Annotated in this window: 176 protein-coding genes, 19 pseudogenes, 2 riboswitches and 2 other annotated features; of the genes and pseudogenes, 154 read left to right on the forward strand and 41 right to left on the reverse strand. The window is 32.6% G+C overall.

Annotated features, from left to right (window positions below; genetic code table 11):
* Positions 1-791, forward strand: a 791-nt coding sequence (locus RTP99_RS05240; protein ID WP_312364448.1) for an exosporium glycoprotein BclB-related protein, incomplete at its 5' end; no start/stop codon positions are given.
* 588 nt (positions 792-1,379) lie between these two features.
* On the opposite strand, the gene RTP99_RS05245 is transcribed toward RTP99_RS05240, so the two are convergent.
* The 3 genes and pseudogenes from RTP99_RS05245 to RTP99_RS05255 all read right to left on the reverse strand — a co-directional run bounded on the left by RTP99_RS05245 (position 1,380) and on the right by RTP99_RS05255 (position 2,740).
* On the reverse strand, positions 1,380-2,012 hold the full coding sequence (locus RTP99_RS05245; RefSeq protein ID WP_000203236.1) for a cupin domain-containing protein: 633 nt from the start codon (positions 2,010-2,012) through the stop codon (positions 1,380-1,382).
* Between the two features lie 180 nt (positions 2,013-2,192).
* A pseudogene (locus tag RTP99_RS05250) lies at positions 2,193-2,501 on the reverse strand (TGS domain-containing protein); the annotation flags it as partial.
* A gap of 80 nt (positions 2,502-2,581) precedes the next feature.
* Positions 2,582-2,740, reverse strand: a complete 159-nt coding sequence (locus RTP99_RS05255; protein ID WP_001100983.1) for a hypothetical protein — start codon at positions 2,738-2,740, stop codon at positions 2,582-2,584.
* 303 nt (positions 2,741-3,043) lie between these two features.
* On the opposite strand from RTP99_RS05255, the gene RTP99_RS05260 reads away from it, so the two are divergent.
* The 4 genes from RTP99_RS05260 to RTP99_RS05275 all read left to right on the forward strand — a co-directional run bounded on the left by RTP99_RS05260 (position 3,044) and on the right by RTP99_RS05275 (position 7,240).
* Entirely contained in the window at positions 3,044-3,637 is a 594-nt protein-coding gene (locus RTP99_RS05260) for an O-methyltransferase (RefSeq protein ID WP_014893748.1), read from the forward strand.
* Between the two features lie 313 nt (positions 3,638-3,950).
* Positions 3,951-5,063, forward strand: a complete 1,113-nt coding sequence (locus RTP99_RS05265; protein WP_000137402.1) for a toxic anion resistance protein — start codon at positions 3,951-3,953, stop codon at positions 5,061-5,063.
* A 24-nt stretch (positions 5,064-5,087) separates the two neighbouring features.
* Positions 5,088-5,921 (forward strand): DUF3974 domain-containing protein, encoded by an 834-nt coding sequence (locus RTP99_RS05270; RefSeq protein ID WP_000008359.1) that lies wholly within the window; start codon positions 5,088-5,090, stop codon positions 5,919-5,921.
* 167 nt (positions 5,922-6,088) lie between these two features.
* Positions 6,089-7,240, forward strand: a complete 1,152-nt coding sequence (locus RTP99_RS05275) for a DUF6688 domain-containing protein (protein WP_000895917.1) — start codon at positions 6,089-6,091, stop codon at positions 7,238-7,240.
* Between the two features lie 39 nt (positions 7,241-7,279).
* On the opposite strand, the gene RTP99_RS05280 is transcribed toward RTP99_RS05275, so the two are convergent.
* Entirely contained in the window at positions 7,280-8,839 is a 1,560-nt protein-coding gene (locus tag RTP99_RS05280; protein WP_000635970.1) for a glycoside hydrolase family 10-like protein, read from the reverse strand.
* A gap of 228 nt (positions 8,840-9,067) precedes the next feature.
* Here RTP99_RS05280 and RTP99_RS05285 point away from each other — a divergent pair, with 228 nt between their 5' ends.
* The 10 genes from RTP99_RS05285 to RTP99_RS05330 all read left to right on the forward strand — a co-directional run bounded on the left by RTP99_RS05285 (position 9,068) and on the right by RTP99_RS05330 (position 18,604).
* The gene (locus RTP99_RS05285) at positions 9,068-9,373 is read left to right on the forward strand and encodes a PTS sugar transporter subunit IIB (protein WP_000865885.1); all 306 of its coding nucleotides are present in this window, start codon (positions 9,068-9,070) and stop codon (positions 9,371-9,373) included.
* Between the two features lie 11 nt (positions 9,374-9,384).
* Positions 9,385-10,668 (forward strand): PTS sugar transporter subunit IIC, encoded by a 1,284-nt coding sequence (locus tag RTP99_RS05290; protein WP_001032281.1) that lies wholly within the window; start codon positions 9,385-9,387, stop codon positions 10,666-10,668.
* A 79-nt stretch (positions 10,669-10,747) separates the two neighbouring features.
* Positions 10,748-11,014 carry a hypothetical protein gene (locus RTP99_RS05295; RefSeq protein ID WP_001021969.1) on the forward strand — a complete coding sequence of 89 codons (267 nt, stop codon included), beginning with the start codon at positions 10,748-10,750 and terminating at the stop codon, positions 11,012-11,014.
* Positions 11,015-11,036: 22 nt separating this feature from the next.
* On the forward strand, positions 11,037-12,188 hold the full coding sequence (gene anmK, locus RTP99_RS05300) for an anhydro-N-acetylmuramic acid kinase AnmK (RefSeq protein ID WP_000289013.1): 1,152 nt from the start codon (positions 11,037-11,039) through the stop codon (positions 12,186-12,188).
* Positions 12,189-12,206: 18 nt separating this feature from the next.
* Positions 12,207-13,106, forward strand: coding sequence for a BadF/BadG/BcrA/BcrD ATPase family protein (locus RTP99_RS05305; protein WP_000876575.1), 900 nt, complete (start codon positions 12,207-12,209; stop codon positions 13,104-13,106).
* A 131-nt stretch (positions 13,107-13,237) separates the two neighbouring features.
* Positions 13,238-13,786 carry a glycerol-3-phosphate 1-O-acyltransferase PlsY gene (gene plsY, locus RTP99_RS05310; RefSeq protein WP_000610849.1) on the forward strand — a complete coding sequence of 183 codons (549 nt, stop codon included), beginning with the start codon at positions 13,238-13,240 and terminating at the stop codon, positions 13,784-13,786.
* A gap of 69 nt (positions 13,787-13,855) precedes the next feature.
* Complete coding sequence (locus RTP99_RS05315; RefSeq protein ID WP_000523034.1) at positions 13,856-15,439, forward strand: aminotransferase class V-fold PLP-dependent enzyme; 1,584 nt, start codon at positions 13,856-13,858, stop codon at positions 15,437-15,439.
* A gap of 86 nt (positions 15,440-15,525) precedes the next feature.
* On the forward strand, positions 15,526-16,527 hold the full coding sequence (gene tdcB, locus RTP99_RS05320) for a bifunctional threonine ammonia-lyase/L-serine ammonia-lyase TdcB (RefSeq protein ID WP_000628902.1): 1,002 nt from the start codon (positions 15,526-15,528) through the stop codon (positions 16,525-16,527).
* A gap of 232 nt (positions 16,528-16,759) precedes the next feature.
* Positions 16,760-17,230, forward strand: a complete 471-nt coding sequence (locus RTP99_RS05325; RefSeq protein WP_001030912.1) for a MarR family transcriptional regulator — start codon at positions 16,760-16,762, stop codon at positions 17,228-17,230.
* 138 nt (positions 17,231-17,368) lie between these two features.
* The gene (locus RTP99_RS05330; RefSeq protein WP_000021837.1) at positions 17,369-18,604 is read left to right on the forward strand and encodes an MFS transporter; all 1,236 of its coding nucleotides are present in this window, start codon (positions 17,369-17,371) and stop codon (positions 18,602-18,604) included.
* Between the two features lie 232 nt (positions 18,605-18,836).
* Here RTP99_RS05330 and RTP99_RS05335 read toward each other — a convergent pair whose 3' ends face one another.
* Positions 18,837-19,154 carry a YkvA family protein gene (locus RTP99_RS05335; protein ID WP_000415064.1) on the reverse strand — a complete coding sequence of 106 codons (318 nt, stop codon included), beginning with the start codon at positions 19,152-19,154 and terminating at the stop codon, positions 18,837-18,839.
* Positions 19,155-19,398: 244 nt separating this feature from the next.
* On the opposite strand from RTP99_RS05335, the gene RTP99_RS05340 reads away from it, so the two are divergent.
* Positions 19,399-20,085, forward strand: coding sequence for an MBL fold metallo-hydrolase (locus RTP99_RS05340; RefSeq protein WP_000691152.1), 687 nt, complete (start codon positions 19,399-19,401; stop codon positions 20,083-20,085).
* A gap of 56 nt (positions 20,086-20,141) precedes the next feature.
* On the opposite strand, the gene RTP99_RS05345 is transcribed toward RTP99_RS05340, so the two are convergent.
* Positions 20,142-20,933, reverse strand: coding sequence for a hypothetical protein (locus tag RTP99_RS05345; RefSeq protein WP_011040338.1), 792 nt, complete (start codon positions 20,931-20,933; stop codon positions 20,142-20,144).
* Between the two features lie 29 nt (positions 20,934-20,962).
* On the opposite strand from RTP99_RS05345, the gene RTP99_RS05350 reads away from it, so the two are divergent.
* The 9 genes from RTP99_RS05350 (at position 20,963) to RTP99_RS05390 (ending at position 30,383) form a co-directional block, all read left to right on the forward strand.
* Positions 20,963-21,232, forward strand: a complete 270-nt coding sequence (locus tag RTP99_RS05350) for a hypothetical protein (RefSeq protein WP_000054532.1) — start codon at positions 20,963-20,965, stop codon at positions 21,230-21,232.
* Positions 21,233-21,305: 73 nt separating this feature from the next.
* Entirely contained in the window at positions 21,306-22,658 is a 1,353-nt protein-coding gene (locus tag RTP99_RS05355; protein WP_016717510.1) for a DEAD/DEAH box helicase, read from the forward strand.
* Positions 22,659-22,911: 253 nt separating this feature from the next.
* Positions 22,912-23,541, forward strand: a complete 630-nt coding sequence (locus RTP99_RS05360) for a TetR/AcrR family transcriptional regulator (protein WP_001223563.1) — start codon at positions 22,912-22,914, stop codon at positions 23,539-23,541.
* 66 nt (positions 23,542-23,607) lie between these two features.
* Complete coding sequence (locus RTP99_RS05365) at positions 23,608-24,855, forward strand: MFS transporter (RefSeq protein WP_116733357.1); 1,248 nt, start codon at positions 23,608-23,610, stop codon at positions 24,853-24,855.
* Positions 24,856-24,861: 6 nt separating this feature from the next.
* Positions 24,862-27,201, forward strand: coding sequence for an ABC transporter permease (locus tag RTP99_RS05370; protein ID WP_046646999.1), 2,340 nt, complete (start codon positions 24,862-24,864; stop codon positions 27,199-27,201).
* An 11-nt stretch (positions 27,202-27,212) separates the two neighbouring features.
* Positions 27,213-27,974, forward strand: coding sequence for an ABC transporter ATP-binding protein (locus RTP99_RS05375; RefSeq protein ID WP_000724598.1), 762 nt, complete (start codon positions 27,213-27,215; stop codon positions 27,972-27,974).
* Between the two features lie 100 nt (positions 27,975-28,074).
* Complete coding sequence (locus RTP99_RS05380) at positions 28,075-28,785, forward strand: class I SAM-dependent methyltransferase (RefSeq protein WP_000787464.1); 711 nt, start codon at positions 28,075-28,077, stop codon at positions 28,783-28,785.
* A 119-nt stretch (positions 28,786-28,904) separates the two neighbouring features.
* Positions 28,905-29,312 (forward strand): VOC family protein, encoded by a 408-nt coding sequence (locus tag RTP99_RS05385; protein ID WP_000072497.1) that lies wholly within the window; start codon positions 28,905-28,907, stop codon positions 29,310-29,312.
* 288 nt (positions 29,313-29,600) lie between these two features.
* Positions 29,601-30,383: a class I SAM-dependent methyltransferase gene (locus RTP99_RS05390; protein ID WP_000381777.1), complete on the forward strand. Its 783-nt coding sequence runs from the start codon at positions 29,601-29,603 to the stop codon at positions 30,381-30,383.
* Between the two features lie 177 nt (positions 30,384-30,560).
* On the opposite strand, the gene RTP99_RS05395 is transcribed toward RTP99_RS05390, so the two are convergent.
* A complete protein-coding gene (locus RTP99_RS05395) occupies positions 30,561-32,246 on the reverse strand; it encodes an alpha-keto acid decarboxylase family protein (RefSeq protein WP_011040340.1) in 1,686 nt (561 codons plus the stop codon).
* Between the two features lie 107 nt (positions 32,247-32,353).
* Between RTP99_RS05395 and RTP99_RS05400 the strand changes: the two genes are divergently transcribed.
* The 6 genes and pseudogenes from RTP99_RS05400 to spoIISB all read left to right on the forward strand — a co-directional run bounded on the left by RTP99_RS05400 (position 32,354) and on the right by spoIISB (position 35,741).
* A complete protein-coding gene (locus RTP99_RS05400) occupies positions 32,354-32,836 on the forward strand; it encodes a MarR family winged helix-turn-helix transcriptional regulator (RefSeq protein ID WP_000191907.1) in 483 nt (160 codons plus the stop codon).
* Positions 32,837-32,924: 88 nt separating this feature from the next.
* Positions 32,925-33,107: pseudogene (locus tag RTP99_RS05405) on the forward strand (RNA-guided endonuclease TnpB family protein); the annotation flags it as partial.
* Positions 33,108-33,443: 336 nt separating this feature from the next.
* The gene (gpmA, locus tag RTP99_RS05410; RefSeq protein WP_000594137.1) at positions 33,444-34,181 is read left to right on the forward strand and encodes a 2,3-diphosphoglycerate-dependent phosphoglycerate mutase; all 738 of its coding nucleotides are present in this window, start codon (positions 33,444-33,446) and stop codon (positions 34,179-34,181) included.
* A gap of 337 nt (positions 34,182-34,518) precedes the next feature.
* A complete protein-coding gene (locus tag RTP99_RS05415; RefSeq protein WP_014893739.1) occupies positions 34,519-35,256 on the forward strand; it encodes a type II toxin-antitoxin system SpoIISA family toxin in 738 nt (245 codons plus the stop codon).
* 107 nt (positions 35,257-35,363) lie between these two features.
* Positions 35,364-35,492: a hypothetical protein gene (locus tag RTP99_RS05420; RefSeq protein WP_000588714.1), complete on the forward strand. Its 129-nt coding sequence runs from the start codon at positions 35,364-35,366 to the stop codon at positions 35,490-35,492.
* Positions 35,493-35,564: 72 nt separating this feature from the next.
* Positions 35,565-35,741: a stage II sporulation protein SB gene (spoIISB, locus tag RTP99_RS05425; protein WP_000852590.1), complete on the forward strand. Its 177-nt coding sequence runs from the start codon at positions 35,565-35,567 to the stop codon at positions 35,739-35,741.
* An 18-nt stretch (positions 35,742-35,759) separates the two neighbouring features.
* On the opposite strand, the gene RTP99_RS05430 is transcribed toward spoIISB, so the two are convergent.
* Complete coding sequence (locus RTP99_RS05430; protein WP_000714180.1) at positions 35,760-36,149, reverse strand: YxeA family protein; 390 nt, start codon at positions 36,147-36,149, stop codon at positions 35,760-35,762.
* A 216-nt stretch (positions 36,150-36,365) separates the two neighbouring features.
* Here RTP99_RS05430 and pepD point away from each other — a divergent pair, with 216 nt between their 5' ends.
* The 8 genes and pseudogenes from pepD (at position 36,366) to RTP99_RS05470 (ending at position 47,193) form a co-directional block, all read left to right on the forward strand.
* Positions 36,366-37,835, forward strand: a complete 1,470-nt coding sequence (gene pepD, locus RTP99_RS05435; RefSeq protein WP_000287562.1) for a beta-Ala-His dipeptidase — start codon at positions 36,366-36,368, stop codon at positions 37,833-37,835.
* 200 nt (positions 37,836-38,035) lie between these two features.
* A pseudogene (locus RTP99_RS05440) lies at positions 38,036-38,642 on the forward strand (CatB-related O-acetyltransferase).
* 443 nt (positions 38,643-39,085) lie between these two features.
* On the forward strand, positions 39,086-40,399 hold the full coding sequence (locus RTP99_RS05445) for a D-alanyl-D-alanine carboxypeptidase family protein (RefSeq protein ID WP_000677730.1): 1,314 nt from the start codon (positions 39,086-39,088) through the stop codon (positions 40,397-40,399).
* Positions 40,400-40,903: 504 nt separating this feature from the next.
* Positions 40,904-42,052, forward strand: a complete 1,149-nt coding sequence (locus RTP99_RS05450) for an acyltransferase family protein (RefSeq protein WP_041184666.1) — start codon at positions 40,904-40,906, stop codon at positions 42,050-42,052.
* Positions 42,053-42,227: 175 nt separating this feature from the next.
* Positions 42,228-42,848 (forward strand): SGNH/GDSL hydrolase family protein, encoded by a 621-nt coding sequence (locus RTP99_RS05455; protein WP_116733358.1) that lies wholly within the window; start codon positions 42,228-42,230, stop codon positions 42,846-42,848.
* A gap of 436 nt (positions 42,849-43,284) precedes the next feature.
* On the forward strand, positions 43,285-45,252 hold the full coding sequence (locus tag RTP99_RS05460) for a penicillin-binding transpeptidase domain-containing protein (RefSeq protein ID WP_000737722.1): 1,968 nt from the start codon (positions 43,285-43,287) through the stop codon (positions 45,250-45,252).
* A gap of 590 nt (positions 45,253-45,842) precedes the next feature.
* Entirely contained in the window at positions 45,843-46,376 is a 534-nt protein-coding gene (locus RTP99_RS05465) for an RNA polymerase sigma factor (protein WP_000438333.1), read from the forward strand.
* On the forward strand, positions 46,366-47,193 hold the full coding sequence (locus RTP99_RS05470; RefSeq protein ID WP_046647005.1) for an SH3 domain-containing protein: 828 nt from the start codon (positions 46,366-46,368) through the stop codon (positions 47,191-47,193). The genes RTP99_RS05465 and RTP99_RS05470 overlap by 11 nt, the downstream gene beginning before the upstream one ends.
* Positions 47,194-47,207: 14 nt before the next feature.
* Here the strand turns inward: RTP99_RS05470 and RTP99_RS05475 are convergent, their stop codons facing one another.
* Positions 47,208-48,971 (reverse strand): peptidoglycan D,D-transpeptidase FtsI family protein, encoded by a 1,764-nt coding sequence (locus tag RTP99_RS05475; protein ID WP_000903331.1) that lies wholly within the window; start codon positions 48,969-48,971, stop codon positions 47,208-47,210.
* A 169-nt stretch (positions 48,972-49,140) separates the two neighbouring features.
* Here RTP99_RS05475 and RTP99_RS05480 point away from each other — a divergent pair, with 169 nt between their 5' ends.
* The 8 genes from RTP99_RS05480 (at position 49,141) to RTP99_RS05515 (ending at position 56,871) form a co-directional block, all read left to right on the forward strand.
* On the forward strand, positions 49,141-49,278 hold the full coding sequence (locus tag RTP99_RS05480) for a hypothetical protein (protein ID WP_011040347.1): 138 nt from the start codon (positions 49,141-49,143) through the stop codon (positions 49,276-49,278).
* 146 nt (positions 49,279-49,424) lie between these two features.
* On the forward strand, positions 49,425-51,548 hold the full coding sequence (locus RTP99_RS05485) for a peptidoglycan D,D-transpeptidase FtsI family protein (RefSeq protein WP_000414823.1): 2,124 nt from the start codon (positions 49,425-49,427) through the stop codon (positions 51,546-51,548).
* A 212-nt stretch (positions 51,549-51,760) separates the two neighbouring features.
* Positions 51,761-52,708 (forward strand): class A beta-lactamase Bla1, encoded by a 948-nt coding sequence (gene bla, locus RTP99_RS05490; protein ID WP_373696335.1) that lies wholly within the window; start codon positions 51,761-51,763, stop codon positions 52,706-52,708.
* Between the two features lie 247 nt (positions 52,709-52,955).
* Positions 52,956-53,798: a metallophosphoesterase gene (locus RTP99_RS05495; RefSeq protein ID WP_000827829.1), complete on the forward strand. Its 843-nt coding sequence runs from the start codon at positions 52,956-52,958 to the stop codon at positions 53,796-53,798.
* Between the two features lie 216 nt (positions 53,799-54,014).
* Positions 54,015-54,266 carry a hypothetical protein gene (locus RTP99_RS05500; RefSeq protein ID WP_000548621.1) on the forward strand — a complete coding sequence of 84 codons (252 nt, stop codon included), beginning with the start codon at positions 54,015-54,017 and terminating at the stop codon, positions 54,264-54,266.
* Positions 54,267-54,451: 185 nt separating this feature from the next.
* Positions 54,452-55,177, forward strand: a complete 726-nt coding sequence (locus RTP99_RS05505; protein WP_001186989.1) for an ABC transporter ATP-binding protein — start codon at positions 54,452-54,454, stop codon at positions 55,175-55,177.
* The gene (locus RTP99_RS05510) at positions 55,174-56,193 is read left to right on the forward strand and encodes an ABC transporter permease (protein WP_001266750.1); all 1,020 of its coding nucleotides are present in this window, start codon (positions 55,174-55,176) and stop codon (positions 56,191-56,193) included. The genes RTP99_RS05505 and RTP99_RS05510 overlap by 4 nt, the downstream gene beginning before the upstream one ends.
* A gap of 24 nt (positions 56,194-56,217) precedes the next feature.
* Complete coding sequence (locus RTP99_RS05515) at positions 56,218-56,871, forward strand: TetR/AcrR family transcriptional regulator (protein ID WP_000159205.1); 654 nt, start codon at positions 56,218-56,220, stop codon at positions 56,869-56,871.
* A gap of 135 nt (positions 56,872-57,006) precedes the next feature.
* On the opposite strand, the gene RTP99_RS05520 is transcribed toward RTP99_RS05515, so the two are convergent.
* The gene (locus RTP99_RS05520) at positions 57,007-57,306 is read right to left on the reverse strand and encodes a WGxxGxxG family protein (protein ID WP_000739916.1); all 300 of its coding nucleotides are present in this window, start codon (positions 57,304-57,306) and stop codon (positions 57,007-57,009) included.
* 232 nt (positions 57,307-57,538) lie between these two features.
* Between RTP99_RS05520 and RTP99_RS05525 the strand changes: the two genes are divergently transcribed.
* The 13 genes from RTP99_RS05525 (at position 57,539) to RTP99_RS05585 (ending at position 69,673) form a co-directional block, all read left to right on the forward strand.
* On the forward strand, positions 57,539-58,507 hold the full coding sequence (locus RTP99_RS05525; RefSeq protein WP_001248629.1) for a YbgA family protein: 969 nt from the start codon (positions 57,539-57,541) through the stop codon (positions 58,505-58,507).
* A 216-nt stretch (positions 58,508-58,723) separates the two neighbouring features.
* Positions 58,724-59,869 (forward strand): acyl-CoA dehydrogenase, encoded by a 1,146-nt coding sequence (locus RTP99_RS05530; RefSeq protein WP_000397274.1) that lies wholly within the window; start codon positions 58,724-58,726, stop codon positions 59,867-59,869.
* Between the two features lie 15 nt (positions 59,870-59,884).
* Complete coding sequence (locus RTP99_RS05535; RefSeq protein WP_000486747.1) at positions 59,885-61,222, forward strand: acetyl-CoA carboxylase biotin carboxylase subunit; 1,338 nt, start codon at positions 59,885-59,887, stop codon at positions 61,220-61,222.
* 26 nt (positions 61,223-61,248) lie between these two features.
* The gene (locus tag RTP99_RS05540; protein ID WP_001985297.1) at positions 61,249-61,464 is read left to right on the forward strand and encodes an acetyl-CoA carboxylase biotin carboxyl carrier protein subunit; all 216 of its coding nucleotides are present in this window, start codon (positions 61,249-61,251) and stop codon (positions 61,462-61,464) included.
* 21 nt (positions 61,465-61,485) lie between these two features.
* Positions 61,486-62,397, forward strand: coding sequence for a hydroxymethylglutaryl-CoA lyase (mvaB, locus tag RTP99_RS05545; RefSeq protein WP_000775434.1), 912 nt, complete (start codon positions 61,486-61,488; stop codon positions 62,395-62,397).
* Between the two features lie 4 nt (positions 62,398-62,401).
* On the forward strand, positions 62,402-63,190 hold the full coding sequence (locus RTP99_RS05550; protein WP_000939803.1) for an enoyl-CoA hydratase: 789 nt from the start codon (positions 62,402-62,404) through the stop codon (positions 63,188-63,190).
* A gap of 2 nt (positions 63,191-63,192) precedes the next feature.
* On the forward strand, positions 63,193-64,734 hold the full coding sequence (locus RTP99_RS05555; RefSeq protein WP_000886752.1) for an acyl-CoA carboxylase subunit beta: 1,542 nt from the start codon (positions 63,193-63,195) through the stop codon (positions 64,732-64,734).
* 49 nt (positions 64,735-64,783) lie between these two features.
* Entirely contained in the window at positions 64,784-66,724 is a 1,941-nt protein-coding gene (locus tag RTP99_RS05560) for an AMP-binding protein (RefSeq protein ID WP_000806485.1), read from the forward strand.
* 169 nt (positions 66,725-66,893) lie between these two features.
* Positions 66,894-67,208 carry an exosporium protein ExsK gene (gene exsK / locus RTP99_RS05565; RefSeq protein WP_000535567.1) on the forward strand — a complete coding sequence of 105 codons (315 nt, stop codon included), beginning with the start codon at positions 66,894-66,896 and terminating at the stop codon, positions 67,206-67,208.
* Between the two features lie 119 nt (positions 67,209-67,327).
* A complete protein-coding gene (locus RTP99_RS05570; RefSeq protein ID WP_041184667.1) occupies positions 67,328-67,867 on the forward strand; it encodes a GNAT family N-acetyltransferase in 540 nt (179 codons plus the stop codon).
* 51 nt (positions 67,868-67,918) lie between these two features.
* Positions 67,919-68,479 (forward strand): nucleoside/nucleotide kinase family protein, encoded by a 561-nt coding sequence (locus tag RTP99_RS05575; RefSeq protein WP_001036640.1) that lies wholly within the window; start codon positions 67,919-67,921, stop codon positions 68,477-68,479.
* On the forward strand, positions 68,472-69,212 hold the full coding sequence (locus RTP99_RS05580; protein WP_000237658.1) for an alpha/beta fold hydrolase: 741 nt from the start codon (positions 68,472-68,474) through the stop codon (positions 69,210-69,212). The genes RTP99_RS05575 and RTP99_RS05580 overlap by 8 nt, the downstream gene beginning before the upstream one ends.
* Before the next feature lie 2 nt (positions 69,213-69,214).
* On the forward strand, positions 69,215-69,673 hold the full coding sequence (locus RTP99_RS05585) for a DinB family protein (RefSeq protein ID WP_000288261.1): 459 nt from the start codon (positions 69,215-69,217) through the stop codon (positions 69,671-69,673).
* A gap of 57 nt (positions 69,674-69,730) precedes the next feature.
* On the opposite strand, the pseudogene RTP99_RS05590 reads toward RTP99_RS05585, so the two are convergent.
* The 3 genes and pseudogenes from RTP99_RS05590 to RTP99_RS05600 form a co-directional block, all read right to left on the reverse strand.
* A pseudogene (locus tag RTP99_RS05590) lies at positions 69,731-70,747 on the reverse strand (D-alanyl-D-alanine carboxypeptidase family protein).
* Positions 70,748-70,928: 181 nt separating this feature from the next.
* The gene (locus tag RTP99_RS05595) at positions 70,929-72,086 is read right to left on the reverse strand and encodes a sensor histidine kinase (protein ID WP_001243288.1); all 1,158 of its coding nucleotides are present in this window, start codon (positions 72,084-72,086) and stop codon (positions 70,929-70,931) included.
* Complete coding sequence (locus RTP99_RS05600) at positions 72,076-72,771, reverse strand: response regulator transcription factor (RefSeq protein WP_001038817.1); 696 nt, start codon at positions 72,769-72,771, stop codon at positions 72,076-72,078. Before RTP99_RS05600 ends, RTP99_RS05595 begins: the two co-directional genes overlap by 11 nt.
* A 191-nt stretch (positions 72,772-72,962) precedes the next feature.
* Between RTP99_RS05600 and yqeK the strand changes: the two genes are divergently transcribed.
* The 8 genes and pseudogenes from yqeK to RTP99_RS05645 all read left to right on the forward strand — a co-directional run bounded on the left by yqeK (position 72,963) and on the right by RTP99_RS05645 (position 80,676).
* On the forward strand, positions 72,963-73,571 hold the full coding sequence (gene yqeK / locus RTP99_RS05605; protein WP_046647027.1) for a bis(5'-nucleosyl)-tetraphosphatase (symmetrical) YqeK: 609 nt from the start codon (positions 72,963-72,965) through the stop codon (positions 73,569-73,571).
* 68 nt (positions 73,572-73,639) lie between these two features.
* A pseudogene (locus RTP99_RS05610) lies at positions 73,640-74,101 on the forward strand (DUF3885 domain-containing protein); the annotation flags it as partial.
* A gap of 164 nt (positions 74,102-74,265) precedes the next feature.
* On the forward strand, positions 74,266-75,003 hold the full coding sequence (locus RTP99_RS05620) for a phosphorylase family protein (RefSeq protein ID WP_116733359.1): 738 nt from the start codon (positions 74,266-74,268) through the stop codon (positions 75,001-75,003).
* Positions 75,004-75,018: 15 nt separating this feature from the next.
* A complete protein-coding gene (locus RTP99_RS05625) occupies positions 75,019-75,654 on the forward strand; it encodes an SDR family oxidoreductase (RefSeq protein ID WP_000446312.1) in 636 nt (211 codons plus the stop codon).
* 101 nt (positions 75,655-75,755) lie between these two features.
* Complete coding sequence (locus tag RTP99_RS05630) at positions 75,756-76,604, forward strand: GNAT family N-acetyltransferase (RefSeq protein ID WP_000617084.1); 849 nt, start codon at positions 75,756-75,758, stop codon at positions 76,602-76,604.
* A gap of 108 nt (positions 76,605-76,712) precedes the next feature.
* Complete coding sequence (locus RTP99_RS05635; RefSeq protein WP_001059032.1) at positions 76,713-77,087, forward strand: hypothetical protein; 375 nt, start codon at positions 76,713-76,715, stop codon at positions 77,085-77,087.
* A 170-nt stretch (positions 77,088-77,257) separates the two neighbouring features.
* Positions 77,258-79,933 (forward strand): M4 family metallopeptidase, encoded by a 2,676-nt coding sequence (locus RTP99_RS05640; RefSeq protein WP_000791122.1) that lies wholly within the window; start codon positions 77,258-77,260, stop codon positions 79,931-79,933.
* A gap of 182 nt (positions 79,934-80,115) precedes the next feature.
* Positions 80,116-80,676, forward strand: coding sequence for a class I SAM-dependent methyltransferase (locus RTP99_RS05645; RefSeq protein ID WP_000985672.1), 561 nt, complete (start codon positions 80,116-80,118; stop codon positions 80,674-80,676).
* A 470-nt stretch (positions 80,677-81,146) separates the two neighbouring features.
* On the opposite strand, the gene RTP99_RS05650 is transcribed toward RTP99_RS05645, so the two are convergent.
* Positions 81,147-82,595, reverse strand: a complete 1,449-nt coding sequence (locus RTP99_RS05650; RefSeq protein WP_000751394.1) for a serine hydrolase domain-containing protein — start codon at positions 82,593-82,595, stop codon at positions 81,147-81,149.
* Positions 82,596-82,884: 289 nt separating this feature from the next.
* Between RTP99_RS05650 and RTP99_RS05655 the strand changes: the two genes are divergently transcribed.
* From RTP99_RS05655 to RTP99_RS05685, 7 genes and pseudogenes are all read left to right on the forward strand, one after another.
* Complete coding sequence (locus tag RTP99_RS05655; protein WP_046647049.1) at positions 82,885-83,610, forward strand: hypothetical protein; 726 nt, start codon at positions 82,885-82,887, stop codon at positions 83,608-83,610.
* A gap of 98 nt (positions 83,611-83,708) precedes the next feature.
* A complete protein-coding gene (locus RTP99_RS05660; protein WP_000881632.1) occupies positions 83,709-84,188 on the forward strand; it encodes an SRPBCC family protein in 480 nt (159 codons plus the stop codon).
* Between the two features lie 79 nt (positions 84,189-84,267).
* The gene (locus RTP99_RS05665) at positions 84,268-87,438 is read left to right on the forward strand and encodes an ATP-binding cassette domain-containing protein (RefSeq protein ID WP_000867773.1); all 3,171 of its coding nucleotides are present in this window, start codon (positions 84,268-84,270) and stop codon (positions 87,436-87,438) included.
* Between the two features lie 439 nt (positions 87,439-87,877).
* Positions 87,878-88,183 carry a PadR family transcriptional regulator gene (locus RTP99_RS05670; RefSeq protein WP_309437787.1) on the forward strand — a complete coding sequence of 102 codons (306 nt, stop codon included), beginning with the start codon at positions 87,878-87,880 and terminating at the stop codon, positions 88,181-88,183.
* Positions 88,180-88,710: a hypothetical protein gene (locus RTP99_RS05675; protein WP_001244709.1), complete on the forward strand. Its 531-nt coding sequence runs from the start codon at positions 88,180-88,182 to the stop codon at positions 88,708-88,710. The genes RTP99_RS05670 and RTP99_RS05675 overlap by 4 nt, the downstream gene beginning before the upstream one ends.
* A complete protein-coding gene (locus RTP99_RS05680) occupies positions 88,691-90,142 on the forward strand; it encodes a serine hydrolase domain-containing protein (RefSeq protein ID WP_000799641.1) in 1,452 nt (483 codons plus the stop codon). The genes RTP99_RS05675 and RTP99_RS05680 overlap by 20 nt, the downstream gene beginning before the upstream one ends.
* 115 nt (positions 90,143-90,257) lie before the next feature.
* A pseudogene (locus RTP99_RS05685) lies at positions 90,258-91,067 on the forward strand (MerR family transcriptional regulator).
* A gap of 94 nt (positions 91,068-91,161) precedes the next feature.
* Here the strand turns inward: RTP99_RS05685 and RTP99_RS05690 are convergent.
* A complete protein-coding gene (locus tag RTP99_RS05690) occupies positions 91,162-92,388 on the reverse strand; it encodes an MFS transporter (protein WP_000803569.1) in 1,227 nt (408 codons plus the stop codon).
* Positions 92,389-92,838: 450 nt separating this feature from the next.
* Between RTP99_RS05690 and RTP99_RS05695 the strand changes: the two genes are divergently transcribed.
* The 6 genes and pseudogenes from RTP99_RS05695 to RTP99_RS05720 all read left to right on the forward strand — a co-directional run bounded on the left by RTP99_RS05695 (position 92,839) and on the right by RTP99_RS05720 (position 99,153).
* Positions 92,839-93,702 (forward strand): serine/threonine protein kinase, encoded by an 864-nt coding sequence (locus tag RTP99_RS05695; RefSeq protein WP_000591043.1) that lies wholly within the window; start codon positions 92,839-92,841, stop codon positions 93,700-93,702.
* A gap of 59 nt (positions 93,703-93,761) precedes the next feature.
* Positions 93,762-94,514, forward strand: a pseudogene (locus tag RTP99_RS05700) (class I SAM-dependent methyltransferase).
* Positions 94,515-94,708: 194 nt separating this feature from the next.
* Entirely contained in the window at positions 94,709-95,503 is a 795-nt protein-coding gene (locus tag RTP99_RS05705; RefSeq protein ID WP_000627941.1) for a VOC family protein, read from the forward strand.
* Between the two features lie 117 nt (positions 95,504-95,620).
* Positions 95,621-96,373: an aminoglycoside phosphotransferase family protein gene (locus RTP99_RS05710; RefSeq protein ID WP_001048507.1), complete on the forward strand. Its 753-nt coding sequence runs from the start codon at positions 95,621-95,623 to the stop codon at positions 96,371-96,373.
* A gap of 117 nt (positions 96,374-96,490) precedes the next feature.
* Positions 96,491-97,291 (forward strand): ABC transporter ATP-binding protein, encoded by an 801-nt coding sequence (locus RTP99_RS05715; RefSeq protein ID WP_000847755.1) that lies wholly within the window; start codon positions 96,491-96,493, stop codon positions 97,289-97,291.
* A complete protein-coding gene (locus RTP99_RS05720; RefSeq protein WP_000255381.1) occupies positions 97,276-99,153 on the forward strand; it encodes a hypothetical protein in 1,878 nt (625 codons plus the stop codon). The genes RTP99_RS05715 and RTP99_RS05720 overlap by 16 nt, the downstream gene beginning before the upstream one ends.
* A 76-nt stretch (positions 99,154-99,229) precedes the next feature.
* Here the strand turns inward: RTP99_RS05720 and RTP99_RS05725 are convergent, their stop codons facing one another.
* Positions 99,230-100,177: a phosphotransferase enzyme family protein gene (locus RTP99_RS05725; protein ID WP_001037120.1), complete on the reverse strand. Its 948-nt coding sequence runs from the start codon at positions 100,175-100,177 to the stop codon at positions 99,230-99,232.
* Positions 100,178-100,495: 318 nt separating this feature from the next.
* Between RTP99_RS05725 and RTP99_RS05730 the strand changes: the two genes are divergently transcribed.
* On the forward strand, positions 100,496-101,590 hold the full coding sequence (locus RTP99_RS05730; RefSeq protein ID WP_001002085.1) for a helix-turn-helix domain-containing protein: 1,095 nt from the start codon (positions 100,496-100,498) through the stop codon (positions 101,588-101,590).
* A 14-nt stretch (positions 101,591-101,604) separates the two neighbouring features.
* On the opposite strand, the gene RTP99_RS05735 is transcribed toward RTP99_RS05730, so the two are convergent.
* Entirely contained in the window at positions 101,605-103,296 is a 1,692-nt protein-coding gene (locus tag RTP99_RS05735; RefSeq protein ID WP_046647094.1) for a M3 family oligoendopeptidase, read from the reverse strand.
* 169 nt (positions 103,297-103,465) lie between these two features.
* Here RTP99_RS05735 and RTP99_RS05740 point away from each other — a divergent pair, with 169 nt between their 5' ends.
* From RTP99_RS05740 to RTP99_RS05760, 5 genes and pseudogenes are all read left to right on the forward strand, one after another.
* The gene (locus RTP99_RS05740; protein ID WP_000820255.1) at positions 103,466-104,059 is read left to right on the forward strand and encodes a DUF4030 domain-containing protein; all 594 of its coding nucleotides are present in this window, start codon (positions 103,466-103,468) and stop codon (positions 104,057-104,059) included.
* A 70-nt stretch (positions 104,060-104,129) separates the two neighbouring features.
* Positions 104,130-105,500: an aminotransferase-like domain-containing protein gene (locus RTP99_RS05745; protein ID WP_046647097.1), complete on the forward strand. Its 1,371-nt coding sequence runs from the start codon at positions 104,130-104,132 to the stop codon at positions 105,498-105,500.
* Between the two features lie 20 nt (positions 105,501-105,520).
* Positions 105,521-105,683, forward strand: a pseudogene (locus RTP99_RS05750) (carboxypeptidase regulatory-like domain-containing protein); the annotation flags it as partial.
* A 296-nt stretch (positions 105,684-105,979) separates the two neighbouring features.
* A complete protein-coding gene (locus RTP99_RS05755) occupies positions 105,980-107,335 on the forward strand; it encodes a transposase (RefSeq protein ID WP_312364547.1) in 1,356 nt (451 codons plus the stop codon).
* Between the two features lie 288 nt (positions 107,336-107,623).
* Positions 107,624-107,797: pseudogene (locus RTP99_RS05760) on the forward strand (carboxypeptidase regulatory-like domain-containing protein); the annotation flags it as partial.
* Positions 107,798-107,924: 127 nt separating this feature from the next.
* On the opposite strand, the gene RTP99_RS05765 reads toward RTP99_RS05760, so the two are convergent.
* Positions 107,925-109,355, reverse strand: a complete 1,431-nt coding sequence (locus RTP99_RS05765; protein ID WP_001180370.1) for a 4-hydroxyphenylacetate 3-hydroxylase family protein — start codon at positions 109,353-109,355, stop codon at positions 107,925-107,927.
* A gap of 18 nt (positions 109,356-109,373) precedes the next feature.
* A complete protein-coding gene (locus RTP99_RS05770) occupies positions 109,374-109,817 on the reverse strand; it encodes a cysteine dioxygenase (protein ID WP_001175996.1) in 444 nt (147 codons plus the stop codon).
* 212 nt (positions 109,818-110,029) lie between these two features.
* On the opposite strand from RTP99_RS05770, the gene RTP99_RS05775 reads away from it, so the two are divergent.
* The gene (locus RTP99_RS05775; RefSeq protein ID WP_000279696.1) at positions 110,030-110,230 is read left to right on the forward strand and encodes a hypothetical protein; all 201 of its coding nucleotides are present in this window, start codon (positions 110,030-110,032) and stop codon (positions 110,228-110,230) included.
* Positions 110,231-110,305: 75 nt separating this feature from the next.
* Here RTP99_RS05775 and RTP99_RS05780 read toward each other — a convergent pair whose 3' ends face one another.
* A complete protein-coding gene (locus RTP99_RS05780; protein ID WP_041184669.1) occupies positions 110,306-110,548 on the reverse strand; it encodes a hypothetical protein in 243 nt (80 codons plus the stop codon).
* A gap of 111 nt (positions 110,549-110,659) precedes the next feature.
* On the opposite strand from RTP99_RS05780, the gene RTP99_RS05785 reads away from it, so the two are divergent.
* From RTP99_RS05785 to RTP99_RS05805, 5 genes are all read left to right on the forward strand, one after another.
* Positions 110,660-111,586, forward strand: coding sequence for an alcohol dehydrogenase catalytic domain-containing protein (locus tag RTP99_RS05785; protein WP_046647100.1), 927 nt, complete (start codon positions 110,660-110,662; stop codon positions 111,584-111,586).
* Between the two features lie 225 nt (positions 111,587-111,811).
* On the forward strand, positions 111,812-111,979 hold the full coding sequence (locus tag RTP99_RS05790) for a hypothetical protein (RefSeq protein ID WP_000343606.1): 168 nt from the start codon (positions 111,812-111,814) through the stop codon (positions 111,977-111,979).
* Positions 111,980-112,192: 213 nt separating this feature from the next.
* Complete coding sequence (locus RTP99_RS05795) at positions 112,193-112,690, forward strand: DUF421 domain-containing protein (RefSeq protein ID WP_001055959.1); 498 nt, start codon at positions 112,193-112,195, stop codon at positions 112,688-112,690.
* A gap of 222 nt (positions 112,691-112,912) precedes the next feature.
* Positions 112,913-113,542, forward strand: a complete 630-nt coding sequence (locus RTP99_RS05800; RefSeq protein WP_000397586.1) for a class I SAM-dependent methyltransferase — start codon at positions 112,913-112,915, stop codon at positions 113,540-113,542.
* Between the two features lie 280 nt (positions 113,543-113,822).
* Positions 113,823-115,301 (forward strand): UDP-N-acetylmuramoyl-L-alanyl-D-glutamate--2,6-diaminopimelate ligase, encoded by a 1,479-nt coding sequence (locus RTP99_RS05805; protein WP_000768117.1) that lies wholly within the window; start codon positions 113,823-113,825, stop codon positions 115,299-115,301.
* Positions 115,302-115,452: 151 nt separating this feature from the next.
* Here the strand turns inward: RTP99_RS05805 and RTP99_RS05810 are convergent.
* Positions 115,453-116,154 (reverse strand): annotated as a pseudogene (locus tag RTP99_RS05810) (class I SAM-dependent methyltransferase).
* Positions 116,151-117,053 (reverse strand): SMP-30/gluconolactonase/LRE family protein, encoded by a 903-nt coding sequence (locus tag RTP99_RS05815; protein ID WP_000378533.1) that lies wholly within the window; start codon positions 117,051-117,053, stop codon positions 116,151-116,153. The pseudogene RTP99_RS05810 and the gene RTP99_RS05815 overlap by 4 nt, the downstream one beginning before the upstream one ends.
* Before the next feature lie 141 nt (positions 117,054-117,194).
* On the opposite strand from RTP99_RS05815, the gene RTP99_RS05820 reads away from it, so the two are divergent.
* Together RTP99_RS05820 and lysS are read left to right on the forward strand one after the other, a co-directional pair.
* On the forward strand, positions 117,195-117,365 hold the full coding sequence (locus RTP99_RS05820; RefSeq protein ID WP_000551043.1) for a DUF2197 domain-containing protein: 171 nt from the start codon (positions 117,195-117,197) through the stop codon (positions 117,363-117,365).
* 72 nt (positions 117,366-117,437) lie between these two features.
* Positions 117,438-117,693 (forward strand) — a binding site (T-box leader).
* A gap of 83 nt (positions 117,694-117,776) precedes the next feature.
* Positions 117,777-119,330, forward strand: a complete 1,554-nt coding sequence (lysS, locus tag RTP99_RS05825) for a lysine--tRNA ligase (RefSeq protein WP_046647107.1) — start codon at positions 117,777-117,779, stop codon at positions 119,328-119,330.
* Positions 119,331-119,381: 51 nt separating this feature from the next.
* Here the strand turns inward: lysS and RTP99_RS05830 are convergent, their stop codons facing one another.
* The gene (locus RTP99_RS05830) at positions 119,382-119,810 is read right to left on the reverse strand and encodes a cell wall hydrolase (protein WP_046647109.1); all 429 of its coding nucleotides are present in this window, start codon (positions 119,808-119,810) and stop codon (positions 119,382-119,384) included.
* A 155-nt stretch (positions 119,811-119,965) separates the two neighbouring features.
* Between RTP99_RS05830 and RTP99_RS05835 the strand changes: the two genes are divergently transcribed.
* The 3 genes from RTP99_RS05835 to RTP99_RS05845 all read left to right on the forward strand — a co-directional run bounded on the left by RTP99_RS05835 (position 119,966) and on the right by RTP99_RS05845 (position 122,694).
* The gene (locus RTP99_RS05835) at positions 119,966-120,880 is read left to right on the forward strand and encodes an acetamidase/formamidase family protein (RefSeq protein WP_000554779.1); all 915 of its coding nucleotides are present in this window, start codon (positions 119,966-119,968) and stop codon (positions 120,878-120,880) included.
* A gap of 126 nt (positions 120,881-121,006) precedes the next feature.
* The gene (locus RTP99_RS05840; RefSeq protein ID WP_000239001.1) at positions 121,007-121,714 is read left to right on the forward strand and encodes a response regulator transcription factor; all 708 of its coding nucleotides are present in this window, start codon (positions 121,007-121,009) and stop codon (positions 121,712-121,714) included.
* On the forward strand, positions 121,711-122,694 hold the full coding sequence (locus RTP99_RS05845; RefSeq protein WP_046647112.1) for a sensor histidine kinase: 984 nt from the start codon (positions 121,711-121,713) through the stop codon (positions 122,692-122,694). Before RTP99_RS05840 ends, RTP99_RS05845 begins: the two co-directional genes overlap by 4 nt.
* Before the next feature lie 412 nt (positions 122,695-123,106).
* Here RTP99_RS05845 and RTP99_RS05850 read toward each other — a convergent pair whose 3' ends face one another.
* Complete coding sequence (locus tag RTP99_RS05850; protein ID WP_000376246.1) at positions 123,107-123,733, reverse strand: DUF6518 family protein; 627 nt, start codon at positions 123,731-123,733, stop codon at positions 123,107-123,109.
* Positions 123,734-124,264: 531 nt separating this feature from the next.
* On the opposite strand from RTP99_RS05850, the gene abc-f reads away from it, so the two are divergent.
* The 5 genes and pseudogenes from abc-f to RTP99_RS05875 all read left to right on the forward strand — a co-directional run bounded on the left by abc-f (position 124,265) and on the right by RTP99_RS05875 (position 129,714).
* On the forward strand, positions 124,265-125,893 hold the full coding sequence (gene abc-f / locus RTP99_RS05855) for a ribosomal protection-like ABC-F family protein (protein ID WP_011040367.1): 1,629 nt from the start codon (positions 124,265-124,267) through the stop codon (positions 125,891-125,893).
* Positions 125,894-125,913: 20 nt separating this feature from the next.
* Positions 125,914-126,012: pseudogene (locus RTP99_RS05860) on the forward strand (acetyltransferase); the annotation flags it as partial.
* Positions 126,013-126,299: 287 nt separating this feature from the next.
* Complete coding sequence (locus tag RTP99_RS05865) at positions 126,300-127,070, forward strand: ABC transporter ATP-binding protein (RefSeq protein WP_000404256.1); 771 nt, start codon at positions 126,300-126,302, stop codon at positions 127,068-127,070.
* The gene (locus RTP99_RS05870; protein WP_046647115.1) at positions 127,045-128,976 is read left to right on the forward strand and encodes an ABC transporter permease; all 1,932 of its coding nucleotides are present in this window, start codon (positions 127,045-127,047) and stop codon (positions 128,974-128,976) included. The genes RTP99_RS05865 and RTP99_RS05870 overlap by 26 nt, the downstream gene beginning before the upstream one ends.
* A 66-nt stretch (positions 128,977-129,042) precedes the next feature.
* Positions 129,043-129,714, forward strand: coding sequence for a lipoprotein BA_5634 family protein (locus RTP99_RS05875; protein WP_000722811.1), 672 nt, complete (start codon positions 129,043-129,045; stop codon positions 129,712-129,714).
* A gap of 74 nt (positions 129,715-129,788) precedes the next feature.
* Here the strand turns inward: RTP99_RS05875 and RTP99_RS05880 are convergent, their stop codons facing one another.
* A complete protein-coding gene (locus tag RTP99_RS05880; RefSeq protein WP_001167180.1) occupies positions 129,789-130,130 on the reverse strand; it encodes a DUF3914 domain-containing protein in 342 nt (113 codons plus the stop codon).
* A 269-nt stretch (positions 130,131-130,399) separates the two neighbouring features.
* On the opposite strand from RTP99_RS05880, the gene RTP99_RS05885 reads away from it, so the two are divergent.
* The 6 genes from RTP99_RS05885 (at position 130,400) to RTP99_RS05910 (ending at position 137,059) form a co-directional block, all read left to right on the forward strand.
* The gene (locus RTP99_RS05885; RefSeq protein WP_000517052.1) at positions 130,400-131,641 is read left to right on the forward strand and encodes an esterase/lipase family protein; all 1,242 of its coding nucleotides are present in this window, start codon (positions 130,400-130,402) and stop codon (positions 131,639-131,641) included.
* A gap of 87 nt (positions 131,642-131,728) precedes the next feature.
* A complete protein-coding gene (locus RTP99_RS05890; protein WP_000695913.1) occupies positions 131,729-132,769 on the forward strand; it encodes a homoserine dehydrogenase in 1,041 nt (346 codons plus the stop codon).
* A 166-nt stretch (positions 132,770-132,935) separates the two neighbouring features.
* Positions 132,936-134,384: a MocR-like pyridoxine biosynthesis transcription factor PdxR gene (pdxR, locus tag RTP99_RS05895; protein WP_000471647.1), complete on the forward strand. Its 1,449-nt coding sequence runs from the start codon at positions 132,936-132,938 to the stop codon at positions 134,382-134,384.
* A 4-nt stretch (positions 134,385-134,388) separates the two neighbouring features.
* Positions 134,389-135,303, forward strand: a complete 915-nt coding sequence (gene ddlB / locus RTP99_RS05900) for a D-alanine--D-alanine ligase (protein ID WP_001219730.1) — start codon at positions 134,389-134,391, stop codon at positions 135,301-135,303.
* Between the two features lie 74 nt (positions 135,304-135,377).
* A riboswitch (TPP riboswitch) is annotated at positions 135,378-135,483 on the forward strand.
* A 123-nt stretch (positions 135,484-135,606) separates the two neighbouring features.
* Entirely contained in the window at positions 135,607-136,296 is a 690-nt protein-coding gene (gene tenA, locus RTP99_RS05905) for a thiaminase II (RefSeq protein WP_000144500.1), read from the forward strand.
* 457 nt (positions 136,297-136,753) lie between these two features.
* Complete coding sequence (locus RTP99_RS05910; RefSeq protein ID WP_001071358.1) at positions 136,754-137,059, forward strand: heterocycloanthracin/sonorensin family bacteriocin; 306 nt, start codon at positions 136,754-136,756, stop codon at positions 137,057-137,059.
* A gap of 122 nt (positions 137,060-137,181) precedes the next feature.
* Here RTP99_RS05910 and RTP99_RS05915 read toward each other — a convergent pair.
* The 6 genes and pseudogenes from RTP99_RS05915 to mtnN form a co-directional block, all read right to left on the reverse strand.
* A pseudogene (locus tag RTP99_RS05915) lies at positions 137,182-137,968 on the reverse strand (sulfotransferase family 2 domain-containing protein).
* 306 nt (positions 137,969-138,274) lie between these two features.
* Positions 138,275-138,469 carry a hypothetical protein gene (locus RTP99_RS05920; RefSeq protein ID WP_000202163.1) on the reverse strand — a complete coding sequence of 65 codons (195 nt, stop codon included), beginning with the start codon at positions 138,467-138,469 and terminating at the stop codon, positions 138,275-138,277.
* Positions 138,470-138,635: 166 nt separating this feature from the next.
* Positions 138,636-138,938, reverse strand: a complete 303-nt coding sequence (locus tag RTP99_RS05925) for a DUF3784 domain-containing protein (RefSeq protein ID WP_000012885.1) — start codon at positions 138,936-138,938, stop codon at positions 138,636-138,638.
* 814 nt (positions 138,939-139,752) lie between these two features.
* A pseudogene (locus tag RTP99_RS05930) lies at positions 139,753-140,015 on the reverse strand (hypothetical protein).
* A pseudogene (locus RTP99_RS05935) lies at positions 139,989-140,770 on the reverse strand (IS4 family transposase); the annotation flags it as partial. The pseudogenes RTP99_RS05935 and RTP99_RS05930, both read right to left, overlap by 27 nt.
* Before the next feature lie 247 nt (positions 140,771-141,017).
* Complete coding sequence (mtnN, locus tag RTP99_RS05940; protein WP_000821100.1) at positions 141,018-141,710, reverse strand: 5'-methylthioadenosine/S-adenosylhomocysteine nucleosidase; 693 nt, start codon at positions 141,708-141,710, stop codon at positions 141,018-141,020.
* Between the two features lie 118 nt (positions 141,711-141,828).
* Between mtnN and RTP99_RS05945 the strand changes: the two genes are divergently transcribed.
* Positions 141,829-142,266, forward strand: a complete 438-nt coding sequence (locus tag RTP99_RS05945) for a GNAT family N-acetyltransferase (protein ID WP_000617455.1) — start codon at positions 141,829-141,831, stop codon at positions 142,264-142,266.
* Positions 142,267-142,552: 286 nt separating this feature from the next.
* Here the strand turns inward: RTP99_RS05945 and RTP99_RS05950 are convergent, their stop codons facing one another.
* A complete protein-coding gene (locus tag RTP99_RS05950; protein WP_001141573.1) occupies positions 142,553-142,768 on the reverse strand; it encodes a spore germination protein in 216 nt (71 codons plus the stop codon).
* Positions 142,769-142,915: 147 nt separating this feature from the next.
* Positions 142,916-143,107 carry a hypothetical protein gene (locus RTP99_RS05955; protein WP_000528279.1) on the reverse strand — a complete coding sequence of 64 codons (192 nt, stop codon included), beginning with the start codon at positions 143,105-143,107 and terminating at the stop codon, positions 142,916-142,918.
* A 388-nt stretch (positions 143,108-143,495) separates the two neighbouring features.
* On the opposite strand from RTP99_RS05955, the gene RTP99_RS05960 reads away from it, so the two are divergent.
* The 3 genes and pseudogenes from RTP99_RS05960 to RTP99_RS05970 all read left to right on the forward strand — a co-directional run bounded on the left by RTP99_RS05960 (position 143,496) and on the right by RTP99_RS05970 (position 145,524).
* Positions 143,496-143,864, forward strand: coding sequence for an ArpU family phage packaging/lysis transcriptional regulator (locus RTP99_RS05960; RefSeq protein ID WP_001075589.1), 369 nt, complete (start codon positions 143,496-143,498; stop codon positions 143,862-143,864).
* 412 nt (positions 143,865-144,276) lie between these two features.
* Positions 144,277-144,699 carry a hypothetical protein gene (locus RTP99_RS05965; protein WP_046647122.1) on the forward strand — a complete coding sequence of 141 codons (423 nt, stop codon included), beginning with the start codon at positions 144,277-144,279 and terminating at the stop codon, positions 144,697-144,699.
* 568 nt (positions 144,700-145,267) lie between these two features.
* Positions 145,268-145,524: pseudogene (locus RTP99_RS05970) on the forward strand (hypothetical protein).
* Between the two features lie 66 nt (positions 145,525-145,590).
* Here RTP99_RS05970 and RTP99_RS27925 read toward each other — a convergent pair.
* Positions 145,591-145,659: a DUF8096 family protein gene (locus RTP99_RS27925; RefSeq protein WP_472926922.1), complete on the reverse strand. Its 69-nt coding sequence runs from the start codon at positions 145,657-145,659 to the stop codon at positions 145,591-145,593.
* Here RTP99_RS27925 and RTP99_RS05975 point away from each other — a divergent pair.
* From RTP99_RS05975 to RTP99_RS05995, 5 genes and pseudogenes are all read left to right on the forward strand, one after another.
* Positions 145,633-145,740, forward strand: a pseudogene (locus tag RTP99_RS05975) (TenA family transcriptional regulator); the annotation flags it as partial. The gene RTP99_RS27925 and the pseudogene RTP99_RS05975 sit on opposite strands and share 27 nt — an antisense overlap.
* Before the next feature lie 296 nt (positions 145,741-146,036).
* The gene (locus RTP99_RS05980; RefSeq protein ID WP_046647125.1) at positions 146,037-148,424 is read left to right on the forward strand and encodes an RNaseH domain-containing protein; all 2,388 of its coding nucleotides are present in this window, start codon (positions 146,037-146,039) and stop codon (positions 148,422-148,424) included.
* 208 nt (positions 148,425-148,632) lie between these two features.
* A complete protein-coding gene (locus RTP99_RS05985) occupies positions 148,633-149,403 on the forward strand; it encodes a DUF3959 family protein (protein ID WP_000732166.1) in 771 nt (256 codons plus the stop codon).
* A gap of 142 nt (positions 149,404-149,545) precedes the next feature.
* Entirely contained in the window at positions 149,546-149,962 is a 417-nt protein-coding gene (locus tag RTP99_RS05990; protein WP_000905595.1) for a DUF3995 domain-containing protein, read from the forward strand.
* Positions 149,963-150,102: 140 nt separating this feature from the next.
* Positions 150,103-150,306, forward strand: coding sequence for a hypothetical protein (locus RTP99_RS05995; protein ID WP_000878373.1), 204 nt, complete (start codon positions 150,103-150,105; stop codon positions 150,304-150,306).
* 243 nt (positions 150,307-150,549) lie between these two features.
* Here the strand turns inward: RTP99_RS05995 and RTP99_RS06000 are convergent, their stop codons facing one another.
* Complete coding sequence (locus RTP99_RS06000; protein WP_000416565.1) at positions 150,550-150,762, reverse strand: hypothetical protein; 213 nt, start codon at positions 150,760-150,762, stop codon at positions 150,550-150,552.
* Between the two features lie 177 nt (positions 150,763-150,939).
* Between RTP99_RS06000 and RTP99_RS06005 the strand changes: the two are divergent.
* The 6 genes and pseudogenes from RTP99_RS06005 to RTP99_RS06030 all read left to right on the forward strand — a co-directional run bounded on the left by RTP99_RS06005 (position 150,940) and on the right by RTP99_RS06030 (position 156,292).
* Positions 150,940-151,945: pseudogene (locus RTP99_RS06005) on the forward strand (DUF1835 domain-containing protein).
* Between the two features lie 148 nt (positions 151,946-152,093).
* Positions 152,094-152,498 (forward strand): hypothetical protein, encoded by a 405-nt coding sequence (locus tag RTP99_RS06010; RefSeq protein ID WP_000282688.1) that lies wholly within the window; start codon positions 152,094-152,096, stop codon positions 152,496-152,498.
* Between the two features lie 159 nt (positions 152,499-152,657).
* Positions 152,658-153,893, forward strand: a complete 1,236-nt coding sequence (locus RTP99_RS06015) for a cytochrome P450 family protein (protein WP_011040380.1) — start codon at positions 152,658-152,660, stop codon at positions 153,891-153,893.
* 267 nt (positions 153,894-154,160) lie between these two features.
* Entirely contained in the window at positions 154,161-155,444 is a 1,284-nt protein-coding gene (locus RTP99_RS06020) for an MFS transporter (protein WP_000106409.1), read from the forward strand.
* A complete protein-coding gene (locus tag RTP99_RS06025; protein ID WP_001069212.1) occupies positions 155,434-156,066 on the forward strand; it encodes a Vat family streptogramin A O-acetyltransferase in 633 nt (210 codons plus the stop codon). Before RTP99_RS06020 ends, RTP99_RS06025 begins: the two co-directional genes overlap by 11 nt.
* Before the next feature lie 70 nt (positions 156,067-156,136).
* Positions 156,137-156,292 carry a DUF1540 domain-containing protein gene (locus RTP99_RS06030; RefSeq protein ID WP_000046091.1) on the forward strand — a complete coding sequence of 52 codons (156 nt, stop codon included), beginning with the start codon at positions 156,137-156,139 and terminating at the stop codon, positions 156,290-156,292.
* A gap of 100 nt (positions 156,293-156,392) precedes the next feature.
* On the opposite strand, the gene RTP99_RS06035 is transcribed toward RTP99_RS06030, so the two are convergent.
* On the reverse strand, positions 156,393-156,890 hold the full coding sequence (locus RTP99_RS06035; RefSeq protein ID WP_000289105.1) for a PadR family transcriptional regulator: 498 nt from the start codon (positions 156,888-156,890) through the stop codon (positions 156,393-156,395).
* A gap of 140 nt (positions 156,891-157,030) precedes the next feature.
* On the opposite strand from RTP99_RS06035, the gene RTP99_RS06040 reads away from it, so the two are divergent.
* The 6 genes from RTP99_RS06040 (at position 157,031) to RTP99_RS06065 (ending at position 166,080) form a co-directional block, all read left to right on the forward strand.
* The gene (locus RTP99_RS06040) at positions 157,031-158,245 is read left to right on the forward strand and encodes a cytochrome P450 (protein WP_000158000.1); all 1,215 of its coding nucleotides are present in this window, start codon (positions 157,031-157,033) and stop codon (positions 158,243-158,245) included.
* A 113-nt stretch (positions 158,246-158,358) separates the two neighbouring features.
* Positions 158,359-158,937, forward strand: coding sequence for a cysteine dioxygenase family protein (locus RTP99_RS06045; RefSeq protein WP_000954457.1), 579 nt, complete (start codon positions 158,359-158,361; stop codon positions 158,935-158,937).
* A 163-nt stretch (positions 158,938-159,100) separates the two neighbouring features.
* Positions 159,101-159,952, forward strand: a complete 852-nt coding sequence (locus RTP99_RS06050; protein WP_000766396.1) for a Cof-type HAD-IIB family hydrolase — start codon at positions 159,101-159,103, stop codon at positions 159,950-159,952.
* A gap of 474 nt (positions 159,953-160,426) precedes the next feature.
* The gene (locus RTP99_RS06055) at positions 160,427-162,214 is read left to right on the forward strand and encodes an ATP-binding protein (RefSeq protein WP_046647136.1); all 1,788 of its coding nucleotides are present in this window, start codon (positions 160,427-160,429) and stop codon (positions 162,212-162,214) included.
* A gap of 223 nt (positions 162,215-162,437) precedes the next feature.
* Entirely contained in the window at positions 162,438-164,564 is a 2,127-nt protein-coding gene (locus RTP99_RS06060; protein ID WP_046647220.1) for a peptidoglycan D,D-transpeptidase FtsI family protein, read from the forward strand.
* 337 nt (positions 164,565-164,901) lie between these two features.
* Positions 164,902-166,080 carry a macrolide family glycosyltransferase gene (locus tag RTP99_RS06065; protein WP_046647222.1) on the forward strand — a complete coding sequence of 393 codons (1,179 nt, stop codon included), beginning with the start codon at positions 164,902-164,904 and terminating at the stop codon, positions 166,078-166,080.
* A gap of 48 nt (positions 166,081-166,128) precedes the next feature.
* Here the strand turns inward: RTP99_RS06065 and RTP99_RS06070 are convergent, their stop codons facing one another.
* The gene (locus RTP99_RS06070) at positions 166,129-166,809 is read right to left on the reverse strand and encodes an aspartate/glutamate racemase family protein (RefSeq protein WP_000864407.1); all 681 of its coding nucleotides are present in this window, start codon (positions 166,807-166,809) and stop codon (positions 166,129-166,131) included.
* Positions 166,810-166,962: 153 nt separating this feature from the next.
* Positions 166,963-167,078, forward strand: a riboswitch (SAM riboswitch).
* Between the two features lie 139 nt (positions 167,079-167,217).
* Between RTP99_RS06070 and RTP99_RS06075 the strand changes: the two genes are divergently transcribed.
* The 4 genes from RTP99_RS06075 to RTP99_RS06090 all read left to right on the forward strand — a co-directional run bounded on the left by RTP99_RS06075 (position 167,218) and on the right by RTP99_RS06090 (position 170,513).
* Positions 167,218-167,766: an ECF-type riboflavin transporter substrate-binding protein gene (locus tag RTP99_RS06075; protein WP_001038197.1), complete on the forward strand. Its 549-nt coding sequence runs from the start codon at positions 167,218-167,220 to the stop codon at positions 167,764-167,766.
* Positions 167,767-167,776: 10 nt separating this feature from the next.
* Positions 167,777-169,477 (forward strand): ABC transporter ATP-binding protein, encoded by a 1,701-nt coding sequence (locus tag RTP99_RS06080; protein WP_001182487.1) that lies wholly within the window; start codon positions 167,777-167,779, stop codon positions 169,475-169,477.
* Positions 169,470-170,270 (forward strand): energy-coupling factor transporter transmembrane component T family protein, encoded by an 801-nt coding sequence (locus RTP99_RS06085; RefSeq protein ID WP_000282910.1) that lies wholly within the window; start codon positions 169,470-169,472, stop codon positions 170,268-170,270. Before RTP99_RS06080 ends, RTP99_RS06085 begins: the two co-directional genes overlap by 8 nt.
* Before the next feature lie 135 nt (positions 170,271-170,405).
* Entirely contained in the window at positions 170,406-170,513 is a 108-nt protein-coding gene (locus tag RTP99_RS06090; protein ID WP_000120182.1) for a YjcZ family sporulation protein, read from the forward strand.
* 92 nt (positions 170,514-170,605) lie between these two features.
* Here RTP99_RS06090 and RTP99_RS06095 read toward each other — a convergent pair whose 3' ends face one another.
* Entirely contained in the window at positions 170,606-171,874 is a 1,269-nt protein-coding gene (locus RTP99_RS06095; RefSeq protein ID WP_046647226.1) for a sensor histidine kinase, read from the reverse strand.
* Positions 171,875-171,962: 88 nt separating this feature from the next.
* On the reverse strand, positions 171,963-172,844 hold the full coding sequence (locus RTP99_RS06100) for a protein kinase family protein (protein ID WP_000387625.1): 882 nt from the start codon (positions 172,842-172,844) through the stop codon (positions 171,963-171,965).
* A 127-nt stretch (positions 172,845-172,971) separates the two neighbouring features.
* Here RTP99_RS06100 and RTP99_RS06105 point away from each other — a divergent pair, with 127 nt between their 5' ends.
* The 15 genes and pseudogenes from RTP99_RS06105 (at position 172,972) to RTP99_RS06175 (ending at position 187,836) form a co-directional block, all read left to right on the forward strand.
* Positions 172,972-173,481, forward strand: coding sequence for a GrpB family protein (locus tag RTP99_RS06105; protein ID WP_000437696.1), 510 nt, complete (start codon positions 172,972-172,974; stop codon positions 173,479-173,481).
* Positions 173,482-173,585: 104 nt separating this feature from the next.
* Complete coding sequence (locus RTP99_RS06110; RefSeq protein WP_000413329.1) at positions 173,586-174,116, forward strand: hypothetical protein; 531 nt, start codon at positions 173,586-173,588, stop codon at positions 174,114-174,116.
* A 12-nt stretch (positions 174,117-174,128) separates the two neighbouring features.
* Positions 174,129-174,803, forward strand: a complete 675-nt coding sequence (locus RTP99_RS06115) for a response regulator transcription factor (protein WP_001163824.1) — start codon at positions 174,129-174,131, stop codon at positions 174,801-174,803.
* Positions 174,800-176,215 (forward strand): HAMP domain-containing sensor histidine kinase, encoded by a 1,416-nt coding sequence (locus tag RTP99_RS06120; protein WP_000594489.1) that lies wholly within the window; start codon positions 174,800-174,802, stop codon positions 176,213-176,215. The genes RTP99_RS06115 and RTP99_RS06120 overlap by 4 nt, the downstream gene beginning before the upstream one ends.
* Before the next feature lie 107 nt (positions 176,216-176,322).
* Complete coding sequence (locus RTP99_RS06125) at positions 176,323-177,312, forward strand: zinc-binding dehydrogenase (RefSeq protein WP_000644612.1); 990 nt, start codon at positions 176,323-176,325, stop codon at positions 177,310-177,312.
* Positions 177,313-177,558: 246 nt separating this feature from the next.
* Positions 177,559-178,158: an undecaprenyl-diphosphatase gene (locus RTP99_RS06130; protein WP_001110136.1), complete on the forward strand. Its 600-nt coding sequence runs from the start codon at positions 177,559-177,561 to the stop codon at positions 178,156-178,158.
* Between the two features lie 369 nt (positions 178,159-178,527).
* Positions 178,528-180,666, forward strand: a complete 2,139-nt coding sequence (locus RTP99_RS06135) for a penicillin-binding protein (protein WP_000549361.1) — start codon at positions 178,528-178,530, stop codon at positions 180,664-180,666.
* Between the two features lie 191 nt (positions 180,667-180,857).
* On the forward strand, positions 180,858-181,454 hold the full coding sequence (locus RTP99_RS06140) for a TetR/AcrR family transcriptional regulator (protein ID WP_001042679.1): 597 nt from the start codon (positions 180,858-180,860) through the stop codon (positions 181,452-181,454).
* Between the two features lie 84 nt (positions 181,455-181,538).
* Positions 181,539-182,360 (forward strand): SDR family NAD(P)-dependent oxidoreductase, encoded by an 822-nt coding sequence (locus RTP99_RS06145; protein WP_000344382.1) that lies wholly within the window; start codon positions 181,539-181,541, stop codon positions 182,358-182,360.
* Between the two features lie 54 nt (positions 182,361-182,414).
* Positions 182,415-182,673, forward strand: a binding site (T-box leader).
* Between the two features lie 63 nt (positions 182,674-182,736).
* Entirely contained in the window at positions 182,737-183,975 is a 1,239-nt protein-coding gene (locus RTP99_RS06150) for an MFS transporter (protein ID WP_041184756.1), read from the forward strand.
* Between the two features lie 239 nt (positions 183,976-184,214).
* Positions 184,215-184,807: pseudogene (locus RTP99_RS06155) on the forward strand (GNAT family N-acetyltransferase).
* Positions 184,808-184,944: 137 nt separating this feature from the next.
* Complete coding sequence (locus tag RTP99_RS06160; protein WP_000281848.1) at positions 184,945-185,577, forward strand: VanZ family protein; 633 nt, start codon at positions 184,945-184,947, stop codon at positions 185,575-185,577.
* A gap of 211 nt (positions 185,578-185,788) precedes the next feature.
* On the forward strand, positions 185,789-186,244 hold the full coding sequence (locus tag RTP99_RS06165; RefSeq protein ID WP_000355837.1) for a DUF1453 family protein: 456 nt from the start codon (positions 185,789-185,791) through the stop codon (positions 186,242-186,244).
* A gap of 79 nt (positions 186,245-186,323) precedes the next feature.
* Entirely contained in the window at positions 186,324-186,830 is a 507-nt protein-coding gene (locus RTP99_RS06170; protein ID WP_000576326.1) for a DUF3189 family protein, read from the forward strand.
* Between the two features lie 199 nt (positions 186,831-187,029).
* A complete protein-coding gene (locus tag RTP99_RS06175; RefSeq protein ID WP_000831949.1) occupies positions 187,030-187,836 on the forward strand; it encodes a DegV family protein in 807 nt (268 codons plus the stop codon).
* A 119-nt stretch (positions 187,837-187,955) separates the two neighbouring features.
* On the opposite strand, the gene RTP99_RS06180 is transcribed toward RTP99_RS06175, so the two are convergent.
* The gene (locus RTP99_RS06180; protein WP_000684437.1) at positions 187,956-188,528 is read right to left on the reverse strand and encodes a DJ-1/PfpI family protein; all 573 of its coding nucleotides are present in this window, start codon (positions 188,526-188,528) and stop codon (positions 187,956-187,958) included.
* A gap of 620 nt (positions 188,529-189,148) precedes the next feature.
* On the opposite strand from RTP99_RS06180, the pseudogene RTP99_RS06185 reads away from it, so the two are divergent.
* From RTP99_RS06185 to RTP99_RS06195, 3 genes and pseudogenes are all read left to right on the forward strand, one after another.
* Positions 189,149-189,260 (forward strand): annotated as a pseudogene (locus RTP99_RS06185) (helix-turn-helix domain-containing protein); the annotation flags it as partial.
* Positions 189,261-189,323: 63 nt separating this feature from the next.
* Complete coding sequence (locus RTP99_RS06190) at positions 189,324-190,286, forward strand: helix-turn-helix transcriptional regulator (RefSeq protein ID WP_001124129.1); 963 nt, start codon at positions 189,324-189,326, stop codon at positions 190,284-190,286.
* 74 nt (positions 190,287-190,360) lie between these two features.
* Positions 190,361-190,993, forward strand: coding sequence for a type 1 glutamine amidotransferase family protein (locus RTP99_RS06195; RefSeq protein WP_001193577.1), 633 nt, complete (start codon positions 190,361-190,363; stop codon positions 190,991-190,993).
* A gap of 56 nt (positions 190,994-191,049) precedes the next feature.
* Here RTP99_RS06195 and gad read toward each other — a convergent pair whose 3' ends face one another.
* Complete coding sequence (gene gad / locus RTP99_RS06200) at positions 191,050-192,519, reverse strand: glutamate decarboxylase (RefSeq protein ID WP_001135422.1); 1,470 nt, start codon at positions 192,517-192,519, stop codon at positions 191,050-191,052.
* A 1,008-nt stretch (positions 192,520-193,527) separates the two neighbouring features.
* Here gad and RTP99_RS27825 point away from each other — a divergent pair.
* Together RTP99_RS27825 and RTP99_RS06210 are read left to right on the forward strand one after the other, a co-directional pair.
* Entirely contained in the window at positions 193,528-193,695 is a 168-nt protein-coding gene (locus RTP99_RS27825; RefSeq protein WP_318825955.1) for a glycosyltransferase, read from the forward strand.
* A 227-nt stretch (positions 193,696-193,922) separates the two neighbouring features.
* Positions 193,923-194,795 (forward strand): alpha/beta fold hydrolase, encoded by an 873-nt coding sequence (locus tag RTP99_RS06210; RefSeq protein ID WP_000792740.1) that lies wholly within the window; start codon positions 193,923-193,925, stop codon positions 194,793-194,795.
* Positions 194,796-194,881 lie beyond the last annotated feature (86 nt).

Genomic DNA, 194,881 nt, shown 5'->3' on the forward strand with positions numbered 1-194,881 from the left:
CAACAGGTCCAACAGGTCCAACAGGTCCAGGAGGAGGAGCAACAGGTCCAACAGGAGCAACAGGCCCAACAGGAGCAACAGGCCCGACAGGAGCGACAGGTCCAGCAGGTACTGGTGGCGCAACAGGTTTAACTGGTGCAACAGGCCCAACGGGAGCAACAGGTTTAACTGGTGCAACAGGCTTAACAGGCCCAACAGGAGCAACAGGCTTAACAGGTCCAACAGGAGCAACAGGCCCAACGGGAGCAACAGGTTTAACTGGTGCAACAGGCTTAACAGGAGCAACAGGAGCAACAGGTGGCGGAGCTATTATTCCATTCGCTTCGGGTACAACACCAGCTGCGTTAGTTAACGCATTAGTAGCAAATACAGGAACTCTTCTTGGATTTGGATTTAGTCAGCCTGGTGTAGCTTTAACGGGTGGAACTAGTATCACATTAGCGTTAGGCCTAGGTGATTATGCATTTGTAGCACCACGCGCAGGAACTATTACGTCATTAGCAGGTTTCTTTAGTGCAACAGCTGCATTATCTCCTTTATCACCTGTTCAAGTACAGATACAAATATTAACTGCACCTGCTGCAAGTAATACGTTTACAGTACAAGGCGCACCACTATTATTAACACCAGCATTTGCTGCGATAGCAATTGGTTCTACAGCATCAGGGATCATACCTGAAGCTATTCCAGTAGCAGCTGGGGATAAAATATTAGTATATGTTTCCTTAACAGCAGCAAGTCCAATAGCAGCAGTAGCTGGATTTGTAAGTGCAGGTATTAATATCGTCTAACTTGTAACAATGTCTGTTTGAAATGTGAACGGACACTTGTATATGGCCCTTCCTAATTTTATTAGGGAGGGCCATATTTTTGCGGGGAATAGGTAATAAATTAATTGGAAAAATATGATTTGTAATTTATGAAATAAGTTAATGAGCTTACAATATTCCACATACATAATAAAGGCTGAACTCTATTAAAAATAGAATTCAGCCTTTCAATAAACTATATACTAGGGGAGTAAACAGTTTATTGTGAGTGATGAAATTTCATTGTCCAAATAAACTATTTGTTTTTATTACAGTTACATCCTTTTTTCTTTACATAGCCTTGATTGGTTAAATCTCTTTGCGATTGGGAATTGGAAGATTGAGAATTCGAAGACTGAGAGGATGCTGATGAACTACTATTTTTATTATGAGAGTAGTTTTTTCGGTAGTTATAATTACTCATAGTACTATCACCTCCAATTAAATATATAACTATTATATGTAGCTATTCTATTAATTGTTACGATAATAAATAGGAATGGGTATACAATAAAAAAATCTCCTACGTATTTTCCGAGGAGATAAATAATTGTCCTTTCATAATATAAATTAATATCCCCAGTAAAGAGGAAAATAATATGAATCTTGGTAATATAAATTTTGTTGTGGATTAGGAGGATGAGTTGCAGGGGGTATCGTTCCGCGGTTCTGATTACAATTTGCTGGAGGGCCAATTACTGTAGTGGATTGAATAGGGGATACCGCTTGTTTCCATTGTTGTTCATCGAGACAGTAAGTATGAGCCATTATATTAGCAGGAGTTAATCGTAAAATATCAGAACCAAAAATAACTTCTGGCGTTGGGGCGTCGAAAATAGCTAATAAATGGGTACCATCTGCTGTCGCAATTTCATAATGCCACCAAGCTTTTGGAATGTTGGCAACTTGCCCTGGTTTTATCGGTAAGTTTAATATTTGATTTGTAAAAGGATTCAGTAAAGAAACAACAGCAGATCCTGAAATACAGTAAACAAGTTCAGCTGCATTTTGATGTATGTGCGGCTCTACAACATTTCCTGTACTTAAATAGATATCTAATAAAGAAGTATTTTCTAACGTATTTAATTGATTCACGCCAAGTACGTTTATATAATTTTGAGCATCTTTCTGAAAAAAATTACTTCTATTTAAATCATGAGTGAAGTTAGTTGAGGGGGAAGTGTAATCGATATTAGAGGTCATTTGTATTACCCGCCTTTCTATTAGTAAGTAAGGTTACAAAATTAGGATATGTGTCTAGTGTTTGTTATGTGCAGTTGTTGGTATCATAATAAATTTGCCTATTCCATACGAAATATGGGTTATTTAAGATAGTTTTTGCTGAATAATTAATTGTGCTTTAGCGGTATTGGCATAATTGGGTCACTCTAATACCAAGTTTTGTTTTAAATCAAAATGGATTTCTATGACATCAAAATGAGATACTTTTTTTAAGTGGAACAGGTATACCATTTATTTTGCTTTTTTCATGTTATGTGCAATGTTTGGAAATGCAGAGAAAGTAAAATCAATAATTGTAGCACCATCTGGTAAATAAATAGGGTGTAAATCTGAAGTATAAGCCGTTATGGTATTTTCAAATAGTTCATACGATACTAGATTTTGGAACGCAATTGGATCTGTAGTTAATAAATTGTTATTCACAATTGTATCATTCATTATTTTATATGATGGTTAATCCGGAAAAACTTATACGCTTAAATATAATAGTATAAAAAAAGACGCATTTCTTTAGAAGTGCGTCTTTTTCATTATTTCTCTAACATTTCAAGAGGTACGTCTTTTTCGCCAGCTACCTCAAATTTAATTTCCCCGTCTTCTTCATAAATACGTGAAATAATCGGTATAGTAATCATTAATTTTTTATGCTGCTTTCGCTTTCGAGCGGCATCTAAGCTAATCACGTTCATTATAAGCATCCTTTCTTCTAAAAATATATAAACAAAAGAAAATGCGTCCGGAAAGGGCGCTTAATTGAATTTGAAATACCGATTCATTTAAATGAGGTTTATATGATTTAACAACTGCAATTGAAATAAAAATAGTATGAATGGAATAATTGCACGTAGAAATTAACTTTACCAAAAAACGAAACAATATGCTATAAAAAATTTCAAATCTTTATCATATAACGAGAAAAAGGTTTTCGTTTCGCATATAATGAAAGTAGACGGGCAACGAGAGCTTTTTCATCATATTGCTGTGGAAAGGCGATGAAAAGAATGGATACGTTAGATTCATTATTATTTCAACTTGAACAATATGGAGAAGAGCATGATCGAAATAAAAAAACACGGGAAGAAAAATTACGGAATATTTCTCGTGAGATGGGGCAATTTTTATCAATTTTAGTAAAAGGGTGTAGTGCAAAAAACATTTTGGAAATTGGAACTTCTAATGGTTATTCTACATTGTGGTTAGCTAATGCAGTAGAAGAAACAAATGGAAATGTAACAACTGTAGAACTTTCTTCAGAACGAGTGGGAGAGGCACTTGCCAATTTTGAAAAGGCAAATCTTTTACAAAGGATTGATGTTCACAATCAAGAAGCAGGGGCATTTTTAGATTCACAACTAGATCATTCATTTGATTTTATTTTCCTAGATTCAGAGCGTACGCAATACATGTGGTGGCTGGAGCATATAAAACGCATTTTACAACCAAAAAGTCTTCTTGTTGTCGATAATGCTACTTCTCATGCGAGTGAATTAGCCGAGTTTATAAACATGATTGAAGAAGATGAAATGTTTGAAACAGTATTATTGGCATTTCAAAATGGTGCATTTGTAGCGCGTAAGAAGAAATAGATTTTAGCGTAATATAATTATCACATTGAAAAAGGGTGTATGTCAAAAGATTGAGTGCAGTAGTATGGGAAGGACGTAATTTATATACGTAACATACGAAGAATCCGCCTTCAGCATGTCGGTCTCTAGGTCTTAAGTCTGAGGAAAATTATGTTGTTTACAGGTATACTTATAGTAAGAAACAGGGAATGACTGCATAAGCAGGTATTTCTTGAAAATTGATTTCATATAGGCTGTTTGCAAATGAAATACAATATATTAGATGAAATATAGTGCACATAAATTCGCACATATAAATAAAGGAGCGATTTTGTTGACTGAACTCGAGAAAAAAGAACCCGTATCAATTGTGAAAGATAATAATGTAGAAGTAGTAGTTGATACAGTTATAAAAGATGAAGAACTTGATGAATTAAACAAAGAAGCCGATCTTTATGTACAAAAGTTGAATAGCGAGCAAAATACAGATTTATCGAAAGTATTGTCTCAGCTAGGAGATTTAGGGGATAAAGAACAGCAAGCAGCAGGACAAACGCTATCAGCATTAAAACGTCCTGTCACAGCGATGATGAATGGAAAGAATGAAGAAATTCCAAATACGTTGTTAGAATTACGCAAAGTAGTATCAGAGCTTGATCCAAATTCACTAAAAGCAAGTGGTATGAAGAAAATTATGTTTAAAGTATTCAAGAAAAATCCACTTGAAACATACGTGCATAAATATCAATCTATAGATAAGCAAATTGAGGAGATTATAAGATCACTTCTAATTGGTCGTGATAATTTACAAGAAGATACAGTTGGTCTTGAAATGCTTAAAGAGCAATCACACGATAAAATTCACGCGCTTGATAAGCAAGTATACTTAGGGAAAAAACTTGCTGGCATGCTGGAAGCTGAGAAACAAAATCCAGAACGTCAAAGGGATATTCCATTAATTAATGATGCATTAGAAAAGATTTTAGTGCGTACGCGCAATATGCAGCAAGCGAAAAGTGTGTTATTACAATCCATTGCATCTGTAGACATTATTAAGAAAAATAATGAAAAGTTAACAGAGGCAATTCGTAATGCAATTACGATGACGCAAAACGTTGTAACAGTTTCTGCTGCTATCCAGTTAGCATTAACAAATCAACGTAAAACAATTGATGCAGTGAATGCAACAAATGAAGCAATTGAGTCTATGGTATTAAGTAATTCTCAGGCATTAAAACAAAATACAGAAGAAACAACGAAATTACTTGAAAATCCTGCAATTAGCATGGATAAATTACGTGAATCATTCCAAAACGTATTTGCTGCAATTGAAGCTTCTGAAAAATCGTCAGAACGTATTATCGAGTCAAGTAAGAAGTTTGTTATTGAACTAGACACATTTAATGATGAAATGAAACAAAAACTCATTCAGCGCCCAAGAAAATAGCAGACTTTTAGAGGAGGTGAAAAAATGAGTTTCATTCAAACTGTATTATTACTACTCGGTACATTGTTTTTAATCGCATTTACTGTCGTTGTTTTAGTTGTATATTTCGGTCGTAAACTGTATTTTTCATGGACGAAGCCATATAAAAGAGCACACGATTCTTTAGATAAGTTATCGAATAAATCATTACCGTTTCTACAAGAATTTACACAACATCCACTCTTTTATCGCTGGATTCGTACTGAAGGAAAAAAAGAACAACATATATTAAACACGCTTTTCTGTGCATCGGGTCAACGTACGAGAGAGCAAGTATTCTCAATGTTACCGAAAGAAAAACAGAAAAAAGTACATGTAATGGCAAAAACGACGAAAAAGCTTACTAATGAAGATATTGATGTAGCAGCGATGAAAGTAAAAGATTTTTTAAGACAAGAAACGCAGCAAACAGTAAAACCGACAGATTTATCGTTTTATAAATTGTATTTTTATGATCGATATCCAGATGCATTAAATACAATTCAAGCGTATAAACGCTCAATAAATCCTTCATTACAACGAACGGTTGATGATATTACAATTTCAGTATTAAATGCTTTGCCATATTATCAAGAGCAACGTATGTTTGAACAGCAACATAAACTTGAAACGTTCTTAATGAAAGATTTAATAGCGATGCTATCGTTAGTCGTACAATTACCACCTTCACAACGGCCAGAAAAAGAAGAAGAATTAAAAATCTACTTGCAAAATTTCCAAAAAGAAATGGAAGAAGTAGAGCGAGATATTCGTGACTCGATTGATCACGATTTGAATGTGAAGATGAGAGCAGCGACTGAGAAGTTTAAGAATAAATAGAAGAAATCGCCTTAAAAGTTGAATGTTTCAGCTTTTAGGCGTTTTTTTTTGAATTGAGAGAGTTTAATCTTTTGTAAGATTGTATATACAAACGTTAATAAATGGTAAAATATAGAATGGTTTTTAGTACTTTGTGTAAACAATTATTATAAAAGGGGTATGGTATTGTGTTATTTGAGTTAGTCATACTATTTGTAATTCTATTTTTATTTCTTGGCTATCCTATTAGTAAAGCATGGAATAGTTTCCAAGGAGAGAAGGAAAATTCCTCAAGTATATTAAAGTTCGAGCCACAGGAAATATTATCAATATGTTTGAGTTATTTTATCTTTGGTTTAGGTATTATGTGGAATGCAAATGATGTAAGAGGAGGAATACCATTACATAAATTTGAAAAGAACGGAATGATGTCTGATCAATATGCTTCTTTAGCACATGACCACATTGCTATAGTGGTTCTCTTAGTTGTTTTAGGTGGAGTTTCTTATTGGAGATTAACAACAGGCTTAACAAAACTTTCACCAATATTTTATATTTTTTATAGTACTTTAATGATAATAAACATCGTATATACATTCATATATATTACCCATACAGGCTTTGTCTTTTATACAGAATTCGGAGGATTGAGATACATTCCAGTCTTTTGTATTCAAGTTGGGATGCTTGCATTTAGTCTATTATTTATAGCAAAATTAAGAGATTCATTAAGTTATTTCATACAGTCTCAGCATGAGAAAGATTATAAGCAGAGCAGCAGGATTATATTATATCTGCAGCGTATTTCTTTTGGGTATCAAAAAATGGCTACAGTTTGGACTATAAGTTTATTTCCTATATTGTTAATTGTTCAATTTATTTTAATACTGTTTGGGCAAAAACCAGATAGTTTTATAAGAGTGTTTATGGAAACAAGTAGCTTTAATTATTCTAAGATTCCTGCTCCAAGTCCTCAAATTGTCTCCGGGGATGGGCATTATTTATGTACAGTTTCTGTGAAAGGGCATAAAAATATTGTTAAGCCGTTACGAGCAGGAATTAGGCATGGAGAAAGAATTACAGTTAATCGACAGTTATTAATTGCGAACGCCTTTGAAAATGTAATTGAGGAGCGAGTACCAAAATGTCATAAGGTTATTCGTAATTTTTATGATAAATATGGTTATCCGATTAGTAAACATATTAATACGAAATGGTCGGCTGACTTTGTTTATATTTTAATGAAGCCACTAGAATGGTTCTTCTTATTTGTACTTTACACAGTAGATAAAAACCCTGAGAATAGAATTCATATTCAATATAGTGAACTACGAAAATAAAAGTAAGAGCCCGCATTCAAAAAATGCGAGCTCTTACTTTTATTTTGCTTGAATAGTAGATTTACTAGAAGCAACACTTTCATTATGCAATCGATCAACCGCAGTTACTACATACGTATATGTTTCTCCAGGAATAGCCGTTTTATCTACATAAATTTCTCCAGGCTTTGTCTTTCTTACAGTAGTAAGTAAATTTTTCGGATTTTCTATATTCACTTCACTTTTTCCATTCACGCGGTAAATAGCGTAATAAGCAGAATCATTCTCTCTATTATCAATGATACCTACAGCAACCCCTTCATCTCTTGGAATGGCACCTTTTAAAGTAGGTTGTTTTGGTGGTTCATGATCAAGCCAAGGCATAGGTGGGACTAATGCAGGATGTTTATATATGTCTTTTGAGAGTCTATCTTTCACTCCAAGTGGATTATTATTAATGTCTTTTAAGCTAAAATGCATACTACCTTTAATTTGAGGGAATAGCCGGTTTAATGCAATCTGTCTTGGATATTCTTCAGGATCAGACCAAGCGGGGACAGAATTATTATTAATTTTATAGGCTGCCTGACCAATGTATAGGTGGATTGGTTTATTATTTGTTTCTTTTACCCACCAATCTACTAATATGTCATACGCAGCAGGAGTAAAACCTATATTCCAATATATTTGCGGTGTGATGTAGTCAATGTAAACTTTTTGTATCCACTCACGTGTATCAGCATAAAGATCATCAAAGTTTCTTTGGCCGGCAGTTGTGTTAGAGCCAGTCGGATCATCAGCTATATTTCGCCATACGCCAAATGGGCTAATGCCAAACTTTACGTATGATTTTTCTTGTTTTATAGCAGTATTTAAATCTCTTACAAGTTCATTTACATTGTCACGTCGCCAATCTTCTATATTTGTAAATCTACCGTTATTATATAATTCGTACGTTTTTTGATCGGGGAATTGTTCACCCGCCACTTTATATGGATAAAAATAATCATCCATATGTAATGCATCAACATCGTAATTTTGTACGATTTCTAAAGCACCTTCAGTTATAAACTTTTTTACTTCTGGAATACCGGGGTTGTAATATAATTTTCCGCCATAAGGTACAACCCAATCCGGGTGCTGTCTTGCAGGGTGATTATTTGATAATCGATTTATATCAGTGTGATTCATCGTTATTCGGTATGGATTAATCCATGCGTGGAATTCTATATTTCTTTTATGTGCTTCTTCAATCATAAATGCTAGTGGGTCGTATCCGGGATCTTTTCCTTGTGTACCGGTAATATATTCAGACCAAGGGCCGTAATTGGAAGGATAAAAGGCATCAGCAGTTGGTTTTATTTGTACAATGACTGCATTCATACCAGTGTTTTTTGCATCGTCTAATAATTCGATAAATTCTTGTTTTTGATTTTCAATTGGTAAGCCAATTTTTGAGGGCCAATCAATATTAAGAACAGATGCAATCCATACAGCACGTAATTCGTGTTTTTTGTACGTAGTAGTTACTTCAGCATAAGTAAAGTGAGGGGAAATGAAAGAGAAAGGGATGAACAAGATGACGATGCAACATATCATAAATAAACGTTTAACGATCATGTATACGCCTCCCTATCATTATGATTATCTAAGATAATATACGAGGCAAGGTTGGCCTTGCAATAGAGAAAATTGTATATTGAAACATTAATTTAATAGGAAAAATATTTTTAATGAAATTTACTTTCAGTATAACTAAATTCTTTTACTTCTTCATATGCTTGTTAGTAAAGTGAAACTTCCTTTCATTTGAAGGGTAGTAAATTATAAGTATAGGAGGATTCATAAATGAAGGTTTTGTTCGTTTGTTCTGGAGGAATGTCCAGTGCAATTGTTGTAAACGCTTTAAAAAAAGAGGCGGAGAAAAAGGGTATGAACATGGAAGTGCATGCGATTGGAACAAATGAGGTAGAGGAAGAAGTAAAGAATGGCTGGGACGTTGTAATGGTTGCACCTCAAGTTAGACATCGATTTGATTCTGTTAAAAAATTCGCAGAAGAGGAAGCTATCCCGTGCGGTATTATACCGCCGCAAGCATATACGCCTCTTGGTGGACCGACTTTATTAAAGACTGTAAATGATTTAATTCGTTAGGGGGAACCGTTATGAATAAGTTTGTCACGTTTCTTGATAAAAACTTATCTGGACCGATGGCAAGACTTTCTGAACAGAGACATTTACAAGCAATCCGTGATGGAGTTATTTCAGCATTACCGTTTATCATCGTAGGAAGTTTCTTTTTAATCGTAGCATTTCCACCATTACCGAAAGATAGCTTCATATCCGTTTGGGCATTAAAGAATCAAACAAGTATATTAATACCATATCGGTTAACTATGTTTATTATGTCTTTATATATAGCATTTGGAATAGGATATAATTTGGCGAAAAGTTATAAACTAGATGCTTTATCAGGAGCACAGCTTGCAGTATGTTCACTGCTATTAACATTAACCCCCGAATTAATTGATAAAAAAGGATTTATGCTTCCGATGACAAATCTCGGAGGTCATGGGTTATTCGTGACGATGATTGTTTCTATTTTATCCGTAGAGATTTTAAGATTTTGTAAGAAGAAAAATGTAATGATTAAAATGCCAGAACAAGTACCGCCATCTGTGTCGCGTTCATTTGAAGCACTTATACCTGCTGCATTCGTTATTATTATAATGAGTCTAGTAACTGTCGTTTTTAGCATTGATTTACACCATGTTGTTGATAAATTAGCAGCACCATTAGTAAAAGCTGGGGATAGTTACTTTGGTGTAATGATTCCAGTGTTTTTAATTACGTTTTTTTGGTCATTCGGAATCCATGGTGTGTCGGTTGTTGGAACTGTTGCTCGGCCATTATGGGAAGTATACCTAGGGAAAAATGGAGAAGCTGTTGCTAGTGGAGCAGATCAATTGCCATTTATTTCACCAGAGCCGTTATATCAATGGTTTATATGGATTGGTGGTTCTGGTGCGACATTAGGGCTTGTATTAGCTATGATTGTATTTGGTCGATCAAAATATTCGAAAGCATTATCAAGAACTTGTATTGTTCCGGGGATTTTTAATATAAATGAGCCAGTCATATTCGGATTACCGATTGTACTAAATCCAATTTTAATTATCCCATTTATCATTACACCACTTGTAACGGCAACAGTTGCATATTCTGCAACTGCGATGGGATTTGTGACACCAACACATATTATGCCACCGTGGACATTACCAGCTCCAATTGGTGCGTATTTAGCTACAGGCGGAGATTGGCGTGCAATAGTATTAGTTTTTATAAATATAGCAATATCGTTCCTTATATATTTACCATTCTTTAAAATGTACGACAAAAATATGCTTGAAATTGAGAAGAATGGTGAAGGGGAATCTGTTAATCCATAATCTTTATGCTTTAATTTATGAGTGATAGGTATTTTGCCTATCACTTCTTTCACATGAAGTCCAGAGAGGATGAAATGGAATGAATATAAAATTTAGTTATAAAGGTGTATTTTTATTATTATTTGGAGTGATATGTGCGAATTTACTTTTTGTGCCTTTATTAAGAATGCTACATCTATCACAAATGCATAGTATATGGCTCGTTACAAGCATTGCGGCAAGCATTTTGCTTACAATAGTTGTTTCTTTTATTGATGGATCGTTTGCATCGAAAGCTCAGTTGTTTTTTAGATTTATATTATTTTCAATTGGCTGTACGTTTGTAACTTACATGATTGTTTTTTAATAAAGAGGAGGTCATACATGTTATGTATGTTGCAGGGGTAATGTCTGGTACTTCGTTAGATGGTATAGATGTAGCACTCGTTCATATAGAAGGAAGCGGTGTAGGTTCTAAAGTTGAACTCATCCATTTTACTACTGTGCCATTTCGTAATGATATAAAAAATGAGATTCAGCAAGTATTATCAATAAAAAATTCAAATGTCCAACTCATATGTAGTTTGAATTTTAAGTTAGGTTTATGTTTCGCTAAAGCCGTAAAGGAAGTTTGTAAAGAGGCCAATTTTTCTTTGGAACAATTAGATTTGATAGGTTCTCACGGACAAACGATTTACCATCAGCCAAAGCCAGAAGGTAATATGATATCTTCCACATTGCAAATTGGGGAACCTGCAGTAATAGCATATGAAACGAATACGACGGTTATTTCTAATTTTCGAACGATGGACATGGCAGCTGGGGGACAAGGTGCACCACTTGTACCATATTCAGAGATTATTTTATATCGTCATCCAACTAAAAATAGACTACTACAAAATATCGGCGGGATTGGTAATGTTACCGTAATACCAAGTCAAAAAAGTGATCAGAATGTTATAGCTTTTGATACTGGTCCGGGTAATATGATAATTGATGAAGTATGTCAAAGGTTATTTCAGTTGCCATATGATCAAAATGGTGAAATTGCAGAACAGGGTGAAGTTGTAGATGAAATTTTGACATATTGTATGAATCATTCATTTTTGAAAATGAATCCACCGAAATCAACTGGTAGAGAACAGTTTGGTGAAGAGTTTGTAAGTCAGTTATTGAAGCGGTATGAAAAGCATAGTAAAGAAAATATATTAACGACTGTCACGATGTTTACAGCAAGTTCAATTGTTCATCATTATAAGGAGTTTATTCTGCCATATTATGAAATTGATGAGGTAATTTTAGGCGGTGGCGGCAGTTATAATGACACACTTGTTGAAATGATACGGTATGGATTGAAGGATGAAAAATGTACAATATTCATTCAAGAAGATATAGGCTATTCTTCAGAGGCGAAAGAAGCAATCGCCTTTGCCATTTTAGCAAACGAAACGTATCATCGTAATCCGAGTAACGTGCCGAGCGCAACAGGTGCAATGCAATCTGTAGTATTAGGGAATATAACATTCCCTCCAATAAGATGATGAAAATGAGGCGAACATATGAAGTATATGATTGGAATAGACGGCGGGGGAACGAAGACAGAAGCAATTGCATTTGATAAAGATGGAAATGAACTTGTAAGAGCTACAAGTGGTTTTGGAAATATATTAATAGATTTTGAAGAAGCTCTTGTGCATATTATGGAGGCGATTGATCAATGCCAGAAAGGTGTATTAAATGAGCATTGCGTTTGTATTTGTTTAGGATTAGCGGGTGTAAGTGGAGTGAATACGAATGAATTAACATTACGTCTAAAGAAGAAGTACGGAACACCAATTGAAGTTTTTAATGATGCGATGATTGCACATGCAGCTGTTTTAAAAGGAAAAGATGGAATTTTAACAATTGGCGGTACAGGTACAATTTGTCTTGGAAAGAAAGGAGAAGTGTACGAGTATAGCGGCGGATGGGGACATATTTTAGGAGATGCAGGAAGCGGATATTGGATTGGATTACAAGCTTTAAAGAGAATGGCAAATCAATTGGATCAAGGAATTAGACTCTGTCCATTAAGCCTAAGAATTCAAGACGAGTTTCAACTTTTGACAGCGTCTCATATAAAAAGGCTAGTATATAGATCTTCAAAAGATAAAGTTGCAGCAATCACACCATTCGTTATTCGAGAAGCTAGAAATGGAAATGATGCTGCACATGAAATTATGATGCAAGCTGGAAAGGAATTAGCAAGGATTACGATAGATGTTTATAACAAGATGCAGCTTGATTTATTAGTTTCAATTGCGGTAAGTGGCAGCATATTGCGTTTCGTTCCTGAAATATATGATGAATTTAAGAAATGCTGTGAGAAAAGTGTAGGAGAAGTTACATTTGTATTACAATCCGAACCAGCAGTGAAAGGAACATATTATTTAATGAAAAATATGTATTTTAAAAAATAGCTGTATGAGAATTTTTGTATGAATTGTAAATATATGATGTTAAAATGTATAAAGGGATGTGGATAAAAAGTACAATATACATAGTTTTTGAATATTGTATAAGTACTCCTACGTAGAAAGTGAATGATTATATGATTAATAGTATGCAGTTTTTGTATTTGGTCGCTTCTTATTTATTTGGAAACATATTGACTGCTTATATAGTAACGAAATGGAGACATGACGTTGATATTCGGAATGAAGGAAGCGGAAATCCCGGCGCAAGAAATATGGGACGTGTATATGGAAAAGGGTATTTTATCGTTACATTTTTAGGTGATGCAATTAAAGGGGCAATCGTAGTTTCTATTGCAGAATACCTTTTTGGAGATTCTACATTTGTAATGTTAGCTTTACTAGCTGTTTTACTTGGACATATTTATCCAATTGTATTTAAAGGCAAGGGTGGAAAAGGCATATCAACTTTTATTGGAGGATTAATCGCATTTGATTACTTGATAGCGCTTACCCTTGTTGCTGTTTTCATTATATTTTATTTAATCTTTAAAGGATTTACTAAGCCAGGGTTAATTACAATTGCTTGTTTACCAGTTTGCATGATTTTGTATTCTTATTCTATTGTTACGACTATTTTAAGTGCTCTTATCATTGTGCTTATTTTATATGTAAATCGAGACTGAAACGAACTTTTAATAAGTGGAGTAAATCTCCACTTATAATTTTTATCAAACACATAAAGGAGATAAGGCATGGGGTTAATTTATAAAGTTGCTGATCAAGATTGGGAATTTGAACGTATACATAAATTGAATTATAAAACATTTGTAGAAGAAATTCCGCAACATGAAGAAACGAAAGATCGTGTTCGTATAGATCGGTTTCATGATGAAAATACATATTTAATTTGTTTAGATGAAGATAAGTTAGTAGGTATGGTTGCATTGCGAGGAAAACGACCATTCTCGTTAGATTATAAAATTTCAAATTTAGATTTTTATTTGCAAGAACATGGAGAAAACGTGTATGAAATTCGTTTACTTTCAGTAGAACGTGAATATCGAAATGGAAGAGCATTGTTAGGATTAATTCGCTTTTTACATCGTTATTTGCTTCTAAATGGATATGAATTGGCACTCATTTCTGCGACAACACGTGAACTACCTTTATATGAGCAAATGGGGTTCAAATCTTTCCATACGTTAGTTGGTACAGAAGAAGCAGCCTTTCAGCCAATGTATGTTACTCCTGCTATGTTTGAAGAGTCGAGTGTTGGGGGGATTATGACGAAAGAATATACATTTTTACCTGGTCCAGTAGATATTGAAGAGAATGTTCGAAAGGCTTTTTCTACTAAGCCGATTTCACATCGTTCTAAGTCATTTCATGTGACGATGGAAAATGTGAAAAAACGTTTACTACAAATGACAAAAGCAAAACGTGTGCAAATCATGTTAGGAACAGGGACGTTAGCAAATGATGCTATCGCTTTACAGTTACGCTCTTTAAAAGGAAATGGACTAGTATTAACGAATGGGGAATTTGGCAATAGATTAGTTAGACACGCAACACGCGCGCAATTACATTTTGATACGTATAAAAAGGAAATGGGACAACCATTTATTTCTACAGAATTAGAACAAATAATGGAAGCTGGAAATTATGAGTGGCTTTGGTTTGTTCACCATGAAACATCTACCGGAATGTTAAATGATTTAGACGAGTTAAATGCATTATGTGAAAAGTATAAAGTGAAACTATGTGTAGATTGTATTAGCTCAATTGGAGCGATACCGATAGATTTAAAGAGTGTATATTTTGCGAGCGGCGTTAGCGGAAAGGCAATTAAATCGTTTACTGGATTATCTTTCGTTTTTCATAATCATAATGTGAAAGTAAACGAGACTTTACCGGCCTATATGGACATTGGTATGTATGAAGAAAATGAAAGTATTCCATATTCACATTCATGGAATTTAATTTATGCATTGCAAGAAGCGTTGAAGGGATTTGAAGATGAAAAAGCATTTGTAAAAATTAAAGAGACATATGATTATATGGAAGAAGCTATTACTAGTATAGGCTTAAAACTTGTTTCACCTAAAGAACATGCCGCACCAATTATACTTACGATTCAATTAAATGGAGATCTTTCTTCTAAAGCGGTCGGTGATGCGTTAGCGTTACAAGGATATATCGTCCATTATGAATCAGCGTACTTACAAAATAATAACTGGATCCAAATTGCATGCCTAAATCATTATAAAGAACGTGATATGAAAAGGATGTTGAATTGTTTACAACTGTGTGTATTACAGAGTGAGGTACATATTTAAAGACTTTTTCTTAATATAGATGGTTTCGTATAAAGGGGCTACGACTTACGAAAACTTAGGAATAGAACATTGGAAGAGGTGTTAGTATGATAACTAAAAAACTACCATTACATATAGACGATATTAAAAAAGCGCAAAACATTCTGGATAGAAATGCTCGTAAAACTCCATTAGTAAAATCATTTTACTTGACTAGTAAAACAGGCGGAGAAATTCACTTGAAATTAGAAAATATGCAATTAACAGGTTCGTTTAAATTCCGTGGTGCGTTTAACAAAATGTCACAGCTGACAGATCAAGAAAAAGAGAGGGGAGTAATTGCTTGTTCTGCTGGTAATCATGCGCAAGGAATTGCTTTATCAGCTCATTTACTCGGTATTAAAAGTAAAATTATTATGCCAATTTCTGCACCTCAGGCGAAAGTTGAAGCAACAAAAGGATATGGATCTGAAGTGATTTTACATGGTGAAACCTTTGATGATGCAAAGGCAAAATGTGAAGAGATAATAAGAGAAACAGGTGAAACATATTTACATCCATATGATGATGTAGAGGTAATGGCTGGTCAAGGTACAATTGGATTAGACATTCTTGATGATATGTGGGATGTAGATACTGTCATTGTACCAATAGGTGGAGGCGGAATTATTTCTGGTATTGCTGTAGCATTGAAATCTTTTAATCCATCAATCAATATAATTGGTGTACAAGCAGAAAATGTTCATGGGATGAAGGCTTCTTATGACAAAGGTACGATTGTAGAGCATTATGAGGCACCTACAATAGCAGATGGTTGCGCAGTTAAAATACCTGGTAACTTAACTTTTGAAGTAGTAAAAGAATTAGTAGATGATATTGTAACAGTATCAGAAGGTGAATTAGAAGTAGCGATGAAAGACTTATTACAACGTGGTAAAGCTGTTGTAGAAGGGGCTGGCGCATTAGCTACTGCTGCTCTACTTGCAGGGAAAGTTGATAGTTATATAAAAGGGAAAAAAGTAGTAGCTGTTATATCTGGTGGGAACGTGGACTTACAGCGCATATCAAGTGTATGTGAGCACTTTTTTGTCGCTAATGAAGTGAAATAGTTTTATAAAAGAAGAGCTAAGAGAAATAGTCTTAGCTCTTACTTTTTGTCTACCGTTTACTGTAAGTAGCAATAACCTTGCAGAATTTGCTGTTTAATGAATTGTTTTATTTAAGCCCCTATTTTTACACATATCTTTAATGTCACAATAATTATTTCAATATTGTCGAAACGTAAGCAGAAATTTAATATAATAGTTGTAATGTGCTAATGAGCGGTGAGGAGGGCAGGTCATGAATAAAGAAGAACAGGTCATGAACGGTTTTAGGGAAGTATATAATAAGCTGGTTTGGCTTAATAAAGATAAGATGGAAGACGGTCTTAAAGGTTTTAAGTCTTCTGAGGTCCACTGCATTGAATATATTGAAAACAATGCAGATTCTAACGTGACACAACTCGCAGAGGCTTTTTATGTAACTCGTGGTGCTATAAGTAGGATGACTAAGAAGCTCATGAAAAAAGGCCTTATTGAAAGCTATCAAAAGTCAGAGAATAAAAAAGAGATCTATTTTAAGCTTACTGAACAAGGGAAAGAAATTTATAAAATACATGAAGACTTGCACAAAGAGTTTCAAGAGCGGGATAAAGTCGTATTTGAGCAAGTAACTGAAAAAGAATTCGACAGTATAATTAGCTTTGTGGAAAAGTATAGTAGACATTTGGATGCAGAAATAAAGAAACAGGGTATACATATTAAGTCGTAATAAATTTAAATAATAAAAAGGTAGCCTTACTCCTGAGAATAGGCTACCTTTTTATTATTGTGTTTTTGTTGACTAATCAACAAAACGGAGTTATTATTTTGTTGACAAAGCAACAAAATTTTTAAGGAGAGAAATTAAATGTCTATATTTAGATCACAAAATGAAAGGAAAACTGAAAAAAGCATAGATAAACATGCTTTACTATTCGGACTTATTTCTGTATTTCTTTGTGGTATAGGTTTCAGTATCATCATGCCTGTAGTCCCATTCTTAGTCCAGCCATATACAAGTAATCCGGAAGAACAAGCATTGGTTGTTACACTACTAACTTCCGTATATGCGGCCTGCGTGTTTTTAGCTGCTCCTGTACTCGGAGCTTTGAGCGATAAATATGGCCGTCGTCCATTACTTTTAATATGCTTATTTGGTTCTGCAATTGGGTACTTAGTTTTTGGAATAGGAGGAGCTTTATGGGTACTATTTGCTGGACGCATAATTGAAGGTATAACAGGCGGGAGTATAAGTACAATTTTTGCATATTTTGCAGATATTATTCCCCAAGAACAGAGAACGAAGTATTTTGGATGGGTGAGTGCAGTTGTAGGTGCGGGGACTATTATTGGACCAACTCTTGGGGGGTTACTTGCAAAGTTTGGTCATTCTGTACCTTTATACTTTGGAGCGCTCATAACTTTAATAAATGTTTTATATGGCATGAAATATATGCCTGAGAGTCTTGATAAAAATAATAGGTTAACAGAGATTACTTTTGTAAGGTTAAATCCTTTTGCGCAGCTAGCAAACATACTTTCCATGAAAAATTTAAAATGGTTACTTGTCTCAGCGTTTTTACTATGGATACCTAACGGATCTTTACAAGCAATTTTCACTCAATTTACGATGGATACTTTTAATTGGCAGCCTGCACTAATCGGAATTATGTTTTCAATTATGGGCTTTCAAGACATTATTTCACAAGCTTTTATAATGCCAAAACTTTTGATCAAGCTTAGTGATAAACAAATAGCGATACTTGGAATGGTATCGGAGATTATTGGATACAGTTTTATTGCAGTGTCTGCTTTGTTTTCCTTATATCCACTTTTAATCGTTGGGATGTTACTGTTTGGTTTTGGTGATTCAATTTTCGGGCCTTCATTCAATGGGATGCTCTCAAAGTCTGTCAGTTCTAGTGAACAAGGAAGGATACAAGGTGGTAGTCAATCTATTCAAGCTTTAGCAAGAATGATTGGTCCAATTATTGGGGGACAAACCTATGTATCACTCGGCCATGCAGCACCTGCTTTTATGGGGATGATTCTTATAGTAGCGGCAATAGTAGTTTTATATAGGGGGACGCATGTAACTGCATAAAAACGAATGATAGGGTGTCGGAACTTAAGAATAAGTGCTGGCACCCTAATTTTCTAAGGGTAAAGAGCTAAGAGAATTTCTGTTGTTTCTGACACGATTTATCCTGTAAAAGTGCAATTCATGCAGGATAATATTTAGTGGCTGCAAAGAGTTTACCTTAATTAAAGATTGGTTGTCGTTGAAACTAGAAAAGTTAGGGTAAATGACTAACTATTTTAAGTCACGCCTGAGCTCAAGTAAATAATGACTCCATTTTTATTTTACTCTTTTCTCGAATTTCAGCGTCTGCATGGCGCATTACAAATTTATGCGCAATAGCAATTGCTAAAACATCATCTAATAAGCCAATCCCAATAATAGCAGCTATATCTGGAATGAAGTCGATTGTTAGCACGTAATAGGATAAAGCGGCTAATATGATAAATTTCGCTTTAGTAGGTAGCTCTTTTTTTCTCATTGTGTAGTATAAAATAATACTTTCATATACGCTAGATTTACCGAGATCTGCTGAGCTTTTCTTGAATTTTTTCCAAAGTGTTTGTTTCTCCATATAAACACTCCTTTTACAAAAAATAGATTTTTTAAAAGGATAGACAAAGAAGTGAGGAAATAATCAATTGTATTGGTTTTCTTAGTGTATATTTCCATAAAAATAAGGAATTACCTGTTCAAAATAATAGAATGTTGGTTATGTAACGACTCACAGTGTTTTGTTACATAAGTATGTACAGTAAAATGTATGTGGATGATTTATTAATTATTAAACATTAAATAATGGGTATGGGGGAGGAAAAATGAAAATAATAGAACTACCAATTGAATTCGAATTTAATGGACAAAAACAATGTATTTATCCAAGTTTAATTATATTACATAATGAATTAACATTAGTCGATACAGGATATCCAAGTTTTTTACCTTTAATTGAAAATGCAATTTTAAAACATGAATATGAGATGAAAAACTTAAAAAATATAATTATTACTCATTATGATGACGATCATATAGGGGCTTTATATGATTTGAAAGTGAAATATCCTCACGTTAATATTATTGCTAGTGAAATTGAATCCCACTACATTAATGGTGATATAAAATCGGAGAGACTAGTTCAAGCTGAAGACATGTTACAACGTATGCCAATTGAAGAGAAAGAATTTGGTGAGTGGTTTATACAACAATTAAAAAATATAAGACATGTTTCCGTCGATGGAAAAGTATGTGATGGTCAAATGATTTTGAATAATGAATGTCAAATAGTAGCGACATCAGGACATACTTCGGGACATATTTCATTATATTTTCCGAATTTAGATTGTGTAATTACAGGAGATGCGGCCGTTCAAGAGAATCGTGAGTTAGTAATAGCTAATCCGGATTTTTGCTTAGATATAGAAAAAGCGGAAGAGTCATTAAAGAGGATTAAAAACCTTAAAGCAACAACATATTATTGCTATCATGGAGGCAAGCTTACTATATAATTACTGTATAAAGCAATAAAGAAACCGATCTTTCCTATATTGAAAAGATCGGTTTTTTAATTCATAGATTCCGCAATTTGAATTAAATCCTTTACGTTATATTTGCCTTTTATATAGCGTTTGTTACCAATTGCAATTATATATTGAAAACCATTCTGCTGAAAGATAAGCTCATATGCTGAATCAACATGAGGATTATATAATGCTTTTATATTATTTTTTAAGGTGTAGAACTTAGCTCCCCTAAGTACATAGAAGCCTAATTTGTTTTGAACTGGTGAAACAGTGATTTTAAAAATCCCATTAATATCTTCATTGTAGTAGTGGAGGTTTAAGTAATCGTTATAGATGTACCCTTGAAATTCGTGAATTTCGAACGGGAATTTTGTAGGAGTAAGTATATGTTCCTTACACTTCATTTCATATTCTTTTACGATAGTAGCTTCTTTCATAAGTGGATTGGTTCCATTATAAATTTGATTAATTCGAGATATTTTATTATTTTTTGTTACTATTTCTAAAATGAAACCGATAGTAAATACATCATCATTGCCTTTGAAATAAGAAAGAAGAATTGTAGTATCTTCTTTTGGAGACGGTACTATTTTAATTTCATGAATTTGTTTATTTGTTTGGAAAGTAGGTAGTTCAACTCCATCTGTTACATATGACCTCATTAATTTTTTATCATTTTTCAGTAAAGCTTGTTTAAATTCACTTATCACATTTGTTTGAGCTTTTGCCATAATAATTGAGGTCGATTGAAAATATAGTAAGAAAAATACGCAAAAAATCTTTATGCATGTATTGGTCAATTTCATCACCCTGTAACTATATTTCCATAACATTGAAATATATATGTATAGGAGGGGAGAAAATGAGTTTATTGTTTGATGTAATTGCAGATATCATTTTATTTTACCCTCGAAATGACATGAAATTAAAACATAATATTGCAAAATTAAGTGAATTAGAGTGGTTTCGAAAGCTACACGAAGATACAAAGTATACAAAATTAATTTGGAGTAATAGAAAAATTAAGAAGTTTATTTTGTCTACTACTAATATGGAGGCATTAATTAATTCCGAGAAAAAACAAAAAGAATTTGTCCACCTAGTACACGATGAATATAAAAAAAGAAGATAAGAATTTTTTTATTTTTCATATTTAGCGAAACAAATGGTACAATGAAAGCTAATGTGAAAAATAAGGAAAAGAAGTGGTCTATTTGAAAAACTTTTTAGAATTAGGAATTAGTGAAACGTTTAATCATACATTACGTGAAAATGGAATTACAGAAGCAACACCGATTCAGGAGAAGGCAATTCCTGTTATTATGTCTGGTAAGGATATTATTGGGCAGGCAAAAACAGGCACGGGTAAAACATTAGCATTTGTGTTACCGATTTTAGAAAAAATCGATCCAGAGTGTAGTGATGTTCAGGCTTTAATTGTTGCGCCAACAAGGGAACTAGCACTGCAAATTACGAATGAAATTAAAAAAATGCTTGTTCAAAGAGATGATATTAATGTTCTAGCGATTTATGGTGGTCAAGATGTAGCACAGCAATTGAGGAAATTAAAAGGCAATACACATATTGTTGTTGCGACACCAGGACGATTATTAGATCATATACGACGTGAAACAATTGATTTAAGTAATCTTTCAACGATTGTATTAGACGAAGCGGATCAAATGCTTTATTTCGGTTTCTTATATGATATTGAAGATATTTTAGATGAGACACCTGGTAGTAAACAAACGATGTTATTCTCAGCAACGATGCCAAAAGATATTAAAAAATTGGCGAAACGTTATATGGATGAGCCGCAAATGATTCAAATACAAAGTGAAGAAGTAACGGTAAATACAATTGAGCAGCGTGTCATTGAGACGACAGATCGTGCAAAGCCGGATGCACTTCGTTTTGTTATGGATCGTGATCAGCCATTTTTAGCAGTTATTTTCTGTCGTACAAAGGTTAGAGCAAGTAAGCTATATGATGATTTAAAAGGGAGAGGTTATAATTGTGCTGAACTTCATGGTGATATACCTCAAGCGAAACGTGAAAGAGTTATGAAGAGTTTCCGCGAAGCTAAAATTCAGTACTTAATTGCGACTGATGTAGCAGCTCGTGGACTTGATGTAGATGGTGTAACACACGTATTTAACTATGATATCCCTGAAGATGTAGAAAGCTATATTCACCGCATTGGCCGAACAGGACGTGCAGGTGGATCAGGTCTTGCAATTACGTTCGTTGCAGCGAAAGATGAAAAACATTTAGAAGAAATTGAAAAAACGCTTGGTGCACCACTGCAAAGAGAAATAATCGAACAACCGAAGATAAAACATGTTGATGAAAATGGAAAACCGGTACCAAAGCCGGCTCCAAAAAAATCAGATCAATATCGTCAAAGAGATAGCCGTGAAGGTTCAAGAAGTGGTTCTAAAGGTGGCCGAAGAAACGATTCAAGAAATAGTTCGAGAAATGATAGTAACCGATCATTTAATAAGCCAAGTAATAAGAAAAGTAGTGCAAAACAAGGTCAGCAAAGACGTGGCCGTTAAATAGTTAGTATTCAAAAATAGTCGCAAAGCGTTGCGGCTATTTTTTGTTTTTATGCAACGAAGTCGATATAAGCACAAGAGTGATTGCATAGAAATAATCTTTGAAATTTCATTTACCGTATTAATAAATTTAAAATTCATAAAGGAAATAGAAAGTAAGATGGTGTATATGTACAATAACAGGAAACTTTTTACTAACTAAGCATATAATTTAAATAGACCGACAGTCGGTCTAGCGGGAAGGAGAACTTGAATGCGAATAGTAAAGGAGTATGAGGAGCGTAGAAAAGAAATTTTAGAAAGGGCTGAACGCTTGTTTGTTACGAAAGGTTATACGAAAACAACAGTAAATGACATTTTAAAAGAGATAGGGATAGCAAAGGGGACGTTTTATCACTATTTTAAGTCGAAAGAAGAAGTAATGGATGAAATCATTATGAGGATCATTAAAGAAGATGTTGCTAAAGCGAAAGTAATTGTCTCTAATCCCAATATCCCAGTGTTAGAAAAGTTATTTCGAGTTTTAATGGAGCAATCGCCAAAATCAGGGGATGTAAAAGATAAAATGATTGAGCAATTTCATCAACCAAATAATGCGGAAATGCATCAAAAAAGTATAGTGCAATCCATTATTCATTTATCTCCTGTTTTAGCAGAGATTTTAGAACAAGGAATCGATGAAGGTGTATTTTCTACACCATACCCACAAGAAACGATTGAACTATTACTATCCTCCGCGCAAGTCATATTTGATGATGGGTTATTCCAATGGAAACCGGAAGAAATGATGAGAAGAGCGAAAGCTTATATTAAAATGATGGAAGTATCTGTTGGAGCGAAAGAAGGATCCTTTGATTATATGATGGAGGTTTTAATGAAGTAGAAATAATGCTTTTTTGTTTGTTTATTATAGACCGACAGTCGGTCTAAATTAAGGAAGGGTGTGATTATAATGTCTATTAGTATAAAACCTTCGATGAAAGATTTTTATTTAATGGTGAGTGGACAAATTATTACTATTTTAGGTTCAACACTTTTACGTTTTGCTCTGTCATTATATGTGCTAGATATAACAGGGCGTGCTGATATATTCGCAGGATTATATGCGGTAACGAGTATTCCGTTTTTGCTAGCTCCTCTTGGCGGTGCGATAGCAGATCGTTTCAATCGCCGTAATGTAATGGTTATATTTGATTTTATAAACGCTGCGATTGTATTAAGTTTTATAGTTTTGTTATTTACTGGATCTGTATCTATTTTATCGATTGGAACAATTATGTTTTTACTAGCGATCATTAGTGCAATGTACGCACCGGTAGTAATGGCCAGTATTCCGCAATTAGTTCCAGAGAAAAAGTTAGAACAAGCGAACGGTATCGTAAATGGTGTGCAAGCGTTATCTAATATAGTTGCTCCTGTATTAGGAGGAATATTGTACGGCATAATTGGTTTGAAAATGCTTGTCATAATAAGCTGTCTTGCTTTCTTTTTATCTGCGATTTTAGAAATGTTTATTACAATACCTTTTATAAAGAGAGTGCAAGAAAGTCATATCATACCGACAATTGTAAAGGATATGAAAGAAGGGTTTATATACGTTTTAAAACAGCCATTTATTTTGAAATCTATGCTTTTAGCCGCATTACTAAATTTAATACTGACGCCGCTATTTGTTGTTGGTGCTCCAATTATTATACGAGTCACAATGGAAAGTAGCCACACGTTATATGGAATTGGAATGGGATTGATCGATTTTGCTACTATAATAGGTGCATTATCAATAGGTTTTTTTGCGAAAAAGCTACAGATGAAAACATTGTATTATTGGATGATTTTAATAGCTTTATTAGTAATACCAATGGCACTATCAGTTACACCATTTATTCTTAATTTAGGATACTATCCACCATTTATCCTCTTTATACTTTCTTCTATTCTAATTGCAATGATCATGACAATTGTATCCATCTATGTGATTACTGTAGTTCAAAAGAAAACACCAAATGAAAACTTAGGAAAAGTAATGGCAATTATAACAGCGGTATCCCAATGTATGGCACCGATTGGGCAAGTCGTTTATGGTTTTATGTTTGAAGAATTCAGTATGAAAATTTATTTACCTATATTAGTTATTAGTTTCATAATGTTATTAATAGCGGTTGTGACGAAGAAAATACTATCGAATGAAGGGAACTAGCTTAATATGATTAGGAGAATGTTAAAAAGAGATTTCTCTCAAAATAAAATGATAATTACCATTTTATTTATGTTTATCATGTTATCAAGTCTTTTAATGGCTAGTGCTTCAAGTAACGTTATAAATCTATTGAACTCAATGGAGCAATTGGTTAAAGTATCAAACGCACCGCATTTCGTACAAATGCATGCCGGAGAAGTAAATCAAAAGTCAATTGATTCCTTTGTAGAAAAAACTCCGTTTGTAAAAAAACAACAAACGGCTGAGATGGTCCAAATAAACGGATCTAACATTTTTATAAAGAAGAAAAATGAAGCGGAACATAATAGTGTAATGGACATAAGCTTCGTTAAACAAAATAGTAAGTTTGATTTTTTATTAAATTTAAATAATGAAGTGGTTGATATTAGGAAAGGGGAAATAGGTGTACCCATTTATTATATGCAAAAATATAATTTGCGTATTGGAGATAAAATATGGGTTGATAAAAATAAAAATGAACTAGAATTTACTATTTCAGCATTTGTTCGTGATGTTCAAATGAATCCATCAATTGTTAGTTCAAAACGATTCGTAATAAGCTATGAAGATTTCGAAAGAATAAAAAGGAATTTTGGAGAAAGCGAATATCTTATTGAATTCCAGCTAACTGATGTAAATAAAATAAATGAATTTGAAAATCTATACGAGTCATCGAACTTACCTCAAAAAGGTCCCTCTATTACGTATTCCCTATTTAAAACACTCAATTCATTAACAGATGGAATAATAGCTGCGGTACTTATCATAATAAGCGCATTATTAATGTTAATTGCAATGCTATGTATTAGATTTACGATCATTACTTCGATGGAAGAAGATTACCGGGAAATTGGTGTTATGAAAGCTATCGGCATTACAAGTAAAGATATTCAAAAACTATATGTAACAAAATATGTTGTTATTTCAGCTGGTGGGTGTATATGTGGATATATACTTTCATTATTTGTTACAAAGATATTCACTTCGAATATCACTCTTTATATGGGGGCAGCAGATAAAAGTATTTTACACAATGTTGTGCCATTCATAATTACAACACTGTTATTTTTAGTCGTTATCTTGTTCTGTCGTATCATTTTACGGAAATTTAGGGGAATTACAGCAATAGCTGCTTTACAATCAAGAGATAAAATAGGGAAAAGAAAGATTAGAAACTCTTTTTCACTCAATCGATCTAAATTTAAAAATGTAAATATATTTATTGGTATACAAGATGTTATAAAAAGATTTAAGTTATATCGCGTATTAAGTATCGTATTAATAATAGCTGTGTTTATGATTGTTGTACCTGTTAACTTTTTGTATACGATTCAGTCACCGAAGTTTGTTAATTATATGGGAACAGGAAAAAGTGATATTCGAATAGATTTACAGCAAACTGAAAATATAGAGAAACGATTTAAGGACGTTATATCATATTTACGAAATGATGATGAAGTAGAAAAATATGCAACATTTGTAACGAGTACATTTAAAATGGTAAGCGCTGATGGTACACATGAAAACTTACATGTAGAAGTGGGAGACTTCACTACATTTCCATTAGACTATATGCAAGGTAGGGCACCAAAAAATGAAAATGAAATTGCTCTTTCTTATATGAACACAAATGAATTAAAAAAGAATGTAGGGGATTCTATCGTTTTATTTGTTGATGGGAAAGAGAAAACACTTACGATTAGTGGTATGTATCAAGATGTAACAAATGGCGGGAAAACAGCTAAAGCGAACTTTTCTTATAATAACGAAAACATATTATGGTATGTAGTAAATGTAGATTTAAAGTCTAATGTTGATTTGCAAGAAAAAGTGAAGGAGTATAAACAAAATTTTAGTTCTGCAAAAATAACAGATACGGATGATTATTTAACGCAAACTTTAGGAGAGACAATTAAACAATTAAGACTCGTGACTCAAGTGGCTATTTTGATTGCGATATTGATATCAGTTTTAATTACTGCAATGCTTTTTAAAATGTTATTAGCAAAAGATTCTTCGCAAATTTTAATTATGAAAAATATCGGTTTTTCTAGTAAAGATATTCGTATACAGTATATAACACGTTCTATCGTCATTGTATTATTAGGCATTGTGATAGGGACATGTATAGCTGCTACGTTTGGTGAAATGTTAGTAAGTCGGTTAGGCTCATTTATGGGAGCAGCTCATATAAAGTTTGTCGTAAATCCTATCGTTTCTTATATAATCTGCCCAGCGATATTATTTATATGTGTGACTGCAACAACACTTTTCAGTAGTTTTACTATAAAGCACACAAACGATGTAAAGCCAAATGGGGAGTAGGGGTGTAAAACTTGAAAAAAATTGTAGAAGTAAAGCAAGTAAACAAAACATATTCAATAGATGGAAATGCAAATTATCACGTGCTAAAAAATATAGATTTAGAGGTTTATGAGGGAGAATTTGTATCGGTTATGGGGCCTTCTGGTTCTGGGAAATCGACGTTACTATATAATATTAGTGGAATGGATCAAATGTCATCAGGAAGTGTGAAAATTGGTGGTAAAGAAATATCTTGTATGAAAGAAGAAGCGTTAGCCAAGTTGCGCCTTACTGAAATAGGATTTATTTTTCAGCAGAGTAACCTTCTTAGAAACTTGAATCTATTTGATAATATCATTTTGTCAGCATATTTAGCGAAGTGTGAGAGTAAGAAAATAGTAAATAAACGTGCTCTAGCGCTAATGGGGAAAATGGGGATAAGTGATATAGCGTCTCATTATATAACCGAAGCATCTGGAGGGCAATTACAAAGAGTTTCTATTTGTAGAGCGCTCATTAATAATCCAAATATTATTTTTGCTGATGAGCCAACGGGTGCTCTAAATTTAAAATCAACAGAAGAGGTAATGCAAATTTTATTAAATATTAACCGTGATGGAACGACTATTATGTTAGTGACTCATGATGTAAAGGTAGCAGCGAAAACAGAAAGAGTTCTTTTTATGGCGGACGGAGAAATTGTGAGTGAAATACAGTTAGGTAAGCTTAGGAACGATGATTTAAAAGCGCGAGAAGAGAAGTTGTTAAAATGGTTAGCTATACTTGGATTTTAAAAAGAAAAACTCCTATTGAATGTAGGAGTTTTTCTTTTTGTCTGAAAGTTCTGAAAGGTGTATAATGATTTTCTGACTATTTAAATTTGGAGGGATACAAGTGAAAAATGAAACGTTGCATAATCAAGAAGATACTATTAAAATGCTTGATTCATTATTAAGACCAGCAGAACCATTTTGGAATGAATTTTATGCGAATAGAGAAAAAGATGTTCCGTTTTTTGAAAACGTTCCAGATGAGAACCTAGTTTCGTATATAAATAAAAATTGGGTTTCAAAAGGAAAAGTACTAGAACTTGGATGTGGTCCGGGTAGAAACGCAATTTATCTAGCAAATGAAGGGTTTGATGTAACGGCAGTGGATTTATCTATAGAAGGCATTAAATGGGCGAAAGAGCGGGCTTTAGCAAAAGGGATAGAAATTGAATTTATTTGTGATTCAATTTTTAATTTAGAGGTCCAAAATGAATTTGATTTTGTATACGATTCGGGTTGTTTACATCATATTCCACCACATAGAAGAATAAATTATGTGGATTTAATTAAAAACTCATTGAAATCAGGTGGTTATTTCGGATTAACATGTTTTGCGGCAGGCGATTTAGATGAGCGAAATGGCTCAGAAATAACAGATTGGGACGTATATAGAGGATGGAGTCTGCAAGGTGGTCTGGCTTATTCGGAAGAGAAATTAAGAGAGGTATTTAAGGGATTTGAAGTGATTGAAATTAGAAAAATGAAGCAAATTGAACAACCGAATACTATGTTTGGAGAATCATTTCTTTGGACAGCATTATTTAAGAAGAAATAAGGAAGTAGATAATTGACAAACTCATCGTTTTTATAGACAATACACTTACGGGAAAATACGTTCGGTTTTGCTGGCCGATGTATATTTTGCATAAATACATAACAAGGGGTTGTCTCTGTATGAGTAACACAAATCAAAAAATCACTACATTTTTAATGTTTGAAGGTAAAGCTGAAGAAGCGATGAATTTTTACACATCACTATTTGATCAATCAGAAATTGTAAGTATCTCTCGCTACGATGAAAATGGACCTGGTAAAGAGGGTACTGTAATTCAGGCAACATTTACGTTACACGGGCAAGAATTCATGTGCATAGATAGTTATGTAAATCATAATTTTACATTTACACCAGCTATGTCTCTTTATGTAACTTGTAATACGGAAGAAGAAATTGAAACGGCTTTTAATAAACTAGCGGAGGATGGAGCAGTACTTATGCCTTTAGGTGCCTATCCGTTTAGTAAAAAATTTGGTTGGTTAAATGATAAGTATGGTGTGTCTTGGCAGTTAACGCTTGCGGAATAAATTGTAATTGATTTGTTTAATGAGTGTAGTTAAGAGGTTAAAAATTTAAATAACAAATAAAAAGGTGTTCCAACCGTCAACAGGTTTGGAATGCCTTTTTATTTGTTTAAACGAATTTGTATTTTTCCTATTTAGAATATTTTGTTTTTATTGCTGCTTTTTATCTGTTAATATAAATATAGAAAAATATGTATTAATTATTGGTTACGTTAATAGAAAAAGGAAAGCTTTTATAGTAAATGATCTTACATTTAAAATATAACAAGATAGCTAGGGGGAATAGTTATAATGGATACAACTCAACAAAACAGTAATGCATGGGATAAAAAGGTTGAAGAAGGTTCTAGATATACACAACCTGTAAGTCGCGAGGTTATTGAAAGAAGTAAATCAGGTGAATGGGAAATCACAGTTACCACAGAAAAATCAGTTCCTAGAGAGTGGTTTCCAAAATCATTAGATGGATTAAAGATACTTTGCTTAGCGTCAGGTGGAGGGCAACAAGCACCTGTTCTAGCTGCTGCTGGAGCAGATGTAACAGTTACTGATATATCAAGAAAGCAGTTGGAACAAGATAAAAAGGTAGCAGAACGGGACGGGTTAACTTTAAAAACAGTTCAAGGAGATATGTCAGACCTTAGTGATTTTGAAGATGAATATTTTGATATGGTCGTAAATCCCGTTTCTAATTTGTTTGTAAAAGATGTTAATCTTGTATGGAATGAGATATCAAGGGTACTAAAGAATAGAGGAATTCTTATTTCAGGATTTACAAATCCGTTACTATGGATTTTTGATGACAATCAAGAGCAAAAGGGTATACTTGATGTTAAACATTCTATACCTTCATCAACACTAGACTACTTACCAGAGGATGAAGTTCAAGATTATGTAAATTCCAATCAAACAATAGAATATGCACATACTCTTGAAGACCAAATTCAAGGTCAAATTGAAGCTGGTTTAGTTATAAGTGGTTTTTACGAGGATGATTTTGGTGGAACTAGAATATTAGATAAACATATTAAAACTTTTATTGCTACAAAAGCAATAAAGTTAAAGATGGATTAAAAATTATTAATTGTTATACCGGGATTAGTTGAAGAATGGTCTTCAAAATAGGGAAAGTTCAATATATGTCAAAAAGGATGGCAATGGCCATCCTTTTTCTTGTGTATTTTGAGTATATAAACAAATTTTACAACTCTCAGCTGAACCTGTTATTATTTTTTGCTACACGTTGCCTTATTAAGAATTTTGCATGCCGAATCTTTTCCCAAGATTAGCTAACAGTTCAGGCTGATCCCCTTGGCTCATTACAACTTCAATAAAGATAAGTTGATTGTTATTTACAGTTATATTCATTAAGACTTCTGCTAACTCTGTTTCATTTTCCACTTTCCATGTTAGACTTTTTTCTTCTGTTCCGAATACGTTCGCTAGTTTTGTGTAATCCCACATTTGTATGTCATTATACGGTTCATTTTGACCATGAATTGCACGTTCAACAGTGTATCCATTGTTATTAATTAAAAATATAATTGGTTTTAAATTTTTCCGAAGTATAGTTGATAACTCTTGAACAGTTAATTGGAAAGAACCATCACCAATAATTAAAATGTTACGCCGCGATAAATTAGCGAGCTGTGTGCCCAGTAGAGCAGGTAATGTATAACCAATTGATCCCCATAATGGTTGTGCGACATAAGTAGTGTTATTTGGTAAAGGGATAGTGGCACTACCGAAGAAAGGGGTTCCTTGCTCTGCAATTAAAACATCGTTTTCTTGTAAGAAATGGTATATTTGTTGCCAAAATCGTTTTTGTGTAATCATTTGTGCTTTTGGATTGAACTCTTCTGTTATAGGTAGTGATTCTGAAATAAACGGCTTAATTTCAAGTGTGTCTTCTTTGCGATGTTCGATTAAATCATTTAATTGTTTTAAAACATCTTTCATTACAACGGGTCCATATTTTTTATCCATAATTTTCACAGTATAGGGATGGATTTCTATTACTTGCTCTTTTTTAAATCCTTGTGTAAAGCCACCGGTAATAGTATCAGTTAATTTCACGCCAATACTAATAATACAGTCAGATTCATCAATTCTTTTTCGTAAGTATGAAGGACTAACGTCACCAGTATAAATTCCTATAAATTGGGGGTGTTTTTCAGGGAATATTCCTTTCCCCATACTTAATGTCGCGATAGGAAATCCAGTTTTTTCTACGAATTGATGCAAATATTCTTCAGCATGAAAACGAGCCACTTCAAAATCAGCTAAAATAACAGGTTTTCTGGCACTGTTTATTTTCGAAGTTGCATGTAAAAGCATTTTATCCAGCGCATCTTTATTACTTACAACTGGTTTATGTAAAATGGATTCCGTAGGTTTATTAATTGGTTTATTATACACATCAATCGGTAATTGAATATGAACAGGGCGTTTCTCACTCCAACATGCACGTAACACACGATCAATTTCCTCAGCAGCATGTTCGGGGGTTAAATTTGTTTGCGCTACAGTAATTTCTCGATACATATTGGAAAAGTGATCGAACTTTCCATCACCTAACGTATGATGAACGAGTGCTCCATTCTCCATTACTGTTGTAGGTGGTGTCCCCGTGATTTTTATAACAGGTACATTTTCTGCGTATGAGCCAGCAACACCGTTAATGGCGCTTAATTCTCCAACACCGAAAGTGGTAATAAGAGCAGCGATTCCTTTTATACGAGCATATCCATCAGCAGCATATGCTGCATTTAATTCATTACAATTGCCAACCCACTCTAACTTTTCATGTGCTACTACATCATCTAAAAAAGCCAAATTATAATCACCAGGGACACCAAAAATATGCTCAATTTCTAATTCGCTTAGTCTGTCTAATAAATATGTACTTACAGTATATTGCGTTTTCAAATGAATCATCTCCTAATTGTGCAATGAATATTTCAATAGACGAAAGAAGTTCAAATGCGTTCATTAAAATATTGATTACTGGATTGTGGTATAATTTACATACAGGGGGAAAATAGATGACACAACATAAAGAAGAACAGATGAATGAAGCATTAGCATTATTTTACTTTGCATATAAAACATTTACTGAAAAGCCAGATGAAATTATAAAAGAGTATGGCATACAACGAGTACACCACCGAATTTTATTTTTTATCGCACGCTTTCCAGGTCTAAGCGTAAATGAGTTATTATCACTGTTAGAAATAAGTAAACAGGCTCTACACGGACCATTACGACAACTTGTGGAAAAGGGTTTAATTGAGAGTAATGAAGCTACACATGACCGTCGTGTGAAACAGTTATCTTTAACAGAAAAAGGTACCGAATTAGAGAAAAAATTGAGCGATGTACAAAGGCAACAAATGGGTGCTATTTTTTCAAAATTTGGTGAATCGTGTGAAGAAAATTGGCATCAAGTTATGAATGAAATGGCAAATAGCCGATCAGGTTTTGATGCTTGGATGTCGAAGCGAGAAGTTGTAATCGATCAAAAATGATAAGAAATATATCTGTTTTATAGTTTGAAAAAGAACAGATTTTATCCATTCCATTAAAATACGTATGCCTAAAAATGTAAGAAATAAAAAATCTCCTACATTTAGATTGTACCGAAGTAAAGCAGGAACATGTATCCATACTGACATTAATGGTGTGCTGAATACATTGCAAAAATCAAGAGTTGTACAATTGGATGGCAATCTCAAAGTGAAAACGCCGATTCTATTAGAAGTGCAAAAACGTAAGGCTGTTGCTTCGTGCATAGCTTAGTGGGTGTGTCAACCATCCATGTGTACTCGATTTGTCGGGGCTTGTAGCACACGCCGGAGTCATCTGAGTGGTGGCTTCTTCCATAAGGAAGAATTGCTCTTTTTCGAAAGGGTGGTGCAAGTGGGAAAACAATCGTTCGTTGCCAGTACCAACCAAAACTTACTTGAGGTGTTATCGTATGGTGGCATGAATGCTAGAGCGTCAACCTGTCTAGTGATAGACGAAAAGACCTAGCGTTCTAACTCAAGCCCCACTGAAACGTTTTGTCTCAATGGGGTAGTTGACACGTGTACGCAATGGAACAATACAATTCACATTTCCGAGAGGGGAATTATAATGATAAAACTTGTACTTATTCGTCACGGACAGAGTTTATGGAATCTTGAAAATCGTTTTACTGGTTGGACTGATGTAGACTTATCAGAGAATGGATTAAGTGAAGCGAGAGAAGCAGGAGCAATATTAAAGAAAAATGGATATACTTTTGATGTTGCTTATACATCTGTATTAAAACGAGCAATTCGGACGTTATGGATTGTACTTCATGAGATGGACCTTGCATGGATCCCAGTACATAAATGTTGGAAACTAAATGAAAGACATTACGGTGCATTGCAAGGATTGAATAAAGATGAAACGGCGAAAAAATATGGTGAGGAGCAAGTTCATATTTGGAGAAGAAGTATTGATGTAAGACCACCTGCTCTTACTGAAGATGATCCTAGGTATGAAATGAATGATCCAAGATATAAAGCACTTAAAAAAGGTGAGCTTCCATTGACTGAATGTTTAGTGGATACGGAGAAAAGAGTACTTGCTTATTGGCATTCAGAAATCGCGCCATCATTAAAAAGTGGTGAAAAGGTAATTATTTCATCACACGGTAATACGATTCGTTCGCTAGTGAAATACTTAGATAACCTTTCAAGTGATGGTGTTGTTTCATTAAATATTCCAACGAGTATACCACTCGTTTATGAATTAGACGATAATTTACGACCAATTCGTCATTATTACTTAAGTATGGACGGAGAAGTACCAGAAGGGGAAATTCCGAAACATATTTCTTTTTAACATGAAAATTTGAAACGCGTGCTTGTCTACATATACAATGTAGATTCAGGATAAAGTGAAACTTTAATCAGTGGGGGGTGTTCGTCCCACTGATTATTAGTTGAACCAATCGGGCTTTTATGGGCAGTTGATCCCCCACCTATTTTCTTCGCTTTTGCAGAATGTTGAGATGGGGAGCTTACTGCCCACAAATAGCGGGGTAAAAGACGTGGCACCTTCTAATGTATATGCAATGTAGCTAAATTTAGAAGCTTGTCCACGTCTTTTGTCATAAAGAGAGCTGCTTGTGCATGTAATGATATCGTGAGTAGTTTTTGAATGGAGGGTGATGTCATTGGTGATCTCTAACATTCGAATCGGCTTATTTATTTTAGCAATCGTTTTTCTAGTACTTGTTTTCTTTTATTGGAAAAACGAAGAGTTGTACGAGGAGAAGAAGCAACGAATTAGAAAGACTTGGTATGGGTTGTTTATAATATCAGTCACCGTGTATTTCATGGTAAAAGGAATTGATTTAACCCTCTGGAAAAATCTTTTAATGTTCACTGCAATGGTTATTTTCGTTGATATTGCATTTATTTTAACACCTAATATTTCAGAAATATGGGGAGCAAAATTTAGCGATATCGGCAAGACTGTTCAATCGATAAAACGGTCATTAATTGCTTCTAAAGCAAGAGGAGAAATATACACAACAATTATTCAAAATGTCAATCCGGCAGTATTCGGTACGATGGAATGGCATACGGAAGAAGAATATACAAAAAGCTTAAACGTATTTTTAGATTCGTATGGTGAAAAGATTGGGGCAAAAATTGTTGTATTTGAAGCGGCAAAGGAATTAAATACAAACTTTCGCGGTATCCGTTCTCAATTTAGTATCATCGTTCCGTTTGAACATATTGAGCAATTGAATGAGCAGAAAGCGGTGCAAGTAGAAAATGTCGGAATTATACCAGCAAAAATAGTGAGTGATGTTTTCATTGTTATTGATGGTAAGAAAAATAACCTGCAAGATCGAGATTTTGAAAATGTATATAATTTAACAATACATCATAGTTATTTTAGTAAGTAGGACAGAACTTTCTGTCCTACTCTTTTATACATAAATTCGGAATAAATCGGAAAAAGTTGAATAAAATCGGACAATCATCCCTACACTAGCACGTAGAGGTGATTGTAGTGATAAAAGATTATGACAATGATTTTTTTAAAAAAGATAATGAAGATACAACAGATTTCTCGTTAATAAAAGGAGATACATTACAGCAAGTAGAAGAGCTAGAAGAAGAATTAAAAAGAAAATCATAAGTGTACACTCTTTCTGCATTTGCTATATAATATAAATAGAAGATTGTATCTTTTTGAAGAGGGGGAGAAGAGATGGCTGAAGTAAATATACAAAAGTCTTCATTTTTTAAAGAAAAAAAAGAAGAACCAAATACAGATTTCTCTCTTGTGAAAGGTGCGTTAACGGAAAATATAAATCGCTTAGAGAAACTGATGAATAATAGCAGTTCAAAATATATACGAGTGAAAAAAACAAAAGAAAATGCATAGTGCATTTTCTTTTGTTTTTTATTTCATAGTAAACTTTTCTTTTATTTTTTCAGGTAAATCTGCTTTCTGAATCTCTTCATAGGATTTTACTTCAATTGATGATATTTCATTTTTGTTATTATCATCTTGATTTACAAATAGGCGTAAAAGTGCGTCTTCATTTAATTTATGGTCGTTTTCTTTTTTTGTACTTCTAAATGTAATTTGTTTTTTTACTCCGTTTTCATCATAAGCAGGGAGTGTGTAGTTACGTAAGTTTCTACCTTCTACTTTTTCGATAGTTCCTTCGCCTTTTATCTGCACGTAATATACATCTTTACCAATTCGATTGAGCGATGCTCTCTCACAGCCAATAGTAAAACTAGAAAATAATAAACATAGTGTAATAATTGTTAAAAACTTTTTCATTTTCTTTATCTCCTTCAATTTCTTTCTTTACACAGTATACGGCTATTATGAAGTGAGAAAAATCGATATAGATTACAACATCCTTACAATGTTGTAAGAGTGTTGTACATAAAATGAATAATATATTAAAAAGTTAAAAGAAAAGTAAAATAACGAATCATGGTATAATGATAAAAGACTTACATATTATTTTGTCATTTTGAGAGGAGCTTAAAAATGTATTCTACTTTAGAACAATTAACAAAGCACCCTGTATTTTATCATTTTGCAGAAATTTCAAAGATTCCTAGAGGATCGGGTAATGAAAAGGAAATTAGTGATTATTTAGTTGGTTTTGCAAAAGAGCGTAATTTAGAAGTAATTCAAGATGAAGCAATGAATGTCATTATTAAAAAAGAAGCAACTGCTGGCTATGAAAATGTACCAGCTATTATCATTCAAGGTCATATGGATATGGTATGTGAAAAAAATCAAGCAACCGTACATGATTTTGAAAAAGATCCAATTGAGTTGCGAATCATTGGGGACATGTTATATGCAAATCAAACAACTTTAGGCGCTGATAATGGTATTGCAGTGGCGTATGCGATGGCTTTATTAGATTCGAAAGACATTCCGCATCCAGCACTTGAAGTAGTTATTACTACTGAAGAAGAAACAACAATGGGCGGTGCTTTTGCTGTTGATTCAAATCATTTTGAAGGAAAGATTTTTATAAATATTGATTCTGAAGAAGATCATAAATTACTTGTAAGTAGCGCAGGTGGTGCGAAAGCTGTTGAAACAATTCCAGTAATTTGGGATGAAGCGTCAGCGAATACGGATGCATATCGTCTATATGTTGGTGGTTTAAAAGGCGGACACTCTGGTATGGAAATTGATAAACAACGTGGTAATGCAAACAAAGTATTAGGACGAGTATTACGCGATTTATCAGCAAATATTCAATTTGATATAAGTGAAGTTCACGGCGGGTTAAAAACAAATGCAATTCCGCGTGAAAGTGTAGCTACAATTTTATTACGTCAAGAAGATGTAGAGAAGGTAGAAGAAAAGCTAGAGTCATGGACACGAGTATTACAAGAAGAAATGCGTGCTGTTGATCCAGATGTTCATGTTACACTTACAAAATTGGATGAGAAAGTAGAAAAAGTATTTGCTAAAGAGACGCAAAAACAACTTATTTCATCATTATTCTTAATCCCAAACGGCATTCAAAGTATGAGCATGGATATTAAAGGTCTTGTAGAAAGTTCAACAAATTTAGGTGTTATTGAAACGTTGCAAGATGAAATTAAATTACGTAACGAAGTGAGAAGTTCTGTAAGTAGTTTAAAACAACATGTTGCAGATGAGATTAAATGTATCGCCGATTTAGTTGGTGCAACATTTGAAATCGAGTCAGAGTATCCAGAATGGCCATACAATCCGAATTCACAAATTCGTAATTTGTTTGAAAAAGTGCATCAAGAAAAATACAATAAAGATGTTGAAATCTTTGCTGTACATGCAGGAATCGAATGTAGTGTATTCGTTCAAAAGATGCCTGAATTAGATGCAATTTCATTCGGTCCAGATATATTTAATGTTCACACTCCAGATGAACATATTAGTATTTCTTCTGTTGTGAATAACTGGGGATTCTTTGTTGATGTAATGAAGGGTACGAAAGAATTAGCTAAGTAATAATGATGAAATGAAAAGTAGCCTATAAAAATTTATAGGCTATTTTTTTGTATAGAGTTTTATTAGAGATTCCTTTGTAATAAAAGAAAGGCTTGAAGACAATGATTCGTCGTTTGAGAAAGCTAAAAAATGTAGCAGTCATAGTAAGCTTCTAAGTAAATTGTAAAAACCTACACTACTTAGAAGCGAGGAATAAAGTTATGAAGCATCCATTATGTAATCATTGGCCGGAAACAAAGTATATAAAAGATATAGTAACAAATCCACTCATTGAAGTAGGAGAGTACTCCTATTATTCAGGGTATTATGGTCATCAAAATTTTGAAGATGGCTGTGTAAGGTATTTGTGGGGGATGCTAAGTCCCGAGCACTTTTCAATCCAATTGAACAGATGGGATGGCATCTTGATAAACTCATTATTGGGAATTATGTTTGTATTGCCAGTGGAGTAGTCATTTTAATGGGTGGTAATCATAATCATCACTCAGAATGGATTACAGTATATCCATTCGCTGAGCAAATTGAACAGTCATATCAATTATAATGCCTGGCGTTACAATCGGTGAAGGCGCAATCATTGCAGCAGGATCTGTCGTAAGTAAAGATGTTCCGCCGTATACAATAGTGGGGGGAACTCCAGCTAAAGAAATAAAGAAACGATTCACTGATACAGAAATAAATTTGCTGATGGAAATGCGTTGGTTTGATTGGGATAGAGAATTAGTTGAGAAGGCAATGCCTATATTATCTAGCTCATCTATCAATCTATTATATGATTTTTATAAAAAGGAAGTAAAAAATAGATAAGTCTGTGAAAAAACTACATTCTATATAGGATGTAGTTTTTTATTATAAGAGATTAATAGTCTAGACTAAGGAGAATTTATCTCTGGTATGAGTCTAGCAAATAACTGAATTGAATAATTAAAATCCTTTATAGTTAATAAAACCAGTGTGTCTCGATATTTAATCGGACACACTGGTTTTATTTTTTGTAAATGTGGAACAAATGTATTATTTAGATTGTCTATTCATTGTAATCCTAAAAAATATGAAATTACGGATCATTTTTAATAATACAAGGGTATTAAAAATAAGGCTGTGTGGGGAATACTGACTGTATCAGTGCGCCTAAAAGGATGGAATGGTTTATATGGAAGCGATCCTAACGTCTTATATGTATATAGAATTTGATAAAATTGTCTATTTTTATAGTGATTATGCTAGAAAAGATATTGGAGGTAAGAGAATTGAAAGGTATGTTTTACAAAAAATTCATTGTAATAGTAACAGTGCTGACACTATTTTGTAGCATAGTTGTTACATCTGGGAGCGCATCAGCGGAAACAGTCCCTGTTTTAGACGTAGAAGCAGGATCAGCAATTTTAGTAGAAGCAAATTCCGGAAAAATTTTATATGAGAAAAATGCTGATGAATCACTAGCAATTGCTAGTATGACAAAAATGATGAGTGAATATTTAGTTCATGAAGCGGTGGAGAAAGGAAAACTTAAATGGGATCAAAAAGTTAAAATTTCTGAGTATGCATATACGATTTCGCAAGATCGTTCATTATCAAACGTTCCATTAGAAAATAGTGGCTCTTATACGGTCAAAGAGTTATATGAGGCAATGGCAATTTACTCTGCAAACGGTGCAACAATTGCTTTAGTTGAAGAAATTGCTGGAAAAGAAGCCGATTTCGTGAAAATGATGAATGATAAGTCAAAAGAGTTTGGAATGAAAAATTACAAATTTGTAAACTCTACAGGCTTAACAAACTATGATTTAAAGGGACATCATCCAGAAGGGACTACTCCAGACGAGAAAAATAAAATGTCCGCAAGAGATTGTGCGATTTTAGCACAACGTCTCGTTCAAGATTTCCCCAAAATGTTAGATACAGCAAAAATCCCCAAAAAAACATTCCAAAAGGGTGGCAAGTATCCAATTGATATGGTGAATTTTAACATGATGTTAAAAGGTTTAATTAAGCAATACGAAGGTGTAGATGGTTTGAAAACAGGAACAACTCCAGAAGCTGGTGATTGCTTCACTGGTACAGTAGAAAGAAACGGTATGCGTCTAATCTCTGTAGTAATAAAAGCAAACTCTCATACAGCACGTTTTGATGAAACGAAGAAATTATATGATTATGGATTTGCGAATTTTGAAGTGAAGAATATCTACGGAAAAGGTTCAGTAGTAAAAGGGCATGAAACAGTGCGAGTTGCAAATGCAAAAGACAAAGATGTAATAGTTCAAACAAAACAAGCTATTTCACTTCCAATGCCGAAGGGCAACAAAGACGTTTATAAAAAAGAATTTAAAGTATCGAATGAAGAACAAGAAGCGCCCATTAAAAAAGGTGTAACAATAAGTAAAATGGTTATCTCGCCTAAAGATAATACGGATCCTGGATTTTTATCAGGTAAATCATTACAAATAGACCTTGTAACAAAATCTGATGTAGAACAAGCAAATTGGTTTACACGTTTTATGCGTAAAATCGGATCTTTCTTTAATGGTATGTGGAATAGTGCGGTTGATATAGTAAAAAGCTAAGTTTATAGGGTGAAAACTAAATATTAATCTAAAAAAAGAGTTTCGAAGCTTTATAGATTCTTATGTAGATAGCTCGAAATGGAAGATGGTATTAATTTTCAAATTGGATACTTCGAAACTTTTGTTATTGTAATCAAGCTAACAGAAATTTGTATCTATAAAATCAAAAAACAATATTCTTTTTGTGGAAATATACAGAAAGGATGGCGTTTATTATGAATTTTTTAATTCAAAGCATTCTATTACAAGGTTAGTTTAATAAAGTTATATAAAGAAAAACCATCCATTATTTCATCAAGTGACAATAAAAAAATAATATCCGGTACTTATTTCTGTAATTAGATTTTATAAAAACTTAATAAAATCTTTTCTTTGTATTAAATACTTTGTTTTAAATTATTTATATAAGGAAATGGAGACCAAAAAACAGATGTATAGATTGACTTTGAAGTGCTTATATCAGGGATCTAACAATTCTCCCGCTACACTAGTATAGTGGCCTTTATGAATAGCAAAATCTACAATTTACAAGGAGAACATTTTATGAGTAAGAGAATAAAAGAATTAGATTCTATACGAGGGTTAGCGGCACTTACTGTGGTATTTGGACATTTTTGTTTAATGCTACCATCGTTGCCTAATGCTATTAAATTTTCCCCACTTAGGTTTTTATGGGCGGGTGGGGAAGCTGTTATCGTTTTTTATGTACTAAGTGGTTTCGTGTTGTCTATGGCACTTTATCATTCAAAAACAAATTATTGGGGATATTTAATTAAGAGATTTGTAAGAATCTATATTCCTTATTATTTTTGGATAATCGTTACCTTTGCTTTATTTATTTTATTTTCGCCGTATGAAGTGGTAGGACTACGTGATTGGTTCTATGATAGATGGCAAGGGTCTATAACAAAATTAGATATTATAAACCACTTTGTGCTTCTTAATAACTTTTTTACGGAAAATTATAATCCAGTTATTTGGTCATTGGCTCAAGAAATGCGTATATCTATTGTGTTTCCTTTGTTATTTCTTCTCTTTTATAAACTGAATTGGAAGAAAACGATGCTATTTGCTTTGAGCTTTTCTTTAATTAGTGTTTTTCTTAATATGTTGCATATTGGTAAAGCTGAGGGGTTTTATAATGGTTATGCTGATACGCTACATTTTACATCTATGTTTATGGTTGGAATGTTACTTTTTAAACATCAGGAAAAACTTATCTACTCATATAGGAATATGAAAAAATTTAATAAAGGATTTCTTATTGCACTAGGGATTATTTTATATTTATATTCCATTTTAATTTATGGTATTTCCCGTAATGATACTACTTTCTTATTAAAAGATTGGGGTGTCGTAATGGGTGTTAGTATATGTATTATAATGGCCATGAGTAACCTAAAAGTAAAAGCATTTTTAAATAAGAGTGTGTTTGTATATTTAGGGGAAATTTCATACAGTATCTATTTGTGCCACTTTCCAATCATGATGGTACTATTTAAACTTTTGTATACAAAGATACCTATCTTTTTCCTTCTTATTTTGTGCATTACAATGACACTACTTTTTTCTATAGTTTCGTATCATTTAATCGAAAAGAAATGTATTAATTGGGCAAAACAAAGAACCACAAATTTATTGAAAAAAGTATAATGCCTAGAGAAATTTTATTTCTTTAGTAAATATACGAATATGACCGATTCCTAAGCATTTTTAGGAATCGGTCAATTTAGGATTATAAATGTAAATATAGTAAAGTGGAATATAAATGAAATCGAAAACCATTTAGAAATAACAATTACGTTGTGAGCTATTGTATAGTATAGATATGGTTAATACTAAAGGGGGAATACATATGTGGAAGCGATTTGTAGCGATTGGTGATAGTTTTACAGAGGGGATAGGGGATGAAGTTGAGGGAATTGTATTAAAAAGCTGGGTAGATCACTTTGTTCAACTGTGTGTACACGATATAGAATATGCCAATTTTGCAAAGCGTGGTTTAGTAACGAAAGAAATTCGCTCGCAGCAATTGGAAAAAGTATTAACTTTTAAACCAGATTTGGTTAGTCTAATTGCGGGTGCAAACGATGTATTAAAAGGACGTTGGAATCATCAAGCATATAAGAACGATATGGAATTTATGATAGATACATTAAGTAAAACAGATGCTGATATTATGATAGCAAATCTTCCAGATTTTACAGTAAGGCTTCCTCTTGCTTCTGAAAAAAAACAAGCATTAAAAGAACAATTATTAGAGATAAACGAAGTTATACGTTCACTAAGTAGAGAATATAAGCTTCATTATGTTGACTTTTGGAATCATCAGTTAGTTAATGACAATACGCTTTGGTCTAAGGATTTCATTCATCCAAACTCAAAAGGATATGTAAAAGTTGCTGAATTAATTCATAGTAGTTTACCTGTGCATGACTCTTCTAAATAAGCTGTAGAATGACCAGAACTCCTGTCGGACATATCGCACAGGGGTTTTTAATACGAAAAAGAAGGATAAAGGGCTATAAATTATAGTTTAAGTAACTTTTTATTTTTGATATTTTCTGTTGCAGAACTCTTTGTATAAGGGTTCTTTTTTGTAGATATTTGATACAAAAAAGATAGAATTGGAGAACAGGAACTAAGAGATATTTTAAATGAAATTGTTAAAACAATACTAATAATAAAGTTCATTAATTATATCGGCTTCTTCTTTTTGTATGAGCTTAAAGACTTCTCTCTTCTAATCCGGCTTAACCATAAATTAAATTTTTATTGTAAATGTGGAACAATTTCAATACTTACGCTGTCTATTAATCGTTACGCGTTTTTATTTAATATATCAAGAAAGGAAAAAACATTTTTATATAAGGGAGAAGATTGAATTGAAAAAATTATGGATACTGCTTTTCTTTTGTGTCGCAGTTATGTTGGTAGGATGTAATAAAAACGAATCGCCAAAACAAGCATTTGAAGAATATATAAATTTATGGAATGATAAAAAATTTGCAAATATGTATGATCATTTATCAGAACATGCCCAAAAAACGATTTCTAAAAAAGAATTCACAGAGAAATATCAAAAAATTTATGAAGGTATTGGCGTTAAGAATTTAAAAGTTAAAACGAAAGGAGAGAATGCAAAAGATAAAGAACTTTTACTTTTTGAAGTTAAGATGGATACGGGTGGAGGAACAGCTTCATTTATCCATGAGGCAAAACTTGTGAAAGAGAAAGAATCTTGGAAAATAGATTGGACACCAGATTTTATTTTTCCAGGTATGAAAAAAGATTACAAAGTACGTATGCAAATAGAACAAGGAAAACGTGGGGAAATATACGATCGAAATGGGAAAGGTCTAGCAACGAATGGTAAAGCGACTGAAGTTGGAATTATTCCAGAGAAACTCGGCGAAACGGCGGCGCAAACAAAAGAAATAGTAGCACAGTTACTGGATATGTCTATAGAAGAGGTCGATCAGAAGCTTACAGCGAAATGGATAAAACCGGATTCCTTCGTACCAATTGGTATTTTAAAAGAGGGAACTAGACAGAATGATTATATTGAATTAGAAGGAGTATCATCTCGTCCAGTCAATATTCGTACGTATCTATTAGGTGAAGCAGCTGCACATTTAACTGGATATATAGGAAAGGTGAATGCAGAGGAATTAAAATCGCTTCAAAAAAGAGGTTATCAAGCTGATGATTTAATAGGTAAGACAGGTTTAGAGAAAGTACTGGAGAATAAATTGCGTGGTGAAAAGGGTGGACGCGTATTTATAGAAGATGAAAACGGGAAAGAAATTAAAAACGTAGCCAAAAAAGAAGCAAAAGCAGGGGAAAATGTTACGTTAACAATTGATGCTGCAATTCAAGAAAAAATCTATAATGAGATGAAAAATGAAGCCGGCTCTAGTGCAGCGATCAATCCTAAAACAGGTGAAACAATCGCGCTTGTAAGTAGCCCTGCGTATAATCCAAATACAATAGTTAGAGGAGCATCAAAGGCCCAACGAGAAGCATGGAATAACGACTCGAAACTACCAATGATGAATCGCTTCACACAAGCATTTGTACCAGGTTCCGTATTTAAAACGATTACAGGTGCAATTGGTTTGGAAACAAACACAATAAAACCTAAGGAAGAATTTAATATTCAAGGATTAAAGTGGACAAAAGATTCCTCTTGGGGAAATTATTATGTAACACGTGTGAAGGATGCAAGTCCAATTGATTTTGACAAGGCAATGAAGTATTCTGATAATATTTATTTTGCTCAACAAGCTTTGAAAATGGGAAAAGATCAGTATGTAAATGAATTTAAGAAATACGGATTTCATGAAAAATTACCAATTGAATACGAATTTCCTATTTCAATCATTGCAAGAGATGGGATAAAAAATGATATTCAACTAGCAGACACGGGATACGGACAAGGACAAGTATTAATGACACCACTTCATTTAGCATTAACATATGCACCGATTGTGAATGAAGGGAATATTCCGTCGCCTCATCTTTTAAAAGAAGCAAAAGTTACGGGGAATTGGAAAGAAAATGTGATTTCTAAAAAGAATCAAGATATATTAAAGAGTGCATTAATCAAAGTCATTAATGACCCTGATGGTGCGGGGAGAATTGCTAAGATTGATGGTGTAACTCTTGCTGGTAAAACAGGTACAGCAGAATTGAAAGAATCGAAAGAGGCAGACGGAAAAGAACTCGGATGGTTTGCAGCTTTTGATGCAAATAAGCCAGACATGATTGTAACCATGATGATTGAAGATGTAAAAGGAAGAGGAGGGAGCAATGTTCCAGGCGAAAAAGTAAAACATGTTTTTCAGAAATAATAGCTTATCATAAGGTGAAATCTTCTAGTAAATTCACTATATGTTTGCTTAACTCAAAGGTATAAATTGCGTGAAATATAGAACAAATATATTTTGAAAAAGCATTCTTGCTAGTCGAGAATGCTTTTTTACTGTGGCTACAGAAAGTTGATAACTCATCTTCATTTTTGAAAGGTTGATATTGTAAATAGTAAATAGAAGAGTAAAACAAAATGAAATGGACAAGTTTTAAAATTAAACAAAACAGTTATTTAGTAAAACATAAATAGAGCACACAAATAAGCATGCTCTAAGAAAAAATGTGATATAAGTGGAGTGTTGTATGAAATTCACAAATAATAATCAGATTTTTATGAGTGTATTTTTAACATTGTATGCTTTACTTGTTTTTTAGGAGCCTGTCATGTAAGAGAATGTATAGGGGATTATTTTATGAAAGTAATTGCACACCTTTACATTCTCAAGAGGATTTTTCTATCAAAAAAAGATAAACAATGGAACAAATGAAACTTGTATCTTGTCTATATATTGAAACCATAATAAAAGTGAGGGCAGTTTTATGTTTATTCAAATAAGTTTGAGGTGTGGAAATGGAACAGACGTTTATTGAAAAGTGTAATCATGATGAGCTGGACTATGTTATAAAAGACTATTGGCAAGATGTATGGAATTATTCATTTATTATTACGAAAGATCCACACTTATCAGATGATATCACGCAAGACGTATTTATAAAGGTATTTAAAAATTGGAATTCATTTCGAAAGGAGTCATCTATTAAAACGTGGATATTAAAAATCACAAGAAATACGGCAATAAACTATTTGAAATCATCTTATTTTAAAAGAATATCTTTAGTAGGTTTTTTTAGTGACGATAAGCAAACTGTGTCGGCAGAACAAGAATTTTTTAAGCAAGAAGAAATGAATGATGTGTGGAAAGTTGTATTAAAACTACCTAAAAAGCACCGTGAAATAATAATATTGGATGCAAAATATGAATTATCTTATGAAGAAATGGCTGAAACACTAGGAGTATCCATTGGAACTGTAAAATCTAGATTAAGTAGAGCAAGAAGTAAGGTTTCAAAATTAATAGGGGAGGGTAGTAGTGATGAACAATAAACAAAATCCTGACTGGTATAGAAAATTAAAAAAAGGCCCAATGGAACACCGTAAAAACGAAGAAGAATATATTTATAAAATAAAGCAATCTATATATGAAAGTAATGAGGGAGGCTCTCTAAAACAAACAAGACGATTTCGTAAAAAAGCATTGCCAATTGTTGTGGTTTTAGCTTGTACATTTTTATTTTTTATTGTTCAACAACCTTGGCTTGATGATAATAAATCACCGGTACAAAGCAGTACACAAATTAAGCCTAAAACAAAAGATGAGTCTGCTCAAGATCCAACATTAAAACAATTCATGAATGAGTTATATCAAAGTACAAATGTAAAAAATAAAAATGAATTGTATAAAGCGTTAAACGATGAAGTTCAATTTAAAGGGAAAAGCTATAAGAAGGATGAAATGAATTTTGATGAAGATATTTTTCATGAGTTGCAAGTCGCACTTACAATGGGGGGAGAATTTGCAAATAATACAAAACATGTATATAAAGTACCAAGTGGATTGACAGAAAGTAACCAACCAAAGCAACCTCATTTTATATATGCAACTGTTACTGGAAATAAAACGAAAATTTTAGCTGAACCAAAGCGAGAATCAAAAGTTTTATATGAAGTATCTAATGAAATGGTAAAAGCTTGGATTCCAGAAAAAGCGCAGAAGGATGAATATATAAAAATATCGACAATTAACGGTAATACTGGATATGTACAAAAAGAGTATGTTTTAACTGACATTAAATACTCATTTATGTTTGAAAAGAATAATGAAGGTGAATGGAAAATAATAAATATAGATTCTATTTGGTAAAAAAGGAAGGTTCATTAAAGTGAACCTTCCTTTTTGTTTTTATTCTCTTTTTGAAGAGTATTCCAGGACTCTAAAATTTCTGATGTAACGAGAGCAGCAATGTTTTTTTCTGAATTACTACCAGGAATAACGACGGAAACGGCAATTTGTGGATCTTCGGTAGGAGCATATGCAATGAATAAAGAATGATTGATCATTCTTGCTTGCTCATTCGGAAAACCTGTAATACCTGTTTTACCAGCGACGTCGAAGGGTAACGTTTTAATTTCCTCTATATTTTGACTCATTCCACCTTGTACGACACTCCAAAAGTTCATTGGGTAACGATTTGAACTTTCTAAAATTGGTTTAAACTTTTTTGTTTCTTTACCATTTTGACCAATAATAGCACTTGCCATTTGTGGTTTATATTTATCACCTTTACTTGCTAAAGTTGCTGCATATTGAGCAAGTTGAAGAGGAGTATGCACTTCATTTCCTCCCCAAGAGGCATTTAATAAAGCGGAAATTCCATTTTCAAACTTATTAGAGGGATGGAATTCATATTGTCCGTCTTCTTCAAAGGGTAAATCAATCCCGGTTTTAGAACGTAGGCCGAATTGCATTAAATAATCTGTCCATATATGTGCCACTTTTTCTATATTTCCATTATTTTGGTTGAATAAGGGCAAAGCTACTTTTGCTGTCATAAATGTGTTAGATGAATTAATGATAGCCTGCCTCGGTGTAATCTCACCTGTTGGTGTTCCAGGTGCATTCGTAATATTATTTTGATTATCATACTGAAAAGTACCCTTATCTAAGTAAGTATCTTCAGGTTGAAAAAGTTTTTCGTTTAATCCAATTAAAATAGTAAGAGGCTTTATAGTAGAAGCCATATTTACATAAGATTCACCATACTTTAATTTTTGAATTGCTTTATTTTGCGAAAGTGATTTTATGTTATTTATTTTAGTTGGTACATGTGTATGCAATATATTTGGGTCAAAAACTGCCGAGTTGGCCATAGTTAAAATTGCGCCAGTTTTTGCATCGCTCACTACAGCATAACCAGCTTTAGCATCAGGTGTTTTCTTAATTTGAGATCTTAATGCTTCCTCTGTTTTTTGCTGCAACTCAGAGTCTAAAGATAGCTGGACATCTTTTCCTTTTTGTACTTTTTGAATGTTCCATAAGAACTTTTTATTATTCAATTTAAAAATAAGAGTTTTACCTGGTTTTCCTTTTAAATCATTTTCATATTGCAACTCAATCCCGCTTTTTCCAACAACCATATACTTTGAATTAAGGTCATGTTCTACATACCCAATTACCTGTGAACCAATTTCGTGTTTAGGATAATAACGTATTACTTCATCTTTAATTATTACATTTTTGGGTTTGTTTTTGTTTATGAATGCAAGTTCGTTCTCAGTTATGTCAGAGTATAACGGTATATCATTCATAGTTTGCTTTTTACAAGATTGTTGTAATTGAGATTTTATATTCTCTGTAGAAATATGATGTTGAAACTCGTTTGAAAATTGATTGAAAAAAGCTAATGTGTTTGCTGTATCTTGTTTCGATAGCTTGTCCTCATTAGAAGTGCAATATAAAGACTTAACTTTCTTATTTGTAGCTAGTATTACACCATTTTGATCAAGTATTTCTCCTCTTTCAGCTGAAGAAGTTTCGGTAGTAATTGAAACGAAATGGCTTTTTAATAAAATGATTAAAATAACACCTACAATAGAAATAATCGCTATAAATCTCCATCTTTTTATTTTTGTATGTAACATAAAACCCTCCCTTTTTAGCCTATTCCATATTATAGTTAATTATTTTTTTTGTAAATGTGGAACAACTTTATTATTTAGATTGTCTATTAAGTATTACAGCATGAAGAAAGGAATAAATAGTATGAAATTTTACTTTTAAGATGAGTCGTTATACAGTGTAGCATTTCTAATGCAAACGACAAAAAATAGAGAGAAAACAAGACAGGAGAGTTTTGAACTACGTAGCAAAACGAAAAGAAATGGATGCTTACAATGGTTTCGTGAAAAAGTCGAAACGATATTTATCCCGCTATTTGTCGGGCAGTAAGATCCCCACCTCAAAATTCAGCGGAAGCAAAGAAGTTAGATGGGGGATCAACTGTCCGTAAAAGCTCGATTGGTGAGGATTGATTAAGGTTTCACTTTATAATCGGCCATCGTTACGTAATATATAAGCAAATATATGGAGGATTTATGGAAAAGCAAAAAGGAAATAAGAAGACATATATATCTATTCGATTAAATATCATGTTCCTTTGTATATTTTTACTATTCTCAGCTATTATTATGCAGCTAGGGAAAGTACAAATTGTTGAGGGAGAGGCTTATAAGAACCAAGTGGAAAGTAGTCAAAATGCAATAACGAGTATTCCAGTTCCACGTGGACAAATTTTAGATCGGGAAGGGAAAACAGTCGTTAATAATAAATCTCTTCGCACAATTACGTATACAAGGGTAAAGGGGATTACGAGTGAAGCTATTTTAAAAACAGCAAAAGACTTGGCGGAAGTACTTGAAATGCCCGAACAAGATATAAATAAATTAACCGATATCGATAAAAAGGATTTTTGGATGCAGTTGAATACGAAGCGTGCGGAAACAATGATTACGAAAAAAGATATAGAAAAGTTTAAAGAAAAGGGAATAGAGGGAAAAGAGTTAGATAAAAAAATAGAAGATTTAAGACGAAGTCGCGTTACAGAAGTAGAATTGGGTGAGTTAACAGAACAAGATTTAAAGGTGTTAGCTATTAAAAGTAAAATGAGTTCAGGTTATCAACTAACACCACAAATTATTAAAAAAGATGTAACAGATGAGGAGTATGCGCGGATAAGTGAAAATCTTGCGGATTTTCCAGGGGTAGATGCAACGGTTGATTGGGAGCGCAATTATGTAAATGGTGATTTATTTCGTTCCGTGTTAGGTAATATTACGAGTAGTGAAGAAGGTTTGCCAAAAGAAAATTTAGATTCTTATTTAGTACGCGGATATAACCGTAATGATCGTGTAGGGAAAAGTTACATTGAACAACGATATGAAGATGTGTTACATGGCACAAAAGAAGAAGTGAAAAATATTACAGATAAATCAGGAAATATTATAAACACAGAAATAATTTCTAAAGGAAAAAGTGGTAATAGTTTAACATTAACGATTGATATGGAATTACAACAGAAAGTGGAAGAAAGTTTAGAGAAAAATTTGAGAACTTTTAAGAGTTCAGAGCCACTATTGGACCGAGCTTTTGTTGTTATGACGAATCCAAATAACGGACAGATTTTATCTATGGCAGGCAAAAGGATTGTAGAAAAAGAAGGGAAAATGGAAATCGAGGATTTGGCATTAGGTAATATGACAACTTCGTATGAACTAGGATCAGCTGTAAAAGGTGCAACTTTATTAACTGGATATGAGACAGGGGCAATACAACCAGGAGATCAATTTTATGATGCACCGATGAAATTTAAAGGTACACAAGCTAAGAAATCGTGGAATGTATCCGGATTTGGTAATATTAATGATTTACGAGCTCTACAAGTATCTTCGAATGTATACATGTTCCAAACAGCTTTAAAAATTGCGGGCGTTCATTACGTACCAAATGGTTCATTGGATATAAAACAAGAAGCATTTAATACGATGCGCTATTATTTTAAGCAATTTGGTTTAGGAGTTCCTACGGGTATTGATTTACCGAATGAAATAATTGGACAAACTAGAAAAGTAGATAGCCAGCCTGGGTTTTTACTAGATTTTTCTATCGGGCAGTATGATACGTATACGCCATTGCAATTAGCACAATATATTTCAACAATTGCTAATGGCGGTTATAGAATGCAACCTCAAATTGTACAAGAAATACGAGAGCAATCAATAAAAGAAGAGGTTGGAAAAGTTATTCGCTCAATAGAGCCTGTCGTATTAAATCGAATTGATATGAAGACAGAACATATTAATCGGATAAAAGAAGGCTTTAGATGGGTATTCCAAGAAGGTGATGGAACTGGCGTGAAGTATTTCAAAAATGCTCCATATAAACCAGCAGGAAAGACAGGAACAGCTCAAACTGTATATGGTGGAGATGATCCAATTGGTAGAAATGCAAAAGGAGAACGTATGGAATGCTACAACTTAACGTTAGTTGGATATGCTCCATACGATAATCCAGAAGTAGCGTTCTCAGTAGTAGTTCCGTGGCTTCATAATGATAAAAGTGGAATTAATTCTATAATTGGAAAGGAAGTTTTAGATGCATACTTTGATTTAAAACAGAAACGTATACATGGTGAAGCTGCTAGTACAGATAGTTCTAAGTAAAATTAGTAATATTCGAGTGCTTTTCTCAGGGAAGAGACTTTGTTTATATAAAGGTATTTATAAGTGGAAAATGAGATGTGAAATAAGAGATAGCGGCGATCATAGCTACTATTTCTTATTTTGTTAATAACTCTCATACTAATTATAAATTTTTTAGTTTATGGAACAAATTTGTTTCGGTGATTGTCTATTATGTGTACGTATAAAGAGGTATTAAGAATTTGAAAGGAATGATGATTTTGAAAAACAAGAGGATGCTAAAAATAGGAATATGCGTTGGTATATTAGGTATAAGTCTTACAAGCTTAGAAGTTTTTAAAGGAGAGACATTGCAAGTTGAAGCGAAAGAAAAGACTGGAAAAGTGAAACATAAAAATCAGGCGACGCATAAAGAGTTCTCTCAACTTGAGAAGAAATTTGATGCACAATTAGGTGTATATGCGATTGATACTGGTACAAATGAAACCATTGCTTATCGACCTAACGAAAGATTTGCCTTTGCATCAACTTACAAAGCTTTAGCGGCAGGAGTATTGCTACAGCAAAACTCAATTGATACATTAAATGAAGTTATCAAATTTACGAAAGAAGACTTAGTGGATTATTCACCTATTACAGAGAAACATATAGATACTGGAATGACGCTAGGAGAAATTGCAGAGGCTGCAGTTCGTTATAGTGATAATACTGCAGGAAACATTTTATTTCATAAAATAGGCGGACCGAAAGGGTATGAAAAAGCGCTTAGACAGATGGGGGATCGGGTTACTATGTCTGATCGCTTTGAAACAGAATTAAACGAAGCTATTCCAGGAGACATTCGTGATACTAGTACAGCGAAAGCAATTGCTACGAATCTTAAAGATTTTACGGTCGGAAATGCGCTACCAGATGATAAACGTAAAGTACTTACAGATTGGATGAAAGGGAATGCAACTGGAGACAAGCTTATTCGTGCGGGCGTACCAACTGACTGGGTAGTTGGAGATAAATCAGGAGCTGGAAGTTACGGGACAAGAAATGATATTGCTATCGTTTGGCCACCAAATAGAGCACCAATTATTATCGCAATTTTATCTAGTAAAGATGAGAAAGAAGCTATCTATGATAATCAACTAATTAAAGAGGCGGCTGAAGTTGTAATTGATGCTATTAAATAATAATCTCTTAGTTATTTCAGTTCTTTACCATATGTTATTGGATGTATAAAATTAGAAAACGATTCTTTTTCGTATGAAAAGAATCGTTTTTGTATTTTTATTATTAAGAGGATAAAGGTAAAATAAATATATATGACGTATTCGATATGAAATTTCATGTACTGTACTATATTCAATAAAAACCAAAATGTATCATATAATTCTGTTAACATAAAATAAGTGTTTTATAAAAATAAAAGGAGAGAATATGAAGAGAAATATTAATAGAATCATATTGTTTATTGGCATATTAGTAGCTTTTATTACTTTTTTATATTTACAGAACAATTTAATAGGTATAACTGAGGTTAAAATAACCTCTAGTAAAATACCCTCCTCTTTTAAAGGGTATAAAATTCTACAAATTTCAGACTTACATAATAAACAATTTGGCAATAAGCAAGGTGTGTTAATTCAAAAAATTGAAAGCATAGACCCAGATATTATTGCGATTACGGGTGATTTAATTGACAGTAAATCATACGATGCAGAAGTTAGTATGCAATTAATACGAGAAATTGTAAAGGAGTATCCTGTATATTTTGTGACAGGAAACCATGAACAATGGTCTGGAAAGTATAACCGTTTAGAAAAAGAGTTGAAGAAATATGATGTCAATGTTTTAAGGAATGAACATGTAGGCATTCGAAAGGGTGAGCAAGAAATAAATTTGCTAGGTATTGATGATCCGGAGTTTGTAACTGGAAACCGTGATGAAGGAAATATTGTAAAAGATGCAATTTTAAAAGCGAAATTTGAAATGCCTCCAAATACATTTGATGTATTACTATCCCATAGGCCTGAATTTTTGACAGAATACGCTGATGAGCAACTAGATTTAGTATTATCGGGTCATGCTCATGGAGGGCAAGTTAGATTGCCATTTATTGGCGGGTTAGTTGCTCCGAATCAAGGGGTATTCCCTACATATACAGCTGGTTTATATGAAGAACAAAATACGTCTATGGTAGTAAGTAGAGGATTAGGTAATAGTATCATTCCGCAAAGAATTTTTAATAGGCCAGAACTTGTAGTCGTGCAGCTAAATTAAGCTGTACGATTTTTTTATACAAAAATGAGTAAAGGGGCTTTCTGTATTTTGCAGGAGTAAACATTACAATTTTGTTAAAAATTTTCTACGTTACATAAAGTAACAAAATTTGACCCGAAGAGTTTGTTATAGTGTAAATAATCAAAAAACTTAAAAATTAGTCGAGTGAAAAATGTGATAAGTAACTCATGTGAAAAAACTTAAAGGGGTGTACACATGCATAAAGAATATGAAATTGAAGAATATACGGCGATTGAGGAACAAATACATTATTATTGTAAATGTTTATTAGTAAGTCATCCTGATCAAATAATTAAGTATTTAGAAAAAAGGTTAGAAAAATACGCAGAAACATTACAATATGCCCATTTATATCCTGATACAGTTATATTACCGTTACAGCAGTTAGTTATCGAGTATTCTTTAGATGTTGCTAGAATTAGAAAATATATGAATTTAAAAACGTAAAATAAAATATATAATTTAAATGAAACAGAGTCGGCTTTAGGAAATGAAATTCTAATGTTGACTCTGTTTCATTGTTTAATATTGTGGATTGAAAATATATACTAATCAATGAAGTTTGACATATAATTACGCAAGAGTAAAATAAAAGTAAGTACTCACTCATTTTTGAAAAGGGGGAAGAAAACGTGCAGCAACCTGCAATTATTTTACGAACCGTGTCAAAAAGTTTTGGAAAAAAAGAAGTTTTACACAATCTTTCATTACAAGTTGAAAAAGCAGAGATATTTGGTTTAGTTGGGCCTTCTGGTTCAGGGAAAACGACACTTATTAAATTGATTGCTGGTATTAATGAGCCGACTAAAGGTGAGGTGCTTGTTTACAACACGAACATGCCTAATTTAAATGAGATGAAAAGAATTGGTTATATGGCTCAGGCTGATGCATTATACGAAGAATTATCAGCATATGAAAATGCAGATTTTATGGCAACAATGTATGGATTAAAGGGAAAGCATAAAAAAGAAAGAATTGAAGAGGTTTTTGATCTTGTTCAATTATCACAACATATGAAAAAGCAAGTACAGCATTTTTCGGGAGGTATGAAGAAGCGTTTATCATTAGCGATAGCACTCATTCATGAGCCTGAAATATTAATTTTAGATGAGCCAACAGTGGGGATAGATCCACTTCTTAGAAAAACGATTTGGGAAAAATTTTATGATTTGAAAAAGAAAGGAACTACCATTATTGTAACAACACACATTATGGATGAAGCTGAGTTTTGTGAGCGTCTAGGGTTGATTAGAGAAGGAAAGCTAGTTGCGACTGGAGAGCCTGAAGAATTGAAAAAGCTGGTATCATCAGGACGGATTGAAGATGTCTTTTTGTTGGAAGAGGTGGCCCTATCATGAGAGTTACTGGTGTAATTATTCGTATTATTCGCCAATTTTTTCGAGATAAGCGTTCGTTAGCCATGATGTTTGGAGCACCTATGTTATTACTTTGGTTATTATCGCTAGTGTTTACACAAAAAGACTATGTACCGCATATCGCAGTTGTTGATATGCCGGTTCAGGTAGTAAAAGTGATGAAAAATCAGGAAGCGTCAATTTATGAATATAGTAAAGAAAAGGCAATGTCTGAGCTAGAAAATCAAAAGGTAGATGCAGTAATTCGTTTAGAAAATGGAAAAATGAATATTGTATTAGAAGGTAGTGATTCGTCAAAAAATCGTGCTGTACTTCAAATATTACAAAAAAGTACAGAGAAGAACGATGTATCGATAATGAAACCTGAAGTGAATTATTTACATGGCTCTAAAGACTTTACAATGTTTGATGGGCTTGGTCCTGTATTGATCGGTTTCTTTACATTTTTCTTTGTATTTATTTTATCAGGGGTGTCTTTCGTAAGAGAACGTTTAAGCGGTACGTTAGAAAGGTTATTATCGACTCCAATTAAAAGATGGGAAATAGTTGTAGGATATATTATTGGTTTTGGAATCTTTGCATTTATACAATCCATTATAATCGTAAGTTTTTCAGTTTATATTTTAGATTTGTATGTAGCTGGCTCTATATGGCTAACCCTACTTATTACATGTATGCTTTCTTTAACGGCACTAACTTTAGGGACGTTTTTATCAGCATACGCAAATAATGAATTTCAAATGATTCAGTTTATACCGCTTGTCATTGTGCCGCAAATATTCTTTTCTGGTTTGTTTCCAATTGAATCGATGAATAAGTGGCTCCAAATGTTAGGGAAATTATTTCCGCTCACATACGGCGCTGACGCAATGAGACAAGTGATGATTCGAAATCAAGGATTTACAGAGATTGCATTAGATTTAACTGTTTTACTATTTTTCTCAGTATTATTTGCAGTAGGGAATGTGTTTGCATTAAAGAAACATCGAAAAATATAATGATGATACAAAGGGGTATTATAGATGACGAAGGATTGGCTGGAAGAATTAATTGCCGCAACAAATACAGACAAACGAAATGAACGTCAAATGCGTATATTAGAGGCGGCTGTTGATATGTTTGGAGAAAAAGGCTATGCTTCAACTTCAACAAGTGAAATTGCAAAACGGGCTGGTGTAGCGGAAGGAACAATCTTCCGCTACTATAAAACGAAAAAAGATTTATTGCTAGCAGTTGTCATGCCGACATTAACGAAGTTTGCTGCACCATTTTTCGTGCAAGCATTCGCAAAGGAAATATTTGAATCGGAGTATGAATCATATGAAGGGCTTCTAAGAGTTGTTATTCATAATAGGTTTGAATTTGCAAAAAAGCATTTTCCAATGATAAAAATATTAATTCAAGAAGTGCCATTTCAGCCGGAACTGAAAAATGAAATACAGCAGTTAGTTGAAACAGAATTACTTTCACATTTTAAAAAGTTGATTGAAAAGTTTCAAGAAAAAGGGGAAATTATTGAAATGCCCCCAGTTACTGTTTTACGACTTACTTTATCAGCTGTATTAGGTTTATTATTAACACGATTTTTATTATTGCCAGAAGAAAAATGGAATGATGAAGCGGAAATTGAAAATACGATTCAATTCATATTGTACGGATTAACGCCACGAATTTAATCGCAGGCAAAAATGTGTGGCAGTGTGAAGTACATATTTTCCATTAAAAAAATAATAAATCGCCTTTAAAAAGGCGATTTATATCCATTATATATTTTTGATAAATAAGTACTGGTTTACTAAAAATGTTCTAAATTAACGTGTTTCTTTGTCTCTTCTTCTAAGGCCTAATAATCCTGCTAGTCCTAATAAACCGAGCCAAGCCCAATTATTATTTCTATCACGATTATCATTTAAATCATTTGTTGTATTTACATTTCGAGTTCTTACATCATTATTAACTCTATCTAAGTTATTGTCATTAACTCGAGTTGAAATATCAGTGTTATTAACTCTATTCATATTAGTTCCATCGTATTCAGCTTGTGCAGATGTACCTAAAAACATAATAGATAGTGCTAAAACACTTAAAATAGATGATAAATTTTTCTTCATAACGCTCCCTCCTTTCTTACATATTAATTTCTCCAGAGCATGTGTGTATTAATCGTTTCACAGTTTCTAAACCGTCATTATAAAGGACACATTTATAGAAAATAGAGTTGAATGATTGCTAATATATTATTGGCTATATATGTATCATAAAATTAAATGAATCAAACTTTGCTTAAAATGTTAATCTTAGTACAATTTATATTATACGGACTAGCATTAAGGAGGTAATGAAATGCGACAATTTGCAAAACCTACAATCGTTGTAAGTAAATGTTTAGAGTTTGATGCTTGTCGTTATAATGGAGAGATGATTCCGGATGTAACAATACGAAATTTGCAGCCATTTGTTACATTTATACCTGTTTGTCCAGAAGTCGAGATTGGATTGGGGACTCCTCGTGAAACGATACGCATTGTAGAAGAAAAAGGGGTTAATAAACTTATGCAACCGTCTACAAGAGAAGACCTCACTGGAAAAATGGAGCAATTTTCAAATAAATTTTTACAAACGATATCAGATGTGGATGGTTTTATTTTAAAAAATCGTTCACCAAGTTGTGGTACGCGTGATGTGAAAATTTATTCTGGTTTTGAAAAAGCACCAGCAAAAGGAAAGGGACCTGGTTTATTTGGCGGAGCAGTAATAAAAAATTTTTCGCATCTTCCAATTGAAGAAGAAGGTAGATTGTCGAATTTTATTATTAGAGAACATTTCCTTACAAGGTTATTTACAATCGCATATTACAAGATGATGAAACGGAATAAAAATATGAAAGACCTCGTATCGTTTCAGTCGGATAATAAATATTTATTTATGGCATATAATCAGGTAAAACAAAAGGAATTAGGGCGTATTATTGCAAATCACAAAAATGAAAAGATTGAAGTTGTATTTGAAAATTATGAGAAGACTTTATATGAATTATTTATGCGCACACCCCGCTATACATCGAATGTAAATGTATGTGAGCATATTTTTGGATACTTTAAAACAAAGCTGAAAAAACAAGAAAAAGATCATTTTTTAGATTTGATACAAAAATATAAAGAAAAGAAAATTCCGCTTAGTAGCTTACTTGCAATTTTAAAATCATGGGCTCTTCGATTTGATGAAAAGTATTTATTAAGACAAACATATTTCGAACCATATCCTGAAGCTTTAGTAGAGATTTCAGATTCAGGTAAAGGTAGAGATTATTAAACAAAAAAATACATAATTCGACAATAAAACTCCTATGTTGTTGTAGAACAATGTAGGAATTTTTTTGTGCATTAGTACAGAATCTGTTTTAAAATTAAATTATGACAGAATTATAACAATTATCTAACTAATATTCTTGTCTTTTCATTCGTAATGTTTGTAGTAGAAACTCGCACGCTGTCGAAACTCAATATTCGATAAGGGGTGTGTAGCGGAATGGAATTTACTCTAACTCGCGAAAAACAAATGATTAAAGAAATGGTACGTGACTTTGCTGAAAAGGAAATCGCACCGAAAGCTGTATATTATGACAAAACTGCAGAATTTCCATATGAAACATTTCAAAAAATGGGCGAACTAGGATTATTAGGTATCCCATTCCCAGAAGAGTATGGAGGTTCAGGTGGCGATACTGTATCGTACGCGTTAGCAGTTGAAGAAATTGGTCGTGCTTGTGGTGGAACAGGATTAAGTTACGCTGCAACAATTTCATTAGGTGCTTCTCCAATTTATTATTTCGGTACAGAAGAACAAAAACAGAAATATTTAGTTCCAATGGCATCAGGCAAAACGTTAGGTGCTTTCGGACTAACTGAGCCGAATGCTGGATCTGATGCAGGCGGTACACAAACGAAAGCTATATTAGATGGAGACGAGTATGTTATTAGTGGTGAGAAGTGTTGGATTACAAATGCAGAGTATGCAAACACAATTATTGTAACCGCTGTCAACGGTGTTGAAGAGAATGGTAGAAAACGTATTTCTGCATTTATCGTACCGACTACTAGTGAAGGGTTAACGATTTCAAGCCCTTACGATAAGATGGGCGTACGTGCTTCTAATACATGTGAAATCGTACTTGATGGTGTACGTGTACCGAAAGAAAATATACTTGGTGATGTAAATAAAGGGTTTAAACAATTCTTATATACACTTGATGGAGGACGTATTTCAATCGCAGCATTAGCTGTTGGTATTGCGCAATCTGCATTTGAACGTGCACTGCAATATGCGAAAGAACGTCAACAATTTGGAAAGTCAATTTCTAATTTCCAAGCGATTCAATTTAAATTAGCTGATATGGCGACTGAAGTAGAGCTAGCGCGTAATTTAGTACATAAAGCAGCTTGGTTAAAAGATAACGATAAACCTTTCGGTAAAGAAGCGGCTATGGCAAAACTTTTCGCATCTGAGGCTGCTAGTCGTATTGCCAATCAAGCGGTACAAATTCACGGTGGATACGGCTATATGCGTGAATATGAAGTAGAACGACATATTCGTGATGCAAAACTATTAGAAATTGGTGAAGGAACTTCTGAAATTCAACGTCTTGTAATTGCTAGACATTTAGGATGTAGATAAAAAGGAGGAATCACTATGTTTCAAAAAATATTAATTGCTAATCGCGGGGAAATCGCAGTTCGTATTATGAAAACTTGTCAAAAACTTGGCATTCGCACTGTTGCTATTTATTCTGAGGCAGATGAAAATGCCTTGCATGTAAAAATGGCAAATGAAGCTTACTTAGTAGGTGGGCCGCGTGTCCAAGAAAGCTATTTAAACCTTGAAAAAATTATTGAAATAGCTAAGAAGACAAATGCTGAAGCAATCCATCCGGGGTATGGATTATTATCTGAGAATCCATCTTTTCCGGTTCGTTGTAAAGAAGAAGGAATCGTATTTATCGGTCCATCAGAAGAAATCATTACGAAGATGGGAAGTAAAATCGAATCACGTATTGCGATGCAAGCTGCAGATGTCCCAGTAGTTCCAGGTATTACTACAAATATTGAAACTGCTGAAGAAGCAATTGAAATTGCTAAACAAATTGGTTACCCATTAATGTTGAAGGCATCCGCAGGCGGCGGAGGCATTGGAATGCAGTTGATGGAAACTGAGCAAACGCTCACCAAAGCATTTGAAAGCAACAAAACAAGAGCACAAAACTTCTTCGGTAACGGAGAAATGTATTTAGAGCGCTATATTGCAGATGCACATCATATTGAAATTCAGCTTTTAGCAGATACACATGGTAACACAGTGTATTTATGGGAGCGTGAATGTTCAGTACAGCGCCGAAATCAGAAAGTAATTGAAGAAGCACCTTCACCATTTTTAGATGAAGGTACACGAAAAGCGATGGGTGAAGTTGCTGTACAAGCTGCTAAAGCACTTGGTTATACAAATGCAGGTACAGTGGAGTTTCTTGTAGATGATCAGAAAAACTTCTATTTCTTAGAGATGAATACGAGATTACAAGTAGAGCATCCAGTTACAGAAGAAATTACTGGTTTAGATCTTGTAGAACAACAACTTCTAATTGCATATGGTGAAAAATTATCGTTTACACAAGATGATGTAAAACGTAGTGGTCATGCCATCGAGGCACGTATTTATGCAGAAGATCCGAAAACTTTCTTCCCATCACCTGGGAAAATTACAGATTTAACGCTTCCAACAAATGTACGTATTGATCACTTTTTGGAGAATCAAGTAACGATTACACCTTTCTATGATCCAATGATTGCGAAAGTCATTGCTCATGGTGAAACGCGTGAAGAAGCAATTTCCAAATTACACGATGCATTAGAAGAATTAAAAGTAGAAGGTATTAAAACGAACACGCCAATGCTACTTCAAGTATTAGAGGACGAAGTGTTTAAAGAGGGCATTTATACAACAAGTTTTGTAACGAAACAACTTGTTAAAAAATAAGATTTAACAATACTAAGGGGGAAAAAATGATGACGAAAGTATATGCATCGATGGCAGGAAACGTTTGGAAGATTGTTGTAGGAGTAGGGGATACAGTAGAGGAAGAACAGGATGTCGTCATTTTGGAATCTATGAAAATGGAAATTCCAATCGTTTCAGAGGAAGCTGGCACAGTTATGAAAATTAATGTGCAAGAAGGCGATTTTGTAAATGAAGGAGATGTATTACTAGAAATTGAATAGGGAGATATAGGGGGAAGCGAATTGAAACTACCTAATTTTGCTGTCATTAAAGAAGTCGGGCCACGTGATGGCTTACAAAATGAAAAAAAGATTGTTGGCACAAAAGATAAAGTAAAATGGATTCAACTACTTACAGAGGCTGGATTATCGTACGTTGAAGTTTCCTCATTCGTTCACCCTAAATGGGTCCCTGCATTAGCAGATGCAAATGATGTGTTTTCTGAGCTGAAAAGGGATCCAAATGTTACATATGCAGCGCTTGTTCCAAATCAAAATGGTTTGGAGCGAGCTTTTTTGCAAAATGTAGATGAGGTGAATGTTTTTTTATCAGCAAGTGAATCTCATAATAAAAGTAATATTAATAAATCCATTAAAGAAGCATTAGTTGTAATTGAAGATATAACAAAACAGGCGTTATTTGAAGGTAAAAAGGTAAGAGGCTATGTTTCTACTGTATTTGGATGTCCTTATGAAGGGGATATAAGCGTCATAGCAGTTGACGAATTATGTGATCAACTATTTTCATACGGCATTTATGAAGTGTCTCTTGGTGACACAATCGGAGTAGCGAATCCGTTACAAGTAGAGCGAGTATTAGAGCATTTATTAAAGAAATATGATGCTTCGCAGTTTGCAATGCACTTCCATAATACGTACGGAATGGCTCTTGCGAATGTAGTAAAGTCTTTAGAATACGGTATTACAACATTTGATAGTTCTTGTGGTGGTCTTGGCGGCTGTCCATATGCACCCGGAGCATCAGGCAATGTTGCAACTGATGACTTAGTTCATATGCTCCATAAGTTAGGGGTCCAAACGAATATTGATGAAGAGAAGTTATTGAGAGCGAGTCAATTTATTCAAAGTAAATTAAATATCCAATTACCGAGTCATGTGTATAGAGCGCTTCAACATAAAACGATAAGTAGGTGAGAAGATGCTACAATTACAAAATATTTCAGTTGATTATGTAACACCGCACGTTGTAAAGATTTCATTAAATCGTGAAAGACAAGCAAACTCATTATCTTTAGCGTTATTAGAAGAGTTACAAAACATATTAACTCAAATAAATGAAGAGGCAAATACTCGTGTAGTTATTCTAACAGGTGCTGGTGAAAAAGCGTTTTGTGCTGGTGCTGATTTAAAAGAACGCGCTGGTATGAATGAAGAACAAGTTCGCCATGCTGTTAGTATGATTCGTACTACTATGGAAATGGTTGAACAATTACCACAGCCAGTTATTGCTGCTATAAATGGCATCGCACTTGGTGGTGGTACGGAATTAAGTTTAGCTTGTGATTTTAGAATTGCGGCTGAATCTGCAAGTCTTGGTCTTACTGAAACTACACTTGCAATTATACCAGGAGCGGGTGGTACGCAGCGATTGCCAAGATTAATTGGTGTTGGTAGAGCGAAAGAATTAATTTATACAGGAAGACGTATTTCAGCAAAAGAAGCGAAAGAATATGGTCTAGTAGAATTTGTTGTACCAGCTCATTTACTTGAAGAAAAAGCAATTGAAATAGCAGAGAAAATTGCTAGTAATGGCCCTATTGCTGTTCGATTAGCGAAAGAAGCAATTTCAAACGGTATTCAAGTTGATTTACATACCGGATTACAAATGGAAAAACAAGCGTATGAAGGTGTAATCCATACGAAAGATAGATTAGAAGGATTACAGGCATTCAAGGAAAAACGCACACCAATGTATAAGGGGGAGTAAATATGTTAGATCAAAAACAACAATCGAATACATTTGAAGAACGAGTTGAAACGATTAAACAAGGCGGCGCACCAAAATATCATGAACAAAACAAAGCGAAAGGTAAACTATTCGTTCGAGATCGCTTAGCTCTTTTATTTGATAATGGTGAATATGTAGAAGATGCATTATTTGCAAATTGTGAACAAACAGGGTTACCCGCTGATGGTGTTATAACAGCAACGGGTAAAATACATGGTCGTACAGCATGCGTAATGGCGAATGATTCAACAGTAAAGGCTGGATCATGGGGTGCACGTACAGTCGAAAAGATTTTACGTATTCAAGAAACGGCAGAAAAATTACGTGTTCCGTTATTTTATTTAGTTGACTCTGCTGGAGCACGTATTACTGATCAAGTTGAAATGTTCCCAGGGCGCCGCGGTGCAGGAAGAATCTTCTATAATCAAGTGAAATTATCAGGTAAAGTTCCTCAAGTATGCTTGTTATTTGGACCTTCTGCAGCTGGTGGTGCTTATATTCCAGCCTTTTGTGACGTTGTAATGATGGTTGAGGGAAATGCATCTATGTATTTAGGATCTCCTCGTATGGCTGAGATGGTTATCGGTGAGAAGGTAACGTTAGAAGAGATGGGCGGAGCTCGTATGCATTGCTCTGTATCAGGATGCGGAGATGTTTTATGTAAGACAGAAGAAGATGCAATTACACAAGCAAGACAATACATTTCATATTTTCCAAACAACTACTTAGAAAAGACTCCATTAGTTACACCTCAAGAACCGAAACAATTCGATAAAACGTTAGAAGAAATCATTCCAGAAAATCAAAATGCTCCTTTCAATATGAAAGATCTTATTAATAGAGTTATTGATGAAGGTTCTTTCTATGAAGTGAAAAAATTATTTGCTCAAGAACTCATTACAGGTTTAGCACGTATTGATGGTAAGCCAGTTGGTATTATTGCAAATCAACCGCGTATGAAAGGCGGCGTATTATTCCACGATTCAGCTGATAAAGCAGCGAAATTTATTAATTTATGCGATGCATATCATATTCCGTTACTATTCCTTGCAGATGTACCTGGATTTATGATTGGTACAAAAGTAGAACGTGCTGGTATTATTCGTCACGGTGCAAAAATGATTTCCGCAATGAGTGAAGCAACTGTACCGAAAATTTCTATCGTTGTTCGTAAAGCATATGGTGCTGGTTTATATGCGATGGCAGGTCCAGCTTTTGAACCAGATTGCTGCCTAGCATTACCAACAGCTTCTATTGCGGTAATGGGTCCAGAAGCCGCGGTCAATGCTGTATATGCAAATAAGATTGCAGCTTTACCTGAAGAAGAGCGTGATAGCTTCATTGCTGAAAAACGCGAAGAGTATAAGAAAGATATTGATATTTACCATTTAGCATCAGAGATGGTCATTGATGGTATTGTTCATCCGAACAATTTAAGAGAAGAGTTAAAAGGACGATTCGAAATGTATATGAGTAAATATCAAGTGTTTACGGATCGTAAACATCCTGTTTATCCAGTTTAAAAGCCCTATTTAGGGCTTTCTTGCTCAAAAAGTCAAGGAGGGGAAAACATTGAAACAAGCAGTTTGGTTTCCAACAGAAGAGTATAAAGAAAAAACGCGTTTATATGGTTGGATGAAATCATTGGGCTATGAAGATTATGAAACGTTTTATAATAAGTCAATCGAAGAAACAGCTTGGTTTTGGGGAGAAGCTGAGAAAGCAGTTGGCTATCAATGGATGAAACCTTATACAGAAGTGCTAGATTTAGAAAATGGTACGCCATTTGCACAGTGGTATAATGGCGGAACATGTAATGTTGTAGAATCGGTTTTATCACGCTGGCTTGCAGATGATGAAACGAGGACACAACCAGCACTTCAGTATGAAGGGGAAAATGGAACTTCAAAATCATTTACATATGAGGAGCTTGATAGCTGGGTAAGTCGCGTTGCAAACGGTTTGAAACATGCGGGTATTGAAAAAGGTGATCGTGTCACAATTTATATGCCGATGATTCCAGAAACCGTTGTTGCGATGCTAGCGGTTATGAAGATCGGAGCAATTATTTCACCAATATTCTCAGGATTTGCATCTGATGCAGTCATGACACGTGTACAAGCGGCAGGGTCTAAAATGATTATTACTGCAGATGGTTTTTCACGCCGAGGTAAAATTGTTTCATTAAAAGATGAAGTAGATAAAGCTTGTGAGCATTGTCCAACTGTTGAAAAAGTTGTTATCGTGCGTCATGCAGGAAATGATTTTACACCGCATAATTATGATTTCTCATGGAGTACGTTAGAAAAAGAAAAACCATTTGTACATGCTGAAGAAATGCATAGTGATGATCCATTAATGCTCATTTATACATCAGGTACTACTGGAAAACCGAAAGGGACAGTACACACTCATGCTGGATTTCCTTTAAAAGCAGCTTTTGATGCGGGATTTGGAATGAATATCAAACAAGGTGACCGCGTATTATGGGTAACTGATATGGGATGGATGATGGGACCATTTTTATTATTTGGCTCTCTCATTAATGGAGCAACGATGGTTATGTATGAAGGTGTTCCGGACTTTCCAGAAGCAGATCGTTTATGGGAGACAGTTGATAAATATGAAATTACACATCTCGGTATATCACCAACATTAATTCGTGCGTTAATGGCAAAAGGTGATAAGTATGTAAATAAACATTCACTCAAGAGCTTAGAAGTATTTGCTTCAACAGGTGAGCCTTGGAATCCAGATCCTTGGATGTGGCTATTTGAAACAGTTGGAAAAAGTAATGTACCAATTTGTAACTATTCAGGCGGGACTGAAATTTCTGGTGGGATTTTCGGGAACGTCCTTATTAAACCAATTGCACCGATTAGCTTTAACGCTTCTTTACCAGGAATGGCAGCGGTTGTGCTCGATGATCAAGGCAATCCGATTCGTGATGAAGTTGGAGAATTATGTTTAGAGAAACCTTGGGTTGGTATGACGAAAAGTTTCTGGGAAGACGATGAGCGTTATGTGAACACATATTGGTCACGTTTTGAAAATAAATGGGTTCATGGTGACTGGGTTGTTTACGATGGTGAGCAATATATTATTACAGGACGCTCGGATGATACGTTAAACATTGCTGGGAAACGTATTGGACCTGCTGAATATGAATCAATTCTTGTAAAGCATAATGATGTCATAGAAGCTGCCGCGATTGGTGTACCAGATGATGTAAAAGGTGAAGTTTGTCATTGTTTTGTAGTATTAAGAGATAATGTAACATTTACTGAAGAATTAAAGAAAGAATTAATGAGTTTAGTAAACTCTCATATTGGAAAAGCATTATGTCCAAAAGATATTCACGTTGTAGAAGATTTACCGAAAACACGTAATTCTAAAGTAATGCGACGCGTCATTAAAGCCGCTTATTTAGGAAAAGAATTAGGCGATTTATCATCACTTGTAAATCCTGAGGTAGTTCCGTTTATTCAGGGATTGCAGTCTAGTAAATTATAAAATTAAAGCATGTATAAGGTGAACTGACCTCTAATTGTTAGAGGTCAGTTTTTATATATACAGGATAATTTAGTACATGTGTTTGTTTTTTCCTTTCTATGTTTTTGCCTCGTACACTTTAAAGTTAGTGGACATACTATATTAATAGAAATGATTAGGGGGTGAGATTTTGGGTTCTCGATTTAATAATTGTAAAAAGAAGTGTACATGTAAACAGGATGATTGTTGGGATGTTTTCGAAGAGTGTAAAAAAGAACATGAAGAGCAAAATAAAAAATGCGATTGTTGCTGTGTACAAGGAATTAGAGATGAGCTGAGAAAGTTAGTAAACAGATCAGTGCGCATTACAACAGGAACTAATAATTATGCAGGAACTGTTTCTTCTGTCACTTGTGATGTTGTAAAGCTTGCTAATAGTGCTGGGGTAGTTACAGTAATTATTTCAGTTTGTAAAATTGAAGCAATTGAACCATTGCTAACATAAGAAACATGGCATAACTGAGCTATGTTTTTGTAAAGCCATTCTTATGAATGGCTTTATTTTCATTTCGTATAAAAGGAGAATATATTCTATATATAGAAATAAGTTTGAGGATATATAGAATGGTGTATGAAAGGAGAATGAAGTTGATTAAATTAGAACCTTTTAAACAATTCGATTTCAAACAATTAATAAACTGGATTGATTCCGAGGATTTTTTAATACAATGGTCGGGAAATGCATTTACATATCCTTTAAATGAACAGCAATTAGAAAAATATATAGAAAGTGAAAATACACTTGCATTCAAAGTAATAGATGAAGAGACTCAAGAAGTAGTTGGTCATATTTCACTTGGGCAAATAGACAATATAAATAAATCTGCAAGGATTGGTAAAGTACTAGTTGGTGATACGAAAATGAGAGGACGTTCTATGGGGAAGCATATGATGAAAGCAGTACTTCATATTGCATTTGAAGAATTAAAACTACATAGAGTAACGCTTGGTGTCTATGATTTTAATACGTCAGCCATTTCATGTTACGAAAAAATAGGATTTGTAAAAGAAGGCTTATTAAGAGAGTCGAAAAAAGTAGGCGAAACGTATTGGAATTTATGGGAAATGAGTATATTAGAATATGAATGGAGAGCTAAAAAATAATTATTTACTATAATTATGTTATGTTAATTAAAAGGGGGTTGGGGAAAAATTATGAATAAAAAGACGAAAATCATTACAATTGCAGCTGTTTCAGGAGGAGGAAAAACTACTGTTACAGAAAGATTAACTCATAAATTAATGAATTCAAAAGCTCTATATTTTGATACATATAACTTTGATAACTGTCCTGCTGATATTTGTAAATGGATTGATGATGGAGCAAATTATGATGAATGGGTACTTACACCATTAATTAAGGATATACAGCATCTTATACGAGATAGTAATGTAGATTATATTATTGTAGATTATCCTTTTGCATACCTGAATGGTGAAATGCGACAATTCATTGATGTAACCATATTTATCGATACACCTTTAGATATTGCGATGGCTAGAAGAATTTTGCGAGATTTTAAAGAAGATGCAATGAGTGAAATACATAATGATTTAAAGCATTATATAACATATGCTAGAAAAGCCTATTTGGAGGCGCTTCATACTGTAAAGCCAAATTCAGATATTGTTTTGGATGGAGCTTTATCTATAGATGAAATAATTAATCAAATTGAAGAAGAACTTTATCGGAGAGAAGTGATCGTCCATGGTTAAATGTATAGAGGAATATGTACAAGTTGATGATTTTAAAATGTATTCAAAAGTATTTCAAGGAAAGAAGTTGCAGCCAGTTATTATAATGGAGGCAGGTTATGGCGATTATTCAAAGACATGGGACCATATTGCTGAAGAGTTGACTGAATTTGGGACTGTACTTACATATGATCGAGCTGGATTAGGGAAAAGTGGGAATAGTTCCAAACGACGTATTAGTTCTGAAATGATAAAAGACTTAAGAAGTTGCTTAGAGAAATTGCAACTGAAACCACCTTATATTTTTGTAGGACATTCTTTTGGTGGTATAAATGCACGTTTATTTGCGACTTTTTATTCCGAAGATATGTTGGGAATTGTTTTGGTTGATTCGACACCAGAAAATTATAAAAAAGATTTTTTACTAATCATGTCTCCAGAATTTCAAGAAGCTTACTATAAACAATTTGTACATGAAAGTTCTTATAAAGAGTTTATGTTTAGTTTAGGTGAAGCAGATAAACATTGTCAGTCAATGAGAAATATTCCACTTGTCGTGTTAGCTGCTGGTAAAAAAGCCTATTATTCGCAAGAAGCACAAATGAAGTGGTTACAATTGCAAGAAGAATTATTACGCTTATCAAACAATCATAAATTTATAATTGCAGAACAAAGTGGTCACTATATTCAAAAAGACGAGCCACATTATATTATAGATGCTGTTAAATGGATAATTGAGGTAGGGGAGGGATAAATATGTACACTTTATTTCAATACAATTGGCAAGTAAGAGATGATTGGTTTAAGTGGTGTGAGCAACTTTCAGCGGAAGAATTAGTTCGTAAACGAGTTGGTGGTGTTGGAAGTATTTTAGAAACATTATTTCATATTGTAGATGTTGAGTATAGCTGGATTAATGCGCTTCAAGAAAAAGAAGATGGTGCACCGCAGTTTAAAGAGTATCAATCAATCCAGAAGGTGAAAGCGCTATCTGATTTGTATAAAAGAGAAGTAGAAGAGTTTTTACAAGTATGGTCAGCTAACTTAGAATGTAAGCTATTAAAAGCTTCGTGGACAGATAAAACATATACATATGGTGAGGTCTTAAGGCACGTAATTGTACATGAAATTCATCATATCGGTCAGTTATCTATATGGGCGAGGGAGTTAAATCTCCAGCCTGTTTCAGCGAATTTAATTGGGAGAGGACTATAGATTTAGAAAACGGCTTGCATTGTAAATACAAGCCGTTTTTATATATAAGAAGATTTCCTAGTTGAAATCCTCGGATTTTTTCTGACGTATATGTAAGAACATTAAAATTGTTATAATGAAGAAAATCAACAATGTTTGTATAATCAAATTTTTAAACTGAAGCAAAACTGCCCAAGATGTAACAGCATCTTTGAACGCTTGGAGTGCAGAGTAAGAAGAAGGATCAAAGCCGTACTGAAGTAACTTTTTTGTTTCAATAAACGTACTGTTTTCATTTTCGGCGTCTAATATTACTGAAATAAGTCTAGTATCTCATCGTTTTGCGGTACTCACAAAACTATAATTACCATTAGTTGAAAAACTAGTTTGTAAGCCATCAACACCTTGGAGTTTAATGTTTTTATTAAGGGAATATATCATTTTATTGGTGTTGAAAACTTTCGTATCTTTGAAGGAGAACTGGTAAGAGGTTAGTTTTGTAACGTTCAGTACATCTGGAAAGTCTGTTACTAATTCTGTTGCTAGTTTAGCAACTTCAATTGCTGTTGTAGTTGAAAGTTTATTTGTATCGTTATTCATTCCAGTAGCGTTTAGAAACGGAGATGGTTGTGATAACTTTAAGCGTTTTGCTTTTTCATTCATTAACTGTGTAAAATTATCTTCGTTTCCAGCGATATGTTCTGCAAGGGCAAGTGCGGAACGATTATTCCCTGTCAATAACAATGCATGTAGTAAATCACGAACCGTCGTTTTATCTTTCGAAGTTACTTGTATAGGACTCGTTTCTGCTTGGAAAACTTCGTTACTTATTTTTACGACTTCATCTAACTGTATATTTCCTTCATTCAGTTGTTCTAGTGCGATATATTCTGTCATTAATTTAGATAAAGTAGCCGATTGTATAGGAGTTTCTTCATTTTTTGTATAAACAACTTCACCTGAATGAGCATCTATTAAAATAGCTGATTTAGCTTGAATAATTGGGCCATTTACATAAAGATAAAAATATAAAACGATAAGTACAGTAATAACAAAAGATAATAATAAAATTGCGAATTTTTTTAAGAATTGCATAAGCGATCCTCCTATTATGACATCGATAATAATATTGTAAAAAGGAATGCTTAATTAGGAAGAAAGAAAAGGTAAAGAATTTCTAAAGAATTATAAAGGATTATTAAATTTTGGATGTTACTGGAAAATAAAAGGTCCAATTTCTTATATCGTAAGAAATTGGACCTAAAATTAAGCTGTATTAACATTTATATGGTTGTAGTTTTACAGTGAATGTTGTTTTTTTGTCATCACTATACACTTCAATTGTTCCTTTATGCAATTCGACAATACTCTTTGCAATTGCCAACCCGAGTCCAGATCCACCAGTGTTTGTAGAGCGCGATTTCTCAACGCGATAAAAACGTTCAAAAATATGAGGTAAATCGGTACTTGGAATAGGTTGGCCGTAATTGGTTATATCGATTGCAATCATATTATTACTTTCATAAGCAGTAATATCAATATAATCACCATCGTTACCGTAAGCGATAGCATTAATAATTAGATTTTCAAATACGCGCACTAATTTGTCTCCATCAGCTAATACCATTAGCTTCTTTGATGGAAAAAAGGGGCGACAATCAATATTAGCCTCTTGAAGCTGTATTCGAAATTGAACTGTTAATTGTCCAAGAAGCTCCACAATATCAATAGGGACAGAATATAAACTTAATTCTTTATTTTGAACACGTGTATATTCAAACAAATCATTCATTAATGCATTAAGACGGGTTACTTTATCGTAAATGACTTGTATATAATGACGTAATTCCACTTCATCTCTATAATTATCATGGTGGATTAAATTCACGTATCCAACTATAGAGGTAAGAGGAGTGCGTAAATCATGTGATACATTTGTAATCAATTCACTTTTTGCTTGTTCTGCCTGTCTTTCTTCATCAATTGAGACTTTCAATTGTTCAACAATTTGATTAACCCCGCTTGCTAACTCTTCCAAATAATTATGGTTTACGATAGAAACTTTATGATTGAAGTTTCCATTTGCAATATAACGAATCTCTTCTATCATTTTTTTAATGCAAGTTTCATAGTAAAGCTTTCTTTCATGACGGTAAAAAATGTATAGGTAAGATGAGAAAATCGAAAATAAAAATAAATAAGAGACGATCATCATCCAAAGAGATTCTTTTATTCCTTTATATTTTTCATAACCAAAAATTCTAATGAACTCTTTGCCGAGTTCGCTTAATGTAAGTGAACTTTCAATTACACTTGTAACAAGACGATATATAATTAATTCAGTAATAGGGGTAAGTGTGATAGCTAACATGAACCAAAAAATTAACTTCCACTTTGGGATATCCTTTAATATATCAAATGCTTCATTTCTCAATTTTATAGCCCACTCCCCAAACAGTATGAATAAATTTTTCTCCATTCATTCCTGTTTCAAGTTTGTCCCGTAAATTACTAATGTGGACCATTACAGTTTTATTTGAACCATAACCATCTTCATTCCAAACACGTTCAAAAATTTCTTCGGAACTAAATACTCTCCCCGTATTACTCGCAAGTAAATATAAAATATCAAATTCAATAGATGTAAGCTTAATATATTCTCCATTGACTTTAACTGTATGATTATGTTTGTGTATTTCAGCAGAACGAATGCGAATCATACCATCTTCATTTTTGGAAGAAGTGGCATTTTGGAAAGATGATCTTCGTAGTAAAGCTTTCACTCTAGCTACTAATTCTAATGGATTGAATGGTTTAATCATATAATCGTCTGCACCAGTCATAAGACCTAATATTTTATCCATATCCTCTGCTTTTGCACTCAACATAAGAATAGGTACAGTATTATTCTCACGAACCTCTTGGCAAACTTCTAATCCGTTTCGTTTTGGCATCATAATATCCAAAATCATAAGGTCAACTTCATATGTAGAAATCATTTGCAATGCTTCATCGCCATCGTATGCTTTATAAATGTTATAGCCTTCATTTCGCAAATAAACAGCAAGTAATTCAACAATTTCTTTATCGTCATCAATAATTAATATGTTTTTATTCATTATGTAGTTCCTTTCCTTACAAATCATTAACATTACTATAATATCAAACATTTATGTGTTTTGTAGCAATGATTCTCTATAAAATTTCATGTAACGCATAAAAAAGGGATTAAAACATTAATAACGAATACAAATAAAAAGGATATTTAAATACAGCGTTATATTGAAAGTTAGGAAGAAGGGGACATACGATGCTATATAAGGATATATACTCATTTACTCCAACTGGAAAAATTGAAAATGATATAAAAGCTTTTCTATTAAAATACAATAAAGAAGTTACATATAAACATTCAATTCGAGTGGCAAATGAAGCTCGAAAAATTGCGGTTAAGTATCATGTAAATGAAGAAAAGGCAGCAATTGCAGGATATTTACATGATATTAGTGCAATCTTTCCAAATGAAGATCGGATTGTAGTTGCTGAGCAATTTGGAATAGAGATATTACAAGAAGAACGAGAATTTCCAATGATTATTCATCAAAAGTTATCGAAAGTAATTGCAAAAGAGATATTTAAAGTGGATGATGAAGAAATTTTGAATGCAATTTGCTGCCATACTACACTACGTAAACATGCAACGAAAATGGATTTAGTGTTATTTGTTGCTGATAAAATAGAATGGGATCAAAATGGAGCGCCACCATATTTAGCAGAAGTAAAAAAAGGATTAGAAAAATCTTTAGAACATGCTGCTTTTGCATATATTTCATATTTGTGGGATAGAAAAGATAAGTTGAAAGTTTTGCATCCTTGGTTAGAAGAATCATATTGGCAGTTAAAAGAAATTGTAGAGTAGAAAGGGTATGAAAATGTAGCTAAGAAAATAAATGAATCAAAGATTTTCTGGGGTTACATTAGTGCCGTACATTTAACAAACACTTATTTGAAGATATATTTTCAAAAGAAGATAAAGTGTTTTTAATAACAAATGGTTATCGATTGAAAAAGGAAAATGTGAAAAATCTACAGAAAATAAATATATAGACGATTTATTTAGAAAAGAGACTTAAAGCATCATATAAGGCAAGAAACAATGCCATTTTTATTTAAAGATGAAGAAGTTGCTTTGTATTGTACATATCAATTTTCATTAAAATGGTTCACTGGTGATATAAAGCATAAGCGACCTATTTAAACACCGAATTATAAAGGTTTTCCAAATCGTTTTCCTCGTTTTGGACGAAAAAAGAAACTTCTTATCCAGATGTATTTCTCATAAATATAACAAAAGATATTATTATGTTTATGTATGATGATAGAGGAAGTGAAGTAATTACGAAGAATAAAGAAACAATACGAAGTTTATCCCGCTTTAATGGGCAGTAAGACCCCCACCTCAAAATTCAGCGAAAACAAAGAAGTTAGGTGGAGATCGGGCTGCTCATAAAAGTCCGATTGGTGAGGGCTGATTAAAGTTTCACTTTATATGAGAAATATAAAGAGTGGATTCCAGATTATGAACGAGAGAGGATAGATAAAGTATTTACATGATAACAATAGGGGAAGTGAAGCGTGTAATGAAACGTATTGCAATTGTAGCAGCTTGGGAACCTGAACTTACGTATTTGCATCAATATTATCCAAGTAAACGTATTGAAAAAAGAGCAGCTTGGGAATTTCATTTTCATACTATAAATGATCTGGAAATTATTTCAGTTATAACTGGAGTTGGGAAAGTAAGCTGTGCAAGTTGTGTACAATTATTAATTAGTGAGTTTCAGCCAGATGAGTTGTTTATGACAGGAATATGTGGAAGTCTATCAAATAAGGTGAAAAATGGACATATTGTAGTAGCTCTTAATGCAATACAACACGATGTTACTGCTGCCGGTTCGGGGGAAGATGTTTTTAATTTATATAATGGTAGGACAGCACCTATTGAAACAACAAAGTGGCTTGTAAGAAGAATAAAAAAGATACGATCATATGATCCGATTCATTATGGTACATTTTTATCTGGAGATCAACGTATTCGTAGTTCAGAAATGAGATATTTACTCCATACTGTATATGGAGCATTAGCGGTTGATCAAGAAGTGGCAGCTTTTGCTTATGTGTGCCAAATCAATAACAAACCTTTTCTATGTTTAAAAGCTGCTTCAGATCAAGCGAATGATAAAACGAAAGAGGAACAAAAAATCTTTAAAATGTTAGCATGTGAACGAGCGTGTGAGCATTTAATTGCTTTTTTACGTGTATATGAGATTAATGTAGTAAATCATAGATAGTAAGAGGGGTTAATATTGGAAAGTACAAATAAAATAGCTATTTTGGGTGCAAACGGAAAAGCGGGGAAATTCCTTGTAAAAGAAGCGCTAGATAAGGGGTATCAAGTAAAAATATTAACAAGAAATTCTAATAATATCAAAATAACAAATGAAAATATAGAGATCATTAATGGAGATGCACGTGATTTTGCTTCAATACGCAAATTACTTAAAGGGTGTGGAGCTGTAATTAATGCAGTAGGTCAACCCAAAAATGAATCTTATATTTTTAGCACAGTAACGAAGCATATTTTAGAAGCAATGAAGGAGTTTGAAATAAAAAGATATATTGTAATTTCCGGAGGCTCTTTAAATGTTACAGGAGATCAAAAGGGAGTTGTAAATAAAATAGGAGCTATCTTATTTAAAGTTTTTTTATCAAAAATGATGCAAGATAAATATAAAGAATTACAAATTATCCAAAGTAGTGAAGTAGATTGGACAATTGTTAGATTACCATTTGTTATAGAGGGAAATGGTATTGGACGTATAAACGAGAGTCTAGTAGATATGCCAGGAATCAAAATTCAAAATAGTGATATTGCACCATTTGTTATAAAACAAATTAATAGTGACAGATATGTAGGGAAGTGCCCGTTTATTTCAAATTAAATGGTAGGATTAAAAATTAAAGAATGATGGGTAGAGTGGAGCTAGTACATTTTATGTATTTGAATGTTAAGTTTAACACGAGTAAGTGGGGGTAATTTTATATGATTCAATACAAAAGGTGCAGTGAAGTAAGTATAGATTTAGTATATGAAGCTTTTAGAGATGGCTTTTCAGATTACATTATTAAAATGGAAGTTTCAAAGGAAGATTTTATAAAAAGATTTTTTGGAGCTGAAGGGAATTCACTAAAACATTCATTTGTTGCTTTAGACGGTAATAAATCTGTTGGTGTAATACTTGGCGGGATAAAGGATTATGAAAACATAAAAACAATGCGCTGCGGAACATTAGCAGTTCATCCGAATTACCGTGGTATTGGTGTGAGTCAAAAGTTATTTGAACTGCATAAAGATGAAGCGATTCAAAACGGGTGTAAGCAACTTTTTCTTGAAGTCATTGTAGGTAATGACCGGGCGATTCGTTTTTATAATAAATTAGGCTATGAAAAAGTGTACGATCTATCTTATTATAATTTAAAAGATATGACTAAAATAATACATAAAGAATGTAAGGGAATTGAAGTAAAACAATTAGAATTCCCTGCTTTTAAAGTTGAAATTCAGAAATGGTTACACTTCCATATAAACTGGCAAAATGATATGGATTATATCGAAAAAACAAATCATACATTTTATGGCGCATATGTCGATAATGATTTAAAAGGTTCTATATGTATAAATGAACAAGGTAAAATTAGTTTTATTTTCATAGACAAAGAGTATAGAAATCGTGGTATTGGATCAAAATTATTACAAGTAGCAAGAGATGAGTTGAATTTAGAAAGCTTATTAATTAGTTTTCCAAACAACAGTTTACTGGAAGGGTTTTTAAAGAAAACTGGATTTGAAAAGAATTCTTTAGCACAATATGAAATGTATGTATTACTGTAAAAAGCGAAAGAAGTTATTCTTTCGCTTTTTATTTTTGTACTATACTGATATTTTACTTTGTATAATATTCTTTTTTTATGTAGAATAGATAGGATGGGAGGGGATAAAATGAATAACGGATTAAAGCTTAAGATTGTTGAGTTGCATTGTTTCGTTCAAAAGACTTATTCTGATATGAAAATAGCATGTGATATTGCTATTTATCAAGAAAACACTTCTAAATATTTAGTTTCATTAGGATTTTTAAATAAATCATATATGACTTATATAGAAGCAAGAAGATTTTATCGTGAAAATGAAGAACTTGTAAGTGTAGAATTTGATAATTTCTTTGATACATATGATATATTAGAACAGGAGTTAAAAAAAGTTATTTCAACTGAAGATAAGAATCCTTCATTGTTACATAGTAGATTTGATCAGTTTCAGCAGAAAGTTGAAAATATAAATGACCTAATAAAAGTATTGCAAAATGCTCGTTAATGAATGCTTTTTTCTGTTTATATAGAAATTATGCATTAAAAATATATTAGGGATATTACATATTGAAGGGATGACTTTTGTTGATTACAAAAGTCATCTTTTTATGATAGGAATAAATTGTATGGATTTTAGCAGTTTCATATTTTAGAAAATTATACGAGGAAAATAACATGAAAAATAAAAAAGAAATAGCTATAGTTGCATTAACAACAGGATTAGCTTTAGCAAGTGTAACACCATATGGGGTAGGTTATGCAGAGGAAACGGTTCAAATGCAAGTTGATGTTCAAGAGGATTCGTTTCGTACCGGTGAACTTACACAACCATCACAAAAGACGCCAGAGAATGTAGTGAAAGATGCACTTAAGGAAAAGACGGAGCATGCTTTGTCTCCAAAACAAGTTAGTGGAGACAAAGGGGTAGATTACAAGGTTCTTCAAAAACGTAGTTCATATGATGGGACGACACTTTTGCGTATGCAACAAATATATGAAGGAAAAGAAGTATATGGACATCAATTGACTGCTCATGTAGATAAAAAAGGTGTTATTAAAAGTGTTTCAGGAGACAGCGCACAAAATTTAGCAAAAGAAGATTTAAAGAATCCTATTAATTTATCAAAAGAAGAAGCAAAACAATATATTTATACGAAGTATGGAAAGGATATTCAATTTATTTCTGAGGCAGAAGTTAAGGAAGTTATTTTTGTTGATGAAAATCGTGGGCAGGCTACAAATGCATATCAAGTTACATTTGCAGCTGCCACACCAAACTATGTATCTGGAACTTATTTAGTGGATGCTCATAGTGGTGATATGTTGAAAAATATGGTACAAGAATCAAGTTTAAAAGTAAGTGAAGAGCATCTTGAATCTTTAAAGGAGAGTAAAAAAAGCAATTCCATAGCATTAACTGGAACAGGAAAAGATGACTTAGGTATAACCCGCTCATTTGGTATTTCTGAGCAAAGTAACGGAAAATATGTACTTGCTGATTATACAAGAGGGCAAGGAATTGAGACGTATGATGTAAATTATAGAGATATTAATTTTGAAGAAAAATATTATCCTGGTATATTAGCAACTAGTACTTCAACAACGTTTAATGATCCAAAGGCGGTAAGTGCTCATTTCTTAGCAACAAAGGTATATGATTTCTATAAAGACAAATATAAACGTAATAGTTTTGATAATAAGGGGAAAAAAGTAGTATCAGTTGTACATGCATGGCATTCAGGAGAAACAAATGATCCTAAAAATTGGGGGAATGCATTTAGTGCTAATATTAACAATGTTAGTATGCTTATATATGGTGATCCAATGGTTAGAGCGTTTGACATAGCGGGCCATGAATTTACACATGCGGTTACATCTAGCGAATCTAATCTTGAATTCTTTGGGGAATCGGGGGCAATTAACGAGGCATTATCTGATATTATGGGAACGGCTATTGAGAAATACATAAATAATGGGGAATTTAATTGGACAATAGGAGAACAAAGTGGATTAGTTCTCCGTAATATGAAAAATCCATCTTCAGTCAAATTTTTTGATGGAGTACCGTATCCGGATGATTATAGTAAATTCAGTAATTTAAACGGAGAGGATAATGAGGGCGTTCATTTTAATTCAAGTATTATTAATAAAGTCGCGTATTTAATTGCACAAGGTGGTACTCATAACGGTGTAAATGTAAATGGTATTGGTGAAGATAAAATGTTTGATATTTTCTATTATGCAAATACTGATGAATTGAACATGACTTCTAATTTCTCTGAATTAAGATTAGCGTGTCTTAAAGTTGCAACAAATAAATATGGGGCAAATTCCATTGAGGTTGAAACGGTCCAAAAAGCTTTTGATGCAGCAAAAATTAAAGGACCAGTGAAAGAAAACGAAAAAACTGAGGCAAACCAAGTCCCAGAGCTAACAGTACCGTCAACAATTACACTACGTGTCGGTGATAAGTTTGACCCAATGAGCAATATAAAAGCTATTGATAAAGAAGATGGTGATTTAACAACTCGAGTAGAACATAAAGGTGATGTAGACACTTCTAAACCAGGCAAATACATTGTGGAGTACTCTGTCGTTGATTCTCAAGGTGGGAAAGCAACGGTAACACAGACTGTAATTGTAGAGGGAGATGGAGAAACATCAAATCTAAAACCTACATTAACAGTTCCTATTGCAGCGACAATTACTGTAGGAGAATCATTCGATCCGATGGCAAAAGTAAAAGCTATTGATAAAGAAGACGGCGATCTTACTTCTAAAGTAAAAGTTGAGGGGGAAGTAGATACCTCTAAAGTCGGTACTTACATAGTAACGTATACAGTTACAAATTCTAAAGGCCATGAAGAAATTGCGAAACAAACTGTAACGGTCAAAGGTAGAGAAGAAGTTAAGAATGACATACCAATACTAAAAGTACCTTCTACAACTACAATTACTAAGGGAGATGAATTCAATCCAACGGCAGGAATATCCGTTATGGATAAAGAGGATGGTGATCTTACTTCTAAAGTAGTGTATGAAGGAACTGTAGATACATCTAAAGCTGGTACTTTTGGAATAATATATAGTGTCACAGATTCTGTAGGTAATAAGGTACACGCAATACAAAAAGTATTAGTGAAGGATACAGACGCTAGCAAAGCTAAAGGTAGTACTAATAACAGTAATAACGGTAATATCCAAAACAACAGTAATTCCGATAAAAAAGAATCTACATATAAAGAGCTTCCAAACACGGGGGGCAGTACAACTAACAGTACAACAATGGGTTTATGGATGGTTTTTGCAGGTATAGTGTTCACTTTAGTTCGCAAATTTAGAAAAATATAAAAGTAGATAGTACAGCTTATTCGTTTGAAGAATAGAGTACAAAAATAATTGTGCATCATGAACTGTTTCCATAACTCATTTTTGTTAAAGCAATCACCATTTTTTCTTAATTTATTTTAGAAGGTAGAATAATAGTAAACATAGAATATATTAATAATTAAAATGTTTACGAGGTGAAGGTGATGGCAATAAAACAAGACGAAATTAAAGTAGTAGTTGGAGCAGGGATGTTTAATAATAATCCAGGGTGGATACAAACGCAAGAAGATGAACTTAATTTATTAGATAAAGCTACGTGGGAAGAAAGATTTGAATACAATTCTATTTCAGCTATCTTAGCTGAGCATGTATGGGAACACCTTACGTTTGAAGAAGGTGTAAGAGCTGCTGAAATTTGCTATGAATTTTTAAAGCAAGAGGGGCATATTCGGTGCGGTGTTCCTGATGCATTTTTCCGAGATGAGGCGTACCAAAAGATAGTTCAAATAGGTGGACCTGGCCCAAAAGATCACCCAGCAGCAAGTCATAAAATTGTCCATACCTATAAAACACTAACGAAAATGTTTGAAACTGCTGGATTTGAGGTAGTTTTACTTGAATATTGTGATGAAAATGGTCAGTTTTATTATAATGAATGGGATGCAAACGACGGTGTTATTTTCCGTTCGAAAAGGTATGATCCTAGAAATAAAGGTGATAAACTTGGTTTTCCATCGTTAATTGTTGATGCGATTAAACGATAAGTTTTTCAAGTAAGTAGATTTAGTATAATAATTGCATGAGTCATAGCGTTTCTTTATATGCTGTAATTCTATGTTCGATGAAAATGAGAACGCAACATAAGGGGAATGCCTTAAAGTTACATAATATGAATTAAATTGAGCATAAGAAATATAATACTAATTATAAAATTGGCAGAAAGTAGTCTTTCTGCTTTTTATTTTGCAAAGGGGATGAATATACTATGCAACCTATAAAACAAGTGGCATTAATGTACAGAGATAATAAAGTTGTTTAATTTACAATAAAGTTATTTAAAAAATAATATAGTTGTTTAAAAATCCTTCTACTAACGAGGCAAGTTAGTGGAAGAAATAGCAAGTGGGTTTAACTAGGAGAAGTGTCGATGACATTACAGAAGACACCGAGGTGTCTTCTGTTTTTTTAAATTAAGGATATCGATAAATTAAGATTTATTTACTTAACATTGTACTTATTTTCGGACCGAGGCATCTAATCGGTGAGTATATACAAACCAAGTAATGCTTGCTGTTAATAATGTTGACGAAATTAAAGCTGTAAGAACACTATATGTTTGCCAAATAAGTATCGTTGACCAATCGAAGGCAAAAAACATTATACACTGGGCAATCGTAGCGATTAGGAAAATAATTGTTACGATTGTTCTCTTTTTTGTCATTGGCTGCTGCTCATTCGTTTTCCCTTTTCTTAATCCTAAGAAAAATAACAGAACGGCTAATAGGCAAAGAATAATTGTGGTGGACGACAAAATGATGTCCAAAAGCTGTGTGCCACTTATCTCATATGACTGAGTTAGATTGCCGTTTAATATATTTTTAACTTGTAGTACCAGGTTTATATTGGTATTTGCGCCGTTGCTCAGTAAGCAGATGGCTGTTCTTTCATTTGGCAGTATGGCTACTTTGGTACTAAAATTTGGATTACCCCCAGTGTGTTCTATAAACGTTTGTTCGGCGTTTACCGACCAACCTGCCGCATAATACATATCATTGACAGCTGAAACAGACATATCACCCCTATGTGATTTTTCGATGGCCCTGTGAAATATTTCGGGTATGTCCTGCACGATACCCATCTGTATGCCCATCCAACGCGCCATATCTTTTGTATTAGAAATGATATAGCCGGCAGGTTTATTCCCAGCATAATCCGGAGCGTTAAATGGAGTTGTTATAAAAAAGGAAGAACGGTAGCCCTGTGCTAACTGTCCAGTGGCTTGTGCATCTTCTTTATAAACATACGTCTGGTGAAGACCTAAGGGTAGAAATACCTGTTCCTTCATAAAGTCTTCATAGCTTTGTCGTGATACAATCTCAATAACCAAACCCAATACGTCATAATTAACGGTTCCATAGTTATATTGTTCACCGGGAGAGAACGCCAATTCTGCATCTACCAGCGTTTCCACAGTCTTTTGCAACATATCAGGCGTATTACCTTGTGGAATATTTTGAGTATGTCTAATATTTGTTAGGCCGCTGGTATGGTGAAGAAAGTTATTTAGTGTAAGGTTTTGCATATCAACAGGTTTGCCTTGATACTTTAACGTAAACCAAGGTAAATATTTTTGGATAGGGTCAGTCATTGATAGCAGCCCTTGCTCTTCCAATAGCAAAATCCCCATACCAGTAAAAGCTTTACTCACCGAGGCCAACTCATAGAGTGTATTTTCACTTGCAGACAGTCCCTTTTCAAGATCTGCATACCCAGAAGAAAAGTAGAACACTTCACCATCAGCAAGTATTGAGAGTGACATTCCAGGCACACCTGACGTACGACAGGCATCATCTAGCAATGCTTGTATTGCCACAGATTTCGAATCTGACAACGCATAACTTTGTGTTGCGAATCCTGAGAATAATATAAATATCGTTAATACAAAAACAATAGTCTTTTTCATACACTCTCCTTTCTGAAGAATTATAAGGGTATAAATAACTTATTTTTATAACTATAAGCTGAATTCTGATTTATATTTATCTATATAATATCAAATAATTGTGAAGAGTTACACTTAAAGTAACGGGGGCGTTAGTTTAATAAGAAGTAAACAACTTTATTATTCATTTTTTAAGCATTACATAAGCAGATGGATATAATTTGAAACAACTTTAAAGAGCCTTGCTGCATATAGAATGTAGTAAGGCTCTTATCTTTTTTAATCAAAATTCAATAACTTTATTATCACTATACAATTAACATGTATTACTCATGATCCAACAGGCAGCTTATTATTTGCAATAAAAGAATTAAAAGAGGAATTGTCAAACTTAAATTATGATGAGAAATATATAACAATTAGTAATGTAACACCAAAAGAGATTGTAAAAGAACTAGAGGAAAGTAACTTCTATATAAATATAGTAGAAAAATTAGGTGTAGGGAATGCACGTAGGGATTCTTTAAAGTTTGTTAGTAACTATGATTATGATTATGATTACTATCACTATTGTGACTTTGATCGTTTGCTAACTTGGATTAAAGAATATCCAGCTGAACTTAATTCCTTCATTCAGAATATAGTAGATGTAGATTACTTAATCATTGGCAGAACAGAAAAAGCTTTTCAGACACATCCTGAAGAATGGCAAGTTACAGAATCAGTATCAAATAAAATTATGTCATTACAATTAGAGAAACAAGTAGATATTACAGCTGGTTCATGTGCGTTATCAAAACGAGCAATGGATTACATAATAAAATATTCTAAATGCAGAATGACTGATGGAGAATGGCCGATGATTATAAATACTTTTACAGATTTTAATATTGGTTACATTGCAGTAGAAGGTTTAAAATACGTGAACAAGCTTAACCAAGATAATCTAGTTGATCCGATAAAAGCATGGTCAACTAGATTAGAGCTCTCATATATAATAAGTCAATCCATTTTGGAGCTAACAAAAACCTTTTAAATTAATGGGGTGTAATAGTGATTTCTTTTTTAATTGAAATCATGTAAAATAAAATAAAGAACGTACATTCGCTTTTGCGAAAAGGGGGTTAATTAATAATGTTAGCAGTAATAGAGAAACAAGGTAATGAATATGTAGTGCAATTTGAGCGTTATTTTTCATATTCAATAGAAGAGGTTTGGTCTGTTTTAACAGAAAACAGTAAGCTGAAAAAATGGATGTCTAATTTACAAATCGAAAGCCTTAAAACAGGTGGAATAATCAAGTTTGATATGATGGACGGTTCATTTATAAATATCGATATTTTAGAGTGTCAAGTAAACGCAGTGCTTGAATTTACTTGGGATAAAGACTGTGTACGATTTGAAATACATAAAGAGGAAAATGATACTCTTTTACTTCTTAAAGAATACATTCATGAGTTAACAGATCATACTCCGAAAGATATAGCGGGTTGGCATATTTGTTTAGATCTTTTTTCCTCCGTACTAGAAGGGAAAGAAAAAGAATTTTCTAAAGATGAATGGAAACAGTGGTTTGAAATATATAAAGATAAGGTTCTTGAATTAAGAGCGTAATCAACTTAAAGGTTATATTCATTGTGTAATTATTATATTGCAAATATGATTTTAATGAGAAATAAGAATAGAGGTTAATATGAAGGTAAACCAATTAATTGCTAATAACATAAACAAATTAGATACAGTCATTCCATTTAATAAGTCTTTTGGAATCGCTGGTTTATCAGGATCAGGTAAAACAACTTTTTGTCAAACAATTGGTGAAGAATCAAAAAAACGATTAGTTTCTTTATTACCAAAGGCTGAATATCAATATTTATTTCCTAATATCATGGAAACGAATTTTAGTGCTATTAAGATGGAGGATATGCCTTTAGTACTTTTTCTAGGGAAATCATCAATTTCTTCTAATCCACGTTCAACGCTAGGTACTCATACTGGTGTTTTCACTGAAATTCGCGAAAAACTTGCTGACGTATTTCATCTTTCCCCTGAGGTTTTTTCATTTAATAACCAGTTAGGTTGGTGTTCTGGTTGTAAAGGCCGAGGTACTAATAAAAATATTGAGTGTAAAAAATGTAAGGGAAAACGTTATAGTGAAGAAATTGAACAACATACTATAGATTTATTTGCTAAACCACATACCATTTCAAATATTAATGATTTAAGTGTTGAGTCTATTCTTTCGCTAGCGGAAGTGTTAAATATTAGTGAAGCAAAGCAACATATATTACAAAACATAATAAATATGAACATTGGTTATTTAACATTAAATCGAATAATGGGTACGTTGTCAGGTGGAGAGTTAACACGACTATATTTAGCTGAATTCATGGCAGTAAGTGAAAATGCTGTAATTATTATTGATGAGATTTCAGTTGGACTTGATCATGGAACATTATTACAAATATTAGAAGAGATCAAGAAATTAGGGTGTAAAAATCAAATTTGGCTTATAGATCATTCAGATACAGTACTGGATACAACAGATGAGCAATTGTTCTTTGGACCTGGTAGCGGAAAATATGGTGGACAAATTGTGAAAGAATCACCAAGACCAAAATCAATACTGTGCGATCTAAATAAAGAAGTACCAACAGAATATTATACATTCCAAGAATTATATTGCCGTAATATCCAAATGGTGGAGTTTCAGATTCCTAAAAATAGGCTTGTAACAGTTACAGGAGAATCTGGTTGTGGGAAATCTACTCTTGTCAATGAATGTTTAGCTACAGATTTCTTGAAACGATATCCAAAAGATAAACTAGTTATGGTAGGGCAAGATCGAAATCAATCCATTACAAGTCGATCAACTGTAGCAACTTTTCTAGATATTAAAAAGAAACTAACAAAGTATAGTGAAGAAATTGATGATATTTTTGAGCGTTCGATTGAAGATATTATTGACGAACTTCCAAATGAAGATATTGCGTATAAACGCTTGAGCCTACTAATTAAATTAGGGCTTGGCTATTTAACATTAGAACAAAAAACACAAACATTATCAACAGGTGAGTTTCAATGTGTTCATTTAGTTTCTGAATTATTTGCAAACACTAGAAATCCACACACATTATTTATTTTTGATGAGCCTTCAAAAGGTTTATCACAAAATATTTTAAATCAATTTATAGATAGTGTTAGAGGGATATTGCAAGATGAATCAGTCTCGATCATTATGATTGAACATAATAGTTACATGCTAGAAAGCTCGGATTATATTGTAGATTTTGGGAAAAGACAGCTTGAAGCTATCAATCATCTTGAAGTAGTAAGTCATGATGATTATTATCGTCAAAAAAGCAGTGTGAATAATGTTGAGCAAATACATATTTCTTCAGCACTTAAGCATAAAGAAGGCGTTCACTATTTAGAAGAAAATCATATTAACTATTTTAAAAATGCCGAAAATGTTTATAAGGGTGGTATTTTAAAAAGTTTATCTTCAATGGCGCGTTTAATTTATGGTGAATATGAATCTGATACAATTGCACCGGTTATTGCTATTGATTTTGAGAGGCATTTATATAGTCAATATAGTTTTTTATATGAGGTTGGTGGACTAATTAATCATATTGTAGCTGCTCATCCAACTAATAAAGATACGAGAAGTTTTGATTTCTATTCACAGGACAACCATTGTCCATCTTGCTCTGGACGTCTTCAAATTGAAGTTTTCGATAAAGATATTACAATTCAAAATAAAAACGTTCCATTTTGGGATGGTTTATTCGATCCGGAAATCATGAAAGTATTAAAATTTTATCAATATGAAAAAATAGAATTTCTATTTGATGAAATTAAACATGAGCTTGGTCAAGATTTGTCAAAGAGCTATAATGAAATGTCCGAAGAAGAAAAGCATACGTTTTGGTACGGGTATTTTGAAAAATCATTTTATGATAAAAAAGGAAAGACACGCAGAACATGGGTAGGTTTTAATACGATTATTGGTGGATATATTGTTATTTCAAAAGCACCTATTAAAGAAGAAATTAAGACTTCTAAAGAAATGGTGACATGTCCAATTTGTGAAGGGACGGTTTTAAATCATCATAAACCACTTAAATTTGGCAACTCAGATATTCGTGAAATTATCAATCAGCCAGTTGATGAAGTGTTGAAAATAGTCGGTGATTTACCTGCACTTCATAAATTGAAGGATATAGTTGGTGGCGATATGAGATTGACAGAAGATGTTTCTTTATTGCCAAGAAAAGTACAAGTTGCATTGAAAATGTTTGAATTAGAACAGGCAAGCTTTTCAAACTATGAAATAGTGTTACAAAATGTCTTACCATTCTGGGATAAAATAAAAGGAAATATCGAATTCATTAGTGGTAATAATCAAGTAACTGTTTGTGATTTCCCTAATGTTTATGAAACGAGAGAAAACATGATAGATAAGTATTTCACAAATGGTAAATATAAAAAACTTACGTATGTATACGAAGCATTTGGATATAAAAAGTTAGTTACCCAAATTAATAAAATTAAAAAAGGTTATCCATGTCCATTCTGTAAAGGAAAGAAAGTTATAACGGAAGATAATTTGCATGATGGTGTCTTTAAATTAACAATTCCATGTGTAACTTGTAATGCAAGTGGTATTAATGACGAAGGACTAAAAAAAGTTGTTGAGGGTGTGGATGTAAAAACATGGTTAACTGGAAAAGTTAGTGATGTTGTGGATAAGAGCTTATTAACAGAGGCTGTTGAGCAAATACCAATTTTTAATCGTATTCGTGAATTGGATAAACGAGATATGATAGCGGTTTATGAATGTCTTGAGCGTAATCAGTAAAGTTTTATTAGCTTATGTGTTATTAACATAACTTATATAAAATGTATATTCTTTATAATATATATTAACGCAGTATGATTAATACAAGGTAATGAAAGAAGATTCAATTTCTTAATGTTAAAATTAAGGAATTGGATCTTTTATTATTTTTATGTTCCGCATACAATGTTTTTTACTAAGAAAAGAATTATGGAAAGGGAAAGGAGGAGAGATGGGAAACTAAAAAGAATAAACAGGTGATATATTATGTAATTATTATATTATAAAATAGATGAATAAGCATAAAAATAGTTCTTAGGTTATATTGTTGTTCTTATTAATCTTTTTGTTTTATTGTCTGATTTTTTAAATTTAACAGAAATATATACTTGAATGAAGTATATATTTCTGTTAAATTTATCCTATGGATAGAACAAGCTTAATTAAAGGTCATTTAGAAATGTGTGTATTATCTATTTTGTCGAAAAAGAAAAGTTATGGTTATGAGATTATGAAAGAGCTAGAGGTACACAATTTAAAGTTGAAAGGAGTAGGAAGTATTTATCCAATTCTAACTAAGTTGAAAAATCAAGAGTGGGTTAATACTTATCAAGAAGTAACAGACAGTGGTAAAGTTAGGATTTATTATGAAATTAATGAAAATGGGAGAATACGTCTTGAGAAGAAAATTAATGAGTGGTTAGAATTGCAATTGGATATTCAAACATTACTAAAAAGCGGTTTGAAAGGAGACCTTCTGAAATGAGGAATAAATTGATGGGTAAAGAAAAGCAATTTTTAACAGACGTACTTAAGGAATTAAAGCAATACGATATTAGTCTAGAAGAAAGGGAAAATATTAAGCGACAAATATTAGAACATATTCAAGAGTGTCGTGAACATGGAGAAGATAGTATAGATGATTTAGGTACATCTGAATTATTTGTTCAAGATTTTTTAGAAATAAATGAAATTGATTCACAAGTTAAAATGAAACAACTTCAAAATGAAAAGGGCAAATTCAACACATTTATGTTACGTGGCATATTCATCGCAATTATTACTTACCTCAGCTCGCAAATTATATTTTCAATATTTTTAACTGAATCATTTAATCAAAATAATAGTAAAAGTGCATTTCAGTATAATCTTTTATATCGAATATCAGAGAATCAATGGTGGAACGCATTATTAATAATGACTAGTTTGACGCTCTCTGTAGTAGTATTTATTAGCTTAGTAAGTTATAAAAAAAGAAAGCATCTAAAGTATAATGAAGAATACAACCTATAAACTGTCTCTAATTTTTATTCTTTTTAATGTATTAATATTATGTATCACACCTCCAAAAGTTTACGCTCAGCAAAATATTAAAGTTACATTAGATAAGTATATTGAAAAATTTATAAAAGAGCAGAACATTCCGGGAGCTTCTGTTGCAATTGTACATAATAAAGAAGTATTCTTCACAAAAACGATGGGGTTTACTGGAGAATCTGAAAAAAAGGTAACTAGTAAAACTCCATTTGCAATCGGCTCAATAAGTAAATCTTTAACAGCTTTAGCTATAGTGAAATTAATAGAAGATAAAAAAATAAAATTAGAGGATCCAGTTCAACGATATCTCCCTTGGTTTAAACTAAAAGATTCTCAAATATCCTCAACTATAACAATCCAACATCTACTAACTCATACAAGCGGAATCAACACATATGAAGGCTTAGCATTATCAGATAAGCAATCCAAAAGTTCTACAGCATTAAAAGAAAATGTAATGAGACTTTCAAATGTAAAAGTAACTGCTCCACCAGGTGAAAAATATCAATATAGTAATGCAAATTATATTGTGTTAGGCGCACTTATTGAAGAAGTCACAAATGAAATATATTCATCATATATGGAAAAGTATATTTTTCAGCCGTTAAATATGAATGGCGCGGCAGCAAGTAAAGAAATTGCATATGAAAAAGGCTATTTAACAGGTTATCAGTCGTGGTTTGGCATACCAAGAAAAAGTGTAGTGTCCTATGATAATGCCGGGGCACCATATGGTTATATTACCGCGAATTTGGAAGATATGATTCAATTCATTATGTTTTTGAATCGCCAAGAAAATCCTCAATTTTTAAAGCAAGAAAACATGGATCTTTATCTTTCACCACTTTATCAAACAAATTCAGAAAAAAGTTATGGTTTTGGATTAAGAACAACAAATATAAATGAAAGCGAAACGATGATTTGGCATTCAGGATCAACGCCCGATGCTCGTGCAGAAATATTTACTTTAAATAAAAGTGGCTGGAGTGGTGTGATTTTAACAAATAAAAATCATGTATTAGAAGAAACCGCACTATCAGAATTGAAAAAGGGGATTATTAGTATTTTGAATGGAGAAGAACCGGTTGATATCCCTAAAAATATACCATTAACACAAATTATTATGTTGATAGTTACACTCATACTTTTCGTAATATCAATTATGTTAATTAAAAAGTATAAACATATGAAAACTGTAAAAAAGGTAAGTTGGTTATCTATAGGGGGTCTATCGCTACTATTATCTATTACATTCATCCCACTACTTACTTATAGTACAAGTTCACCATGGCGGACGATTAAAATATTTGCGCCAGACGTAGCTTTAGTTACAAGTATTATTGTAACTTTATTAGCTGTGAACGGATTAATATCAATTCTTATAGCCTTAAGAAGGAAAAAAGTATAAGGGGAAATAATTAAAGAAATATAATTCAAGTGTTATAAACGGTTGACTCTCACACAATGTCATTGTTTAAGATAAAATTGAGCTTCGAAGTAGATGTAATTTATAGGAGGAAATCATGTTTAAAATAGGAGACTTTTCAAAACTATCTTCCATTAGTATACGTGTGTTGAGACACTACGATAAAGTGGAATTATTACAACCAGTAAAAGTCGATGAACAAAGTGGTTATCGATAATATGCAGCAGCACAGCTAAAGAAAGTAAATCAAATTCAAACATTAAAAGATATGGGATTTAATATTGCAACTATTAAAGAAATAGTTGCAAGTGAAAATATGGAAGTAATAAAATCGCAATTTGAAAATCGGAGTGCTCAAATAAAAGATGAAATGGATGGCCTCCAAAAACAATTACGTCTTCTTGAAGCCTCAATGAAATCGATGAGAGAGGATGTAGTTGAGATGAACTATCATGTTTCAATAAAAGAAATTCCAGAAAGAAATGTAGCTAGTGTTAGAAAGATTATTCCATCTTATAATCGCGAAGAGGATTTATGGGGTATATTAACGCAAGAAATACAAATGAAAAATATTAGTATTGCCCATCCGAGTTATAGTATTGCGGTTTTCCATGATCGTGAATACAAAGAAAATGATGTAGATATAGAAATACAGCTAAGTATTCTAGGGAAGCACGAAAATACAAAAGACGTTACATTTAAAAATGTGGAATCAGCTAATGTAGCTTCTATAACAGTTAATGGAAGTTATGAACAGATGACAGCTGTAAATGAAGCTGCGGCAAAATGGATTGAGACAGAAGGTTACGAATTAGCAGGCCCAATGTTTAATATTTATCATGTGAGCCCCGCGATGGAATCGGATCCTAATAAGTGGGTTACAGAAGTTTGTTATCCAGTAAAATGATGATAAAGAAAAAGGCATTATGATATGCCTTTTTTCTTTATAAATTTATCCGTAATTAAAATTAACCAGTCATATATAATTATCTTTCCTTCTATTATAGTTTTCTTATCGGACTATATAGTGCAATAAAAACTTCAACTAGCTTCGTGAAAGCAGCTAAAGCAAATACAAACACTGGATTATAAGCTGAAATAATGCCTCCTACTAATGCCCCGAGTGGCATAGCTAATCGTGTAAGTACACGTGAAAATCCTAAAACTCTCCCTTGCATATTTGATGGAACTGTTTCCTGGCGAACCGTGGCTACAATTGTATTCCATGCAATATTGCAAGTCATTGCAATACCGAAAGCAATTCCGGGAGCCAGCCAATATGTGCTCCAAAGTGCAAAAGTTAAGCCAATTGCTCCAACAAATAGGAGTAAAGGAATTAGAATGCCGCGCTGCAACCTCTTTTCTAAAGGAACTGCAATAAAGCTTCCTAAAAGACCACCTATTCCAATTAATGAATAATTAACCCCACTTTGTTCTGGGGTAAGTTGTAATGTGGATAGTAAATAATACATGAATATACCTAAAACTGCACTTGCTCCAAAGTTTCCTATCATAGCTTGAAAAGATAAAGCTAAATTTAAGTGGTCATTTTTGAGCCATTTAAATCCATTAACCAAATCAGATAGTATATTTTGAAGTGTATTTTTATCTTCGCATTTCTTGTTTACGGTTTTCATAGACGGTAATAATATCACAGCAACTAATGTTGCAATAAATGAAAGAACATTAATCCAAAGCAACTGAAAGCCGCCAATAAAAGAAATGAAGACCCCAGCTATCATTGGACCAAATAAACTAGCCAATTGATTGACCATTTGATAGAAAGAATTGGCCTTCGTTAAGGATGCTTCAGCAATTTGCGGAATGACTGTAACAGTTGTTACATCAAAAAGCATGGACATAACTGCTAACATAAAAGTAATTATGTATAAATGCCAAATTTCTAATAGATGTAATGAATGTAGTATTGGAACAAGACTTACTAAAATAATATTAGTAATATCCGCTACCAAAAGTAACTTTTTTCGATCATAACGATCAATTATTACACCAACTAAAGGACCAAATAAAACGATTGGCAATACGTTAATAGCAAATAAAGAACTCATAATGACAGCTGAACCGGTTAATTGATAGGCAATCCAAGGTAATGCAAAAGTATACAATGAGTCCCCAATTCGTGAAATGAGTAAACCAAAAATAAAAATCTTATATTCTTTAGAAAAAGTTGTCTTTACGGTAAGGCTACGTTCTTGTAAAGGTTTCACACTGTTTATACCACCTTTATGATAGAGGAATTTGAAAATCATCCGTCCAATACTTGTTATATATATAATTCTATAATTTTTTGGTGAATCCTACTTTTTGCATGTATTTTAAGGAGGAAATAAAAATGAAGAATGTAAAAGCAGTCTGTACTGTTTTATATAGTATGTATGGTTGGGGAGAGATGTAGATTATACATATAAATAAATCATAAAAATGTTATGTAAACTATATGTGCAATATGGAATATATTTTCCTTATAATTTGTATTTTATAATATATAATAGAAAGTAAGAACATTTTGGTAGTTATCGAAAGTAATTAAGGGCGGTTATTTGAAAGGAGTGATGTTTTATGAACAAACAGAAGAAAATCAAGCATGAGGTAAAAATAATTTGAGTATGCGTATCATACCTCTATAAACTACGTTCGCTCAAAGCTAGGAGCAGCGCATGATAAAAATTACAATAGGAAAAAATCAATACCCAATAACATTAGCTGAGGAACATAATTTTGATTGGTTAAAGGGGGTAGAAGTATTTACTGTTTTTGATCAGCAAGATTCAGGAAATATTAGCTTTGGTATTATTGAAAATGGACATCGTTACTTTTTGAAGTATGCCGGTGCACGTAATTTAGAGTACAAAGGTAATGTAGCGGATGCAATTCAACGATTAATGAAAGCAAAAGAAATATATGAACAAATTCAACATCCTTTACTAGTTCCATATATTAATTGTATTCAAATGCAAAATGGGTTTTGTTTAAAGTTTCATTGGATAGATGGGGAATGCATGCACAATCATTGGGACTTTACTCCGTTTGAAAAGCACCATTCACCAAATTCACCTTTTGTTAAGTTAAGACAATTATCCGTGATGGAGAGACTTAACATATTGACTCAGATTTTTGAGTTTGCAACCTATGTGGAGTCACTAGGCTATGTCATGGTTGATTTTTATGACGGTAGTATTTTATATAATTTCGAGCAATCAAAATTGATGATTTGTGATATTGATTTTTTTCAAAAAGCACCAGTGTTTAATGAAATTGGGGAGAATTTTTGGGGTACAGCTCGCTTTAAAGCACCAGAGGAATATGAACTGTATGCACAAATTACAAGCGAAACGAATGTGTATGTATTAGCTGGAATTGCTTTTGCCTTTATCGGTGGAAAAAATGATAAATGCTATGAAAAATGGGAGAGCTCACAAGAATTATATAATATATGTAAAAAAGCGCTGCATAAAGAAAAAAGTAAAAGATACCGCACTATTCAAGCGTTTTATGAAGCTTGGCATACAAATATAGAATAAATAATCAATATTCAATATTCATTTTAATTTATATGTATCAACAAAGGGGAACACATAAAATGAACGAATTAGAGTACAAAAACTTTTATGATAAAGTAGGAAGAGTAAATGGATGGGATTTTAGTAAAATAAAATGTGAAACTGTAGGAGATACATGGGATTTTTATGGAGAAGTGAAAGAAAGATGTAAACTATCAGACACTTTACTTGATGTTGGTACAGGCGGAGGAGAAAATGTACTTAATATAGCATCTTCAGCTAAATTGCTAATTGGAATTGATAATTCTAATGGCATGATTGAAACGGCACATTCCAATTTAAAAAAATCAGGTGTACAAAATGTTGAGTTTTTTTAAATGAATTCTGAAGCGTTAACGTTTCCGCTTGCCCATTTTGATATCGCTTCTAGTTGTCACGCACCATTTATAGCATCTGAATTAGCAAAAGTAATGAAACAAGGTGCTTTTTTCTTAACACAACAAGTAAGCAAACATGATAAATTAAATCTTAAGGAAGCATTTGGGCGAGGACAATGCTTAGGTGAAAGAGATGGCACATTAAAAGAAAAGTATATGAGTGAACTTATTAGTGCAGGATTTGAACTCGTGCAAGTACGTGAATATGATGTGACTGATTATTACAGAACGCCTGAAGATCTTATTTTCTTATTAAAACATACGCCTATTATTCCTAATTTTGGAGAAGAGGAAGAGGATTTTAATATTTTGCAAAAGTTCATTAAAGCTAATAGTTCTGAAAAAGGTATTCGTACGAATTCAAAAAGATTTATGATTATTGCTGTAAAATCATAATATGTTTTGTTGTAAAAGCTGCTCTTTGTTTAAGAAAAGGCAGCTTTTTTGTATGGAAACAATGCAGGATAAACTTAAATATTCATACTAAAGTTGTAGTTTTCATTTGAAAAATCCATCCTTCTGTTTGATTTTATCTATTTATAAGTGTAATACAATACAAATAGATAATAAGAAGCAAGGGGGTATGCAATGTGATTACACATATATCAGATATAAAACTACAAACGGTTTCTATAGAAGGGGTAAAACAAGTTTATAAGGACATATTATCTTTTCCAATAAAAAAAGAAACGGCATCATTTATTCAATTTAAAGTAACACCTTACACAACAATTAGTTTTCAAGAAGTGTATGAGCCAATCGCTCCAGCACATTTCGCCTTTGAAATTTCATATTCAAAATTTCATGAAACAGCAAAATGGCTTGAAAAGTCTGGGTTACTTATTGTGAAATGGAAAGATGGAAATACAATTGGTGAGGAGAACGAGCTATTCAATTTATACTTTAAAGACGGAGATGGAAATCTACTCGAAATTATCGCACATAGTTATGTTAAGGAGGATGTATTAGTACCGCAGTCACCTTTAAACATTTTATATGTAAGGGAAATTGGTCTTCCTGTTAAAAGTGTATCTGTATTTACGGAATGGTTGAAATTAAATCTCGATATGAAAACGATGGAAGATGGAGATATTTTCAACTTTGTAGTTGGCGGCACTGCATATATCGTCGCAACTTGGTGGCAGCGACCTTGGATCCCAATTGCGATGAAAGCTTTACCACCGAAAGTACATGTTTCTTTTGGAACACCAGACGTCGCATTTTTACAGCGAATCCAAAATAACTTTAAGAAAAATAGTGTACTATTTGAATGTAAACGTAATGAAGTATCATTTATTGAGCAAGGATATACATTTTCAATTGTGCATACATCAGAGTTTCATTCTGATATTCCTAAACAATTAAACTTACCGCTTTCTATTTAATGATGGAAAGCGGTAAGTTTTTTTATATTTTCGTGGAGAAGGGTTTCAGCATAATTACACTGAATTTATAGAGGAGTATAATGTATTAGCTTAATTTATAGTAAGGAGAGAAATGAATTGAATCTAGGAAATCCGATAGCAAAAGGGAACACAGCGGAAATTTATCTATATGATAATAAGATTATGAAATTATTTAAAGATTACCTCCCAAATACAGAGTCTATGAATGAAGCAAAAAAACAAAAATATGCTTATTCATGCGGGCTGCCAGTTCCAAACGTATTTGAAGTGACAAAGATACAAAATAGACAGGCAATTATTATGGAATACGTAAAAGGGGACAGTATTGGTGATCTCCTACTTAATAATCTAAATGAGGCAGAGTATTATATAAATATTTGTGTGAATGAACAAAAAAAGATTCATGCTATACATGTGAATACAGATGAAATGGAAGCAATGGGGGAAAGGCTAGAGCGTCAAATTAAATCTGTACATAAATTGGATGAAAAACAAAAGGAAAGTATATTGAATAAGTTACATTCAATCAAACTTGATCCTAGATTATGCCATGGCGATTTCCATCCATTTAATCTAATTTTAAGTGAAAAGAATGTAAGTATTATAGACTGGATAGATGCTAGTTCAGGTGACATTCGCGCAGATTTGTTTCGGACATACTTGTTGTACTCACAATCTTCGGTAGAATTAGCTGAAAAGTATTTGCATATTTATTGCAGAAATACTGGATTATCGAGAGATGAGATTTTTCAATGGGCACCTATTATTATTGCGGCTAGAATATCTGAAAATGTAACTGCTACAAACATTGAATATTTAAATGATTTGGTAGCGCAGTATTGTAATTAAAGAAAAGCTCTTCCTAAATTCATTTTTTATTATATCCGTTCTAACAATGCAAATGGATGAGTAAGGTTATTGAGATTTGTAATTGGGTATTACATTTGTAAAGAAGGAGTCCATTTTATGAAAACTGGTGAACCAATTTCAATGCATACTGAATTTGAGCAAGTTGCTCCAGCACTACAGCTTTTGAAACTATATAAGCGTTTCGGAGAATTTATTGCAGTTAATCATATTGATTTAGTTGTGCCAAGAGGATCTTTTTACGGAGTTGTTGGGCCTAATGGAGCAGGGAAAACTACATCTTTATCGATGGCCGTTGGTTTGTTACGACCAGATAGTGGGAGCGCAAAAGTTTTTGGAATTGATGTTTGGGGTAATCCAAAACAAGCTAAAACATTGATTGGGGTATTACCAGATGGGTTAGCTTTACCGGAAAGACTTACTGGTCGCGAATTATTAACATATATGGGATTATTAAGAGGAATGAGTGCTAAGGAAGTTGCTCAGCGGACAGAAGAATTACTTACAATATTAGAGTTAAATAATACTGAGGGGACTTTAGTTATTAATTATTCTACTGGTATGCGCAAGAAAATTGGCCTTGCACTTGCACTTCTTCATGCGCCGAAATTACTCGTTCTCGACGAACCGTTTGAGGCGGTAGACCCTATTTCTGCAGCTACTATCAAAAAGATTTTACAGAAATTTGTTAGTTCGGGTGGTTCTGTAGTATTTTCAAGTCACGTCATGGCGTTAGTTGAACAACTTTGTGATCACGTTGCAATTATTTCAAAAGGTAGAGTGGTTTCTTCAGGAACAATGGGAGAGGTTTGCGGTGAAGAAACCCTCGAAGACATTTTCGTTCAGTTAGTAGGGATTCCTGCTGTTAAAGGAGAGGAACTGTCTTGGTTAGTGTTTTGATTCGAATGAAGTTATCTATCCTTAAAAATTCAATGAATAGTGGTAAAGCAGTTCTTTTCATTGTTACAGGAATAATTGGCTTATTAATTGCAATTGGAACCATGCTGCTTTTTTCTTTTTATCCTACGGAACAGAACGTTTCACAAAGTATTCTATACATTACATTTGCTCTGTGGACAGTAGGGTGGGTTTTGGGTCCAATTATCGCTGGGGGAGATGGAATATTACGTTCTGAATATTTCGTGTTGCTTCCATTTACTTCTTATAAACTTGCTAGGGCGTTACTTGTTGTAGCTTTTATAGGATTAGGACCAATCGTTAGTTTAATAGCCTTCATAGGACTATTCATTTACGCAGCTAGGGTTAGCTTATCTGCAACTATAGTTGCAATTCCAGCAATTATTTTACAGTTAATATTTGTAGTATTGTTATCAAAAGTAGTAGTTAGTATTATTGGTGAGACGTTGAAATCAAGGATTGGAATGGAAGTGGGAGCAATGCTCTTTGGTTTCATTATAGCGTTTCTAAATGTGGGCTGGTATGTACTTCCTACTATTAATAAGATGACACTTAGTGATTCAACTTTACTTTACATGTTTCCGTCTAGTTGGGCGATACTCGCTGTAGAGTATGCAATTCAATCCAATTGGTTATTAGTTCTTGTTTTTTTAATTGTTCTAACAATATTATGTGGATTGCTGTTTTTTATATGGGCTACATTATTAATGAAAAGTACAGAAACTAAGAAAATCGAAGGAAGGATTACTACTAATAAACATAGAAAAGCTTTACGTTTCTTTTCAGAAACGAAAATTGGAGCAACAATTACGAAAGAATTAAAAAGTTGGAGAAGAGATCCACAACGTGGCCGTTTCCTCCGAATGGGTATTTGGATAGGGGTATTTTATGGTATTTTAGTTACAAGCGCTAATATATCGTACTTAATGCCTTGGGCAGGGATAATTATGATTGTATTCACAAGTATGTTTTCCTGTAATATATATGGTTTTGATGGGAGTGCATTATGGTTAACTTTGACGACACCTGACGCAGAACGAATTGATGTGCGTGGTCGTCAATTTGCATGGTTGATAGCAGTTGGTCCAATTGCAATTTTAGCAACAATTATTTTCACAATTTCTAGCGGGCTTACTTTCATTTATCCTTGGGTATTTACAGTAATACCAGCATTACTTGGTGGAGCAGCAGGTCTAATTATGTTATTTTCTGTATTTAACGTAGTACCGATAACTGATCCTCATCGCCGCGGGAGAGGATCAGTTATCTCAGGTGATGATATGAATGCGAGTAAAATGTTTATAACAACGTGGTTAATGATGGTGATGGTAATGGCAACAACTATACCCGCTTTGTTAGTTGTATGGCTTGGGACATTACTACATGTACAGTTCTTACAATGGCTAGGTGTGTTGACTGGCATTTGTACAGGAATGTTTTTTGCTTGGTGGTTTGGGCGAATTGCTTACTTAAAAATTGAAAAAAGTGGATCTGAATTGCTATTTGAAATGAAGAATGGCATGAAAACATTGCGTGATGATAACAAAAAGAAAGGTAACAGAAAAGCGGTTGAATTACCTAAGAAAAAACTAGCTATTGTTGTTCTTTTAGTATTTATGGGTATCTTTTTTTTGATACATCAAAGTGTAGTCCCGTTAATTTTTGAGATATTTAGTATAGATGATAAAGTTCGTCTTTTCTTTCTACCGCGCTATGTTCCACATATTGTTCGTATTCCTATAATCATCCTATTTGCTATATTAGGTATAGCATCTTTGTATAAAGCAATTTTAATTAAGAAAAAACATGGAAAGGAACATCGATTTATAAAAGACGAAATGTAGAATACCATTTAAAATAATTTGGTAATTATAGGATGTTGTTCAACTATCATTACCATGTAGTTGAACAACACTTCTGTTAAATATTAATGAGAGAACGATTAGTTTCGATCTTCATCCTATAAAGGTTCATTATCCGTACTTGTTCCTCAGTTAATTCTTCTTTATCCCAATACATATGCATTAAGCTATATTCAAAAATCTCCTTTAATTTAATAAATATAGGCAACTGGTCTATCATCTTTTTAGGCAGTTCCTTTTCCTCTTGATATCCGTCAAATATTGCTTTTGTAATAGAACGCTCATAGTCTGTTATATTCCCATTTCCAGGAAATGAATATTCTATCGCACTATAAATAGGAACTGCTAAATCAAATATGTAAAAATGTTTTTCACAGTCTTGAAAATCAATCATTGTTAAGTTTGAATTGTTTTCAACTAAAATATTTTCTAACCATAAATCTCCGTGAATTAAGCCGTAATTTGAAGTGGATTTTTGTAGCACTTTTATAGAATTTAAAACTTCAGATGCAATTTCCCTAATAGTAGTTTCTTCTTTAGGAATATACTTAACGAAATTATATTCCTCATTCTCATACCAGTCGTTAATATATTTAACCGGTTTAGCTTTTTCAAAGATTTTAGATATACGATGCAATTTTCCGATTTGTTGACCAAGTCTTTTAAATATAGTAGAATTCCATTCGCAGCTTGGTAAATGTATACCAGGAGCAGCTTTATATAATACTGTAAAAAGCTCCTTGTCTAATGTTAATTTTTCTACACGATTCCCTTGTAAAGAAGGGAGTGTTGGTGGAACATCTAAACCGTTTTCGTATAAAAAATTCGTATATGTAACTTCTTCTAATTGTTCTTCATATGTTTTGTAGTTTGTAATTCTAATGAAGTATATTCTTTGATCTGTGAGACATTCATACATCTCATTTGTTATTGGTTTAATGTTAATAAAATTCAGCGGATATTGTTCATTTATGAATTGAAGTATTTCTTTTTCTAGTTTGTTCATTGTAACGTCCTTTCTAAACTTTTATTTTTTAATTAGAGAATTAAAAAATAAAAGTTTAGAAAATTCTAGTTTCATTTTTGAAATCCTTTAAAATGAAATATGATGTAAATCGACCTTTAATAATTAGTTAGGTCTTACCAGCATACGAATGAACACTAAATTGAAAAATGAATAGAAGGTATGTCAAAATAAGATAGATAAAAATATAAAATTAATACACATATATAGATTTTACAGAATGGTTCATGTTATAAAACACAAGAAATATCAAAAGAATGAAACGCACTTCTCTTATACTTTTTATAAGGAGTGAAGGAAATGAATGAACATATACAGCCGATGATTGATTGGATTGAGCGCAATTTGAAAAAGGGATTTTCATTAGATGAATTATCTCGTTATATGGGGTATTCTCCTTATTATTGCTCTTTTAAATTTCATCAAGTAACGGGTTTCAGTATTAGACGTTATATTCTTCTTAGAAGATTATATTTATCTACAGAAGATTTAAAGAATGGTAGGAAAATAATTGAGATCGCATTGGATTACGATTACTCTTCCCAAGAAGCTTATAGTAGAGCTTTCAAAAATGTTTTTGGAATGAATCCAAGAGAATACCAACTTAGCAAAATGCCTATTCAATCATTTGTTAAACTAAATTTAAATAAAGAAGGGGCGTTTAATATGAATATTTCTAGAAAATTAGAGGTTGAACAGTTACGAAATAGGAAGAGTGAGCTATTTGATAAAGAAGTACTTAACATATTAAATGGTCAAGTTATGTATGAAGAATTTAAAAACGAAAAGTTAATGGGTGATTCTGATTATGCACCATTTAATGAGGCGATGTGTGTGAACCCCGCTACTACAAAAGTTTTTGATGACGATTTTATTAAAACAAGAGCGGAAGGACACAACAGTTCCGTAGAAAGTTATACAAAAAAGGTTATAGATCCGTTAGAAAAACTTTTTACGAAAAAGTATAAATGTATTGTCTTATGGTTTGGTGAAGATATGTTTTGCCAAATGAATCTACTTACAATACTTTCATATCTTGAACAGTCTTATTATGAAGGGAAAGTATATTTAAATAGCTTCAGAGAGGATGAATTTAAAGTAAATCAAATTGAACTTGAATTAGGAAATTATTCTTCGGTATACAATGAAGTATTAGTAAATCATAAAAAGACTTTCTATAAGGTACCACCTGTAATGTATCAGACTATAGATCTATATTTAGAAATGCTAAAAGAAGATAATGCTGTAATGAAATTTATCTCTAAAAATAAAGATTTATCAACTCAAGAATTATTAACGAAATTGTTTCATCTTTTTCCTACAATCGGATATGGAGATACTCAGTACATAGAGCTGATTAATAAAATAAAGAAGAAAACTACACCTAAAATATAGGTGTAGTTTTCTTCTTATAATTGCTCAAGTAATTCTAATTCTTTTTCTACAAATGCCATTAGTTCCTTAATTGTTTCGCCAGAAAAATCAAAACGAATTCCAGCTGCTTCATACACTCCTTTTATAGATTGCGAGCTTCCTAGTGATAATGCCTTTTTATAATTTTCTAGTGCTTGCTTTGGATCCTCTTTATATTGTTTATACATTTGTAATGCACCAAGTTGGGCGATCGCATATTCAATATAATAAAATGGTACTTCAAAAATATGGAGTACAGGTAACCAACTCGTTGCTATCCAGTTTTCGTGGCCATCAATATGTATGACGCTAGACTGATAATGTTTTTGAAGTTGTAAGTATTTTTCATTTCTTTCTTCAGAAGTATGACTTGGATTTTCATACAGCCAGTGTTGAAATTGATCGACAATAAGCATAACAGGTAAATATGAAATAACATCTTTAAAGAAGTTAATTTTTGCTTGTTTTAAATCTTTTTTGTCTGTATAGAAGGTATCCCAATAATTAAGCGAGAATAACTCCATTGTCATACTGGCTAGTTCAGCTGTTTCAGCTGGAATTTCTATATACTGTCGTATTTCTAATGGTTTTATGAGTTCGTTATGAATACTATGACCCATTTCATGTATAAAAGTGATAATATCATCTTGTGTATAATTTAAGTTCATAAAAATAAATGATAATTGTGAAGCTGGTAAGTACTCACAAAAGCCTCCAGATGCTTTTCCTTTGCGGCTTGTTAAATCAAGACAGTTATGTTTATACATTTGGTTTAAAAGTGCTGAAAATTCAACATCTAGTTTATTCAAGATATGAGTGCTCTTTTCCATTAAATCATTTTCATTTGCAATTGGTTTAAGTACTTTTTGATCTGGAGTTACAGCTGATACATCCCACGGGCGAAGCGTATCCACTTGCAGTTTCTCTTTTTTTTCTAGTAATATTTTATCTTTAAGAGGCACAACATACTTACGTATGGATTCAGCTAGTTCATAGCAATCTTTCGCTGAATAATCAAAACGCTCATATTTTTTGAACATATAATCGCGATAATTCTCTAGTTGAATATTTTTTGCTTTTTGATGACGAATTTCAATTAATTGATTTAATATGTTTTGAAGTTCTTTTTCAACAGATAAAAATTGTTCAGAAATAATGGTTTTTGCCTTTTTACGGGTGTCACGATTCGAATCTTGTAAATAGGATTGTAATTCTGTTATCGTTTTTTCTTCTCCGTCCCAAATTCCAATTAATCCTCCAGTAATTTCAAAGTACTCTGTGACTAATTTGTCTTCTTGTATTTCTAATTTGATATTTTCCTCACAAAATAACTTTTGAGCATTTTTTATTTTTGCATTCAATAAACCATATACGTTAGAATCTAATTCCATTCGAAATGGTGACTCTAAATATTTATTATCCAATAAATTTTGGTACCGCTTTAAAAGTGGCTTTACAAATTGTTGATCATGTTCAAAAGTATCTTTTATTTCTTCATCATCCGTATTACATTGAAAGGCGATATAATGTGATTTTAATTGTTCTTCGATTTCCCAAATCACTTTTGACTGCTCTTTTAACCAATTTTCAAGGTCTAGTTTTGAAGAAATCATTTTATTTAATAAAGTCGAAAGCGTTTTTTCCAATTGTAGTACATTACTAATATCAATTGTATTTACATGTTGCATTATATATCCCTCACTTTTTATTTATTCATGAAGATATTCTATTTATTAATTGTAATTTCCTTTTTAAGAGGAGAAAATGTGAAATAATGTTAAAATTTGAAATTATAGAAGGTATTTATATGTGAAAGTAAAAGTTTATCGTAAATGAAAATTTACGGAGGGAAGTGCAATGAAAAGAGGAAAGAAGTTGATTGTATTTTTATTTTCAATTGCTTTATTGTGTGCTTGTGAGTCTGAAATGGAAGAATCCAAAAGTGAAGATTCTATAGTTATGGATATTGCTACAGCGACAGTCAAGGAGGAATCTTTTTTTAGTGCTGCTATATGGGATGAAAAGGAAAGAATAGTAGATTTAGAGATTGCTGATAGCGAAGATGCTAACGAAATAAAAAAAGAAATTAATAAAAGATTGCAAATTCAAGGCATTATGTCTTATAAAGTAAATATATCTCAAAGAAACAAGGAGATTGTAAATGCAGAACATAGATGGGAGTTAGTTTTTGGACAGATATTTGATGACGTATTCAGAAAAAATGGATATGAAGGGTTTGGGATTCAGCAAATAAATTATAAAAAGAATCAACCTGTTGCTATTGATATAAAAACTAAGATTAGCAATGATGAAGTAAGGACGAGAGAACTTGGGCAGAAAATAGAAAAAGAGATTGAAGGTGTACTTAAAACAGAAGCAGTAAAGAAATGGATTGAAAATGATTCATATGCTATTGGGATTTACGATATAGATAATCGAAAAATTAACTAATTGAGGAATGAATGCTATATGGATGAAAAATCGATGTAATTAAATATAAAATTGCTGAAGGAGGTGTAAAATGTATAAGTATTTACGTATTTTTAATGATATAGAAAACATGATTCAACATGGAGAAATAAAAGAAGGAAAGAAATTACCGTCTATACGATCGCTTGTTACGCAATATGAATGTAATAAGGCGACAGTTATACGTGCACTTCATGAATTAGAAAAGCGTCACATTATATATTCTATCCCTCAAAGTGGATACTACGTTGTTCAAAAGTCAGGGAGTTTTGTAGAAAATGACGGGATAATTGATTTTGCTTCCTCAGCACCAGATCCAGATGTTTTTCCATATTTAGATTTTCAGCATTGTATGAATAAGGCAATTGATACTTATAAAAATGATTTGTTCGTATACGGAACACCGAAAGGGTTACCATCTTTAATTCCAGTCATTCAAAAACAGTTGGCAAATTATCAAGTGTTCACGAAAGAAGACAATATTTTTATAACATCAGGTGTGCAGCAGGCACTTGCAATATTAACTTCTATACCATTTCCAAATGAAAATGAAACAATATTAGTTGAACAGCCAACGTATCATTTATATATAGAATATCTAAAAATAAATAAAGTCCCTGTAATCGGTATTCAACGTACGAGTGAAGGTATTGATTTAAATGAATTGGAGCGTATTTTTCGAACTGGTAAAATAAAATTCTTTTATACAATACCAAGATATCATCATCCGCTTGGAACTTCTTATTCTAAAGGTGAGAAAGAAAAAATCGTACTATTGGCTAAGAAATATAATGTATTTATAGTAGAAGATGATTATTTAGCAGATTTAGAAACAGATTCAAAAGCCGATCCGTTATATAGCTTGGATCATAGTAATCATGTTATATATTTAAAAAGTTATTCAAAAATTATTTTTCCAGGTTTACGAGTTGGTGTAGCAGTTATTCCAACGGCTATTTCGAGTGCTTTTCATACATATAAAAAGATTTTAGATATCGATAGTCCAATGATATCCCAAGCTGCTTTAGAAATTTATATAAAGAGTGGCATGTTCGAACGCCATAAAAATAAAATTAAATCTTCCTATAATAATAGATCTAAAAAACTAGCAGAAGCATTAGAAAGAATGCATAGTGAAAACCCGCTTTTATTCACATATAAAAAGCAAAATACAATTGGAATCCATACTTGTTTAGAAGTACATAAAACAAGTATTTCGGACATGTTGATACAAAGACTAAGTGAAATACAAATCCGGATTGATTCGATTGATAAAAATTATGTGAGAGGTTTTCCGAAACAAAGACTATTAAAGTTAAACGTATCGAATGTAAAGGAAGATAGGATTGAGGAAGGAATTCGTAAAGTAGTGGAGGAAATCAAACAAGTAGAACGTCTAAATTTTCAATTTAAAAAAGAATAAATTGAATTAGGAGGTTTATTGTGAGACGCAAAATAATTCTCTTGTTTGTGTGTATCGCTGCAATAATTGGAGCTATAGTTGTGACTAATTAATATAAAAAAGAAATGCATTGCAGTTGGTAAGTATTCAAGAGGTATTATCATAGGTCAAAATAATGAACCTATATTTAATGTGAAAATTTATCCTTTTCGGCAAGAAAACTCTATCTGATTTGTGTTACGGGTGAAACCCAACAATTCAGGTGGAGATGAATTGCCGTCAGCAGGTAGGCTGAACTCTTTTGTTTCGCTCATAATAATATTTGAGGGCGAATGTTTGTTTCTTTTTTTCTTACGATATCATGTAGATAAAGAGGAAATAGATTGTAAGACAACGAAATTAGATAATGATTCTCATTCCGCTACTTGTTCCATTTCTTTCTACATATTAATTTGTCAAAAATAATTTTAATACTCCCTCTAAGAAAGGTGGTGAAAACAATGACTAGAAAGAAAGCAGTGAAAGTATTACGGAAACAAAAGAAAAGAGAAAACATGCAACGATTCACGCAGAAACAGAATATTGGACGGGCTTGCTTGACTGCAAAAGAATTTCGTTTACTTCAGCGCATGTCGCATAGTTCAAAAGCGTTGCGAAATGTTGGCTTGTACACGATGAAACAAAGTTACTTGAATCATAACAGGATGGCTACTGTCAAAGAAGTGGACACTGCCATGCAAAATGATATGAACTACTCGGGCATTCAATCAAACTCTGTTCAAGCGATTCGTAGATCCTTATTTACAGAAGTGAAGAGCTTTTTTAAGGCATTGGAACAGTGGAAGAAAAATCCCGAGAAGTTCACAGGTCGTCCGAAGTTTCCGAATTATTCTCGTTCCACTGACAAGCGAATCATTGAAATCTATCAAGTGCCAAAAGTGGATGAGAACGGGTATTGGATCATTCCAATGAATGTTGCATTCAGAAAAAAATTCGGTTCCATTCAAATACGTATGCCAAAAAACTTAAGAAATAAAAAAATCTCCTACATTGAGATTGTACCGAAGCAAAAAGGTCGGTTCTTTGAGGTGCATTATACATATGAAATGCACGTTTCTCAAATGAAGAAACCATCCACGACTACGAGTAACGCTTTGAGTTGCGATTTAGGTGTAGACAGATTAGTAAGTTGCGTAACCCATACAGGTGATGCCTTCTTAATTGATGGAAAAAAACTAAAATCCATAAATCAATACTTCAACAAAATAATATGTAACCTCCAACAGAAAAATATGAACAATGGAATTTCAAAACGTATTGTAACGAATAAAATCGCTGCACTTTGGCATAAACGAGAAAGACAAATAAACGGTTACATTGCACAAGCGCTAGGCCTATTGTTCAAAAAAGTGAAAGAATTCGATATAGATACGGTTGTCGTAGGATATAACACGGGTTGGAAACATAAATCTCATATGGGGAAAAAGAATAATCAAAAGTTTGTTCAAATCCCATTTCAAAAATTGATTGCAGCGATTGAGAATAAATGTGTAAAAGAAGGCATTCGATTTTTCAAACAAGAAGAAAGCTATACTTCAAAAGCTAGTTTTCTTGATAAGGATCCGGTTCCAGTTTGGTCTAAGGATGATAAGACACAGTATCGCTTTAGTGGCAAACGAATTACGCGTGGTCTGTATCAAAGTAAAGCAGGAACATGTATCCATGCTGATATTAATGGTGCGCTGAATATATTGAAAAAATCAGGAGTTGTAGAACTGGATGAAAATCTGAAAGTGAAAACGCAGATTCTATTAGAAGTGCAAAAACGTAAGGCTATTGCCTCACGCATAGCTTAGTGGGTGCGTCAACCATCCATGTGTACGCGGCTTGTCGGGGCTTGTAGCACACGCCGGAGTCATCTGAGTGGTGGCTTCTTCCATAAGGGAGAACCGCTCTTTTTCGAAAGGGTGGTGCAAGTGGGAAAACAATCGTTCGTTGTCAGTACCAACCAAAAACAGACTTGGGGTGTTACCATAAGGTAGCATGAATGCTAGAGCGTCAAACTGTCTAGCGATAGACGAAAAGACCTAGTGTTCGAACTCAAGCCCCCACTGAAAGGTTTTATCTCAGTGGGGGTAGTTGACGAAGGTTCTATTAAAGGTAAGGAACGCAGTATTTCAAATGCAGAAGATGAATTTGAAATACTAGATGGAGTTTGTGGTGAGATTGTATTACAATTCGTTACTCCAGATGGAGAGATCTATACGAGGAAATATGATAGGAAGCATCATATACCAAAAGTTATAAAGCTTAATTAGAAACATAAAGGTGAATAAGATGAAACCATTACGGAAAAAGTAGCAGTTGTGGTCGGAGCAACTATATATGTAACTGGATAATTATATATTTTTTAAGAGCACTCTTAGCAAAGGGTGCTCTTTTTCATCATAAATATTTACTTAGCATCTTTTTAAAGTGATTTTTATCATAATTTACATATTGTGTAGCTATATTTCGCATTGGATCTCCCGCGTAAAATCTTTCGTATAATTCGTGTCTTGATCCTAATGGGCTTCCAATAATATCCCAGGCTAACTTAAATAATTTTGTGCGTTGTTCGGCATCTATATTTGTTCCTTTAAAGTGCTTTTTTAATAAATCAGCTATTGGACTCTGGAAATCAATCGAGCTTGAAGGAAGTTGAATGAAGCCACCTGCTCCAATTAATTGTAAAATTTCTATTGCGCGGGGATAATATTTAGAACCAAGATTCCTTGCAGTTTCGATATATTTAAAGTTTGGTAAATAAGTTTTTGTTTCATTTGTACTACCTTCAACTTCTGCAGCAATTAAAAGTGCGCGAATTGTTTCGATTTGCATAATTAATTCTCCAAGTTTTTCTTGAACATGCAAATAAGTGTGAGCTCCAATTGCTTCAGCAATTTCAAAAGCAATTGCAGTTATAAATTCTAGCTTTATTAGTAATCGTACTATAGCTTGATGATAAGCTAAACTACTAGAAGCTGTATCTGATTTTATAGCCCAAATTGCTTCTGGATTATTATAAAGTAAAACACGTTCCCAAGGGACAAATACATTATCAAAGATTAATAGTGCATCCATTTCATCATACTGTGAGCTAATAGGGGAATCAACTGTGCTTGAAGTTGTATTTGCATATGGCTCTCTACAAACCATATGTAATCCTGGAGAATTGGCTGCCACGATAAGAAAGTGAGCTAAATCTTTTTGAGCGTCAGTCAGTTTTGTTAATGGGTAGATTAATAAATCATTTGAATAAGGAGAAGCAGTTCCTATCATTTTCGCACCACTTAAATAAATTCCATCAGAAGTTTCCTTTGTAACTCTTAGCAACCCTAAGTCATTTGCATTTAACATTGATTCTGTTGAGCGATTTATTTGTGGATCACGTTGGACTACACTTAAAAACAAGTGATTATCCCTAGCTTTTTCGTAATAAGATGCGATTTTATCTGGAAACTGTGCATCGAACTTTTTATAAAAATCTCTTGATACGTACCAGCCAGTAAGTCTCGATCTTGCGTAATCAGATAGTCTACTCATTACACCGTCTGTAGCATAACTCCATGTTTCAAATGCAGTTCTTCTCATTAATAATTCATTATAGGAATTCGGAACTAAAAATGATTTATGAACAAAGTCTTTCGTTTTTGGGCTCACATATCCAATAGAATCTCTCTGTTTGGGATCATCAAATAACGAAAATAAATTAGAAATGGTACATAGTGTCCCCGCAAAATTGTTGTCTGTAGTTACATCTACTTTTTTTCCATAGAGCCAAACATTTCGACCATCTTGTAAGCTCTTTATATAGTGATCCTTTAAATTTTGCATATTGCCTCCTTTTAAAGACTACTCATATATTTGTACATCTTTTAATGGTGGTGAATATACGTGGAATGTTATTGCTGTTGAATCTGTAGCATTATACATTTTATGCACAGTATCTTTTTTTACGGTGAAAATATTTCCCTCTGTAAACTCTTCAATCCGTTCGCTATTTTTTTCGTACTTAATATTTTGTAGCGTACCATTGACTATTAATATACATCCTATAGATATTCCGTGATCATGAATAAGAGTCTTTGCTTTGCTAGGAAAATTTAATACTAAAATCTCCACAAATTCAGACTTATAGATAACATTTCTTCCGTATTCAAGGTTAATTGGTGAAGTAATAAAAGGAGATATTTTATGAAGTGTAATATTTAATGATTGAATAGCGGATATTAGATTGGCCATATCGTAGTCACATAAGTTATGAAACGCTTTTTTTATGTTATGAATCAATTGCATGTAAAACTTCCTCCTAAGCATGTACAGTAAAAGAAAAAGTAATCTAATATTATATAGAGCGTAGTGAATTACATAATATTGTATTGAAACATAAAAAAAAAGTGACTTCTTTTACTTAGGAAGATTATTTAATTTTAAAATTATGGTAATTAATTCCATTAATATGATATGCTTGAACTATATACTTTTTTATTGGAAAGGTGATGAAATAAATGGCAGTTCTTTTAGTGGAAAATTTATATCAAATGTCTATTGTTTTACTAATCTTATGTTCATTTTGTTTTTATAGATATTTAAAGAAAATAAAAAGGGAAAGAAAGCTTACAGGTTTTGAAATTACGATGTATATCGTGACGCAAATTGCGTATTTCATTTGGGCGGCAACAACTTTTCTTAAAATGTTATCAGAATAGTTAATTTATGGTTAATTGTTTATTAGGTGCTGGGCAGAAATGTACGGTAAATAAAGGAAAAGGATAAAGATAGGCTTATAGATTAGGTAAATAAATATAGTCGGTATCTAGATCGATTACAATATCACTTATAATGTCTTTACAAAAAGAGCGGGGAAGACATTCATAATTATGTCGAACACAAAACAGATCGATGGCACCACCGTTAGAAATCCCCTCATGTTTTACATTCAAATACATCCTTTTTAATTTCGTAATTGAAACGCATTGTCCAGCTACATACTCATTTATACCATATCCATCAAATTCAATTATCATATTATCACTGTTGGGTGCTAGCCAACGTTATAGCTTAAATTTTAGATGAATTTATTATACATTGTTTGAAATGTAGTGAGAATATATTTTTATAAAATGTGAGGGTTATAAATGGAACAAAATAAATTAGTTTTAGAAGGACCAAAACGTCTTAAGTGGGAAACGCGCGAAATTAAGTCTATACAGAATGATGAAATTATCGTTAAAACAATTGCAGGTGCAATAAGTATTGGAGCAGAGTTACCACAGTATAAAGAATCGGATGTTTCAGATACAAATCCTATTTATCCAAGAAAAACTGGATATGAAAGTTATGGTGAAGTGATTCAAGTTGGTAATAAAGTAACGAATTTAAACATAGGCGATAAAGTAGTTTCTTTTTATGGACATGAAACGATAGGAATAGTTAAGGGGGATAAAGTAATTCGAGTTCCTAGTTATATAAAACCTAAAGTGGCGTTATTATCTATTCTTTCGTGTGATGCTGCTAAAGGAGTATTAAAACTAAATATGCGACAGGATGAAAAAGTACTTATAACTGGAATGGGAGTTATTGGTTTACTCGCTTGTTATTTTTTAAAATACTATGTAGGTGTTAAGCATGTAGATGTTGTTGAACCTAATAAAAATAGAAGAGATTTTGCAAAGAATTTTGGTGCGAAAAACACATATGAATCAGAAGAACAAATAATAGAAACATATAATTACGGTTTCGAATGTTCTGCTACAAATATCGGATTTCATACATTACAAAAAGCACTTAACAGTAATAGTGAAATATGTATACTTTCTGATGGGAATTTAGAGGAACTAACATTAACCGCTGATTTTTATGAGAAAGAACTGCGGATCATTGGTTCAAGTGACGGATATAATTATCAACAACATGCAGATTGGTTTTTTAGTCAAATAGAACAAACACCATGGATAGAAGAGATTTTTCAACATGAAATACAATATACAGGACTCATTCAATGTTTTGAGGAATTAAGTCAAGGAATAATTACCCCTTTAAAAGTATTTGTCTCATATGAATAATGAACAAAATGACCAGGTACTTGTCACATAGCCCACATATGTTTAGACACTAATATGATAGCAGAGCGCGGAGTAACATGTACGGGGATTCTTTAATAGGTACAACGGGTTGTGAAAACAGAGAATGGTTTTTGCTCTTTCATTATGTACAAATAGTATATTATCTTTCTCAATGTACATATTAAGTAAAATGTTTCATATCATGTACATAAAAGGTGGGGTAATATGGATGAAAAAAAGGGAAATGAAGAATTGATTAAATTTAAGAAACAATGGTTTAATGAAGATAATCAACCAGTGGCTGGAATAGAGTTAGCTTTACCGCCTGATATAGGCAGCATGTTAGACTCCAAATCAGTTGATGATGAAAGTGAAGAAAGTAATAATGAATAAGTTTAATCTATATGCATCCATTCGGGTGCTTTTTCTTTTTTTGACAATGGAAGATGGACCATCAAATCCTTGTTGAAAAAAGGTTGATTAAAATAGGTTCTTTTTCAGTATATATAAGTTTGATTTTTACAAAAAAGTTTAATTAAAATACATTTAGAATGCTATATGAAATGGGAATGCTAGTAACATTCACCATTAAAGGATTGGGCTATTATGAATATGATTTTTGAAAGCATTATTTTAATTCTGACTGGGATTATTGCATTAAAAATGACAGGTAGTAAATCTGTTAGCCAAATGACAAGAGCTGAAATTATTATAGTAGTATCAATTGCACGTATTATTGTGGAGCCTGTATTAAGTAGGAAAGTAGGCCCATCTATATTTGCAGCTGTAATATTTGCAGGCGTCCTTCTTATCATTCATTTCTTTGAATTGAAATCAAAGAAGATGGAACAATTCCTAAATGGCAGTAGCATTATAGTAGTAGAAAATGGAGAGATTGTAAAAGAGAATTTGATGAAGGCGAAAATGTCGGAACAACAACTATATATGCAATTAAGAGAAAAAGGAATTCATGATCTGAAGAGCTTACAGCAAGTTACAGCTGAGCCGAATGGACGTATTGGTTATCAATTAATAGAGAAAGCTCAACCGCTAACTTTAGAAATGTTAGAAAAAGTAATAGATCAGCACAAAATAAAAAGATAATTTCTTATGTGAAATGCCAATATCTAATTGAATTATTGGCATTTTTTCTTTTTTTTAAATGTAAAAGTTAATATTTAGAATAGATATTCAGCCAATCTTTAAATTAGATATAGGCTTATTAATATGATATATTCAATGGACCTATAGTGACTGTGGTGAAAAAAGCAATAGGTCTTTCATGTGATATTAAACATGAGATAAAAATAAGGAGATAGAAACATAATGGAATTTTGGGAATCAAGTTTTATTGAGAAACAAACGATGTGGGGTTTTGAACCTACAGAATCTGCAATTTTGGCAAAAGATTTTTTTCTAGAAAAGAACGTTAAGGACATATTAGTTCCGGGTATTGGTTATGGAAGAAACGCGAAGGTATTTATCGAAAATAGTATAAATGTAACAGGTATTGAAATTTCGAAAACAGCGATCGATTTAGCAAGAGAAAACGGACTAGAAGATGTTAGTATTTATCACGGTTCGGTAAACGAAATGCCTTTTGATAATAAACTGTATGATGGGATCTTTAGTCATGCTCTTCTTCATTTGTTGAATGATCAGGAAAGAGAGGGATTTATTGAAAATTGTTATAATCAGTTAAAACCAGGTGCATATATGGTTTTTACAACTGTTTCTAAAAAAGCTCCAATGTACGGAAAAGGAAAACAGTTGGATAAAGATTATTATGAGATAATGGAAGGCGTAAAAATGTTCTTCTATGATTCTGAATCTATAAAAAAAGATTTTAATCAATATGGATTAGTACAAGTTTCGGAAATTGATGAACCAAATAAGAACATGGCAAATAAACCTTCAATCAACTTTTTAACGATAAAATGTAAGAAAGAACTATAACTAAAAGTTATTAAGAATGATTAAATATGTTTATATATTAATTATGCACAAATAAAGAGGACAAGCATATAATAGAAATACCTTTTAACTTTAAGTAACCTTAACTTTCGTTAATAGGGTATCTCAAAATCCCCAAAAGAGCACTTGCGGAAACAAGTGCTCTTTTATTTTTTGTTTATTTAAGATGAATAAATTTCGTTAAATCAATATGGGATTTTAAGCTATTATTTTATATAAAGTGGTAAAATAAATAGGGGGAATATTTAAGGGGGCGGGATATTTGAAACTAAAAGAGCTGGCGAATTTGTTATTGATTAAAGAAACTATTGGCAATATGGATGTAGAAATTACGGGGTTAGAAATGGATTCTAGAAAGATAACTGATGGAGATCTATTTATATGTGTATCAGGTATCGATGGTTTTCTTGAAGATCGACATCAATTTGTTGAAGATGCAGTGAAGAATGGTGCTGTAGCGCTAATTGTAGAAAGGGATGTAAATATTGAGATGCCTAAAATAATTGTTAAAGATGCTAGATATGCTATGGCAGTTATTGCGTCACACTTCTATGGTTATCCATCTAATAAAATGAAGCTAATTGGAATTACAGGTACAAATGGAAAAACAACTACTTCCTATTTACTTGAAAAAATTTTAAGTGATTATGGATATCACACGGGGCTCATGGGGAATAACGGAGTGAAAGTTGATTCAAAATGGTATCCTACTGATATTAATACGCAAGAACCTCCAACACTTCAACGGAATTTGCAAATGATGAAAAATCAAAATGCAGATTATTGTGTTATGGAAGTTACGTCACAAGGTTTACATATGGAAAGAGTGAAAGGGTGTAACTTTAAAATAGCTGTTTTTACAAATTTAACGCAAGATCATTTGGATTATCATGGAACATTTCATGAATATAAGCATGTAAAAGGTCTTCTTTTTTCAAGATTAGGAAATGATTTATCTACTACGGATAAAAAAATAGCTGTTTTGAATGCAGACGATCCATCGGTAGAATACTTTAAAAAAATTACTTCAGCTGAGGTTATCACATATGGAATACATAATAGAGCAGATGTTCAAGCGAAGAACATAACTTTAAGCCCAAAAGGAATTCGTTTTTTAGTTTCGTCCTTTAATGGAGAAATAGAGGTTAACCTTAATCTTGTAGGTCGTTTTAATGTTTATAATGCATTAGCAGCAATAACAGTTGCAATGGTTGAAGGTATTCCGCTTACAAACATTTGTGATAGCTTATCTAACTTAAAGAGTATTGAAGGTAGAATGGAAATCATAGATGAAAATCAAGATTTTCTTGTAATAGTGGACTATGCTCATACACCGGATGCGTTAGAAAATGTTCTCTCTACAATTAGCGAGTTTTCAAAAGGTAAAGTTATTACTGTTTTCGGTTGTGGTGGAGATAGAGACACAAAAAAACGATCTATAATGGGCGGAATTGCTGGAAGTTATAGTGATTTTGTTTTTATTACTTCTGATAATCCGCGTTCGGAAGATCCGCAGGCAATAATGAAAGATATTGAAAAAGGATTTTCGCAAAATAATAATTTGAATTATAAAGTAGAAGTAGATCGTGAACTTGCAATAACTCACGCAATAAACATGGCATCTTCTAATGATATCGTTTTGATTGCAGGGAAAGGGCATGAAACGTATCAAATTTTAAAAGATTCAACTATTCATTTTGATGATAAAGAAAAAGCTCGACAAGCAATTATTAACAAATGAATTTAATTAATAGCTTAATAGTATTTCTAATAAAAATAATGTTTTAGATAAAGCCAAAACTAATAACGAAGCAATTTTTTGAAGAATTGATCATTGAAAGGTAAGGGTGTTTCTCTAAATATATGAGGGGAAAACCTTACCTTTTATAGTTTTATTTCTGAAAAATAAATGTTATAGCATTTGTTTTTAATTGAATATGCCTTTCATCGCGAACAATATCATAGACTAATTCTTTTATTTCAACTTTAATTTCTTTCTATTCCTTATAAATACTTTTTAATAGATATATCATATCTTCAGTAGGAAGGTTAATTTCAATTAAAGCATCTAATTCTTCATTTGTATGTAAGTCAATTTCTTGTATGTTCGAGTTAATAATTAAACAATTAATACCGCCGTTTGTTGTACCTTTTTTCATAGAATGGAGCACGTGTTTTAAATCTTCTTCTGACTCAACATGCTCTAAACTGGATACTGCAACGATATAATCATAAGTATTAGGTTGAATGTAGTAGTTTTCAATTGCTGCTTGTTCTGTTTTAATATTATTAATTACACCATATTCTTTACTATAAGTTTGTAATTTTGTTAAAGCGGAATGAAGTAAATCCACACATGTAACAGCACCACTAGTATTTTGAATTTTTTGGGCAATTGGAATACTATTTCTTCCAACGCCAGAGCCGAGATCAAGTACTTGCAAGTTGTTTTTTTCTTCGAAATAATCCATCAAATCCATAACTGTTTTAACCGGTTTGTAAAGCCAAGAACCAGTTTCAAATAGTTTGTATTGTTCATAGCAAAGGTCATGATATTTCTTTTCTTCTTGTCTTATGTAATTGAGACGATTCATATTGTTTCAGCTCCAATATTATTATTGCGAAATGAATGGGTAGGACAACCTTTTATATTTGTTTGAATTCGAAAAATACCACCAGCATGTGGATATTCTTTTAATTCGTTATTTGTCATTCTTGTTCTGGCTGTTGTAACATATAGGTCTGTTAAATTAGGTCCTCCAAATGTACACGAGGTTACATATAGCGCTGGAATTGGGATGCTTAATATTCGTTCTCCAGTTGAAGGATTCCATCTAGTAATCTTTGAACCTCCCCAATGAGCAATCCATAAACAACCTTCCTTGTCAATTGTCATACCATCAGGTAGACCGTCATTTTCGGGGAAAATGATTACATCATTTGGATTACGAATTTCTCCAGTACAAATATTATAATGAAAACGAACTACTTTTTTAGTAGGTGTATCAATATAGTAAAGGTATGTATAATCAGGTGACCAAGCGATGCCATTTGATGTATTTACATGTGAAACTTTTTTCTCTACCTTGAAACTATTATTTAAACAATACAAGGAACCTGCAGCATTAATACCGTATGTATCTGTAGTACCTGCCCAAAAACGTCCTGCTGGATCGCATTTTCCATCGTTAAAACGATTATCAAATAAATGTGGTTCAGGGTCAAAAATATGTGTCAGTTTTTCTGTTTTTATATTAATAGAATAAAAGCCATTTTCCATAGCTAGGAGTAGTACGTCATCTAAATATGGAACAACACAGCCAATTTGTTGATTGAGAGCAATTACTCGGTTTGTATTAACGGTAGGGCTAAATATGCATAATTGTTTCTCCACAATATCAACCCAGTATAAAAGTTGCTTTTTTTCATCCCAACATGGTCCTTCAGCTAAACTTGCTTTCGCATCTAAAACTAATTCTATAGTACTGTCCAAGATGTTCACCTCGCTTTATAAGATATTTATATAATTCGATAAGAATAGAGGTAAACCTTTTAATCAGAAGATATTAAGATTTGTACTATGGAAAAGTGATTTTCTCGAGTGATTAAAAAATGTATAAACATGGAGAGGAAAATGCATATGATGTTTTATGAAATTGTTTGCTTTTCTTGTAAAAATATATTTCGTGTGTATGAAGGTAGTGAAAAATATAAGCGATTTAAAGAGAAACCAAAAGGGTTATATTGTTGTGATGAGTGTAGCCACAAAATTCAATTAGAAGCGATAAAGAATTTTTTTAGATAATTACACTGTTTTATTTCGGAAAAGTTTGACAATAAAACCATTTTAAATTATCATATGAAAAAACTAATATTTAAAATGGCATGGAAGAGAAGAGTAGTTAAGAAAGAATACATACAGAGAGCTCTGGTAGCTGAGAAAGAGCGGTATACATCTTAACGAAAAAAGACTTGGAGCTGCGCAAGGAACTAATTTATTTAGGGATGGTGCGACGGGTTCTCCCGTTATAGAGATAGGGTATAAGCTATTTTGCCGTACCTGAAGAGGTTAGTATGGCGACATATTAACAAACTGAGGTGGTACCGCGAAGCTAATAACTCTCGTCCTCAAGATGAATAATCTTGGGGGTGGGAGTTTTTTTATTGCAAAAAAATGAAAATGTGAGAACAAAAATATAATTGAGGTGAGTAGTATATGCATTGGGCGTATGAAGTAGCAAATGAATTAATTAGAAAACATCCAAACAAGGAAACTTTTGTTTGCGCATCTGGAATTAGTCCATCAGGTTCTATTCATATTGGAAACTTTAGTGAAATCGTAACGACTTATTTTGTTGTAAGGGCACTTCAAGATTTAGGGAAAAAGGCGCGTTTTATATTTTCATGGGATGATTACGACAGGTTTAGAAAAGTTCCTAAAAATATTGATCCATCTTTTATAAAGTATATCGGTATGCCATACTGTAATATACCAGATCCGTATGGATGTCATAATTCATATGCTGATCATTTTGAAAAAGAGTTTGAGGAATCTCTTCAAGCATTTGGAATTGAAGTAGAATTTATTTATCAACATGATGAATACAGGAGCGGAAGGTATAACAAAAGCATATTGGAGGCTTTATATAAAAGAAAAGAAATATATGATATTTTAATGAGTTTTAAAACAGGAGAATGTAGTGAAGAAGAGCGAGATGGCTTTTATCCGGTTACATTATATTGTGAGAAATGCGGGAAAGATGCCACAACGATTACGCATTTTGATGAAGGATTAAAAACAGTTCGGTATGAATGTGAATGTGGAAATCAAAATGAATTATCTATACTAAATACAAATAATATGAAATTGAATTGGAAAATCGATTGGCCGATGAGATGGATGATAGAGGATGTTGTTTTTGAACCAGGCGGAAGAGATCATTCATCAGAAACGGGTAGTTATAATGTATCAAAAGAAATTGCGAGAAAAATATTTAATCGTGAAGCGCCTCATTACGTTGCTTACGATTTCATTGGTATTAAAGGGAATCATGAAAAAATGTCTAGTTCTTCAGGGAATAGTATTACACCTAGCGAGTTGCTAAAAGTGTATTTGCCCGAAGTGATTCTATTTATGTTTGCAAAATATAGGCCAGACTCAGCGTTTCATATCGGTCTTGATGAAGATGTAATTCGCAATTATACAGAGTATGAACGATTAAAAGATAGTTATAAAAATAAAACGCTCAAAAATGAAGATTTATTTGATGCAATTAAACTTTCTAGAGTAGATAGCGGATTTAAAGAATATCCGAAATTTAATCAAGTAGCAGGAACGTTACCGCTATTAAATTTTGATTCATCTATTTTACAAGGTATATTAGACAAAATAGATAGGAATTATGCATTAGAGGATATGATAACGATAAGTAAACGTGCAGAGTATTGGGTTAGAAACTTTCAATCTGAAAAATTAATGGCGGTAAATCAAGAGAGAAATATAGAGTTTTACAACACATTAGATGAAAGACAGAAAGAATGGTTAGTAGAAGTCTGCAACATACTTCGTTCTAACAAAGATTACTCTAACTTAATGGAACAATTGTACGAGCTTTGTCATCATGAAAATAAAAAAATAATGAAAGAAAATCAAAAACAATTATTTATTATAATTTATAGGCTTATTATGAATCAGTCCAGTGGCCCTCGTATACCGTTATTAATACATGTTGTAGGTATCGAAAAATTTATCGAATTATTAGATTTCTAAAAAATAAAGGCAACGCAAGTACTCAGCTAAGTACTTGCGTTGCGAATTTTACTAACGTGAATACATTTTCGGACATTCATCACCACTAGGTTCATAAAAACAATGGCTTTTAAACTGTCCTACAAATGGCTGGTTATACCATTGGGGTGGACAAGATCCAACTGGACGGAAATACCAAAGAGCCCATCGTGCAGGCCAGCGCCATTCACCTTGTAAAACTTTTCGTGCGATTTCTTTTTCTGACTCACGAGCGCGTTGATAAAAATATCCGTATTGCACTGCTTCGAATCCACCAGGGCTTTGATATACAGCGTCACGTACGGTACGGAGTTGTTTAAAATCTAAGCAATCACAAAATACACGATTTACTACTACGCAGCCAACAAGTTGTTCACCTTGTCGACCTTCGCCTTCAGCTTCAGCACGCATTAAACGAGCTAGTAAATCAACATCGCTTTCGTTATATGGAATAAAGGGCATAGTGATACCAACTTTCTTTACCTGTTATAGTAAAGAGTGTATGTATGAAAATAAGCTAAGTGCTTTTCTATATGTAAATTCATTAATTATTAAAAGGAGCTTTTATGAAAAAAGCTAATTAGTAATTGTAGACTAATATAAAGAGGAGAGATAATATGCATCGAATTCAGAAAGACCATATCATTTACGCAATGTCACCAGAAAATCAACCATGTATGGAAGTAGAAATTGGGAGTCGCCTTATATTTGAAACATATGATTGCTTTGAAAATCAAATTAATTCTGAAGATGTTGTGTTTCAAGAATTAGATTGGAATCGGATTAATCCAGCGACTGGTCCAGTATATATTAATGGTGCAGAACCTGGTGATATATTAGTTGTTACGATTGAAAAGATAAAAATTGCAGAGCAAGGTGTTTTAACTACAGGGGTGAATCTTGGCGTAATGGGTGAAGAGCTACATGAAAATACAGTGAAAATCGTCTCAATACATAATGAACATGTTCTGTTTTCAAATGAACTACAAATCCCGATTAATCCAATGATCGGTGTAATTGGAACAGCGCCGAAAGAAGCGAGCATTTCATGTGGCACACCGCATGATCACGGCGGGAATATGGACTGTAAAGAGATAAAAGAAGGGGCAATATTATTATTACCTGTAAATGTTCCTGGTGCTCTATTAGCATTAGGTGATTTACACGCAGCGATGGGCGATGGTGAAATTGGGGTTAGTGGAGTAGAGGTTGCTGGTGAGGTAACCGTAACAGTCCAAATTATAAAAGGGAAAAAATGGCCACTACCAATGGCTATTCAAAAAGAAAAAGTAATGACGATTGCTTCAGAAAAATTGCTAGATGATGCAGCGAATCGTGCTGTACGTAATATGGTGACATTTTTACATGAAGAATTAGAAATGTCTAAAGCTGATGCAATACTTTTATTATCAGCTGCCGGCAATTTAAAAGTTTGTCAAGTGGTTGACCCGCTGAAGACTGCTCGAATGGAATTAGGGATGAATTATGTGGAGAAATTGGGGTTTACTATGAATGAATTCCATATTAAATAAGAAATGATAGAAGAAGGATGATTTTGTATAAAAGTATCTTTTTTGATTTACGGATTATATAAAAAAAGGTAGTATTTATTTTATATAATTGAATATAAGATTGTGGATCGAAAAAGGAGTAAACACATGGTTAAAATTATGATTGTAGAAGACGATATGAAAATTGCAGAACTATTATCAACATACGTTGCGAAATATGGGTATGAAGGAATTATTGTATCGGATTTTCATAATGTATTAAATATTTTTTTAGAAGAACAACCAGAGTTAGTTTTATTAGATATTAATTTACCGAGTTTTGATGGGTACTATTGGTGTCGTCAAATTCGTGGAGTTTCTACATGTCCGATATTATTTATTTCAGCTCGTGAAGGTACGATGGATCAAGTCATGGCGCTAGAAAACGGTGGCGATGATTTCATTTCAAAGCCATTCCATTACGAAGTTGTAATGGCTAAAATTCGAAGTCATTTAAGGCGTGCTTACGGAGATTATGCACCGAAAGTAGAAGAACGGATGGTTGAGCAACAGGGTCTTTGTTTATATCCTGAAAGGCTTGTATTGAAGCTTAAGAATCAAGAAATTGATATAACGAGAAATGAAGCTATTTTATTAGAAATGTTAATGAAAAATTATCCGCGTGTTGTGAGTAGAGAAGTGTTATTAAATAAATTATGGGATAGCGAATCCTATGTTGATGATAATACATTAAGTGTAAATACGACACGTGTTCGAAAAAAGTTAAAAACGTTACATATTGAGAATGCGATTGAAACAATTCGTAGTGTTGGATATAGATTGCATATTACTTGGGATACTGGTATGGAAAAATGATAAGGCTGTTTATACGTGATCATATACCACTTATTTGCTTTACAGCGATCCAACTACTAGCCATATTCCTCGTATATTGGTTTGATGGACATAACCGTATTGCGACGGCATTGTATGCAATGTTTTTAGGTGCCTTTTTTATGGTAGGCTATTTACTATTTCGTTACTATACACATCGTTCTTTTTATGAACGTTTAGCAAACCCGATGCAATCTTTAGATGAATCGGTTCAAAAATCTGATTTTGCAGCTATATCTGCTGCTCTTCAAGACTTGCTTGAGGTACAATATCGCCATTATCAAAATCAACTCCAGATACAAGAGAGAAAAAATAATGATCATTTAACTTTTATGAATCAGTGGATTCATCAAATGAAAACACCTTTATCTGTAATAGAATTAATTACACAGGATGAAGTGGAACCACGTTTTGAAAGTATAAATGAGGAAACAGATAGGCTGAAAAAGGGATTAGAGATGGCACTGTATGTCGCACGTTTAGAAGCATTTACACAAGATTTTTATGTGGAAAGAGTACAATTACATAAAATAGTGAATGATTCTGTGCATGAACATAAACGCTTCTTTATCCGAAATTTTGTATATCCAGAGCTTAAAATTGATAAGGACATTACAGTAGAAAGTGATGCGAAATGGTTACAATTTTTAATTGGACAAATACTATCAAATGCGATTAAATATTCATCTGGTAGTAGAGAGAAGATTAGAGTAAGAGCTTGTAAGGAAGGTAATAATGTTATACTTGAAATTGCCGATAATGGCGTAGGAATACCGAAGCAAGATTTACCAAGAGTGTTTAAACCTTTCTTTACAGGAGAAAATGGTAGAGATTTTAAAGAATCAACTGGAATGGGGCTATATCTCGTATATGAAATTACGAAGCAATTAGGACATAGTGTAGAAATCCATTCAGAAGTTGGTAAAGGTACGGTTGTACGAATTAAATTTTATAATGTATAAATAAGTGATCTAGGCTAAATAACTTTGGAAATAAGTTTTTTAGCCTTATTTTATCTCGTTTTAATGGGGGCGGATTGCTCATTAAAGTCCGATTGATGAGGGATAATAATTAGTGGGTGATAAAGAAAACCCCCACTGGTTAAAGTTTAACTTTATGGCGATTATATGGAATGGTAAAAGGTCATCTTAGTATACATAATGCCACGCTAATAAATACGATTGTTAAATTAGAAGTATTTAATAAAAGTTGATGAATAGTTTTTGTAAGAAAAAAGCTATCCCTTTGAAAGAGATAGCTTCATGAATCCAGCCTATGAATAAGTGTATCAACATTAATAAGTATAATGATCAAATTCTTGATATATTTTGTGGACTATAATAGCTTTTGTTTTTTCATGATACATTATTGTAATTAAGTAAACAAACTTAATAATTTATATCCAATTAACCCTAAAATAGTGATAGGAACCATCATTAAGAAAGAAGAAATTCGATTAGCATTAGAGCGTTCTAATACAAGAATCAAGATAATCCCGACTATGACTTCGGTATATCCAACAGGTAACATGTGATTATAGTCTTCAAAATTTAAAAGAATGTGAAGTCCATCCGTTACAAAAACTCCACCAATAAGTGCACTTCCTAATTTATGAAGTGGATTTGTAGTATCTTTCCATAGAAAACCTGCAATTCCAAAGATAGTTCCTCCAATGAATGCACATGTTATCCATACAGAAATAAAATAAATAGAATGAGATACATTTTTAAATATTATTGCATAACCATAGTAGCCTAGTACCATACCGAGTAGTGCAAGGATACCAGAAAGTATAGCTGTACGCTTAGAATAACTAAAGCTAGCCACAAAAAAGGATGGAACTAACCAAACGCTTCCTAGGTTAGCTAATGAATTCCAATGTCCCGGAAGTATACCTTGCCCCAATTTCGTTAGTATACCAACAAGTATCCCTACTATAATCGGGAGGATAAAAATCCTTATAAACATATTTAACTTTGTGATTTCTAATGTCCTGTCCATAAATTCAATCCTTACATTAATATTTTCTGTAAAGATATAATAGCTTATTACAAGGGAATAATCAATAAAAATTTATCGAAAAACAATAAGTGGTTATTGGATAACGAATAAGATTTTGTTTTTATATAAAATTTATTACTGGGGAAACCTAAAGGACGTATTACAATCAATGTAATTTGTGCTTATTCAACATGAAGTTAAGGAATGATAAATAAATCTAAAAGAAAGCAATCTTTTTAACAGCACATATAATTACATTTACTCATACAGTACTAGTATGGTACAATATGGTTATTAACGACGGAAAGGAATGATGGGTGGACGATGATTAACTAATCTTATTTTTAAATGTTGAAATTCAATACATTTCAATTTCTAAAAAATAGGATTAGTCTGCCCAATTTCCATACAACGGTATTGCTATTTATGTTGCGCAATAGCTTATTTGGGTATAAATATTTTAACGACTAATCCTGCCAAATTTATTTGGGAGGATTTTTTTATTCTCCCTTAATGAAAGGGATCGGTATTATGAAAGAACTATTAAAATTAAATGATGTTTATGTTGAAATAAAGGAAAATATGTTGTTAGAGAAAATGAATGTGACAGTAAAACAAGGGGATGTTATCGGATTAATTGGTAAAAATGGTGCCGGTAAATCAACGTTACTTCAATTAATAAATGGGAAGATTGAGCCTTCAAAAGGTACTGTTGAATGGATGCAAATGAACATGACAACAGCATATGTTGAACAAGAAAAAGAATCTTTTGTTAATAAGGATATAATTGCAAAAGAAGCAGAACTTCTTGCGAAATGGGGCGTGCCAACGAATGATTTTTTTACTTTAAGTGGTGGTGAAAAGCTAAAAGTTCGATTAGCAAAAGGATTTGCTGAAAATCCTAATGTCTTAATATTAGACGAACCGACAAATCATCTAGATGAGATGAGTACGGAATTTCTTATTAAACAAATAAAAAATATGAAAGGTACAGTTATCGTCGTATCGCATGATCGATATTTTTTAGATGTTGTCGCGACTAGAATATGGTCAATTGAGGATAAAAAATTAATTGATCATAGCGGGAATTATACGAGTTATATGAAAGCACGTGAGCATAAAAGAATGACGCAGCAGCGTGAATATGAAAAACAACAAAAGAAGATAGAACAAGTAGAAACTCATATAAAAGAATTAAGCTCATGGTCACAAAAGGCACATGCGCAGTCCACAAAACAAGAAGGTGTGAAAGAGTTTTATCGTGTAAAGGCGAAGCGAATGGATGCGCAAGTAAAATCGAAACGAAAACGTCTTGAAAAAGAGCTTGAGAAAACGAAAGTTGAACGTGTGAAAGAAGATTATTCGGTTGAATTTTCTATTCAAGCGAATAAAAAAGTAGGGAAACGTTTTTTAGAAGTAAAACAATTACGGAAAGAATTTAATAATCGGCTATTATTTGAAAACGTTAATTTTACAATTCAGCACGGTGAGAAGATTGCGATTGTTGGCCCAAACGGTAGCGGGAAAACAACATTACTAAAGATGATTATGGGAGCGGAAACTGCTCAAGGCGAAATATGGATTTCACCATCAGCAAACATCGGTTATTTAACACAAGAAGTATTTGATTTACCACTTGATAAAACACCAGAAGATTTATTTTATAAAGAGACATTTGAAGAAAGAGGAAAAGTCCAAAATTTAATGAAACATTTAGGATTTGAATCTTCTCAATGGACAGAGCCGATACGATATATGAGTATGGGAGAACGAGTAAAATGTAAGCTAATGGCTTATATTTTAGATGAAAAAGATGTACTTATTTTAGATGAACCAACGAATCATCTGGATTTGCCTTCACGTGAACAGCTCGAAAATACATTAGCTGAGTATAACGGAACACTCGTTATTGTTTCTCATGATCGATATTTTCTGGAGAAAACAACAAACACAAAACTTGTGTTTGTAAACAATACGATACAAAAGCAACTTGAAGAACCTACGAAAACAAGAGATGAAATTGAAGAGCTACGTTTAACGTTAGAAACAGAAAGACAAGAAGTATTAGGGAAATTAAGCTTTTTAACTTCTAAAGACAAAGAATATAAAGCACTGGATGAACGATTTAAGGAACTTACGAAGCAGATTAAGGAACTTTAATGTAAGTAAGGGGGATTAACATGGGAGAAGAGAGTTTGACTAAGTTATTTAGAATAGATTGTGGAGATCTATACCTACAAGAGTTTACGGTCAATGATGCAGAGAGTATTTATCAAATACATTTCAATTAAAGGCGTAAGTTAAAAATATAACTTTGGGAATGAAAAGATCGATAAAGTAATCGGTCTTTTCTTTTTCGTATAATAAAGATAGGATATTGTATTTCCTACCACTATACAATTATTATAAGATAGTTATGCGTAATTTTAATTTGTAAATAGTATTATTATCAGTTTTTTTAGAAATCTTACAAGCGTGTAAGATAAATGAAAGATGAATCAATATGAGCTATAAGAGAATTCATTTACACTCTATTGTGAGAAGTGCAAATGAAGGGAGAATAGAAATGGAAATTTTACATGCGAAAAATATTAGTAAAGTATATAAAGGGAAAATACCTTTTAAAGCATTAGTAGATATTGATTTATCAATTCAAGAAGGTGAATTTATAGGGATCATGGGGCCATCTGGTAGCGGGAAAACAACGTTATTAAATATGGTATCTACTATCGACTCTCCAACATCGGGAGAAATAGTAATAAATGGTACGAATCCTTTCCAGTTATCATCTGAAGATTTGGCTTTATTCCGTAGAAAACAATTAGGATTTGTATTCCAATCATTTAATTTACTTAGTACGCTTACAGTGAAGGAAAATATCGTATTGCCGATGACATTAGATGGTGTTTCTGTGCAAGAAATGAATAAACGAGTAGAAGAAATTGCAGAGAAATTAAATATTACAGATATATTGAATAAAAGAACGTTTGAAATTTCAGGGGGACAAGCTCAAAGAACAGCAATTGCTCGTGCAATTGTTCATAAGCCGCAATTATTACTTGCTGATGAACCGACCGGGAATTTAGACTCTAAATCTTCAAATGATGTAATGGAGATGCTGGATACGCTTAATAAGGAAGAAAAGGCAACGATGATGTTAGTTACACATGATCCGTATGCAGCTAGTTTTTGTAGCCGAGTAATCTTCATAAAAGATGGTCAACTGTATAACGAAATTTATCGTGGTGAAAGTCGGCAAACCTTTTATCAAAAGATTATGGATGTCCTTTCTTTGTTAGGAGGGAAAAGGCATGACTTTTCGTCAGTTCGCATTTAATAATATTTTTCGAAATAAGCGTACATATGCTGCCCATTTTTTAAGTAGTGCATTTTCGATTATGATTTTCTTTACATATGCCCTTTTATTATTCCATCCTGATTTACAAGGGGAGTTGAAATCGACAAGTAAAACAATAAGTACATTTGGTACATTAGGATTTCAAATATCCCAAGGTTTGATTTTTGTCTTTTCATTTTTCTTTATTTTATATTCAGTGAGCTCGTTTTTAAAAACGCGTAAGAAAGAATTTGGTATTTTAATGATGCAAGGTATGTCAATGAGACAGCTTAAGCAGTTATTGTTAATTGAAAATATGTTAATCGGACTTGGTTCGATTTGTATTGGGATCCTCATTGGCCTCATATTTTCTAAACTAGTTTTACTAATCAGTGCCAGTGTATTAATGATTAGTAATGGTTTACCTTTTTATATACCAGTGCAGGCTGTATTATTAACAGTTTTCACGTTTCTTGTCTTATTTTTAATCGTTTCGTTAGTTACATTTAAAACGGTTAAAGTAACCGAACTTGTGGAACTTATTCAAGCTGGAGAAAAGCCAAAGCCTGAACCGAAAGCTTCAATAATATTATCGTTACTTTCTTTAATTAGTATAGGGTATGGGTACATTTCAGTATTTCGCTTTATTCAAAATCATAGTTTTATCATGCTCGTAATGGGTGTGCTCTTAGTAATTATAGGAACGTACTTTTTATATACACAATGTAGTGTTTATATATTGCATCTTGCGAAAAGGAGTGAATTTTTCTTTTTAAAGAGAACAAATATATTAACGTTTTCAGAATTAATTTACCGTATGAAAGATAATGCAACTATGTTTTTTATAGTGTCTATTATTTCAGCAGTGGCTTTTACAGCAATTGGAACTACAGCTGCTATTGGGAATAAAGAATTGGTAAGAATGACAAACCCATATACGTTTCTTTATATAGGTCCTGAAAAAGACAAAGTGGTGGATAAACATCTCTCTATTATAAAAAAACATCTTGCTGATGCGAATATTCCATATCGAACAGCTTCATCTTCTTATAAATATACAGAAAGTAATGTATATGTAATGAAATTAAGTGAATATAACGAACTTGCGAGAGCGCTAGGGTATCAACAAGAAACGATTGAAAAAGAAGATGAAATATTACTAATCCCTGGAATGGTATCACAAAAACAAGAATTTAAAAATGGTGATTATAAAAAGAATATTGAAGTCATTGAAGGAGATTGGATAAAGACATTTCGTGTGAAAAAAGCTGTAGAAAATTTAGTTTTACCACATGATACTAGCGGTATTTTTATCGCGGTTCAAGATCGTGTATATGATGGTATTCCTTTTAATATCAATCAAGATGATGTAGTTATTCAACATCGTACATACGGATTTGTTGTAGATGACTGGATAAAGACGAAAGAAATTTCAAATCAATTAAATAGTATATTCAATGCAGATGCAAGAGAAGATAATTTCCATTTTCAAGCTTTGACTTTAAGTTTGTTAGAGGCAAAACAAACGAATGGATTATTACTTATGGCCAGTGTTTTAGTTGGAATCGTCTTCTTCACATTTGCCGCTAGTTTTATTTACTTCCGGTTATATACTGATTTGGATCGCGATCAACAACAATATAAAATGATTTCGAAAATGGGATTAAGTAAGCGAGAGTTGAAAAAAGTTGTAACGAGACAGTTATTATTAATGTTCTTTTTACCGATTACCATTGCAGTAATACACACAGTGGTTGCTTATATGGCATTACAACAATTAGTCGATTTTTCTATTTTAAATAGTTCTATTGTAATTTTAATTTCATTTATCTGTATACAAGTTTTATATTTCTATATAACTCGTTGGCGTTATTTACAAAAGCTTTATAAAACTATGGAACAGTAGGGAATATGAGTAAGTAAGACTGCATAAAAGCATGTAAAAACAATTTGAGTTATGAAAGGAACTGTGATGAAGAAAATATTATCTATTTTCATTTTAAGTATATTAATGTTAATAAGTTTAAGTGCATGCTCTAAAAATGAAAACAGATTTCCAGCTAACGGTGTATTAATCATTGGAGATGAAAATAATACTTTATTAATTATGAATCGTTATCAGGAAATTACGAAAGAAAATGAAGTGTTTTCTGTGAAAACGGGTACATTTGGAAATGGACAAGTTTTAATTTTAAATGAATCTACAGCACAAGCGTTGATTAAAACAAAGATTTTTCGTGAAAGAGAGAATGGATCCAAATTTAGACCTATAGATACGTTACCTAAGTTACCAAAAGAAGGCTCGATTTTGTTGGCACAAGAAGATGAAAAAAATTTAAAAAGTATTGAATTAGAAGGAAAGGAGTTTGCTGTTAAATACGGTAGTGATGCTTGGATAGGTAACACTCGTAAATATCCAACACAAGCGTATGTAATTGTAGCAAAAGATAGTGTGTATAAAGAATTAAAAGCAAATGAAACGAAAATGCATCTTCTCCACCTGAACAAGTCTTTAGGTGATGAAAAACCTAAAATGTCGACAGATAATACATTAATAAATGAAAAAGTAAAAGTAGAAAAGTTAATTAAAGATCATCAAGGGGAGGTATCATTTCAGTTTGTAACGATTGGAGAAAAATCTTAAAAAAGAGTTCGAGGTTGATAGAAATTTTATCAATCTCGAACTCTTTTTACTTTAGAGCATTCATATAACATAGATTACATTACTTCATTTAATCGAGTCTCACTCGTTTCTTCAATCGCATTTGAATTTTGAACTGAATTATTTTGTGCTTCTTTTTCTTTACGAGCCTTTTGTAGCATTTCAAGTATAATCCATAAAGGAACACCTTTATCTTTTAGCATCTTCCATAAATCTAATTCATTAAATTTATGCTCAGGTTGTTTCGTCTCTTTTTCAGATGAACGAATATCAAATTTGATGGGATCATTTGATTTTTTATCTTCAAGTTTAGTAGAAGAGATAGTATTATGCTCAAGATTAGATGGAGTTATTTTAGTAGGTTGAGATAATGTATGAATATTTGATCTGATTTGCATGCTTTTTCCTCCTTTTCAAGCAATGAGATTAGTTTTCTTATGGTTTTTAAATCTTTTTAACATGAGGAAACTATACCTAATTATAAATTCAAATAAATAGATTTACAAGGTGTATTGTAAAAAGTAAATGTTTACTTGAATTAATATTTATCAACATTTGTATATGTTTTCTATATATACAACGTATATATAATAATTTACATTATGTTTAAGTTATTAAAGCATGCTGTAAAGTGAAAAATGTAAACGTTTTATCAGGGGGAGGAAATATGGGGAAGTTATTTTTAAAAATATGTTTTTTTGCATTAGTGGCTGTTTGTTCATTGGTAGCGAAAATAACATATGCTGAAGAGAGTCAACAAAATAATTATCCGATCATTTTAGTAAATGGGTTTGCCGGATGGGGTAGAGAGGAAATGCTAGGGGTTAAATATTGGGGGGGTGTTCATGATATACAAGAAGATTTGAAACGCAATGGTTATACAGTTCATACCGCAGCTGTTGGACCAGTTTCTAGTAACTGGGACCGTGCATGTGAATTATATGCCCAAATTAACGGTGGAACAGTAGACTACGGTGCCGCACATGCTGAGAAACATGGACATAATCGTTTTGGTAGAACTTATAGTGGTTTTGCGCCGAATTGGAGTGAAACAAATAAAGTTCATTTAGTTGGGCATAGCATGGGTGGACAAACGATTAGAACATTAGTACAGCTATTAAAAGAAGGCAGTTTTGAAGAAAAAAATTATGTGAAAAATCACCCAAACACCAAAATATCACCATTATTTGAGGGCGAGAAATCATATGTTCATAGTGTTACAACATTAGCAACTCCTCACAACGGTACAACACTTGCGGATGGTAGTCTTCTACTACCGTTCGTTAAAGATTTACTCATTACAGCTGCAAGTTTTGGAGGAAACGATAATTTATCACTATATGATTTTAAATTGGATCAATGGGGCATAAAGAAAAATGTTGGAGAGTCCTTTTTCCAATACAGTAATCGTATTCTAAATAGTTCACTTTGGAAAAATACAAAAGATATAAGTCAATGGGATTTAAGTACAGATGGTGCAAAGGAGTTAAATAATTGGGTAAAGACGCAACCGAATGTGTATTACTTATCCTATAGTGGACATGCATCACAAGCGGCACCTATAACAGGTTTACATTTGCCTCATATAACGATGAATAAAGTGTTAATGGGGAATGCATTTTTCTTAGGTTCCTATGCAAGGTATGAAGAAAATCGTCCATTAATTGATACTACTTGGTGGCAAAATGATGGTGTAGTAAATACAAGTTCTATGATTGCACCTTCTTCTAATGCTACCGTAAATAATAATGAGTCATTACAGATTGGGAAATGGAATCATATCGAAACGAAAGCAAATTGGGACCATCTCGACATGGTAGGATTAAGTATTTCAGACACGTTAGGTTTTTCTAACATTCAAGAGTTTTATAGAACAATTGCTGAAAAGCTATCACGTTTACCGAAATAGGTAATAATAAAGCGCTCTCGATGGAATTCGAGGGCGCTTTATATTATATTGAAAGAGGGATTTGGTAGAAAAATATGGGGGGATATTATGAAAATTAAAGTTGTACTATCAGGATATGGAACAGTAGGAAGAGAGTTTATAAAATTACTACATGAAAAATGTTCATATATATATGAAACATATGGTATAGAGTTAGTTGTAAGTGGCGTATTAGGCAGAAATGTTGCAATACATAATGAGGATGGATTATCTATTCACAACTTATTAATGTATGGTAGCAGTAGTGCTGCAATTGAAAAGTATATAGAATATCATCCGGAGGAACGTGCGACAGATAACATAAGTGGTACAGTGCTGGTAGAATCAACAGTTACAAACCTTAAAGATGGAAATCCAGGGAAACAATATATAAAACAAGCGATTGAGAAACAAATGGATATAGTAGCAATTTCAAAAGGTGCGCTTGTTACAAACTGGAGAGAAATAAATGAAGCAGCAAAAATTGCGAATGTACGAATTCGATATAGTGGTGCAACTGCGGCCGCATTACCGACACTTGATATTGGTCAATTTAGTTTAGCTGGTTGCCATGTTAAAAAAATAGAAGGAATATTAAACGGGACAACAAATTATATTCTTACGAAAATGAATGAGGAAGATATTACGTTTGAAGAAGCACTGAAAGAAGCGCAACGTAAAGGAATTGCTGAGACGAACCCAATATTGGATGTAAGCGGATCTGATAGTGCTTGTAAATTGTTACTTTTGACAAACAGTTTAATGGGAACAGAGCATATGCTTACAGATATATATATAAAAGGAATTGAACATGTTACAAAACAACAAATTCGAAATGCTAAGGAACAAAATAAATTTATTAAATTAATAGCTTCAGCGTATAAGGACCAGGATGGTAAAGTGACTCTTAAAGTAGAACCGTACGAAATAGATAAGGATCATCCGCTAGCAAATGTAAATGGGACAGAAAAAGGGATTACGTTCTTTACAGATACGATGGGACAAGTTACTACAATTGGTGGTGCATCAAATCCACGCGGAGCCGCAGCAGCAGCTTTAAAAGATATAATTAACTTATACCGTAAAGATTTATCCCTTAGTAACAGGTAGTAAAACGCCTGGTTCGTGAGGGCTAATAATCAGTGAGCTTAATAAACAATCCCATTGATTAAAGTTCCACTTTATAAGACCGTACCGCCCTTTATAAAAAATACATATGTAGTGGACCTTTTGAGAATGAAATAAATATGCAAAAATGATTGCAGGGGGTAAGGAATTGTTTAAAGATTTTAAAGTTGTCAAAGAGCGTCCCGTTTATATTCAATTGAAAGATTATTTAAAAAAGATGATTATGAAAGGGTATTTGCTCGGGGATCAAAAAATTCCTTCGACGAGGGAACTTAGCGAATTATTAAGTGTGAGCAGAAATACTGTGCTAGCTGCTTATGCGGATTTAGAGCAAGAAGGACTTATATATGCAGTTAAAGGAAAAGGGAATTTTGTTGCGAAGGTTGATATTTCAAACACTTCGTCTGTTGAAATAGATTGGAAAAATAAAATTAATACAGTTACTTTATTAGCGGATGAATTAGATTTAATGAAACATGGTGTTCGCTGGGAAAAAGGAATGATTGTTTTTAACAGTATCGCTCCGGACGAAAAGCTATTTGATGTGGAAAATTTCAAAAGAGCTTTTCTTACTCGTATGTCCATTGAAGGTGATGTCGTATTAAATTACGGATACGCAAAAGGCTATAGACCGTTAATGAAATATTTACTTCATTATATGGAAATGAAAGGTGTAGATATTTCGAATAAAGACATTTTAATTACAAATGGATTTACAGAAGGGTTAGACATTGTTCTATCCTCGTTATCAAAGAAATCAGGGCGGGTTATTTGCGAGAATCCGACTCATCATGCTGCACTCAAACTTTTCCGCCTACATGGTCTTGAAGTGGATGGAATAAATATGAATGAAGATGGTATTGATACGAACGAAGTGGAAAAAAGCTTGCGTGAAAAAGAGTTTGATTTTGCGTATTTAATTCCTTCCTATCATAATCCAACCGGTATTGTTACGAGTTCAGAGAAAAGAACGGAACTGATGAGATTATTTTCAAAATATAAGGTTCCTATTATAGAAGATGGATTTAATGAGGAACTACGTTATTCAGGTTCACATTTAGCCCCACTATTAACTTTTGCTGGTGCTGGTAATAATGTGATTTATATTAGTAGCTTTTCGAAGGTACTTTTCCCTGGTTTACGTGTTGGATGGATCATTGCAGATAAAGAGCTGATTCATTATTTAGAAAGTGTAAAAAGAGCAAGAACAATTCACACATCTACTTTAGATCAAGCTGTTCTTTTTCAATATTTACATGAAGGATATTTTGAAAAATATTTAAAAAAGGCAAGGTCTGTTTATAAGAAAAAATATGAGTTAGCTGTTGGGGCGTGTAACGAGTACATTCCGTTTCAAAGAATGACCGGTGATGGTGGACTTCATTTATTTATAGAGTTAGAAGAAAAAATTCATGCCCGCACACTTTTGCAAAAGTGTTATGAGCAAGGGGTTACTTTTTCTCCTGGAGATGTGTTTTATTCTGATGGAGAAGGAGCGACCACTTTTCGATTAGGATTTTCACGCCTGAAAGAAGAAGAAATAGTTCGTGGAATCAAAATAATCGGTGATACAATAAAAAACGAAATTTGGAGTTGAGGAAATGAGAATTGGCGTTATTATGGGAGGAGTATCCTCTGAAAAACAAGTATCCATTATGACTGGAAATGAAATGATTGCAAATTTAGATAAAAATAAATATGAAATTGTACCAATTACATTAAATGAAAAAATGGATTTAATCGAAAAAGCGAAAGACATTGATTTTGCATTGCTCGCATTACACGGAAAATACGGAGAAGATGGAACTGTTCAAGGAACGCTTGAAAGTTTAGGTATTCCTTATAGCGGAAGCAATATGTTATCTAGCGGTATATGTATGGACAAAAATATTTCGAAAAAGATTTTACGTTATGAAGGAATAGAAACACCAGATTGGATTGAACTTACAAAAATGGAGGATCTAAATGTTGATGAATTAGATAAATTAGGATTTCCGTTAGTGGTAAAACCAAACTCTGGTGGCTCGAGTGTGGGGGTAAAGATTGTCTATGATAAAGATGAATTAATTTCAATGCTGGAAACGGTGTTCGAATGGGATTCTGAAGTAGTAATAGAGAAATATATAAAAGGTGACGAGATTACATGTTCCATTTTTGATGGAAAACAATTACCTATTATTTCAATTCGACATGCGGCGGAGTTCTTTGATTACAATGCGAAATATGATGATACTAGTACAATTGAAGAAGTTATTGAACTTCCAGCTGAACTTAAGGAACGTGTAAACAAAGCGTCACTGGCTTGCTATAAAGCATTAAAATGCAGCGTTTATGCAAGGGTGGATATGATGGTGAAGGATGGTATTCCATATGTAATGGAGATTAATACATTACCAGGGATGACGCAAGCGAGTTTACTACCAAAAAGTGCAGCTGCAGCGGGAATTGAATATAGTAAACTATTAGATATGATTATTGAAACTTCATTAAGAGTAAGAAAAGACGAAGGATTTTAAGTAGTGGTATCATGAATAACTTTTGACAGTTACATGAAGTATGTTATGATGAATACAATACGAAAATTAAATATTTTATCCACTAGGGGGGCCTATTATAGGCTGAGATCAAATTGGAATTTGAGACTCTTAGTACCTGATCTGGTTAATGCCAGCGTAGGGAAGTGGGAAAGACATTGCTATTTAATAAATAAAAACTGTCAATTTCACTTTCTTTACGCCTGTAAAGAAAGTTTTTTTGTTTTACAGATTTAATAATGGTGGGTAAATACTTAAATTTTATACATAATTGGAGGGACTTAAATGACTTTTTCACAATCATTACGTAAAGAAGTAGATTCAATTTGGGAAGCTAGTTTTCATCATCCTTTTGTAAAAAAACTTGGTGAAGGAACGTTAGATTTAGCTAGTTTTCGCTATTACGTGCTTCAAGATTCATATTATTTAAGTCACTTTGCTAGAGTACAAACTTTAGGAGCTGCAAAAGCACTGGAATTAGAAACGACAGCTCGTATGGCACACCATGCTCAAAATACATATGAGGCGGAATTATCTTTACATGAGAATTTTGCGAAGAAATTAGGGATAACACAAGAAGAAAAAGATACTTTTATCCCTGCTCCAACTGCATACGCATATACTTCACATATGTATCGTGCTGCGTATGAAGGGCATTTAGGTGATATCATTGCAGCTATTTTACCTTGCTATTGGTTATATTATGAAATTGGTGAGCGTTTAAAAGAGTGTCAGCCAGAAGAGCCAATTTATAACGAATGGATTTCTGCTTATGGATCTGATTGGTTCCGAACGTTGGTTGAAGAACAAATTACACGATTAGATGCAATAGCTGAAAAAGTAACAGAGGCAGACCGAAATCGAATGAAACAACATTTTATTATTAGCAGCCAATATGAATATTCATTTTGGGAAATGGCTTATACATTAGAAAAGTGGCCGATAAGTACAGAAGAGAAAAACGTAATAGGATAAAGAGAAGAGGTATTGCTATTCACAGGTATGAATAATACTTATGTATATAATTTAACAAAAGAAGTATCACAAAAAGGCGCATCAATCTAAGTGCGTCTTTTTTCAATTTATCCCGCTTTAATGGGCAGTAAGACCCCCGCCTCAAAACAAAATTCAGCGAAAGAAAAGAATTTAGGTGGGGGGGTGGGCTGCCCATAAAATTCCGATTGGTTCAACTAATAATCAGTGGGGGATAAAGAAAACCCCCACTGATTAAAGTTTCACTTTATAAAAATGAGCCCGTGGAAAAATAACCTAAAAATAGGTACATGAACAAGGTGCATCATCTAGTGATAGGTCATATTTTGTAGGTGTACGTATTGAACTTAGCTTATAGCGCTATTTCTACTAAGATTTAACAAACAGAAATATAGGAAAGCGTCGAAAGGTTTAAAGTTAATAAACGGAGGTCATGAAAATGAATCAGTTTCAACAAGAACTACAAGCGTTAAGCCTTAATGATTACCAGTCTGGAAATGTTGTGTACTGGGACCAGCAAAACCAATATCCATATTACTATATTGAAGATGCTGCTCGTCGCTGTGGCGGATGTGGCGGTCGTTGCGGTGGCGGTCGTTGCGGTGGATTTCGTTGTGGTGGATTCCGTTGTTTTGGTTGCTTCGGTTGTTTTGGTTGTTTTAGTTGTGGAGGTTGTGGCGGCTGTGGTAGTTGCTCTAATTGTTTTAATGGTACTTCTGATGCTATTGTAATATATGAATATTGATTTGAATTTTATTAAAAAAAGAAACGGCTTCCAGTGTCCCAACTTACGACGAGAGTTTTATGAGGAAACTTAAATAGGTCAATTTAAGTTTCTCTATAATATATGAAACTGCAATTAGAAAATCAGTTACTTTTTAAAGGAGTTAATGGGTATTTGTATGTGCTGAAATCCTTATTAAAAACATCTTGTACTAATTGGATAGTTTCATGATCATAAAAACTATCGTATGTTGGGAGCCGTGGGAATAAAGGATCAGTAATATCAGCATCTGCAAAATTCCCTTTAAAAATCGCCCTGTCCTTCTGATGATGCCATGATTTGGTTAGTTATATGTAAAGGGGAAGTTTTTAGTTGATATATTTGTTCGAGGCGAATAATTTCAGTAGAGAAATTTTCAAGGTAGATATACTTTGTAACAAACTCCTCCTCACCTGGTTCATACTGCTGCATTAAATGTGGATCTACTTGTTCTAAATCCATCATTTGTGTTTTTAAGTAGTAGAGAAAGATTTTAAATGAAATAGGTTTATTACAAAATTCATTACCATAATAAAAGTTCCGAATAGGATTCCATGCTGGGTTTTCTATGTAAGGGGGAGCGATTAATGAGAAGAATGAACTTACAGCTCTTGTATACGGGTTTCTTACTAACTTATAGGTATCTTTTTCTTTTGAATATAAAGCTGCAGCTAATTCAATAAAGTAGTCCGAGGAGTTTTTATATATTTCATTTTCATAATTATGGATGAAAGAATCGTATTTTATGGCTTGTTTAAATAAATTTATTTGATAAAAAAACCAATGTGCAAGAGAAGTACAGCCACTTTTTTGACTCCAAAATAAAATTAAAGGGAAGTTGGAATTAAAGAGGGGAACGCGTCTGTATTTAATCATATTTGCAAAAGACATAGTTATCCTCCACTCAGTTATGTCAATTATGTTTAGTGTATGAATAGAGAACTTGGCATATGAACAAGAGAAGAGAAGTAGAATAGATAGTTTAAAACAATATAAATTTGAAATGAAAGCGTTAGTTTTTACAAGAATCTTTACACCTATAAACAAACATAGCAGGCAACTGACTGGATTGCCCGCTATGTTCATACACTGCACGGAGGAGTGCCTTCCGTTTTGAAAGAGCGAAGCCCAGGGAGAGAGCGCTCAGATGTAGTATGTGTAATGAAAAAAAGATTATTCGTAAATGAGAATGAAAAATTATTTTATAAGGACTGGCATTCGTTTAGTTTCAAATCTTTCAAAGTCTATAGGACAATATGCAAACGTTGCTATAGGTTCTGAAGTCTCGTTTGTAAAAAAAGTGTGGTTTATTACTTCACCAGAAGAAGAATAAAAAGTGATTTTGGTTTTTGATATAGGAGGTAGCGTTATTACCAGTGGTTTACTTGTCATACTGATCAGCTCCTAAACTAGTTGGTTCTATATGAACGTCATATGTATTCAATAAATGTATATGAATTCATTTTATAAAGTTAGCACTTTGTGAATTGAGAAATTTAACAAAATAGTTATTTGAATTAGTTTTATCTATAAAAAAAGAGCTATATTAAGACTCTTTTTAAAAAGGTTTATTAATCATTTGTTTTCTAACCAAAACAAAAAATGTACCTGCAACAACACAGGTTGCATAGATTTTGCCACTTATGCCACCAAAAAATTCAAGTCCGAAAGGTAGTAAAAAAGTAGCAATTCCTACTATGTAAGCAAATATGCCGAATAATTTAGCTAGTTTATTTTTATCACCAATAAAAGTAGCATCTTGGTATCCAGCAATAAGAAATAATTGTTTTTTAATATGAATCAGATAACCCATTATTACAATGATTAGACCAACAAGTGTGCAAACTACAAATCCACTCATTATATTCACCTACCTTATTTAAATTTTACCATATTTAGGTTGGTATAGTTATTGTATTAAACAAAAACATGCACAAAAATTGTGCATGTATAATAAAAAGCTATGTCTTGTCTATGTATATATATGTTTGGTTTATATGAATCGTGAGTCTGTTTGAACAAAAGGGTTATTTATTTCAAATATAAAGAGCGCCTTTTAGGGCGCTTCATGATCAAGACTAATATTGAAAAAGAATACCGCATTATATTTTATGTATATTCTTACAAAGTGTGCAGTTTAAAAAATCTTTCTTTAGCACAACGAAGCAGCTAGTTAATAAAACTAACTGCTTGTTGTACAAAAGAAACGCTCCGCTTACAGAAATAGTTTGTAACTTTAAGTTACAAAAATAGTATGAACAGGGTTAAAAATGTTATTCAGAAATGAAAGGGAACAAAATAAAAAAGAGCACCATGCATCAGTGCTCTTTAAGATAGAAGGTAACACTTTGAGCTGGATAGTTAGGTTAAAAGTATATGGCGTAGAAGAGAAATAAGACCTGAAATTTATAATTAACTTAATACAAAAAAGCAGTTAACAATCGTTAACTGCTCCGTCCTCAGAGAAAGAGGAAAAGAACATTACAGAGGTCACTGTCAATTCAAGCTGTATCAGCCCATTTATAGTATTGGACATAATTTAGAATTTTATTCGGACAGACAAACTCAAAAAAGGCAGCTAGCAAAAGCTAACTGCTCCAATTATGGAATATGGATCGAAATGGGTTGTCTACAGTATTGACGTAATATTGAGTTTTATTCGTGAAGAACTACGTTTAACTTAATGCATAGCCAACAATCAAAGTTATTGTTAAAAACACTGATAATAACAATGTTAGTAGAACTGTCACTATGCTTCTAAGCATTGCTATCCAATTATTTACCTTAGAGAATCCTATAATACCAGCAAAAAAGTTCCTATTGAAAAAATGAGTACAAAAAATAAAGGATGAAAATAAACGATATTTATAAAAGATGCATTCATTTCAGGTGTACATACTTCAAGATATAGTTGTAGTTGTTTCAAAATCTGTTTCATATCGATGTGTATGTATTCCGATTGTTTCTTAATTGCACTATTTTTAAAGTATTCTGGGTTTGAATTTTTCATATATACATTTGTATTTAGTTTTAAACGAGAAATATAGTATGTACCTCGTTGATCCATTTGATCTAAGTCTTCCAATGAAAAATAACCCAAATCACGAATACATAAATCCTCTGGTCGTAAGGTATCTAAGCACTCCGTACCAAATGTTTTATCATTATTTTTCCCTGGCCCAACTTGAAAGTTAAGAAATTCCCCGCTATGCAGATCATATTCTAATTGAATTTTGATTCCAGCTGTTTGGGCACATCCTCCAGATCCTGGATATACATTCTCTAAAGCACTCGGCACTTGAAATACGGTGGCATCTAGAATACGAATTCGTTTGAAATAAGAGAAGAGATGGTTAGAAATTTTCGTTTGTTCACATACTTTTTTTGTAATAGTAAAGAAAAAATATGTTGTAACAACAAAACTGCTTTAGCATTTAAACGTTTATTTAAACCCTCAGGGCTAAGTAAAGTACCGGTAGCTGCATGAAGCCTACTACATAATCGGACTAATGGATCACTTGCCACCCGTTGACTAATCCAGATACAAATAGCAGCTAAGTCTGATCCAGAAAACTTACGTTTTCGCTTTATAAATCCGAGTTCTCTAGCAAGTTCTTCTAAAAATATAGGAGTAACATATCGTTGTAATTCTTCCGAAAATGGTTGTAGTTCATCTTGAATTGATAGATTCATAAAAAAAACGCCATCCCTTCTGTATATTTCTACAAAAATGATAGCGTATTTTTCCACTTTGGGATATTTTTTGTTAGCTTGATAGCGAAGTGGCAGTCTCTTTATAAAAGATTTCTTGGAAAACTTAGACTTTTTATAAAAGTAATCCCTCAGTTCCAAGAGAAGCTCACCATTCTCAATTTTAGTTAGAAACATTTCTCACAAATAACGCACCAGTTAGTTGAACAAACAATCATCTTATCAAATTCTATCTCAATAGAAATTCAATTAATAATTTACATGAATTTTCACATGCCAAAAGCTTAAACCTTTTTTGGTCTTCAATAGTTTTATTATCTGCTTGGTCGGATACAGACTTTACACATAGGAATGGTATTTTATTAACATAAGAAACGTATGAAAAAGATGCTATCTCTTGGTCAACAGCAATAGCATTATGAGTACTACTTAATGATGATCTCAAAACATCTTCTCTAATACGCTGATCTCCCGATATAAACATCCCGTTGTTGATTTTATGTTCACTAGTATTGATAGCAAAATTAAGAAAATCACTAAATATAGAATTATCGCCATCAATAATCGATGTTCTACCAGTATACAGGTCCCACACATCATCGCCTTTTCCAGCATTCGTAACGTCATGTTGGAGCATTTGTCTTGCAATGACAATTTCGCCACCCTTTATGCTATCTGACAAACTTCCACAAATTCCTGTCATATATATTTCATCAGGACGAAACTCTGATATAAGTAATTGTGTACAACTAGAACAGTTTGTTTTTCCAACACCACTTATAACAGATATAATCTCTAAATTGTTAATACTATGATAATGGAATTCCCATGCGGCAATTTTACGAACTTTTCTACTCGGGTATTCTTCGTGTAAATAATTCAGTTCAGGTTGCCAAGCTGCAATTATTCCAATTCTTTTCATTTTCATCCTCTCCTCACCTAAATTATACCAAAAAATTCTTGTTTTAATATATAGTTTAATCGGAATTTTAAAATAATTTAAGTCATCAATATATTAAATGCAAAAGGTAGGTAATTATATGATTCGTGAAGCTGAACCAAAGGACAGTAATGTAATTGAAAATCTATATAAAAAATTAGCACCACATAGCAAAAATATTAAAGTTTTACCAGAAAGAATTGAGCAGATAAGGGATGATTCTAATAATTTTTTGTTTGTCTATGAGGAAAGTGGTAACGTCAAAGGAAGTATATTTATGACGTTTTGCCTTGATCCTGGATATCAATTTAGACCATATACTGTTTTAGAGTATGTGATTGTAAATGAAGATTTTCGAGGTAATGGGATAGGGGAAAAGTTATTGAAACATGTAGAAGAGATATCAATTACAAGGGGATCCACAAGAATTATCTTATTAAGTAGTGCAACTAGAATAAAAGCACATAAATTCTTCACTAAAAATGGATACAATGGAACCATAAGTAAGGGTTTCAAGAAGTATATACCAATTAATTAAATTTTATTTATAGGTGTTTTTTCTTAGAGTGTTTAGAAAGAATAACATTTTTTTGTACTTAGGGGTAGTGAAAATTCTTAAGTTGATGGGCATGGAGTAGATATAGCATTTTAAATATATTAGTTCTTCAAGGTGGAGGATAAGTAGTCAGGTAAAAAAAGAGCAGCTAGCAAAAGCTAACTGCTCTCCAGAAAAGCATTAAGAAGGAAGTTCAGAACTCAAGTGCATTTATAGTATTAACGGAATATTGAGTTTTATTCAGGAAGGGAGAAGGAAATGGATAAATTTAGGCTGTTCCAACTTGGCTTTGGTCTGCAACATCAGAATCGAATGTATTTGTTGCACTAACGCCGTTAAATGTATTGAGAACAAAAGCAACATTTGATGCACCTGAACCATTATAAGCTTTTGTATTTTCCTTTGGAGAAACGTTATAGAAATCACCTAAGTTGAAAGAACCGTTACTATTTTGTACAACCATATTTCCAACAACAGATGGCATAATTTTCACCTTCTTTTCTAGAAGTTATTTAAATTAGTATATGGTGTATGCGTCTAGTGGTTCATTTGAGTTAGAAAATTTGAAGAGATATTTGTTGAAAACTTAAAGAAATAATCATTTTGTTTGGGTATATTTCAATTTGTAATTTTAAGGTTGTTGCATTTTCTTTATTTTTTTAGTTCCTAGAATACAACTAATAATTGCAATCAAAGCACTTGAGGAAATAGAATTTACTGTCCAATAAATTCCAGTTCCAGTAATTAAGTCGATAATTAAAAATTTCTTAATTGATGAACCTTTTATTATATGAAAAACAAATTGATTGTTTCTGTTACCCAATACTGTCACGTCCTTTATCTTTTTTTATAAAAGCATATGAAAAGATATACTTCTTCTATTCTTCTTGTCTCATGAAAATTGATAAAGGATCAAAAAAAGAGCAGCTAGCAAAAGCTAACTGCTCAGGTAATGGAGAAAGATACCCATGTCATCTATAGTATTGACGGAATATTTGGTTTTATTCAAGCGTTAAAAAAAGCCAGGATTTCTCCCAGCAAGTCATAGGATATTCGTCTATAAACGAATTTACTTATATTGTAACGTAATATCTAACTGTATGAGATGTTAATATTATTAAGTTTTTAACAAGATAATTACATTTATTAACTAATGTTTAAGTCAGTTTTAAACAAAATAATCCTTTTATAAGTAAGTGGATCGATATCGTATGAATCAACCTTCTAGGCATGTAAATGAAAAGGAAATACGGCCTTTCGTGATAGAAGAGTTACAAGAATACCGCGTGTTAAAAGTAAAGTTTAAAAATATTGAAGAGCAAGCGGCGTTCGGAGGTGAATTATTATTTCCAGAGCTTAGAAAATGTACGGAAGACGAAATCAGATATAGACAATTAAAGCGCGCGTTTGAAGAAGCACTTGATGAGGACGAGCAACAAATACTCAAAATGAAATATATGAGTCGTAAAGAATTAAATGATGAATACATTTATACGGTGCTTGGGATGAAGAGAGGTAAGTATTATAGAAAGAGGAAATCTGGTGTTTTACAATTCGCAAAAGCGCTTAGTATGACATAAGAATGGAACTTTTCGGGTACCATTTAGGGCACTGTTTTGGGCACTAAATTAGGTACCTTTTTACATTGGAATCGGCGATACGATATTCCTACAGTTATTTGTTCTTTGAAAAGAGCATAACGTGGGGATAACGTATCTATGCGCTCATAACCAATGATCATAGCCCCTCTATCAAAACGTTACTCGGTCGGAATGGACGGAGAATACAAAGACGAAAAGACCAATTATATGTATATATTCAGCCGCGGTGCGTGAGTGTCGTGGCTTTTGTGTTTCTTATTGAGCTCAGTAAATTTGCTGGGTTGATTGGTGATACAAAATGTTTTTTCTTAAAATAGCCAAAAAACAGTAATACTTCATATTTTTATATTATAATGTTTTTGTAATATAGTTTTATAGGGAGTTGTTTTTTATGACAAGAGGTATGTACAAAAGAAATAAACATTTTATGAAAGGTACTGTTGCGCTTGTAATAGCAACGATAGTCGCTGTGCTGTCAAATGCTTATAGGGATATAGAGAAAATAAAAGAATTCCTTACTTTAATCTTTCAGCAAGGAATAACTGTAGTTATTGCTTTAATAGCGATAACAGTTGCATGTATTTCGTATCAAAGTAGCCAAAAAAGACTCGAGAACAAAGAGGTCTATTTGAATTATTTAGCTTTGATGTTTATGATGATAATTTTTATGCTAGCAGGTTCTATATTTCAATATTTACAGGTAACAAATAAAATTTATTTATTAGTCTTTGTTCTGTATTCATTATTGGGATTACTCTTAATTACCACTGCGTTGCTAGAAACTTATAGAATTATTAGGAAAACATTCGAATAGAGGATAAGAAAAAAGCGCTCATAGAGGTGCTTTTTCTTTTGCACAAAACAAACGAACATAATGAATAGAAAAAGCAAGAATCAAATGATTCCTGCTAAGGTAAAAAATTTAATAATTGAACGATAGAGATAATAAACTCTGGTGAAATATTAATCTCGAATTTAGTGTTCATATAAAAATTCCTCTCTTTATTCAGTGCTTACATGGGTATATACAAACAAAACGCAATTTCGTAACAAAAAAAGAACAAAAATATATATAGTTAATAAGGTGAAGTTTATGTAGAAAATAACGGTGATTAGGTGGTGAAAATGGCGGTTTTAAGCCAATATATAAAATTATGAATATGACCGAAATATCGTAAGTTATGAAAACCATTGATACCAATGCATTTCCTTAGTTGACAGTTTACATAAATAAGATTCTTTTGAGGTGACTTTGTGGGAGTTCATATAAATAAAATAAAAACTCACTTTAAACATTTCTTATAGCTAAGAATACTTATGTAAATAGGGGGAACAGATTTGATTCTTGGAATGAGGGGATAGATGTGGATATAACGCAAAGTATGGCAAGAATAGTTGTTAATGGGATAGATCTTCCATTTACTTCAGTTAGGACAACTGTGATTAATGGACCTGCAAATGATTTAATTGTTATGACTAGGCAAAGAGTAAATGAGCTTTATCGTTTTATGTGGTCACGGGTGCCAGTCATGCTAACGATGTATTTTATTTAGGGGGCGGACATAATGAGATTTGCTAGGGTTGCAGGAGTTGATGAAAGTATAACTGAAGAATATATATATATCATTTTATTTGGTGATAAGAAAACCTTTAAGTAGCCTAACGACTGGTTTTTATTTTATAAAGAAAAAAGCCCTATCCAGTGCTAGATGATTTTCTTCATGCCACAATTACGGCATTCTCTTAAGAAGATGAAATTATTATTAGCAGTCAATATGAATATTCATTTTGGGAAATGACTTATACATTAGAGCAGTGGTCAGTGAATAAAGAAGCGAAAAAGGTAATAGGATAGTGAAAAGAGGATTTGATATACATATGTATGGTCAATACCTCTTTTATAATCTTTTGTAAAGTTATTGTAAATCTCAAATACAATACGTTACTAATATTGTATAATTCGAATGTAATGTATTTGTGATATATAAGGAGGGCTATGTATGATAATTTCTTTTAACTTACAGCAAAGTCATGTCATTAATATGTTAGTCGGATAAGCGGTATTTGCTATTCTTTTAAATAATTAGATTATGAGATAATACTTTAGTTTTTTTGTGATCAAGAAAAATGAAGAAAGGAAGTAATCATTTTATGGAAAAATTAAAGTTGTTAACATTTGAAAATATAGTAGAACCTCTTTTTAACGAAAGCGTATCATTTATATATTTTCCTATTGAATGGCTCGATATTGTAGAGATACATTATAAGACATTTTTATTAACGAGTAAGTTGAAACGATTGAATGAAAGATTATATGATATGTTTTCTGATATATTATTTATTCAGCATAATCCATATGTATTAAATGAAAATACACCATGGATTGTATGTAAAGAACCTATTAGAAAAGAACAACTTGATTATATTTTTCAAAGTTGGTATGAGATTATTCATGATTGGAAACCTAATAAATTAATAGAATCGCCAAAATATGAATGGCATTACGATTTAATTTCTAATTTAACAGTACTACATGATAAGGAAGTATATTCTAAATGGGTGCCCGCTTTAATTTCACATATTTTTTGTGAACGTCCTGTACAATTAGAAAATATAAATGAAGAAGATATATATTTTTCTCCTCTTAGATCACAAAATATTTGTGAGGCGATGTCAGAGCCTATTAAAGATGAAAAAACACAAGACTATTTCGCCTATGTATTTCGGTTCGAATATATAACGCGCGGAGGAGAGAACATTCCATTATTAAATGTTTCAATAGGAATTCGGAGGTTTTATCAAGAATATAACCATCCAGACATTCCTTTGCTATTAAGACGAAAACGGGGCATGATATTAATTTCTACTCCAGAATTTGCATCGAATAATAAGAAATTACGATTTGTAAAACTAAAAGTTCAGCAGGCTACAAACGGTATCAAATGGATTAAGATATTTAGAAATTTAAAAGATGATTTTCGTATAGGTGGAGAAGTTGAATTAGATCATATTCTTCAATATCCGAAAGATTATATGCTGGGAGAAAATCTTAGGGTGTTGCTTCCATACAATGAAAGAATATATAAAGTTCAAGGTACTAAAATAAAACCTGGTATAAAAGTAGAGGAGAGAGAGTATTTATTTAAAGGGTTTCAGCAAAAATTTTCTTATTTCACATTACTACCAGAATGTAAAAAACTAGCAAAAAATAAAGGGAATGAAGTATTCCCTTTAATTGCACCAAAAGGATTAGAGACTATAACGCTAGAAATATGGTCTGAAAAAATATCGCTGGAAGTAGAACAAGCGTTATTTGAAAGTGAAATGGTGTTAGCTCAAATTAGTGAGTCATCATATATATTAAATGCAGATTCGCCAGTGTTGTTAAAAATAGTAAGATGTAATATTGAAAAGGTATTGCAAAATCCATATAAAATGCAATATTGCCAGAAGTATAAAACGAATTTAGTAGAGGATGTTATGAAAGCGGTTTATGCTACTGCAGGTGAGCGTAATGATGCGACATTGGCGTTAATTGCAATGAAAAATTGTGATGGACGTGAAAAAATTGATCCAAAGCAAATTGTTAGAGAAGGATTTGCACGAACAAACCGTATTTCAGCATTTATTAATTTATTTATAGGTCAAAGTGTATCTCGTAAAACGATTATAAATGGTATTTTGAGTTTATTAGAACAAAAAGGATTTTTAAAACGTAGTTGGAATAAGATAAATTTACCTTGTACATATGTTAATTTATCAATTGAACGAATCTCGAAATTTGATTTCTTACCCATTTTTTCAAAAATAAAAGGAAAAGAAATTTCATATAAATTATATGGGAATACAGAGTGGCAAACGATTGATCGTTTATTATTAAATGTAGATAAACATAACACCTTTTTGCCGCAGCCTTCAAAAAGAAATGATATGGGCATTCAATTTAAACAATTTGTTTCTGAAACATTAACGGAAGTTTTACAACCTGCAAAAGAGCAAAATGAGCAAGTATACTTCATTATAGATGCGAATGTAAGAAAACATTGGATAAAAGAGTTACAAAATGAAAAAATTGATATAGATACTTTCCCTGACATTGTTCCAGATGTGCTAAAGGTTCCAAACTTAAATGCTGTAAGAATAAATACATCTTTTGATGTACCAAAATACGGTGTGATAGAATGTGATGACGTACTAGATAGTACGAGTTTATATATAGATCAAAAGGGAATGTATTATAGCACTGGTGAGTATCTGTGTAATGATAATGAAACATTGCATCGATATATACTTGAAATATTACCTCTAGGTGTAAAAGCTGTTGAAAGGAACTATATTGCTAAAATGGTACATTACATGTGCTGTAATTCAAGTATGCTTTTGGAAAAGAATATACACATGCCATATTCTATGCATATGGCGAAAGTAATAAAGAGCTATATGACTGATATAGATGCAAGAGAGTTTAAAGAGTTTGATGATGAATTGGATGTAGATATTATAAAAATAGAAAAGAAAGATTCAATTATTCTACTGTAAATAATAATAAACAAATCCTGCTTATTATATCAATCAGGATTTGTCATTTTTTCATGTAAATAAGGATATCTTTTGTCATGTATCTTCTCTTTTATATATTTACTTTATTTCCATACAGGATTAAGATGTTTTTTAGAAATAAAAAACTATATCATTTGGAAAAGCAATATGAATGAATTCAAAAGAAATTGGAAAGGAATGAGGAATTGTGAAGAAATTAGATGTGCTATTCATGCTATTGAGCGGCCTCTTTCCAGTTGCAGGAATTATGAAACAAATCCCACTAGAACAATCTTTATATATTGGAGGCCTTTTATTTTTCACCAGTTTCGGTAGTTATTTTGCGAAAAAAATATATTCACGTATATGTAGCTGGATAGCATATGCGCCATTTATTACACTATTGTTAGTTATTTGGCATCAAGATATTTCAACAAGTTCAATCATAGCGAATGCGAAAATCGCTGCTTGTATTGCTTTAATCCCATGTTTATTCCGTTTTCGTACATATGGGCTTACTTTCGGTTTATTCGCATTATGGGCCGCTTTACTATGGGATATTAAAGAAGTGCAATCGTTAGTCATACTTGAACGTATGTCGAGTTTAATGACAAGTAATTTCAAATATCTTATGCTTTTAGTTGGTGGACTTATATTAGGTGGATTAATTGCTATGTTATTACACCGTAAAGAAGAGGATTATAAAGAAAATATAACTTTATTTCAACAAAAAAAGAAACGTAAAAAGCAATCATTTAAGATTCCGATCCCAAGATTACCGAAATTTAAGTTAAAATTATTTAAGTTTGGTGGAAAAGTATCGAAACAAAAAACGCCTGAAGAAATACGTGAGCATAATTACGAAGAACCAACTGCAGTTGCAACATATGAAATGGCAGAGCAAATACCTCAATATAAAGAAGAGACTGCTCAAGGACAAACGAGGATGGAACGTCGTAGAAATCGGTATAATGCATAATGAGGTTAAAAGCCCCTTAATGATTAATCAATTTTAAGAAAAATCATTAAGGGGTTTTTATGTTATTAAAAATAGATTGCTAAGGTGAAATTTATAGCATACTCTAAAGTTGAGGGCTTAAATAAAATAATAGGAGGACAAAATGCTTATTATTACATATGTTTCTGTCTGTATATTATTTTTAGTTAGCTTTTTACATGTTTATTGGGCTTTTGGAGGTAAGTGGGCGACAAATAGTGTCATTCCAACAAAAGCTGGAGAAAAGGTATTTACACCAGGTACAGGGATGACTTTGTTCATTGCGTTATTACTAAGTATGGCCGCAATAATTTTATTACTACAAACAAATATTGTTCATTTCGCATTTCCTAATATTATTGTTCAAATGGGATCCTGGGTTTGTATGGTTGTTTTTTTGATAAGAGTAATAGGTGAATTTCATTATTTTGGTATCTTTAAACGAAAAAAAGATACGCGTTTTGCTAGAATGGATACTGTTTTATTTATACCACTTTGTGCATTTCTATCTTTATCATTTTTACTCGCAATTATAATGTGAACAAAAAATAGTATCAGCTTTTTTCATATTAAATATAAACGTAAATTGGCAAGTGTAAAAGTGTAAAATCTAGTATTAAATAAAAAGGATGTAAGCGCCTTTTTATCGAATTATAGATTATTATGAAAGGCGGGTGCACGATGAAGTATGTAAAAGTCAGTATGAATGGCGGAAGTGAACATAAATTTTCGATGACTTTAGAACGGTTTGAAGAACTTATTACGACAGAGGATGGACTATTAGAAAATAAATTAGTTAGTATTGAAAATGTAATGATTAATCCTACTAATATATCTTCTGTAGTTGAAAAAATTGGTGTACCGGCTAAGTTTATGGAAGCTTAAAAAACGGTACATAAAAAAACATCCACGGGGGATGTTTTTTTATGTATAAATATGTTAATTGTACAATGAATTTATGAGGAGAATTTATAGTGATACTTCGTACATGCACAAAAAATAAGTACAAGCATATATTAGATAGTGGGACAAGACCTTCGTGTCCTACTTAATACTCAGAAAAACCTCTATCACATGAGAGCATCTGATTGCAGGGTGCTCTTTTTTTATCCCACTTTATCCGAATCTTTAACTTTTAATTTTAAACATATCTTTGATGCTCATAAATATTAAAAATAAAATAATAGCAAAAATTAAGTTAGATAAATAGAAATCTTGATGAAATATTAATTCAAAGATGACATCAAAAACATATAAAAAGGCGATAGTAGGTAATATACAAATAAATATAAATCTCCAATTTTTTAGATAATGTTTATAATTAGGAAATACTTTCTCCATAAACATAGCTCCTATATTTTTTATTTTCTATATAATTATACATTTAAATAAAAAGATTTACAAAAGGTTATTTAGCAATCTTTCTAATACATGATTTGGCTAAAAAACTTTTAAAGAGTAACACTTAAATGATACACTATAATCTACGTTATTTTTGAAATGAATAGAGGGGTTTACATGATAGATAAAATTAAAAATGCTGTAGAAGATATGCACGAAGATGAAGCAAAACGTTTTACTTCAAAGTATTCTAATCCAATTAAATTTATTAAAAGAAAACTATAGTGAAGATACTATTAAAAATTTGATGGATATTCCTAAGCAACTAACGAGTAATACATCTTATAAAAGAAATGTAAAAGAAGTCTCACACGTACATATTGCATTTGATGATTCAACAGCTGGATGTTTAAAGCATATGCTTGGTCAAGAAGAACGATTGGAAGAGATGGTTGTTGCTTTTTCTGAATTCTTTTCAATTGGGCCGATAAATAAGTTACATATGAATGAAGGGCAACTAGCAAGAAAAGAGTGGTTAGTAAATAACTTAACTTCTTATGATTGTTATTTTGAAGAAGAGTATTTACCAAGATTTAAGGAAACTTTAGAAGTTTTACATTCAATTCCGAATGAAACACCAATTACCATTTGGAAGGCAGATAACGCACATGAACATGTAGGTCTATGTTTTGTAATGGCGCAATTAAAAGATAAGAAAAATATTCGCGTTATGAATACATCTGAAGCAAGTAAAGAAATATTAAAACTAGAGTATGTTATTCGTGGAACAGGAGAGTTACCACCTGAAAGTTTAGCTCTAATTCAAAAAAGTTTTGTAAAATTGCCGTATTTAACTGTAGAGAATCGTATGCAGTTTGAACATGAGTGGGATAGTCTATCGAAAAGTACGGAATTTTTAAGAATTTGGACAGACAATGCAGTGCGTTCTGTACAAGAAAATTATTTTGATCAATTTATTATTGAATGTGCGAAAAGTATAGGTGCTGATCAAGAATTCCGAAAAGCTCCTAGAGTAATTGGTGAAGCACTTGGTCTTGTAGAGCAATCAGTTGGCGATACGTTTTTAGAATATCGCTTAAAGGAATTAATTAAACAAGAAGTATTTGAATTTGAAGGTTCATTAGATGAAATGCGTTTCTATAGTGTGAAATTAAGAAAATAATACATCTATTCCGTTTATGAAGAAGCTCGTATTTTTAAAATACGAGCTTTATTTTTTGTTGAATTTAGGCTATACATAAGCTTCCCAGAGATGGCATATCACATATGAATGGTAAAGGAAATGAATGAAAAGAAGGTGATTTATTAATATGTATAACCAACAAAATTATCCATATGATCAAGCGATGTATTATAATCCACAAAACTACGGGTATGAACCTACAAATGAAGTGAGAGATATTGAACAAGAAGATTACAGACCAGATGATGCGGAAGATGCCCCAACGTCACCACCTCCGTCACAAGCGCCGTCGTTACCGTCTACATTTGCTTCTCCTGCACAACCAGGTAATATGAAATCCTGGATGTGTAACTGTCTAGGAAGATGGGGCTATTTACGCTTACATCGTCCTGGTCCTTTCGGAAGGGATTTATGGTTCTTCCCGACTGAAGTGAGAAGAAATGGAGTATCAGGTTACACGTGGCAAGGTAGTCGTCGTCGTAAAGTAAGTTATCGCTATCAACAAATTAGTAATTTTATGTGCTTCGCATAAAGAGAAGTGAGGGAGTGAAACGATTTTACTTTCTCACTTTTTATTTTTCAATATACGAAGTAAGATTTTGATTAAAAATTTACAATTTTCGCGTTTTTATTAGAGTATAATGCATATGTTGGGTTGGTTTTCAACAACAAATGAGAGTGAGGGAATACAATGTCAATGAAAAATAAAGTTGGGTTAAGCATAGAGGATGGCATTAATTTAGCTTCAGCTCAGTTTAAAGAAGATGCGTATGAAATTTATAAAGAATCGAGAAAAAAACAACCAATATTATTTGTAAACCAAGTTGAAATCGGTAAAGAATGGCTCATTACTAGATATGAAGATGCTCTGCCACTTTTAAAAGATAATCGTTTAAAAAAAGATTGGACAAATGTGTTTTCTCAAGATACAAAGAACATGTATCTTTCTGTTGATAATAGTGATCACTTGACAACACATATGCTAAATTCAGATCCACCTAACCACAGTCGTTTACGATCTTTAGTTCAAAAAGCTTTTACACCGAAAATGATTGCACAATTAGACGGAAGAATTCAGAGAATAGCAGATGATTTGATAAGTGATATAGAGCGAAAAGGTACATTAAATCTTGTGGATGATTATTCATTTCCATTACCAATTATTGTGATAAGTGAGATGCTCGGTATTCCGAAAGAAGATCAAGCGAAATTTAGAATTTGGTCTCATGCTGTTATTGCATCACCAGAAACACCTGAAGAAATAAAAGAAACTGAAAAACAACTATCTGAGTTTATTACATATCTTCAATATTTAGTTGATGTGAAACGAAAAGAGCCAAAAGAAGACTTGGTGAGTGCTTTAATACTTGCAGAGAGTGAAGGGCATAAACTTAGCGCCCGAGAACTATATTCGATGATCATGTTACTAATTGTAGCGGGACACGAAACAACGGTAAATTTAATAACAAATACAGTATTAGCACTTCTTGAAAATCCAAATCAATTACAGTTATTAAAAGATAATCCAAAACTAATTGATTCGGCTATTGAGGAAGGATTGCGTTATTATTCTCCAGTTGAGGTTACAACTGCAAGATGGGCAGCAGAACCTTTTCAAATTCACCATCAAACAATACAGAAAGGAGATATGGTTATTATCGCATTGGCTTCAGCGAACCGTGATGAAACAGTATTTGAAAATCCAGAAATATTTGATATTACACGGGAGAACAACCGTCACATTGCCTTTGGCCATGGTAGTCATTTCTGCTTAGGAGCTCCACTTGCGAGGTTAGAAGCAAAGATCGCTATTACTACTTTGTTCAAACGAATGCCTGAACTACAAATAAAAGGCGATCGTAAAGACATTAAATGGCAAGGTAACTATTTAATGCGTTCTTTAGAGGAATTGCCTTTAACTTTCTAGAATAGTTAAAGGGAGACATGCATACATTGAAAATGTTTTACATAGAGTATGTATGTGTTATTTAAATTCGAAACGGAAGGGTGAAAACATCCCAATGATCAACTAATTCTATTTATAAGAGATCTTCGTTAAAAAACGAAATATTCTTCTGAATAGGATTAGTCTGTACATTTATAGAAAAGGGATGTATTTCGCTCTGCGAATATATAGTCTTTTTATATGATTTGTGCTGCTTCCTGTTCAGAACATGAAATAGGAGGCTTTTTTATGTCGACAAATGTAGTAACGAAACAAAACAATGGGGTATCACAAGTATTAAAAAATCGGTTTGTTCAAGTGATTTTAGCATCAGCATTATTTTTACAAATTGGAATATGGGTTCGGAACTTTGCGGTATTACTTTACGTAATGGAAATGACAAAAGGTGATGCTTTTGCTATTTCGATGATTTCAGTGGCGGAGTTTGCTCCAATTTTCATCTTTTCCTTTATTGGTGGAACGTTTGCTGATAGGTGGAAGCCGAAGAGGACTATGATATGGTGTGAGACTTTAAGTTCTTTATCAGTATTTGCAGTATTAATTACTCTAATGTTTGGAACGTGGAAAATCGTGTTTTTTGTCACACTTATTTCTGCAATCCTTTCGCAATTTTCTCAGCCATCTGGCATGAAATTGTTTAAACAGCATTTATCGGCAGAACAAATTCAATTAGCAATGTCTATTTATCAAACAATATTTGCGATATTTATGGTGTTAGGACCGATTCTTGGAACATTTATTTTTCATAGTTTTGGAATTTATATTTCAATCATTATTACAGGTATCGCTTTTTTACTTGCAGCAGCTGTGTTGTTATTTCTTCCGAAAGATCTTGAGAATGATAATGAGAAGAAAGAAATCACTATATTACAGGAAATGCTTGATGGTATTAAATATGTGAAAAAGAAAAAAGCATTAACTTTGCTAGGGCTTTGTTTTATGGCAGCAGGACTAGGAATTGGTTTAATTCAGCCGTTAGGTATTTTTATTGTAACTGATCAGTTAGGATTATCAAAAGAGAGTTTACAATGGTTACTAACAGTAAATGGTGCAGGAATGATTGTTGGCGGTGCTTTAGCGATGGTGTTTGCAAAAAACGTTGCGCCGCAAAAGATGTTAATTATCGGTATGCTTGGTCAGGCAATCGGCATCGGTATTATAGGTTATTCCACCAATTTATGGGTAACACTCACAGCACAACTTTTTAGCGGTTTAGCTCTTCCTTGTATTCAAATAGGTATTAATACGCTCATTATTCAAAATAGTGATACTGATTTTATTGGTCGTGTAAATGGCATTTTAAGTCCGCTATTCACCGGTTCAATGGTAGTAACAATGAGTATTGCTGGTTCATTAAAAGAAATGTTCTCATTAAGTACGATGTACGAAGGCACAGCTTTACTATTTATAATTGGATTATTATTTATTTTACCTATATACAATTTAAAGCCAGTAATAGCGGTAGAAAGTGAAATAAACGGTAAAGGAAGTGCTGTGCAACATGAATCCTAATCCAAATGTTAAACATCCCATTGAAGGAAATAAAAATGTTCACTTTATAAAAAATACAATAACGAAAGCTAATATACTCGCCGGTGACTATTCATATTATGATGCGAAAGATGGAGAAACATTTGAAGAGCGTGTAGTACATCATTATGAATTTCTTGGAGATCGCCTTATCATTGGAAAGTTTTGTTGTATTGCAAATGGAGTTACCTTTATTATGAACGGAGCGAATCATCGGATGGATGGATTTTCGGCATACCCATTTAATATATTTGGAAATGGGTGGGAGAAGCATACACCTAATTTGTCTGATCTACCTTACAAAGGGGATACAGTTGTAGGGAATGACGTTTGGATTGGTATGGATGCAACCATTATGCCTGGAATCAAAATAGGAGATGGTGCAATCATTGCAGCTAAATCTGTTGTGACTAGAGACGTTGCACCATATACAATTGTTGGTGGAAACCCCGCAAATAAAATAAAGGAACGATTTACAAATACAATAATAGAGGAATTACTGCAAATTCAATGGTGGCATTTTGATATTGAAAAAATAACTGAAAATATAGATGCTATTGTACAAGGGGATATAGAGCCATTAAGAAAGCTAAAAATGGAATAAAAAATGCATAACAAAGAGTATCATACCTCCGAATTTTGTTAATGATAATAGAACGAGGAGGTGTGATACTATGGCACAAGACGTTTTATGTGAAGTAAACAATTGTAAATTTTGGGCTAACGGTAATAAATGTAGCGCAGACGCAATTTATGTAGTAAGTCATAAAGGAAAACAAGCATCGACTACAGAAGAAACAGATTGCAAAACTTTCGATCCGGAAGTATAAATTTTTAAGGGTAACCAAATCGTGGTTGCCCTTTTATTAATTATAGTATTGATAATAAATCTCATTTTCATTCATTGTTTTTAACTTTTCTTGTTATTTTTCATATTTTCTTCATAAGTGATGTAATCCAGAGCAATTCATGTTCAATACGCGATTTACTAAATTCAATGACTTCTGTAATAAAAGATGAACTAGCATCTAAAGATTGAATAGCAGTAAGCTGTTTATGTAGTACGTTTTGGCGTATTGTTAAAATTTCTTTTCTAGCTTCATAATCAAGTTTTTCAAATAGCGCGATACGAACAAGAAATTCTGCATTATTTGTCGCGAGTTTTTCGGGAAACTCGCGTAACATTTCAGAAAAAATTTCTTCTCCTGCTTCAGTAATGTCATACATATTTCGGTTTGGTTTTCCGACTTGTGTATGTACCTTTTTCGTTATAGCCCCCATATTCTCAAAACGTCGAAGAGAAGGATAAAGCATATTATGATTTAATTCAAAATTCTCTCCTAACCGATTTTGGATATTTTTCTTTATTTCATACCCATATTTTGGCCCTGACGTCAATTCTGCGAGCAATAAAATATCGACATACATAAAAATCCCCCTTATTTATTTCTCAAGTTCTCCTACGAAAAATCCCCTTTAGTATATGTTAAAATAACATATGTTAGATTATACAACTTTGAATTACCGACCTATCACTTTTATTGTAAAAGAAAAGGGAGGAAAGGACTATGGCTTCGCCTGAAAATGTGATTTTAGTTCATGAAATTTCAAAGCTGAAAACGAAAGAGGAATTGTGGAATCCGTATGAGTGGTATCAATTTATGAGGGATAATCACCCCGTACATTATGATGAAGAGCAAGATGTTTGGAATGTATTTTTGTATGAGGACGTAAATCGTGTTTTATCAGACTATCGCCTGTTTTCAAGTAGAAGGGAGCGAAGACAATTCTCAATCCCTCCTTTAGAGACTCGAATCAATATTAATTCTACTGATCCACCAGAACATCGCAATGTACGTTCTATCGTTTCTAAAGCATTTACTCCAAGGAGTTTAGAACAATGGAAACCTCGAATACAGGCTATCGCAAATGAACTTGTACAACATATTGGAAAATATAGTGAAGTTAATATCGTTGAAGAGTTTGCTGCTCCTTTACCTGTTACTGTTATATCCGATTTGTTAGGAGTGCCAACAACTGACCGCAAAAAAATTAAAGCATGGTCTGATATTTTATTTATGCCGTATAGTAAAGAAAAGTTTAATGATCTGGATGTAGAAAAGGGGATAGCACTAAATGAATTTAAAGCATATCTTCTACCAATCGTTCAGGAAAAGAGATACCATTTAACCGATGATATTATCTCAGATTTAATACGAGCTGAATATGAAGGCGAAAGATTAACTGATGAAGAAATTGTTACTTTTTCATTGGGTTTATTAGCGGCTGGTAATGAAACAACTACAAATTTAATTATTAATAGTTTTTACTGTTTCTTAGTGGATTCACCAGGAACATATAAAGAATTAAGAGAAGAACCTACATTAATTTCAAAAGCAATTGAGGAAGTATTACGCTATCGTTTTCCCATTACATTAGCTAGGAGAATTACAGAGGATACAAATATATTTGGCCCTTTAATGAAAAAGGATCAAATGGTGGTTGCGTGGGTAAGTGCAGCAAATTTAGATGAGAAAAAGTTTTCACAAGCCTCTAAATTTAATATACACCGAATAGGAAATGAAAAGCATTTAACATTTGGTAAAGGTCCTCACTTTTGCTTAGGGGCACCACTTGCACGTTTAGAAGCTGAGATTGCATTAACTACCTTTATAAATGCTTTTGAAAAGATAGCATTATCTCCATCGTTCAATTTAGAACAATGTATATTGGAAAATGAACAAACTTTGAAATTCTTACCTATCTGCTTAAAAACTCAATAAACTGTTCAGCAAGGTACAAATTTACTGTACCTTGTTCTTTTATTTCTCAATTGTGAAATTTTAGTTGGTTATTTAGTATGGAAGTGTGTGAATAAGAGTAGAGGAGGATGCTTATGTTAACGTGTAATGGAAGTAAGACGTTCCAAACATTTATTAAAGCTGTAACGGATTTAATAAATAGTAATTTGTTAGAAGATCAAATGGTTTGTGGGATTGAAAAATTATTAGAAGAACTTTTAGAAAAGAAAACATGGCTTCCGTTAGAAAAACAGAAGGCGAATTCGGCTCAATATGCACGACACTTATTATATGAAGATCCTTTAAATCGTTTTGAAGTATTAGCTCTTGTATGGAAAGATGGACAATCGACTCCTTTGCATGATCATGATGGCACATGGGGAGTAGAAGGTGTATTTACAGGGAGAATAATGGTGCAGAACTTTATACAAACTAAGCAGCTTGAAAATTCACTTGTTTATTTAACTCATACAGGAAATCTTTATTTGGGAGAAGGAGAAACAGATAAAGTCATTCCACCAGCTGATTGTCACATTCTTGAAATAGATGACAATGAAAGCGTTGTCACAATTCATGTTTACGGAAAACGTTTAGAAAAGTTTAAAGTATACGTTCCAACTAAAGAAAAGAATGTATACACATGTGAGACAAAATATATTCGTTATAATTCATAGTTTAAAGTCCAAAGCCCTTGCTTTGGATTTTATTTATAATTATTTCTTGACCTGAAACGCTTTTCATAAATTATAAATAAAGAGTGCTTTACGAGAGGGGTATGAAAACGATACCTTTCATTTAATATGAGCTCGTGTATATATAGAAAGTGGTGAAGAAATAATGAAATTAATCGCAATTGATTTAGATGGAACTCTTCTTTCGGGGAACAAAATGATTAGTAACGAGAATGCAGAAGCAATTCGAAAATGTCAGGAAGCTGGTCATGTTGTAGCAATTTGTACAGGTCGTTCTATCATCGATATTGAACGATTGTTGTTAGAAGTTAATTTGGAGTGTCCAATTATTGCCGAAAATGGTGCGCTTATATATAATGATAAAAAAATGATGAAGAGATATCCAATTCAAAATATGCAGGCACTCGAGATTGTGAATTATCTTGAAGAAAACGGATTATATTATCAGCTTTATACTAATAAAGGTGTGTACGTACCGGAATATGGAGTAGAGAGTGTACGCAATGAAATCGATTATGTGAAACATTCAAATGAAAATATCGATTTGAAAGAGTTGGAAACGATCGCAGCATTATACCTTGAACATACAGCATTTCTTAGTGCAGAAAGTTGTAAACCAATTGTAGAAACAGATATACATGTGCATAAGCTTTTACCATTTTCTTATGACATGGAAAAATTAAAAAAGTTAAAAGAAACGTTTCTGCATAATACTGATTTAGCAATTACATCTTCATATTGGCATAATTTAGAGATTAATCATCGAGACGCTCAAAAAGGAAATGGACTATATACTTTAGCGGAACATCTAAATATTCCAGTTGAAAATACTGTAGCGATAGGTGATGGGTTAAACGATGTATCCATGATGGAAAAAGCAAATCTATCAATTGCAATGGGGAACGCAGTCGAAGAAATAAAAGCGATGTGTCAATATGAAACTTTGACTAATGAAGAACATGGTGTTGCACATGCTTTATATAAATATGTAATGTAATATAAAAAGAAAAAAAGAATCTAAATAGATTCTTTTTTTCTTTTTATTAGGGGTAAGGTATTCTATGAGATTCATAGAAGCCTTATTACATTTTATTATATAGAATATATTGGAATAAATGTTTATATTTTTCATAGTAATTGTGAAAAATTTATGAACTTTATATTTAATGCATTTTTATAATACAACTAATACGTATGAATTCATGTCAAAACTTAACAAATGTAAGGAGCTAAGGAGAGTTTGTGCAACATAAAAGATCATGATTGGCACAGCTAATAATTAATCGTTGATGAAAAAACTTACTAATTAGAGTTTCAATTTTGTACGGATATATTTTTTGTTTTTAATTGAAAAATAAAATTTGTTCGAATAATTATTCTTCAGCTATATACCTACAGGCACATTCTTCGTATAATGGAGAAGTATGAATTTTAAATTTGTATGAATTTTACATATTGAGGTGAAAAAGGAATGAATGCGCGGCTAATGGAACTTATTGATGTGAGTACAATAGAAACCATGGCAGAACAATTTTATCAATTAACCAACATATCACATCAACTTCTTGATGCTGAAAAAGAATGTATATTTTCATTTGGAATAAATGAAAAGAAAATATGTAAACTTCCCAAACTTGAAATCCCCATTTTTTTATACAATCAATATTTAGGATCTTTTGTTGTATGGTCTCAGAAAAGCGAAATTTTCAATTGCCAAAAATACTTTGAAATGCTTTCAAATTTAATTATAGATGGAGTAATGAAAGGATTTCAAAATAAAAATACGACGTTACTTACTCGAAAAGAGGAGGAACTACATACAATCTTACAAAACATGCCTGTTATGGTTGATGCACTTGATTATAATGGAGATTTTGTTTTGTGGAATCGCGAATGTGAAATTGTGACAGGCTATACTGCGGAAGAGGTAATTGGAAATCCAAACGCACTTCGATTACTGTATCCGGATCATGATTATCGTCACGAGATACAAAAGAAATTTTTGACTCGTGGAAAGAACTTTAGAGACTGGGAAATGCGTTTAACTTGTAAAAATGGTGAAATTAAAACGATAATGTGGTCCAATATATCAGAACAGTTTCCTGTAAGTGGATTTAGTTATTGGGCTGTTGGTGTGGATATTACACATTTAAAAGCAATAGAAGAGAAATTAAAACAACAAACGTCTGAGTTAGAATTAATTTTTCAGGCTTTACCAGATTTATGTTTCTTAACGGAAGATGATGGAACAATTATTGATTATAAAGCAGGATCCCCTACAAAATTTTACGTACCCGCAGAAGCTTTTATGGGAAAAAAGTTTTACGAAGTATTACCATCTACAGTAGCAAAAAAATTTCAAGAAGCAATTTGTCAAGTGAAAGAAAAAGGGACAAATGTAATTGTGGAATATCCACTTACAATTAATGAAAGTATCAATTTCTTCGAAGCTAGATGTTTACCGTTATTGCATGATAAAATTATGATTATTGTACGTGATATTACAGAGCGGAAAAAGACAGAAGAATTGCTAAATAAATCAGATACACTTGCAGCAATCGGTCAATTAGCAGCTGGTGTTGCTCATGAAGTTAGGAATCCATTAACAGTCATTAAAGGCTTTATACAGCTATTTCAAATTAATAAAGAAGATCAAGAAAAATATTTTGATCTAATGCTTTCTGAAATTGAAAGAATAGAAGCGATTCTTCAAGAATTTTTATCGATTGCTAAAACAGATGAACTAAGCACGGAAAAGAAAAATCTTTATCAAATATTTAAAAATGTCGTTTCGTTAATAAATACAAAAGCAATTATGACAAATATTCAAGTTGAATTATATGCAGATTCCAAAGATATAATCATTGAATGCTCAGAAAATCAACTGAAACAAGTATTTATTAACATTTTGCAAAATTCAATCGAAGCTATGCCAGATGGTGGGAGAATTTCAATTCACATAAAAGAAATAGGCAAAGATGGTATCATTATTAATGTAATTGATAAAGGAATAGGAATACCTGAAGAACGAATTAAAAGATTAGGTGAACCTTTTTATAGTACAAAAGAAAAAGGTACCGGTATTGGATTGATGTTAAGTTATAAAATTATTGAAAGTCATCAAGGGAATATAAGTATTATGAGTGAGGTTGGCGTCGGAACAACAGTAACGATTTACTTGCCAAAATTTCAGAGTAAAAAGCCTTTATCAAATTATGATGATAGATTTGAATCGATACGTCCAATTATTAACTCTTAAATTTATTAAATACCCAATAACCAAAAGCTAAGCTTTTGGTTATTGGGTATTTTTGTATTTAATTTAGAAAACTTTACCTTTTCTTTAGATTTGCTTTAATTTCTATTAAGTTTTTATCAATATATTAGTATTTGTGCAAAGTAATGTATAGAAAATGTGCATTACTTTTAATATATAGATTCAATTATTAATAGAAATACAGTAAGGAGGAGATTATGACAAGGTGAAAAAACAAGAGAAAAAAAGCGGTAGAGCAGTACCGATGCGGTTAAACATTTTATTCTTATGTGTATTTATATTGTTTTCTGCCATGATTATACAATTAGGTAAAGTACAAATTATCGATGGTGAGACGTATAAAAATGAAGTGGAGAAGAGAGAAAATGCAACCGTAAGCCTTTCTGTGCCGCGGGGAAAAATATTTGACCGAGAAGGGAATCCAGTAGTTGATAATAAGTCTTTACGTACAATTACATATACAAAGATGAAAGGTGTAAAATCAGAAGAAATATTAAAAACAGCAAGACAACTTGCAGACATAATTGAAATACCACAAGAAGATATAGACAAGCTAACTGAGACGGATAAGAAAGATTTTTGGATGCAATTAAATCCGAAACTAACTGAAAAATTAGTATCTAAAAAAGAAATAAATAAGTTCAGAGATAAAGATATTACCGGAAAAAATTTAGATAAAAAAATTGAAGAGTTAAAAAGAAAACGAGTTACAGATAAAGATCTTCAAGATTTAACAGATAAAGATGTTAAAGTGTTAGCTATTAAAAGTAAGATGACTTCTGGTTATCAAATGGCTCCTCAAATTATTAAAAAAGATGTTAGTGAAAAGGAATTTACTATAATTAGTGAAGGTTTAGCAAATCTCCCAGGTGTAGATGTGTCGGTTGATTGGGAGAGAGTGTATGTAAATGATGGGTTATTCCGATCTGTTCTTGGAAATGTTTCTAATTCCGATGAAGGATTACCAAGTGAAAAATTAGATTATTACTTGGTACGAGATTATAGCCGAAATGATAGGGTTGGAAAAAGTTATATTGAGCAGCAATATGAAGATGTACTTCATGGTACAAAAAAAGAAGTAAGAAGCGTTGCAGATAAACAAGGTACTACAATTAGAACGGAAACAATTTCTGAGGGAAAGAGCGGTAAGAACTTAACTTTAACGATAGATATGGAATTACAGAAAAAAGTAGAAGAAAGTATAGAAAAAATATTAAAGGCATATAAAGGATCTGAATCTATGTTGGACCGTGCTTTCGTTGTAATGATGAATCCGAAAAACGGACAAGTATTATCAATGGCTGGGAAAAGACTTGTAGAAAAAGACGGGAAAACAGAAGTTGAAGACTATGCATTAGGCACAATGACTAGTTCATATGAGCTGGGATCAACAGTTAAAGGTGCGACAGTTTTAACTGGATTTGAAACGAAAGCTATAACACCAGGTACTTATTTTTATGATGCACCTATGAAGTTTAAAGGTACTAGGGAGAAGAAGTCTTGGAAAGAGTTTGGAAACATTGATGATTTAAGAGCGTTACAAGTCTCTTCAAACGTTTATATGTTTCATACAGCATTAAAAATTGCAGGTGTGGATTATGTGAAAAATAGTTCATTAAATATTAAACAGGAACACTTTGATAAAATGAGGTACTATTTCAGACAATTCGGATTAGGTGTTCCAACGGGCATAGATTTACCGAATGAAACAGCTGGACAAATTGGTAAAAAAGATAATCAGCCGGGTTTCTTATTAGATTACTCAATTGGTCAGTATGACACGTATACACCACTTCAGCTCGTACAGTATATTTCAACAATTGCAAACGGTGGATATCGAATGAAGCCACAAATTGTACAAGAGGTAAGAGAGCAAACGTCGCAAAAAGATGAGATTGGTAAAGTGGTGCATGCAGTAGAACCAATTGTTTTAAATAAAATTGATATGAAAGAGGAATATATAAATCAAGTAAAAGAAGGATTTAGAAAGGTATTCCAAGAGGGTGATGGAACAGGAGTAAGGGCGTTCCAAAAAGCATCTTATAAACCAGCAGGTAAAACAGGAACAGCACAGACGGTATACGGTGGAGAAAGTGATATTGGAAGAAATGAAAAAGGCGAGAGAAGAGAATGTTATAACTTAACGTTAGCAGGATATGCGCCATATGATAATCCAGAAGTAGCGTTTTCCGTAGTTGTGCCGTGGGTTATGAATGATAAATCTGGTATTAACTCTGATATTGGAAAAGAAGTTTTAGATGCTTATTTTGAATTGAAAAATAAGCGATTGACTGGAGAAACTGTAAAAATAGATAGCTCTAAAGAAGATTAAAACATATGAAATGTTATAAAAATAGAGTTGTCTTATTTAGGAATTAATTCAAAATGGGTGAGAAAGAAGAATAAAATTATTCTATCAATTATTCACATTTTATAAAATAAAACATATATTGATAGCATAGGACAAGCTGAAAAGCTTATTCTAACCTCACAGAACACTCCTTATCACGGTTTGGCATCTACTTATGTAGATGCTTTTTTTAATTAAATAACTGATAATTATTTATCAATCTAAAGTAGCAAGTATATTAGGACTATTAGGGGAAGTTTGACGGTAATAATTACAGTATGCTTAATAAGTGAATTGAAATGTAAGGAGTGAGAAATAAGTGCTAAATATTTTAGTGGTTAATTTTCCAGCAGAGGGACATGTAAATCCTACATTAAGTTTAGTTAAAGCCTATACTGAACGGGGGGATCACGTACATTATATTACGACAGAACAATTTAAAGACAGAATTGAAGATTTGGGAGCTATTGTATATACACATCCAGATTTATTAAAGGAGATTTCTATTGATTCTGAAACTCTAGATGGGCTGAATTCTTTCTTTCGTGTACATGTTCAAACTTCTTTATATATATTAGAAATTGTGAAACAATTATGTGAAAACATAAATTTTGATTTCGTAATTTATGATATATTTGGTGCTGGAGAGTTAGTAAAGGAGTATTTACAAATTCCAGGCATAGTTTCTTCTCCTATATTCTTAATTCCTACTGAATTTTTGGAGACTTTACCTTTTCATCCTAATGCAGCAATACCATTCCGACCTGATGAAATTTCTGAACAGTTGTTACATCAAATGGATCGTGAATTTGGAGTAAAGCCTAAAAATAATCTTCAATTTATGCATAATAAGGGAGATGTTACTCTTGTGTACACAAGTCGTTATTTCCAACCTAATAGCGATTCGTTCGGAGAAAATAACATTTTTATTGGACCAAGTATTTCAAAGCGTAAAATAAATGTTGAATTTCCACTTGAATCGCTTAAAGATAAGAAAGTTATTTATATTTCAATGGGAACACTGCTTGAAGGGATCGAACCATTTTTTAATGCATGTATTGATGCTTTCTCAGATTTTAATGGATTAGTTGTAATGGCAATTGGCGATAGAAATGATCGTTCTAAAATTAAGGAAGCGCCAAACAATTTTATAATTGCTCCATACGTACCTCAATCAGAAGTATTAAGTGAAGCAGATGTTTTTATTACACATGGCGGTATGAACAGTGTACACGATGCTATTCATTTTAATGTCCCATTTGTCATCATTCCACATGATAAAGACCAGCCAATGATAGCACAAAGATTAACTGAGCTTGAAGCAGCGCATCGGTTATTGAAAGAGAATGTTAATGTGCAAACGTTAAAAGAAGCGGTAACCGATGTTCTTTCAAATGAAAAGTATAAGCATGGAATACGAAAACTGAAAGATAGTTTTTTAGATTGTGGTGGTTCAAATGAAGCAATCACAGTGATTACATCTCTTTTAAATAAATAGTGTGGGTAATATAAAAGCATAGAGGCGCACCTTTATGCTTTTATATGATTATCCCGCAAACTGCACAGCAGTATTTGCATGTAAAAAAGCAGTATCAAAAACAGGAACAGTAAGGTCGTTTTGGGAAATGAGCAACGGTATTTCGGTGCAACCTAGTAGTATACCTTCTGCGCCATTTTGAATTAATGACTTTGTAATTTGTAATAGCTTTTCTTTTGATGTTTCTGAAATAATTCCTTTACTTAATTCATTTAAAATAACATGATGAATAAAATTTCTTTCCTCTTTATTGGGGATGATTGTCTCAATGCTATAATTCGCTAATCGTGATTTATAGAAGTCTTGTTCCATCGTTTGTTTCGTACCCAATAATCCGATACGCTTTATATTCTGTTCTACCATTTCTTTAGCACTTACATCACCTATGTGAAGAAGTGGAATGGATATTGCACTTTCCACTTCTTCAGCAAATAGATGGACCGTATTGGAACACATTAATAAACATTCAGCTCCGGATTTTTCAACCTTCTTTGCAACGGTGACTAATTCGTTTTTCACTTCTTCATATTGGTGATTTTGTAATAAAGTAGTTACTTCACCAAAGTCCATGCTATATAAAACAAGCTTTGCATTTTGATCGTATTGAGAGAGTGTAAGTGTATTAATATGTTTATAGTATAATGATGTAGATTCCCAACTTAGTCCACCAATTAAACCGATTACTTTCATCGTACATTCCTCCCGTAACTATTTTGAATTTATTATTTCACAATTCCGATAAGAATACAATGATTTAAATGTACTATTAAACAAAAAATAAAAATAATTAGAAAAGTATTGAAATTTATATTTTTTAATGCCATAATACGAATTACAAATTAATACTTATCCAGAGAGGTGGAGGGAACGGCCCTATGAAACCTCAGCAACCCCTATATATATTTATAGGAAGGTGCTAATTCCGCAGAGAACACGATGTGTTTTTTGGAAGATAAGAGGATTCTTGAACGTGAAAGAAAATGACCTCTTATGTAAGAGGTCATTTTTTGTTGTATAGAAAGGGAGTGTCGATGCATAATTCATTTTCAAAATAAATATAGAGTAATAAAAGTTGACTATTAAGAGGGGAGAATTGTAATGAATAAATTATCAACAAAATTAGTAGTGGCAATCGGAATTGGAGCAGCATTATACGGGATATTAGGACTTTGGGGATTTTCTATTGCACCCAATACATTTATTAAACCTGCGTTAGCTATTTTAACCATTTTTGGTGCGTTATTTGGCCCAGTGGCAGGACTGTTAATAGGACTTATCGGTCATACCGTAACAGATACAATTGCTGGCTGGGGTATTTGGTGGGGCTGGGTTTTTAGTTCAGGCATTATCGGCTTTGCAATGGGGCTTATTCAAAAAAGAGTTGGCTTTAGTGTGAAAAACGGGACATATAATAAAGGAGATATTTCCTATTTAGCTATTACTGGGTTAATTGGTATTGTCATTGCTATTATATTTGCTGGGGCGTTCGATATTATTGTGATGGGAGAACCGTTTGACAAAATTGTTATACAAGTATTAGGTGCAACAATTGCTGATGTTATTGTATTTTTAGTTCTTGGATTGCCAATTACAATAGGGTTAGCTAAATCTAATAAGAAACATACACATTTAAAAATTGAAAAGTAGGGATGTTAACATGCAACCAATTATTTCTTTTGAACAATTCAACTTTCAATATAAGCATGCAGCGCAGCCTACTGTTAAAGACGTTACATTTCATATATATCCTGGGGAAAAAGTGCTGATTGCTGGGCGAAGTGGTTCAGGGAAATCGACATTAGCTCATTGTATGAATGGGCTAATCCCATTTTCTTATGAAGGGACTAGTACTGGTACTATTTTAATTGACGGAAAAGACCCGAGGAAAGGAAGTATTTTTGAACAGAGTAAACAGGTTGGAACAATTTTGCAAGATCAAGATGCACAATTTATTGGTCTTACAGTAGAGGAAGATGTAGCTTTTTATTTAGAAAATGAATGCGTAAATGAAGATGATATGAAAAAGATTGTTTCGGAATCATTAAAAAAGGTAAAGATGCATAATTTTCATAAACAAAGTCCACATGAATTATCAGGAGGACAAAAACAAACTGTTTCTTTAGCAGGTCTGTTAACAACAAATGCTCATATATTATTGTTCGATGAACCGTTAGCAAATTTAGATCCAGTTAGTAGCTTACATACAGTAGAACTTATTAAAGATATACATAAACAATATAATAAAACAATTGTAATAATTGAACATCGAATAGAAGAAATGTTAAACCTAGATTTAGATAAAATCATTTTAATTGATGAAGGAGAAATTGTTGCGATAGGCACACCAGAAAAGATTTTAGCATCAAATATATTACCATCTATCGGATTAAGAGAACCTATGTACATAGAAGGCTTAAAGAGATTGCATTTTGATAGTAATAATGACGTAATATACCCACTTGAAAATCTTCAAAGGGAAAGTGTTAGTGGAGTAATAAATGAGTGGATGGAGAAGCAAACTTTTTGTAAAGATACTCCTACAAAAAAAGAATTATTGAAAGTAGAGAATTTGTCATTCTCATATCCTAATAAACAAAAAGTATTAGACAATGTAAATTTCTCTCTATTTAAAGGGGAAATAGTAGCACTCCTAGGACATAATGGAGCTGGAAAATCAACACTAGCTCATAGTCTTATAGGGATAAACAAAACAAAAAATGATAGGATTTTAATTGATGGAGTAAATATCAATTCTTGGTCTATTCGTAAACGCGGTGAGGTTATATCTTATGTGATGCAAAATCCAAATCATATGATTACACAAGCTACTGTAATGGAAGAAATTTCATTTTCATTAAAATTAAAAAAATTTTCGAAGGAAGAAATTAAGGTTAGAGCAGAGGAAACATTAAAAATTTGTGACCTGTATCCATTTCGAAATTGGCCAATTCAGGCATTAAGTTATGGGCAAAAAAAGAGATTAACGATTGCATCTGTACTAACAACAAATCCAAAACTTATCATATTAGATGAACCGACAGCGGGACAAGATTATTATCATTATAAACAATTTATGACGTTTATTAGAAAACTAGCTGCAAAGGGACTATCCTTTATTTTTATCACACACGATATGAATCTCGCATTAGAATATGCAGACAGAGCAATAGTTCTAAAGGAAGGAGAAGTTATTGCGAATAATACTGCATCTATTGTATTAGGTCATCCAGAAACGTTAAAAAGAGCGAACTTAAAGGAGAGTTCTTTATTTAAACTCGTTAAATTTAGTGGTATTGCAAATCCTGAAAGGTTTATGGAACTTTATTTTGATGATATTAGGAGGGAGGAAGGTGTATAATACATATTTTCATCGCATGGACGGATCAGTGAAATTGTTATTATTTATTTTTTGTATGACACTTACTTTTTTATTTTTTGATTTTCGCATATTGCTATTTGTATTTATGATTGGATGTATCGGACTTCTAATTGCTAAAATTCCATTTCGTAAAATTTTTATTGTTTTTACTGTTATATTTACATTTAGTTTATTAAATTCTGTTATGATCTTATTTATTACACCAACCCATGGATCTGAATTAACCGGATCATATACTTCATTTGTGTATATTGGATATGCAACAATTACATACGAAACATTATTTTATGCAGCTACACTTTCGTTAAAGTATTTTACGTTATTACCATTTACACTTATTTTTATTTATACGACTGATCCAAGCAAATTTGTGAGTAGCTTAAGTAAATTTCGAATTCATTATAAAATTACTTATGCGATAAATATTGCATTACGTTATATACCTGATATTCAGTCCGAATATAAAGTTATTAAACATGCCCAAGAGGCGAGAGGAGTAGCTTTTGAAAAAGGAGAAGCAAGTTTATGGATCCGCATGCAAAACCGTGTCTTAATTTTCTGGCCTTTAATTATTCATTCTTTAGAGAGAATCGATACAGTTTCAAACGCAATGGATTTAAGAGGGTTTGGAAAGAAGGATACACGTACGTGGTTCTATACAAATAAAGCGAAAAGCGGGGATTGCATTGCTTTATTTATAGGTATTTTTATTTTAATTGCTGCAGTATATTTAAAGTTACATGTATTTCAAAATTTTTGGTATCCGTTTTAAAGCATTCTCAAATGAGTGCTTTTACTTATTTTTATATAGACATGCTCAAAAAAGGGATATTTACATAATGTATAATACGAACCAGTTAAAATGATCAACTACCTATTAGTTTTCAAACCAAAAGGAGGAGAAAATATGAGTTACGGTGGTTCTTGTGGTTTTGGTGGAGGTTTCGCTTTATTAGTTGTGTTATTTATTTTGTTAATTATCGTTGGATGCAGCTGTTGGGGCGGAGGGTACTAATTTTTAATTAGTCTCCACAAATGTAAAACTAAAAAACATAGAAGATACTTATGTATCGCAACAAATAAAAAAGGAGCATAATTGCTCCTTTTTTATTTGTTGTTAGATGCGTTTGTATTACATTTCGGAAATGTAATTGTCAAAGTAGTACCTTTATTCATAACGCTTCGGATTTTCAAATTACCTTGCATCGTTTCAATGATCTTAACAGCAACCATTGTGCCTAAACCTGTACCTTTCGTTTTTGTACTAAAATACGGTTCGCCAAAGCGATTTATTTGCTCTTGTGACATACCAATTCCGCTATCTTCAATTCGTATGATAACTTTATTATTACTAATAGAAGAGGAGATATTTAAAGTGCCACCATTAGGCATTGCTTCAATACCATTTTTTATTAAGTTTAAAAAGCATTGCTGAAAGTGCTGTTTATTACCAACTATTGTTGCATTGGAGAAATCTTTCGTAATATGTACCGTATTCATATTACATAAGGGCACTATCATATTAATAACTCTATTTAACTCTTGTTCGACTGAAATATGATCTAATTTTTCTGGAGCAGGTTTGGCAAATGTTAAATAGTCATCAATAATTTCTTGAGCACGATTTAATTCTTCGAGTATATGGTCAATATATTTGTCTCTCGATTCGGGAGTTAAATTGGATGTTTTCAAAAGTTGTGTAAATCCTTTTACGACAGTTAAAGGGTTTCTTACTTCATGTGATATACTAGCAGCGAGTTGGCTAACAATCTCCATTTTCTCCATTTTAATTAATTTTGATCGCATACATACTGCATCTTTTATAACTTCATTTATATAAACAATAAATAGCATTAGAGTAGTCGGTAATATTATGAAGTAAATAATATACAAATTATTTACTTCAAAATTTGATAAAGTTAAGACAATTACAGTTGTAAATATTGCTAGGAAAAAGGTTAAAAACATGGAAAAAGCTACTTTTATTTTTCTATTATATGTATTAAATTTTGCGGATGCGAATGCTGTAATGATAAACATTATTCCGTAAACAATGACAGTTAGCATATTAAATCCATAAAATAAAAATCTTGTAATTAATAAAATTGTAAACAATATGATACCGACAGGGAATCCACCATAGAGTGTACCAATTATGACTGGGATTTGTCTTAAATCATGAATACAACTCTCATCCATATAGATAGGGTATCTCATACATAGAATAAGTGGGATACTCGAACAAAGAGTAATAAGTAGTGTTTTATATTTCTTTAAATAGCGCCCGCTATCGTATATAAAATAAAAAATAAATATACTAATTAGAATGTAAAGAAGATTATTTAATACGTTTTGATTAATATAAACAAAGTTCATAATATATTTGCCTCGTTATTTTGAATTTCCATTTCATATATATTATACATGATTATAGTAGAAACTTTTTGCTTTTAATAATATAAGTTTATATTTTTTCAGTATTAGCCATGTTTAGCCACTCTTCATAAAATGTTTCAACCGATACATATCGTTCCATTCGGTTTTCATTTACAGCACGATACGCTATTTCATATAAATCCCTACTTGCTTCCCATTTTGTAAAGGAGCGATCTTTTCCACCACCTAAAATTGCGAAAGCCATTGCACCCATATTAAATACATTTGTTCTCGCATCAATCATAGCGTTTAGCTCGAATTCTTCAGGAGACATAAAGCGTGAGGAACCCCATAATCTTCCCATTTTATTTACGTATGGTTTTTTAGAATATAAATCAATATCACAAATTTTCGTTTCATTTGTATTAAAATTATACATAATACTACCATCATAAAAATCTATCGCTACATAGTTTTTCTTTTCGACATATGTATGGAAAGAAAAAATGGAATTTAAGGATTGAACTCGTTTTCTAACAGGTAAATGCTTAAATTTATAAAATGGAGAGTTTGGATTTTTATATTTCTCAGGAGGCGGGAAACTCCAGTGCGAATGAAGACATTCGCCATCAAACCAATCGAAAATTAATACATATCCAGATTGAACTGGAAAATGTTCAATTAGTTTTATAAGCGAGTTATGCTTTAATTCCTCGTATAGGGAAACTGAATTTTTTAACCGTTCAATAGCGTCGTTTATTGTTCCTTCGTATGCAATTGTTTGTGCCCCTGCGTATTTAATGAATTTTTTATGGCCATTTTTTTCAACACCAAAACTTATATTACCTGAATCTTGCTGGTCAAAAACTGCAAATACGGTTCCTAATTTCAAGAGCCAATCAAAATTATGATGTTCTTTTAATTGGAATGTTATTTGATTTAACTGAATTTCAACTGGTTTAGCTTCCATAATATACCTCGCATTTATTATAATTAAGTTGTATATTTCATTATTCGACATATTTTGTAAAAATCCTATGTTAATCACATGAAATTTTATAAATATAATGATGAATACTTATAGGAGTGTGAATAAAGTGGAACAACAAATCGTTATTAAATCATATGAAAAAGAGTGGCATGAAGAGTATTTAAAAGAAAAGGAAAAATTTATTTCTTTATTCGGAGGAGATTGTATTGCTATTGAACATATAGGGAGCACATCTGTACAAGGGTTAGGAGCGAAACCTTTAATTGATATGATGATTGGCGTAACAGATTTGCAAATTATCGAAAAGTGGATTGAAGATTTATTAAAAATTGGATATGAGTACGTTCCAAAAGAATCACCTAATTGGCGTTTTTTTAGAAAGGGAAAATGGAGAGCGGGCACTCATCATTTACATGTCTATATTTATAATAGTGACGAATGGAAAAACAATCTTTTATTTCGAGACTTTCTAATAAAGCATGAATGGGCACGTAAAGAATATAGAGAACTAAAAGAGAGACTTGCAGCTACATATCCTTTTGATCGTGTTTCTTATACAAATGCAAAAGCACCGTTTATTCAAAAAATAATAAAGGAAGCTAAACAATTTAAGTGATCTTGAAATTCTCATTTTATTTTAATCTTGTTCTCATGTTCCTTTCTTTTTTATTTGATATTCTGCTGGTTACAGAAACTTTTTAAGAAAGGAGCTTAAATGAAATGGAAAAGCTACTAAAACATAAATCTTTTCATTTATTTGTAAAAATTATAGGTTTTACTATTATTTTTTGTAGTGTAGCATTGTTACTTATTAATGTAATTTACGGCAACGTATTAAATGTAAAAGGGTTAAATAAGAAATTAGGTTCTTTCGGTGAATATGGGACGATTTTAGCTGCATCATTATGGTTTTTACGTCATGTATGGTTATTTTTTAAAAAGAAAAATATAATTGGGGTTAAATTGATAAAAGACTTATATTTGTTCATTAAAAAATTTCACGTATTCATTGGATATACTGTATTAGCTGTATCAATTACTCACGGTGTTTATTTTTTATTAAAAGGAAGTCGACATATACTTATATTTTATAGTGGTATATTCTCCCTTTTCATTTTAATCATACTAGGTGTCATTGGACTTTTCTTACAGAAACATAATAAAAAAACAAACTTGATATTGTATAGAAAAGCACATCAAATTATTGCAATTATATTTGGAGTAGGATTACTGATTCATTTAACTGTATAGGGGGCATTGCTGTTGCAACACATATTAATCATTGAGGATGAAGAAAATTTAGCTGATTTTTTAGAGTTAGAACTAAAGTATGAAGGATATAAAGTCGATATACAGTTTGATGGGCGGAAGGGTTTAGAAGCTGCACTTGAAACAAATTATGACCTTATTCTGCTGGATTTAATGCTACCAGGATTAAATGGAATAGAAGTGTGTCGTAGATTAAGGGCAACTAAAAATACACCAATTATTATGCTAACTGCACGCGATAGTATTATGGATCGCGTGACAGGATTAGATAGCGGAGCCGATGATTATCTTCCGAAACCATTTGCAATTGAAGAGCTGTTGGCACGTATGAGGGTTATATTTAGACGGGAAGAACAAATAGAAAACAAGCATGTTTCATCTCTTACGTTCAAAGATTTACAGCTCCAGATTGAATCTCGAACTATTACAAAAGGAAATGAAGAAATCGAACTTACAAATAAAGAATTTGAACTCTTGCTTATGTTTATGAAAAATATTAATAGAGTACTTACCCGTGATGTTTTATTGGATCAAGTATGGGGATATGATGCAATGGTTGAGACGAATATCGTTGATGTATACGTTCGTTATTTACGTAACAAGTTACATAGTGTAGATAAGGAGGAATATATCCAAACGGTCCGCGGTGCTGGATATATAATGAAATGATTAAAAATATTGTGCATCAAATTCGAAATCTACCTATAAAGTGGAAATTAACACTTTGGTCCACTACATTAGTATTTATTTTATTCATTTTATATAGCACTTTGCAGTTTATTGTAATCAATAAGTGGACTATAGATTATGAACAGAAACAAATAAATAGGCAAGTGACAGAAATAGCGGCATATTACCAAGATAAAAGTGATACCCTTTCGATTAAAACGTTTGAAAACAGTAAAGATTTCTTAAATAATATGATTGATAAACATCAAATGATTCGTGTTATCGGCATGGATGGAAAACCAATTGTTACTGTTTCGCGAGATTTTAATGAGACATGGATAAAGCCAAAACAAGTTTTACAAGATGAATTATTTATAAAAAGACATGTAGAAGATCGCATATTAGTTAAACGTATACCAATTCAAACAAAAGAGTTCACTGGCACGATTGAACTTACGAAAAACTTAGAGGCTTTTGATCATTTATTAAAAATTATTTTAGTGGTAATGATTATTGCCGGAATATGTGGATTAATCCTTAGTTTTTTAGGTGGGGTACTAATCACGAAAAAGCTATTATCAAGTATTCAAAATATAACGAATACGATGAAGCGTATTAAGAAAAATGGGCTAAATGAACGGGTTCCAGTACGTGAAAATAATGATGAACTTGCAAAATTATCGTTTCTTTTTAACGAAATGATGGATGAAGTAGAAACTTCCTTTACACAACAGAAGCAGTTTGTAGAAGATGCATCCCATGAACTGAGAACACCACTAACAATTATTCAAGGACACTTGTCTATGTTAAATCGGTGGGGGAAAAATGATCCAGCAGTTTTAGATAAATCGCTTCAATCCAGTTTAAAGGAAGTTGATCGTTTAAATAAGTTAGTTTTAGAATTGCTAGAACTATCAAGAGCTGAATCAGAACAGATGCATCCAATTGCAGCTGATCCAGTCCATGTAAATAGCATATTAAAACAAGTTACACAAAACTTTGCTGTACTTCAAACTGAATTTCAATTTGATATGAAACTGGGTGAAGATTCGGCATATGTCTCAATACCTTCATCTTACTTAGAACAAATTATTATTATCGTATTGGATAACGCAGTGAAATATACAAAAGAAGTTAATAAATATATTTGTATTGAATCTAGTGTACAATCAGGGAAAGTTAAAATTCGTATCATAGATCGTGGTGCGGGAATACCCGAAGCTGATTTACCATTTGTTCTTAACCGCTTTTATCGTGTGGACAAAGCAAGAAGTCGAAAACAAGGTGGAAACGGTCTAGGTTTGTCTATCGCAAAACGTCTTGTAGAGAAATACAACGGAACTATTCGAATAGAGAGTAAAGAAGGTGAAGGAACAATCGTTACGATTATACTGCCTACCGTTTCACTTTAATACATTGAAAAGAAGGGATGTTTTTACATTCCTTCTTTTTTTATAGTCAAATTACTTTGTTTATTTCGAACTTTCTAGTACATTAGAATTATTAAGGGGGAATAAAAATGAAAGCTATCGTACAACAATATAAAGCAGGATTTGAAGGGGTAGAATATAAAGTATTACCTGAGAGAAACCCTAGCGCTGGGGAAGTGAAAGTAAAATTAAAATCAGCAGGATTAAATCATCGAGATTTATTTATAATGAATAATAGAAAAGAAATGCAAGTCCCATTAGTTCTAGGATCAGATGGTGCAGGTATAATTACAGAGATTGGAGAAAGTGTTTCAAGAACTTTATTACAAAATGAGGTTATTATTAACCCTAGTATTGGATGGGATCATATTGCTGAAATACCCGAGTTACCAGAGGTGTTAGGTGGACCGAAAGATGGAACGTTTGCTGAATGTGTTATTGTGCCAGTAGAAAATGTAGTGGCAAAACCGTCATATCTTTCTTGGGAAGAGTCTGGTGTTTTATCTTTATCGGCACTAACTGCATATAGAGCGCTTTTTACAAAGGGTAGATTAAAGCGTGGCGAACATGTTTTAATTCCGGGGATAGGCGGCGGTGTAGCGACGTTTGCTATGTTATTTGCAAAAGCAATTGGCGCAAAAGTAAGTGTTACTTCAAGGATAGAGAACAAAAGGAAGCTTGCCGAAACATATGGTGCAGACTTTTCCTTCAATAGTTCTGGAAATTGGGAAGAGAGTTTGCGCGGAGAGAAAGTAGATTTAATAATTGATAGTATAGGGCCAGCAACATTCTTAAAATATTTTGATGTATTAAAACAAAATGGGAGAATTGTTAATTTTGGTGCAAGCTCAGGAGATAAAATTGAATTGCCTTTACGAGCGTTATTCTATAATCAAATTGATATTATGGGGACATCTATGGGTAGCCGTGAAGAATTTAATGAGATGATGAAGTTTATAGAGAAATATAAGATTAAACCAATTATGGATAAAGTGTATTCGTTGGAAGAAGCGACTCAAGCGTTAAGACGTATGGAACAAGGCGAACAATTCGGTAATATTGCACTTCGTATGTATTAAAAATATGATTTCTTAACTAGTATATTGAAGTAACTATGTTATGTATTCTACACATAAAAAGCATATGATTCATATTGTTTTAAAGGTTTTTCAGCTTTATACATAATTGGCCGTTATAATTAGTCTTAATATTGTCAAATAAGTGATAGTAAAATGAGAATTTGATGAGAAAAGTTTCAGCCCATTTTCATATTGATGTTGTATACTGTGTAAATCAAGAAAGCTTTTATGCAAGGAGAGAGTATTATGAATTACACAGTATTTCAATGGTTTAATAATTTTGCTGGATCGTCCAAACTATTAGATTCGCTAATGATCGCTATTACAAATAGTGCTGCATATGTAGCGATTTTATTTATGGTTATCTTATGGTTTAACAATGGAAAGAAAATTAATGCAATAAAAAAACAATATACAGTGTTATATACGACACTTTCAGTCATTATCGCATTACTAGTAAATGTTGTGATACATGCGGTATATTACCATCCACGTCCGTTTGTATCACATGATGTACATCAATTAGTACCACATGCAGCAGACTCATCATTTGTTAGTGATCATTCAGTACTTGTATTTTCAATTGCATTTGTATTTTTGCTTAGAGGAGAAAAACTTAAATATGTCGCTCTTATTTGGGCAGTATTAGTCGGTGTTTCACGTATGTACGTAGGTGTTCATTATCCTTTAGATATACTGGGTGCTGCTTTCTTAACATTTATCACAAGTGGCTTAGTAGTGCAAAGTACACGTACGTTTGAGCCGATAGCGAAATTTGTATTTAAAACGTACGCGTTGGTAGCGAAACGTATTCCTTTTTTAGCGAAATATAATCATTTAGCTTAATTTTATAAATAACTATTTGTAGGTTTGTTTGAAAGTTCTCCTTTGGAAATCCAGAGGGGAACTTTTTATTGTGCACAAGATAAGGGCCATAAGTATTAAAAGAGTGACAAAATAATACTGGGTTAGCATTAAAAGTCTTTATGAAATTTGTAATTTATAATAAACCAACCATCTAATGATGGAATATTCTTAAATTTCACGCACCGTAATATAAATAGATAAAAAAATAGAAACAGAAACAATAACTACTTTCAGACTGTTTTAAAGGAATTAAAAGGAAATGTTCGAAACATATAGTAGTGAAAGTAAAAACTACATATTTTGTAGCACATCTTTGTAGTAATTAATGGTGAAAGAAAGGAGCGAAATATGCATAAACTTCAAACGAATAAAGGCGCGCGGTATTTTATGATTGCTTTTATTGTTTTGTTTCTTATTATGCTTTTACGTTTTTTCTATATTCAAGCAGTAGGAGTCGTGCAAAATGTGAATGTAAAGGATTTAGCAAATGAACAACATAATAAAAATGGTGTTTTGGAAGCGAATCGTGGCACGATTTATGATCAAACTGGAAAAGTGCTCGTTCAAGATTCAACAACGTATCGTGTTGTTGTGAATTTGAAAGGTAATGACAAAGTGAAAAATAAAGATGAAACTGCAGAGCAATTAGCTACTGCGCTTGAAATTGATAAAGAGGACGTATTAAAAAATTTCCATGAGGGGCGTACGCAAGTTGAAATCGGAAAAGTTGGCCGGAATTTGTCTAGGGAAAAGAAAGAACAAATTAAAAAATTGAAAATCCCAGGTGTTTCTTTTATGCCTGAGAAAGCAAGAGTGTATCCAAATGAAGATTTTGCATCTTATATACTTGGTTTTGCTAGGCCAGACGATAAAGGAAATACAGAAGGGAAGTTTGGACTTGAAAAAAGTTTAGATAAATATTTACGCTCGACAAATGGGAATATAGAATATGTGGGAGCGCGAGGAGGTATCCCGCTTACAAATGATATAGGAAAAATAGAACCCGCTAAACATGGAAATAACGTATATCTTACGCTTGATAAACAAATTAATAGTTTTTTAGAAGAAGCGATGAATAAGGCGCAAGAGCACTATGATCCTTCTATGTTAGTAGGTATTATAGCGGATCCAAAGACGGGGAAAGTTTTAGCTATGTCTAGTAAACCTAGTTTTAATCCTAATAAAGGGGATATTGAATACTTTTTAAATGATCCAATCGCAAATGCATATGAACCAGGTTCAACGATGAAAGTATTTACGTTAGCTGCTGCAATCAATGAAGGTGTATATAACGGGAAAGAATATTTTCAATCCGGAAAGTATTCAGTAGGTTCAGCGGATATAAAAGATCATAATGGTGGGTTTGGATGGGGATCTATAACATTTGATGAAGGTTTTGAAAGGTCATCAAACGTAGCTTTTTCTATTTTAGAAGATCAGTTATTAAAACCAAATAAATTTAAGCAATATATGAATAAATTTGGTTTCAACCAAAAAACGGGAATAGATTTACCTGGTGAAAGTAAAAATACTTTATTATTAAATACACAAATTCAACAAGTAACAACTTCTTTCGGACAAGGTTCTACAGTAACTCCAATTCAATTAATCCAAGCTGCCACCGCTATAGCAAATGACGGGAAAATGATGCAACCATATATCGTTGACAAAGTTGTAAATCCAACAAACAAGCAAGTTATTATGGAAAATCAACCGAAAGAAGTTGGAAATCCGATAAAAAAAGAGACTGCGGACAAGGTAAGAGACTTAATGGAGCGTGTTATTACGTCTTCAAAAGGTACAGGTACAATGTATAAAGTCGATGGTTACCCAATAGGAGGCAAGACAGGAACAGCCCAAATTCCAAATCCTGAAAATGGACGATATATGGAAGGAAAAGAAAATTATATTTTTTCATTTTTAGGTATGGCTCCAATTGATGACCCAGAGTTAATTATATATTTAGCTATTAAGCAGCCAAAGTTAAAGGGAGATGAATATGGAGCCCAGCCACTCGCTGAAATATTTAAACCAGTTGTGAAAAATAGTCTTGAATATTTAAAGGTGAAACCATATACAGAACAACAAATGGCCGATGCAACGAAAAAATCCCAATTAAAAGTGCAAAACTATGTGAATCAATCAATAGATACGGTAGAGAATAATGTAAAAAAAGAGAAACTCCAACCGATAATTTTAGGAGAAGGAAAAATAAAAAAACAATATCCGCAGTCTGGTGAAGTAATGAGTGAAGGTGATCGTATATTTTTATTAGGAAACAACGCAACAATGCCCAATTTACAAGGTTGGTCAATGCGTGATGTTATGTATTTTTCTAAACTATTAAAATTAGATTTAAAAACTTCAGGTACGGGATATGTAACAAATCAAAGTATTGAAAAAGGACAAGCTATACAAGAAGGCGATGCATTAGAACTAAAATTAGAACCACCGTTACAACCGTTAGCAGAGGCAAATACAAATTAATTCAAGCAATGTGAAGGGTCTATACACAATAGGCTCTTTTTTTTATAGAGTTTAGTAATTTCACGCACCGTAATTTTTATAAAAAATAATAAATAAGAAACTTAACAGTTACTAAAACAAAAAAACTTACATATATTGAAATTAGAACGATTGTTCAATTTTTTTGTATTAAATGACGGAAGGAGTCTACATTGAATAAAAGACGATACGATAGCGATTTAGCCAAAGAAATAATAGCAGAGAAGGCGACAGAATTATTTTCCTTAAAAGGATATACAAGAACTTCAATTGATAACATTGCAAAAGCCTCTGGTTATAGTAAAGGACATATATATTACCATTATAAAAATAAAGAAGAATTATTTGTTTATTTAGCTAAAGACAGTATGAGAAATTGGCACGATAAATGGGAAATAGCAGAAAAACAGTATACAAATGCTACTGGGAAATTATATGGGATAGCTAAATTTGTACTTTATAATTACAAAACGCCATTATTAAGAGCAGGACAAGAACTTGCCTCTGATCCGAGCGCGAACCCTTCTACAATTCAACAACTCTATGGTTTAGCTGTTATCCCTTTAAAAACATATCAAAAAATTTTGGATGAAGGTATACAAAGTGGTGAATTTTATATAGAAAATGTTGAGGATTCAAGTCTTTTATTAGGTTCATGGCTAGGTGGATTATGTCAATTCATTCATTCATTTGAAACAGAGAAATTAGAAGTTTTATTTAATGAAGCCATTACGATTTTTTTACTCTCTATTTCAAACAAACATGCGTAGCATTACAAGCGAATTAGAACGATTGTTCAAATCTTTACACTCGTCCGTTTTCATTATATGTATTAACAACAGGAGGTTTTTTATATGGATGAACAAAGAGTCGCAATTGTAACTGGCGGAGCTTCTGGTATCGGTAAAGCTTTAGCTATTCAATTAGCAAATAAAGATATATTTGTAATTATCGCAGATATTAATGAAACAAGTGGTCAAGAGCTTGTGAATAATATAAAAAATAATAATCAACTAGCTAGGTTCGAATATTTAGATGTTACTAACGCTGGATCCGTAGAGGAACTTATTATAAAAATAGTTAATGAGTTTGGTAGAATTGATTATATGTTTAATAATGCAGGAATTGCTATGTATGGAGAAGTATTCGATATGTCTTTAGATAATTGGAAACATATTATTGAAATAAATTTATTAGGAGTAATTTACGGGACACAATTGGCTTACCAATTCATGAAAAAACAAGGATTTGGTCATATCATTAATACTGCGTCTGCAACAGGTTTAGGACCTGCTCCACTTTGTACCGCGTACGCAACTACCAAACATGCTATCGTCGGTTTAACCACTTCATTACATTATGAGGCAGAAGAATATGGTGTAAATGTAAGTGTGCTTTGTCCAACTTTTGTAGATACACCCATATTTGAAAAATCAATTGCAATTAATATGAATAAGAGCCAAATTATAAAACAACTAAAAACAAATAAGCCGATTTCAGCAGACAAGTTTGCTGAAATTGCGCTGAAAGCTATTCATAAAAATAAATTAGTTATATGTCCAATGCCGTTAAAAAAAACAATGGATGTACTCTTCACTTTATTTCCTTATCTTCATAAAAAGCTAATGCGTTTCGTATGCCGAATTGGTCGAAAAGCAAAAATGAACCAACTGTAAATGTCTGATTATTTTTTATTTACAGTTAAATGTAAATGTGATAATATGGAAAAATCAAATGCAGTGAAGAGAAGAGTAAATAAAATGAATTTTTCACAGAGAGCTCCATTTAGCTGAAAAGGAGTAAAAATTCTTTATTGAACCAAGCCTCTGAGCAGCACATCGGAACCTATTATTAGGGGGTGGTGTGACGGGAGCTCCCGTTATAGAGCTATGGTATAAGCATGAATTAGAATGCAGTACCTGATAAGGTTAATATGGTGACATATTAACAAACTAGGGTGGCACCGCGATGATAAATCTCGTCCCTAAGACTAAAGTCTTGGGGGTGGGATTTTTTTATTGGTTAAAAATAATTTGGAAAGCGGGGCCGAAAATGAAAAACTTACTTAACGATTGGAAATATCCTTTATTATTACTGTCCGGAGTTGGTATTGCAAATTTAGGGGCATGGATTTACTTAATAGCACTAAACGTACTTGTCTATAATATGGGCGGTTCAGCCCTAGCTGTTGCTACTTTATATGTAATTAAACCATTAGCCGCTTTATTAACAAACGCTTGGTCAGGGAGTATGATTGATCGTTTAAATAAACGAAAATTAATGTTTCACCTCGATATATATCGTGCGGTATTTATCGCTATTTTACCTTTACTTCCATCACTTTGGATGGTTTATGTATTCGTATTCTTTATTAGTATGGCTAATGCAATTTACGAGCCAACTGCTATGACATATATGACTAAATTAATTCCAGTTGAGAAAAGACAACGTTTCAACTCATTGCGTAGTTTAATAGGATCTGGTGCATTTTTAATTGGTCCAGCGATAGCGGGGGTATTGTTAATAGCAAGTACACCAGAGTTTGCAATATATATAAATGCTATAGCATTTCTCTTATCAGGAGTAATTACATTGCTATTACCTAATCTTGATAAAAAATCCGATATGCATACATCAAATGACAAGTTATCTTTAGCTGTACTAAAAAAAGATTGGAACATCGTTTTAAATTTTAGTAAAAAATCTTTGTATATCGTTTTTGTGTACTTCTTATTTCAAGGGATGATGGTATTAGCTACCGCAAATGATTCGCTTGAATTGTCATTTGCTAAAGAAGTTCTATTGTTAACAGATAGTGAATATGGATTTTTAGTTAGTGCCGGCGGGGCTGGAATTATTTTGGGAGCTATAACAAATACAATGTTATCTAAAAAATTAGCGCCTTCATTTTTAATTGGAATAGGATCATTATTCATTGCAATTGGTTATTTAATTTATGCTTTTTCAAATGGGTTCGTAATAGCTGCTATCGGATTTCTTATTTTATCTTTCTCTATGGCATATGCAAATACAGGCTATTATACCTTTTATCAAAACAACGTTCCTGTTCACATAATGGGACGGATTGGAAGTATATATGGACTAGTAATTGCCGGCATAACCATTTTAATTACGATTCTATTCGGAGTTGCAACTCAATTTATTTCTATACAACTTGTAGTTATTGTAGGATCATTGGTAATGTTACTTATAACTATTATATTGTGTGTGTTTACTTTATTACCTTCAAAATCCAAGGTATATCATGCTGAATCAGTAGATTCCAAATAATTTTTTCTTCCATTTTTCAATTAGTATACATCACTAGAGGATTCTTCTATCTATATATTGAATAATAATTAGGTGGAAGAATCTCTTCTGTATATGACGGTGACAAGTATGATTAATGCAAAGGATGTAGCACAGGAAATTATTATATCTAGATTTAGATTGTTCAATTGATTATATGTCTAAAGTAACGAAGTAGGGGTTAAAAAATTAATAAAAATATAGAGGGGCTTTTAGATTACATGGATATTAAGATTAGAGCATATAAAAAATCTGATGAAACCGGTTGGGTACGTTGCCGTGTGTTATCTTTTTTAGATACAGCATATTACGATAACGTATTTAGAGAGAAAGAAAAATATGAAAATCCTGCAATTGAATTAGTAGCTGTATACGAAAATCAAATTGTGGGTTTAATAGATATTGAATATGAATTAGAAGAACGTACGGTATGTTCAAGAGGAACAGGTCTTGGGGCATGATTTGGCATATTGCAGTTCATCCGGATTTCCGTAGAATGAAAATTGGTAATCAACTATTAAATGAGGCAGAAAAGTTAGCGAAAGAACTTAACCTAAATCGCCTGGAAGCATGGACTAGGGACAACCTATGGGTACATGGATGGTATGAAAAGAACGGATTTGTAAACGTAGATTCGTATTTACACGTATATAGCGATCATACAGACGAGATAAAAGGTGTAATGAAAAGTAATATTGATCAGTTATATCCGGTTCAAACATTTGCTCATTATACAGGTGAAAATAAAGAAGACATAAGAAAACAATTTAAACGAGTTCATGATTGTTTTTGTTTTGAAAAACATTTTAATTGACGAGAAACCCTTTATTTACTAAATAAGGGGTTTTGTAATTTTATGTATATAATCATAAAGATTTTAGGATTCAAAAACATTACTATAGAGTTGTAAATTTTAATTATTAATTCATTATGAAGGGAAGTGCTAACATCTTGTATATGATCAATGGTAGTTTGTTTATTATTTTAGTGATTATTTGTTATTTAATTGTACGTGGGATATTAATGAGTATAAAAAATAAAAAATATGTGATTTGGTGGCAAGAAATAATAAGCTTTTTATTCGTAGTCTATATTTGTATGATTGTAGCAGTCACTCTATTCCCTTTACCAATCGGTTTTCCTTCTAATATTGAAAATTTGAATCGATCGGTCAATATGATGCCATTTGTATCAATTATTAAAGACATCAATCAAATTGGTAGTGCTTACGATGGAGATAGTCAATTTATGATTGGTCTAATTGTAAGAAATGTAGGCGGGAATATTTTATTATTAATGCCTTTAGGGTTTTTAGTACCAATTTTATGGAATAAATACAAGAAATTCAAAAATACAATTCTACTAGGATTTTCTATATCAATTAGTATTGAATTGCTACAATTAATTGAGTCTTTATTTAGTGGTGTGGGACGTATTACTGATATTGATGATGTAATCTGTAACGTTCTAGGTTCTATTTTTGGATATTTTATTTATAAAATCTCTTTAAAAATGGTTACTAAATTTAACATTCGAGTGTTAGATAAAACTAATTCCAAAGATGTAGAATTAGTTGATAAATGAAAATTCAAATGAGGTTATGAATATATTAATAAAATTATTGAAGACGTACTCGTTACTCGTACGTCTTTTTATTTTTTAAAATAATGCTTCAGACTGATGGGAAATCACATTCCACATCATACAATTAAAAGTAGCTATCGTATTTCAATTATGAAATGAAAAGAAGAGAATATAATTTTTAAAGGCAAACAACTATATAGGAGGACTTTAAATGGATATTGTACTTGTTATTCTTATTATTGTTTTGATGCAAGGGAAAGAGCGAAAAGTCAAAATAAATCGCATTTGGCTTGTTCCAGTTTTGTTGGGCTTTGTAACAATCCAGTCCATTATTCATATGGGACAAATAACTTTGCTGCAAGGACTATTATTTGTTGCAATGCTTGGAATTGGCTTAGGTTTTGGCATTATACGCGGAAAAGTTTTAACATTTCGATTAGATAGTGAAACGGGTCATGTATTACGAAAAGGAAATTGGTTAAGCACAATGATTCTTCTTGTTATTTTAGGTGCGAAAATTGGAATTAAGCAAAGTATGTTTTCAGGTAGTACACATTCCACATTAATGGTTGTAACGAATGCCTTTTTATGTATTACATTAGGTACGGTAATAAGTAGACGATATTATATCTGGAAAAAATATAATGAGTTAATACAAAAAGTGTAAATACATTTATCCCTTGTTTAACAATGCTGTGAACGGTAATACTAAATAACATTGAACTTTTATAACAAGGGATGATCATATGATATTCATTTACACTGATTTCGGCGGAACACATTCAACTGCACTCGCTGCAGCTTATCATTTAAATAAATTGCCAACTGACCGTAAGTTAACGAAAGAAGAAATATTAAATGTAGATTACTTTAATAAATTGAAAACCGAAGATATGGGGAAAATTATTTTTCATGGAATAGATGAAAATGGTAATCCTGTATATACAGTTGGGTGTGGGGCATCTAAAGTTGTTGTACCTGCGATGAAGCATTTAGGAGAGATTTTGCAAAAACATTATCAAAGTCATGAAAAGATTATTTTTTCTAATACATCACCAACAGTACCTTTACCAATGACTTTTGGCGGTCTGTTTTCTAGAAGGTTTCATATTGACTTTATTGGTGTACCATTACTTGTATGGGGTGCAAAACTTAGCTGTGATAACATACAAAGACTTGTTAGTTATACGAAAGAAGCAGGTCGCTTGACGAATGATTATGTTGTGATTTTAGATAATGAAACTTTTAAATAATGTATGAGAAAAAGAAAATCGAGCAAATTTCTTGATTTTCTTTTTAATTTGTGAAAAAGACAAGAAATATTCACATTTATCATCTATCTACTATAGCCAAAACAATAAAGTCCTGTTACTATTACAGGGATATTCTCTTTTCATAACATAAATATATAGAAAAATTAGAAAAGAGGAATTGAATTAAGGGAGGAACAACATGAAGCGTGTTGCTTGGATTACTGATAGTACAACTGCGAGTTTTACAACAGAAGGAGATAACTTTGTTATCCCAATTGAAGTTATTATTGATGGTGTGTCGTATAAAGATTGTGAAGAAGGTGTGCGCGAGCGCGTTTATAATGCTTTAAACGAAGGTAAAACTGTCACTACATCACAACCTAACATAGGGGAAATGGTAGAGTTATTTTCGAAATGCAAAGAAGAATATGAAGAGGGATTTGCAGTTGCTATTAGCGGAAAAGTAAGTGGAACCTATCAAAACATGAAGTTAGCTGCAGAAATGGCAGGTTTCCCATTAACGGTATTAGATAGCGAAACAACAAGTTATCCAATGGATGAACTAATTAGAAAAGCGAAATCGTTATACAATGATGGTATGACTTTACAAGATATACACAAAACATTAGTAGATGAAAAAAGAAGACCTTTCCACGTATTCCCGAAAAGTTTAAAGGGTCTTTACGCAAGTGGACGTGTAAAGGGAGTTCAATTTTTACTTGGGAGTTTATTAAGTGTTAACTTAATATTAGAAGTAAAAGGTGGCGAGCTTTTACTTGAAAAGAAAGTTCGCAAAATCCAAAAATGTCGAGAATACATTAAAAATGAACTTGAAAAAGAATTACCAAAAGTACTTCACATGTTCCATGCTAACGATAAACCTGGAGCTGAAGAATGGATTGCAGATATTAGACAAGCATTCCCTGAAATGGATTTCAAACTATATCCATTACCAATTTCATTTGCGGTACATGCAGGTGAAGGTACAATAGCAATTAGTTATTAAGAAGAAAACCCGTGAATGATTCGCGGGTTTTTTTATTTGAAAATGGGGACACACCATGTCTATATTAAGCAAAAGAATTCATTTTATTGTTTCCAGGACTAACCAATCACTCGACTTATTTAAAAATATAAACCTTTTCCTACTGGCTGAACAGTTTCTAGTACAATATCAACCATTTCTTCATTAAGCAGGGTCCTTATAATCCAAGCTGAAAGTTCTTGAGCAGCAAAACAACCCGCAGCAGTTGAAATATTTCCTTCGTTTACGAAACTTTTTTCAATAACCTCTACGCCAAATTCTTTAAGTTGTTCTACTGCGGATGGATATGTAGTTGCTTTTTTGCCAGTTAGCAATTTTTTAGCTCCTAATAGTAGTGAACCAGAACACATAGATCCTATTAATTGTCTTTGAGGATCTACATGAATGCTATTAATATATTCTTGGTTTTTATATAAATCTTGTACACCCTTGCCGCTTGCAAATATTACAGCGTCAGCAGAAGGAAGATCAAATATACTTGCTGTCATGGGAATACGTAAGCCAGACATGGATATATGAGTTTTTTCCGTTCCTAAAAGCTGGACATCCCAATCAGAAATACCACCAACTAAACGTACACGATTTAATAAATCCCATGGTAGGAAAACATCAATATCAGTAAAGTTATCGAAACAGACTATTGCAATTTTCATTTTCTAATCCTCCATTACTGTTATTAACAGTGCCAATTTAATCTTCTAATAAAAAAATGTTTTAACAGCTCATTCTAACTCGATATATACGTCTCTTTGTTTACAATATAAACTTCTCCTTTTTATGTTCTATATCAAGTTATAAATCCCTGTATATTACACGTATATGAAGGAGGTGTATTGATTTTTTAACTTCTCTAAATATAAAAAGATATAAAAATTTTTTCTTGGATTCTATCAATTTTTTTTGCACAAAACCAAAATCTGTAGCAATAACTCGTAAGGTATTGTGGATGAGGATTTTTAATATTCTCAAGGAAATAGGTGTAATTTATCACACATACCAATAGAAATAAAAACGTCATCCTTTCTTATAAATCCACAGATAGAAACACGTTTTTAGGGGGCATTGTATCATTAGCTTACTAATCTATATATAATATGATTTTTATAATTTCCGTAAAATAATTTTGACGTATTTATTTTTTCAATATAGAATAATATTCATCCATCCAAATTTAACCAATATTATACAAAAGATATATCTTTTTAGTTTTAAGGGAAAGGTTAATATGAAAGTAAAGAAACTAGTTACGCTTGCAGTACCATTTATCCCACTTTATGTAGTAAAGCTCTATAAAGAGGGAGATGGGACTGTAAATTACATTTGTGAAATTACAAATGTGTCTAGGTCCTCATTATATTAGAAAGCTATCGGAAAGGAACAGTTAATGAGTTATACCAAAAATCAGAAATATATAATAGAAAATAAGTTTCATATAGAGGTGGAATTATATGCCTAAAATTGACAATATGCTAGCAATTCTATGGATGCTTCGTTCAGGTAAAAAAATTACTGCGAAACAAATTTCAGAAAAGTTAGAGATAAATATAAGGACTGTGTATCGTTATATTGATACAATTTCAACTAGTGGCGTACCTATAATTTCAGAACCAGGACATAACGGCGGATACACTTTATTGAACAATTTTATTGAGGCTCCTCTTTTTTTTGATTTTGAAGAGCAAACTTCACTATTTCATGCTGCTGTTTTTGCAGAAGAAGCCGGATATTATGGGGGTGAAGCATTAAATAGGGCCATTTCAAAATTAAGTAAATACTCAAATCAAGAGCAGGAAACAAAAATAAACCAACATTTAACTAGTCTTGAAGTAATAAGCCGATTAACTTCACTCTCTATAGAAACTTTTTTGAAGGAGTTGGAGCGGGCCGTAGCTGACGGGTACTCAGTAAAAATTCTTTACCATAAAAGTGGTGAAAAGCAATTAAATTATAGATTGGTCAATCCATACAGAATTATCTATTGGAATAATAAGTGGTATGTGATTGGATTTTGTCATCTTAGGAATGATATCCGTATTTTTAGAGTAGATCGAATTGAAAGTCTAACGCTGACTGAAAATAAGTTTAAACAGCTAGAAAATTTTTCGGCAAGTGACTTTTTTATAAAAAGTCTTCTTCTAACTATAGAAGATAAGGAAAATATTATTTCTTTGGTTATTAATGGGGATAAAAATGTATTGGCTGATATTTGCCAACATTGGTTTTTAGGACATTATTTACAAGAACGGACTTCAAATCAAGCAGTTTTTCTTCTTGAAAAAGATATAATACATAAATATGTACCTTATTTACTTTTACCGTACAATAAATCTATTAAAGTTATTGAGCCAATAAGTCTTAAAAATAGACTTATTGAAGTTCTGTCGGAATTAATAAAATTTCATCAAGTATGATAACTTCCCTGACGTTAACTGTCAGGGAAGTTATATTATAATAGCTATATAAATTGTGATTGGAGTGTTATTGGATGCAAACAAAAAAAGCTTTTCTATATGTATTTAATACAATGTCAGACTGGGAATATGGATATTTAATTGCTGAACTAAACTCAGGAAGATATTTTAAAAAAGATTTAGCACCTTTGAAAGTAATTACAGTAGGAGCTAATAAAGAAATGATTACTACTATGGGAGGACTGAGCATAAAACCAGATATTTCCCTTGATGAATGTACTTTTGAGAGTAAAGATCTTTTAATTTTACCAGGAGGGACTACTTGGAGTGAAGAAATTCATCAACCTATCTTGGAAAGAATCGACCAAGCTTTAAAGCTTGGCACTATTGTTGCTGCAATTTGTGGTGCAACTGATGCCCTCGCGAATATGGGATACTTGGATACTAGAAAACATACAAGTAATAACTTAGAATATACTAAAATGGTATGTCCTAACTATAAAGGAGAAAAATTCTATGAGTTGGAATCTGTGGTATCTGATGCGAATTTAGTTACTGCATCAGGAATAGCTCCTCTGGAATTTGCAATGGAGGTACTGAAAAAAATGGATGTATTTACACCAGATACATTACATTCATGGTATAAGCTAAATAAGACTCATAAACCTGAATACTTCTTCCAGTTAATAAATTCAATAAATAAATGAAATAACTAAAAAGCCTAACTTCTCAATTTAATATGAAGAAATTAGGCTTTTTTCATTTAGTGATGAAACCCATTATTACATTTCGTATCATGCGGCATAGGCCCGTCCAGGGAATCCAGAAAGGCAACGGTCTGTTTGAGGTTTCGCAAAAATAAATGTGCGAGATCCATGGAAAATCCATTTCGAACCACAACGCGCATAATTGTCACAGATTCCATATCTGGAGGCAATGGATAGGCGGGTACTTGCCAACCGAACACACGTAATTGTCGAGATAAATCATAAAGATTCCAATTTGATGTGTAACCTTCTTTTAGTCGCCAAGCGAAAACCGGAATATCCGAGCCATCGGACAAAAGTTCGAATGGTTCCATCTTCTGAATGGCTTTGCTAAGAAATAGAGCGACTTTCTGGGAAGCCCTTTGTATATCATAGTACCCACTTTTCCCCAAACGCAGGTAATTGTAATATTGTAGGAGCACTTGTGCGCCAGGACGAGAGAAATTCAGGGCAAAGGTTGGCATGTTCCCGCCTAAATAGGAGACACGGAAGATTAGATCCTCAGGGAGATCTTCAGCTTCCCGCCAAATTATCCAACCCAATCCAGGATAGACTAATCCATATTTATGTCCGGATACATTGATGGATTTCACTCTCGGTAATTGAAAATCCCAGACTAAATCTGGTTGAAGAAACGGTGCTATAAATCCTCCTGAAGCTGCATCTACATGCATGGGAATGTCAAGACCCGTTCTCGCCTGTAAATCATCTAACGCTTTTGCAATTTCGGCAACCGGTTCGTAAAGACCGGTATAAGTTTCACCGAGAATCGGTACCACACCAATCGTATTTTCATCCACGGCTGCGAGAACCCCCTGAGGATCCAATTGGGGATGTTCTGGGCTAACCTTTACATAGCGTGGTTCAACCTCCCAATAGTTCGCGAATTTTTCCCAAACGACCTGAACAGCCGAACTAAACACAATATTGGGACGATCCAACGGCTTCCCTTCACTTTTACGTGCATTTTGCCAGCGTCGCTTTAGAGCAAGCCCACCGAGCATACATGCTTCTGACGATCCAGTTGTTGAAACGCCCATAGTCGTAAGGGGGCTTGGCGAATGCCAGAGGTTGGCTAAGATACGCACACACCGCTCCTCAATTTCAGCTGTCTGTGGATATTCGTCCTTATCAATCATGTTCTTGTCGAATGATTTTGCATATAGTTGCTCTGCGGCAGGCTCCATCCATGTGCTAACGAATGTTGCAAGATTTAGGCGGGCGTTGCCATCAAGAGTAATTTCATCATGGACGATTTGATACGCTGTTTCTGGTAACATACCTTCATCAGATATATGAAAACGCGGAACGACGGATTCTCCTTCGCGGGCAAACAGAGGATTTACAGAAAATTCGTGAGGTAGCTCTTTTTGCATGTGACGCGGTAGAGATTGTGAATTATCTGGCATAATCTCTTTTCTTTCATATGCATGTTTTTGAACTTCTGCTTTTCGATCCTGTGGCATACAAGTCCCCCTTAATAAATTTTTTAACAAACATATTATTTACAAAAAATCATTTGTTAAACCAAGAGCACAATTCTATAGAACGACTTACCACACTCCTACTTTAGCTGAGTTTTCGCAACTTCGACCAGCGTGGGGTGATAGAACGTTGAAGATTTTACGGTTGCAACGTTTTTCTGCAACCAACCTCATATCTTCGTTTTTTAAAGAGCAATCTGTACAAGTAAATGATAGCAAACATGTTGGGCTATACCAACTGACATTCTTATCCCACCTACTTACTTCGCGTTCCTTGAGGAAGGAGTCTTTTTGGCTAAAGTGATAAATTTAATGAATTGGGTTCTTCCATCTTTCTTAAATGTAATCTTTGTGTGTATATTCTCAAATCAATACTTTTACCTTCATTATATTGATGATGAATAGATTAAAAATATTAATATCTGCGCATAATTCAGCCCTTGCTACTCTTAGTGTTTTTTTATTATACATGAGAGAAATAGAGAGAGTGTATTACGTGATTTTTTATATCAACTTTGTTTCTTAATTGTTTCTTCCATTTAATAGTACAAGTGATTTTATTAAAATAAAAGAAGAAAAACTCTTGGGTAGAAGGGGGATTTAGTAAAAATTTATTCAAAGAGGAAACTTTTATTTTCACTTCAAATATCCGTACAAAATCGACACTAGCAATAAAGGAATAGTTATTTGATTTTTAGGGAATGTAGAGGAATTTGATGATTCTTATATATTTGTCGGGCCTTCTATTGCACAGCGTAAAGATGGAGATTCTTTTTCCTTAGAACAGGAGAAGAGAAAAGTTAATTTTTATTTCTATGGGAACAGTATTTAACCAGCAACCCAACTTTTATCAAACATGTTTTGCAACATTTTGAGGTATCCTGGTTACTGTCATATTAGTTGTAGGGTAACAAAATGATGTTAGTCAATTAGAAATTAGAAAATAATCCTTCTAATTTTAAGTTATATAATTACGTTCCTCAATTAGATATTCTCCAACATACTGATCTATTTATTACACGTGGAGGAATGAATAGTTCCAGTGAAAACTTATATTTTGGTGTTCCCATGCTAGTTATTCCAGTTATGGGAGGTCAGCCTATAGTTGCTCAAAGAATAAATAGAAGAATTAGAAGCCGGAGTCCAGCTAAATTATAATTTGCTTACTCCAGAAATATTAAGTAATACAGCAATGCAGGTGTTATCAAATGATATTTATACAAAAAACAGCTATAGAATCGGAAAATATTAAAAAAGCGATAGAGAATATAACAAGGCAGTCGATAAAATTGAAACCTTTAAATTTAAAATGGGTGTTAGGTAAAGCAAAACTACTGTGACTTTAAAAGTGAACTATAAAAATGAGTTATATGGAGGGAACAAAAATGAAGAATTTAGAACAAAAATATCAAGAAACTAACTATCTACAATCTTATGAAAAAAGTCTAAAATTATGGCCAACTAATTTTTCATCTTACTTTGTACAAACATCCCAAGGAAAGACTCATATTATTGAAAGTGGTAATAAATTAGCACAACCTCTCGTATTACTCCATGGGGCAAAAATGAGTTCGACAATGTGGTATTCAAATATTTTGCAATGGAGTAAACAATTCAGAATTATGTGTGTTGATATTTTAGGAGATAAAAATAAAAGTATTCCTAAAAAAGACTTTACAAATCGTTTAAGTTACGCACTATGGTTAAAAGAAGTATTACATACATTAGAAATTAGTAGTACGAATATTGTAGGATTGTCATATGGTGCTTTGCATACCGTTAATTTCTTGACATTTTTTCCAGAGATGGTAAATAAGGCTGTAATAATGAGTCCTGCAGCAACGTATATTCCTTTTCATCCTTTGTTTTTTTCCTATGCTTCAGGAATGATGAATAGTAGGGAAGGGGTCGAGAAATTTTTAGATTGGATTTTTAATAAGCGATACACTATTCATCCTTTTATTCAAGAACAATTGATAGCAGGAATGATGCGGAATCATTCTGTGAAAAATGAAACTCCAACAGAACAAGGATTTCCATATATTTTTAAAAATCAAGAGTTAGCCAAAATTCAAACGCCAATGCTGTTAATGTTAGGAGAGAATGAAGTAATGTATAATCCAATAGAAGCTTTCAAATGTGCTGAAAATTCATCACCCAATTTAACTGTAGAATTAGTGAAAGATGTAGGCCATTTAATGTCTATGGAGAATCCTCAATATATAAATGATCGCATTTTAAAATTTTTTAATAAATAGGACAACCTCTAGTATTCCATTGCAGACGCTACATGGGGTAGCACCACACATCCATCAACTTAACGTATATTTTTATACAAAATGCG

The sequence above is a fragment of the Bacillus sp. (in: firmicutes) genome, from assembly GCF_031983925.1.
Taxonomy (GTDB): Bacteria; Bacillota; Bacilli; order Bacillales; family Bacillaceae_G; genus Bacillus_A; species Bacillus_A pacificus.

Bases quoted from the DNA above. Each gene is read 5' to 3' on its own strand.
- RTP99_RS05245 (WP_000203236.1), bottom strand. From the start codon at position 2,012: ATGACCTCTAATATCGATTACACTTCCCCCTCAACTAACTTCACTCAT.
- RTP99_RS05255 (WP_001100983.1), bottom strand. From the start codon at position 2,740: ATGAACGTGATTAGCTTAGATGCCGCTCGAAAGCGAAAGCAGCATAAA.
- RTP99_RS05260 (WP_014893748.1), top strand. From the start codon at position 3,044: ATGAAAAGAATGGATACGTTAGATTCATTATTATTTCAACTTGAACAA.
- RTP99_RS05270 (WP_000008359.1), top strand. From the start codon at position 5,088: ATGAGTTTCATTCAAACTGTATTATTACTACTCGGTACATTGTTTTTA.
- RTP99_RS05280 (WP_000635970.1), bottom strand. From the start codon at position 8,839: ATGATCGTTAAACGTTTATTTATGATATGTTGCATCGTCATCTTGTTC.
- RTP99_RS05285 (WP_000865885.1), top strand. From the start codon at position 9,068: ATGAAGGTTTTGTTCGTTTGTTCTGGAGGAATGTCCAGTGCAATTGTT.
- RTP99_RS05290 (WP_001032281.1), top strand. From the start codon at position 9,385: ATGAATAAGTTTGTCACGTTTCTTGATAAAAACTTATCTGGACCGATG.
- RTP99_RS05295 (WP_001021969.1), top strand. From the start codon at position 10,748: ATGAATATAAAATTTAGTTATAAAGGTGTATTTTTATTATTATTTGGA.
- anmK (WP_000289013.1), top strand. From the start codon at position 11,037: ATGTATGTTGCAGGGGTAATGTCTGGTACTTCGTTAGATGGTATAGAT.
- RTP99_RS05305 (WP_000876575.1), top strand. From the start codon at position 12,207: ATGAAGTATATGATTGGAATAGACGGCGGGGGAACGAAGACAGAAGCA.
- plsY (WP_000610849.1), top strand. From the start codon at position 13,238: ATGATTAATAGTATGCAGTTTTTGTATTTGGTCGCTTCTTATTTATTT.
- RTP99_RS05315 (WP_000523034.1), top strand. From the start codon at position 13,856: ATGGGGTTAATTTATAAAGTTGCTGATCAAGATTGGGAATTTGAACGT.
- tdcB (WP_000628902.1), top strand. From the start codon at position 15,526: ATGATAACTAAAAAACTACCATTACATATAGACGATATTAAAAAAGCG.
- RTP99_RS05325 (WP_001030912.1), top strand. From the start codon at position 16,760: ATGAATAAAGAAGAACAGGTCATGAACGGTTTTAGGGAAGTATATAAT.
- RTP99_RS05330 (WP_000021837.1), top strand. From the start codon at position 17,369: ATGTCTATATTTAGATCACAAAATGAAAGGAAAACTGAAAAAAGCATA.
- RTP99_RS05335 (WP_000415064.1), bottom strand. From the start codon at position 19,154: ATGGAGAAACAAACACTTTGGAAAAAATTCAAGAAAAGCTCAGCAGAT.
- RTP99_RS05340 (WP_000691152.1), top strand. From the start codon at position 19,399: ATGAAAATAATAGAACTACCAATTGAATTCGAATTTAATGGACAAAAA.
- RTP99_RS05345 (WP_011040338.1), bottom strand. From the start codon at position 20,933: ATGTTATGGAAATATAGTTACAGGGTGATGAAATTGACCAATACATGC.
- RTP99_RS05350 (WP_000054532.1), top strand. From the start codon at position 20,963: ATGAGTTTATTGTTTGATGTAATTGCAGATATCATTTTATTTTACCCT.
- RTP99_RS05360 (WP_001223563.1), top strand. From the start codon at position 22,912: ATGCGAATAGTAAAGGAGTATGAGGAGCGTAGAAAAGAAATTTTAGAA.
- RTP99_RS05370 (WP_046646999.1), top strand. From the start codon at position 24,862: ATGATTAGGAGAATGTTAAAAAGAGATTTCTCTCAAAATAAAATGATA.
- RTP99_RS05385 (WP_000072497.1), top strand. From the start codon at position 28,905: ATGAGTAACACAAATCAAAAAATCACTACATTTTTAATGTTTGAAGGT.
- RTP99_RS05390 (WP_000381777.1), top strand. From the start codon at position 29,601: ATGGATACAACTCAACAAAACAGTAATGCATGGGATAAAAAGGTTGAA.
- RTP99_RS05395 (WP_011040340.1), bottom strand. From the start codon at position 32,246: ATGATTCATTTGAAAACGCAATATACTGTAAGTACATATTTATTAGAC.
- RTP99_RS05400 (WP_000191907.1), top strand. From the start codon at position 32,354: ATGACACAACATAAAGAAGAACAGATGAATGAAGCATTAGCATTATTT.
- gpmA (WP_000594137.1), top strand. From the start codon at position 33,444: ATGATAAAACTTGTACTTATTCGTCACGGACAGAGTTTATGGAATCTT.
- spoIISB (WP_000852590.1), top strand. From the start codon at position 35,565: ATGGCTGAAGTAAATATACAAAAGTCTTCATTTTTTAAAGAAAAAAAA.
- RTP99_RS05430 (WP_000714180.1), bottom strand. From the start codon at position 36,149: ATGAAAAAGTTTTTAACAATTATTACACTATGTTTATTATTTTCTAGT.
- pepD (WP_000287562.1), top strand. From the start codon at position 36,366: ATGTATTCTACTTTAGAACAATTAACAAAGCACCCTGTATTTTATCAT.
- RTP99_RS05450 (WP_041184666.1), top strand. From the start codon at position 40,904: ATGAATAGCAAAATCTACAATTTACAAGGAGAACATTTTATGAGTAAG.
- RTP99_RS05455 (WP_116733358.1), top strand. From the start codon at position 42,228: ATGGTTAATACTAAAGGGGGAATACATATGTGGAAGCGATTTGTAGCG.
- RTP99_RS05465 (WP_000438333.1), top strand. From the start codon at position 45,843: ATGGAACAGACGTTTATTGAAAAGTGTAATCATGATGAGCTGGACTAT.
- RTP99_RS05470 (WP_046647005.1), top strand. From the start codon at position 46,366: ATGAACAATAAACAAAATCCTGACTGGTATAGAAAATTAAAAAAAGGC.
- RTP99_RS05475 (WP_000903331.1), bottom strand. From the start codon at position 48,971: ATGTTACATACAAAAATAAAAAGATGGAGATTTATAGCGATTATTTCT.
- RTP99_RS05480 (WP_011040347.1), top strand. From the start codon at position 49,141: ATGCAAACGACAAAAAATAGAGAGAAAACAAGACAGGAGAGTTTTGAA.
- RTP99_RS05485 (WP_000414823.1), top strand. From the start codon at position 49,425: ATGGAAAAGCAAAAAGGAAATAAGAAGACATATATATCTATTCGATTA.
- RTP99_RS05495 (WP_000827829.1), top strand. From the start codon at position 52,956: ATGAAGAGAAATATTAATAGAATCATATTGTTTATTGGCATATTAGTA.
- RTP99_RS05500 (WP_000548621.1), top strand. From the start codon at position 54,015: ATGCATAAAGAATATGAAATTGAAGAATATACGGCGATTGAGGAACAA.
- RTP99_RS05510 (WP_001266750.1), top strand. From the start codon at position 55,174: ATGAGAGTTACTGGTGTAATTATTCGTATTATTCGCCAATTTTTTCGA.
- RTP99_RS05515 (WP_000159205.1), top strand. From the start codon at position 56,218: ATGACGAAGGATTGGCTGGAAGAATTAATTGCCGCAACAAATACAGAC.
- RTP99_RS05520 (WP_000739916.1), bottom strand. From the start codon at position 57,306: ATGAAGAAAAATTTATCATCTATTTTAAGTGTTTTAGCACTATCTATT.
- RTP99_RS05525 (WP_001248629.1), top strand. From the start codon at position 57,539: ATGCGACAATTTGCAAAACCTACAATCGTTGTAAGTAAATGTTTAGAG.
- RTP99_RS05530 (WP_000397274.1), top strand. From the start codon at position 58,724: ATGGAATTTACTCTAACTCGCGAAAAACAAATGATTAAAGAAATGGTA.
- RTP99_RS05535 (WP_000486747.1), top strand. From the start codon at position 59,885: ATGTTTCAAAAAATATTAATTGCTAATCGCGGGGAAATCGCAGTTCGT.
- RTP99_RS05540 (WP_001985297.1), top strand. From the start codon at position 61,249: ATGATGACGAAAGTATATGCATCGATGGCAGGAAACGTTTGGAAGATT.
- RTP99_RS05550 (WP_000939803.1), top strand. From the start codon at position 62,402: ATGCTACAATTACAAAATATTTCAGTTGATTATGTAACACCGCACGTT.
- RTP99_RS05555 (WP_000886752.1), top strand. From the start codon at position 63,193: ATGTTAGATCAAAAACAACAATCGAATACATTTGAAGAACGAGTTGAA.
- RTP99_RS05570 (WP_041184667.1), top strand. From the start codon at position 67,328: ATGGTGTATGAAAGGAGAATGAAGTTGATTAAATTAGAACCTTTTAAA.
- RTP99_RS05575 (WP_001036640.1), top strand. From the start codon at position 67,919: ATGAATAAAAAGACGAAAATCATTACAATTGCAGCTGTTTCAGGAGGA.
- RTP99_RS05580 (WP_000237658.1), top strand. From the start codon at position 68,472: ATGGTTAAATGTATAGAGGAATATGTACAAGTTGATGATTTTAAAATG.
- RTP99_RS05585 (WP_000288261.1), top strand. From the start codon at position 69,215: ATGTACACTTTATTTCAATACAATTGGCAAGTAAGAGATGATTGGTTT.
- RTP99_RS05600 (WP_001038817.1), bottom strand. From the start codon at position 72,771: ATGAATAAAAACATATTAATTATTGATGACGATAAAGAAATTGTTGAA.
- yqeK (WP_046647027.1), top strand. From the start codon at position 72,963: ATGCTATATAAGGATATATACTCATTTACTCCAACTGGAAAAATTGAA.
- RTP99_RS05630 (WP_000617084.1), top strand. From the start codon at position 75,756: ATGATTCAATACAAAAGGTGCAGTGAAGTAAGTATAGATTTAGTATAT.
- RTP99_RS05635 (WP_001059032.1), top strand. From the start codon at position 76,713: ATGAATAACGGATTAAAGCTTAAGATTGTTGAGTTGCATTGTTTCGTT.
- RTP99_RS05640 (WP_000791122.1), top strand. From the start codon at position 77,258: ATGAAAAATAAAAAAGAAATAGCTATAGTTGCATTAACAACAGGATTA.
- RTP99_RS05645 (WP_000985672.1), top strand. From the start codon at position 80,116: ATGGCAATAAAACAAGACGAAATTAAAGTAGTAGTTGGAGCAGGGATG.
- RTP99_RS05650 (WP_000751394.1), bottom strand. From the start codon at position 82,595: ATGAAAAAGACTATTGTTTTTGTATTAACGATATTTATATTATTCTCA.
- RTP99_RS05660 (WP_000881632.1), top strand. From the start codon at position 83,709: ATGTTAGCAGTAATAGAGAAACAAGGTAATGAATATGTAGTGCAATTT.
- RTP99_RS05665 (WP_000867773.1), top strand. From the start codon at position 84,268: ATGAAGGTAAACCAATTAATTGCTAATAACATAAACAAATTAGATACA.
- RTP99_RS05670 (WP_309437787.1), top strand. From the start codon at position 87,878: ATGTGTGTATTATCTATTTTGTCGAAAAAGAAAAGTTATGGTTATGAG.
- RTP99_RS05675 (WP_001244709.1), top strand. From the start codon at position 88,180: ATGAGGAATAAATTGATGGGTAAAGAAAAGCAATTTTTAACAGACGTA.
- RTP99_RS05680 (WP_000799641.1), top strand. From the start codon at position 88,691: ATGAAGAATACAACCTATAAACTGTCTCTAATTTTTATTCTTTTTAAT.
- RTP99_RS05695 (WP_000591043.1), top strand. From the start codon at position 92,839: ATGATAAAAATTACAATAGGAAAAAATCAATACCCAATAACATTAGCT.
- RTP99_RS05715 (WP_000847755.1), top strand. From the start codon at position 96,491: ATGAAAACTGGTGAACCAATTTCAATGCATACTGAATTTGAGCAAGTT.
- RTP99_RS05725 (WP_001037120.1), bottom strand. From the start codon at position 100,177: ATGAACAAACTAGAAAAAGAAATACTTCAATTCATAAATGAACAATAT.
- RTP99_RS05730 (WP_001002085.1), top strand. From the start codon at position 100,496: ATGAATGAACATATACAGCCGATGATTGATTGGATTGAGCGCAATTTG.
- RTP99_RS05735 (WP_046647094.1), bottom strand. From the start codon at position 103,296: ATGCAACATGTAAATACAATTGATATTAGTAATGTACTACAATTGGAA.
- RTP99_RS05740 (WP_000820255.1), top strand. From the start codon at position 103,466: ATGAAAAGAGGAAAGAAGTTGATTGTATTTTTATTTTCAATTGCTTTA.
- RTP99_RS05745 (WP_046647097.1), top strand. From the start codon at position 104,130: ATGTATAAGTATTTACGTATTTTTAATGATATAGAAAACATGATTCAA.
- RTP99_RS05755 (WP_312364547.1), top strand. From the start codon at position 105,980: ATGACTAGAAAGAAAGCAGTGAAAGTATTACGGAAACAAAAGAAAAGA.
- RTP99_RS05765 (WP_001180370.1), bottom strand. From the start codon at position 109,355: ATGCAAAATTTAAAGGATCACTATATAAAGAGCTTACAAGATGGTCGA.
- RTP99_RS05770 (WP_001175996.1), bottom strand. From the start codon at position 109,817: ATGCAATTGATTCATAACATAAAAAAAGCGTTTCATAACTTATGTGAC.
- RTP99_RS05775 (WP_000279696.1), top strand. From the start codon at position 110,030: ATGGCAGTTCTTTTAGTGGAAAATTTATATCAAATGTCTATTGTTTTA.
- RTP99_RS05780 (WP_041184669.1), bottom strand. From the start codon at position 110,548: ATGATAATTGAATTTGATGGATATGGTATAAATGAGTATGTAGCTGGA.
- RTP99_RS05785 (WP_046647100.1), top strand. From the start codon at position 110,660: ATGGAACAAAATAAATTAGTTTTAGAAGGACCAAAACGTCTTAAGTGG.
- RTP99_RS05790 (WP_000343606.1), top strand. From the start codon at position 111,812: ATGGATGAAAAAAAGGGAAATGAAGAATTGATTAAATTTAAGAAACAA.
- RTP99_RS05795 (WP_001055959.1), top strand. From the start codon at position 112,193: ATGAATATGATTTTTGAAAGCATTATTTTAATTCTGACTGGGATTATT.
- RTP99_RS05800 (WP_000397586.1), top strand. From the start codon at position 112,913: ATGGAATTTTGGGAATCAAGTTTTATTGAGAAACAAACGATGTGGGGT.
- RTP99_RS05820 (WP_000551043.1), top strand. From the start codon at position 117,195: ATGCATATGATGTTTTATGAAATTGTTTGCTTTTCTTGTAAAAATATA.
- lysS (WP_046647107.1), top strand. From the start codon at position 117,777: ATGCATTGGGCGTATGAAGTAGCAAATGAATTAATTAGAAAACATCCA.
- RTP99_RS05830 (WP_046647109.1), bottom strand. From the start codon at position 119,810: ATGCCCTTTATTCCATATAACGAAAGCGATGTTGATTTACTAGCTCGT.
- RTP99_RS05835 (WP_000554779.1), top strand. From the start codon at position 119,966: ATGCATCGAATTCAGAAAGACCATATCATTTACGCAATGTCACCAGAA.
- RTP99_RS05840 (WP_000239001.1), top strand. From the start codon at position 121,007: ATGGTTAAAATTATGATTGTAGAAGACGATATGAAAATTGCAGAACTA.
- RTP99_RS05845 (WP_046647112.1), top strand. From the start codon at position 121,711: ATGATAAGGCTGTTTATACGTGATCATATACCACTTATTTGCTTTACA.
- RTP99_RS05850 (WP_000376246.1), bottom strand. From the start codon at position 123,733: ATGGACAGGACATTAGAAATCACAAAGTTAAATATGTTTATAAGGATT.
- abc-f (WP_011040367.1), top strand. From the start codon at position 124,265: ATGAAAGAACTATTAAAATTAAATGATGTTTATGTTGAAATAAAGGAA.
- RTP99_RS05865 (WP_000404256.1), top strand. From the start codon at position 126,300: ATGGAAATTTTACATGCGAAAAATATTAGTAAAGTATATAAAGGGAAA.
- RTP99_RS05870 (WP_046647115.1), top strand. From the start codon at position 127,045: ATGACTTTTCGTCAGTTCGCATTTAATAATATTTTTCGAAATAAGCGT.
- RTP99_RS05875 (WP_000722811.1), top strand. From the start codon at position 129,043: ATGAAGAAAATATTATCTATTTTCATTTTAAGTATATTAATGTTAATA.
- RTP99_RS05880 (WP_001167180.1), bottom strand. From the start codon at position 130,130: ATGCAAATCAGATCAAATATTCATACATTATCTCAACCTACTAAAATA.
- RTP99_RS05885 (WP_000517052.1), top strand. From the start codon at position 130,400: ATGGGGAAGTTATTTTTAAAAATATGTTTTTTTGCATTAGTGGCTGTT.
- RTP99_RS05890 (WP_000695913.1), top strand. From the start codon at position 131,729: ATGAAAATTAAAGTTGTACTATCAGGATATGGAACAGTAGGAAGAGAG.
- ddlB (WP_001219730.1), top strand. From the start codon at position 134,389: ATGAGAATTGGCGTTATTATGGGAGGAGTATCCTCTGAAAAACAAGTA.
- tenA (WP_000144500.1), top strand. From the start codon at position 135,607: ATGACTTTTTCACAATCATTACGTAAAGAAGTAGATTCAATTTGGGAA.
- RTP99_RS05910 (WP_001071358.1), top strand. From the start codon at position 136,754: ATGAATCAGTTTCAACAAGAACTACAAGCGTTAAGCCTTAATGATTAC.
- RTP99_RS05920 (WP_000202163.1), bottom strand. From the start codon at position 138,469: ATGACAAGTAAACCACTGGTAATAACGCTACCTCCTATATCAAAAACC.
- RTP99_RS05925 (WP_000012885.1), bottom strand. From the start codon at position 138,938: ATGAGTGGATTTGTAGTTTGCACACTTGTTGGTCTAATCATTGTAATA.
- mtnN (WP_000821100.1), bottom strand. From the start codon at position 141,710: ATGAAAAGAATTGGAATAATTGCAGCTTGGCAACCTGAACTGAATTAT.
- RTP99_RS05945 (WP_000617455.1), top strand. From the start codon at position 141,829: ATGATTCGTGAAGCTGAACCAAAGGACAGTAATGTAATTGAAAATCTA.
- RTP99_RS05950 (WP_001141573.1), bottom strand. From the start codon at position 142,768: ATGCCATCTGTTGTTGGAAATATGGTTGTACAAAATAGTAACGGTTCT.
- RTP99_RS05960 (WP_001075589.1), top strand. From the start codon at position 143,496: ATGAATCAACCTTCTAGGCATGTAAATGAAAAGGAAATACGGCCTTTC.
- RTP99_RS05965 (WP_046647122.1), top strand. From the start codon at position 144,277: ATGACAAGAGGTATGTACAAAAGAAATAAACATTTTATGAAAGGTACT.
- RTP99_RS05980 (WP_046647125.1), top strand. From the start codon at position 146,037: ATGGAAAAATTAAAGTTGTTAACATTTGAAAATATAGTAGAACCTCTT.
- RTP99_RS05990 (WP_000905595.1), top strand. From the start codon at position 149,546: ATGCTTATTATTACATATGTTTCTGTCTGTATATTATTTTTAGTTAGC.
- RTP99_RS05995 (WP_000878373.1), top strand. From the start codon at position 150,103: ATGAAGTATGTAAAAGTCAGTATGAATGGCGGAAGTGAACATAAATTT.
- RTP99_RS06000 (WP_000416565.1), bottom strand. From the start codon at position 150,762: ATGGAGAAAGTATTTCCTAATTATAAACATTATCTAAAAAATTGGAGA.
- RTP99_RS06010 (WP_000282688.1), top strand. From the start codon at position 152,094: ATGTATAACCAACAAAATTATCCATATGATCAAGCGATGTATTATAAT.
- RTP99_RS06015 (WP_011040380.1), top strand. From the start codon at position 152,658: ATGTCAATGAAAAATAAAGTTGGGTTAAGCATAGAGGATGGCATTAAT.
- RTP99_RS06020 (WP_000106409.1), top strand. From the start codon at position 154,161: ATGTCGACAAATGTAGTAACGAAACAAAACAATGGGGTATCACAAGTA.
- RTP99_RS06025 (WP_001069212.1), top strand. From the start codon at position 155,434: ATGAATCCTAATCCAAATGTTAAACATCCCATTGAAGGAAATAAAAAT.
- RTP99_RS06030 (WP_000046091.1), top strand. From the start codon at position 156,137: ATGGCACAAGACGTTTTATGTGAAGTAAACAATTGTAAATTTTGGGCT.
- RTP99_RS06035 (WP_000289105.1), bottom strand. From the start codon at position 156,890: ATGTATGTCGATATTTTATTGCTCGCAGAATTGACGTCAGGGCCAAAA.
- RTP99_RS06040 (WP_000158000.1), top strand. From the start codon at position 157,031: ATGGCTTCGCCTGAAAATGTGATTTTAGTTCATGAAATTTCAAAGCTG.
- RTP99_RS06045 (WP_000954457.1), top strand. From the start codon at position 158,359: ATGTTAACGTGTAATGGAAGTAAGACGTTCCAAACATTTATTAAAGCT.
- RTP99_RS06050 (WP_000766396.1), top strand. From the start codon at position 159,101: ATGAAATTAATCGCAATTGATTTAGATGGAACTCTTCTTTCGGGGAAC.
- RTP99_RS06055 (WP_046647136.1), top strand. From the start codon at position 160,427: ATGAATGCGCGGCTAATGGAACTTATTGATGTGAGTACAATAGAAACC.
- RTP99_RS06070 (WP_000864407.1), bottom strand. From the start codon at position 166,809: ATGAAAGTAATCGGTTTAATTGGTGGACTAAGTTGGGAATCTACATCA.
- RTP99_RS06075 (WP_001038197.1), top strand. From the start codon at position 167,218: ATGAATAAATTATCAACAAAATTAGTAGTGGCAATCGGAATTGGAGCA.
- RTP99_RS06080 (WP_001182487.1), top strand. From the start codon at position 167,777: ATGCAACCAATTATTTCTTTTGAACAATTCAACTTTCAATATAAGCAT.
- RTP99_RS06090 (WP_000120182.1), top strand. From the start codon at position 170,406: ATGAGTTACGGTGGTTCTTGTGGTTTTGGTGGAGGTTTCGCTTTATTA.
- RTP99_RS06095 (WP_046647226.1), bottom strand. From the start codon at position 171,874: ATGAACTTTGTTTATATTAATCAAAACGTATTAAATAATCTTCTTTAC.
- RTP99_RS06100 (WP_000387625.1), bottom strand. From the start codon at position 172,844: ATGGAAGCTAAACCAGTTGAAATTCAGTTAAATCAAATAACATTCCAA.
- RTP99_RS06110 (WP_000413329.1), top strand. From the start codon at position 173,586: ATGGAAAAGCTACTAAAACATAAATCTTTTCATTTATTTGTAAAAATT.
- RTP99_RS06120 (WP_000594489.1), top strand. From the start codon at position 174,800: ATGATTAAAAATATTGTGCATCAAATTCGAAATCTACCTATAAAGTGG.
- RTP99_RS06125 (WP_000644612.1), top strand. From the start codon at position 176,323: ATGAAAGCTATCGTACAACAATATAAAGCAGGATTTGAAGGGGTAGAA.
- RTP99_RS06130 (WP_001110136.1), top strand. From the start codon at position 177,559: ATGAATTACACAGTATTTCAATGGTTTAATAATTTTGCTGGATCGTCC.
- RTP99_RS06135 (WP_000549361.1), top strand. From the start codon at position 178,528: ATGCATAAACTTCAAACGAATAAAGGCGCGCGGTATTTTATGATTGCT.
- RTP99_RS06145 (WP_000344382.1), top strand. From the start codon at position 181,539: ATGGATGAACAAAGAGTCGCAATTGTAACTGGCGGAGCTTCTGGTATC.
- RTP99_RS06150 (WP_041184756.1), top strand. From the start codon at position 182,737: ATGAAAAACTTACTTAACGATTGGAAATATCCTTTATTATTACTGTCC.
- RTP99_RS06165 (WP_000355837.1), top strand. From the start codon at position 185,789: ATGGATATTGTACTTGTTATTCTTATTATTGTTTTGATGCAAGGGAAA.
- RTP99_RS06170 (WP_000576326.1), top strand. From the start codon at position 186,324: ATGATATTCATTTACACTGATTTCGGCGGAACACATTCAACTGCACTC.
- RTP99_RS06175 (WP_000831949.1), top strand. From the start codon at position 187,030: ATGAAGCGTGTTGCTTGGATTACTGATAGTACAACTGCGAGTTTTACA.
- RTP99_RS06180 (WP_000684437.1), bottom strand. From the start codon at position 188,528: ATGAAAATTGCAATAGTCTGTTTCGATAACTTTACTGATATTGATGTT.
- RTP99_RS06190 (WP_001124129.1), top strand. From the start codon at position 189,324: ATGCCTAAAATTGACAATATGCTAGCAATTCTATGGATGCTTCGTTCA.
- RTP99_RS06195 (WP_001193577.1), top strand. From the start codon at position 190,361: ATGCAAACAAAAAAAGCTTTTCTATATGTATTTAATACAATGTCAGAC.
- gad (WP_001135422.1), bottom strand. From the start codon at position 192,519: ATGCCACAGGATCGAAAAGCAGAAGTTCAAAAACATGCATATGAAAGA.
- RTP99_RS06210 (WP_000792740.1), top strand. From the start codon at position 193,923: ATGAAGAATTTAGAACAAAAATATCAAGAAACTAACTATCTACAATCT.